Source organism: Microbispora sitophila (assembly GCF_014892245.1).
Classification (GTDB): domain Bacteria; phylum Actinomycetota; class Actinomycetes; order Streptosporangiales; family Streptosporangiaceae; genus Microbispora; species Microbispora siamensis.
Genome location: NZ_JADBGC010000014.1, coordinates 1 through 230,686, shown reverse-complemented (window position 1 = coordinate 230,686; position 230,686 = coordinate 1). Strand labels below are relative to the sequence as shown.

Here is a 230,686-nt window from a genome sequence, read left to right as displayed (position 1 = left end):
CGTGCTGTTCATCTCCGCCGAGCTGGAGGAGGTGCTGCGGCTCAGCCACAAGGTCGGCGTGCTCCGCGACCGCAAGCTGGTCGCCCAGATGGACAACGAGGGGCTGACGACCGACACCCTGACGGAGACGATCGCGAGCGGAGCCCGATCATGAGCCGGATCCTGAAGCACCGCCTGTTCTGGCCCCTGGTCATCCTGGTCGCGTTGCTGGCACTGAACCTCGTCTTCACGGACAACTTCTTCAAGATCCAGATGAAGGAGGGGCACCTCTACGGCAGCCTGATCGACATCGTCCGGTTCGGCGCGCCGCTGATCCTGGTGTCGCTCGGCATGACGCTGGTCATCGCCACCAGCGGCATCGACCTGTCGGTCGGCTCGGTCGTGGCGATCGCCGGCGCGCTGGCCTGCCTGCGCATCAGCGGCCTGTCCGACCAGAACTCGGTGGGTGGCGTGCTCGGGGCCGTGGGCCTCGCGCTGGTGCTGTCGGTGGTCCTCGGCGCGTGGAACGGCTTCCTCGTCGCGGGGATCGGCATCCAGCCCATCATCGCGACGCTGATCCTGATGGTCGCCGGGCGCGGCCTGGCCCAGCTCATCACCGACGGGCAGATCACCACGGTCAACAGCTCGCCGTACAAGCTCATCGGCGGCGGATACTGGCTGACGCTGCCGTTCGGGATCATCGTCGTGGCGGTCGTGCTCGCGCTCACCGCGTTCCTCACCCGGCGCCTGGCGCTCGGCCTGCTCATCGAGTCGGTCGGCGGCAACGCCGAGGCGAGCCGCCTGGCCGGCATCAGCGCCCGCGGCGTGCTCATGATGGTGTACGCGTTCTGCGGGCTGTGCGCCGGCATCGCGGGCCTCATGATCAGTTCGAACGTCTCCAGCGCCGACGGCAACAACGCCGGCCTGTGGATCGAGCTGGACGCGATCCTCGCCGTCGTCATCGGCGGCACTCCGCTGTCCGGCGGCCGGTTCTCGCTGAGCGGCACCGTGCTGGGCGCCCTCATCATCCAGACGCTGACCACCACGATCTACTCGATCGGCGTTCCGCCGGAGACGACGCTGCTGTTCAAGGCGCTCGTGGTGACGATCGTCTGCCTGATCCAGTCCCCGGCCTTCCGCGCGAAGGTGTTCCACCGCCGCAGGCGCCCGATCGCGGCGCGCCCGGCGGCCGAAGAGAAGGTGAGGGTCTCGGCATGACGAGCATCACCGGCCTGCGGGACCTCCGCCGCCGTACGGTCCCGCCGAAGTACATCCCGGTCCTGGTGACCGCGGGCCTGTTCGTGGCCATGTTCGTGGCGGGCGGCATCCGCTACGAGAACTTCGCCACCGGGCAGATCATCCTCAACGTCTTCATCGACAACGCGTTCCTGCTGGTCGTCGCGGTCGGCATGACGTTCGTGATCCTCACCGGCGGCATCGACCTGTCGGTCGGTTCGGTGGTCGCGCTCGCCACGATGCTGAGCGCCAGCCTGCTGAAGGACGGCTGGCCGGCGTACGCGGTCATGGCCCTGGTGCTGGTGATCGGCGCGGTGCTGGGCCTGGCCATGGGCGCCATCATCCACTACTTCGAGATCCAGCCGTTCATCGTCACGCTGGCCGGCATGTTCCTCGCCCGCGGCCTGTGCTACACGATCAGCACCGAGTCGATCCCGATCGAGAACCCGACGTTCACCGATATCGCCCAGACGCGGATCAACCTCGGCGGCGACCTGTCGGTCTCCCCGAGCGCGGTGATCGCGGTGGTGGTCGTGCTGATCGCGGCGTACGTGCTGCACTACACCCGGCTCGGCCGCAACGTCTACGCGACCGGCGGCAGCGAGCAGTCGGCCCTGCTCATGGGTCTGCCGGTGGCCCGAACGAAGATCGCGGTCTACACGATCAGCGGGTTCTGCTCGGCCCTCGGCGGCCTGCTGTTCGCCTTCTACTCGCTGTCGGGCTACGGGCTGAGCGCCGTGGGCATGGAGCTGGACGCGATCGCCGCGGTCGTCATCGGCGGCACGCTGCTGACCGGCGGAAGCGGCTTCCTGCTCGGCACCGTGCTCGGCGTGCTCGTGCTGGGGCTGATCCAGACGATCATCAGCTTCGAGGGCACGCTCAGCTCCTGGTGGACCAAGATCTTCATTGGTCTGCTGCTGTTCGTCTTCATCCTCCTGCAGCGCGTGTTCTCGGGGGGATCGCGCCGCAGAACTCCTTGATGTGCGGAAACGTCCTATCCCTTCTATCGGCCGCATCCAGCTGTGCGGCCACCCCCAACCAAGGAGATGCATATGAGGTTGCTACGAATCGGGGGCGTGGTGTCCGCCATCGCGCTCGCCGCGACCATGACCGCCTGCGGCTCCAGCCAGAAGACGGTGGACGTCGAGGCGTCCGCCTCCTCCGCGGCCGGCAACGCCGGGGCCCTGATCGGCGTCACGATGCCGACGAAGTCGTCGGAGCGCTGGATCCACGACGGCGACAACGTCAAGCAGCAGCTCGAGGCCCTCGGCTACAAGGTGGACCTCCAGTACGCCGAGAACGACATCCCCACCCAGGTCAACCAGATCGAGAACCAGATCACCAAGGGCGCCAAGCTCCTGATCATCGCCTCGATCGACGGCACCGCGCTCACCTCGCAGCTGCAGGAGGCCGCGGACAACAAGATCCCGGTCATCGCCTACGACCGGCTCATCCGCAACAGCCCGAACGTCGACTACTACGCCACCTTCGACAACTTCAAGGTCGGCGTGCAGCAGGCGACCTCGCTGCTGAAGGGCCTCGGCGTCGACAGCGGCAAGAAGGGCCCGTTCAACGTCGAGCTGTTCGGCGGCTCGCCCGACGACAACAACGCCACCTTCTTCTGGAACGGCGCGATGTCGGTGCTCAAGCCGAAGATCGACGACGGCACGCTGAAGGTCAAGAGCGGCCAGACCGACTTCAAGCAGGCCGCCATCCTGCGGTGGGACCCCGCCACGGCGCAAAAGCGCATGGAGGACATCCTCACCAAGACCTACACCGGCGACGCCAAGGTCGACGGCGTGCTCTCGCCGTACGACGGGCTGTCCATCGGCATCCTGTCGGCGCTCAAGAGCTCCGGCTACGGCACCAGCGGCCAGCCGTACCCGGTCGTGACCGGCCAGGACGCCGAGCTGGCGTCGGTCAAGTCGATCATCGCCGATGAGCAGTACTCCACCATCTTCAAGGACACCCGCAAGCTGGCGGAGCAGACCGTGAAGATGGCCGACGCGGTGCTGAAGGGCCAGAAGCCCGAGGTGAACAACACCACGGACTACAACAACGGCAACAAGGTCGTTCCGTCGTACCTGCTGGACCCGGTGATCGTCGACAAGGACAACTACAAGGACGTCCTGATCGGCAGCAACTACTACACCGAGGACCAGCTCAAGTAGGGATCCGGGCCCGGGGAGCAGTCCCCGGGCCCTCCCTGAGCGGGGGGCACATGACCGAGCACATCTTGCGGATGAGCGGGATCACCAAGACATTCCCCGGGGTGAAGGCCCTGCAGGACGTCAACCTCGCGGTCCGGCGGGGTGAGATCCACGCGATCTGCGGCGAGAACGGCGCCGGCAAGTCGACGCTGATGAAGGTGCTGTCCGGGGTCTATCCCCACGGCCAGTACGAAGGCGAGATCACCTTCGAGGGCAGGCGTTGCGAGTTCGGCGGCATCCGCGACAGCGAGCGCGCCGGGATCGTCATCATCCACCAGGAACTGGCGCTGTGCCCGCAGCTGTCGATCGCGGAGAACATCTACCTCGGCAACGAGCGGGCCACGCGCGGCGTCATCGACTGGAACCGCACCAACTACGAGGCCGGCGAGCTGCTGAAGCGGGTCGGCCTGCGCGAGAACCCCACCACGACGGTCTCCGACATCGGCGTGGGCAAGCAGCAGCTCGTGGAGATCGCCAAGGCGCTGTCGAAGGAGGTCAAGCTCCTCATCCTCGACGAGCCGACCGCGGCGCTCAACGACGAGGACTCGGCCCACCTGCTCGACCTGCTGCGCGGGCTCAGGGACGAGGGCATCACCTGTGTGATCATCTCGCACAAGCTCAACGAGGTGACCGCGATCGCCGACTCCGTCACGATCCTCCGTGACGGGCGCACGATCGAGACGCTGGACATGGCCGCCGACCGCGTGACCGAGGACCGCATCATCTCCGGGATGGTCGGCCGCGCCCTCGACAACCGCTTCCCGCCGCGCACGCCGGAGATCGGCGAGGAGGCGTTCCGCATCGAGGACTGGACGGTCTACAGCCCCAGCCAGCCCGGAAGGAAGGTGGTCGACGGGGCCTCGCTCATGCTGCGGCGTGGTGAGATCGTGGGTCTGGCCGGGCTGATGGGCGCCGGCCGCACCGAGCTGGCGATGAGCGTGTTCGGGCGGACGTACGGGGTGCACATCTCCGGCAGGATCTTCAAGGGTGGCCGGCAGATCGAGATCCGCACCGTGCAGGACGCGATCAGGCACGGCGTCGCCTACGCCACCGAGGACCGCAAGAGGTACGGCCTCAACCTCATCGAGGACATCAAGCGCAACATCAGCGCGGCCTGGCTCAAGGGCCTGTCCAGGCGCGGCTGGGTCAACGAGTATGAGGAATACCGGGTCGCCCAGCAGTTCCGCGCGAGCATGAACATCAAGGCGCCCGGCGTCGACAGCGTCGTCGGCAAGCTGAGCGGCGGCAACCAGCAGAAGGTCGTGCTCTCCAAGTGGATCCTGACCGAGCCGGACGTGCTGATTCTCGACGAGCCGACCCGGGGCATCGACGTCGGCGCCAAGTACGAGATATACATGATCATTAACCGTCTGGCGGAGCAGGGCAAGGCCGTGCTGGTGATCTCGTCCGAGCTGCCCGAGCTGCTCGGCCTCTGCGACCGCATCTACACGCTCTCGGAGGGGCGCGTCACCGGCGAGGTGCCGCGCGAGGAGGCCACGCAGGAACGCCTCATGTATCTCATGACCAAGGGACAGGAGTAGCTCGCATGAGCAGCATCACGCCCGCCGACGTGGAGGTCGGCGCCAAGGGCGGCGGGGGAGCGCCGGGGCGGCCGGGCCGGGTGTCGCTCGGCGGGCTGTCGCTCAACCTGCGCTCCAGCGGCATCTACATCGCCTTCGCGCTGATCATCGTGTTGTTCTCGGTGCTGACCGACGGCGCACTGCTGCAGCCGCAGAACATCTCCAACATCATCGTCCAGAACTCCTACATCCTGATCCTCGCGATCGGGATGATCCTGATCATCATCGCGGGGCACATCGACCTGTCGGTCGGCTCGGTGGTCGCGGTCACCGGCGCGCTGGCCGCGGTGCTGATGGTGAACATGGGCGTGCCCTGGCCGGCGGCCCTGCTGATCACGCTCGTGGCAGGCGCGCTGATCGGGGCCTGGCAGGGGTACTGGATCGCGTACTTCGGCATCCCCGCGTTCATCGTCACGCTGGCCGGCATGTTGCTGTTCCGGGCGCTGACCCTCACCGTCCTGGGCAACCAGGGCATCGGCCCGTTCCCCGACCAGGTCCGCACGCTGGCCAACGGCTTCACCGACGGCTGGCTGGGCAACGTCGGCCTCGGCCCGCTCGGGGGCGCCGACCTGTTCAGCCTGCTGGTCGGCATCGTCGCGATCGCCGGCATGGTCCTCGCGCAGTGGCGCACCCGCAGCGCCCGCAAGGGCTACGGCCAGGCGGTCGACTCCCTGGTGCTGTTCGCGCTGAAGATGGCGGCCGGAGCCGCGCTGATCCTCTTCCTCGTCGTGCAGCTCGCCCGCTTCAAGAATCTGCCGTGGGTGCTCGTGCTGCTGGCGGCGCTCGTGCTGGCGTACTCGCTGATGGCGAACCGCACCGTCTTCGGGCGGCAGATCTACGCCATCGGCGGCAACCTGCAGGCGGCCGTGATGTCCGGCGTGAAGGTCAAGTCGGTGGTCTTCTGGATCTTCGTCAACATGGGGGTGCTGTCGGCGATCGCCGGTGTCATCTTCGCCGGCCGGCTCAACCAGGCGGGCCCCACCGCGGGCAACAGCTTCGAGCTGGACGCGATCGCCGCGGCCTTCATCGGCGGCGCGGCCGTGCAGGGCGGCGTGGGCAAGGTGGTCGGCGCGATCACCGGTGGTCTGATCATGGCGGTGATCAACAATGGCATGTCGCTGATCGGCTCGCCCAGCGAGCGGGTCATGCTCGTCAAGGGCGCCGTGCTGCTCGCCGCGGTGGCGTTCGACGTGTGGACCAAGCGCAGGGCCGGCACCGCACGCTGATGGACGGCGACATCGATGGAAACCGGTTTCGGGCCGCCGGCCGCATCGCCGGCGGGCGGCCCCCGCTCCGGGCGTGGCCGGCGCAAGAGCCTCTGGAGGTTGAGTGTGAACGCTAACAATGACCGTTATGTGGTTGGTGTGGATTACGGCACGTTGTCCGGCCGCGCCGTGGTGGTGCGGGTGAGCGATGGCGCGGAGCTGGGCAGCGCCGTGCACGAGTACGCCCACCGGGTGATCGAGGACGCGTTACCGGGTTCCGGCGTCCGCCTCGGACCGGACTGGGCCCTGCAGTCGCCCGCGGACTGGATCGACGTGCTGCGGCACGCGGTGCCCAAGGCGCTGGCCGCCGCGCAGGTCCCGGCCGAGCAGGTGATCGGCATCGGCACGGACTTCACGGCCTGCACGATCCTGCCCGCCACGGCCGACGGCCACCCGCTGTGCGAGGAGTTCCCCGAGCGGCCGCACGCCTGGCCGAAGCTCTGGAAGCACCACGCGGCACAGCCGCACGCCGACCGCATCAACGCGCTGGCCGCCGAGCGCGGCGAGGCGTGGCTGCCGCGGTACGGCGGCAAGATCTCCTCCGAGTGGGCCTTCGCCAAGGGCCTGCAGTTGCTGGAGGAGGACCCGGAGCTGTACGACCGGGCCGACCGCTGGATCGAGGCCGCCGACTGGATCATCTGGCAGCTCACCGGGGTGGAGACCCGCAACGTCTGCACCGCCGGGTACAAGGCCGTCTACCAGGACGGCGCCTACCCGTCCGAGGACTTCCTGGCCGCGCTCAATCCCGCCTTCGCCGGTTTCGCCGGCAAGCTCGGCCAGGATCTCGCTCCGCTCGGCGGACTCGCCGGTCACCTGACCGCGCGGGCCGCCGAGTGGACGGGACTGCCCGAGGGGATCGCGGTGGCGGTCGGCAACGTCGACGCCCACGTCACCGCCGCGGCTGCCGACGCCGTGCGGCCGGGCCAGATGGTCGCCATCATGGGCACCTCCACCTGCCACGTCATGTGCTCCGACCAGCTCGCCGAGGTCCCCGGCATGTGCGGCGTGGTGCGCGACGGCATCGTCCCCGGGCTGTGGGGCTACGAGGCGGGCCAGTCCGCCGTCGGCGACATCTTCGGCTGGTATGTGGACAACTGCGTGCCCGCGTCGTACGCGGAACGGGCCGCCGAGGCGGGCGTCGGCCTGCACGAGTACCTGACCTCGCTCGCGGCCGCGCAGAAGGTCGGTCAGCACGGGCTGGTCGCGCTCGACTGGCACGGCGGCAACCGCTCGGTCCTGGTCGACCACACCCTGTCCGGAGTGATCGTCGGGCAGACGCTCGCCACCCGCCCGGAGGACGTCTACCGCGCGCTCATCGAGGCCACCGCGTTCGGCGCCCGCACGATCGTGGAGACGTTCGAGGCGTCGGGGGTGCCGGTCGAGGAGTTCGTGGTCGCCGGCGGCCTGCTCAAGAACCACTTCCTCATGCAGACGTACGCCGACGTGCTGCGCCGCCCGCTGTCGGTGATCGGCTCGGACCAGGGGCCGGCCCTCGGCTCGGCCATCCACGCCGCCGTCGCCGCGGGCGCCTACCCCGACATCACGGCCGCCGCGGCGGCGATGGGCAAGCGCGAGGCGGCAGCGTACGTGCCCGACACCGAGCGGGCCGACGCCTACGACCGGCTGTACGCCGAGTACCGCAGGTTGCACGACCACTTCGCGGACGGCGAGATGCTCCACCGGCTCCGCGCGATCAGGAACGAGGCCAGCGCATGATCGATGAACTTCGCAGGGAAGTCTGCCGGCTCCACGCCGAACTGGTGCGATACAACCTCGTCGCCTGGACGGCCGGCAACGTGTCGGGCCGGGTGCCGGGCGAGGACCTGTTCGTCATCAAGCCCAGCGGGGTGTCGTACGACGACCTGACCCCCGAGTCCATCGTGGTCTGCGACCTCGACGGCAACCTGGTCGAGGGCGACCTGTCCCCGTCCAGCGACACGGCCGCGCACGCCTACGTGTACCGGCACATGCCGGAGGTCAACGGGGTCGTGCACACCCACTCCACGTACGCCTCGGCGTGGGCGGCCCGCGGAGAGGCGATCCCGTGCGTGCTCACCGCGATGGCCGACGAGTTCGGCGGGGAGATCCCCCTCGGGCCCTTCGCGCTCATCGGCAACGACGACATCGGCAAGGGGATCGTCGCGACCCTGACCGGTCACCGCTCCCGCGCCGTGCTGATGCAGAACCACGGCGTGTTCACCATCGGCGAGTCGCCGAAGGCGGCCGTCAAGGCCGCCGTGATGTGCGAGGACGTCGCCCGCACTGTGCACGTCTCCCGGCAGCTCGGTGAGCCCCTGCCGATCGCGCAGGGCGACATCGACCGCTTGTACGACCGGTATCAGAACGTCTATGGACAGAGGAGTCACCTGTGAAGCTATGGTTCCTGACCGGTAGCCAGGGCCTGTACGGCGAGGACACGCTGCGGCAGGTGGCCGAGCAGTCCCAGCGCATCGCCGAGCAGTTGGGCGAGGCGCTGCCGTTCGAGCTCGAGTGGCGGCCCGTGCTCACCGACGCGGCGGCCATCCGCCGCGTGTGCCTTGAGGCCAACGGTGACGACGACTGCATCGGCCTGATCGCGTGGATGCACACGTTCTCCCCGGCCAAGATGTGGATCGCCGGCCTGGACGCGTTGCGCAAGCCGCTGCTCCACCTGCACACGCAGGCCAACGTGGAGTTGCCGTGGAGCTCCATCGACATGGACTTCATGAACCTCAACCAGGCCGCCCACGGCGACCGCGAGTTCGGCTACATCCAGACGCGCCTCGGCGTGCCGCGCAAGACCGTCGCGGGCCACGTGAGCGACCCGTCGGTGGCGGGGCGCATCGCCACCTGGGCTCGCGCCGCGGCCGGCCGGGCCGAGGTCGGCTCGCTGCGCCTGGCCCGCTTCGGGGACAACATGCGCGACGTCGCCGTGACCGAGGGCGACAAGGTCGAGGCGCAGCTGCGGTTCGGGGTGTCGGTGAACACCTACGGTGTCAACGAGCTGGTCGAGGCCGTGGACGCCGCCGCGGACGCCGACGTGTCCGCCCTCGTCAAGGAGTACGAGGACCTCTACCGGATGGCCCCCGAGCTGCGTGCGGGCGGGGAGCGGCACGAGTCGCTGCGTTACGCGGCCCGCATCGAGCTGGGCCTGCGGCACTTCCTGGAGGGCGGCGGCTTCAAGGCGTTCACCACGAACTTCGAGGACCTGGGCGGGCTGCGCCAGCTTCCCGGCCTGGCCGTGCAGCGCCTCATGGCCGAGGGCTACGGCTTCGGCGGCGAGGGCGACTGGAAGACCTCGGTGCTGCTGCGCACGCTCAAGGTCATGTCGGCGGGCCTGCCCGGCGGCACCTCGTTCATGGAGGACTACACCTACCACCTCACCCCGGGCGAGGAGCTCATCCTCGGCGCGCACATGCTGGAGGTCTGCCCGACGATCGCGGCGGACACCCCGGCGTGCGAGATCCACCCGCTGAGCATCGGCGGCCGGGAGGACCCGGTGCGGCTGGTGTTCGACGCCGCCCCCGGCCCCGCCGTGGTGGTGGGCCTGTCCGACATGGGCGAGCGGTTCCGGCTGGTGGCCAACGAGATCGACGTGGTCGCCCCGCTCGAGCCGCTGCCCGCCCTGCCGGTCGCCCGCGCGGTGTGGCGGCCCCGGCCCGACATGCGCACCTCCGCCGAGTCGTGGATCACGGCGGGCGCCCCGCACCACACGGTGCTCTCCTCGGCCGTCGGGTCCGAGGAGCTGAACGACTTCGCCGACATGCTCGGCGTCGAGTTGCTCGTCATCGACGAGGCGACCACCTCCCGCCAGTTCGTCAAGGAACTGCGGTGGAACCAGGCCTACTACCGGCTCGCGCAAGGATTTTGATGCTCAGTAAGTTCGTGATGGGCGGCCTGGCCGCCCTCACACTCGGAGCCGCGGCACTCGTCCCGTCGGCCGCCTCGGCGGCGGACGAGGGCCTCGCTCTGTGGTACAAGCTCGACGAGACCTCCGGCACGGTGGCGGCCGACTCCTCCGGCAACGGCAGGAACGGCACGCTCAACGGTGACGCGAGCTGGGGCGACGGCCTCCGGCTCGGCGGCACCAACGGGTACGTGAAGGTGCCCGACAACCTCATGCGCGGCATGACCTCGATCACGGTCGCGCTCGACGTCTGGATCGACCCCACGCAGGCCACGCCGTACTTCGTCTACGGCTTCGGCAACTCGAGCGGGTCGAGCGGCAACGGCTATCTGTTCACCACGGGCAACACCTTCCGCACGTCGATCGCCTCGGGCAACTGGTCGACCGAGCAGAACGTCAACGCCGGGGTGAACCTGCCGCGCGGCGGCTGGCAGCACATCGCGTACACGCTCGGCGGCGGCGTCGGGGTGCTGTACCAGAACGGCGACGAGGTGGCCCGCAACACCGCCGTCACGCTCACCCCGGGCTCGATCGGCGGCGGCACGACCACGGCCAACTACATCGGCCGCTCGCTCTACTCGGGGGACAAGTACCTCAAGGGGAGGGTCAAGGACTTCCGCGTCTACGGCCGCGCCCTCGGCGCGTCCGAGATCGCCCAGCTCGCGGGGCCGGTCAACGCCGAGATCGTCAAGCAGGACGCGGCGGCGCTCGACCTCGGCGACACCGGCGCGGTCCGGTCCGACCTGACGCTGCCGGCCAAGGGCGCGTCCGGGTCCACGATCACCTGGGCCTCCAGCGACCCGTCCGTCGTCAGCACGACCGGCGCGGTCACCCGGCCGCCGGCGGGCGCGGCGGACGCCCACGTCACCCTCACCGCCACACTCACCAAGGGCACGGCGACCGAGACGAAGACGTTCGACGTCACCGTCGAGGCGATCTACACCGACAAGCGGGCCGTCGAGACCGACGCCGGCAAGCTCGTCGTGCACAACATCGACGACGTCCGCGGCAACCTGACGCTGCCGACGAAGGGCGAGAACGGCACCACCATCACCTGGCGGTCCAGCAAGCCTGACACGCTCAGCGAGACCGGCGAGGTCAACCGTCCCACGCCGGGTGCCAACGCCGTGAAGGTGAACCTCAAGGCCACGATCTCGCGCGGCAGCCACCAGGCCGTGCGCATCTTCAAGCCCGAGGTGCCGGCGCTGCCCGCCAAGGAGCCGTACAAGGGCTACCTGTTCGCCTACTTCACGGGCGAGGGCTACTCGAACGGCGAGCAGATCTACAACGCGCTGAGCAAGGGCAACGACCCGCTGCACTGGCAGGAGCTCAACGGCGGCCGGCCGGTCGTCACCTCCGATGTCGGCGAGAAGGGCCTGCGCGACCCGTTCGTCATCCGCTCGCCCGAGGGCGACCGGTTCTACATGATCGCCACGGATCTCAAGATCTACGGCAACGGCGACTGGGACCGCGCGCAGCGCAGCGGCAGCCGCTCGATCATGGTGGCCGAGTCGACCGACCTGGTGCACTGGACGAACCAGCGGCTCGTCCAGGTCTCCCCGCCGGAGGCCGGCAACACGTGGGCGCCGGAGGCGTACTACGACAAGACCCTCGGCGCGTACGTGGTCTTCTGGGCGTCCAAGCTGTACAGCAACCCGCAGCACACGGGCGACACGTACAACAAGATGGTGTACGCGACCACCCGCGACTTCTACACCTTCTCCGAGCCGAAGATCTGGAAGGACCCGGGCTACTCGGTCATCGACTCGACGGTGATCGAGCACAACGGGACGTACTACCGCTTCACGAAGGACGAGAGGAACAACAGCTCCTCCAGCCCGTGCAGCAAGTACATCATCGAGGAGAAGTCCACCTCGCTGACCAACACGAACTGGGACTTCCTGAAGGAGTGCATCGGCTCCGGCGCGCTGTCGCGCGGTGAGGGGCCGACGATCTTCAAGTCCAACACCGAGGACAAGTGGTACCTGTTCATCGACGAGTACGGCGGCCGCGGCTACGTGCCGTTCGAGTCGACCGACCTCGAGAAGGGCGACTGGACCGTCCCGGCCGACTACCAGCTTCCGAGCCGTCCGCGTCACGGCACGGTGCTGGGCGTCACGCAGGCCGAGTACGACCGGCTGCTCTCCGCTCTCGGCTGATCCGGGCCCTCGGCTGATCCGGTCTCGCTGACCGCTCGCGGGCCCTTCCCCTCCAGGGGAAGGGCCCGTTTTCCTGTGCGTCAGGCCGCCCGCCGGGACAGCGACCGGGAGGCGAGGGCGGCCCGGGCCGCCGCGAGTGCGCTGTTGATCGACACCTCGGCGAGCAGGCCGGGCGCCGCCACCTGGTCGCCGGCCAGCCAGACGCCGTCGCCGCGCTCGACCGCCGGCCGGTCGCGCCACGACGTGCCGGGCAGGTCGAGCGCTCCGCTGCGCCCGGCGGCCACGGCGTCGCGGCGCCAGGTGACCCGCCCGCGCCAGCCCGGGAGGGCGAGGTCGGCGATCCGCTCCAGCCGCCCGAGCGCAACGGCCTTCGGCTCGCCGGGACGCATCGGCATCTCCATCTGGACGAGGCTTTCCCCGGCAGGGGCCAGGGACGGGTCGGGCAGCGAGTAACGCTCCAGGAAGCCGCCCTCGTCCAGGTCGCTGACGAGGAACAGGTCCCGCGGGTCGGCGCGTACCGCGAGGTCGAGCAGGACCGCGCGGCCGCTCTCCCAGCGCAGCGAGTCGTCGCCCAGCAGGCCGCGGGCGGCGTCGAGGGAGGTGGCGACGATCACCCGTCCCTCCGGCAGCCGGTCCGCCCTCGACCCGGTCTCGATGCGTACGCCGAGGTCGCGCGCCCGCGCGGCCATCCGGTCGATCACCCGTTCCCAGCCGCCGACCACATAGCGAACCGACGGGTAGCGCGGGGCGAACGCCCGCTGGAGCCGCTCCCAGGCGAAGGCCGCCGACAGCCGGCCGGGGTCGGCGTCGTAGGTGACGACTCCCAGCAGCCCGGCGGCGGCCCGTGCGGCCTCGGCGCCGAAACGGCGGGTGGCCCAGGAGCCGAAGTCCTCGTCCACCGGCGCCTTCAGACCACGCCGGAGGATCATCCGCAGCAGCCCGGCCGGGGGCCGCCCGGTCAGCCTTCCGCCCCGGCGGAACCGCGCCCGGGCCAGATGCCCCGGCCGCAGCGGAGCGGACGGCCGGACCAGTCCCCGCTCGTCCAGCCACCGCCAGGGCAGGCCGTCGGAGTAGAAGACGTGGGTGCCGTCGTTGGCGACGTACGGCGTGGCGGTGGAGCGGGCGCGCCCGCCGAGGGTGTGGTGCGCCTCGTGCAGGACGACGGCCGCGCCGCCCTCGGCGCAGGCGATGGCGGCGGTCAGCCCGGCGAGCCCGCCGCCCACGATCGTGATGTTTTCTCTCATGCACTCCCGGACGCATCCCGGGCCTCGATCCGTGACATCTTGTCCGGGTTGGCGATGAGATAGACCGTGTCCACCAGACCATCGGTGATCACCAGTGAGATGACCGTGACGGGACGGCCATCCAGGCGGGCGACGATCGCGGGCCCGCCGTTGACCTCGGTGGTCTCCATGTCCATCTCCATGCCCGGGGGAGCGCCGATGGAGGCCAGGAAGCGCCGGCGGCCCTCCGCGCTCGCGATCGCGACGAGGAAGCGGGCGACCGGCATGGCGCCGGCCAGCTCCCGCAGCGGCGCCCGCGCCTTGCCGCCGCCGTCGCCGACCATGCGGACGTCCGCGGCGAGCAGCGCCGTCAGGCCTTCGATGTCCCCTTCCGCACAGGCCGCGGTGAAGCGCTCGGTGATCCTGCGCCGCTCGCGCCGGTCCACGTCGAAGCGCGGCCTGCGCTCGCGCACGTGGTCGCGGGCGCGTCTGGCGAGTTGCCGTACGGCGGGCTCGCCCCGGCCGAGGATTTCGGCGATCTCGGCATGGGAGAAGCCGAACGCCTCCCGCAGGACGAACACGGCCCGTTCCAGCGGGGACAGCGTCTCCAGCACGACGAGGAGGGCCAGCTCGACGCTGTCGGCGCGTTCCGCGTACTCCCCGGAGTCCGGCGGGGTGACGACCGGCTCGGGCAGCCACGGCCCGACGTACGCCTCCCGCCTGGCCCGCACCCGGCGCAGCCGGTCGATGGCGAGGTTGGTGGTGACGCGCACGAGGTAGGCCTTCGGGTCGGCCACCGACGAGGCGTCCACCTCCGCCCAGCGCAGCCACGCCTCCTGGACCACGTCCTCCGCGTCCGCGGCGCTGCCGAGGATGCGGTAGGCCACACCGACGAGCAGGCTCCGGTGCGCGGTGAAGACTTCGATGGTCATGTCACGCCAGACGTATCATGAGCGCCGTTGTGTGACATCGGCTTGTCCGGTTACCGTCCCCGCGCGGACTCCTATACACTGACTGCGTCGCAAGGGGCTATAGCGCAGCTGGTAGCGCACTTCCATGGCATGGAAGGGGTCTGGGGTTCGAGTCCCCATAGCTCCACCGTCGGCAAGTCCCGTCCGATCATCTGATCGGGCGGGACTTCGTCGTTTCGGCCCGGGTCTTCTCAGGAGAACGGGCGGCTGGTCATGCTGACAGGGTGGCAACCGACGACGATCTGCTCTGGGACGCCGCGGACAAGAGCGCGGGAACGGTTCCGCGATTACGACGCATGGCGGTGGCGGCCGTGTGCCTCGCCCTGCTCCGCCTGGTGCTGGGGCCGGATGCCGACGCCGGGTGGGTGGTACGGGCAGGCGCGGGCTACGCGCTGGCGGAGATGGCGTACTGGTTATGGGACCGGCGACGCCTGGTCGAGGTGCGGATCGTCGGCGGCGAGACCGGGGGACTCACCAGGCTCCGCATGCGACGCGCCGGCGGACGGATCGCCGAGTACGACCCGCGCAGGGTGAGCCGGGTCCTCATCGTCCGCGACAACGTCAACGCGGACTCGGCCGTGCTCCGCCTCACCCTGGGAAGGGGCCGGCTGTCCTTCGGCCGTCCTGGGCGTCCGCCGTCGCCGGCGGCGTGGCGGACGGCGTGCCCGAGGGCAGCGGTCGAAAGCAGGGGCGCGCGGTGGGGGATGCCGGGGATCCCCGACTGAGGTGGCGGCGTGCTTCTCAAGGCACGCCGAGGAGGCGGAGGGCCGCCGTGGTGGCGGCGGCGAGGACGACGATCAGGGGGAACGGCGCTTTCCGCAGCGTGAGGATCCCGGCGACGAGCACCCCGGCGGGCCTGGCCCATCCGGCGAAGCCGTGCCCCTCGGTGAGGGCCGAGGTGGCCACCAAGGCGATGAGCAGCACGGTCGCGGCGACGGACAGCAGGTGGCGAAGGCGGTCGGGCAGCCGGAGCCGGTGGCGCAGCACCGGCCCGGCCAGGCGGAACGCGTAGGTTCCCGCGGCCAGCGCGACGACGGCGAGCAGGGGCATCAGCGGACCTCCGGGTCGGGCAGCGGCGCCGGTGCGCGCGTGGCGAGCACCAGGCCGGTCAGGGCGAGCAGCACCGGCACGCCTGCGGGCAGGAACGGCGTGGCCGCCACCGCGACCACCGCGCCGAGTGAGGCGGCGTTGCGGACGTTCCGTTCGGCGAGCGCGGGCAGCACGAGGGCGAGCAGCACCGCGGGGAAGGCCGCGTCCAGCCCCAGGGCGGCCGTGTCGCCGATGCCGCGCCCGGCCAGCGCGCCGAGCACGACGGCCGCGTTCCAGCTGACGAACAGACCGAGCCCGCAGGCCCAGAACGCGGCGTGACGCCGGCGGGGATCGCCGTCGCGCAGCACGAACGCCACCGCCTCGTCCGTCATGAGGTGCGCGCCGGTGAGCCGTGTCCACCACCGGCCGCCGAGGACGTCGCCGATCGCGAAGCCGAACGGCAGCAGGCGCGCGTTCAGCACCAGGCCGACCGCGACTGCGGCGATCGGGGCGCCGCCGGACAGCACCACGCCGACCGCGGCGAACTGCGCCCCTCCGGCGAACACCAGCAGGGACATGACGACCGGCACCCACGGGGGCAGGCCGCCGGACACGGCGATCGCGCCGAACGCGGCGCCCACCATCGCGTCGGCGAGGCACACCAGGGCGATGTCGCGGAGCGTGCCGCGATCGAGTGTTCGCCAGAGCGAATGCATGTCCAGTAGAGTGAACAACGACAGTGGTGTTCGTCAAGTCGAACAATCGGAAGTGTGGAGCGAACACGTGGCTGAGAGGCCGTCCTTCGACCTGATCACGCTCATCGCGGCGTCGATCCGCAGGGAGCGCGAGCGTGCCGGCCTGTCGCTGACCGAGCTGGCCAAGCGCGCGGGCATCGCGAAGTCCACGCTCTCCCAGCTGGAGTCGGGCGTCGGCAACCCCAGTGTGGAGACGCTGTGGGCGCTCGGGGTCGCGCTCGGCGTGCCGTTCAGCCGCTTGGTGGACCCGCCCCGGCCGGCCGTACGGGTGATCCGGGCGGGGGAGGGGCCCGCGACCTACTCCGAGCAGGCCAGCTACTCGGCCACCCTGCTGGCCTCGTGCCCGCCGCACGCGCGGCGCGACCTGTACCGCATCTCGGCCCAGCCGGGCCGGCCGCGCACCTCCGATCCGCACATGGCCGGCACCGTCGAGCACCTCCTGATCGGCACCGGACGGGCGCTGGCCGGGCCCGCGGAGGAACCGGTCGAGCTCGGGCCTGGCGACTACATCGCCTATCCCGGCGACGCCCCCCACGTCTTCGAGGCCCTCGAGCCCGACACCACCGCGGTCATCGTCATGGAGCACATCTAGCCCTCCTGCGGCTCCCGGCGGCGGGCGAGGGCCGTACGGACGGCGACGCCCGCCACGGTCGCGGTGGCGCAGGCCGCGAGTGCCAGGGGCGGCACCAGCGGAGTGAGGGCCCCGAGGGCGGCGAGGACGAGCACCCCCGCCAGATGCGACCTCGGGACGCGCCCCCAGACGGCCCGCTTGAACAGCGCGTGCCCGGTGAGGAAGAGCGCGGGGCCGCCCAGCACGGCGATCGCCGTCCCGGGCGCGGTGTGCCCGCCCGGGTGGTGGATCACGAGTTCGTCGGCCACGGCCGACACGACGACGCCCGCGACCATCGGCAGGTGGAGAAAGGTGTAGGCCGAGCGGGCGAGCCGCCCCGGGTCGTCCGCCGCGGCGATCACCCGGCTGCCCGCCTCGGCGCTGCTGCCGAAGTAGGTCCACCACAGGCCGACGCTCGCGCCGAACGCGGTGAGGAGGGCCGTGCCCGCGGCGCGCGACGGGTGCGCGGCGAAGGTCGCCCCGGTGACCAGGATCGACTCGCCGAACGCGATGATCAGGAAGAGCTGGCAGCGTTCGGCCAGGTGGGCGCCGTCGATCGACCAGTCCGTCGTCGCCGACCTGCCGAGGCCCGGGGTGACGAACCCGACCCAGGGTGCCAGCAGGTCGGTCCCCACCGCGGCCGCCCACAGCAGTTCCCTGGGCAGACCGTGGGCGAGGCCGCCCGCGATCCAGAACGCCCCCGACAGCACCGCCCAGGCGAGCACGCGCGCCAGGTTGCGCCGCAGCGGTCCCCGCGGCGCGGCTGCCACCGAGGACGCCGTACGGACGACCTGGACGGCCACGTACGCCGCGGCGAACATCAGACCGTGCTCGCCGAAGGCCCGGGGGAGGGCCGCCGACATGACCAGGCTCGCCAGCATGACGGCGACCAGCACGATCCGCACCGAGGGGCGGTCGGGGTCGAACCAGTTGGTGTGCCAGGCGGTGTAGATCCAGGCCCACCAAACGGCGAGCAGCAGCAACAGGGTCTGCGCCGCGCCGTGCCACGACAGGTGCCCGAGCAGCAGGTGGGAGAGCTGAGTGACCGCGAACACGTACACGAGGTCGAAGAACAGCTCGGTGAACGTGACCCGCTGCTCCCCGCCGCGCGGGCGGAGCGTGCCCGTGTGCATCGTCACGGCGGCCCACGCTAGAGATCTTCCGCCCGGAAGGGAAGAAGATATCTTGATATACCACGATCGGCTGACGTACGTTCGAGCGAGTGAGAGCGGAAGAGCTGCGCAGCCATCGCTGGTACGGCACCGACAGCCTCAGGTCGTTCAGTCACCGGGCGCGGACCCGGCAGCTCGGCATCGCGGCGCAGGAGCACCTCGGCAAGCCCGTCGTCGGCATCCTCAACACCTGGAGCGAGCTCAACCCCTGCCACATGCATCTGCGTGAGCGGGCCGAGGACGTGCGGCGCGGCGTCTGGCAGGCCGGGGGCTACCCGGTGGAGCTGCCGGTCATGGCGGTGGGGGAGACGTTCCAGAAGCCGACCGCCATGCTCTACCGGAACCTGCTCGCGATGGAGACCGAGGAGGTGCTCCGCTCCTATCCCGTCGACGCGGCCGTGCTCATGGGCGGGTGCGACAAGACCACCCCGGCGCTCGTGATGGGCGCGATCAGTGCGGACCTGCCGGTCGTCTTCGTGCCGTGCGGGCCGATGCTGCCCGGCGACTGGCGCGGGCAGCGGCTCGGCAGCGGCAGCGACATGTGGAAATACTGGGCCGAACGACGGGCGGGAAAGCTCGGCGACGAGCAGTGGGCGGAGATCGAGGAGGGCATCGCCCGCTCGCCCGGCCACTGCATGACGATGGGCACGGCGTCCACGATGACCTCGGTGGCCGAGGTGCTCGGGCTCACGTTGCCGGGCGCCGCCTCGATCCCGGCCGTGCTGTCGGCGCACACCCGGATGGCGGCCGCGAGCGGCCGTCTCGCGGTGGATCTGGCCTGGCACGGTCCCCGGCCGTCGCAGGTGCTGGACGAGAGGGCCTACCGCGACGCGGTGACCGCCGTGCTGGCCCTGGGCGGTTCGACCAACGCGGTGATCCACCTGATCGCGATGGCCCGCCGCAGCGGGGTGCGCCTCACGCTCGACGACTTCGACGCCGCCTCCCGCCGGGTGCCCGTCCTCGCGGACGTACGGCCCGGCGGAGCGCACCTCATGGAGGACTTCCATCGGGCGGGCGGCGTCCCCGCGCTGCTGCACAGGATCGCGGACCTGCTCCACCTCGACCGGCCCACGGTGTATGGACGCGTCCACGGGCACGGTCTCGCGACGCGGGAGCCGTACGACGACACGGTCATCAGGCGCAGAGACGACCCGGTGTCGCCGGAGGGCGGGCTGGCCGTGCTGCGCGGCAACCTCGCGCCGGGCGGCGCGGTGATCAAGCATGTGGCCGCGGAGCCGCGGCTGCTGCGGCACACCGGGCCTGCCGTGGTCTTCGAGGGGCACCAGGACCTGCTGCGGCGGATCGACGAGGTGGACGTCACGCCCGGCAGCGTGCTGGTGCTGCGCGGCGCCGGGCCGAAGGGCGGCCCCGGCATGCCCGAGCACGGCATGCTGCCGATCCCGGAGCGGCTGCTGAAGCAGGGCGTGCGCGACATGCTGCGGATTTCCGACGCGCGGATGAGCGGCACCAGCTACGGCGCCTGCGTGCTGCACGTCGCCCCGGAGTCGCACGTCGGCGGGCCGCTGGCGCTCGTGCGGGACGGCGACCCGATCACCCTCGACGTCGAGGCGCGGCGGCTCACGCTGGAGGTCACCGGCGACGAGCTCGACCGCAGGCGGCGCTCCTGGACGCCGCCGCCCCCGCGCTACACCCGCGGGTACGGCGCGCTGCACGAGGGGCACATCCTCCAGGCCGACGAGGGATGCGACCTCGACTTCATGCGGGGGTCCGGCGGGGCGCCCGAGCCGGACGTCGACTGATCGGGATTGGTATACCGGTACGCATGACCGCTGAGCACGTGCTGAGTCCGGTGGCCAAGTCGACCACCCGCACCGACCTGGTCGCCGACGCGATCCGCACCGCGATCCTGTCCGGGCGCATCGCGCAGGGGGAGACGCTCGTGGAGCGCCGCCTGGCCGAGCGGCTCGGGGTCTCCAAGACGCCCGTCAGGGAGGCGCTCATCGGACTGGCCGCCACCGGGCTGGTCGTGATCGGCCCGAACCGGGGGGTGTCGGTGCGCGTGGTGGGCCGCGCCGACCTCCGGAAGGCGTACGAGGTGAGGCTGCTGCTCGAACCGTGGGCGATCGGCCGGACGGCTGCCTCCGGACACGCCACGGACGGTGCGCGGGCGGCCCTCGCCGAGGCGCGGGCGCTGCTCGCCGGCACCGACACGGCGGCCCTCAGCCTGGCCAACCGGCGCTTCCATCGTGAGCTGTACGCCCGGTGCGGCAACGAACTGGTGGTCGCCCAGCTCGACACCCTGCAGGACCTCGCCGCGCTCGGCAGCGTCACGGTGCTGTGGCGGGACCGGCCCACGTGGCCGGAGGAGCACGAGGAGCACGAGGCGATCCTCGCCGCCGTCGAGGCGGGCGACGCCGCGCTCGCCGAGCGGCTGACCCGCCGCCACATCGAGCGCTCGGTCACCCGCCTCGTCTAGAAACGGGCCTCAGGCGAGCGTGCGCAGGATGTCCGAAACCCTCTGCCGGTCGGGGCCGGTCAGTTCGGTCATCGGCGGGCGTACGGCCCTGCCGCACACGCCGAGTTGCGCGAGCGCCTCCTTGACCGCCGAGACGTTGTGCTCGCCGCCGTTCCTGGCGCGCAGGTCCTCGATGGGCTTGAGCAGCCGCCACACCTTGGCGGCGCCCGTCCGGTCGCCCGCCCGGAGCAGGGCGTGCAGCTCGAGCGACAGTTCGGGGGCGATGACCGCCAGGCCGGAGGTGAAGCCCTCCGCGCCGCCGGGCCAGAAGAACGGCGCCCAGGTCTCGGCGAGCCCGCACAGCCAGACCGGCCCCTCGACGGCGGCGGCGAGGACGGCCATGGCCACCGGGTCGGGCACCGCGTACTTGACTCCCACGACGTTGGGGCAGTCGCGCAGCAGGTCACGCAGGGCGCGCTCGGTCACGGCGGGGGAGCGCACGTAGCAGACCACTCCGAGGTCGGGCACCGCCTGGGCGATCTCCCTGTGGTAGGCCGTCCAGCCCGCCTCCGACTGGTAGGGGTGCACCGGCTGGTGGACCATGACGGCCTGGCAACCCTGCCGGGCGGCGTCCCTGGCCAGCCGTACGGCCCGGCGCACCTCGTGGCCCACGCCCGCGATCACGACGGCGTCCGGCGCGGCCGTCCGGGTGACGGCGACGGCCCGGGACAACTCGTCGTCGTCCAGTGAGTAGAACTCCCCGGTGTTGCCGTTGGGGGTGAGCGCGCCCACTCCGCCCCTCGTCAGCCGCTCGACGACGGCCGCGAGCGCCGGCTCGTCGATCCGGTCGCCGTCGTCGAACGGCGTGACCGTGACGGCGACCACGCCGCGCAGCGCCTCGCGGACCTCGTCGATCATGTGAACCTCCCGGGCTGGCACCTGGTATATCAGTATGCCAAACGGTGAAGTTGACAACGATCTTTGACACAATTGATGGCCGAAATCCCTATTTAGTCGGGCAATGTCTTGACTTGTTGGGCGTGGTCCCCTATCTAGAAGAAGGCAAAAGACGGCTGATCATTAACGGCGGCGACCATGACAATCGAATCAGGACCGGACAATCCGCGTCAGGAGTACCGCGCCATCCAGGCCGAGGCGTTCAACCGCATCGGTGGCCGGTACGACGAGGCGTTCCCGCACAAGGAAGGCCAGGTGGCCGCCGGAGAGTGGATGATCAAGCAGCTCAAGCCGGGCGCGCGCGTCCTCGACGTCGGCTGCGGTACGGGCTCGCCCACCGCCCAGCAGTTCGCCGAGGCGGGCTGCGAGGTGACCGGCATCGACATCTCCCCGGTCATGCTGGACCTGGCGAGGAAGAACGTGCCGACCGGGACGTTCCTCGAACGCGACGCGCTCGACCTCGACGACTCGCTCGGCGTGTTCGACGCCGTGACGGCCTTCTTCAGCCTGCTCATGCTGCCGCGGGCCGAGATCGAGCAGGCGCTCGGCAAGATCCACGCCGTGCTCGCCCCCGGCGGCCTGTTCTCGCTGAGCATGGTGGAAATCGACCTCGACGACGTGCCTTTCCAGTTTCTCGGCGCTCCGGTGCGGGTGACCGGATATCTGCGCGACGAGTTGCGCGAGGTCATCGAAGCCGCCGGTTTCAGCGTGCTGTCGGAGAATCACCTTTCGTACGCTCCGGCGACCACTCAGGCGCCGCCGGAAATCCAGCTCTTCGTCAACTGCCGGCGTGACCAATTCTGAGCGGCCACACCCGTGTCGGGAGACGGGGAACCGTTCGCCCTGCTGAATCAGGTCAGCCGGGTCGTCCGGGCCATCGGCGAGAGCAGGGGCCCGGAGGAGGCGGCGAGGGTCCTCTGCGAGGCGGTGGTGCCGGGGCTGGCCGACGCCGCCGCGGTCTACGTGGACGGCGCCGTCTGGCACCGGGTCGATCCCGACGGACGGCTGCCGCCGCGCTGGGCCGGCGACGGGACCGGTGAGGCGGCCCTGCTCGACGGGCACCTGCTCGCCGTGCCCCTCCGGGCGTACGGCAAGCCCGTCGGCTGCGCGCTGCTGGCGCGCGACGCCCGGCGGCCGCCCTTCGGGGAGGCCCACGTGCTCGCCGCGGGACAGTTCGCCGTGCCCGCCGCGCTCACGATCCACCACGGGCAGCGGGACCGCCAGCAGGACGAGACCCTGGAGACCCTCCAGCGCGGGATACGGCCGGGCGACCCGCCCGACCTGCCCGGGCTGGAGATCGCCTACCGCTACAAGCCCGCCGCCGAGCGGGTGGGCGGCGACTGGTACGACGTCATCCCGCTGCCGGGCAGCAGGGTGGCCCTGGTCGTCGGCGACGTGATGGGACACGGGCTGGCCGCCGCGGCCGTGATGGGCCAGCTCCGCACGGCCGTGCAGACCCTGGCCTCGCTCGACCTGCCGGCCGAGCAGGTGCTCCACTCGCTCGACGAGATGGCCCAGCGGCTGGCCGCCCAGACGCTCACCACCTGCGTCTACTGCGTGTACGACCCGGTGCTGCGCAGGTGCACGATCGCGAGCGCCGGGCACCTGCCGCCGATCCTGCTGGGACCGGACGGCAAGGCGGAGGTGTTGTCACCGCCCCGGTGCCCGCCGATCGGCCTGGGCCGCACGCCGTTCGAGACGATGGAGATCGCGGCGGAGGACGGCAGCATGCTCGTCCTCTACACCGACGGGCTCGTGGAGGAGCGCGGGCAGGACATCGGGCTGAGCGTGGAGTCGCTGCGCCGAAGGCTCGCGAACGGCACCTCGATCGAGGCGCTGAGCGACGACGTGCTGTCCGCGGCGCGGACCGACGACGTCACCGTGCTGGCCATCCGGTTCCGCGGCATCCCCAGTGAGCACGTCGCGCAGTGGCTGCTGGAACCCCAGCCGACGACGCCGTGGCGCGTACGCGGCCTGGTCCGCCGGACGCTCGGCTCGTGGGGACTCACGTCGATGACCCCGGTGGCCGAGTTGCTCGCCGGCGAGCTCGTCACCAACGCCGTGCAGCACACCCAGCGGCCCATCACCATCAGGCTGCTGCGCACCGATCACCTGCTGTGCGAGGTCAGCGACGACGACCACCGGCTGCCGGTGGTGCGCGAGCCCGGCCCGCTCGACGAGGACGGCAGGGGGCTCTACCTGGTCAGCCAGCTCGCCGAGCACTGGGGGACCAGTCGTGTCGCGGGAGGAAAGACCGTCTGGTTCTCGCTGGCGATCCCCTAACGCCGGAACGCCTTCCGGTACGCCGAGGGCGAGGTACGCATCGAACGGCCGAAATGGTGGCGGAACGTCACCGGGCTTTCGAATCCGACGGCGGCTGCGATCTCCTCAATCGGGGCCGCCGTCGTCTCGAGGAGCGGCAGGCTGGCCGCGATCCGCTGCGCGACCACCCATCGCAGGGGGCTCGTCCCCGTGCGGCGCCCGAAGTGCCGGATGAAGCCGCGCTCCGACATCCCGGCGACCCGGGCCAGGGCGGCCACCGTGACCGGCCGGGTGAGATCGGCGAGCACCCAGTCCATCGCCCTGCCCACCGGGTCGTCTTCGTCCACCGCCGCGACCGGCGCTTCGACGAACTGCGCCTGCCCGCCCTCCCGGTGCGGCGGCACCACCAGCCTGCGGGCCACCGCGTTGGCCACGCTCGGCCCGTGGTCGCGCCGCACCAGGTGGACGAGCAGGTCGAGTCCCGCCGCGCTGCCCGCGCTGGTGAGCACGTCGCCCTCGTCCACGTACAGCACCCCCGGGTCCACCCTGACCTCGGGAAAGCGCCGCTGGAGCAGCGCGGCGTACCTCCAGTGGGTCGTCGCGGCCCGGCCGTCGAGCAGTCCGGCGGCGGCGAGGGCGAAGGCGCCGGAGCAGATCGACACGACCCGGGCCCCGCCGTCGTGCGCCCGGCGCAGCGCGGCCGTGAGCGCGGGGGACACCTCGCCACGCACGTCGGGGACGCCGGGCACGATCACGGTCCGCGCCCCGGTGAAGACGTCCAGCCCGTGCGCCGCCTCGATCGTGAACCCGCCGACCGCCCGCAGCGGGCCGGGCCTTTCCGCGCACACGGCCAGCTCGTACCACGGGACGTCCAACTCCGGCCGGGGCAGGCCGAAGACCTCGACGACGCAGCCCAGTTCGAAGGGGCTCATGCCGTCGAAGGCCAGCACCGACACGGTACGGCTCCGGTCGGGGAGCGGGAGCATGGCGGGATATTAGCGATATCGGGCGTTCATGCCTCTTCTGCGGTGGCAGGGCGGCCGGGCACCCTGGTCGGCATGTCCGCCGTAACGCACACCCCGGCCGCCGAGCCGGCCGCCGCCGTCGCCCACTTCTCCGCCCGCCTGGCCTTCGAGACCGACGTGTCCGACGTACGCGCCGATCTGCTCTCCGGGGAGCCGGGGATCGTGGTGGTGGACTCCCGCAGCGCGGAGAGCTGGCGGCAGGGTCACATCGAGGGCGCCGTCCACCTGCCCACGGCGGAGATCGCCGCCAGGGCGCCCGAGCTGATCCCCCGTGACGTGACGGTGGTCACGTACTGCTGGGGGCCGGGCTGCAACGGCGCGACCCGCGCGGCGCTGGAGTTCGCCCGGCTGGGCTACCGGGTCAAGGAAATGATCGGCGGGTTCGAGTACTGGGTGCGTGAGGGGTTCCCGGTCGTGGAGCCCTCCGGAGTGCGCACCCGTCCGGCCGACCCGCTCACCGCGCCCGCGGGGGCCGCCTGCGCCTGCTGAAACCTTCTCGGTTACACCTATGCCGCGGAAGTCCTATACACTGGCGAGGCGCCGCCGACGCGGCGTGGCAAGGGGCTATAGCGCAGCTGGTAGCGCACTTCCATGGCATGGAAGGGGTCTGGGGTTCGAATCCCCATAGCTCCACCATGACTGAACCATCGCAAGAGCCGTCCTCCGTCCGGAGGGCGGCTCTCGGTGTTCTGATGGACGCCGAAACGGTCTCCGGCGTCTACCGACATCTCGCCGAACGCGGAGTGAAGATCTGGATCGACGGCGGCTGGTGCGTCGACGCCCTTCTGGGAAAGCAGACGAGAGATCACCCGGACCTCGATGTGGCGATCGACCACAAAGACGAAGAGAAATTCATCGAACAGATGAAGGGCCTCGGGTACAGGAAGAGGCACGACGGCGACGACACCGCGTGGAACTACGTCCTGATCGATGGCCGGGGCCACGGCGTCGACGTACACGTATTCGAATACGACGAGTCCGGGAAGAACATCTACGGGATCGAATATCCCCACGGCTCGCTCACCGGACAGGGCGAAATCAAGGGCCATATCGTGGACTGCGTCGCCCCGGAGTGGATGTTCGCGTTCAAAACGGCGTACACGCCCGAGGACAAGGACCGCGAAGACGTTCGTGCGCTGAGCGAAGCGTTCGGATTCGAGATACCGCCCACCCATCGGTGATACTCACGGTGCGGCGAGCCGCAGAACGAGTTCATGGAGATCAGCTCCAGCGAGATCGGTCGCCGGCAATGACCGCGGTGGCGCGCCGTCAGCCGGCACGACCATGCCCGCGTGGAGGCTCGCCAGCAGGAGGGGCGTAGGTCGTCTCCTCCGCGGTGGCCGGGCCGAAGACGGCGTCGATGAGGGTGCGGGGCCCGCAGCACACCGCGACCAGCGGGGCTCGGCGCACGTGTGGCCGCAGCGCCTCATCGACCATCTCGAACGGGACCAGCTGAGTCAGTTCTCCCAGATGGCCGGGAGTGAAGGCGTCAGAGGCCACGACGGCCTCGCGGCGCATGACGGACTGTACGTCCAACGGAGCTCCTGTTGAACTGTGACCGTGGTCGGCACTGTTCTAGCAGGAGCTCCGTTGCTGTGCCCTTGACAATCCTCCGTCGATCATTGACTGAACGGCATTGGTGCGAGCCCGGCCAATGCCCCACCAATGGTCGGCGGATTTGGACTCGTCACCTCTGGCGTCGCGCTCCCGCTGCTCAGGGCCCGCTTCCCGAGGGCTGGCATGCTCTGGCGCCCTGAGGGGTCACCACCACTTCTGGTCGGCGTTTCCGTTGCAGGTCCACAGAACCAGTGGCGCCCGGTAGTCCTTGCTGCCTCCGATGACACCGGCGCATTTGCTCTGAGCGCGGAAATTGACCAACTCCCATGGTCCCGAACTTGAACCTCGGGGCCACCAGAACTGATCTGTTGCTCCGTTGCACTCCCACTGCACCAGTGGCGTTCCGTCGACCGTGTTGCCGTTGTTGCCCGCTGCCAGGCACAGCCCGAGTTCGTTGACGATCTCGTAGTAAAAGTGGCCGTAGTTGTCTTTCATTGTCCGCCCGAGGTGCCAGTGCTGATCCGGCGCGCCGACGTAACGATACTGATTGACCGACTTTCCCCAGGTCTTGCTGCCGTCTACGCTCATGCAGAGTTTCGAGTTGTCGTTTTTCCATGTGCCGCCCGGTCCTGTCGTCGGGCATTGCTCGTCGTCCGCCGAGGCGGGGGGGACGGCCACGACGAACGTGGCGAAGACACCGGCCAAAACAGCAGCGGTGAGCCTTGAATTTCTCACTGATGTCCTCCTTGGACAACGCACGAGATTTCCTTGGGATCGCAGAAAGCGAAGGCGTGTCGTTCCGGAACAACACGCTCAGGATCCCAGGCCTCTGACTCACCCGGCTTGAAACTGTGCGCCTTCGTCTTGAAGATGCGTGTCAGCAGGCCCCTTTCCGGTGCCCCGACGGTGCAAGTGCCGATACTCGCTAGGGGTGAGGCCATATGCCCGGCGAAAAGCCCGGGAAAGGTGCGGATGGTCGGCAAATCCCCAGCGGGCGGCAATTGCACTGAGCGGCTGTTCGGCGGACTGAGGGTCTGTCAGGTCCCGGCGACACCGCTCCAGCCTGCGCTGCCGGATCCAGGCGGCGACGGTAAGGCCGTGCCCCTGAAAGAGCCGGTGCAACGTACGCGGCGCGATGGAATGCGCGGCGGCGACCGCCGCCGGTGACAGGGCCGGGTCGGAGAGGTTCCGTTCGATGAACTGCTGGATCTCTACGAGAAGAGCCTGTCCCCGCACCTGCGGTGACAGATGCTCTTCCTGGTCAAGTAAGCCGGCCAGCAAAACGGCGAACAGATCGCAGGCGACGTTGGCCAGCCGGGCAGCGCTGGATGCGTGATGAGGGCGGGCGGGGTTGGTCAACTCCGTCAGCACCGACTTCAGCAGGCGAGCGATCGAATCGTCGGCGGGCAGCTTGACCCCCACCAGCCGGTCAGCGGTGATCCTCGGTGAGGCCAGCACACTGTGCGGGAAACCGGCCATCAGCAGCCGCGCCGGACCGCCCGTACTGGCCCGCCACCCCTCACTCGGCCGGGAGGTGTGATAGAAGCCCATCTCGCCCGGACCCAGCAGGCATTGTTGGCCGTCCTGGTCGATGCCCGAGTGCCCGTGCATGCTGATCAGTAGCCTGTACTCCTCCGGGTCTGCCTTGCGGATCAGCCGAGGGGAGCGGCGAATGCCGAAATCGGCATCGGCCGTGGTGATGAAGCGGATAAGGCTGAACGTACCGAAATCGCGCAGCGATGCCTCGGCCGAAAAGTCAGAAGTGACCTTGCTACGCAGCTCGACCGGTTCGGGCAGGTCCAATGCCTGGTCCCGAAAATGGCCGAAACGCTCGCCCGGGGGAAGATGATCGGTTCGTATCACCGCGTCGAACACCATAAGCCCTCGCCCACGTCGCATCACCATAAAACGCCTCAAACGAGAGCACGCTCTCCTGGTCACCATTAACTGTCAAGGGCCGGGGCAGCGGCCGACCGCCCGGCAGATCCTCGACCGCCTCGTACGACTGGGCAGGGCTCAAACGTTCTCAGCCAGAGAGGCTTAATGGCTGGGGTTACGGGGTCGGATGTCCAGGCCGGTCTTGGCGATGAAGCCCGGGACGAGGGCGGGGCGGCCGCCACCGGTCAACCGAATCGCGCGCGAGCTTTGGATCGGCGTGTCCACAGTGGGTCAGGGCTGCCTCGAAGGACGCCAGCCGGATCTTCTCCATGCTCTGCCCGTAATGTTCCGTCCTCGTCAAAGGACAGAGCCTGATAGGTCATACTCACCTCAGCCTCCAGCGCACATGTTCACACTCGTGCCGGGTAGAGGCGGGTGTCATGAAGAGGATCCTGCAGCTCGTCGTCACCCGCTGGCTGGCGCGTACGCCGATAGGGATGGTCGTGCTCGGCCTCGCCTGGCTGTTCATGCGCAAGCGGCGGGCCCGCAGGCAGCAGCCCGCGGACAGCCCGGTGCTCCGTGAGCCCGGACGCCGGTCGGGCGACCGGTATGCCTGGCGCGGCCCCGCCGCGGGCGACCGTCGCTGACACTCAGCCGTTGACGCTGATCAGCCGACGACGGCGGGAGTGCGGAACGTCTGCCGGTAGACCAGGGGGGACACCCCGACGGCGGCGTGGAGGTGCTGGCGGAGCGAGACCGCGCTGCCGAACCCGGCCTTCCTGGCGATCGCGTCGACCGGCAGGTCGGTGGTCTCCAGCAGGTGCCGGGCGTGCGCGATCCGCTGCCCGGCGAGCCACCTGGCCGGGCTGAGGCCGGTCTCCTCCCGGAACCTGCGGGTGAACGTCCGCACGCTCATGCGGGCGTGCGCGGCCAGGGCGGCAAGGTTGACCGGCTCCTCCAGGTGTTCGAGCATCCACGCCCGGGTGGGCGCGGTGGTGGTCCCCGCGGGATCGGGCAGCGGCCGCTCGATGTACTGGGCCTGTCCGCCCTCGCGGAACGGTGGGGTGACGCACCGGCGGGCGGTGCGATTGGCCACCTCGCTGCCGTGGTCGCGCCGGATGACGTGCAGGCACAGATCGATGCCCGCCGCCACGCCGGCCGAGGTCAGCACGTCGCCGTCGTCGATGAACAGCACGTCCGGGTCGAGTCGTACGCGAGGGAACAGCGCACGGAAGTCCGCGGCGTTGCGCCAGTGGGTCGTCGCCGGACGCCCGTCCAGCAGGCCCGCGGCGGCCAGCACGAAGGCCCCGGTGCAGATCGAGATGAGCCGGGCGCGCCCCACGACGTCCCACAGCGCCGCGCGCACCTCCTCGTCGAGCGTGCCGTCCTCCAGCGGCGGCCCGCTGTGGATGCCCGGCACCACCACCGTGTCCGCCGTCGCGAGCACGCTCAGGTCGTGGTCGGGGACGATGCTGAAGCCGGCCTGGCCGCGCACCGGGCGGCCTCCCGGGGTGCAGGTGACGACCTCGTACAGCGGGCCGGGGTCGCGGGCGGCCCAGAACACCTGTCCGGGGATGCCCAGATCGAGGGTGGCGAAGTCGTCCAGGGCCAGTACGGCGACGCGGTGCATGGCCCGATTCTTTCACATGTTGACCTCCCGGCCACTGTCCCCAAGGTGGACACAACGGGAGGATGCTCGCCATGAAGTCGCTGCATCGTGCGTGGATCGTCGCCGCCGTCGCCTTCGTCGCGATCATCGGGGCGGCCGGGTTCCGCGCCACGCCGGGCGTGATGATCACGCCGTTGGAGGACGAGTTCGGCTGGACGAGAGGCACGATCTCGCTCGCGGTCTCGGTGAACCTCATGCTCTACGGGCTGTGCGCGCCGTTCGCGGCGGCGCTCATGGACCGCTTCGGCATGCGCCGAGTCGTCGCCTGCGCCCTGCTGCTGGTGGCGACCGGCAGCGGGCTGACCGTGTTCATGACCGCGAGCTGGCAGCTCATCGCGCTGTGGGGCGTCCTGGTCGGGCTCGGTACCGGCTCGATGGCGCTCGTCTTCGCCGCCACGCTGACCGACCGCTGGTTCGTACGGCACCGCGGCCTGGTCACCGGCGTGCTGACGGCCGGAGGCGCGACCGGCCAGCTGATCTTCCTGCCGGTGCTCGCGCACCTGGCCGAGATGCAGGGCTGGCGGTGGGCCTCGGTCACGGTGGCGGGAGCCGCGCTCGCCGTCGTTCCCCTCGTGTGGTTCCTGCTCAGGGACACTCCCGAGGAGATCGGCCTGACCGCGCTCGGCGCGACCGAGCCGGTCGTGCGCACGCCGGCCAAGGGCGCCGCCGCACGGGCCGTACGTGTGCTGCGGGACGCCGCCCGCACCCGGCACTTCTGGTACCTCGCCGTCGGCTTCGCCATCTGCGGTGCGAGCACGAACGGCCTGGTCGGCACCCACTTCATCCCGGCCGCCCACGACCACGGCATGCCGGAGACCACCGCCGCCTCGCTGCTCGCCGTGATCGGGGTCTTCGACATCGCCGGCACCGTCTTCTCCGGCTGGCTGAGCGACCGGGTGGACCCGCGGCTCCTGCTCGCCGTCTACTACGCGCTGCGCGGACTGTCGCTGCTGGTCCTGCCGCAGTTGTTCGCCGCCACGGCCGAGCCGAGCATGCTGGTCTTCATCGTCTTCTACGGCCTCGACTGGGTGGCCACCGTGCCGCCGACCGTCGCGCTGTGCCGCAGGATCTTCGGCGCGGACGGCGCGGTGGTGTTCGGCTGGGTCTTCGCCTCTCACCAGGTCGGCGCGGCCGTCGTCGCCACGGTCGCCGGGGTCACCCGCGACCATCTGGGGAACTACGACCTGGCGTGGTACGGCGCGGGCGTGCTGTGCCTGCTCGCCGCGCTCATGTCGTCCCGTATCGTCACGCGTGTCCGGGATCGCGGCGAAGCTGCGATCCTTGTCGGGTGACCGAACGCGTTCTTCCCCTGGTCGTACGCATCGAGCGGGCCGCGCCGCCGCGACGCACCGACGCGCTGGAGGCGGCGGCGACGGCCGTGGTGCGCCTGCTCGACCGTGCCGAGAACCGTGCCCAGAACCGTGCCGAGGACGGGGGCGAGTGGTCCGACGAGGTCGCCGAGTGGCAGGACGGCCGGATCAGGAAGGTGGTCAGGCGGGCACGCGGCGCCGAGTGGCGGCGGGCGCTCGCCCTGCCCGGCATCACCGTCACCGTGCGCACGGCCGAGGTGCGGGTGCATCCTCCCGTGCCGCTCGACGACTGGCCGCGTGACCTCGCCCGGCTGCAGGTGTCGGGCACGGAGCTCTTCGACGACGCCGCCCCGCCGGAGGCCGGTCCCGGCGACGTGGTGCTGTGGGTCAACCCCCGCCTGGAGATGACGGCCGGCAAGGCGATGGCCCAGGCGGGCCACGGCGCCCAGTTCGCCTGGTGGGGCGCGGGCGAGGCGGACAGGGCGGCCTGGCGCGAGCGCGGCTTCGCCGTACGTGTCAGGACGGCCGGTCCGGCCCGGTGGGACGCGCTGGCCGCGAGCGGGCTGCCGGTGGTCAGGGACGCCGGGTTCACCGAGATCGCACCGGGCTCCACGACGGTCGTGGCCGACGCGCCATGGCTGCGGGTGGGCGTTCCCGAAGTGTGATGGGGAAGGCACCCGAAATACCGGGATTTGCCGTACGCTCCCGATCGTGTCACCTGGGGACTATGGGACGAAGGCCGTCCCCTCTTACATAGCGGCCGAGGCCGAGACCACTCCGCTACCGAAGATCACGGTCCCTGTGGCGGCGCCACCGGCGAGCTCGTCCAAGGGCCTCGGGGACCTGCCGATGCGGGTGGTCTACCGGGCGATCGCGGTCGCCGCGGGAGTCGTCGTCCTGGGGGCGGGCGCGACCGTCGTGCTGCTGAACCGGGACGACCCCGCCGCCACGGCCGCCGCGCCGCCTCACTTCGGGGCCGTCGTCGTCCCCTCGGCCGCGCCGGCCTCGTCCGCGTCCGGCGCCGCCGCACCGGCCGCGGGCGCGGTGGCCACGCCCGGTCTCAGTCCCCTGTCGAGTCCACTGTCCAGCCCGCTTTCCAGCAGCGGGGCGAGCGCGACCCCCGGCACGACCGCGAGCGCCGCCTCGAGTCCGGCGGCCAGTGCGGACGCGGTCGATCCCGCGCTGGCGGCGGCCCTGAAGGACCCCCGTGTGCCCGCGCTGCCGAAGAACAGCCGCAGGCTCCGCAGCCTGCCCGGCCGGGCGGCCGCCACCCACGGCCTGGTCAAGGACCGGCGCTCCGGCGTCGCCCTGCCCCGCTTCACCAAGACATGGACGCTGGCCAAGCCCGCGCCGTTCGCCTCGCGTCAGCTGCTGCCCAAGGTCAAGGGCGCGTCGTACCGCGGGATGCTGGTCTCCTGCCCCGTGCCGATCCCCGAGCAGAAGACGCTGCGCGACACCGCCTTCCTGGCCGCCCGATGGACGCTGAACCACCAGCCCTCGGGCGCGACGATCACCTGGACGGCCTCCCAGCCCATCAAGGCGGGCAAGCGGAAGGGCTGGCTGCTCGGCTACACCGTGCACTACACGCTCAAAGGCAAGAAGCGGGTCTCCGCCGCGGCGCTGGCCCTCCTGGACGTGCCGGAGAAGAAGCCCGCCGTCGTGTTCGTCACGATCCCCGACAGCCAGAAGAAGCGCTGGCACGACATCAACAAGGTGATGTCGTCCGTCAAGGCGCTCTAGCGCTACAGCCAGGTTTTGCGGGCGATAGTTCCGGATCACCCGGACGGGGTGACCGCGGGTGACCTTCAGGCGCGGGCGTATCCGACCTCGGTGAACGTCGCCGGCGGCCCCGAAGGGGTGACGAGCGAGGTTCTGGCGTTCATCGGGGCTCCTTGTGAGGGCTAGCGTTCGTCGGTGGGGTAGTCGGCCGAGCGGCTCACGTCGGCCCATTTCTCGGTTTCCGCGGCTCGGATCTCGGCGGCTTTCTGGGCGGAGGCGACGGCGTCGCTGCCGAGGAGGAGTCGCCGGGGTGGGTCGTCGTCGCGGACGACGTCGATGATGATCTTGGCCGCGCGAGCCGGGTCTCCGGGCTGAGTGCCGTCGGTGTCGCGTCGGTAGCGGTGGATGGCGCCCACGGTCTGCTCGTAGTCGGGCCCGACGGGGTGGATCTCCATGGAGGAGCCTTGCCAGTCGGTGCGGAAGGCGCCCGGCTCGACGATGACGACCTTGATCCCGAAGGGCGCGACTTCGTTGGCGAGGACTTCGGAGAAGCCTTCGACGGCGAACTTCGCGGTCTGATAGGCGCCCATTCCGGGGGTGCCGCCGACGCGTCCTCCGATGGAGGAGAACTGTACGAAGACTCCTGACCGCTGGGTGCGCAGGACGGGCAGGGCGGCCCGCGTTACGTTCACGACGCCGAAGAGGTTGGTCTCGATCTGAGCGCGGAAGTCGTCTTCGGCCATCTCTTCGATCGGCGCGCTGTTGCCATAGCCGGCGTTGTTGACGACCACGTCGAGGCCGCCGAAGGCGTCGGTGGCCGCCTTGACCGCCCGGGACGCCGCGGCGGCGTCGGTGACGTCCAGTGCGACCGCTCGCATCCGGTCGCCGTGGCGGGTCACCAGGTCGTCGAGCTGCTTCGGGCTGCGCGCGGTGGCGATGACCTGGTCGCCTACTTCGAGGACGGCTTCGGTGAGGCGGCGTCCGATGCCGCGTGATGCTCCGGTGATGAGCCATGTCTTGGCCATGGATGGTTCCTATGTGATCGATATTCGGCGAACTGTCTCATAAATGTAGCACTTACAGGGTTAACCTTCGCATCAATGTGACACTAGTCTCTGTGATGTGGCCGGCCCGGGATGCCGTCGGTCAGCGGCCGGGCAGCCGTTCGGTGATCTCCTGCAGGAACCAGCGATTCCCGTCGGGGTCGGCGAACGAGGCGAAGGAGCCGTAGCTGGCACGCTGCGGGTGCAGGCCCATGACGCGGCCGGTCTCGCCGGTCTGGTGGAAGGCGCCGGTCGCGTCGTGGAACGGGCCGGTGACGTCGACGCCGCGGCCGGCCAGTTCCTCGTGGGCCTGCTCGATGTCGGACACGATCAGGTGCAGTCCCTGGATCGTGCCGGGCTGGGCGTCGGTGAGGCCGTCGCCGAAGATGATCGAGCAGGCCGAACCAGGGGGAGTGACCTGAATGATCCGGTAGCCGTCGACGATGGGGAAGTCCGCGTCCAGGCGGAAACCCAGCTGCCGGGTGTAGAAGTCCTTGGCGCGGTCGACGTCGGATACAGGCAGGACGACGACTTCGAGCTTCATGTCCATGGTCGTGATCTTTCTTTCGCGTTGCGGGCTATCGGGTGGCGCGTGCGGCCTTCTCGATGACGCCGGCCACGGTCGTGGGCTGGGAGACGGCGACGGAATGAGAGGCGCGTACTTCGACGGAGTGCGCGTGGGCGCGCTTGGCCATGTAGCGCTGGACTTCGGCGGGGATGTTGAGGTCCTGGGTCGTGATGACGGCCCAGGTGGGCTTGTCCTTCCAGGCGGCGGCCTCGGTCTTCTCCTCCAGGGCGGACTGGGCGATGGGCCGCTGGGTGGCCGCCATGAGGGCCGCGGTGCCGGCCGGTACGTCGGCCGCGAACTGGTGGTGGAACTTGCCGGGCTTGATGTACAGGTCGGTTCCTGTCGTGCCGTCGGGGAGGGTGAAGGCCGTGGGGTCGAGGGCGCCGGGGAGGGTGGAGCCGGGGTACTTGTTCGTCAGCTCCAGGGCGGTCTCGCCGGGGGCGGGCAGGAAGGCGGCAACGTACACGAGGGCCTTGACCTGAGGGTCGTTCGCGCCGGCGACGCTGATGACCGAACCGCCGTACGAATGCCCGACGAGGATCTTGGGTCCGGCGACGTGGTCGAGGACGCTGCGGAGTGCGGCCGCGTCGTTGGCCGGTCCGCGCAGCGGGTTGGCCGCGGCGATGACGGGGTAGCCGTCCGCGCGCAGCTCTTCGATCACCGCGTTCCAGCTGGAGGCGTCGGCGAAGGCGCCGTGCTCCAGCACGATGGTCGGCTTGACGGGCTTTTGCGACGCGAAGCCGGGTGTGGCGGCGGCGGTGGTGAGGAGACCGATCGCGACCGTCGACAAGGTGCCCAACATCAGCCCCCGGCTGCGTACACCCTTGCTGCTGACCACGAGATTCCCCTTTCAGGAAGCTTCAGACGAAGGTGGTGAATCCGGCGTCATCACTGTCGTCCGGGAAGGACCGCGGCCACATCGGTCACTTGACGGTCAGTCACGAGGTGCCGGCCGGACCGTCGTCCGGCAGCACGACGGCGCTGGTCGCGCGCTACCTGGCCGTGCGCGTATGTCCCCGTATGCGGCCCGCGGACCTGCGCCGCGGCGTGTGTTCGAGGCGCGCCCGGAGCGGCTCGCGGCTGCTGACGGTCAACTGACTGATGTGCCGGGTGTCGGCCGCGAACGACAGTGAGACGCATCCCAACAGCTGACGACCCAGCACTTCAGTGAGAGGAACGTCATGAAACGCCTTCTGATCATCTTCGCGACCGGAGTGGCGGTGGCGTGCCTGCCGGCGGCGGCTTCGGCCGGCGCCGCGAGGTCCGCCACCGTCCCGATCACGTGCTCGTCCGTCTCGGTGAACGCCCCGGCAGGCGCCGCGGTGGAGTCCGTGACGACGGTGAGACGGGAGGGAGGCACCGTGACCATCCCTCCGGTGCCGCCGCTGACCGACGTGGTCGAGATCCCGGACGTGCCGGCCTACTGCGATGTCACGGTCATGCTCACCCACCCGGGCGTCGGCGACCACGCCAAGGTGCGGGTCTGGCTGCCTGAGACGGGCTGGACCGGCCGCTTCCAGGCGCTGGGCGGCAGCGCCTTCGCCGCCGGCGACTACGGCGCGGGCCTGGCCGGTGCGATCAAAAGCGGCTACGCGGCCGCGACCACCGACGCCGGCGTCGGCACGTACCTGGACACAGGCTGGGCCCTGAACGGCGACGGCGAGGTCGACACCGAGCTGCTGAACAACTTCGCCGACCGGTCCCAGCACGAGATGGCGGTCGTGGGCAAGCAGGTCGTCGACGAGGTCTACGGCAGGCCCGTCTCCTACTCGTACTGGAACGGCTGCTCGACCGGCGGCCGCCAGGGCTACATGGAGGCCCAGCGCCACCCTGACGACTTCGACGGCATCCTGGCCACCGCTCCGGCGATCAACTGGGACGAATTCGAGGTCGCGACCCTGTGGCCGCAGGTGGTGATGAACGAGGAGAACACCTTCCCCTCTCCTTGTGAGTTCAACGCTTTCAACGAGGCTGCGGTCAAGGCCTGCGACCCGCTCGACGGCGCGCCCGACGGGCTGATCGGCGACCCCGCCACGTGCACCTTCGACCCACGGAAACTCATCGGCAAGAGCGTCGAATGCTACGGCGAGCAGGAGACCATCACCGCGGCCGACGCCGCCGTCGTACGCAAGATCTGGGACGGCCCGCGTACTCCAGCCGGTAAGAAGTTGTGGGCCGGCATCCCGATCGGAGCCGGCTTCGACCTCGCCGGCACCCGCATCGACGCGGACGGCACCCGCGTGGGCGTGCCGTTCCCCGTGCCGGCCACGTGGGTCTCCACGTTCCTGAAACGCCGGCCCTCCTACGACCTCTCGACGATCACGTACGCCGAGTTCGCCGAGCTGTTCGCGCAGTCCCAGGCCGAGTACGACACGATCATCGGCACCGACGCCCCCGACCTGTCCGCGTTCCGCAGGTCCGGCGGCAAGCTGCTCACCTGGCACGGCCAGGCCGACCAGCTGATTCCCGCCCAGGGCACCGTGGACTACCGCAGGCGGGTGGAGCTGGCCATGGGAGGCGCGCGCCGGGTCGACGACTTCTACCGGTTGTTCCTGGCGCCGGGCGTCGCCCACTGCGCCGGCGACACGAGCACCGGTCCGAAGCCCACCGACGCCCTCGGCGCGCTGACGGCCTGGGTCGAACAGGGCAGGGCCCCGCAGACGCTGAGCGCCGCCGTCACGGACTCCTCCGGCGAGACGGTGACGCGTGAGTTGTGCCGGTACCCGTCCGTCTCCCGTTACATCGGCCACGGCGACCCGGCCGACGCCCGCAGCTACTCCTGCGCCCCGGTGCGGCACTGACAACCATCCACTCGTTCGTACGTGGGCCGTGGAGTCCTGGCCGTGGCGTGGGCCGTGGCGTGGGCCGTGGCGTGGGCCGCGGCGTTCGCCTCCGCGCACGACCCATCGACGCGCTCGCGATCACCCCGTCGCCCGCGGAGGCAGACCGTCTGACGGCACTCTGAGGGGCACGAAAGCACCGACAGCCTGCCGGATCGCATCCGGCAGGCTGTCGCTGAATCGCAGGTGGTGGGCCGTCGTCGCGTTCGTCAGAGGTGGTCCACGTCGACGACGGCCTGGGCGAAGGCCGTGGGCGCTTCCTGCGGCAGGTTGTGGCCGGTGCCCTCCAGGGTGCGGTGTTCGTAGGGGCCGGTGAACATGTCGCGGTACGACGAGCCGTCGCCCGGCGACGCCGTGAAGGGGTCGCGCCCGGCGTCCAGGGTGATGGTCGGTACCGCGATGACCGGCCGGTCGGCGAGCCGCTTCTCCAGACCGTCGTAACGGCGCTCCCCGTCGGCCAGGCTCAGCCGCCACCGGTAGTTGTGGATCACGATGGCGGCGTAGTCGGGGTTGTCGAAGGCCGCGGCCGTGCGCTCGAAGGTGGCGTCGTCGAAGTCCCAAGTCGGGGAGACGGTGTCCCAGACGAGCCGGGTCAGGTCGTGGCGCTTGTCCTTGTTCTCCATGGCCTTCCGGCCCCGCTCGGTGGCGAAGTAGTACTGGTACCACCAGGCGTATTCGGCCTTCGGCGGCAGCGGCTCGAGGTTGGCCTCGAGGTTCGTGATGAGGTAGCCGCTCACCGACACCAGCGCCTTGCACCGCTGCGGCCACAGGGCCGCGATGATGTCGGCGGTCCTCGACCCCCAGTCGAAGCCGGCGAGAACGGCCTTGTCGATCTTCAGGGCGTCCATCAGGGCGACGATGTCGAGCGCGATCGCCGACTGCTGGGCGTTGCGGGACGTCTCGGCGGACAGGAACCGCGTCGTGCCGTGACCGCGCAGGTAGGGCACGATCACCCGGTAGCCCTGCGCCGCCAGCAGCGGAGCGACGTCGACGAAGCTGTGGATGTCGTACGGCCAGCCGTGCAGGCAGATGACCACGGGCCCGCGGGCCGGGCCCGCCTCGGCGTAACCGACGTCCAGCAGCCCGGCCTTGACCTGCTTCAGCGAGGCGAACGACGTGTGCGTGCCGGGCGCGATCGTCGGCAACGTCGGGGCCGCCCCGCGCGGGGTGGCGGAGGCGGCCGGGGACGCCTGTAGGCCCGCCAGCGAGGCGACGGTCGCGCCGGTGGCCAAACCGACGACCTTGCCGAAGGTGCGCCTGTCGATCATGTGGAGTCCTCCGTGTCGTGTAACAGGGAATGCGGCATCGCTTACTGTTTCTGGCAGGGGAACCCGGCACATCAGTCAGATGACGGTGAGACTTCGCGAACGGCAGCCGTGCCGGCCGCGCGAGACATTCCCCCCGAGCACGTGGCCGGGCAGACCTCGCCGGACCGGCGACGCAGGGCGGACGGGAATGTTAAGTCATTCGACTGTTCCGCTCCGGGCGCATCCGGACAATCCTTGGTCAGGCCTGGTCCTGAGCCTTTCCGGAGGATCCGTGAACTCCACTCCCGTCGTCTTCATCCATGGCGCGTGGCTCCACGCGTCGTCGTGGGAATCATGGAACGGGCGCTTCTCCAGTTTCGGGTTCGCCGTCTGCGCGCCGGGCTGGCCTGGAGAACCCGCCACGGTGGGCGAGGCCCGCCGGCGTCCCGAGGCGCTCCAGGAGTTGGGGCTCGACGAACTCACGGATCACTACGCGCGCATCGTCCGCTCCTTCGACACCCCGCCCGTGATCGTCGGCCACTCGGTGGGCGGGCTCATCGCGCAGCACCTCCTCGGCACGAACGCCGGCCGCGCCGCGGTCGCCATCGCTCCCGCCCCGGTCGATCACGCGGCCGCCCCTGCGCCCGGGGAGCCGTGGCCGGTGTCGATGGACGCCGGGAGGTTCCGGCGGCTGTTCGCCAACGCGGTCACCGAGCAGGAGTCTGCCGAGTTGTTCGAGCGCCATGTCGTCCCCGGGTCACGCCGGCTGCTGGCCGAGCTGGGACATGGCGGCGCCGTACGGCACCCGCGGGCGGTCGTGGACCACGGCAACACCGGCCGCGGCCCGCTGCTGCTGATCTCGGGGCAGGAGGACCGGCTTGTGCCCGACCACGTCACCCGGGCCGTGTACAAGTTGTACGGCGACTCGACGGCCACCAGCAGCTTCAAGCAGTTCCCGGACCGGGCCCATTCGCTGGTCGTCGACAGCGGCTGGCGGGCGATCGCCGACTACGTACTGGTCTGGCTCGCCGAGCGAGGGGTGCGCGCCGACCCGTCGGAGTGGTGAAGAGGGTTCAGGCATCGCCGGCCTTGCCGAGAGCATCGCGCAGTGCGGCACGCGAGGTGATGCCCAGTTTCGGGAAGACGCGGTAGAGATGAGAGCTGACGGTGCGCGGGGACAGGTGCATGCGTTCGCCGATCTCCTTGTTCGTCAGCCCGCTTGCGGCCAGCTCCGCGATGCGGCGTTCCTGCCAGGTCAGCGTGGTCAGATGCGACAGCGACGCGCGGGCGGGCGCCCCTGAGGCGCGCAGCTCGGCCTGGGCGCGTTCGGCCCAGCCTGTGGCGCCGAGCCGTTCGAAGGACTCGGCGGCGCGGACCAGGACGGGTCGTGCGGCCCTGGGCCCCTGGGTGTGCCTGAGCCGGACGCCGTGGGCCAGGCGGATGCGCGCCAGTTCGAACGGGAAGCCGGCTCCGGCAGGGTGGGCCTCGGCCCGGGCGTACATGTCGTCGGCCTCCTTCTCATCGGTGGCCGTCATCGCCAGGGCGCCGTACGTGATGAGGGCCAGCCGGGGGGAGATGGCGGGCAGGCCGGCGTCGGAGGCGGCCTGGGCGTGCCTGCGGGCCTGCTCCAGGCGCCCGGTGTGCACGGCGGCCTCGACCAGGTCGAGCAGCGTGCGTGCGGCCTGATGGGCGCAGCGCTCGAACGATCCCGGCGGCGTGATGCCGATGGCGTACAGATAGGCGGCTTCGTAGTCACCCTCGCTCAGGGCCGCCGCCGTGCCGATGGCGTCGGCGATCTGGGTCAGGAATCCCACGCCGCGCGGGCGGGCCCAAGCGTCCAGGACGGCCTGCGACTCCCGGGCCCGTTCGACCTGGCCGCGCATGGCGGCCAGGAGCCCTAGATAGGCGCGGGTGTGATGGGTGAACAGCGCGTTTCCGCGGGACGTGGTCAGCTCCAGCGCACGTTGTCCCGTCCGTTCGGCGTCGTCCCACTCGCCGGCGGCCAGCTGGCCGAGCATGATCAGGTGCAGCATGGTCATGCCGTTGGCCACGGCGCCGGTCTCCACCTCACGGTCGACGGCCCGCTGCAGGTAGGGGCGGTACTGGTTCAGCGTGTCCACATGGTAGGCGGCGACGGCCAGGCGCGAGACGTCCCACGGTTCCAGCTCCGAGACGCCGGTGAAGGCCCGCTCGACGCGCTCGTGCACGCCCGCGCCGTGACGGACGACGTCGCTCCACGCGTCGCGGTAGATCGCCGAGCGCGTGTCGACTCGGTTCCCCAGAGCGTCCATGAGCTGGTCGGTGCGGTCCCACAGCACGGCGTCGCCCGCGTACTGGCTGATGGCCAGCAGCACGTTCACCAGCCGGGTGAGTTCTTCGGTGGGCTCGTGCACGCCGTCTTTTCGCAGGCTCTCGATCGCCGCCGCGACGTGGCGATGCGCGGAGCGTACGTCGCCGTCTTCGTACAGGGCCACGTAGGCGGAGGTGACGACCGTGGCGGGGGACTCGATCGCGCCCGGCAGCGAGTCCGAGCGGACGAGTTTCTGCGCCTGGTCCAGGAGCGCGGCATGTCCGGCGATGAAGGCGGCGTCGCCGAGCCGCCTGGAGCGGTCGGCGAGGCTCTCGCTCAGCTCCGCCGCGCGGGTCAGCCAGGCCACGGCCGCGACCGCGCCGCCGCGCCGGGTCGCCGAGTCGGCCGCGGCCTCCAACGCGGCCGCCACCTCCTCGTCGGGATCCACGACCGAGACCGCCAGGTGGCGGGCGCGCCGCTCGACGTCGTCGCGATGCACCCGCGCGAGCTCGGCGTGTGCCGCGCGGCGCTGGTTGGGGGTCGCCAGCTGAACGACGGTGGTGCGGATCAGCGGGTGCCGGAATACGAGGTCGCCGGTGGCGGGGTCGGTGTCCAGGAGGCCCGCCGCGACCGCTTCGTCGGCCCCGCGCATGCGGTAGCGGGCGCCGGGGGCACGGTTGCCGCCCGGTCCCGCCCCGACACCGTCGAGGGCGCCGCGCAGCAGTTCCTCGCGTACGGGACCGGGCAGCCGTTCGATGCGGACGCCGTAGACGTGCTGTAGACGGCGCGACAGTGGGATGTTGCCCAATCCGAGGCGTTCCTCGGCCGCGCGGCCGGTGTGGCCGCCGTTCAGGTAGGCGGGCAGCTCCAAGAGCGCCAAGGGGTTGCCCATGGCGTGCTCCAGGACGATGCGCCGGGTCTGCGTGTCGAGCTGCGGATGGCGCATATCCAGCAGGTGCCCGGCGGCCTCCTCCGACAGTGCCGCCACGGGGAGTTCGGGAAGCGCGGCCGTGTCGAACCGCGAGCCGACGTCGGACCGTACGGCGATGAGCATTTTCACGGATGTGCCGGTGAGCCGGCGCCCCACGAACCCGCACACCTCGGCGCTGGAAGCGTCCATCCATTGACCGTCGTCGAGCAACAGCAGAAGCGGTTTCTCCGATGCCGCCAAAGACAGCAGGTCGAGGACGGCGATGCCGAGGGACATGACCGACGGCGCCGTCCCCTCGCGCAGCCCGAAGGCGACGTCGAAGACGACACGGCGGCCTTCGCCGAGTTCGGCCGAGCGGGGCAGCAGCGAGTACAGAAGCTGGTGCAGGCCGGCGAAGGGCAGCTCCGCCTCCGCCTCGACCCCGGCGGCGCGGATCACCCGGTGGTTCTCCGCGGACGCGAGGCCGGCCACGTGGTCGAGCAGGGCGCTCTTGCCGACCCCGGTCTCGCCCCTCAGGATGAGGGCCTGCCCCCCGGCGGTCGTCATGAACGCGGACAGTTCCCCTTGGACGTCATCCCGGCCCACCATCGTCGAGACGAGCGACTCCACGCTTCCCTCATTTCTACAGGTATGGCCGATCATGAACACGTCATCGGGCCGATGCTGTAACTGCCTCATAGATGGTGCTCTTAATGGCGTAATGTCTCTTGAATTGTGACACTAAGTTCCGTCATGTGCTACGTGACGGGTATCTTGGGCGGGTGAGAGCAGACGCGACGCGCAACCTGGAACGCGTCCTGAGCACGGGCGCCCGCATGCTCGCCGACGACCCCTCGGTGACCGTCGCCGCCATCGCGGCCGCGGCAGGAGTGGACCGCCGCACCGTCTACCGCCGCTTCGCCTCCCGTGAAGACCTCATGGCCGCGGTCTACGCAGCGCGCTACGACGCGGTCGAGGAGGTCATCAAGGCCGCCAGGCTGCACGAGGCCCCGGTCGAGGTCGCACTGCATCTCTACGTCGAGGGCATCATCGCCGTCAACCGCACATGGCCCGTGGAGACGAGCCGTATGCTCCGCGAAGTGACGCTCCGCGAGCGCCGCCGCCTGATCGACGATGTCGACGCCTTCCTGCAGCGCGCGACCGACGAGGGCCTGCTGCGCTCCGACCTGCCGCCCGGCTGGGTGGCCACCGTCCTGCCGCCGCTGATGGAACAGGCCGCCGAGGAGTTGTCCGAGCTGAGCGCCGCGCAGGCCGCCGACGTCGTGGTCGACACGCTGCTGCGAGGCGTCGGCGTCCCACGGGCGCGCTGACCCCCACGGTGGTGGCGTGCGGGTCATCCGGACGTGGGGGAGAGGCTCCCGCTCGGTTGCCCGGGCGCCCACGAGGTGAGGATGCGCAGCGCGTCATCCGACGGCGAACCGGACTCGGCCGTGAGGATCATGAGGCGCTGTCCCGAGCCGTCGGGACTACTCCACGTGTCGCAGTCGAGGGTGAGATCGCCGACCAGCCGATGCCGGTAGCGCTTGGTGCCGTAGGCGGCGTTGTTGACGCGCTGCTCCGCCCACCAGGTACGGAAGTCGGCGTCCCGCACGGACAACTCGCCGACGAGCCGGGCGAGCTCCGGGTCGCAGGGATCGGCCGCGGACTCCATGCGCAGGGCGGCGACGGCGTCGCGGGCGTCGTGCTCCCACTCCAGGTGCATGCTCCGGATGATCGGGTCGGAGAACAGCAGATAGAGGTAGTTGCGCCGGTCCACCGGGAGCTGCGAGAAGTCGGTGTACAAGGCGGCGGCGCAGGCGTTCCACTCGAGGATGTCCAGCCGTTTGCCCAAAACGATGGCGGGGGTCGCGGTGAGCTGGTCGAGCAGGCGCCGCATGGCAGGGCGCACGCGTTGCGAGGGCTGGCGCCTGTGAGGCCGGGCGTCGGTCTTGCCGGCCAGTTGATACAGGTACCGCTGCTGGTCGTCGTCGAGGCGCAGTGCGCGGGCCAGCGTGGCGAGCACCGAAGCGGACGCTCGGACACGGCCCTGCTCCAGCCGTGTGTAGTAGTCGACGCTGATCGCGGCCAGCTGGGCGACCTCCTCACGGCGGAGCCCCGCGACCTTGCGCCGGGAGTCCTGCTCGGGCAGGCCGAGGTCCCGTGGGGCCAGTTGTGCCCGGCGGGCCTTGAGGAAGGCGCCGAGTTCGCCGGGGCCGGATGCGCTGGTCATGTCCTCCATTGTGCGGACCTGCGGTGGCGGGGATGAGGGGCAGGTTTTTTCCCAGGCAGGAACTCGCCGCTTTTGCCTGTCCAGGGTCGCGACGACTGTGGACACGTGCCCGGCATAGTGCCGGGCCGGCTGACCACTCGGAGAGTTCCGTGGCGAAGATCGACATCACCTTCCACAGCGCCGGTATCCCGCTCGCCGGCCATCTCCACCTTCCCGACACCCCGGTCGAGGGGCCGCGTCCGGCGATCGTCGTCGGACACCCCGGCACCGGTGTGAAGGAGCAGGCCGCCGGCCTCTACGCCCGCCACCTGGCCGAAAGGGGGTTCGTCGCGCTCGCCTACGATGCGGCCTTCCAGGGCGAGAGCGGCGGCGAACCGCGCGGCCTGGAGGACCCCGCGCAGCGGGTCGAGGACCTCAAGGCCGCCGTCTCCTTCCTGACCAGCCGCGGCGAGGTCGATCCGGACCGCATCGGCGTGCTCGGCATCTGCGCCTCCGGCGGCTACGCCCTCACGGCCACCGCGGGCGATCGCCGCGTCAAGGCCGTCGCCACCGTCAGCGCCGTCGACGTCGCCCGTCAGTTCCGCCTGGGTGCCGACGGCGCCCAGGACCCGGCCGTGTTCCTCGGCATGCTGGACGCCGCGGCCCACGCACGCACCGTCGAGGCCCGGGGCGAGGAACCGCCCGTCCTGACCCTCTTCCCTGACACCGTCGAGGAGGCCTACGCGCTCGGCGGAGAGCACGGTGCCGAGGGCTTCGAGTACTACCGCACCGAACGTGGCCGGCACCCCCGCTCAGCGGGCTTTCTCACCTGGAACAGCATCGACAGGATGGCGGCCTTCGACGCCTTCGCGCCGATCCCGCTGATCGGGGGCCGGCCGCTGCTCATGATCGTCGGCACCCGTGCCGTCACGTCCTGGATGAGCATCGAAGCCTTCCAGCGTGCCACCGGTCCCAAGGAGATCTACTGGATCGACGGCGCCAGCCACGTCGACCTCTATGACAAGCAGAATTACGTGGATCACGCCGTCGAAAGGATCGCCGGTTTCTTCGGCGAGAACCTGAGCCGGACGGCCTAGCTAGCGGGACGAGCGGGGGCGCCGCCACAGGCGGTTGGTCAGGAGCACGGCCACCGCCAGCCCCGCCGTGGTGAGGGCGCCGCCCTCGCCGACCATCCAGGCCGACCTGTCGTGCGCCGACGTCATCGCCTCGGCCACGAAGTACAGCGACGCGTTCACCGTGGCGTGGAACACCAGAACCGGCCAGATGCTCCGCGTACGCAGGCGCAGCCACACGAGCGGGAAGGCCAGCGTGACCGTCTGGAGCGTGAACATCAGCAGCGCGTACGGCACTGGCACGCCCTCCTCCACCGCCCCCGGCACGAACAGCATCAGGGGGTAGTGGAACGAGGCCCAGGCCAGGCCGAGGATCACCGCCGTCGCGGCGGGGCCCCTGCGCTTGGCGAGCCTCGTGACGAGCAGGGAGCTCCAGCCGAGCTGCTCGCCGAGCGCCAGGACGACGAACGGCACCACGCCGGGAACGAGGCCGAGCACCACGCCGAGCGCCGGGTGCAGCCCGGTGGACGCGGTGAGGTTGCCCGGGTCGAAGCGGGCGGCGCCGGTCAGCCAGGCCGTGCCGTACGCGAGGCCGGTGCCGAGGACGGGCACGGCCCACGCGGCGGCGAGCGTGCGCCAGGGCACCCGGTGGAAACCCCAGTCCAGGGCGCGGACACCGCCACCGGCCAGGCACGCGACGAGCGCGGCGAGCGCGGGCATGAACGCCTGGCTGTAGACGGCGATCTGGGTGCCGATCGGGGCGTCGCCGATCCGGTCGAGGTCGGCGCCCTGCGAGACGGCGAGGGCCACGACGGGCAGCACGAGGGCGGCCAGGGTGACGCCGTACACGGCGAGCCGCGGCTCGCGGGCGGCGGGAGCGGCGGCCTCGCTGGGGATGGCGGTTGACGTGTTCGTTCGCATGGGCCGATTCCAGCGTCCCGGCGGTCCCGTCCGCCTGAGGGCCGGGTCCCGTTCCCGTCCCGGCGTCCGGGCCCAAGGGGGTCCCGGGTGGGACGGGACCCGGGTCCCATTCCCTTCGAGGCGAGGAATGTCCAATGATGTCCTGATGCGAAGCGGTGCGTGGTCCCGATGGCTCTGGGCGATCCCCGTCCTGTGCGGGGCGGCCGTCGTCGCCGGCGTCGCACTCACCACGGCCGTGCCCGCGCCCGACACCACCTATCTGGTGCTGGACGCGGTCGTCGGCCTGACCTGCCCGGCGGTCGGCGCGCTGATCCTGTCGCGGTGGCCCGGGCACCCCATCGGCCGCCTGTTCTGCCTGAGCGGCGCCGGGCTGGCGCTCCAGGCGCTGTCCGGGGGATACGCCGCGTACGCCCAGCCGCACGGGCTGCCCGGAGCCCTGCTCGCCGCGTGGGTGACGAACTGGGTGTTCTTCACCGGTTTCGGGCCGCTCCTGCTGCTGCCGCTGCTGCTGCCCGACGGGCGGCTGCCGTCGCCGCGCTGGCGGCCGGTGCTGGTGGCGGCCATCGCCGCGATGGCGGTGCTCCAGATCATGCTCATGCTCCGCGACCGCGTCTGGGTCTGGGGACACGAGGTGCCCAGCTCCTTCGGGTTCGTCCCCACGGATCCCGTCGCGAAGGTCGCCTTCGGCGTGGTGGTGACCGGGCTGGCCCTGTCGGGGGTCGCGGCGCTGGCCACCCGGGTCACGCGCTCGGACAACAGGCGCCGCCTCCTGCCGGTGTTCGCGGCCGTCGTCGCGGTGGGGCTCTCGGTCGTCGCCGACAATCTGCTGCCGCCCGACCCGCCCGTGGGGGTGTGGCTGCAGGCCGCGGTACTGCCGCTGTTCCCCGCGGCCACGACGGTCTCGATCTTCCGCTACCGGCTGTTCGAGATCGAGGTGCTGATCCGGCGCACCGTCGTGTACGCGCTGGTCACGGTCGTGCTGCTCGGTGCCTACCTGGTCACCGTGGCCACGATCGGCACGCTCCTGCGAACCGGGAGCGGAGTCCTCCAGCCGCTCGCCGCCACCGCCGTCGTCGCGCTGGCGTTCGCACCCGTACGCGACGCCGCGCAGCGGGCCGTCGGCCGTCTGCTGTTCGGCAACCGGGGCGACCCGGCCGCCGCGCTGTCCCTGCTCGGCCAGCGCCTGGAGTCGTCGGCCGACCCGACGCGGCTGCTCGACCGCGCGGCGGAGACCGTGGCGCACACGCTGCGGCTGCCCGCGGTCGCCGTGCTCGCCGCAGACGGCACTCCGGTCTGCGCCGAGGGCGGCGTCCCCGGCGACGGCGTACGGCTGCCGCTCGTGGTGGGCGGACGCGTGGAGGGGGAGCTGCGCGCGGCCCCCCGTTCGCCGGGCGAAGCCCTGTCGGCGGCCGACCTGGCCGTGCTCGACGACCTCGCCCGCCAGCTCGCGGTCGCCCTCGCCGCCGTACGGCTCGCCACAGAGGTGCAGACGTCGCGAGAGCGGCTGGTCATCGCCAGGGAGGAGGAACGGCGCAGGCTCCGCCGTGACCTTCACGACGGTCTCGGGCCCGGCCTGGCCGCCATCGGCGTACGGCTCGACGTGATAGAGGCCACCGCCGCGGGCGTGTCGCCGGCCACGCGGTCGTCGCTGTCGGAGGTCAGGCAGCTCGTCCAGGGCCTCGTCGGCGACGTGCGGAGAATCGTTCACGACCTGCGGCCGCCGGCGCTGGACGAGCTCGGGCTGGCCGGGGCCCTGGAGGACCTGGCCCTGGACACGGAGGAGGCCGCGGAGGGCGGTCCGGCCGTCATGGTCCGGGTGCCGGAGCCGCTGCCCGAGTTGCCCGCCGCCGTCGAGGTGGCGGCCTACCGCATCGCTCAGGAGGCCCTGGCCAACGCCCTGCGCCACGCGCGGGCCCGGACCATCGAGATCGTCGCCCGGATCGAGCGGGACGGACTGGTCCTGCGCGTCAGCGACGACGGCCGGGGGCTGCCCGAGCCGCTCGTCGAGGGCGTGGGATCGGGCAGCATGAGAGAGCGCGCCGCGGAACTCGGCGGCGTGTTGCGCAGGACGTCCGCCTCAGGGGCGGGCACGACGGTGGAGGCGGTGCTGCCGCTGTGATCGATTCCGCGACCGATGCCAGGGCCGATCCCGAGGCCACCGAGCCGGTGCGCGTCCTGCTGGTGGACGACCACCCGCTGCTGCGGCACGGCCTGCGGGCGCTGCTCGAACAGGTCGGCGGCGCCGAGGTGGTGGGCGAGGCGGGAGACGGCGACGAGGCCGTCGCCCTCGCCCTGTCGCTGCGGCCCGACGTGGTCGTGATGGACCTGGTGATGCCGGGCACCTCGGGGATCGAGGCCACCCGCCGGCTGATCGACCGCGATCCCGGCCTCGGTGTGCTCGTGCTGACGATGAGCGAGGACGACGCGTCGGTGTTCGCCGCCCTGCGGGCGGGCGCGCGCGGCTACGTCCTCAAGGGCACGGGCGGGGCGGAGTTCATCGCCGCCGTCCGGGCCGTCGCGCGGGGCGAGGCCGTGTACGGCCCCGCGGTGGCCCGGCGCATCCGCAGGTTCCTGGCGCCGGGTCCGGCCGTCACGCCGTTCCCCGAGCTGACCGCCAGGGAGCGGGAGATCCTCGACCTGCTCGCGTCCGGCAAGTCGAACGCGGAGATCGCCCGCGCCCTGTTCCTCAGCCAGAAGACCGTGAAGAACCACCTGACGTCCGTCTTCGCCAAGCTCCACGTCGCCGACCGGGCGCAGGCCGTGGTCCGCGCCCGCCGCGCCGGCCTCGGCGAGTGAGCGGTGGGGGCCGACCGGGCTCAGCGCTCGGCGAGGACGATCACGGAGTCGCCGGGCGTGAACGTCACCGCGCGGGACCGGTCCGGGTTGAGCACGATGCCGTAGTGGGGCGGCGTCCCGGACCTCGCCGCCACGCGGTAACCGATCGCGGTCTCGCCACGCCGCAGGGCCGACTCCACGATCGTGCGGAAGGCGACGGGCACGCCGGTGGTCACGTAGTCTCCCACGGGCCGGGGATAGACCTCCGAGCCCGCGGAGTCGAAGAGGTAGCCGAAGACCTCGGCGAGGTGCGGGTTCTCGGCGAGCTGCGCGAGCAGCAGGCCGATGACGGTGTCGCTGATCACGATGTCGTCGGCCTCGGTGACCTCGGCGAGCGCCCGGTTGTTCTCGTCGTGCATCTCGCTCACGATCGAGTACTTCTCCCCGAGGGTCGCCTGCATGTCGCGCAGTTGCAGCAGCGTCATCAGCGTCCGGGTGTCGGCGTGGCGGGGATCGTACCGGTCGTCGGAGAGCACGATGACGTGCTGGTAGACGCCGACGCCGAGGGACTCCAGGGCGTACCTGTCGGTGGCGTCGCACTCCTTGACGTTCACCGTCAGGTTGCGCAGGTCCGCCAGGCCGGTGCCGGCGCCGGGGTGGTCGCCGGCGACGTCGAGCACCGATCCGGGGGTCACGTAGCCGTCCAGGTAGCGGATGATCCGCGCGGCCCGGCCGTTCCAGCCGAGCATCAGGGTCCGCTCGGCGGCCGGCTCCGGGGCCGTCGCGGGAACGATGTGCCGTTCGTCCGCGGGAGCCGTGCCGTTCGCCAGGCGGATGAGCGAGTCGTCCTGGGCGAGCACGACGATCTCGTCGGATGCCCCGATCACCGTGTCCGTCGGCGGGTTGAGCACCACACCGCCGGGTGTGCGCACGCCGAGGACGGTCGCGGTCGCGTACGCGTCGAGGGCCTCTCCGTACGACCTGCCCGCCAAAGAGGGATCGCGGCGCAGGTAGATCTCGCCGCCGTCGAAGTTCAGCAGGTCCATGCAGACGACGGACATGCCGGACTGCCGGGACGACTGCACGATCAGCCGGGCGGCGATGTCGTCGCTGTCGACCAGGTGGACGCCGGGCCCTCCGGCCAGCCGGGCGGCGGCCATGTTGCGTGAGGAGGCGATGGCGGCGATGACCGGAGGATGGTCCCCGGCCCGCTTGGCCAGGGCGAGCAGGGTCTTGATGACGTGCGCGTCCGGGTCGTCCTTCTCGGGGGACAGCACCACGACCGTGCGCGCGGTGCTCAGGCTCAGCAGGTCGAGGTCGGTCGGCTCGGTGGGCCGGCCGGTGCGGCACACCAGGCGCGTCTTGCCCGTGTCGCCCACCCGGGCCCGGATGGCGTCCTCCATGGCCGGCTTGTCCCTGTCGGCCAGGATCGCGATGACCGAGCCGTGCTGGCTGGCGTGCGCCTTCGCGAGTTCGGAAACGATCGTGTAGAGCTGCTCGGACCAGCCGAGGATGACGGTGTGGCCGCTCTCGATGACGCGGGAACGGCCCTTGCGCAGCTCCTCGATCTTGCCCCGCAGACCGGCGGAGAGCACGCCCACGAGGATGCTGACGATGAAGATGCCGCCGAGGGACGCCCCCAGCATGATCGCGAGGAAGGGCGCCGTGCCGGCGTCTCCGGCGATCTTGCCCGGGCTGAGGGCGTGCATGAGCGACAGCCACAACACTCCGGGCCAGCCGTCGTGCCGTAACGCCTCGTCGGGGGTGAGCCACATCGTCAGCGCGCTTACGACCACGATGAGCACCAGCGACACCAGGGCCAGCCAGCCGATGAGGGCGCCCGTGCCCTTGGCCATGGTGTTGTCGAACCAGTAGCGCGCACGCTCTTTGACCGTGGCTTTTGACACCCGCATCCCCCGCACGTGATCGGTAAACGTCAGACATAGTAGAAGCGACTAGGCTTCACCGTGTGACGGAACTGGTGCTCGCCTCGGCCTCGCCCGCCCGCCTCGGTGTGCTTCGGGCGGCCGGGCTCGATCCCAAGGTGATCGTCAGCGGCGTCGACGAGGACGCGATCACGGCCGGCACCCCAGGGGAGCTGTGCCTGAAACTGGCCGTGGCCAAGGCGGACGCCGTCTCCCGGACGCTCCCCGACGGCATCGTGATCGGCTGCGACTCGGTGCTCGAACTCGACGGCGTCGCGTACGGCAAGCCGGGGACGCCGGAGAACGCGGTGCGCCGCTGGCACATGATGCGGGGCAGGACCGGCCGGCTGCTGACCGGGCACTGCGTGGTCGACGTGGCCGGCGGCCGCAGGGTGTCCGAGGTGGCGGCGACCGTGGTGCGGTTCGGCACGCCGTCGGACGAGGAGATCGAGGCGTACGTCGCCAGCGGGGAACCGCTGCGCGTGGCGGGGTCGTTCACGCTCGACGGCCTGGGCGGCTGGTTCGTGGAGGGCATCGAAGGCGACCACGGGAACGTGCTCGGCATCTCGCTGCCCCTGCTTCGCCGCCTTTTCGCCGATCTGGGCGTGCCGGTGACGACCTTGTGGCGCTAGCCTGCCCGCCATGAGTGGCATCGGGCGGCCCGCCGGACGGCGCGGCGTCGGCGGTTTCGCCGAGGGAGTCGGTTTCTGCTTCCGGGGTCTCGGTTGGGTCGCCCGGCATCCCCGCTGGTGGTTGTTCGGGCTGATCCCGGCCCTGATCGCCCTGGTGCTCTACGCCCTGGCGCTGGTCTGGCTGGGCACGCACGCGACCGACGTGGCGGCCTGGGCGACGCCGTTCGCCGACGACTGGGGCTGGCGCGACGGGTTCCGCACGCTGGTCGGCGTGATGATCTTCGTGGCGGGTCTCGCGCTCGCCGTGCTGACGTTCACCGCCGTCACGCTCGTGATCGGCGACCCGTTCTACGAGAAGCTGTCGGAGCGGGTCGAGGAGGACCTCGGCGGGCTTCCCGGCGGCGGTGACCTGCCCTTCTGGGCGTCCCTGTTCCGATCGATCCGCGACAGCCTCGTCACGCTCTGGTGGGTCCTGCTGTTCTCCGTGCCGTTGTTCGTGCTCGGCTTCGTGCCGGTCGTCGGGCAGACCGTGGTGCCCGTGGTGGGGGCGTTCGTCTCCGGGTTCTTCCTCACGGTCGAACTGACCGCCCTGGCAATGGAACGCCGGGGCCTGCGGCGCAAGGAGCGCTTCGCCCTGCTCCGGTCGAACATGTCCGTCTCGCTCGGGTTCGGTGTGCCGCTCTTCCTCGCGTTCATGGTGCCGCTCGTCAGCGTCGTCGCGATGCCCGGTGCGGTCGCCGGCGCCGCCATGCTTGTCCGCATACGGCTGGCGCCGGCGACCGCGCCGGGAGATCCGGCACGGGGACATCAGGCACGGGGAGATCAGGCACCGGGGGGTCAGGCCAGGGACACGAGACCGGCGTAACCGGAATTCCACATGTCCTCGACTCCGTCCGGCAGCAGCAGGACGCGGTCGGGGCGCAGGGCCTCCACGGCCTTCTCGTCGTGGGTGACCATCACGACGGCGCCCTGGTAGGAGGCGACCGCCGCCAGCACCTCGTCCCGTGACGCCGGGTCGAGATTGTTGGTGGGCTCGTCGAGCAGCAGCACGTTGGCCTGCGAGCTGACCAGGGTGGCCAGCGCCAGACGGGTCTTCTCGCCGCCGGACAGCACGCCCGCGGGCTTGCCCGCGTCGTCCCCGGCGAACAGGAACGAACCGAGGATCCGGCGCACCTCGCCGTCGCCCAGGTGCGGCGCGGCGGCGGCGAGGTTCTGGGCGACGGTGCGCGCCGGGTCGAGCGTGTCGTGCTCCTGCGCGAAGTAGCCCAGCCGCAGACCGGGCCCGTGCACCACGCGGCCCGCGTCGGGGCGTTCCCGCCCGGCCAGGATCCGCAGCAGCGTGGTCTTGCCCGCTCCGTTGAGACCGAGCACGACGAGCCGGCTGCCCCGGTCCACGGCCAGGTCCACCCCGGCGAGCACCCGCAGGTCGCCGTACGCCTTGGTCAGGCTGATCGCGCCGAGCGGGGTGCGGCCGCAGGGGGCGGGCTCGGGCAGCCGGATGCGGGCGACCTTCTCGGCGCGGCGGACCGGCTCCACCGCGGCCAGCATGCGGTCGGCCCGGCGTGCCATCTCCTTGGCCCGTACGGCCGTCGCCTTGCCGGCGCGCATCCTGTCGGCCTGGGCGTGCAGCGCGGCGGCCTTGCGTTCGGCGACCGCCCGCTGCCGGGCGCGCCCGCGCTCGGCGGCGTCGCGGTCGGCCAGGTAGGTGCGCCAGCCGGTGTTGTGCACCTCCAGCGCGGCCCGGTCGGCGTCGAGGCGCCAGATCCTGTTCACGGTGTCGTCGAGCAGCGCGGTGTCGTGGCTGATCAGGACCAGCCCGCCGGTGCGGCTCGCGAGGAACGACCGGAGCCAGGCCACCGAGTCGGCGTCCAGGTGGTTGGTGGGCTCGTCGAGCAGCAGCGTGCCCTGTCCGGCGAACAGGATGCGGGCGAGTTCGACCCGGCGGCGCTGCCCGCCGGACAGGGTGCCGACCCGCTGGGTCATGACCCGGTCGGGCAGGCCGAGCCCGGCGGCGATGCGGGCGGCCTCGGCCTGCGCGGCGTACCCGCCGCGGGCCTCGAACTCCGCCTCGGCCCGGACGTACCGCCGCATCGCCTGCTCCTGCAGGGCGGGGTCGGCCATGGCCGCCTCGGCGGCGCGCAGCGCGCGCTCGGCCTCGTCGAGGCCGCGGGCCGACAGGATGCGGCCGGCGACGGTGAGGGACGGATCGGCCGCAGCGGGATCCTGCGGGAGATAGCCGACCTGGCCGGTCCGGGTGATGGTGCCCGCGGCCGGCTGCAGTTCGCCGGCCAGGGTCTTCAGCAGGGTGGTCTTGCCCGCGCCGTTGCGGCCGACCAGGCCGACGCGGTCGCCGGGGGCGACGTGGGCGGTGACGTCCGACAGCAGGAGACGGGCGCCGACGCGCACGTCGACACCGCGAAGGGTGATCATTTGATGACGCTCCGGAGAAGCTCAAGGACACACGGGTGGCGTGGAAGCGGGTGTCCGAGCTAAGAGATCCGGGGCGTAGACATGGCGCCGAGTGTAGGCCGCGTGCCCTGCCCGGTGCCAACGGTTTTCCGGCTGCCCGGTTGTCCACAGGAGGACGGCTGTCCCCAGAACGCGCTTCGGTCGTCGTGGGGGCGTGTCCCTCCGGCGAGGCTTGCGGCCATGACGATCCCGAAGCTTGTGCTCTCCTCGCCGGCGGACATCCTCGCCGCCGTGCCCTACCTCGTCGGGTTCCACCCCGCCGACAGCCTCGTCGTCACCGGCGTCGCCGGCCCGGAGGTGCGGCTGACGACGCGCTGGGACCTGCCGGTCGCCTCCGGGGACCTCGACCGGCTGGTCACGCTGCTGCGCCGCGAGTCGGTGACCGCCGCGTTCGTCGTCGGCTACGGTCCCGGCGCACTGGTTACCCCGGCCGTCGACACGGTGACCCGGCTGCTGCACGCCGGAGGCATCCGGGTGGCCGAGAGCCTCCGGGCCGAAGGCGGTCGCTACTGGTCCTACTCCTGCGGCAGCGCGACCTGCTGTCCACCGGAGGGCACGCCGTACGACACCGAGCGCAGCCACGTCGCCGCCGAGGCCGTGATGCACGGGCTGGTCGCCCTGCCCGACCGGGGCAGCCTGCGGCGCTCGGTCCAGCCGTGCGGCGGAGCGGCGATGCGGCAGGTCACCCTCCGCGTCATGGCCGATCTGCGGGCCATGCCCGAGCCCGGGGGCCCGGTCGCGGACGAGATGGCCGCACGGTTCGTGGCCGAGGGGCTGACGCGGGTGCGCAGGGCCATCGGCCTGTACGACTCGGGGGGACGGCTGGACGACGAGGGCGCCGCCCGGCTCGGGCTCGACCTCGCCGTGGTCAGGGTGCGCGACGAGGCGTGGGCGTTGATCGACGACCGGGACGCGCACATCGCGCTGTGGCGCGACCTCACCCGCCGGCTGGCGCCGGGCCACGTCGCGCCCGCGGCCTCACTGCTGGCGGCCGCCGCCTGGCACCGGGGGGAGTGCGCGCTGGCCGGGATGGCGCTGGAGCGGGCGCTCGCCGCCGACCCCGGCTATTCCATGGCGCTCCTTCTCCGGCAGGCCCTGGCGCACATGATGTCCCCTGCCATGCTCCGCGACCGCATGCCGACCCCGGAGGAGCTCGACGACGAGATGGGGCCTCCCCGGGCGATCTGGCTCGCACCGCTGCGCGCCCTGCTGGCCCGGGACCTGCCCGGTCCGGTCTCCGCGGCGGCCCCGGGCGGCCGTCAGACCGGGTCGCCGCCCTGAGCCTGACGACGGCGCTCGTTGTAGGCCCGCATCCGGGCGGGATAACCGGTGAGCTGCACGTCGTACACCGGAAGGGCGAGATCCCTGGCGACCTTGGCGATCACGGCGGGAGCTCCGACGCGGCGACGGGTCCACTCCCCGTCGTGTGCCACGGCCACTGCGGTGGTGTCGGTCGCGAAGGTCTCGGGTTCGACGTAGAACTCGACTCCACGCCGGGTCTTGGCGAACTCGATGAGAGCCTCGATGTCGGCGTCGGTCGCCTCGCGGTCGAACTTGGCCACGCGGGCCCCCCGGCGCCGCCGGAGCCCGTAGCGATCTCGCCATCTCATAGTGCTTGTATACATCGCCGTGGATCACGATGGCGTTAAGTGAACGGTCTCGGGGCGATGTCGGGGATGTCCCTGATGCCGCCGGGTGCGTACGCGGCACATGATGGAGGCAGACTCGAAGAGAGCCGAGCAGTCGATCGACGGAAGGCGATGCTGTGATGCCCGCGGCAGCGACACCACCGTGGCCGGGCCGTGCCCCGATGCCACACCCTCAGTTGCGCGTTACCAACCAGGACCGCGAACAGGTGGTCGAGCACGTCAAAGCGGCCTACGCCGAGGGCAGGCTCGACAAGCACGAGATGGACGAGCGGCTGCACCTGGCGATGACCGCGCGCACGCACGCCGATCTCGTGCCCATCATGAACGACCTGTACGGCACCCGCCCGGCGTACGTCCCCCGGCCGCCTTCGTACCGGGCCGCGGCGGTCCCGGACGGGGGAGACCGGGTCGGGGCGGCGGCCTCGCACCTGTTCGCGCTGCTGGGGCTGTTCATCATCGGCCCGCTGCTGATGATGGTGACCGCGGGGCGGACGTCCCCCTACATCAGGAAGCACGCGGTGGAGTCGCTCAACTTCCACCTCACCGTGCTGGGGGCGACGGTGCTGCTGCCGTTCACCGTCGTCGGCGTCGTCCTGCTGCCGGTCATCTGGGTCGTCGGACTGGTCCTGTGCATCGTCGGCGGGGTGTCGGCGCTCGCCGGCACCGAGTTCCGCTACCCGCTGACCATCCGCCTGATCAAGTAAATCGTGGAGTGACTGCGGGTCAGGGCATGAGCGCGCGGACCGCGGCCACGGTGTCGGCCTCCTCGGGCCGCTTGTCGGGCCGGTAGCGCAGCACGCGGGCGAACCGCAGCGCCATGCCGCCGGGGTAACGGCTCGATCGCTGCACGCCGTCGAAGGCGATCTCCACGACCAGCACGGGCTTGAGCGTGACGACGTAGCCGTCCACCGGCCCCTCCGCCAGCCGCAGGAACTGCTCGGTCTGCCAGGTCAGCAGTTCGTCGGTGAGGCCCTTGAACGTCTTGCCGAGCATCACGAAACCGCCGGTCTCCGGGTCGTAGGCGCCGAGGTGCAGGTTGGACAGCCAGCCCCGGCGCCGGCCGCTGCCCCATTCGGCGGCCAGCACGACCAGGTCGAACGTGTGCCGTGGCTTCACCTTGACCCAGCCCGCCCCCCGCCGGCCCGCGGCGTACGGCGTGCGCAGCGACTTCACCACGACGCCCTCGTGGCCCCGCCGTACGGCGTCGCCGAAGAACGCCTCGGCCTCCTCGGCGTCCGCCGTGACGAGCCGAGGGGTGATCAGCTCGGCCGGGACCGCGGCCTCCAGCGCGGCGTGCCGCTCCTCGTCCGGCAGGTCGAGCAGGTCGGCGCCGCCCACGCGCAGGGCGTCGAAGAAGAAGACGGTCAGCGGCACGGTCGCGCGCAGCGACGCGACGTCGGTCCTGCTGGCCACCCGGCCCGAGGTGACCTGGAACGGCTCGGGGCGGCCGTCCGGGCGCAGCGCGATGACCTCGCCGTCGAGCACGAGATCGGTCCCGGGCAGGCCGAGCACGGCCTCCACCAGCTCGGGGACCTGCGCGGTGATGTCGTCGAGCGTGCGGGTGAAGACGGCGACCCGGTCGCCCGACCGGTGGGCCTGGACCCGCACGCCGTCGAGCTTCCACTCCACGGCGGCAGGGACGCCGGCCTTCTCCAGAGCGGCGGTCACGCTGGGCGCGCTCTGCGCGAGCATCGGCGCCACCGCCCGCCCGACCTCCAGGTGGAACGCCTTCAGCTCCGCGACGCCGCCGCGCAGCGCGGCCGCGCCGACGGCGGGCAGCGAGCCGCGCAGGGTCAGGGCCCGGCGCACCTCGGCCGCGGGCACGTTCGCGGCCATGGCGACCGCCTCGATCATCACCCCGTTGAGCGCCCCTTGGCGCAGCTCGCCCGTCAGCAGCCGGTGCAGGAACGACTGCTCCTGCCGGGTGAGGGCGCCGAACAGCTCGCCGAGCAGCTCCCGGCGCGCGGCCTGGGAACCGGCCCCGGACTGCGACTTGACGCGTTCAAGCAGCGCGTCGACCTGCGTCAGGGTCGCCGTGGCGATCTGACGCGGCTCGGGGAGGTCGGACAGGCTTCGCCAGCCCACCCCGATCTGGCGCTGCGGCAGCTCGCCCGACAGGTAGGCGATGGCGATCTCGGCCTCGTCCGGGCCCACCCTGCCGAGCAGCTCGGCGAGGTGCCTGATCTTGGCGAGCCGCGCCGAGTCCGCGGCGACGGCCGCGGACGTCCTGGCAAGGTCGATCAGCAACACACCGTAATCCTGCCTCACCATAGCGGCAGATGCCCAGGCCGGGGGTCGGACACGGACTAGCTGTAGTGGCGCGTGCGCGGCCACAGCTCCTGCCAGGACCGGACGGGGTCGCGGCAGACCGTGATCGGCACACCCTGTTCCTCGCCCGGCATCCCGCTCAGCCTGCCCGCGAGGGTGCAGCGGGCGAAGACGGTGCCGAGTTCGGCGGGCGGGTAGCCGACGGACACGACCACCCGCGTCCCCTCCGGCGGCGGCCCCCACCACCACAGCTCGTTGTGGCCGCTGTACACCGCGGGCAGCCCGAACTCGCCCGCCCAGCGACGCAGCGCGCCGGCCTCGCCGTAGTTCGCCGCGAGCAGCACCGCACCGGCGCGCTCGCCGGCGGGCAGGCCGTTCACCACCCGGGCGGTCTGCGCCGCCAGGTCGCGCATGCCCACCGACTCACGGGCGACCTCGTTGATGGCGGCGACCGGCGTGCCGGCGAGCGACGCCGCCGGGACGACCGGCAGCGCCACGACCACCGCCACCACGGCGTCGACCGCCAGCGCCGCGACCAGCACTCCCCGCCGCCGCCACCCGGCCGCCGTCACGCAGCCGGCCGCGAACAGGTAGAGCAGGAACGCGCCGGTGTAGTCGGGGCGGCCTCCCGAACAGAGGACCAGCGCGCAGGCCACGGGGTAGGCGATGGCGAGAGAGCGGACCCGCCGGTTCCGCCACAGCCGCAGCCAGCCGGCCACGCAGACCACCGCCTGCGCGGGCCCGAGCAGCACGATCTGAAGGGGGACGAAGGTGGCGCGGTTGTCCGCGCCCTCGTCGATCCTCAGCGCCTCGGCCATCTGGAACTGCGGCCAGTCGTGCGTCGCCTGGTAGAGCAGGTTGGGTGAGGCGATCGCCAGAGCCAGGAGGGCGCCGGCCCACAGTCGTCTGTCCCGCAGCACCTCCCGCGGGCCGGCCACGAGGATGCCCAGGCCGGCACTGCCCAGCAACACCACGATCAGGTCGCGGTTGTACGCGGCGATCCCGGACAGCGCCCCCACCCAGAGCCAGTAGCGCCCGTCCCCTCCGAGCAGCACCCGGAGCAGGCACAGCGTGACCGCGCTCCACAGCACGAGATCGGGGGTGAGGGTCAGCAGGGCGTGACCGGCCACGAGAGGCAGCACGGAGGTGGCCGTACCGGCCGCGGCGAGGATCTGGGCCGCACGGCCGCCACCAAGCTCGCGGGCGGCCAGCGCGACGAGCACGACCAGGGCCCCGGCGCACAGGGCGGGCACGATCCGCAGCGCGACGACCGTGTCCCCGAAGATCGCCGTCGACACCCGGGCGATCATCGGCGTCAGCGGCGGGGTGTCGAAATATCCGAGCCGCGGTCGCTCACCCAGCATGCGGAAGTACAGCTCGTCGCGGTGGTAGCCGTACCAGGGGCTCACCGCGAGCAGCACGGCCACGGTCGCGGCGGCGATCGCGACCACGGCCCGGGGCGGCCCGGTGAGCGGAGCGCCCGCCCGGACGTCACCGCCGGGGGCCGCCCTGCCGGCGTCGTCGCGTGTCGCCGGCGTGCCGCCGGTCACCCGGTCGTCCGCGGTCACGCCGGCCTCCCGGAAGCCGGCGTTCGCAGGGGGCCGTCCTGCGGGCGGCCGCGTTCGGAGGGACCCCGACCGAGGGGGCCCGTGGGGTGGTGGTGCGGGAGGGCATCGTCCACGCGGCCATCATCCTCGAACCGCTCGCGCCCTCCTACCCCCGAATCCGGAACGCCGCCGTCGCCGCACCGGTGTCCCGGTCAGCCGACGCCGAGCAGGTCGACGACGAAGATGAGCGTCTCGCCGGGCTTGATGAGGGCGCCCGCGCCGCGGTTGCCGTACCCGAGGTGCGGGGGGATCGTCAGACGGCGCCGTCCGCCGACCTTCATGCCGGCCACGCCGCGGTCCCAGCCGGCGATGACCCGGCCGCCGCCGAGCGGGAACTGGAACGGCTGGCCGCGGTTCCAGGAGGCATCGAACTCCTCACCCGTGGAGAACGCCACACCGACGTAGTGGACGGTCACGTTCTGCCCGGGCTTGGCCTCCGGCCCGTCCCCCTCGACGAGGTCGACGATCTCCAGGTCCGCGGGCGGCGCGCCCTCGGGAAAGTCGATCTCGGGCTTCTCCAGTGCCACGTGGGCCTCCTGTTCTCTGTGTGCCCCAAGGCGCTTCGCGTGCCGGAAGTTCCGGCCGGCTGACGACTCTACCGGGGACGGCCGACACGACGACGCCTTCCCCACGCGGGGTGGGGAAGGCGTCGTGATTCCAGAGGAAGACGAGGGTTACGGGCGACGGCCCCTCGACAGGCCCGCCCGGTCGTCGTCGCGCGCCTCCTCGGCACGGACCTCCTCGGCACGCACTTCATCCGCACGCGCCTCGGTCGCCGGGTAGCCGCTGGCCTGCGGAGCGGTGTCACCCGCCGCGACCGGTGACGTGACGGGCCCGGCCGACGGCGGACGCTGGACCACGACGGTGTCGGCCGGCTGCACGCCGCCCTGCAGCAGCGCCTGAGCCTGGTCGAGCATGGGAGAGGCCACCAGCACGTCGTAGCGCCCGGCGACGATCGAGCTCCTGGAGGAGAAGTCGCGCGTCCCGCCGGTGAAGGCGTGGCTGGTGAAGCCGAAGGCGGCGCCGGCGATGGCGCCCCAGAGGATCGACCACAGCACCAGCCCGAAGAACGAGGTCGTGGCCGAGGTGAACAGCCCGAGGAACAGGCCGACGATGAGTCCGAACACCGCGCCGGTGATCAGGCCGGACAGCGCGGCCCTGCCGTTGGTGAGCCGCCCGGTGACGGTCTCCTCCAGGCGCAGGTCGCTGCCGACGATCGCGGTGTTCTCCACCGGGAACCCGGCGTCGGACAGGGTGTCGACGGCGCGCTGCGCCGCCGCGTAGTTGTCGTAACTGACCAGCAGCCGTCTGTCGGCCGCCGGACTGACCGGCCCTCCGGCCGGGGAGTACTGCATGATCGCCTCCGCGGGGTAGTGCGGTCGGTACACGAACGCACTACCCCCAGAGAGCTCGATATTCCTCTACGGAATAGGAGAAGTCACCAGCTTTGGTGCAGCGGCATGCCCTCGCTGTAGCCGGAGGCGCTCTGCACGCCGACCACCGCCCGCTCGTGGAACTCCTCCAGGGTGGTGGCGCCCGCGTACGTGCAGGAGGAACGCAGACCGGCCACGATGGCGTCGATTTGGTCCTCCACGCTCGGCCGTGCCGGGTCGAGGTACATCCGCGAGGTCGAGATGCCCTCCTCGAACAGTGCCTTGCGGGCCCGCTCGAACGGCGAGTCCTCGGCGGTGCGCAGCCGTACGGCACGGGCCGAGGCCATGCCGAAGTTCTCTTTGTATTTGCGCCCGTCCGGGGCGGTGCGGGTGTCGCCGGGCGACTCGTACGTGCCGGCGAACCACGAACCGATCATGACGTTGGAGGCTCCCGCGGCGAGCGCCAGCGCGACGTCGCGGGGGTGGCGCACGCCGCCGTCGGCCCACACGTGCCGGCCCAGGCGGCGGGCCTCGGCCGCGCATTCCAGAACGGCCGAGAACTGCGGGCGTCCCACGCCGGTCATCATCCGGGTCGTGCACATGGCGCCCGGGCCCACGCCGACCTTCACGATGTCGGCCCCGGCCTCCACGAGGTCGCGTACGCCCTCCGCGGTGACGACGTTGCCCGCCGCGACCGGCACGGGGGGCTCCAGCGCCCGTACGGCCCGCAGCGCCGAGATCATCTTCTCCTGGTGGCCGTGCGCCGTGTCGACCACGAGCACGTCGACGCCCGCGTCGAGCAGTTCCTTGGACTTGGCGGCCACGTCGCCGTTCACCCCGACCGCAGCCGCGACGCGCAGGCGGCCGCGCGCGTCCACGGCGGGCTGGTAGAGGGTGGAGCGCAGGGCCCCGGTGCGGGTGAGGATGCCGACCAGGCGGCCGTCCTCGTCCACCACGGGCGCCAGCCGGTGGCGGCCCTCGTGCAGCGCCTCGAACGCGGCCTGCGGATCGACGCCGCGCGGCAGCGTCTGCGGTGATTCGGTCATGACCTGGGAGAGCTGGGTGAACATGTCGACGCCGTGGCAGTCGGCCTCGGTCACCACGCCGACCGGGCGGTTCTCCCAGTCGACGACGATGACCGCGCCGTGCGCCCGCTTGGGCAGCAGGGTGAGCGCCTCGCCCACGGTGTCGTGGGGAGTGAGGGTGATGGCCGTGTCGTGGACGAGGTCGCGGCTCTTCACCCATTCGATGACGTCGGCCACCACGTCGATCGGGATGTCCTGGGGGATGACGGCGATGCCGCCGCGCCGGGCGACGGTCTCGGCCATGCGGCGGCCCGCGACGGCCGTCATGTTGGCGACGACGATGGGGATCGTGGTGCCGGTTCCGTCACCGGTGGACAGGTCCACGGCGAGGCGCGACCCGGCCGAGGAACGGGACGGCACCATGAAGACATCGCTGTACGTGAGATCGTAGGGCGGCGTCACATCATTGAGGAATCGCACGTTTGTCCAGCCTACGTTGTGAGCGGGTCATATCCGGCATTCCCGGCCGACGCCGGAGCAGACCCGGACACGGGATACATTGACCTCGCCTGAAAGGAGAGCATGTGATCATCGTTGACCGTCCGGAGACGCTCGTCGTCGGCTATGCCGTACGGACGACCAACGCGGCGGAGGCGGACCAGGCCCGCGCCCAGTTGCCGGGCCTGTGGGCTCGTGCCGGAGCGCCCGGAGCCTTCGCGCACGTGCCCGGCCGGATCGACGAGAACCTGTACGCCGTGCTGACCGACTACGAGAGCGACCACAACGGCGCCTACACCCAGATCGTCGGCGTGGCCGTGCGCACGGCGGCGCGACTGCCCGAGGGCATGGTCGCCGTGCGGGTGCCGGGTGTGCCCGCGCTGCTGTTCGAGGCGCGGGGACCGATGCCGGGGGCGCTCGTCGAGGCCTGGCAGCAGGTGTGGAAGCACACCGAGTCGGGCGGCACCCCGGCCCGCGCCTTCACCACCGACCTGGAGATCCACCACCCCGGGGGCGTCGACCTCTTCGTGGCCACGCTGCCGTCGTTCGGCGAGCCCTCCGGGCCCCCGGCGCAGGTTCAGGCGACGCCGGCCTGATCGGCGCTCTGCTCGTCGTCCCGGTCGTCGTCGGGCGGCGGGTCGGGCAGCCGCCATCCGGCGACCAGCAACGGCAGCAGGAAGTGCGTCCACCACAGGGCGAAGACGCCGAGGAACACGGCCGCGGCGGGGATCTGGGACTTCTCTCCCTCGCTCCAGGTCGCGACCACGACGAACGCCGCCAGGCCGGCCAGGATCAGCCGCATCACCCTGTTCGCGAACGTGTGCGCCCGGAGCCGTTCGGCGACCTGCCGCTCGTCGAGGTGGCTCTCCGGCAGCGAGGCGAGCCCGCGGGTGGCACTGTTCAGCGCGGTCACGACCGGGATGTAGATCGCCAGCATGACCACGAGCAGCACGAGGTTCGCCCGGACGGCGGTGTCGCTCGGGGCCATCGCCCACGACACCGCGGCGTCGGCCCACAGCAGCAGCACGCTGGCCGCGCCCGCCACGACGAGCAGGCGGCGCCGCCGCCGGGTGCGGTGCAGCGCCACGAGGCGGTCCTGCTCCATCGAGCGGGCCACGTGGAGATTCAAGCGCTCGCGCAGGTTCACGACGCGCTCCCCAGCTTGGGAAACGGCTTGAGGGAGAAGACGACCTCCACCGGCACCTCGAAGAACTCGGCGATCCGCAGGGCCAGGTGGAGACTCGGGCTGTACTCGCCCCGCTCCAGGTAGCCCACCGTCTGGTAGTGCACTCCGAGCGCGGCGGCCAGATCGCGGCGCGAGACGCCGCGGTCGGCCCTCAGCACCGCGATGCGGTTGAACACAGGCTCCTCGGCCACGTCTCACCTCCGTCGGGCCCATGAGTCCGCTCATCTTCCGCGGACCCGGCGCAGCAACCAGGGGGCTAGCACCATACCGCCGACCGCCCATGCTCCCAGAACGGCCGCCGCCCGGCCGAGCGGCCGGCTGTGCCCGAGCTCGGCCGCGAGGACGGAGCCGGGCAGGAACACCACGCGCAGCCCGAGGCCCTGCCAGTAGAGCGGGAAGACCCGGGCGATGCCGCGCACCACCCCGGGCAGCGACTCCAGCGGGAACATTACCCCGGAGACGAGCATCAGGAGCATCGACGGCAGGGCGAGCATGGGCCGGCCGCCTTCGGGCCGGACACCCGGCTGCCGATCATCGCGCCGATGGGCATGACGGCCGGCGTGCGCAGCACCAGGACCCACGCCGGGAAACCCGGCGTCATGAACGCCGCCATGGACACAGGTGCGCCGGGCACGTTGTTGTCCCCGATGAACAAGACGATGATCGGCTCAGGGCGTCCAGAGGGGCTCGGGGATCTCGAAGCCGACCGGCTCGCCCCACTGGTTGCGGTAGGCGACCTCGTGGGCGGGGCGGCGCGGGGCCACCCCCCAGCGGCCGGTCGGGTAGCCGAAGGTGACCATGCACGCCACCTGCCAGCCCTTGTCCTCGGGCACACCGAGGATCCGCATCGTCTCCGCCCCGTGGAACAGTCCCAGCACGGACGTCAGCGCGCTGCCCACCCCGAAGGCGCGGGCGGCCAGCTGGGCGCTCCACACCGAGGGGTAGATGGAACCGCCGCTCGGGTCGTTGCGGGTGAAGGCGAACATCAGCAGGGGATAGGACTCGAAGTGGTCGGCCAGGTGCTGCGCCGACCGCAGCACGTTGAGCGTGCGGGTGTCGCCGGTCGCCTCGGCCCGCTCGCGCATCGGCTTGTAGTGCCCCTCGAACAGCCTGCCGAGCGCGTCCCGGTACAGCGGGCCCAGCTGGGACTTCACCTCGGAATCGTCCACCAGCAGGAACCGCCAGCCCTGGGTGTTGCCGGCGCTGGGGGCGCGGACGGCGGCGTCCAGGATGCGTTCCTGGACCTCCGCCGGGATCGGGTCGGGCTTGACCCGCCGCATGGCGCGGGTCGTGTAGAGGGCCTCGAAAAGGTCCATGTCGGGGAACTCCTCGATCGTCGCGGGGGAAATGGGGAGCAGGGGTCAGGGCAGCGCGTTCAGGCCGGCACGGTCGGGGGAGACGGTCAGGCCAGCACGCCGGCGGTGCGCAGGGTCTTCGCCTCGTCGTCGGGCAGGCCCCAGGCGCTCAGATCGTGAAGCCGGGTGGCCGGGGCCAGGTCGCCGCGCGGCACGCCGGCCAGCCGGGGCGCGGGCGCGGCCTGCGGCAGCCCGCCGATCTCCACGAACGTGCCGCGCGCCTGGTTGTGCGGATGCCGGACGGCCTCGCGCGGGTCGAGCACGGGGGACACGCAGGCGTCGGAGCCCTCGAAGACCGCCTCCCACTCGGCCCGGGTGCGCGACCGGAACGCCTCGGTCAGCCGTTCCCTGATGGCCGGCCAGTTCGCCCGGTCGTCGCGGTCGGGCATGTCGTCGATGCCCATCCGGGCGAGCATCTCCGCCCAGAACCGCGGCTCCAGCGCGCCCACGGCGAGATGGCCGCCGTCGGCCGTCTCGTACGTGTCGTACATGGGGGCGCCGGTGTCGAGGAGGTTGGTGCCGCGCGGGCCCCAATGGCCGGAGTGCACCCCGCCGTAGAACATCGAGAACAGCAGCGCGGCGCCGTCCACCATCGCGGCGTCCACCACCCGGCCGCGCCCGGTGCGCTCGCGCTCCAGCAGGGCCAGCAGCACGCCGTACGCCAGCATGAGCCCGCCGCCGGCGAAGTCGCCGAGGATGTTGATCGGCGGGGTGGGCTTGCCGCCCTCGCGGCCCAGCATCGACAGCACCCCGGCGATCGCGATGTAGTCGATGTCGTGCCCGGCCGTGGAGGCGAGCGGGCCGTCCTGTCCCCAGCCGGTCATGCGGCCGTAGACCAGGCGTTCGTTGACCGCGTGGAGGTCGGCGGGCCCGATGCCGAGCCGTTCCGCGACCCCGGGCCGGAACACCTCGATCACCACGTCGGCCCGCTCGGCCAGCCGCTTGAAGGCGGTGACCCCCTCCGGGGACTTGAGGTCGAGGCCGATCGTGCGCTTGCCGCGGTCCATCACGTCGCGGCGCGGGGTGTCGCTCACGGCCTTCACCCGGTCGATCCGCAGCACCTCGGCGCCGTGGTCGGCGAGCATCATCCCGGCGAACGGCCCGGGCGCGAGACCGGCCAGTTCCAGCACCCGGATCCCCGCCAGCGGTCCCCGCGACTCTTCCATCCACGCCCTCCTCGTAGCGGCATCAGTTCACGCGACAAGTAGAACATGTTTCTGTAGGCGTGCGAGACTGCGCCCGTGACGTGGAATGTTCTCGCTCTGCCACCGCTTCCGGAGGCCGCGGTGCGCGGCCTGCTCGCCGAGCTCGACGGTCGCGTCGAGGTGCGGGTCCCCGCCTGCCACGACCGCGCGGCGCTGCTGGACGCGCTGCCCGAGGCCGAGATCGTCGTCGGCGACTGGAGCGGGGCCCTGGCCCTCGACGCCGAGGCCGTACGGCTGGCGCCGCGCCTGGCGTTCGTGCAGCAGCCGTCGGTCGGCGTGGACGGGCACGACCCGGAGGCGCTGGCCCGCGCCGGGGTGCCCCTCGCCAACACCGCGGGGGTGAACGCCGCCGCGGTGGCCGAGTGGTGCCTGGCCGCCGCGCTGGCGCTGCTGCGCCACCTCGCGGACGGTGACAGGGACATGCGGGCGGGGGAGTGGCCGCAGTTCGCCTACCAGCGCCGCGAGCTCGCCGGATGCCGGGTGGGAGTGATCGGCTTCGGACCGATCGGCGCGGCCTGCGCCCGCCTGTTCGGCGCGCTCGGCTGCCGGGTCTCCTACTGGTCGCGCACGCCCAAGCCCGAGTCGTACGGCGCGGTCCATCTCGACCTCGACGCGCTGGTCGCGGGCAGCGACGTGCTCGTCCTGGCCGTGCCGCTCGCTCCGGAGACCCGCGGCCTGATCGACGCCGGCAGAATCGCCCGCATGCCGAAGGGGGCGGTGCTGGTCAACGCGGCCCGGGGCGGGGTGGTCGACCAGGCGGCGCTGCTGGCCGCGCTGGAGTCCGGCCACCTCGCCGGCGCGGCGCTCGACGTGTACGACAGCGAGCCCCCGCCGCCGGACGACCCGCTGCGCTCCTGCCCCAGGGTCCTGCTGTCGCCGCACGCGGCCGGGGTCACGCCCGAGGCGACGACCCGGCTGATCCGGTGCGTGCTGGACAACCTCACCGCGGCGTTGGAGGGCCGTCCCGTCGTCAACGTGGTCAACGGCGCCGACCCGCTCGTCCGCCGGCGTCAACCCAGGTAATGACGGTTTCCACAGTTACGGCAGGGGCGGCGGAGGCGATGAAAAAGGGCAGGATACGATCTACGCCGACGGGGCGTCGCGGGAATTCCAGATAGTTTTCGCGGGCGTAACGTGTCTACTCTGGTCTGCGTTCCCCTCCGGGGATAGCGTGCCAAGAGGCGATCACTACGATCCATGGGGGTGGTGTCATGCCAGAGCGCACGGCCAGTATGACCGCCCATCAGCAGGCCGTCGAGCAGATCAGGGACTCCTACGCGGCCATTCCCGAGGACGCTGCTCCCCGGCTGGCCAAGGCGACGACGAACCTGTTCCGCTTCCGCGCGCCGGCCAAGACGGCCACGCTGTCCGCCCGCGATCTGGACCAGGTCATCCACGTGGACCCGGCGACCATGACGGCCGAGGTCCAGGGCATGACGACGTACGAGAACCTGGTGGACGCCACGTTGCCGTACGGGCTCATGCCGTACGTCGTGCCGCAGCTCAAGACGATCACGCTGGGCGGCGCGGTCACGGGCCTCGGCATCGAGTCGACGAGCTTCAAGGACGGCCTGCCGCACGAGTCGGTCGAGGAACTGGAGATCCTCACCGGCGACGGGCGGATCGTGGTGGCCAGGCCCGACAACGAGTACGCGGACCTGTTCCACGCGTTCCCCAACTCCTACGGCACGCTCGGCTACGCCCTGCGGATCCGGATCAAGCTGGCCCGGGTGAAGCCGTACGTCAAGCTGACGCACATCCGCTTCAACGACGCCGACAAGTGCATGCTCGCCATGCAGGAGATCTGCGAGAGCCGCGAGCACGACGGCGAGCAGGTGGACTTCGTCGACGGCACGTTCTTCGGTCCCGACGAGCTGTACATCACGGTCGGCTCGTTCTCCGACCGGGCGCCCTACACGTCCGACTACACCGGCATGCGGATCTACTACCAGTCGATCCGCAGCCGCGTCCGCGACTGGCTGACCGTGCGCGACTACCTGTGGCGCTGGGACACCGACTGGTTCTGGTGCTCGCGCGCCTTCGGCGTGCAGCAGCCGCTGGTCCGCTCGCTCCTCCCGCGCCGCTACCTGCGGTCGGACGTCTATCGCAAGCTCGTCGGCCTCGACCAGAGGTACGGCGTTACCGCCCGGATCGACCGCTGGCGGAACAACCCGGTGCACGAGTCGGTCATCCAGGACGTCGAGGTGCCGATCGAGCGCGCCGCCGAGTTCCTGGAGGTCTTCCACGACAAGGTCGGCATGACCCCGGTGTGGATGTGCCCCCTCAAGGCGACCGACCGGTGGGCGCTCTATCCCCTGGAGCCCGGCCGCCTGTACGTGAACTTCGGCTTCTGGGGCATGGTTCCGCTGCCGCGCGGCCAATACGACGGGTACTACAACCGGCTGATCGAGCGGGCCGTTCACTCGCTCGACGGCCACAAGTCGCTGTACTCCACCTCTTTCTATGAGCGTGAGGAGTTCTGGCGGCTTTACAACGGAGACGCCTACTGGCCGGTCAAACGCGCTTACGACCCGGGCGGCCGGTTGCTGGACCTCTATGACAAGTGCGTCAGGGGCCGGTAGGCGTCGAGACGTCGGGAGAGATGCAATGACTCTTGCGAAGATCTTCGAGAAGATCGTCGGTCCTGACGCGGGCGTCGAGTTCGTCGCCTACGACGGCAGCAAGGCCGGATCCTCGGGGGCGGACCTCCGCATCGAGGTGAAGTCGCCGGTGGCGGTGGCCTACCTCGCGCAGGCGCCGGGAGAGCTCGGCCTCGCCCGCGCGTACATCTCCGGCCACATCGACGTGCACGGGGACATGTACACCCTGCTCGACCGGATGTGGTCGCTGACCCTGAACGACCTGCCGCTCAGCGAGAAGGTCGCCGCGATCCGCTCGCTCGGGATCAAGCCGCTGCTGATGCGCGTCCAGCCGCCGCCGCAGGAGGCGCGGCAGAGCACGCTGGCGAAGCTGGGCAGCCGGCACGCCAAGCAGCGCGACGCCGAGGTGATCCACCATCACTACGACGTCTCCAACCGCTTCTACGAGTGGGTGCTCGGCCCCTCCATGGCGTACACCTGCGCGGTCTTCCCGCGGCAGGACGCGACGCTGGAGGAGGCGCAGTACACGAAGTTCGATCTGGTGGCCAAGAAGCTCGACCTCAAGCCCGGCATGCGGCTGCTCGACGTCGGCTGCGGCTGGGGCGGCATGGTCATGCACGCGGCCAAGGAGTACGGCGTGAAGGGCCTCGGTGTCACGCTGTCGCGCCAGCAGGCCGAGTGGGCGCAGAAGGCCATCGCGGAGGCCGGGCTGTCGGAGCTCGCCGAGGTCCGCTACATGGACTACCGCGACGTCGCGGAAACCGGTTTCGACCGGGTCAGCTCGATCGGCCTCACCGAGCACATCGGCAAGGACAACCTGCCGTCGTACTTCTCCTTCCTGTACGGCAAGCTCAAGCCGGGCGGGCGCCTGCTCAACCACTGCATCACCCGCCCGACCAGCACCGAGAAGACCCTGAACAAGGGCGGCTTCATCAACCGCTACGTCTTCCCGGACGGCGAGCTGGAGTCGGTGGGCTACCTGATCCGCCAGATGGAGGACACCGGTTTCGAGGTCCGCCACGAGGAGAACCTGCGTGAGCACTACGCGCTGACGCTGCGCGAGTGGTGCAAGAACCTCGACGCCCACTGGGACGAGGCGGTCGAGGAGGTCGGCCAGGGCACCGCCCGGGTCTGGCGGCTCTACATGGCCGGCTGCGTCGTCGGGTTCGAGCGCAACAAGGTGCAGCTGCACCAGGTGCTCGGGGTCCGGCTCGACGAGGGACAGTCGCACGTTCCGCTGCGCCCGTCCCTCGACTGGCCGTAAACGTCTTTACCGCAGCTCGCGTTTGAGGATCTTGCCGGTGGCGGTCATCGGCAGGGACTCGCGGAACTCCACGATCCGCGGGTACTTGTAGGCCGCCATCGTCTCCCGGCACCACGCCACCAGTTCCTCCTCGGTGGTGGTGGCGCCGGGCTTGCGGATGACGTACGCCTTGACCTCCTCGCCGTGGGAGTCGTGGGGCACCCCGACGACCGCGGCGAGCGAGACCGCCGGGTGGGTCATGAGGACCTCCTCGATCTCCCGGGGGTACACGTTGAAGCCGCCCCGGATGATCATGTCCTTGGCCCGGTCGACGATGAAGTAGTAGCCGTCCTCGTCGCGCCGGGCCACGTCGCCGGTGCGGAACCAGCCGTCCTTCATCACCTGTGCCGTCGCCTCGGGCCGGTTGTAGTAGCCCTTCATGATGTTGTGGCCGCGGACGGCGATCTCGCCGATGTCGTCGGCCGTGTTCCAGTCGGCGTCGACCAGCTTCATCTCCACACCCCAGATCGGCGTGCCGATCGAGCCGGCCTTCGCGGGCCTGCCCGGCTGGTTGAACGAGGCCACGGGCGAGGTCTCCGACAGGCCGTAGCCCTCCAGGATGTCCACGCCGAACGTCGCGCTGAAGTCCTTGAGCACCTCGACCGGCAGCGCCGAGCCGCCGGAGACCGCCGTGACCAGCGAGGACGGCACCTCGGCCGCCCCGGCGTGCACGGCGGTGAGCATGGCCCAGTACATGGTCGGCACTCCCGCGAACAGCGTGACCTTCTCGCGCTTCATCAGCGCGAGGGCCTCGGCCGGCTCGAAGCGCGGCAGCAGCACGAGCGCGCCGCTGCGCCGGAATCCGGCGTTCATCAGCACCGTCTGGCCGAAGGAGTGAAACAGCGGCAGCGCGACGAGATAGGTGTTCTCCGCCTGCCGGGGGAACATCTCATCGCTGACGATGGCGTTCATGACCATGTTCTGGTGGGTGAGCTCGGCGCCCTTCGGCTGGCCGGTGGTGCCGCTGGTGTAGAGGATCACCGCGGTGTCGTCGGCGGAGGTCTGCACGGTCTCGAACTCGCCGGACATCCCGTCGAGGGCCGCCCACAGCGTCTCGCCGAGCTCGGACTCGGTGGCGAACGGCGTGGCCGGCAGCACGAAGAAGTGCTCGGCGCGCTCGGCGTCGGCGAAGCCGGTCCGCCCCCGCTCGCCCAGTGGCAGTTCCGGCGAGCCCTCGAAGCAGAAGAAGGCCTTGGCGTCGGAGTCGTCCAGGTGATAGGCGATCTCCCTGGCCTGCAGCAGCACGTTCAGCGGGACGACGGTCGCGCCCGCCTTGAGGATCCCGTAGTAGACGAACGGGAAGTACGGCAGGTTGGGGCAGGCCAGCGCCACCTTGTCGCCCCTGCCGATGCCGCGCGAGACCAGCAGGTTGGCGACCTGGTTGGCGATGGTGTCCACGAGCGAGTACGGCAGTCGCATGTCGCCGAAGACGACCGCGGTGGCGTCGGGCTTCTCCCGTGCGCTGTCTTCCAGCACGACGGCCAGGTTGAGCATCTGCCGCTCCCTCTTCTATCGGACCCTCGGTCCATACCAACCGGTAGGTACCTCAGCGTAACGGCTCGAAGAGTGGATTTTGAGGGTCCGGTTACATCGGTGTTCTCGACCCTTGACGATGCCGTGCCCTCGCACAAGAGTGGTCGGCATGGACACGGCTGTCGACCTGTCCCACATCCCGTTCTGGGGGCTGCCCCAGGCCGAGCGGCACGAGGCGTTCCGCCGCCTGCGCGCGCTCGACCAGCCCGTCTTCTTCCGCGAGAACAAGATCCCCTTCATCGGTCACGGTCTCGGCTACTACGCGCTCGTACGGCACGCCGACGTGACCGAGGCGAGCCGCGACCCCGCCGTCTTCAGCAGCGAGCCGACGGCCAACAGCATCCCCGACATGCCGCGCTGGCTGGCCGTCTACTTCGGATCGATGATCAACATGGACGATCCCCGGCACGCCCGGCTGCGGCGGATCGTCTCGCGGGCGTTCACCCCGCGCATCCTGGCCAAGATGGAGGAGGACCTCGGCCGGGCCGCCCGGGAGATCGTCGGCGGGGCCGTGCGGGAGGGGCCCGGCGATTTCGTCACCCAGATCGCCGCCCGATTACCCGTACGGGTGATCTGCGACATGATGGGCATCCCGGCCGAGCACCACGACCGGGTGCTGCGCCGTACGAACACGATCCTGGCCAACGCCGACTCCGAGTATTCGGGCGTCGCCATCGACCCGTCCCGGCCGGACGGCTCCTTCGGCCGCTGGACCACGGCACGCGGACTGGCCGCGCTGCTGCGGGCCGGCCACGACCTGAACGCGCTGGCGCGGCGCCTTGCCGGGGAGCGCCGCCGCCGGCCGACCGACGACCTGACCAGCACGCTCGTGAACGGCGAGGAACGCCTGACCGCCCAGGAATTCGGCTCGTTCTTCATCCTGCTGGTCGTCGCGGGCAGCGAGACGACCCGCAACGCCATCGCCCACGGGCTCAAACTGCTCACCGACCACCCCGGCCAGCGCGCGCTGCTGCTGGAGGACTTCGACGGGCGCATCGCGGGCGCCGTCGAGGAGATCGTCCGCTACTCCAGCCCCGTCATCCAGTTCCGCCGCACCGTGACACGGGACCACACGATGAACGGCCACGACTACCGCGCGGGCGACAAGGTCCTGCTGTTCTACAACTCGGCGAACCGGGACGAGGCGGTCTTCCGCGATCCCGACGTCTTCGACATCACCCGCAGTCCCAACCCCCACGTCGGCTTCGGCGGCCACGGCCCCCACTACTGCCTGGGCGCCCACCTCGCCCGCCGGGAGATCACCGTGATGTTCCGGGAACTGTTCGACCGCATGCCCGCCATCCGCTCCGCGGGCGAGCCGTCCTACCTGCTGTCCAACTTCATCAACGGCGTCAAGCACATGAGCTACCGCTTCTGAGCTTCAGCGTCAGTGGGCGTACTCGTCGCGGCGCCGCAGCATGGCCGCCAGCATCAGCGGGAACATCGCGACGTGGGCCGCGACCATCAGGGCCATGCCGTCGATCAGGCCCAGCCACAGGAGCGGGAACAACGGCACGACCGGGGCGAACATCGCGCCGCACATCTCCAGGGCCGGAGCCCAGGCGTGGCCGCGCACCCGCATCCAGGCGGCCATGCCGGCCGACATGTCGAACGCCATCAGCAGATAGGCGAGCTCGGGATCGCGGGCGTACGAGGGCTCGATTCCCAGGACGGACCACAGCAGGCCGAGCGCGAACATCCCGGCGAACATCGCGACCACCATCTCGATGTAGTGCAGGGCGAAGCGTCCCCAGCGCCGCGTGGCGGGGCGGTGACCGGTGTGCCTTTCAGGCGTCGTATGAGTCATGGCCCAACTGTCCGGGCGGCCCGGGGACGCGCCAAGGAGGGGAACGGGGACGGGTCCGAAATCTTGGGCTCTCCGTCCGCCCGGCCTACAGTCGTCTCATGACCCAGCGGCGCATGGTCGTGGTCGGATATCACGCGGCGGAGCTCGTGGACATCGCGTGTGTGACGTCGAGCCTGATCATGGCGAACGCTTACGGCGCGTCCCCGTGCTACGACGTGTGCCTGGCCACCCCGTCGGGCCTGCCGGTCACCTGCGGCAGCGGGTTGACGCTACAGGGGCAGCAGGCGCTCGAACGCGTCACCGGGCCGCTGGACACGCTTCTCGTCTCCGGGGGAATCGGGCACGAGGAGGCGGCGGCCAACCGGGTGATCGTCGGCCACGTCCGGCGGCTGGCGCGGGAGAGCCGCCGCGTCGCGTCGGTGTGCACGGGCGCGGCGGTGCTGGCCGCCGCCGGTTTGCTCGACGGGCGGCGCGCCACCACGCACTGGCAGTTCGCGCACACGCTCGCCGCCCGCCACCCGAAGGTCGCCGTCGACGCCCGGCCGATCTTCATCCGCGACGGCAATATCACTACGGCCGCCGGTGTCACCAGCGCGCTGGACGTCACGCTCGCGTTCATCGAGGAGGACCACGGCCCCGCCCTCGCCAGGCAGGTGGCCCGCAACCTGGTGACCTATCTGCAACGACCGGGCAACCAGGCGCAGATGAGCATGTTCACCGAGGGGCCGCCGCCGGGTGACGACCTGGTCAGGCGCGTTGTCGACCACGTCACCGCCCACCCGGGCGCCGACCTGTCCACCGCCGCCCTTGCGGCCGGCGCGGGCGTGAGCGAGCGCCACCTGACCCGGCTGTTCCTCAAGCACACGGGGCAGACACCGGGCCGGTTCGTACGCAGGGCCCGCACCGAGGCCGCCGCCCACCTGCTCGCCTCCACCTCGCTGCCGATGGCCGCCGTCGCGGCCCGGTGCGGCTTCAAGACGGCCGAGACCCTCCGCCAGGCGTTCGCCGACCTGTACGGCATCCCGCCCTCGCGCTACCGTTCGACGCAGGCGACCGCGTTGCCGGCCTCGTTCGGCAACGACAAGTGACGATTCTGTCGGTGCCGCCTGCGATGGTGGCGGTGTGGTCCACTTCGTCTACCGCAGCGTCTACGAGGGGCCCTCCGGCCGTCTCGTCCGGCACTTCCCCGACGCCACCGTGCTCGACTGGTTCCGCAGGGTGTGGGACGACGCCGCGTCGCAGGACGCGTACACGTGGGTGCAGCGCGAATTGGGCACGGACGTCTACGGTCTGCACACCATCTTCGAGACCGGGCTGCCGGCTCCCCGCACCCATATCGAGTTGCGCCGGATGCTCAAGGAACATCTGTACGTCGAGGGGAGGCTGCGGGTGGACCGGCACAGCGTGCGGGTGTTCACCGATGACGACGAGGTCGAGCTGGCGTACTTCTTCGTGGACGACCACGTGGTGGCGGACGAGCCCGACCGCTGGGCCTACCTCGTACACGAGAGCTGGGACCTGCCCGCGGACGCACCACCGTCCGTGCGGGCGTTCACGCCTCCGGTCCCGGTCGACGTCGTCAGCCCCGCGCCGCCCGGCGGGGAGGGTGTGACGTACGTCGTCATACTCACTCACTACGCGACCGTGAACAGCGTCGGAGGCAGATACCCGAAGGCGTTGCCGGGCGTGCGGCTGCCGGGGCTCGCGGCGGCACTGCGCACGGCGGACCCCGATCTCCTTTCCGGCGAGTTGCGTGCCCTGCGCGCCCTGATCGCCCCCGGCGACGAGGACATCGGGCCCGCGCTGGAGCGCTGCAACCGTTGGGCGCGTCTGGAGGACGACGTGCCCGAGATCCTCGCACCGCATCCGGAGGCGTATCACCGGGCGTTACGCCTGCTGGCGGACTTCGACCCGGCCGACGGACGTGACCCCGGTCGCACGCTCGTCCGGTGCGACGACCACCTGGCCCAGATGGCGATCCACCTGGACGGCTGGTTCGGATACCGGCAGTGGTTCCTCTTCGACGACCTCTGGGCCGCCGCACGTCCCGAGACGGCCGCCTCACTGATGCGTTTCGGCGCGCACTGGGATCCGCGCTGCCGGCGCAGGCATGCCCGCCTGACCCACTGTGGCTGAACCAGCGGATGTGGCAGACTGGCAACCGAATGTGGTTCTAGTCACTTCGGAGGGGCCGGCCCATGATCATGGAGCCCGCGGAGCGAACGCCCATCACCGCGGCGGCGGACATCGACCTGAACGACTGGAACTTCTGGGGCCGTCCGGACGAGGAACGGGAGCACGCGTTCCGGCTGCTGCGCGACCTGGACAAGCCGGCCTTCTTCCCGGAACCCGAGTTCAGCCTGGGCGGTGTCACCGGCCCGGGCTACCACGCGCTGGTCCGGCACGCCGACATCCTGGAGGCCAGCCGCAATCCCGAGGTCTTCTGCTCGGGCGACGGCGGGGCCACCAACATCCCGGACCTGCCGGCGGAGTTCGCCGAGTACTTCGGTTCCATGATCAATATGGACGACCCGCGGCACGCACGCCTGCGGCGGATCGTCTCGCGCGCCTTCACACCGAGGATGATCAAGCAGTTCGAGTCCGACGTGGACGCCGCGGCCTCGCGCATCGTGGACGAGCTCCTGGAGACCGGGCCCGGCTGCGACTTCGTCACCGAGGTGGCCGCCAAGCTGCCCTTGAAGATCATCTGCGACATGATGGGCATCTCGGAGAAGGACTACCAGTTCGTCTTCGACCGCTCGAACATCGTCCTCGGCGCCACCGACCCCGAGTACGTGAGCGACCGTGAGGACATCGCCCACGCGCTGCTCACCGCGGGGATGGAGCTGCAGCAGCTCGTCCAGGACCTGGCCGCGCTGCGGATGGAGACGCCCACCGACGACCTCACCTCGTCCCTGGTCAACGCCAACATCGACGGGGAGCGGCTGACCGCACAGGAGCTCGGGTCGTTCTTCATCCTGCTCGTCGTGGCCGGCAACGAGACCACGCGCAACGCCATCTCGCACGGCATGCGCCTGCTCACGCTCAACCCGGAGCAGCGGCGGCTGTGGCTGGAGGACTTCGAGGGCCGGGCGCCGCGCGCGATCGAGGAGATCGTCCGGCTGGCCGCGCCGGTCAACTACATGCGCCGCAAGCTCACCCGCGACCACGAGATGAACGGCAACCTCTACCGTAAGGGCGAGAAGGTCCTCCTGTACTACTGGGCGGCCAACCGCGACGAGCGGGTCTTCGACGACCCGCTGCGCTTCGACATCCTGCGCGACCCCAACCCGCACGTCGGCTTCGGCGGCCCGGGTCCCCACTTCTGCCTCGGCGCCCACCTGGCCCGCCGCGAGATCACCGCGATGTTCCGCGAGCTGCTGCGGCGGGTGCCCCAGATCGAGGCGGGCGAGCCGGAGCGCCTGCTGTCCAGCTTCATCAACGGCATCAAGCACATGACCTGCGAGTTCTGAACGGCCGGACCCGGGTCCGGCCAGTGGTCAGCGGAGCGGCTTGATCGACCGGAAGACCGTGTTGATGTCGGGGAGCAGGTCGTTCTTGAGCTCGGGCACAGCCATGTAGATGACCGTGGGAAGGTCGGCGCCGGTGTTCACGGCCGCGACCACGACCGTGGTGGTCGCGCCGTCGGCGGTCACCTTGTAGACGGCGGCCAGGCCGGTGAGGTTGTTGCGCGCCAGGCGCTGCTGGGCGACCTTGGTGGCCTTGTTGTCCTTGGGGAACTGGGTCTGCCGCGCCCGGAACATCACGGCGCTGACGACCGGGCCCAGGTTGTCGGGCGTGGTGTACCTCGCGGCCAGCGACTGCGCCAGCGGGCCCGACATCACCAGGGCGAACTCCCGCTTGCCCTTGGTGGTCATGCCGGCCGGCACGTACTGCCTGCTGGTGAAGCCGTACGTCGCCTTGATCTGGGCCGGGTCGGCGTCCGCCTGCCAGGGGCCGCCGAGCTTGGGCAGCGTGATCCGGCCCGCGGTGTCGGTGAGCACGCCGTTCACGGGGGAGGCGGTGCCCTTGTAGACGGGCAGCCGTGACGAAGTCTGCGCCTGCGGCTTGGCCGTGGCGCCGGGCTTGACGGGGGAGGGCTTCGCGGACGTCGCCGCCTCGGCGGTGTCGCCGGAGCTGAGCGGCCCGGCGGCGAACGCCCACACGAGCACACCGACGAGCGCGGCGACGACCGAGGCCACGAGCGCGTACAGCCAGACCGGCCGGCCGGACTCGTCCTCCTCGTACTCGTCGATGGCCTGGTAGTTCTCCCCGAACACCGTGTTCCACAGCTCCTGCTGCCGGTGCGCGGGAGGCGTCTTCGGCCCGCTGATCTGTCCCGCCGTCACGAACGGCCGGTACGGGTCCTCCGGCTGGGGAGGGGGTGGGGGCGCGGTGGAGGCGGGCGGGGCGGATTCGGCGTACGAGCGGACCGAAGGGGTGAACGGCGCGGACGGCCGGGGACGGTCCGGCCCGCCCGGGAAGGGGGCCTCGTGCGGACCGGCCAGCCTCTGCCCCTGGCTCTGGCTCTGGTGTTGACTCTGGTCCTGACCGGGGCCCGCGGCGCCCGGCGCGCCGTACACCGGCGCGGGGCCCCCGAAGCCCGCTGCGCCCCCGGAACCCGCTGGGCCTCCGAAGCCCGCTGCGCCCCCGAAACTCTCTGGGCCTCCGAAACTCTCTGGGCCCCTGAAGCCGTCTGGGCTGTTGAAGGCGGGGGTGGGCCGGCTCGGAGCCGTACCGGGAAGCGGGCCCGCCATGGTCGCGGTCGCGTCCGCGGACTGCTGCGGCGCACCCTCGACGAAGGACCGGACGGTCGGGGTGAAGGACGAGGACGGAGGCACCTCGGGCCAGGCCGGCGGGATTTCCGGCCACGCCGGCTCCCGCTGGTGTTCGCTGCGGTCCGTGGGCACGGTACCTCCCGAGATCATGCCCGAATTGGGGGTGCCTGGCATGATCTCATGCGAGCCGGGGGCTGCCGCAGCGAAACCGCGGAATGCCTCGCGGAACTGCTCACCCGTGGGGTCGGTGGGCGGGTCCTGCATCGGCAAATCCGCGGGCGGGAATGAGTTGGCCACGGCAAGCACAGTAGGGGAATGGACATAAGAGCCCACAACGGATCTATCACCATCGTGTATCGCACTTTGACACGCCAGGTCAGCCGACAAGATCGATCCGCGTCCCGGTTGCCGTCTGCGCTACGCTTGACACGCGTGCCGCCACCCTGCTGAGCGGGCAGCCGCCTCGGAGCGTGAGAGCGCGGAGACGGGGCTGCCTCGACTGTGACGCAGGGGCCTGCCCCCGGCGGGCGCCTTCATCTGTGTGATTCCAGCCGCCTGGCGAGGAGTGGAAGTGGACGAGCCGGTGTACGACCCGCAGGCGCTGCAGGCCAAGTGGCTGCCGCGGTGGGAGGAGCTGAACCCCTTCGCGGCGGTCGAGGACCTCGCGGACACCAGGCCGCGCAAGTACATGCTCGACATGTTCCCCTACCCCTCCGGCGACCTCCACATGGGGCACGGCGAGGTCTTCGCGATCGGCGACGTCGTCGCGCGCTACTGGTTCCAGAAGGGCTACAACGTCCTGCACCCGATCGGGTGGGACTCCTTCGGCCTGCCCGCGGAGAACGCGGCCATCAAGCGCAACGCCCACCCCGCCGAGTGGACGTACGCCAACATCGACACCCAGGCGAACTCGTTCAAGCGGTACGCCATCTCCTTCGACTGGTCGCGGCGTCTGCACACCAGCGACGCGGAGTACTTCCGCTGGAACCAGTGGCTGTTCACCCGCTTCTACGAGCGGGGCCTGGCCTACCGCAAGGGCGGCCTGGTCAACTGGTGCCCGCAGGACCAGACCGTGCTCGCCAACGAGCAGGTCGTGGCGGGCAAGTGCGAGCGCTGCGGCGCCGACGTCATCCGCCGCGAGCTGACGCAGTGGTACTTCAAGATCACTGACTACGCCGACCGGCTGCTCGACGACATGACGCAGATCGAGGGCGGCTGGCCCGAGCGCATCCTCACCATGCAGCGCAACTGGATCGGCCGCTCCACCGGAGCCGACGTCCAGTTCCGCATCGAGGGCCGCGACGAGCCGGTCACCGTCTACACCACGCGCCCCGACACCCTGTACGGCGCGACGTTCTTCGTCGTGGCCGCCGACGCCCCGCTGGCGGAGGAGATCGTCGCCCCCGAGCAGGCGGAGGCGCTGGCCGCCTACCGCGCCGAGGTCGCCAAGCTCTCCGACATCGAGCGGCTGTCCACCGAGAAGGAGAAGACCGGCGTCTTCCTGGGCACGTACGCGATCAACCCGGTCAACGGGGAGCGCATCCCGGTCTGGGCGGCCGACTACGTGCTGTCCGACTACGGCCACGGCGCGATCATGGCGGTGCCCGCGCACGACCAGCGCGACCTCGACTTCGCGCGCAAGTTCGGGCTGCCGGTCAAGGTCGTCGTACACACCGGCCTGGCCGACCCGGGCGAGACCGGCGTCGCCACGCCCGGCGAGGGCACGCTGGTCAACTCCGGCCCGCTGGACGGGCTGACGAAGGCCGATGCGATCCAGAAGATCATCGAGGTCCTGGAGGAACGCGGCACCGGCAAGGCCGCGGTGAACTTCCGGCTGCGCGACTGGCTGCTGTCGCGGCAGCGGTTCTGGGGCACCCCGATCCCGATCATCCACTGCGTGGACTGCGGTGAGGTCCCGGTGCCGGACGACCAGCTTCCGGTCACGCTGCCCGACCTGCGCGGCGCGGCTCTGCAGCCGAAGGGCGTCTCGCCGCTGGCCGCGGCCACCGAGTGGGTCAACGTCGAGTGTCCGAAGTGCGGGGGCCCCGCCCAGCGGGACACCGACACGATGGACACCTTCGTCGACTCGTCGTGGTACTTCCTGCGTTACTGCGACCCGCACTACGAAGGCGGGCCGTTCGACGTCGAGAAGGTCCGCGAGTGGGGCCCGATCGACCAGTACGTCGGCGGCGTCGAGCACGCCGTGCTCCACCTGCTGTACTCGCGGTTCTTCACCAAGGTCCTGTACGACATGGGCCTGGTCGGCTTCACCGAGCCGTTCCTGCGCCTGCTCAACCAGGGCCAGGTGATCAACCGCGGCAAGGCGATGTCGAAGTCGCTGGGCAACGGTGTCGACCTGGGCGAGCAGATCGACGCGTACGGCGTGGACGCCGTGCGGCTGACGATGATCTTCGCCGGGCCGCCGGAGGACGACATCGACTGGGCCGACGTCTCGCCGGCCGCGTCGCAGAAGTTCCTGGCCCGGGCGTTCCGCGTGATGGCCGAGGCCGGTGCGGCGTCCGCCCCGGGGATCGACTTCTCCGGCGGCGACGTCGAGCTGCGCAAGGTCGTCCACCGGACCATCGACGAGGTGACCAAGCTCGTCGAGAGCTACCGGTTCAACGTCGCGGTGGCCCGCATGATGGAGCTGACCACGGCCGCCCGCCGGGCGATCGACGCCGGTCCCGGCGCGGCCGACCCGGCCGTCCGCGAGGCGGCCGAGACCCTGGCGATCATGCTGTCGCTGGTCGCGCCGTACGTCGCGGAGGAGGGCTGGGAGCGGCTCGGGCACGCGCCGTCGGTCGCGAAGGCCGGCTGGCCCGAGGCGGACCCGGCGCTGCTGGTCCAGGAGTCGGTCACGGCCGTGGTGCAGGTGGCGGGCAAGGTCCGCGACCGGCTCGAGGTCTCCCCGGACATCTCCGAGGCGGACCTGCAGGCCCTGGCTCTGGCGTCGGACAAGGTCCGGCCCTACCTGGACGGCGAGCCGCGGAAGGTGATCGTACGGGCGCCGAAGCTCGTCAACATCGTGCCGTGACGGGACGTTGACGATCGGCTGGCCTACCGGACAAAATTACGCCCGAGCCACAAACTAGTCATATCGATGTAGGCGTGCGGTCAGGGCATGCCGCGACCACCACCGCTCCGGCGGTGGTCTGGGGTGCGCGCCTGACCGTATGGCTCGCCGTCGGCGTGCGCCCCGCGTGGGAGGCATGTCTTGTACAGACGAATTCTCGGCGGGCTGGCGACCGCCGCCGCGATGGCGGCGACCGTTCTCGTCGTCACCGGTTCGCCGGCGAACGCCGCCGGTACGGGCACCGGCTACCTGCACACCAGCGGGAACAAGATCGTCGACAGCACCGGCGCCACGGTCCGGCTGACCGGCATCAACTGGTTCGGCATGGAGACCGACAACAAGACCTTCCACGGGTTGTGGGCGAACAACCCGTGGAAGAGCCAGCTCGACCTCATGGCGAACCTGGGCTACAACACGATCCGGGTGCCGTTCTCGGACGACGCGCTGAAGCCGGGCGCGCAGGCGACGAGCGTCAACACGTACTCCAACCCCGACCTGATCGGCCTGTCCCCGCTGCAGATCCTCGACAAGGTCGTGGACTACGCGGGCCAGAAGGGCATGCGGATAATCCTCGACCGGCACCGCCCGACCAGCGCGGGCCAGACGGCGTTGTGGTACACCTCGGGCGTCCCCGAGTCCACCTGGATCAGCGACTGGAAGTCGCTGGCCCAGCACTACGCCGGCAACACCACCGTCATCGGGGCCGACCTGCACAACGAGCCGCACGCCGACGGCACCAACCCGAACGCCACCGGCTCCTGCTGGGGCTGTGGCGACGAGTCGCGTGACTGGCGCCTGGCGGCCGAGCGCGCGGGCAACGCCATCCTGTCCGTGCAGCCCAACTGGCTGATCTTCGTGGAGGGCGTGAGCTGCCCGAGCGGCGGCCTGTCCAACGTCTGGGACAACGACACCAGCAACGACGAGGACTGCGGCTGGTGGGGCGGCAACCTCACCAAGGCCGGGCAGTACCCGGTGCGGCTGAACGTGGCCAACCGGCTCGTCTACTCGCCCCACGAGTACGCCACGTCGGTCTACCACCAGGCGTGGTTCGACGACCCGTCGTACCCGGCCAACATGCCGGCCGTCTGGGACAAGTACTGGGGCTACCTGTACAAGCAGAACATCGCGCCGATCATGGTCGGCGAGTTCGGCACCACGCTGGCCAGCAACATCGACAAGATCTGGCTCCAGGAGCTCATGAAGTACATGGGCAGCGGGGTGAACGGCATGTCGTTCACCTACTGGTCGTGGAACCCCAACTCGGGTGACACGGGCGGCATCCTGAAGGACGACTGGGCGACGGTCGACCAGGCCAAGCAGAGCATCATCTCGCCCTACCTGATCCCGCCCACGGGCGGCAACCCGACGCCGCCGGTGTCGCCCTCGGCCTCGCCGAGCGTGTCCCCGTCGGTCTCGCCGTCGGCGTCTCCCTCCGCGTCGCCGTCCGCGTCCCCTTCGTCGCCGGGCGGGAAGACGTGCACCGCCACATACAAGGTCGCCAACCAGTATCCCGGCGGCTTCCAGGGCGAGGTCACGGTCAAGGCGGGGTCGTCCGCCATCTCGGGCTGGACCGTGAAGTGGGCCTTCCCGAACGGCCAGAGCATCAGCCAGCTCTGGAGCGGCACGCTCAGCGCGAGCGGAGCCAACGTCACGGTGACGAACCTGTCCTACAACGGCGCGCTGGGCGCCGGGGCCTCGACCACGTTCGGCTTCAACGGCACCTGGTCGGGCACCAACGGCGTCCCGTCGCCGGTGAGCTGCACCGCCTCCTGACGGCGAACCGAACACGGCACAGCAGCACAAGCCCGGCGCTCACGAGAGCGCCGGGCTTGTCCCCTGTGCGGCGTCCGGAACCGGCGGACGGTTACAGCTTGCGCAGGACGGCCGTGACCTTGCCGAGCACGGTGGCCTCGTCACCGGGGATCGGCTCGTAGTTGGGGTTGTGCGGCACCAGCCACACGTGCCCGTCCTTGCGCTTGAACGTCTTCACGGTGGCCTCGCCGTCGATCATGGCGGCCACGATGTCGCCGTTGTCGGCGACCGGCTGCTGCCGCACCACGACCCAGTCGCCGTCGGCGATGGCGGCCTCGATCATCGAGTCACCGGAGACCTGGAGCAGGAACAGCGTGCCCTCGCCCACGAGCTGCTTGGGCAGCGCGAACACGTCCTCGATGCTCTGCTCGGCGAGGATGGGACCACCGGCCGCGATGCGGCCGACCAGCGGCACGTAGGCCGCGGTGGGCCGGTTGAACCCGGCCTCCTCCTCGGAGGTGGCGTCCGGGTCCACCCACAGCACCGGCTCGCCCGGCAGCCGGACCTCCAGGGCCCGGGGCCGATGCGGGTCACGCCGGAGGTAGCCCTTACGCTGGAGCGCCGTGAGCTGGTGCGACACGCTGGAGGTGCTGGTCAGCTGGACCGCTTCCCCGATCTCCCGCATGGACGGCGGATAGCCGCGCTGCTGGACCGAGTCGCGGATCACCTCGAGGATCTTCCGCTGCCTGGGGGTGAGGCCAAGCGAGTCGCGCCTGCGAACCGCGAGGTCGCTGACGCCATCCGCTTGCTCACTTCGGTCACTCACGATGCCACCTCTCAATCCGTGTTCCTCATGTCGCACAGAGCGACCGTACCGCGATTCAAGATCACCGTCAAACAATTGTTCGATATCCAGCGAAATCGCCGATCTCGCCGTCCATCCACCTCATCGTACGGGAGTTCGATCGATCCCGTGTTCGATTTACCCGATCTTCTCTGGGCGCTGTACGCCCAGGTCAGAAGCCGTACGGAAATGGGCCGGGAAAAGCGCGTAAAGGGCGTATTCCGCGACCCGCGGGGCAGGTGATGCGGCGGTGACTGGAGGTGCGACACGCGCGCCGAACAGGCACTTCCCCTCCCGTGGCCGGTTCGACTTGCGTTCAAGGTCGGGCACTCCTACGGTTGGACCACAACATCTAGTAGTCACAGCGGTGTAAGTTCACCACACCTTGTGTTCGGGATGTGCGTTCAGGGAGGCGATGAAGTGCACTGTCCGTTCTGTCGCCACCCGGACACCCGGGTCGTGGACAGCCGTGCGGCCGAAGACGGGGCGGCGATTCGCCGCCGGCGCACCTGTCCCGAGTGCGGGCGCAGGTTCACCACCCAGGAGACCGTGCTGCTGATGGTGAGCAAGCGCAGCGGAGTCACCGAGCCGTTCTCCCGGGAGAAGGTCATCGCCGGCGTGCGGCGGGCCTGCCAGGGACGCCCGGTCAGCGAGGACTCCCTCGCCCAGCTCGGGCAGCGCGTCGAGGAGAGCATCCGGGGCACCGGCGCGGCCGAGATCGCCTCCCACGAGGTGGGCCTGGCCATCCTGGGTCCGCTCCGCGACCTCGACGAGGTGGCTTACCTGCGCTTCGCGTCGGTCTACCGGGGATTCGAGACGCTGGCCGACTTCGAGGCGGAGATCGAGCGGCTCAGGGCGGCCAGAGGCGACCGGGAGCCGATCGAGGAGTGAGCGCCTCCCGGGAGACCGGGACGGGGCGAAGGCGGCGGCACGGCGCGGGTGCGGTGGCCGCGGCGCGACGATGAGGTTGTAACGAGCGTGGTCCGAAAGAGGGGCTCCACCGGCCCCTGGGAGGGGGAAATCATGACGGAGACCGTGAGCGGAACCGTATCGGGCGCGGGGGGCCGGGCGGGCAAGCGCCCGCGCAAGGGCTTGAAGATGAAGCGCGTCTTCACCACCCCGGGTGTCCACCCGTACGACGAGGTCCGCTGGGAGCGGCGCGACGTCGTGATGACGAACTGGCGGGACGGCTCGGTCAACTTCGAGCAGCACGGCGTGGAGTTCCCGGACTTCTGGTCGGTCAACGCGGCCAACATCGTCACCACCAAGTACTTCCGCGGGGCCGTGGGCACCCCGCAGCGCGAGTCGAGCCTCAAGCAGCTCGTCGACCGGGTCGTGGGCGTCTACACCAGGACCGGCGTCGAGAACGGCTACTTCGCCTCCGAGGAGGACGCGGAGATCTTCGACCACGAGCTCAAGCACGCGCTGATCCACCAGATCTTCAGCTTCAACTCCCCGGTGTGGTTCAACGTCGGCACCCGCTCGCCCCAGCAGGTGAGCGCCTGCTTCATCCTGGCCGTGGACGACACGATGGAGTCGATCCTCGACTGGTACAAGGAAGAGGGCGTGATCTTCAAGGGCGGCTCCGGCTCCGGGGTCAACCTCTCCCGCATCCGCTCCTCCAAGGAGCTCCTGTCCAGCGGCGGCACGGCCAGCGGCCCGGTCTCCTTCATGCGCGGCGCCGACGCCTCCGCCGGCACCATCAAGTCGGGCGGCGCCACCCGCAGGGCGGCCAAGATGGTCGTCCTCGACGTGGACCACCCCGACATCGAGGAGTTCATCGAGACCAAGGCGCGCGAGGAGGACAAGATCCGCGCGCTGCGCGACGCCGGGTTCGACATGGACCTCGGCGGCAAGGACATCGTCTCCGTCCAGTACCAGAACGCCAACAACTCGGTGCGGGTCTCCGACGAGTTCATGCGCGCGGTCGAGGCCGGCGGGAAGTTCGGCCTGCGGGCCCGGCTGACCGGCGAGGTCATCGAGGAGGTCGAGGCCCGGTCGCTGTTCCGCAAGATGGCCCAGGCCGCCTGGGAGTGCGCCGACCCCGGCGTGCAGTACGACGACACGATCAACGACTGGCACACCTGCCCGGAGACCGGGCGTATCACGGCCAGCAACCCCTGCTCGGAGTATGTCCACCTGGACAACTCCTCGTGCAACCTCGCGTCGATCAACCTGCTGAAGTTCCTGCGTGACGACGACAGCTTCGACGTCGCGACCTTCGTGAAGGTCACCGAGCTGATCATCACCGCGATGGACATCTCGATCACCTTCGCCGACTTCCCGACGCAGAAGATCGCCGAAACCACCCGGGCGTACCGCCAGCTCGGCATCGGCTACGCCAACCTGGGCGCGCTGCTGATGGCGACCGGCCACGCGTACGACTCCGACGGCGGCCGGGCCATCGCGGCCGGGATCACCTCGCTGATGACCGCCGTGTCCTACCGCCGCTCGGCCGAGCTCGCCGGGATCGTCGGCCCGTACGACGGCTACCAGCGCAACGCCGAGCCGCACAAGCGGGTCATGCGCAAGCACGCCGCGGCCAACGACGACCTGCGCACGCTCGACGACATGGACAAGGCCCTGCACGCCGAGGCCACCCGGCAGTGGCAGGAGTGCCTCAAACTGGGCGAGAAGAACGGCTACCGCAACGCCCAGGCGTCGCTGCTCGCCCCGACCGGCACCATCGGCCTGATGATGGACTGCGACACCACCGGCATCGAGCCCGACCTGGCGCTGGTGAAGTTCAAGAAGCTCGTCGGCGGCGGGTCGATGCAGATCGTCAACCAGACGATCCCGCGGGCGCTGCGCCGGCTCGGCTACCTGGAGGAGCAGGTCGAGGCCATCGTCGAGTACATCGCCGAGCACGGCCACGTCGTGGACGCCCCGGGCCTGCGGCCGGAGCACTACGAGGTGTTCGACTGCGCGATGGGCGAGCGGGCCATCGCCCCGATGGGCCACGTCCGGATGATGGCGGCCGTCCAGCCGTTCCTGTCCGGCGCGATCTCCAAGACGGTGAACCTGCCCGAGTCGGCCACGGTGGACGACATCGAGCAGGTCTACCTGGAGGGCTGGAAGCTCGGCCTCAAGGCCCTGGCCGTCTACCGCGACAACTGCAAGGTCGGCCAGCCGCTGTCGGTCGCGAAGAAGACCTCCGAGGAGGTCTCCGAGGAGACCGCGGAGAAGGAGCCGATCGTCCAGGTCGTGGAGGTCGCGCGGCCGACCCGGCGGCGGATGCCGAACCAGCGGCCGAGCACCACCACCCGCTTCACGGTGGGCGGCGCCAAGGGCTACATGACCGCCTCGTCCTACCCCGACGACGGCCTGGGCGAGGTCTTCCTCAAGATGTCCAAGCAGGGCAGCACGCTCGCGGGCGTGATGGACGCCTTCTCCGTGGCGATCTCGATCGGCCTCCAGTACGGCGTGCCGCTCGACACGTACGTGCAGAAGTTCGTCAACATGCGGTTCGAGCCGGCGGGCATGACCGACGACCCCGACGTCCGGATGGCGCAGTCCGTGATGGACTACATCTTCCGGCGGCTCGCGCTCGACTACCTGCCGTACGAGGACCGGGCCGCCCTGGGCATCTTCTCCGCCTCCGAGCGGGCCGCGCAGCAGCGCGGTGAGGACCCGGCCGCGCTCCAGGACGTGGACACCGCCGCCCTGGCGCAGTCTGCGCCCATCGAGAGCGGGCAGGCTGCGCCCATCGAGAGCGGGCAGTCCGCGCCCGTCGAGAAGGCGCAGTCCATCGAGACCAAGCCCGCCGAGGGCCTGTCCAACGGGCAGGTCGCGCCGGTGGCGGTGCCGGAGCCGCGCCGGGTCGGCGCCTCGCTGGAGAGCCACCAGGGCCGTACGGCCGACGCGCCGCTGTGCCTGACCTGCGGCACCAAGATGCGCCCGGCCGGCAGCTGCTACGTCTGCGAGGGCTGCGGCAGCACCAGCGGCTGCAGCTGACCAACCACCCCGTGAGCGAAGGGGGCCGGCGAGTGCGCCGGCCCCCTTCGCCTCTCTCAACCGCCGCCGTCACGCGGGTGACCCACCGACGACGAAATGCTCCGTTTTGAGCACATTCAATTCAGCGTAGCGGCTTTAACGGTTGCCCAAAACAACGGACGAATCTTTCCAGTGAGAAAGGAAATTACTTCCCGGGGTCGACCGAAGAAGACCATCGCATGCATATCCGGAGTCTCCACGCTCTGCACAGACTGTGGGGGATGCCTGAGACGGCGCACAGCCGTGAAACGTGCCACCGACCTGCTCCGGAAGGTAGATCATGGACATTCGCGGCAAGACAGTCCTCGTCGCCGGCGGCACCTCCGGGCTCGGTTTGGGAGTCGCACGACATTTCTCCGCTCGGGGCGCGAATGTCGTCATCGTCGGCCGGCGCGGCACGCTCGCCGCCCAGATCGCCGACGATCTCGGCGAGAACGCCCTCGGGATCGGCGCCGACATCGGCGACGCCGAGGCGGTCGCCGCCGTCGTGGCCGCCACCCTGGACAGGTTCGGAACGCTCGACATCAACGTCAACACCGCCGGCATCCTCGCCCCCGTCATCCTCGTCACCGACACCGGACGACCCAGCGATACGACCGTGCTGACCCGGCTCGTGAGCACCAATCTCATCGGCACCTTCAACGTGATGAGCCACGCGGCGGCCGTGATGCTGGGCAACGCCCCCGACGAGGACGGTGAGCGGGGTGTCATCATCAACACCTCCTCCGTCGCCGCCCGCGAGGGAACCACCGGATTGGTCGGATACGCCGCGACGAAGGCCGCCATCGAGGGCATGACTCTGCCGGCCGCCCGCGAGTTCGCCGGGCAGGGAATACGCGTCAACACCATCGTCCCCGGGGGCTTCGACACCCCTATGGTCGACGGCTATGCCGACGAGGACATGAAGGCGGAGGGGATCAAGCAGTTCCTCAATCCTCGGCGGCTCGGGACCCCGGACGAATTCGCGGCGTTCGCCGCCCATATCGTCGAGAACAGATATTTCAACGCCGCCATTTCCAGGCTCGACGCGGGTTATCGCATGCCACTGTGACGACGTCGCACTCTTGACTGCGTCCGCCCGGGTATCTCCGACACCTTGTGCGTTCACGGATAGGGCGCAATTTCCGGTCAGAGGCCGGTGGGCTCCCGGCCGCCTGCCCCTCGGCCGGGCGCGCATGTCCGGCTACCTCAGGTACGCCGGAACAGGGCGCCCCCCTTCGCGGATCTCAGAACGTCGTGGCCATGCGGTCCAGGTGGTCGCTGATGACGGCGGTGAACGCGGCCGGGTCCTCGAACGGCAGGCCGTGGCCGCCGGGGACGGTCACGAGCTCGGCGTGGGGGATGAGCCGGGCGAGCTCGCGCTGGTGGTGCGGCGGCACGATCCGGTCGTCGGCACTGGAGACGATCAGCGTCGGCGCGGTCACGCGTGGCAGCAGCTCCGTGATGTCGACGGCGATGTCGGCCAGCGCCTGTCTGATGAACCCCTCCTCTGTCCCGTCGAGGGAGGCCGTGAACCCGGCGGCGGCCTGCTCGAAGTCCTCCGGCGAGCGGGCGCGCAGCGTGTCGTCGCCCATGGCGGTCACCTGGAGCAGCCGGGCCAGCAGTTCCCTGTCGGTGCGCACCAGGCGGATCCACAGGTCCATCTGGAAGGCCATCCACGGGTCGGTCCTGGCCCATCCGGCGTGCGCGGTCAGCGACAGCACCTTCTCCGGCCGGGTGCCGGCCGCCGCCAGCGCCACGACGGCGCCGAGCGAGTGGCCGACCAGGTGGAACCGTTCCAGACCGGCGTGCCCGGCCGCGCCGAGCACCTGGGCGACCAGATCCTCCACGTGGATCGGGCCGTCTCCGTCGACGGTGTCGCCCGAGCCGGACAGGTCGGGGGCGACCACGGTGAAGCGGCCGGCGACGGTCTCGATGAGCGGGGCCCAGTTGGTCTGGCCGGTCGCGCCGGTGCCGTGGACGAGCACGAGGCCGGGCCCGGTTCCGGTGACGAGGTAGTTGACGGTGGCGGAGGCGACGCTGGCGACAGGCATGATCGTTCCTTTCACGTGGTGATCCGCGCGGGTTCGCGGACGGACATCAGGAGACCGACGGCGAGCGCGCCGGCCAGGGACAGGAGGGTCAGCAGCCACAGGGCGTTGTGCAGGGCGTCCGCGTAGCCGGCGCTCGCCAGGCGGGCGAACTCCAGTCGCCCGGACCCCGCCGGCACGGCGCCCGCGATGTCGCCCTGCAGCAGGCGGGAGGTCGCCCGGGCCGCGCGGGCCTCGCCGTACCGGCCGGTCAGGCTCGCCCGGGTCAGCGCGGACAGCACGGCGCCGAGCACGGCGATGGCGACGACCTCGCCGGTGATGCGGGCCGTGTTGAACAGCCCTGCCGCCATGCCGGCCCGCGCGGGCTCGACAGAGGAGACCGCCGCCCCGTCGACAACGGCCAGCGACACGCCGAAGCCGGTCCCGATCAGCAGCAACGGCACGGCGAGCCGCGCCGGGCCCGAGCCGGCCGGCACCGCCGCCAGCAGCCCGGTCCCGGCCGCGACCAGCAGCAGCGTGGTCACCAGCAGGACGCGCTGCGACAGGCGGCGGGCCAGGGCGCCGGTGACGGGCGGCATCACCAGCGTCGGCCCGGTCAGCAGCATCAACGTCAGACCCGCCTGCCGGGCCGAGTAACCGGAGGTGGCCATGAGGTACGGCGGCAGCACGATCGTCAGCGCGACGAAGCCGAAGGCGAGCAGGAACGGCATGGACGCGATCGCCGCGAACCGGGGCCGGGCCAGCAGCGACAGATCCACCAGCGGCGCGGGATGACGCCGTTCGGCCCTGGCGAAGGCCGCCGACAGGACGGCGCAGGCGGCGAAGGCGGCCGGCACCGCCGGGTGCGTCCACCCGAGAGCCGGCCCCTCGATCACGCCGAAGGTGAAGGCGGTCAGCGCGAGGGTGAAGGCGGCCGCGCCGCCCCAGTCCATGGGACCGTCCAGGGCGGCGCGCGACTCGTTCAGCAGCGCACTCAGTGGCAGCACCGGCAGCAGCGCGATCCCGGCCGCCGCGAACAGGCTGCGCCAGCCGACGGCGCCGACCAGTGTTCCGGCGATCACCGGGCCGAAGGCCAGTCCCAGGCCGAGCGTGGTGCCGAACCAGGCGAACGCCCTGGTCCTGCCGGGGCCCGCGGGGTAGTCGTGCGCGAGCAGCGCGGTGCCGCCGGTGGTGGCCGCGGCGGCGCCGGCGCCCGTGAGCGCCCTGGCCGCGATCAGTACGCCGATGTCCGGCGCGGCGGCGGCCAGGAGCATCGACGCCGTGAGCACGCAGGCGCCGAGGGTGAACATCCTGCGCCGTCCGATCCGGTCGGCCAGCGCCCCGGTGCTCGCCATGAACGCGGCGAAGGTGAGGAAGAAGGCGTTGACCACCCACTGGGTGGCGTCCAGCCCGGCGTGCAGGTCCGCGCCGACGTCGCCGAGCGCCTCGGCGGCGCCCGTGGCGGTCACCGGGACGAGCAGCACCGCGGCGCAGACCACGGCGAGGGACGGCGCCCGCCGTCGTGAGCCGGGAGAATCCGCAGGCATCGATACCATCCAATTCTTATAACCATAAGAACCCTGATGGACATCAGAGGATGGATGAATAACTGAAGGCCTGTCAAACCGGTGGTAGGGTCCGCATGTCAGAGCCCTGACGGCGCGGGGAGCGTGATGATGGGAGCCGAGGAGGCGAGGATCGCCGAGGCGGTGGCGTGGCGGCCCGGTAACGCCATCAAGCGCGCCGAACAGGCCCTGATGGCGGAGAAGAGCCGCGTGCTGCGGCCGTTCGGGCTGACCGTCCCGCAGTACGCGGCGATGTACGCGCTGTCGCTCGCGCCCGGCATCTCGGGGGCGAAGCTGGCGCGGTTCTGCTCGGTCACCCCGCAGAGCATGACGACCGTGCTCAAGACGCTGGAGTCGCGTGGGCTGGTGGAGCGGCGTCCCTCCAGCGATCACGCCCAGGTGCTCGTCACCCGGCTCACCCGGGCCGGGCAGGCGCTGCTGCGCAAGGCCGACGCGGCGGCCGTGGCCGTGGAGCGCAGGCTGGTGGAGGAGTTCACGCCCGACGAGGCCGACCGGCTACGGGACCTCCTCGAACGGGCCGTCGTCGTCCTTCAGGACACGCCGCCGGGGGAATGAGGCACGGGAATGACACCGGCGGCGGCCGTGTTGCCCCAGCCATGGTCATCGGATTCATCGGCAGCGGGAAGATCGGCGGCACCCTCGCGAAGCTGGCGGTCGACGCCGGGCACTCGGTGGTGCTGAGCAACTCCCGCGGGCCGCACACGCTCTCCGAACTCGTGGCCGGGCTGGGCCCGAACGCGCGCGCAGCCACCGCGGCCGAGGCCGCGGCGGCGGGGGACATCGTGGTCGTGACGATTCCGTTCGGCAGATACCGGGAGGTGCCGGTCGAGCCGCTGGACGGCAAGATCGTCATCGACACGAACAACTACTACTTCGAGCGTGACGGTCACTTCCCCGAGCTCGACGCGGGGGAGACCACCGACACCGAGTTGCTCGCCGCGCATCTGCCGGGGTCGCGGGTCGTGAAGGCGTTCAACTCCATCAACTACGTCCATCTCGCCGAGCAGGGTCTGCCCGCCGGCGCGGAGAACCGGCGGGCGCTGCCCATCGCGGGCGACGACGCCGAGGCCAAGAAGGCGGTCGCCGAGCTGACCGACTCGTTCGGCTTCGACGTGGTCGACGCGGGCCCGCTCGCGGAGGGACGGCGGTTCCAGCGGGACAAGCCCGCCTACGGTCCCCGCCTCACCGCCGCAGAACTGCGCGACGCCCTCGCGCGAGGCTGACGGATCAGGCCGGGCGCCGATCAATCGGGGACGACCGTGTGGCGGGTGCCGGTCTCGGCGGAGCGGCGGATCGCGTCGAGCAAGCCGTGCAGGCGCAGGCCGTGGGCGAAGTCCGGCACCTGCCCTCCGCCCGTCCGCAGGTCGGCGGCGAGCGCGGCGTAGAGCTCGGCGACGTTGCGCGCGTCGCCCGCCGCCCCGGGCGCCCGGACGTACTTCTCGGGAATCGGCAGCTCCTTCCACGCGCCGCCCGCCGTCCCGTGCAGGCGCAGCTCGGTGATCTGCACGCCGTACGGGCTGCCCGGGCCGGTGGACACGAGGGAGAGGTCGCCCTCCGTGCCGGAGATCTCGATTCGCGTGCCCGGCTCGGTGACCTTGCCGCTGTGGAGGTGCAGGGAGACCACAGCGCCGCTTGTCATGGTGGCCGAGAGCAGGAGCTGGTCGGGGGTGTCGGCCTCGATCGTCTCGCCGCTCTCCTCGATGACGTACTGCCCGCGCTGCACGGAAAGGGTGGCGGACAGGGAATCGATGTCGCCCAGGAGATGCTCCACGACGTCGAGCGTGTGCCCGCCCACGACCTCGAGCAGCCCGGCCGCGCCGGCGCGGGTGACCGTGTACGCCGACCAGGACGGCAGCCTGCCGCTCGCGCCCTTGCCGACCGCCGAGTGGACGTTCACCGCGGTGACCCGGCCTACCGCGCCGTCCCTGAGCAGGTCGCGGGCGTAGGTCACGGCGGGGGCGAACCGGCCCTGCAGCCCGAGCGCATGCCGCACGCCGGCCGCCCGCGCCTGGTCGAGCAGGTCCCGCGCCTCGGCGGTCGTCCGCGCCAGCGGCCACTCGCACAGCACGTGGGTGCCCGCATCGAGGGCGGCGCCGACGAGCTCGGCATGGTGGGGGACCTTGACCGTGACGGCGACGAGGTCCACCTCGGGGTGCGCGGCAAGGGCCCGGGGATCGGTGAACGCGTGCGGGGCGCCGAACCTGCGCGCGGCCTCGCGGGCGCTGTCCTCCCGGCTGGTCGCCACGGCCGTGATCTCGTAGTCCGGCAGCGCCCGCAGCGCCGGGACGTGCGCGCGCACCGCCCAGCCGCGTTCGGGGTTGGCGCCGACGATGCCCACACGGATTCTGCTCATTTCCCGCCTCCAGGCCATAAGCGGACTCGATGCGTCCGGTTGCGACTCTAGCATAACCGGACGCGCCGAGTCCGGTTGGTAGGCTGCGGCCATGAGCAGTCGGGACGGAGCGGTCGGCGTTCTGCTGGCGGCGGAGCCGGGGCGGACGCCCCGGGCCGACGCGCGGCGCAACATGGAGCGGCTGGTGGAGGCCGCGCGGGCGGCGGTGGCCGAGATCGGAGTCGAGGTCACGGCGCACGAGATCGCCCGCAGGGCCGGCGTGGGCATCGGCACCTTTTACCGGCGCGTGTCCTCCCGCGAGGCGCTGCTGGAGGCTGTCCTCGACGAGGTGCTCGCCGAAATGGCCGACCTGGCCGCGAACGCCGCGGCCGACTCCGACCCCTGGCACGGATTCGAGACCTTCGCCGCCGCGTACGTGCGGCTGCGCGCGGAGAGCTGCGGCATCCGGGAAGCCGTGGGCGGCGCCTGCGGGCCGAACCTCGACCCGGTGCTCGGCCAGATCCAGGAGGGCCTGCGGCACCTGGTGGAGCGCGCGCAGGAGGCCGGGGTGATGCGGACCGACGTGGCCTGGCAGGACGTGCCGTTCCTGCTGGCGGCCGTGGCGACCGGTCCGCGCACGCTCAGACTCCGGGCCGGGGACGAGCAGTGGGGCCGCAACCTGCGGATCGTGCTCGACGGGCTGCGTGCGCCGCGGTCGCAGGCGCTGCCGGGAACGCCGCCGGCCTGATCAATCGGTCTCGAAGGCGATCCGGTCGGTGAGCCAGCGGTAGAACTTGATCGAGAACCTGACCCAGTGGGCCACCATCGTGGTCAGGTGCTCCCTGGTCACGCCGGCCCCGATATAGACCTGGGAGTCGCCGACGACCCGGATCGTGCCGTTGTCCTGCGTGAACGCGTAGACCTTCGGCCACATCGTGTCCGCGTTCCACTCGTTCAGTGCCGTGAGCAACATCGGCTTGTCGTCCACCGAGTACTGCCTGTCGTAGAAGGACCGTACGGTGAACAGGTCTCCTTCCTTGCCGAACAGGAAGTAGATCGTGAGGTGGGCGGTGGAGATCGCCAGGTCGCCCTCTGTGTCAATGGTGTGCTCGATGTCCAGTTCGTCCAGGATCTCCTCGAGGAGGTCCCGGTCCGGCTGGACGACCGCTGGGGAAGGCGTCACCGCTCCATCCTGCCCCATCGGCCCGCCGGTGAAGTGGCAGACGTGACAGACGAGCATGATGAGGAGTTCGGTGCCCGCTTGGCCACGGCTTGTCCGGCTCTGCCGACTGCTCGACGGAGCTCCCTTGCTCAACCGATCCTGTGGACGAGCGCCGTGAGGTCCGCCGCCAAAGCGGCGTCGAGCGGGGCGTGCCGGTTGAGCAGCCGATACCACATGACCCCGAAGATCAGGTCAACCAGCAGGTCCAGGTCGGCGCCCGGCGGCGGCGGCATCCGCTCCAGCACTGCCCGCAGGGTGTCCCGCCGCGGGCCGATCAGCCGCTCCCGCAGTCGCTCGCCCAGGGCGGGGTCGCTCTGGGCCTCCGCCATGAGGCCGGCCACGACCCTGCCGACCACGCCGTCCGCCAGCGCGAACGTCTCGCTCAGGAACGTCTCCAGGTCGGCCTGCGACGGCGCCTGGGTGCTCCCGACGAGGTCGGTCATCGCCTCCAGCAGCAGGTCGGCCTTGGTGTCCCACCAGCGGTAGAGCGTCTGCCTGCCGGTTCCCGCCTCCTCGGCGATGCCCTTCAGCGTCACGTTCGGATATCCGTCGCGCTCGCACAGCCGCAGTGCGGCCTCGAGTATCGCCCGGCGCGCCTGCTCACTGCGTGGCCTGCCAACCATGCCGCCCACTTTACAGGACACTGTGTCTCGGTTTATGCTTTCGAGGCATCATGTCTCGCATTCAGGAGAGTTCCAGTGAGTGAACGAGTGGTGATCGTCGGGGGCGCGAGCGGCATCGGCCTGGCCACCGCCGTACGCCTGGTCGCGTCGGGCCGCGAGGTCGTCGTCACCGGCCGTACGCCGGAACGGCTGGAGCGGGCGGTCAAGGAGATCGGCGAGCGGGGCTCCGGGCTGGTGGCCGACGCCCGCGATCCGGAGGCGATGCGGAACCTGTTCGCCGAGGTGGGCGCGGTGGATCACGTCGTGATCAACGTGTCGGGCCGAGGGCAGGCCGCGGGGCCGTTCCGGTCGCTGACGCCCCAGGCCCTGCGCCAGGCCCTGGAGGACAAGCTGATCGCCCACATCGTCGCCGCGCAGGCCGCGCTGCCGGCGCTGCGGCGGGACGGGTCGCTGACGTTCGTCTCGGCGGCCAGCGCGAACAGCGCGATGGCCGATGTGGCCGGGTTCGCGGCGGTGAACGGCGCCATCGAGTCGATGATCCCGGGGCTCGCGGTGGAGCTCGCCCCGGTCCGGGTCAACGCGGTGTCGCCCGGTGTGGTCGACACCGAGTGGTGGGACTGGCTGGGAGACAGCCGGCAGGGCGCGCTCGACGCGTTCGCCGCCGCCACCACGGTCGGCCGGATCGGCGCACCCGCCGACGTGGCGAACGCCATCACGTACCTCATCGAGACGGGTTACGCGACGGGCACCGTGCTGACCGTGGACGGCGGCGTCCGCCTCAAGCCGAGCGCGGCATGAGGACGATCCTCGTCACGGGGGCGACCGACGGGCTGGGCCGCCACCTTGCGGCCCGGCTCGCCGCGTCGGGCGACCGGGTGATCGTGCACGGGCGCGATCCCGAGCGGGTGCGCCGGGTCCGCGCGGAGATCGGCGGCATCACGGAGGGACTGCTCGCGGACCTCGCCGACCTCCGGCAGGTCGACCGCATGGCGACCGAGGTCGAGGAACGGTTCGACCGCCTGGACGTGCTCGTGAACAACGCGGGAGTCGGCGGAGGAGCCCCGCACTCCGGCAGGCAGGAGAGCGCAGACGGCATCGAGCTGCGCTTCGCGGTCAACTACCTGGCCGGCTACCACCTGACCCGGCGGTTGACGCCCCTGCTGGTCAGGTCGGCGCCGTCGCGGGTGGTCAACGTGGCGTCGGTAGGACAGCAGGCGATCGACTTCGCCGATCCGATGCTCACCCGGGGCTACGGCCGCCAGCGCGCCTACTCCCAGAGCAAGCTCGCGCAGATCATGTTCACGTTCGACCTGGCCGAGGAACTCGCCGGGCAGGGAGTGTCGGTCACCGCGCTGCACCCGGCGACGTACATGGACACCACGATGGTCCGGGAGGCCGGCGCGCCCGTTCTCAGCTCGGTGCGGGAGGGCGGCGACGCCACCCTCCGCCTGATCGACGGGAAGGTCCCCAGTGGCACCTACCACGTCGGGGCGAGCGAGGGCCGGGCCGACCCCCAGGCATACGACCGCGAGGCCCGGGCCCGCCTCCGCGAGCTGAGCGACCGCCTCGTCCGCGAGGCCCTCGCCCGCTGAACGACCGCCCTGAACGACACGGTCGGTACGGCGTGCCGGTCCGGGCGAGGATGCGCGGGGGCCGAGGACGCGCAGAGACAGTTGCGGCAGGTCAGCTCAGCCGCTATCGAATTGATCCAGGTTTTCCAATAGGGTTCGAGCCTGCTGCGTCTCCGGGTCTTCGTGGCCCAGGATCGCGACCATCTCGGGAAGCAGCGCCCGCAGGAGAGTTCGGGCCTGCCGCGGATCTCCCAGCTTGATCAACAGCGCCGAGATCTCTCGGCGGAGCAGCAGTGCGAGGGGATCGGATTCGCCTACAGCGGCCTGCACATCGGTGAGCAGAGCCGTCATCTGGTCCAGCGCGATCTCGTTGCGGCCGAGGGCAGCGGTGCTCAGTGCCTGGTTGTAGCGGCAGTCCAACACCACGGGGTGCCGTGCTCCCAGCGTGTCGGCGAGTGAGGGCAGCACCTCGTCGAAGTCGCTGAGCGCCGCCGCGTAGTCTCGCGCTCCGAATCGTGCGTTCGCCAGGTCCATCTGTAGCGCGATCAGAAGCTCGCGCTCTGCGGGCAGGGCGGCGCAGGCGGACACTGCGCTTTCCAGCACCTCGATGGCTTGGCTGAGCCGCCCGTCGAGCGCGAGGTTCTCCGCCTGTTCCTTAGCCGCGATCAGGTCGCTCCTGGACAGATCCGGTGCAGGCGGGATCGGCGGATTGGGGATGAGGGGGCCGACGAGGGCGGTCTCGGCGATCCGTTCGGCCACAACGGCGTACATTCGCCCGGGATTCGGCGTCGGCGCCGCCGTCGTCGCGCCCGGCAGCGGCGGCAGCGCCACCACGTACGGCAGCAGGCGTTCGTAGACCTCCGCGGCCGAGGCGGGCCGGTCAGAGGGGTTCTTGGCCAGTAATGACAGGACGAGCTCTTCCAGTTCGTCCGGCACGTCCGCACGCAGTGATTTGAGCGACGGGGGCGGCTCGGAGTAGTGCCGCGCCAGTTCGGCCTGGGGGACAGCCGACTGGAAGACTCGCTGGCCGGTCAGCAGTTCGTGCACGACACAGCCCAGTGCGTAGAGATCGCTGCGCGAGTCCGCCTTTCCGGTGATGGCCTGTTCCGGGGCCATGTAGCAGAAGGTGCCCACCCCCTGCCCAAGCCTAGTGATCACTGTCGCGCCCGGATCCAGCACGGCGGCGATGCCGAAGTCGAGCACCTTGACCGTGCCATCCGGGCAGAGGATGAGGTTCACCGGTTTGAGGTCCCGGTGTATGACGTTCTGCTCGTGGGCGACGGTCAGCACCGCGCACACTTGGGCGCCGATCGCCGCCGCCCAGGACACCGGCAACGGGTCGTGCGCGTCGATCAGATGATCGATGCGATAGCCCTCGACCAGCTCCATCACCAGGAACAGCGACGTGTCGTGGGTGCCGACGTCGTAGACGATCGGCACCCCAGGGTGCCGGAGCTTGGCGGTTACCCGGGCCTCCCTGCGAAACCGCTGCTCGGCCTCCTTCAGTTCATCCGCGCCGGGAAACTTCTCCGCGCGGATGAACTTGACCGCCACGTGCCGATCCAGTGACTGGTCGAACCCCCTCCAGACCTCGCCGTAGCCGCCCTCGCCCAGGCGCGAGACCAGCTGGTACCGATTACCGACAATCGTCCCAGCATCCACGCTCACGCTTATATCACTGGCATCTCACTGGATGTCATTGCTTTCGCGGATCATTCGGTACACCTGCTTGCGGCCCAGTTCGGTAATGCGAGACCGGAAGAGCGTGTCGTCGAAAAAGCGCTGCACCAGATTCGTGTTACCGGTGTGCCGGTCCACGACCACCTTCTCCAGATGGTCGGCGAAGACCTCCCCGAAGTTCGCCTCGTCGTTCACCAGTGCGGCGACTTTCAGCGACTCGTCGGCGACGGCCTCCTGGAACTGCTGCTCCACCCAGATCTGATCGGCCTCGGAAAGGCCCAGTCCGTACTTGTCGTTGACGGCGGCGATCAGCGCGTGCAGTGACGTCATCTCCGGTTCGGCGGCGGCCGAGCTTCCCCCCGACGGCCCAGGCAGCGTCACCTCCCCGCCGGGCACGGGCGCCAGGCTGACGTCGTGCTCGCCGGTCTTGCTGATCCTCAGGTGGGTGAGATCGACCTCGCCGATGTCCACTGCAGGGTCCTCCCGGCGCGGCAGTCGGTTCAGCAGGAACCTGCCGAACAGGTACAGCCGTTCCAGATCGTCATCGGTGTACGGCACGACCTGCGACAGAAACCCGTACAGCCGCACGTAGCCCCGCAGGTCGGCACGGAACTGCTCTGCTGAGTCATCGCCAGTCTCCGCGTCCTGCTCCTGCCGCTTCTCGAACCGCCGTACGGCGGGCTCGGTGAAGCGGTAGAGCGCGGCATGCGCCTTCTCCCAGTCCCGCTGGGTCGCCGACACGCGCTCGGCCTGTAGGTAAGCCTCGGCCAGGGCTTGCATCTCCGACACCACCAGCAGTGCGTGTCCCTGAACGGCGGCCGCGCGCTGGTAGAGCAGGTTTGGATCGATCTCCTCAACCGCCATGCCCTCGTAGAACGGTTGGAACTCGGCCTGGATGTCCTCGGCCTTGTTCTCGAAGTCCACCACGAACAGGTCGCCCTGAGACTTCAGGCGATGGGTCCGGTTCAGCCGCGACAGCGTCTGCACCGCCGCCACGCTGCGCAGCTTCTTGGCCACATACATGGTTGTCAGCAGCGGCTGGTCGAAGCCGGTCTGGTACTTGTCCGCGACCACCAGGATCCGGTACTCGGGCTTCTCCGGCGCGGTAGGCGAAGGATCGTCGGCCCGGCAGTACGCGAACCGGTCCGGCAGCTCCTTCTCACCGAAGCCGTTCAGCCCGGCCTCGGTGTACTCGTGCTCGATCCCGTTCTCGTCGGTGACCGTCAGCTTCTGCGAGAACGCGATCAGCGTGCCGCAGTTGGTGTAGCCGTTCACCTCGGCGTAGTCGCGGATCGCCTGCCCGAGCCGCAGGGCGTGCTCCCGGGAGCTGGTGACCACCATCGCCTTGGACCTGCCGCCCATCTGCGGGGCGGTGTGCCGCCGGAAGTGCTCAACGATGATCTGTGCTCGCTGCTGGATGCTGGTCGGGTGCAGCTCGGCGAACCTGGCCAGCAGCGCCTGCCCCTTGCGTCGCTCCACCTGCCGGTCGTCCGGCTCCTGGCTCATCAGCCGCCACAGTGTCTTGTAGGTGACGTAGTTCCTCAGCACGTCGAGGATGAAGCCCTCCTCGATCGCCTGCCGCATGGAGTAGATGTGGAACGGCCGCGGTTTGCCGTCCGGACCCGGGGTGCCGAACAGCGTGAGCGTCTTGGGCTTCGGGGTCGCGGTGAACGCGAAGTAAGACAGCTCGTCGTGCTTGCCCCGGGCCAGCGCGCTCGCGGTCAGCAGGTTTCCGTCCTCGTCGATCTCATCGCTGCCGAGCCGCCGCAGCACTCGCTTGAGCGCCGCGGCCCCCTCGCCGGACTGCGAGGAGTGCGCCTCGTCCACGATCACCGCGAACCGCTTCCCGCGCAGTCCCTCCACCCGCTGCAGGACGTACGGGAACTTCTGCAGCGTCGTGATGATCACCCGTGCGGTCTCGCCCTGTAACGCCTCGGCGAGCTGCGTGGAGTCCTGGTCGATCCGCTGCACCACCCCCGGCGTGTGCTCGAACTGGTAGATCGTCTCCTGCAGCTGCCGGTCGAGCACCACACGATCCGTGATCACGATGACCTTGTCGAACACCGGCTGGTTCGGTTGGTAGCCCTTCTCCAGCGCGTCCGGTGCGAGCTCCATGAGACTGTGAGAGGTGTGCAGGTTCGACAGGGAGTGGGCGAGCCAGGCGATCGTGTTGGACTTGCCCGACCCCGCAGAGTGCTCGATCAGGTAGTTGTGGCCGGAGCCGTGCCGCCTGGCGTGCGTGGTGAGCTCCCGCACCGCGTGCCACTGGTGGTAGCGCGGGAAGATCAGCGGTAGCTTGTGAACCTTCCCCGGCTGCGGCCTGCGCCCCCGGCCCTTCTTCACGTCCTCGTCTTCCACGTGCAGGAAGCGCTTGAGCAGGTCGAGCCACGTGTGCGAGTCCCAGATCTCCTCCCACAGATACCCCGTGCGGTAGCCGCCCGCGCCGGCGGCGTCCGGGTTGCCCGCGCCGCCCTTGTTGCCCGGGCCGCCGGTGCCCTGGTTGAACGGAAGGAACTGGGTCTGTCCCCGGGCCAGTCGCGTGGTGAGGAACACCAGGTTGGGATCCACCGCGAAGTGGACCAGCGCCCTCTTCGCGAACACGAGCTCCTTGGGGTCGCGCGCCTTGTACTGCTCCTTGGCGTCCTCGACCGTCTGCCCGGTGAGTTCGTTCTTCAGCTCGGCGGTCGCGACGGGGACGCCGTTGACGAACAGCGCCAGATCGACTGAGTCGTCGCCCGTGGCCGCGTAGCGGAACTGCCGCACCACGCTCAGGATGTTCTTGCTGTACGGCTCCAGTGCGTCGGCCGCGATCGTGTGGGCGGGCCGGAAGTAGGCGATCCGGAAGGTGATGCCACGGTCCTTCACACCGTGCCGGAGGACCTCCAGCGCCCCGTCGGCGTCGATCGCCTTGGCCACCACCTCCGCCAGGCGCCGTTTCGCTCCCGCCTCGTCGCCCGCCTGCATGGTGACCAGGCGAGACCATTGCTTTGGCTGGGTCGCCTGGACGAAGTGCAGCAGCTCGGTGGGGTTCAGGCCGAGCGCGTGGTCGAACAGGTCATTGGAGCCCTTGACCCACCCCCGCCTGAGGAGAGCGGACTCGATGGCGTCCTCGAAGACCTTCTCATGATGCACGGGGGGCATGCTCATGTCCCTTTCTTCAGATGCTCCGCGCAGCACCGAGCGGCATCCTTACGCATCTGATCGAATGACCGATTACGGCCCGTCGGCGTGGCCAGGAGACCGAGTTTCACCGCCTGATTAAGAACGTCCGGTGCGTCGGACTCGCGGTAACGGCGGCTGCCTCCACTGACCTCGTTCACGAGGATCTTCTTGGGATCCGGCAGCCGCCCGGTGTCCCTGCTGCGGTGCTTGCCCGGGATGGACCAGGACGAGACAAGGGCAGACAGTGCCTCCGGGAACAGCAGCAGCCACGCTTCGATCTCCGAAACAGCGAGCGCGTAGTGGGCCCTGCCGTCCAGGGCGGTCTCCAGCGCCTTCTGCACCCGCTCCCGGATGACGGGATAGTCATCGCTGTCGACCTTGTCGAGATCCTCGTGGACGAAGACACACGCCACCGAGGTCTCGTCTCGTACGGCTCGCGCCCGTACCTTGCCGGCCAGCACCTCGGCCCGTGCCGCGAGCGTTGCCCCGGTCGCCTGATGCAGCCGCACCTTGTCGTTGATTTCCACGATGCGGCCGCGCATCTCCGGGCAGAAATCCTCGAGTAGGACCCGGAGGGAGAGTCGGTCGTTACGGTCTTCACCCGCCACGACCACTACCGGTTTTCTCGTGGGTCGGACGCGCGTGCCTCCATGCCGGCTCACAGATCACCACCCAGGGCGCCAGAAAACCAGAGCTCCCCCAGCGGCATCCCTTCGCTTGCCTCGACGATCTGCTCCACCTTGGCAGTGGAGATGGCAGGGATGAGCGAGGAGCCGTCGTCGGCGCGTTCGCAGACCACGATCTCTTCTGGCTTCAGCCGGTCGGCGAGGCCAGGAGAGTGGGTGGCGATGATGAACTGGGTCTTATCGCTCGCCTCCCGGACTCGCTCCACCAGGAGTTCAAGCGCCTGCGGATGCAGACCGTGGTCGATCTCTTCCACACAGGTCAGCGCGGGCGGGTCCGGGTCGTACAACATGGCGAGTAAACCGAGCAGGCGAATCGTTCCGTACGAGGCGTCCAGCAGCGGCGTCGGCTCACGCAGGCCCCGCTCCCGGAGCACGACGACCACCGTGTGCGCCGCCCCGGACGGGTAGTCGAAATCGAGGGCTTCGAGCTGGGGAAGGACGTCGACAGCGTCCGCCTGGAGGTGGTTCCAGGCGTCCGCGTCGTGTTCGCGCAGCCAGAGGAGGAAACCCGCCAGATTGGCCGCATTATGAGCGATGCTCTCCGCGCCGCTTCTCGGCACTCGCGCCGGCATTATGGCTTGCGCGACGTCCACATCGAAGATCCGGAAAGAGCCGAGCAGCGCAGCCACCTGGACCGGTCCGAGGCTGAATCCCGAGGAGCGCAACCGCGGCAGCGTGGACAATCCACTGCTGAGGGCCTGGATCCCGATCTCCTCTGCGATCTCCCCCGAGTCAGCCACCTGGGCGGTGGCCACTTCGTCCTCGATCGTGATCGTCCTGAGCCGATGCCGTTGATTGGCGAACTGGAAATGCTCGTCTCTGGCCAGCGGCATTCCGTGGATCACCAGACGATATTCGTCGCTGTGTTCCTGGGAGGCGGGCGACCAACTGCCCTTGATGCCGATGACGATCCGGTCGGGATGGGCGTCGCCGCCACGGAACACCAGGCGTTCGAAGCCGCCTCGCTCGTCCAGAGCGGGCCGCAGGTCGCTGTGCACGATATCCGACAGGAATCGGAACACCTCCAGCACGTTCGTCTTTCCCGCGCCGTTCGGCCCGATGAGCACGTTGACCGGCCCCAGCGGCAATGTCACCTGCCTGAGGCTACGGAAGTTCTCCACTCGCAGTTCGGAGATCCGCTGCTCCGCCATCTCTTTCTCACCTCCTCGTCTTACTCGTACGGCGACCCGGCCTGGGCCTGCGGCGAAGACCACTGCGGCAGCGTCATACCCCGACCCCACGAGCGGTCGTCACATCAATCTGCCCCGTCACCGCCGCCGTGATCAGCGCCTCCCGCCGCTCCGCCAGGAGCGCGACCTGCCTGTTGATGGCCGAAGACGTTTGATCGATGACTTCGAGGTTCTGATTGATTTCCTTCACCAGCTCACGCTGCTGTTTCACCGAAGGCAGTGGTATGGGAAATCCCAGGATTTTGCTGCTGTTGGTAGATGCGAGGTTCGTGGTCTTGACCCCGGTGCTTTCGAAGTAGCAGCGGCCGTGCACCGACCTGGTCATCAGCGCCAGATAGTCGGCGTCTAGCTTGTCACGATTAGGCCGCAGTGCGAAGACATGGTTCTGATGGAGACAACCTGGCAGTTCGTCATGCCATACCGTTCCGCGCCCCAACTTGTCCAGGTCGCCACCCTCTGTCATCAGGACATCGCCATGCTTCAAAGTGCTGCGGGCTGCGATGCAGCGAGGAACTGTGATCTCGATGACTGAATTGAGCGCCAAGTGAGTCGCCTGAACATTTGCCACCCGTAAATACGGTCGCGTTACCACGTCGCCGGAAAGCTCGCGCTTTCCGTCAACGGTCAGGCCAGTTTGCAGCTGGCAGATGTAACCCAGGCGCACAAGAGGGCGGTCGGCAGCGAGCGCGGGAAGCCACGGCCAAGGCAATGTCCCCTTAGGTTTCCTGAGTGAGTCAGGAAGAAGTGTTTCGGTGACTATGGCTGCGGTATGCTCTTCCAAACGCTTCTGCTGAACCTCCCGGAGAGACTCCAACTGGCGGATACGGCCGGTCTCCTCGTCGAGGAAATCGGCAATGCGTCGCTGTTCATCCATCGTCGGCAGAAAGATATGCGCTTCGCCCAGTTCTTCTGCGTTCAAATGCGGCTGAGCCGCGCGGCTTCTGGCGATATCGATTTGGTACATCACTGCGGCGCCGAGCAGTGAATACGCTAGAAATCTTGGTTCCACTCGCTCCGGGGTCAGGCGCAGGTCATATCCAGGCGCGGCTCCCTCCCATTCGGCTGTCACCAGGGCGGAGTCACCGGTGTAGGCGCCACTTCTTACAACGAGGATTTCTCCTGATCTCAAGAGTGGCGCGCGGTCAAGAGGGAGCTCCTTGACCTCGGTGTAGATCAGCCCTTCCGGAACGATCTTCCCTCGGTAGATGTTGGTTGCGCGGAGAATCGGAACACCTTCAGAGCTCAATCGCGGCGGCTGTCCAAGCCCATATCTCACTTTGGCAACGCGCTTGATTGCGGTCTGAGTCCAGCTCCTGCCGGCGTTTCGGCTCATCGAGTCACCTTTCCTAGAAGCTGCTGGATCTGGGACTCGAGAGACTTGAGTTCGGCGTCGATTTCTTCGAGGGGGCGTGGGGGCGTGTAGACATAGAAGTGCCGGGTGAAGGGGATCTCGAAGCCGAGCTTGGTTTTGGAGTGGTCGACCCAGGCCTCGGGGACGTGCGGCAGCACCTCAGTCTTCATGTACTCCTCGATCTCGGCCAGACGCTCGGCCGGCGTGGAGTTCATCGAGGTGATCGGCACGTTCTCGTTGTCGCGCAGGTCGGGATCGGGTAGCGGATCGTTCCTGAAGTCGGTCTGCAGCTCGCCCTCGGGGTCGCTGATCGAGACGGCGGCCCAGACGGCCTTCATCACCGGTGCGGCGACCTTTCCGTGCGCGCCGAGCTGGTGCTTGGCGAAGTGCTCGATGAGCGAGGCCTCCATCTCTTTTCGAGTCGCGCGAGCCGTACCGGACAGCGACCGGATCGCGTTGAGTAGCGCGTCCTTGTGCTCATACTTCTGCACGGCCTTGACCTGGGCCAGCTCCTCGGCCGTGTCGTCGGTGACCTCGAAACGTAGGCGGAGCGGGCGCTCGACCGTGATGCGCTGGTAGCCGAAGGCATGCCGGGGGAAGACCTTCACCTTGGGGTCCTCGATCCCGGTGGTGACCACGTCCTTGTAGAGCTTGGTGAGCTCGTCGATCTGCTCGTCGGTGACGAGCTTGCGCTTGTCGCCGAGCGACTTGCGCATCTTTGCCCAGTAGTCGCGGGCGTCCAGCAAGATCACCTTGTCCCGCAGCGCCGGCGCCTTACGGTTGGAAAGGATCCAGAAATAGGTGGAGATGCCGGTGTTGTAGAAGAGTTGGTCGGGCAGGGCCACGATCGCCTCCAGCCAGTCGTTCTCCAGGATCCACCTGCGAATCTCCGACTCGCCCGACCCGGCGGCCCCGGTGAACAGGGGCGAGCCGTTGAAGACGATCGCGATGCGGGAGCCGCCGTCCTCGACCGGCTTCATCTTCGAGATCATGTGCTGGAGGAAGAGGAACGACCCGTCGTTGATCCGGGGTGTGCCGGCGCCGAATCGGCCGGCCCAGCCGAGATTCTCCGCCTCGTCGAGGATCTCGCTCTGGACCTTCTTCCACTCCACGCCGAACGGCGGGTTGGCCAGCAGGTAGTCGAACCGCCCGTTCGGATGCCCGTCCGCCGTGAAGGAGTTGCCGAAAGCGATCTTCGTAGGGTCCTGGCCCTTGAGCATCATGTCCGATCTGCAGATCGCCCACGACTCGGGGTTGAGCTCCTGCCCAAAGACCTTGACCGTCGCCTTGGTGTTGTATCGGGTGATGTGCTCCTCAGCCGCGGTGAGCATGCCGCCGGTTCCGCAGGCCGGGTCGTAGACGGTGCGGACGATGCCCGGCACCATCACGTCCTCGTCGTCGGGGGCCATCAGCAGGTTGACCATGAGCTTGATGACCTCACGAGGAGTGAAGTGCTCACCGGCGGTCTCGTTGGAGATCTCGGAGAACTTCCGGATCAGCTCTTCGAAGATGTAGCCCATCTGGTGGTTGTCGACCTTGTCCGGATGCAGGTCGATCGTCGCGAACTTCGACGTCACCAGATAGAGCAGCTTGGACTCTTCCAGCCGGGTGATCTGTTCGTCGAAGCGGAACTTGTCCAGCACCTCGACCGCGCCAGAGGAGAAACTGCCGATGTAGGCCCGCAGGTTGCTCGCCACGTTGTCCGGCGCGGCGGCGATCTTCTTGAAGTCCAGCTCGCTGGTGTTGTAGAAGGTCTCGCCCGCGGCGTCCCTGAGCTTGCGATCCTTGGCCCCCTGGGGGAGAGGGCTGTCCTTGAGCTGCCTCGCGGCCGACAGGACCGCTTCCTTGGTGGGCTCAAGCACGCAGTCGATCCGGCGTAGCACGGTGAACGGCAGGATGACCTTGCCGTACTCCGACTGGCGGTAGTCACCGCGCAGTAGATCGGCGACGGACCAGATGAAGTCCGCGTATTTCTGGTGGTTGAGGCTCACCTGGCACCCTTCTCGGAGGCGGGCCGGACGCTTCCATGCGTCAGACCAACGGATATCAGCTGAATCAGATCCTCGCCGAGCATGGCGGCCCGGCGCAGGGAAGTCTCGAAGTCGGCCAGCCGCCGGAACGCTCGGCCGTACCGGCGCTGTTCCTCGATCGGCGATCGACAATCACGGCCGACTGGCCGCCGGCGACAGTCTTCATTGGGGTACGACCCACATTTCCCCAGCCGGGAGACCTCCGTCGGCATCACTCAGACGTCCCATTCACGTGAGCGCTCCTCGATTGCTGCGTCAGCCGTGCAGACCGGGACCGTACCTCAGTTATGTGTAATAGACAACATCACGAAGAGCTCTAGTGGATTCAGTTCACACATGATTCAATGGTGGCGTGTCCCGGCATTGAGCATCCGAGCTGGCTCTCGCCTTTGCGGGTGATGCCAGGAGCAGGCGAGGCGAAGAGCGGTGCGATTCGCTTGTCGATTGAACGTGCTTATCAGGGCTATCTCGTGAAGGAGGCACATGGCGGATGACCGTTCGGTGGTGATCGCGGAGGAGCAGCGAGCCGTAGATCACGCCTACGACTGCGTTGAGCAGGAGCGGACGGCAATCGACCGGTTCAAGAACGGTTACCGCACCGACTGCTCCGATGCGAACCTTCTATCCCATCCCGATGCTCCGCCCGAGTACGGCCAGCGTGAGGACATTGGTCACCTCGCCCTCGTCACCATGCGGGTCGACCTCACGAAGGACGAAGACGACAAGCTGACCTGGTATCTCGGCCGTCGCACCGTCCGCGACAGTGCCCGTGACCTCGTCGTCGTGAAGTGGACGTCCAAACAGGCGACCGAGTGGCGGCTCGCCACCTCCGATCACCCTGAAGACGTGCGCCTGCTGCGCAGCCTGCGATGTGACGGACGCAAGGTCCTCGACTACAGCGACAACGAGATCCAGCCGCTTCCGGGCTCACCCGAGTCGCCCTCTGCAGCCGAAGACCGTGTTGATCCGTTCCTGCTCGCGGATCTCGACCTCGCCCGCGACGGGCTGATGCGCGACATCGTCGAGACGATCCAGCGGGACCAGCTCCGTCTCGTCTCCGACGAACGGCGCGGCCTGCTGGTCGTCCAGGGAGGCCCCGGCACCGGCAAAACCGCCGTGGGCTTGCATAGGGTGACCTGGCTGTTGGATAACAAGTACTTCACCGATGACGAAGTCCTCGTCATCGGACCTCACAAGCACTTTCTGCAGTACGTGAGAGACGTCCTGCCGCGTCTGGGCACCGGCGGCGTGAGCACCTTGGACGTCGCCCAAGTGTGGGCCGGTGAAGTCCGCGGGGCGGATTCGCCGTCGGCCCGGCTGGTCAAGTCGGACGAGCGGATGGCCCAGGTCCTCAGCAACGCAGTACGCGGGCTCATTCGCCCCGACCTGCTGCCGCGCGAGGAACTCGCGTTCAGCTTCCGTGGTGCAACACTGTGGCTGGCCCGTACCGAGCTGGCGGAATTCCTGAACGAGGCCGTGGACGCGGGCGGTCCCTACCTGATCCGGCGCCAGCGCTTCATCGACCGAACGCTGGACCTCCTCATGCACCGGTACGAGGAGGCCACCCGCACCACGCTCAACGACGTCAAGTTCCGCGGCCAACTGGAGAAGCAGACCGACCTCGCCGCGATGTTCGCGAAGGTGTGGCCCCGCACCACGGCCGAACAAGTCCTGCGAGGCCTACTGGGAGATGCCGGAGCCGTACAGGGCGCCGCACTGGGAGTCCTCACCTCGGATGAGCAGTCCGAGATCGTCCGGCCGCAGGCCAAGCGCGTCGCCGACGAGCCGTGGACCGCCGAAGACCTCGTATGCCTGGAGGAACTGCGATATCTGCTGTCCGGTGAGGAGCCGCAGCGGTACAAGCACATCGTGGTCGATGAGGCCCAGGACCTTACCCCGATGCAGGCGCGGGCCCTCGCGCGCCGGTGTCCGAGCGGTTCGATGACCATCCTCGGCGACCTCGCCCAGACCACCGGTAGCCGCCAGTACGACGTCTGGGGACGGTTAGCCGGCCTCCTCGCAGGCCCTGACGGCTGGCATATGGCCGAGCTCACCACCGGCTATCGGGTTCCCACCGAGGTCATGGCCTTCGCCGGGCCGCTCGCCACCGCTCTGTCGCCGTCGACGGCCTTCCCCACGCCCATCCGTCCACCTGTCGCGGATGCCCTGACGGTCACCTCGGTCAAGCGCGCCAAGCTGGTGGAGGCGACGGCGTCCGCAGCACTCAAGCTGGCCATGCGTGACAGCGCCAGGTCAGTAGCGGTCGTCGTTCCAGGCGCCGGCGAACTACTCGATGAGATCGGAAGCGCGATCTCGGCAGCCCAGGGATCGACCCTGCCGGGGTTCGGCGGGCAGATCACGGTCTTGCCCGCGCCGCTCGCCAAGGGCCTGGAGTTCGATCACGTCGTTGTGGTGGAGCCACAGTACCTCGCCGAGCAAGGACCCGTGGGCCTACGGCAGCTCTATGTCGCGATCACCCGGTGCACGCAGTCGCTGACCATCCTGCACTCGGCCCCGCTTCCCGTGGAACTCGGCGGCCCGGCGAAGGCCGTTCCGCCGGCGCTTGCGCACGCGGATCCCATGCCGGACGTTGCTGCCGGGATGCCGCAAGCCCAGTACAACAGCCGTGACGAGTTCGTTGCCTCCCTCAAGGACCGGATCTCCGCCGATCGCGAGCGTCCGGGGCACGGATGGCTCCGCCACACTCTCATGGCGGAGTTGCTCCGCAACGAACTCCAGCCGTCCATGGATTCAGAGCTGGCCGACATCACCTGCAAAACCGGGCAAGGGTCGACGATCTACGTGGTGATCGGCAGCAGGGCTGCAAGGTACGAGGAACTCCGCGAGGCGGCCATCCGGGCCCTGGAGACCGAATGGAGCGGCGGTGAACGGGCGGACGAAGTCGTCCTGGTTCTGCCTGAAGCTCCGCAAGATCTGTGGGCCGTTGACCTCCTGTCGGAGGCTCTCAATGTCTCGACCATCTGGAAGACCCCGACGGGCTGGGACGGCCCGGACGTGAACATCGCCTTGGGCGTGCCGCCCGACGCCAACTGAACAAGGGCCGCCAGCGATGTTAGTGCTACCCAGCCCAAGCCTCTGACACTGATCACGTTCTCGTGGCTGGGGCTGACATTAAATCACGGCGCCACTCCGACCGGCTGCCGTGCCTCCGTTGCCCGTCGGCGGGATCGTTACGGGGTCAATCGAGGTCGAAGTCGGCCTACAGTTCGCGGCCTTGCCCAAGGTAGTCCTCGGCGTACTCGGTAACCTCGCCGTGCTGGTCCCAATAGCAGTTCGTCATGGTCAACACCGGTACCCCTGGATCGAGGTTCAGCACGGCGGCAACGTCCTCCAGAACAGGCTTGATCGCGACTATGTCTCGACGCTTAGCCGCTCGGCGTCCGGTTCGCTCCTCGACGAGCCCGAAAGTCATCTTCGGCAACGGCTGATTTACCAGCAGTTCGGGTGCGGCCTCTGCGATTCGGCCGGGGAGCCACGAGGTGGAGAGCGCGACGACGCCCTGACCGTCGTAGTAAGCGCGGCGGCGTCGCTCGACATTGTCCCCCTCGTCAACACCGAGCGCGTCCGCAACGTGGCTCGGAGTTGAGACCAGGTGGGCACCGAGAATCTCGGTACGCTCGCCGGGACGCAGACCATCGCCGGTAGCGCGGAGCATCTGAAGTCGGTCCGGGCCGCTGGTCAGCTTGCTCAAGCCGCCCATACCCGGACCGGTCGTGCCCGCTCTGGTGCATGAACGACCACACCGATGAGCCTCGCTCCGAGCGCATCCATAACGCCTGGATTCAGGCCGTCGACCTGAACGCCATCCCCCTGGCGGGGCTCCCCCAGCGGCTGTGGCTCGACTCCGTCCTTGGTTGCGGCGACTACGAACCCCGCATTCACCTGCAGATCGACGATCACCGCCTTATCGAACTGACGCTTATCGAAGCCCGTAGCGCCGGGATGCACCTCATCGGCCTAGCCGCCCTCGGCGTCATGGAGATCCCGCGAACTTCAGCCGCCTGACGGCCAGCAGGGGGCGGGTACCCGACCGCTCGACAGCGGAACGGCATGGGCCGCACCCGCAACACTCCACTTACGATCAAGCTGAAATCGGCAGAGGCGGTGGCCGCCTCCGCGGGAACCTCCGGGTAGCCGCGGCGGTAGTCAGAGGCATGAGGCACACTGCGGTTGGCTTATGCGGTTTGGTGCTCGTGGCGGGCTGCGCCGGCACCGAAACCCCCGGCACCGGCACCGGCATCGGAACGACGCTCCCGTCCGGGTCGGTCCCTGCGTCGGTCCCTGCGTCGGTCCCTGCGTCGGTCCCTGCGTCGGTCCCTGCGCCGGTCCCCACGTCGGTCCCTGCGTCGGTCCCCGCTCAGGGGTCCTGTGAACGGACGGCCGGCAGCACGGCGAACGCACTGCCCGAGGTGCGGGGCATCGGGCGGGGAGCCGAGGTGTGGGGACTGATGTTCGCGCCGTTGCCGTTCGCCGCCGGGCGGGAGGTCAAGATCGTGTGGCGGATGACGGGTGAGGGGCCGTTGCGCGTGACCGCCGCGCTCCCCGACGGCACCGCCGCCAGGCCGACCTGGGGACCCGAGGCACACGGCGGATCGACCTGGCACCGGCCCGGTCAGGAGTGGGGCACCGGCTTCGTCTTCCCCAAGCCGGGCTGCTGGGAGATCACGCTGACCCGCGACCGGGGCTCGGGCACGGTGTGGCTGCCGGTCCGGTGAGACGAACCCCGGCTCGCCGGATCGTACGGCGCCGCGGTCAGTGGGGCGTGGTGCGGGCGAGGATGTGCGGCGGGACGGGATGGGCGGCTGCCTGCGGGTCGGTCACGGGCGCCTGCCACGACCGGGTGAGCGGCAGGATCCCGGCCCACACGTCGTGCTGGTCGTCGGCGTCGTCCGGGTGGCCCTCGCGCACCTTGACCGACGCCTCGGCGAGCGGGAGGGCGAGGATCGTCGTGGCGGCCAGTTCCTTGCGGTTCGGCTGCCGGGCGTACTCCCACTGGCCGGGGGTGACGTGCTCGGTCAGGCACCGCAGGGCGGGCAGCTTCTCGTCGTCCTCAAGCACGCGCGGCACACCGTAGATCATCGCGCTGCGGTAGTTCACGCCGTGCTCGAAGACCGACCGGGCCAGCACGAGGCCGTCGACGTGGGTGATCGTCACGCAGACCGTCGTGCCCCGGGTGAGGCTGCGGCTGGCCACCGAGCCGTGCACGTACAGTTGGTCGTCGTCGAAGCCGTACACCGTGGGGACCACCATGGGGTCGCCGTCCACGACGACGCCGAGATGGCAGACGAACCCGGCCCGGAGCACCTCGAACAGCGCCTCCCGGTCGGTGCGGCCCTGCTCCCGTAGCCGGCGGTGCCGGGTCCGCTCGGTTGCGGACAGATCACTCATAAGGCGACATTCAACCAGTAAAAGCCGCGGCCCGCCCGGCAGGGATGCCGGACGGGCCGTCTCGTGGATCTCTGCGGAAGAACCGGCTCAGGCGGCGGACGTCGGCCCGGACGTCCTCGGGAACCGGATGACGTTCCCGCCCGTGTAGGCCTTGAGATCGACGATCTTCCGGTCCCTCCTGTCCCGCGCGGGCCTGCGGCGCAGCGCGGTCCTGATGTCCCTGACCTTGGCGAGCGACGGCACCACCGTGACCATGTTCGTTTCCCCCCGACCGTGATGGTTCCGTGACCTTTCCGGTATAGATATCGGAGGCTTGGTAAAAGGGGCGTAAAGACTCGGGTGTCACAGCAGCCTCTGGGAGCACGAGAGCCTCTGCATGAGGGCCTCTGGAAGCGCAGCTCAGTACGGAAGTGGCCGGCCGGAGGGGGTGCGCAGGTCGAGATCGGCGGCGGGACGGCGGACGCGGCGGGGCCTGCGGATCGTGGTGCGTCTCATGGCCCTTCCTCCTTCCATGACGTAGGCAGACTATTCGCCCCGTGTGCCGCCGTCCTCCTGTTTTCGTTCAGAGGGAGCCGGGGACCTTGCGGCTCACGACGCAGATCCGGTTCCACGCGTTGATCTGCGCGATGGCGACGACCAGCGCGGCCAGCTGCTCCTGGGTGTAGTGCTCGGCCGCATCCGCCCAGATCTCGTCCGGCACGGGGTCGGGCCGGTCGGCGAGCCGGGTCGCGGCCTCGCTCAGCGCCAGCGCGGCCCGCTCGGCGTCGGTGTAGTACGGCGCCTCCCGCCAGGCGGCCACCGACCACAGGCGCTCGTCGCTCTCGCCGGCCTTCTTGGCATCCCGGCAGTGCATGTCGAGACAGAAGGCGCAGCCGTTGATCTGGCTGGCCCGGATCTTGACGAGTTCCAGGGTGGCGTGGGGCACGCCGCATTCGTGCAGGAAACGCTCCACCCCGAGCATGGCCTGGTACGCCTCGGGAGCCAGCTCGCGGACGTTGATCCTCTCGATCACCGTGATCTCCTCGTCTCGTCGGCCCGCGTCACGCGGGCGAGTTTCTCCGGGTTCAGGACCATGTCGACGGCGGTGACCCGGCCGTCCGCGACGGTGAGGCCGAGCACGGAGACCAGCCGGTCGCCGTGGTAGCGCAGCAGGCCCGGCCAGCCGTTCACGACAACCGGGACCAGCTCGAACCGGCCGAACCTGCGGATGCCGAACAGCAGCCTGGCCACCTTGGCCGCTCCGAAGACGGGCCGCCTCCCGGCACGCACCCGGCCGCCGCCGTCGCTGCGCAGGACGACGTCCGGGTCGAGCAGCGCGACCAGCGCGTCCATGTCGTCGCCGAGGCAGGCCCGGGCGAAGGCGTGCACCACCCGCCGATGCTCGGAGGGGTCCACGTCGAACCGGGGCGCGCGTGACGCGACGTGCGCCCGCGCCCGGGCGGCGAGCTGCCGGCAGGCCGCCGGACTGCGCCCGACCGCCTCGCCCACCTCGGTGAACGTCAGGCCGAACACGTCGTGCAGCACGAACGCCGTCCGCTCGGCCGGGCTGAGCGATTCCAGCACGACGAGCATCGCCATGCTCAGCGACTCGTCCAGGGTCACCCGCTCGGCGGGGTCGGGCTGAGCGAGAACGGGCCCGGCGAGAATGGGCCCGGTGAGAATAGGCTCGGGCAGCCACGGTCCCACGTACTCCTCCCGGCGGTGCCGCGCCGAGCGCAGCACGTCGAGAGCGAGCCGGGAGACCGTGACGACCAGCCAGCCGGTCACGTCCCTGATCTCGTCGCCGCCGTCGCTCGCCCTGGAAGACCGCAGCCGCAGCCAGGCGTCCTGCACGACGTCCTCGGCCTCGTCGAGGCTGCCGAGCAGGCCGTACGCGACGCCGAGCAGCCTTGGCCGCATCGCCTGGAACTCGGCGTCCAGGCCGGTAACCACCCCGCCGTCATGGTCGTTCACGTACTGAGGACGAGACACCTCCTCAGTGTGTGACATCCCTCTGCAGCGGCTGCGCTCGCGGGGCGTCCTGAGCCGGGGCCGAGGCCCCGCCGGGAGCGCGGAGGCCGAACGCGACGACGACCGCGCCGAGCACCGCCGCCGCCACCGGGACCACCAGCGCGGTCCGCAGCGCGTCCGGCCCCGGCCCGGCCGCGACGCTTACGGCGGTGACGGCCGACAGCCCGAGCGCCGTGCCGAACTGCATCGCCGTGTAGAGCAGGCCGCCCGCCAGGCCGTGCTCGTCCTCGTCGACGCCCTCCGTCGCGGCCATGGTCAGCGGGCCGTACGCCAGCGAGAAGGACAGGCCGAGCAGGAGCAGTGCCGGAAGCATGGCGGCGTAGGTCCAGTCCATCCCCACGGGCAGGAAGAGCGCGTACGCGACCGCCGCGAGGACGATGCCGCAGAACAGCACCCGGGTGTTGCCGAAGCGGTTCACCAGGCGCGGCGTCAGCGTCGGCGCGAGCACCGTGTCGATCCCGATCACCAGCATGGCCAGGCCGGTCTGCATCGTGTTCCAGCCGCGCCACTCCTGCAGATACAGGGTGATCAGGAACTGGAACCCCGCGAACGCGAACAGGAACAGCAGCGCCGCCGCGTTCACCCGCACCAGCGGCGCGGTGCGCAGGATGCCCAGCCGCACCAGGGGTGACGACGACCGCCGCTCGATCGCGACGAACAGCCCCAGCAGCGCCAGCCCCGCCGCGATCGCGCCGGCGGTCAGGCCGGGGCCGTCGCCGGGGTGCTCCAACCGGACCATCCCATACACGAGGAGCAACATGGCCCCCGTGACGGCCAACGCCCCCGCCAGGTCGAAGCCGCCCGAGGGGCGCTCGCCACCCGTGTCGCGGACGAGGGCCAGCGCCGCCCCCAGGATCAGCGCGGACAGGATGACCGGCGCGAAGAACACCCACCGCCAGCCGAACGCGGTGAGCACGCCGCCGGCGACCAGGCCGAGCGAGAACCCGCCCGCCGCCGTGCCCGCGTACACGCCGAGCGCCTTGGTGCGCACCGGTCCCTCCGGGAAGTTGGACGTGACCAGCGCCAACCCGGCGGGTGCCATGAACGCGGCCGCGACCCCCGTGACGAACCGTGCGGCCAGCAGCATCCAGCCCTGAGTGGCGAGCCCGCCGAGCCCGGAGAAGACCAGGAAGACGGCCAGCCACAGCAGGAACATCCGCCGGTGGCCCAGCAGGTCGGCGGCGCGCCCGCCGAGCAGCATGAACCCGCCGTAGCCGAGCACGTAGGCGCTGACCACGCCGCTGAGCGTCCCGGTGGACAGGCCCAGGTCGGCCCGGATCGACGGCAGCGCCACGTTCAGCATCGCGACGTCGATCCCCTCCAGGAAGATCGCGCCGCACAACACCAGCAGCACGCCCCACGCGCGTCCCGTCATGCGGGCGGGGTGGCGGGCGGCGATTCCGCCCATGGAATTGGACATCGGAGTCCGGCTCCATCTCGTCGGGGAACCGGTCCCGGAGCGGTTCCCCGAGTGCCTGCCGGTTCCGTCTTGTAACCGACTGCATCGTCAGGCACTATCGGTGACCATGGAAGACGGCACTTTCGAGTCCCTCGGTAACTGCGCGGATACCGGCGTCGACGACGACGTCCTCCAATGGGACCGGCGCGCGGACTGCGAGGTGCGGCAGATCCTCGACCGTATCGCCGACAAGTGGTCGCTCCTGGTGATCGCGCTGCTCGACAAGCGGAGCCTGCGCTTCACCGAGTTGCGCCGCGCGATCGACGGGGTCAGCCAGCGGATGCTGGCCCGCACGCTGCGGCATCTCGAACGCGACGGGCTGGTGAGCCGGACGGTGCACCCGACCGTCCCGCCGCGCGTGGACTACGCGCTGACGCCGATGGGCGCGACTCTGCACGCCACCATCCGTGCCCTGGTCGTCTGGACCGAGGAGCACCAGAACGCCATCGCCGCGGCCCGCGCCGCGTACGACCGGCGCGTGGCCGCAGAGCAGGAGGCCGCCGAGCGCGCGGAGGCCGAACGCCTGGCCGTCGCCCGCGCGGCCCTGCCCATCAGGGGCTGACCGCCGGCGAAGGCGCCCGAACCAGGGCGAGCACGGGCCGCCCGGGGACGCGGTCTCAGGCCGACTCCCTCACGATGAGGCGGGTGGGCAGGATCACCGGGTCCACCGGGCCGCCTCCGTCGATGAGCGCGAGCAGCAGCCGTACGGTCTCCTCCGCGACGTCGGCGAGCGGCTGGCGGATCGTGGTGAGCGGCGGGTGCGTGGTGGCGGCGACCGACGAGTCGTCGAAGCCGCCCACGGCCACGTCGTCGGGCACCCGCCGTCCGGCCGCGCGCAGCGTGGACAGCGCGCCGGCCGCCATGAGGTCGGAGGCCACGAAGACCGCGTCGAGGGCGGGTGTGCGCTCGAGCAGCCGCGCCATCGCGCTCTCGCCGCTGAGCTGGGTCCAGTCGCCGTGCTCGATGAGCTTCCTGGAGGCCTTCCTGCCGAGCACGTCGGCGAACCCCTCCAGGCGCTGGATGCCGCCCGGGGTGTCCATCGGGCCGGTGATCGTGGCGATCTTCCTGCGGCCCTGCTCGACCAGGTGGCGGGTCATCTGCCGGGCGCCCTCGCGGTCGTCGGCCGCCGCGTAGGGGATCACGTTCTCCTTCCCGACGACGGCCCCGCAGGCGACCGCCGGGATGCGCATCGACTCCAGCTCGTCCACCATCGGGTCGCCCGCGTGTGTGGACATCAGCAGCACGCCGTCGGCGTGGCCGCCGCGCACGTAGCGCACCACGCGCTCGCGGTCGCCGTCGTCCCCGGCCAGCATGATGACCAGGGAGACGTCCCGCTCGCCGAGCCGCCTGATGGCCGTGCGGATGGTGGTGCTGTAGTTCGGGTCCTCGAAGACCTTCTCGTGCGGCTCGGACAGCACCATCACCACCGACCCGGTGCGCTGGGTGACCAGGCTGCGGGCGTTGCGGTTGACGATGTAGCCGGTCTCGGCGATGGCCCGGCGGACGGCGGCGTGGGCGGCCGGGCTCACGTACCGGTCGTCGTTGAGCACCCGGGAGACGGTGCCTCGGGAGACGCCCGCCGCCGCAGCCACGTCGTGAATGGTCGGACGCTTCACCATGGTCGTATTTTCCCCCCGCCGATCGGCGTGTTCCCCCGCGCCCATCAGCTTTTCACGGCCCCGCCGGACAGGTCCGTACGCCAGTAGCGCTGCATGGTGAGGAACAGCGCGATCAGCGGGATGAGCGACAGCATCGTCCCCGTGATGATCAGGTTGTACAGCGACGGCTGGTTGGCGCCCGCGGCGAGCAGCGTGTAGAGGCCGACCGTCAGCGGGAACCTGTGGTCGTCGCCCAGCATGATGAACGGCAGCAGGAAGTTGTTCCAGATCGCGACGAACTGGAACAGGAAGATCGTCACCATGCCCGGCGTCAGCAGCGGCAGCGCCACCTGGCGGAACAGCCGCCACTCGCCGGCCCCGTCCAGCCGGCCCGCCTCCAGCAGCGAGCCGGGTATCGCCGCCTGCGAGTAGATCCTGGCCAGATAGATGCTGTACGGGTGCAGGATCTGGGGCAGCAGCACCGACCAGTACGTGTCGGCCAGGCCGGCCTTGGAGAACAGCAGATACTGCGGGATCGCCAGCACGACCGACGGCACCAGGATGCCGCCGATGAGCAGGTTGAAGATCAGGCCGCGGCCGGGGAAGGAGTACTTCGCCAGCGTGTACCCCGAGATCGTGGACACCGCCGTCGACAGCACGGCGCCGCCCCCGGCGTACAGGACCGTGTTGAGCATCCAGAGCCAGAAGACGCCGTCGCGGTAGGCGAACAGGTCGGCCAGGTTGGACAGCAGGCCGGTGCCGGGCGCGAAGGTCGAGGTGGAGAACAGCTCGGCCTTGGACTTGGTGGCCGCGACCACCACCCAGCTCACCGGAAACAGGGTGTAGATCGCGCCCAGCACGAGCACGCCGGTCGGCACGATCCCCAGCGGTCGGCGCGCCGAAGGGCGGGCGTGCCCGCGGGTTCTCGGCAGTGCGGTGGCGGCCATCAGCTCTCCCCGAACGCGCGGTTCTTCACGACCCGCAGGAAACCGAACGACAGCACGAGGGAGATCCCGGCGATCACCATGGACGTCGCGGCGGCCGAGTACAGGTCGCCGGTGACGAACGCGTCGCGGTACACCTTCATCAAGGGGCTCCAGGTCGAGCTGATCGTGTTCGTCAGCGGCCGCAGGGTGGTCGGTTCCGTGAACACCTGGACGGTCGCGATGACGGAGAACACGGTGGTCAGGATGATCGACGGCACCAGGATCGGAATCTTGATGCGCAGCGCGATGCCCAGCTCGCTCGCGCCGTCGATCCTGGCCGCCTCGTAGTACTCCCGCGGCACGGCCCGCAGGTTCGTGTAGAGCACCAGCATGTTGAAGCCGGTGCCGCCCCAGACCGCCACGTTCGCCATCGAGAACGTCACCAGGTCGGCGCTCAGGAAGGGGTGCTCGCCGAACGGGCTGAGGCTGGGCAGGTAGAGGAAGCCCCACATCAGCGTCGCCGCCACGCCCGGCACGGCGTACGGCAGGAAGATCGAGATCCGGGTCAGGCGGGCGAGCCGCACGTGCGCCGCGTCGAGCATCAGCGCGAACACGAGGGCGAGCCCCAGCATCAGCGCGAGCACGAGGGCTCCGTACGCGATGACCCGCAGCCAACCGGCCCACAGCTCGCCGTCGCCGACGGCGGCGGCGTAGTTGGCCAGCCCGGCGAAGACCTCCGTGCGGGCCCCCTTGCCGAGGCCCAGGCCGGAGACCTTGGTGCGCCGCAGGCTCAGATAGATCGTGTAGCCGATCGGCAGGGCCATGAAGAGCGCGAACAGCGCCATCGCCGGGGCGAGGAACAGGTAGGGCACGGCGCCCGCGCGGCCGGCGCGGGCGCCCTTATTCGGAGATCGCATCGTCACTGGGCGAGGGTGAAGCCGGTCTTCTGCATGTCGGCGACGGTGGCGTCCTGCATGCTCTGGACGGCGGCGGCGAAGTCGGACTTGGCGGCGACGGCCTTGTCGAAGGCGTCCTTGTAGGCGTTGTACGTCACGCCCACATTGGGGCCGAAGGTGAAGCCGCGGGCGGAGGCGCCGATGTCGGCCGCCTGCTTCCAGAAGTCGGGCTGGTTGGAGAAGTAGTCGGGAGCGTCGGTCATCAGCGCGGCGCCCTTGGTGGAGGCCGGGTAGACCGCGCCCTCCTTGATCAGCAGCCCGAGCGCCTGCGCGTCGGTGTTCAGCCAGGTGGCGAACTTCGCGGCGGCCGCCTTGTTGGGCGACTTGGCGGCGACGGCGGTGGAAGAGCCGCCCCAGAAGCCGCTGTAGTTCTCACCCGCGTTCCACTGCGGCAGCGGGGCGATGGCCCACTTGCCCTTGGCCTTCGGCGCGTTGCTGGACAGCACGCCCGGGCCCCACACGGCCGACGGCCAGGTGAGCAGCTTGCCGTCGTTGAGCGCCTTGTTCCACTCGGGGGTGAAGTAGGGCATGCCGTCGATGACGCCCTCCTTCACCAGGCCGCCCCAGTAGGAGGCGACCTTCTTGGTGGCCTCGTCGTTCACCGCGACCTTCCATGCGTCGCCGCTGATCGACCACCACTGCGCGCCCGCCTGCTGGGCGAGCCCGGCGAACCAGCCCGGGTCCTTGCTGGAGAACGTGCCGAGGAAGACCTTGGGGTCCTTCTTGTGCACGGCGCGGGCGGTCTCGGCGTACTCGTCCCAGGTCTTCGGCACCTCGATGCCGTACTTCTCGAACAGGTCCTTCCGGTAGTAGAGCATCATCGGCCCGCTGTCCTGGGGGACCGCGTAGACGGCGTCGGTGCCGAGGGTCACCAGCCCCCAGATGCCCTCGCCGAACTCGGCCTTCGTCTGCGCGGTCTCCGCCTTGAGGTCGGCCACGGCGTCGGCGGCGACGAAGGAGGGCAGCATCTGATACTCGGCCTGGACCAGGTCGGGCGGGTTGCCCGCCTTGGCGGCGGTGAGGAACTTGGCCGCCGCGTCGTCGCCCCCCGCCTGCTTGCTGACCGTGACCTGGATGTCGGGGTGGGCCTGGTTCCACACCGCGACGATCTTGTCCATGTTCGGGACCCAGGTCCAGTAGGTCAGCTTCACCGGGCCGGCCGGCGCCGCGCTCTGGCTCGCGGCCTGGGTGGACGGCTCGTCGGAGCCGCCCGAGCAGGCCGTCGAGAGCGTGGCGGTGAGGATCGCGACCGCCGCCGCTACTAACCGGTTCACGCGCATATGTTCCTCCAGGCGGGGTGGGGAGGGGGATAAGAGGCTGAAGCGTCTGGGAGCGTTCACAGACTGAAAGGTCCCTTCCGTGCTGTCAATGGTCGTTACGCGGTTGTTAACGACCCCGGCTGATCAGCACGGATCACTCGCACCTTCTCGGCGAGACGGTTGTGCGCTACTGTGCACGTTCACAGAAGCAGAGTCGAGGGGGAGACGTGCCCGGATATCCCGTCCTGCCCGAGGGCCTCGCCTACGGCGGGGACTACAACCCCGAGCAGTGGCCGGAGGAGGTGTGGCGTGAGGACGTCCGCCTGATGCGCGAGGCCGGGGTGAACCTGGTCACCGTCGGCGTCTTCAACTGGGGACTGATCGAGCCGCAGGAGGGCGAGTACGACTTCTCCCGGCTCGACCGGATCCTCGACCTGCTGCACTCGGCCGGGGTGTACGCCGACCTCGCCACCCCCACCTCGTCGCCGCCCGCGTGGTTCCGCCGCCGCTACCCCGGCAGCCGCTTGGTGGACCGGGAGGGCCACGTGCTCGGTGGCGGCTCCCGGCACAGCTTCTGCCCCAGCTCACCCGACTACGCCGCGGCGTCCGAGCGGGTGGTCGCCACCCTCGCCGCGCGGTACGCCGGCCACCCCGCCCTGGCCATGTGGCACGTGCACAACGAGTACGGCTGGGCCAACGCCCACTGCTACTGCCCGACCTCGGCCGAGGCGTTCCGCGCCTGGCTGCGGGACAGGTACGGAGACGTGGGCGCGCTCAACGCCGCCTGGGGCACCACCTTCTGGGGCCTGACCTACGGCTCGTTCGAGGAGGTCGAGCCGCCCGTCACCGCGCCGGTCGGCCTGCTCACCGGGCTCCAGCTCGACTTCATGCGGTTCTCGGTCGACGCGCACATCGCCTGCTTCCGCAGGGAGCGTGAGACGATCCGCCGGTTCAGCGACCTGCCCGTCACGACCAACTTCATGATCCCCAACTGCAAGCCCATGGACTACTGGCGCTGGGCGGCGGAGGTCGACGTGGTCGCCAACGACCACTACCTCGACTCGGGCCGGGCCGACCCGCACATCGAGCTCGCCATGGCCGCCGACCTGACCCGATCGGTGGCCGGGGGCCGCCCCTGGATGCTGATGGAGCACTCGACGGGCGCGGTCAACTGGCAGCCGCGCAACCTCGCCAAACGGCCGGGGGAGATGCGCCGCAACACCCTCGCCCACGTGGCGCGCGGCTCGGACTCGGCGATGTTCTTCCAGTGGCGCGCCTCCCGATACGGCGCGGAGAAGTTCCACTCGGCGATGGTGCCGCACGCCGGGACCGACTCCCGGATCTGGCGCGACGTGGTCGCGCTCGGCGCGGACCTGCGCAGGCTCGCCGGGGTCAGGGGTGCGCGGGTGACGGCCGACGTCGCCGTGGTGTGGGACTGGGAGTCCTACTGGGCGCTCGAATTCGAGTGGCGGCCCTCGGCCGACCTGCGCTTCCGGGAACGGATCGAGGCCTACTACGAGGCGCTGTGGCGCGAGCACGTCACCGTCGACTTCGTCCACCCGTCGGCCGACCTGTCGCCGTACCGGCTGGTCGTCGCGCCCAGCTCCTACCTGCTCGGCGAGGCGCCGGCGAAGAACCTGCATCGCTACGTGGAGGCGGGCGGGCACCTGCTCGTGTCGTACTTTTCCGGCATCGTGGACGAGAACGACACCATCCACCCGGGGCCGTACCCCGGGGCGCTGCGCGAGGTGCTCGGCGTGGCCGTCGAGGAGTTCCACCCGCTCCGCGAGCACGAGACGGTCACGCTGTCCTCGTCCAGGACGGGCCCCTCACCCGCGACCGGCCGGATCTGGTCCGAACGCGTACGGCTCACGGGGGCGCTGGCCGTGCACGAGTTCGCCGACGGGCCGGACGCGGGGCACCCCGCCGTCACCCGCCACGACCTGGGCGCGGGCAGCGCATGGTATGTGTCCACCGCCCTGGACGCCGAGTCCGGCCTGCGCGGGCTCGTGGCCCGGGTCCTCGACCACGCGGGCGTGTCCCGGCCGCGCGGCCTGCCCGACACGCTGGAACTCGTACGGAGGGGCGACCACGTGTTCCTCATCAACCATGCCGACGAGCCGGCGACCGTGACCGGGGTGACCGGCACGGGAGTGCTCGACGGCGCGGCCTACGACGGTTCGGCGACGGTGCCCGCCGGAGGCGTCGTGGTGGTCCGCACATAAGCTCCCCCGGCGCCGCGCCGCACCTGACCGACGGCGCGGCGCCGGGGGCCCGGGGGGTTTCCGTTGACGTCCTCTCCTGACCGGAGGATCCGATGGTTCGATTCCTGACGGCCCTGCTGTGCACGGTGGGCGCGCTCCTCGCCACGGTCGTCCCGGCCGAGGCGGCGGCACCCGCGTACGCCGCGGTCCCGGACGCCGGCGGCCGGAGGCCGGGCGGCGGCCCCCCGCTCGCGATCAGGGGCGCCGACGTGTCGAGTCTCGCCAAGTCCGAGGCGCTCGGCGGGGTGTACCGCTACGCGGACGGGCGGCGGGGCGACGCGCTGGCGATCCTGCGGCACGGCGGGCTGAACTACATCCGGCTCAAGGTGTGGGTGAACCCCGCCGACGGCTACAACACCAAGACGCAGGTGCTGGCGGTCGCGAAGCGGGCCAAGGCGCTCGGCATGGGCCTGCTGGTCGACTTCCACTACTCCGACTCCTGGGCCGACCCCGGCAAGCAGAACAAGCCCGCCGCGTGGGAGTCCCTGTCGTTCGACGCGCTGAAGCAGGCGCTCCACGACCACACGTACGACGTGCTGAGCGCGCTGAAGGCGCAGGGGACGACGGCCGACATGGTGCAGGTGGGCAATGAGCTCAACGGCGGCCTGCTGTGGCCCGACGGCCGCTGGGACAACTGGCCGCAGCTCGCCGCCCTGCTCAACGCCGGGTATGACGCGGTCAAGGCGGTCTCCGGCGACACCAAGGTCGTGCTGCACCTGGCCGACGGCGGCGACAACGGCCTCTACCGGTGGTGGTTCGACAACGCCGCCGCGCACGGCGTCCGCTACGACGTCATCGGGCTGTCGTACTACCCGTACTGGCACGGCACGCTCGCCGCGTTCCAGGCGAACCTGAACGACGTCGCCGCCCGGTACGGCAAGCCGGTCGTCGTGGCCGAGACGGCCTACCCGTTCACCACGGGCGACGACGACGGCTGGGAGAACATCGTCACTTCCGCCGAGCCGTACCCCGGATATCCGGCCACCCCCGCGGGCCAGGCGGCGTTCGCCCGCGACCTGATGGACGTCGTCCGGGCGGTGCCCGGCGGGCGCGGACTGGGGGCCTTCTGGTGGGAGGCCACCTGGACCGGGGTGAAGGGCAACGGCTGGGATCCCGCCGACCCCGCGTCCGGCAACGCCTGGGAGAACCAGGCGCTGTTCGGCTTCGGCGACCGGGCGCTGCCCGCCCTGCGGGAGTTCGCCCGCCGCTGAGTAGTGAAGCTCCCTCGCCGTGACGACCTGACCTCGTGACGGCGGGGGTTCGGGGGCGTCCACCCATCCTCTCCTCGACCGGAGGACCCATGAAGAGACTCCTCGCGGCGCTCGTCCTGTGCGCCGCCGCGGTGCTCCCCGCCGCACAACCGGCGCACGCCGCCACCACACTGACCATGCTCGGCGCCGACGTCTCCTCGGTGCAGCGCTCCCTCGACCTGGGCGCGAAGTACTACGACGCGAGCGGCAACCAGAAGGACCCGCTGGACATCCTCAAGGGCATCGGCGTCAACTACGTCCGGCTGCGGATCTGGAACAACCCCGTCAGCGGCTACAACAACAAGGCCAAGGTCCTGCAGTACGCCAAGACGGTGAAGGCCAAGGGGCTGAAGCTGCTGGTCGACTTCCATTACTCGGACACCTGGGCGGATCCCGGCAAGCAGTACAAGCCGGCCGCCTGGGCGAGCCACGGCATCAGCCAGCTCCAGACCGACGTCTACAACTACACGTACGACGTGTGCTCGAGCCTCAAGGCGCAGGGCACCACCCCCGACAGCGTGCAGATCGGCAACGAGATCAACGTCGGCATGCTGTGGAACGACGGCAAGGTCGTCAACAACGACTTCACGAACCTGAGCCTGCTGCTCAAGGCCGGCTACAACGCGACCAAGGCGTGCAACTCCGGCACCCAGGTGATCATCCACACCGCGGACGCGGACAGTGACGCCAACGCCCGCTGGTTCTACGACGGCATCAAGGCCAAGGGCGTGTCCTGGGACATCACCGGCCTGTCGTACTACTGCATGTGGCACGGCACGCTGGCCAACCTGTACAACGTGATCTCGGACGTGCGCTCCCGCTACGGCAAGCCGGTCGTCGTCGCCGAGACGGCCTACCCGTTCACTCCCGACAACGCCGACGGGGAGAGCAACGCGGTCACCTCGGGCTGCTCGGGGTACGGCCTCACCTGGCAGGGACAGGGGGCCGAGTTCACGGCGGTGCAGAACACAGCCCGCAACGCGGGCGCCATCGGCGTCTTCTACTGGGAGCCGACCTGGTACGCGGTGCCCGGCAACGGCTGGGACCCGGCGAACATCAACGGCACCGGCGACCAGTGGGACAACATGGCCGTCTTCAACTGGACCGGCCACCTCAACCCCAACGTCAGGTGGGCCCCGTAACCGACCGAAGTCGAGCGGGCCGTCTCGCGGGTGCAACCCCTCGGGCGGCCCGCTCTGGTGGGTGTTTACGAACCTTGGCCGGGTCGGTCACTGCGCCGGAAGGAACCTCCGGTCCTCGCGAAGCCCGCTCCGCTGGGCCTTCGCTCCGGTCCTCGCTCCCTTCCGCTCCGCTCCCTCGAGTCCGGTGGACCTTGGTGGACAGCGCACTAGACGAACAGTTCGTCGACCGAGGTGATGACGGCGGCCTTGCGAGCCCAAGCATCCAGTTGGTTCGGGTCCTCGCACCGGCGGATCCGCTCGCGCGCATCCTCGGGAATTTCCAGGCCTCGGGCGTCCAACACCGAGAAGATCGACTTAATCTGACCTTCCGCCACCCAGTGGGAGAAGTACTTCTTGCCGAGGTCCTCGAAGTCCTGAATGGTGGTCACCATCTCCTCCAGACGCTTGATCGTCACTTCGGGTAGCGATCTGAACACGAAGTTCAAATATAGAGTCCTGCGCTCCTGATCCAGGGTCTTCAACCCTGCCGGCATCGCCTCCAGTGCAGGGCCGTCCTCGGCCTCGTCGGGGTGTGCCACGGCCGAGAGCACCGCGAGTTCCGGGCAGGCGCGGGCCTGGTCGGGGTCGGTGATCAGGGCATGCGGCTGGGGTCGATCGCCAGCGGCGTGATGGCGCCGTTCGGGCCCAGCCGGATCGTCCTCTCGCACCACCGGGCCATCGACCGGTCCGGGCAGATGACCAGCAATGCGGCGTCGCACTTGTGCTGGGATCGCAAGGTTGTGACGTAGACCGGCCAGTTGAAGCGCTTGCCGGAGTCCCGGCGCAGTTGGACCTCAACGATGACGGCCATCAGCGCTGCTCCAGTCTCGTTTCGCAGCACGACAACCGAATCGGCCCGGAACTCGATCGGCGCCTGGGTGCAGTCGACCGTCTCCACGCGGGCGGCGGCGTGCGGCGGGATGTCGACCCCCGGCATGCGACGCGGCAGTTCCAGTGCGGTCTCCGGCCGGTTGCGGATGAGTTCGAGCGGCATCTCGTGATCAATACCGGGCATGGCCGAGACATTACTGAATGATGTCAGTCAATTACTATGCGTTCGCGAAAGTGACGGTGATTGACGGCCATTAAGGGCACGGGACGGCTCAGTGCTCGGGGATGGCCTCCCATTCGCGGCAGGGGCTGAGCGGGTGGTGCTGATAGATGACGCCCACGGCGGGGCGGGACCAGCCGAGCGCGACGACGTCGCCGTCCGTGCGGGGGGCCGGCTCCCCGAGGTCGGCGGCGGTGACGGGCTGGCCGCCCGGGCCGCAGACACACTCCGGGCTGCCCTCGTGGTCGATCACGTCGTCGAGCGGCATCACGTGCACGAACCTGTCCATGTCACCTACCTTGACGGGGGATTGCGGTCACATTACCCCAAGCAGACACAAACGGGAATAACTTGGACAAATCCGGAGCAGCTCCGACCCATTGACCTTTGTTGGGATGGACGGCAAACTAACTCCACAATCGCTGGATGAGCCGATGGAGTGCCGCAATGCCGTACCGTCCCCCATTGATCGCGCGCGAGTTCTTCGTGGCGGATCCTCCAGAGCTTCCGGTGCGCGAGCCGGGCGAGGAGGGCCTGTCCGCGCTGACCAGCGCGGAGGTGGTGGCCTCCGACGGGCAGGGCGTGACGCTCAAGGGCTCCACCTCGGCGGAGGAGACGCTCGTCGTGCAGATCACGGTCGCGGGTGAGGGGGTGATCCGGGTGCGCCTGTCGGAGGACCCCGACGCGCGCACCCGGTCCTCCCGCGTGATCTCGATGGTCACCCCCGGCGAGTACGGCGAGGCCGTCGTTGAGGCGAGCCACAGCCGGGTGGTGGTCGACGCCGGGTCGCTGCGGGCCGAGGTGCGGCTGAACCCCTGGAACCTGCGCTTCACCGACCGGGCCGGCCGGACGCTGGTGGAGCAGGACCCGGGCCACCCCGACATCAGCGGCCGGCTGCGCACGCTGCCGTTCGGCCGCTCCGCCGTGGACGGCGCCCCCGTCGCCTACCACGACACGTTCGTGGCCCCGGCCGACGAGGCGTTCGGCGGCTTCGGCGAGTCGTTCACGCCGCTCGACAAGCGCGGCCAGCGCCCGCTCATGTGGAACTTCGACGCGTTCGGCGCCGAGTCACAGCGCGCGTACAAGAACGTGCCCTTCTACCTGTCCAGCAGGGGATACGGCATCTGCGTCGACAGCGGCACGCCGGTCGAGTTCGACATGTGCCAGTCCACCCACAGCGCCGTGCAGATCATCGTGCCCGACGACCTCATCGACTACTACGTGATCGCGGGGCCGACCCCCGCCGAGATCCTCGACCGGTTCGACGGGCTGACCTCCCGGCCGGAACTGCCGCCGAAGTGGGCGTTCGGCACCTGGATCTCCTCGGGCTTCTTCCGGGACAGCCAGGAGCGCGTACTCGAGCGCGCCAGGAAGATCAGGGAGCGCGGGATCCCCTGCGACGTGCTCCACCTCGACTGCTACTGGCAGGCGGACGGGCACTGGTCCGACCTCCAGTGGGACCCCGAGACGTTCCCCGACCCGGCGGGCATGCTCGCCACGCTGAAGGAGCAGGGCTTCAAGGTCTGCCTCTGGATGAACTCCTACATCTCGCACCTCAGCCCGGCCTTCGCGGAGGCGGCGGAGAAGGGCTACTTCCTCAAGCGGCCCGACGGCGAGACGTACGTCGCCGACACCTGGCACGGCTCCTACCCGGCCTGCGGCATCGTCGACTTCACCAACCCGGAGGCGGTGGAGTGGTTCAAGGGCCTGCTGCGCGACCGCCTGCGCGAGGGCGTGGCGGCGTTCAAGACCGACTTCGCCGAGGGCGTCCCGGCCGACGCCGTGGCCTTCAACGGCATGACCGGCACCGAGTTGCACAACGTCTACACGCTGCTGTTCAACGACATCGTCGCGGAGGTGACCCGCGAGGCGAACGGGCACGGCCTGGTCTGGGCCCGCTCGTCCTACCTCGGTGGCCAGCGTCACTCGGCCCAGTGGAGCGGCGACGTGGACACCACCTACTCCGCGATGGGCAGCACGATCAGGGGCGGGCTGTCGCACGGCCTGTCCGGCATCCCCTTCTGGAGCCACGACGCGGGCGGCTTCACCGGCACGCCCAGCCCGGACCTCTACATCCGCTGGTCGCAGTTCGCCGCGCTGTCCCCGCTCGTACGGTTCCACGGCACGACCACCCGGGAGCCCTGGGAGTTCCCGCCGCACGCCGAGCAGGCCGCCGTCGAGGCCCTGCGGCTGCGCTACCGGCTCATGCCGTACATCTATTCGGCGGCCGTCACCGCGGCCGAGACGGGCGCGCCGATGCTGCGCGCGCTGTGCGTCGACTACCCGGACGACCCGGTGGCCTGGCAGGCGGACCTGGAGTACCTTCTCGGCACCGACCTGCTCGTGGCCCCGATGACCTCCGCCGACGGCACCCGGAAGGTCTACCTGCCCTCGGGGGTGTGGGTGGACTACTGGACGGGTGAGGCCGTCGACGGCGGGCGTTACGTCACGGTGTCGCCGCCGCTCGACCAGATCCCCCTGTTCGTACGGCACGGCTCGCTGATCCCGGTCACCGAGCCCGGCGACACGGTGGCCGACGACCCCCGGGTCTCGCTGCTCGCCTTCGGCCTGCCGGAGCGCGAGAGCCGTACGACGATCAGGGACCTGGACGGGGACACGAGGGTCACGGCGGTGCGGGACGGCGACAGGCTGGTCGTCACCGCCGAGGGCCCCAAGCAGATCGACGGCGTCGAGTTCGTCGGCCCCGGCGCCGCGGTCGTCATCAACTAGACAAAACCCCCTGGAGAAAGACCATGTTCAGAGTAGGCAGGAGCGCGGCGGTGGCGGCACTGGCTGCGGCCGCGCTGGCGCTCAGCGCGTGCGGTGGATCCTCTGACGATTCCGATAGCGGCAGCGGCGGCTCCGCGGAGGGCAAGACCCTCACCCTCTGGCACTACGAGACCGGCAACAGCGCCATGGGCACCGCCTGGGCCCAGGCGATGAAGGAGTTCGAGGCGAGCCACCCCGGCGTCAAGGTGAAGTTCGAGGAGAAGGGCTTCGAGCAGATCCAGAAGACGGCGTCCATGGTGCTCAACTCCGATGAGGCGCCCGACATCATGGAGTACAACAAGGGCAACGCCACGGCCGGTCAGCTGTCCAAGCAGGGCCTGCTCACCGACCTGACGGAGCAGGCGACCAAGCGCGGCTGGGACAAGCTGCTCAGCCCGTCGCTGCAGACCACCGCGAAGTATGACGAGCGGGGCATCATGGGCTCGGGCAAGTGGTTCGGCGTGCCGAACTACGGCGAGTACGTGATGGTCTACTACAACAAGGACATGTTCGATAAGGCGGGCGTCAAGGTGCCCACCACGTTCGACGAGTTCACCGCCGCGCTCGACGCGTTCGCGAAGAAGGGGACCACCCCGATCGCGATGGCGGGCGCCGAGTACCCCGCCCAGCAGCTGTTCTACCTGCTCGCGCTGAACAAGGCCAACCGCGCCTGGATCGACTCCTTCGAGCTCTACAAGGGCAAGGTGGACTTCCACGGTCCCGAGTTCACCTACGCGGCCCAGACCTTCTCCGACTGGGTGAAGAAGGGCTACATCAGCAAGGACTCGGCCGGTATGAAGGCCGAGGACATGGGCGTGGCCTTCATCGGCGGCAAGTTTCCGATCATGGTGTCGGGCAGCTGGTGGTTCGGCCGCATGGCGGAGGAGATCAAGGACTTCAAGTGGGGCTCGTTCCTGTGGCCCGGCCAGTTCGCCCCAGGCTCCAGCGGCAACCTGTGGGTCGTCCCCGAGAAGTCCAAGAACAAGGACCTCGCCTACGACTTCATCGACATCACGATGAAGAAGGAGATCCAGAACCTGCTCGGCAACTCGGGCGGCGTCCCGGTCGCGGCCGACCCGTCGGCGATCACCGACGCGCAGAACAAGGAGCTGATCGAGAACTTCAACAAGCTCTCGACGCAGGACGGCCTGGCCTTCTACCCTGACTGGCCGGCGCCCGGCTACTACGACGTGCTCGTCGCCGGCATCCAGGAGCTGATCAACGGCAGCAAGAAGCCGGAAGAGGTCCTGGACGAGATCGCCCAGCCGTACAACGACAACCTGGCCGACATCGGCAACTAGTGCGCTGTCCGCAAACGTTCACCGGGATCGAGGGATCGGAGCGGAAGGGAGCGAGGACCGGAGCGAAGGCCCAGACCGGGCCCCGCGGAAATTCCGAGCTTGCGAGGAATTTCCGCGGGTGGAGCGGAGCGGGCTTCGTGAGGACCGCAGGTTCCTTCCGGCGCAGTGACCGACCCGGCCAAGGTTCGTGGACATCCCACCAGGCCGAGGGTGGGTCCCCGGGCATGGGGACCCGCCTTTCCCTCCGACCCCGGCGGCGGGGCTGCCTGACCGGTCCCCGCCGCCGGGCCCCTTCTGGAAAGGTCTGAACATGGCACCACCCGGCGCGGGCGCGGCCCGCCCGCGCGGGAGGGGCGGCTACTGGCTCTACCTGGTTCCGAGCCTGGTGCTGTTCCTTGCGATCATCGTCGTCCCGTTCCTGATGAACGTGGCGACGAGCTTCACCCGCTGGTCCGGCGTCGGCACCCCAACCTGGATCGGGCTCGACAACTACACGAAGCTGTTCAAGGACGAGCGTTTCTGGGCGTCCTTCGAGCACAACGTCGCACTGATCATCGCGATGGCCGTGGTGCCGACGATCATCGGCCTGGTGCTCGCCGCCGCGCTGTTCGACTACATCGCCAAGAGGTTCGGCGGGCGTACGGCCTCGGCCCTCCGTGCGGCGTTCTACCTGCCGCAGGTGCTGCCCGTCGCGGTGGCCGGGGTGGTCTGGGGCTGGATGCTCCACCCGTCGTACGGCGCGGTGAACCAGATCTTCGGGCTCAAGGTCAACTGGCTGGGCGACCCCGACATCGCGCTGGCGACGGTCATGGCGATCATGGTGTGGTTCCAGCTCGGCTACCCGGTCGTCATCTTCATGGCCGGGCTCCAGCGGGTCGATCCCTCGCTGTACGAGGCGGCCGAGATCGACGGCGCCTCGTGGTGGCGCAGGTTCTGGCACATCACGATCCCGCAGATCCGGCCGGAGATCTTCGTGGTGCTGCTGACCTGCACGATCGCGGCGCTCAAGGTGTTCGGGCCGATCTTCGTGCTCACCAGGGGAGGACCCGGCTCCGCGACCATGGTGCCGTCGTATTTCTCCTATCTGAACTTCTTCCAGAAGGTCAACGTCGGGTACGGCTCGGCGATCGCGACCGTGCTCGCCCTGATCATCGTCGTGGTGACCTTCCTCTTCCTGCGGGTGCAGGAGCGGGACCAGGAGAGTGACTCGTGAACGCCGATCGCACCTTCCGCCAGCCGGGACGGTGGGCCGTGCTCGCGGCGCTGGTCGTGCTCGCGGTCGTGATGCTCTTCCCCTTCGTCATCGTCACGCTCAACGCGTTCAAGTCCCCGGCCGAATACTCCTCGGGCGGTCCGCTGAGCCTGCCCCACGGGCTCTACCTCGACGGGATCGTCGCCTTCTGGGACCGCGTCGACTTCGGCCTGAAGCTGTGGAACAGCCTCCTGATCAGCGGCGTCGTCGCGGTCGCCGCGGTGGTGCTGTCGGTGCTCAACGCGTACGCGCTGGGCATCGGCAAGGTCCGCGGCCGGCTGTGGATCCTCGTGCTCTTCCTGGTCGCCAACACGCTGCCGCAGGAGGCGCTGGTCTACCCGCTCTACTACCTGTCGAAGGAGGTGGGGCTGTACGACTCGAAGCTCGCCGTCATCCTGATCTTCACGGTGATCCAGGCGGCCTTCGGGACCTACCTGCTCTCGTCTGTGCTCGGGCAGTTCCCCCGGGGGATCCTGGAGGCGGCCGAGCTCGACGGCGCCAGCAGGTGGCGGATGCTGTGGGGCATCGTCGTGCCCATCAGCCGCCCGACCCTCTCGGTGCTGCTCATCTTCTTCTTCATCTGGACGTGGAACGAGTTCTTCCTGCCGATGGTGTTCCTCATCTCCAACGACAACCAGACCGTGCCGGTCGCCCTGGGCGTCCTGCAGGGCGAGAAGATGATGGACGCCACCATGTCCAGCGCGTCCGCGCTGCTCGGCATCATCCCCGCCGTGGCCTTCTTCCTGATCTTCCAGCGCACGCTGACCCGTGGCATCACGGTCGGCGCGATCAAGTAAAACCCCCAAGTAACGCGTCACTACCTGACCTGGAGGCGCAATGTCCCATCGCCGTTCGGCGATGCTGTCCGCGTCGGCCGCCCTGGCTCTGGCACTGAGCCTGGGCGCCGGCCCCGCGAGGGCGGCCGACGACTATCCGTTCCGGAACCCGTCGCTGCCGCTCGCCCAGCGCATCGACGACCTGCTCGGCCGGCTCACGCTGGACGAGAAGGTGGCGATGCTGCACCAGTACGCCCCCGCGATCGACCGTCTCGGCATCAAGATGTTCAAGACGGGCACCGAGGCGCTGCACGGCGTCGCCTGGTCGACCGACTACACCAACAACGGCGCCGTGGTCACCGCCAAGGGCACCGTGTTCCCCCAGGCGGTCGGCCTGGCCAGCACCTGGGACACGGCCCTGATCAAGCGGGTCGGCTCCGCCGTCGGCGACGAGGCCCGCGGCTACCACGCCGAGAACCCCACCGTGTGGGGGCTCAACCTCTGGGCGCCCGTGGTCAACCTGCTGCGCGACCCCCGCTGGGGACGCAACGAGGAGGGCTACTCGGAGGACCCGACGCTGACCGGCGCCATCTCCACCGCGTACGGCTCGGGCCTGCAGGGCGACGACCCCGACCACCTGAAGACGGCGCCCACGCTGAAGCACTACCTGGCCAACAACAACGAGGTGACCCGCGACACCTCCTCGTCGGAGCTGCCGCCCCGGGTGAAGCACGAGTACGACGAGGCGGCCTTCAAACCGGCCATCGAGGCCGACGCGGCGACCGGCGTGATGGCGTCGTACAACCTCGTCAACGGCCGGCCGAACACGGTCAACCCCGACCTGAACGACGTGGTCCGCTCGTGGACCGGCCGGACGCTGTTCAACGTCACCGACGCCGGCGCGCCGAACAACCTGGTCAACTCCGAGAAGTACTACGCCACCCAGGCCGAGGCCGACGCCGCGCTGATCAAGGCGGGGCTCGACAGCTTCACCGTGGACGACACCAACGGCGCTCCGACGGTCGCGGCCGTCAAGGAGGCGCTGTCGAAGGGGCTGCTCTCGCAGGCGGACGTCGACAACGCGGTCCGGCACCAGCTCAGCATCCGCTTCCGGCTCGGCGAGTTCGACCCCGACGGCGGGCCGTACGCGAAGATCACCAAGGACGTGGTCAACAGCCCGGCGAACCAGAAGCTGGCCCGCGAGACCGCGGCCAAGGCGATGGTGCTGCTGAAGAACTCCGGCGGTGCGCTGCCGCTGAAGCCCGGCAAGAAGGTCGCCGTGGTCGGCCCGCTGGCCAACGTGCTCTACACCGACTGGTATTCGGGCAGCCTGCCGTACAAGGTGACACCGCTCGACGGGATCAAGGAGCGAGCGGGGTCGGTGGCCTCCTCCGAGGGCGTCGACCGCATCGCGCTCAAGGACGTCGCCACCGGCAAGTACATCAGCGCACCCGCCGCCGGCGGCGACCTCAGGGAGAGCGCCACCTCGGCCGGCGCCACCGAGCAGTTCGACGCGTTCGACTGGGGTCAGGGCGTGCTGACGCTGCGCAGCGTGGCCAACGGCAAGTACGTCAGCCGGGCCAACTGGTCCACGCTGGCCAACACCGCCGACCAGCCGTCCGGCTGGTTCGTGCAGGAGCAGTTCACGCTGGAGCCGCAGTCCGACGGCACCTCTCTGCTGCGGTACGCCGGCTACGAGACGGCCTACGACTGGTTCGGGCCGAACAAGTACGTCAAGGCGGCGGCCGACGGCACGCTCAGCCTGACCACGGCCGACCAGGCCACGCACTACGCCAAGGAGGTCGTCTCCAGGGGCGTGGACGACGCCGTCGCCAAGGCCAAGGCCGCCGACGTGGTGGTCGTCGTGGTCGGCAGCATGCCGTTCATCAACGGCCGCGAGGACCACGACCGCACCGACATGAACCTCGCCGAGGGCCAGGAGGCGCTGGTCAAGGCCGTGAAGGCGGCCAATCCGAACACGGTGGTGGTGCTGGAGAACAGCTACCCGACCACGATCAACTGGGAGCAGGACAACGTCCCGGCCATCCTGTGGACCACCCACGCGGGCGCCGAGACCGGGCACGCCCTCGCCGACGTGCTGTACGGCGACGTCAACCCGGCCGGGCGGCTCACGCAGACGTGGTATCGGTCGGCCGACGAGCTGCCGGGCATCCTCGACTACGACATCGTCAAGAAGGACCGGACGTACCTGTACTACCAGGGCAAGCCGCTCTACCCGTTCGGGTACGGCCTGTCGTACACGTCGTTCTCCTACCAGGGCCTGAAGGCGGCGCGGAAGGGCGACGCGTACGAGGTCTCGGTGAAGGTGACCAACACCGGCTCCCGGACCGGCGACGAGGTCGTGCAGCTCTACACCCACCAGCAGCGCTCGCGGGTGAAGCAGCCGGTCAAGCAGCTTCGCGCGTTCCAGCGGGTGACGCTGGCGCCGGGGCAGACCAAGACGGTCGCCTTCGACGTCAAGAAGAGCGACCTCGCGTTCTGGGACGTCACGCGGAACACGTGGACCGTCGAGAACGCGACCCACGACGTGCTCGTGGGCTCGTCCTCGGCGAACATCCGCCAGCGGGCGACGATCAACGTCAAGGGTGAGAACATCCCGCACCGCGACCTGTCGAAGACCACCCGGGCGGTCGACTTCGACGACTACTCGGGCATCCACCTGGTCGACGAGACCAAGGTGCGCGGTGACGCGGTGGCGGGCGCGAACGGCGGCTGGATCGCGTTCAAGGACGTCCAGCTCCGCAAGCCCCGCACGGTGACGGCCGGCGTGGCCTCCGCGGGCGGCGGGACCGTCGAGGTGCGCCTCGGCTCGCCGACCGGCGCGAAGGTGGCCACGATCCCGGTCGCCGCGACCGGCGGGATCTACAACTGGGCCACCGCGTCCGCTCCCGTGTCCGGCGCGAACGGCGTGAAGGACGTCTACCTGGTCTTCACCGGCGACGTCCGGATCAAGGACCTCACGCTGAGCTGAGGCTCCCCCCGGAGGACAACGGACGCCCCGCGCGTGTGCGCGGGGCGTCCGCACGCGCGGGCGGTCAGCCGGGCGCCAGCACGTCCGTCGCCTTGTGGTCCTCGTCCACCCCGCTGATGAGCACGGCGTCACCGGAGGAGTTGCGGGTGCGCAGCGGCAGGATCTCCTGGTAGGCGGGCGACCGGTACCAGGCCCTCGCCCTGTCGAGGTCGGGGAACTCGATGACGATGAGGGTGTGCGTCCAGGCGCCCTCCAGCACCTCGGGCTCGCCCCCGTGGATGATGAAACGGCCGCCGAACGGCTCCAGCGTGGCGTCGATGCGCCGCAGGTACTCCGCGATGTCCGCCCCCAGTCTGACGTCGCGGAGCTGGGCGATGGCGTAGGCGGGCATGGCCTCTCCTGTGTCGAGTGCGGTGCGCCGGTGTGGGCGCGTCCTCCCTATGGCTCGAGCATGCCCCGGACGGGTCACGGAGACGATGACGCGTGAGGTAATCGCCGGACGGCGGCGCGTTCACGGTGAGGCCGGTTCCGCGCGCGGCGGGCGTATCGATCACGCTTTCGCTATTCTCCCCGATATGGCCGAATCGCTGAGGGGGACGCTGGCCTCGCGATACCACCTGCTGCGCCCGCTGGGCTCCGGCGGCATGGGCACGGTGTGGCTGGCCAGGGACTCCGTGCTCGACCGCGAGGTGGCGATCAAGGAACTCCGCCTCCCGGACGGCCTCGGCGAGCGCGAGCGGGCCGAACTGATCGCCAGGGTCATGCGCGAGGCGGAGGTCACCGCGCGCGTCCGGCATCCCGGGATCGTCGCCCTCCACGACGTGCTCCTTCAAGACGGCAGGCCATGGATCGTCATGGAGCTGCTCCACGGCCACGATCTCGCCCGGCAGATCGCCGCGTACGGGCCGCTGCCGTACCGGCAGGTGGCGGACCTCGGCGCCCGCCTGCTCGACGCGCTGTCGGCCACGCACGCCCGGGGCGTGCAGCACCGGGACGTCAAGCCGGGCAACGTCTTCCTCTCCGCCGACGGCCGGGTGCTGCTCACGGACTTCGGCATCGCCCGCCCGGCCGACCAGGCGTCGATCACCGAGGCCGGCCTGCTGGTCGGCTCACCGGGATTCATCGCCCCGGAACGGCTCGCGGGCGAGCCCGGCGGCCCGGCCGCCGACCTGTGGTCGCTCGCCGCCACCCTCTATACGGCCGCCGAGGGAGTCGCCCCTTACCAGGGCACGCATTCCGAGGTGATCCGGGCGACCCTCACCCAGGCTCCCCGTCCGCCGGTGCTCGCGGGACCGCTCGGCCCGGTGCTGACGTGGATGATGGCGCGGGATCCGGCCGCCCGCCCCGTAGCGGCGACCGCGCTCACGCTGCTGCGGCAGGTGGCCGACGGCGGCACTCCGGACCTTGATTCCCGGCACGGGCTGCGGATCGAGTCGCCGAAAGGGCGTCCCCGGTGGTGGTTCGCGGCCGGGGCCGCCGCCGTGGTGGGCGTCGCGGTCGCCGTGGCGGCGGTCGTGTTCTCCGTCAGGGCGGGCGAACCGCCCCACGACCCCGTACGCCGGGTCTCGCCCACCTTCGACAGCGCCGTGGACCTGTGCCGCGCGCTGCCGGCCGAGGAGGTGCGGCGGATCGTGGGCGCTTCCGCGCAGGCCCGGCCGGGGAAGACGAGCTGCCAGTGGACCGTGAAGGGCAGCGGCGTCGAACTGAGCGCCGAGACCGACTCCGACACCCCCGAGCCGTGGGCGCTCGACACGGCCTCGGCGACCACGCTCATGGAAGGGCTGCGCAGGCAGTACGCGTCGGGGCCGCGCGACGTGAGCTGGCTCTGGTACGAGATCGGCCTCGACCAGAGGACCCAGGCCATCCAGACGGCCGGACGGGAGACGCCGGATGTGGCCGACGAGGCGTTCGCCGTCGACCTCACCACACCGGAGGGCAGGGCACAGGCCGCCGACGTGTACTTCAGGCTCGGCGACCTCGTCGTCCGGCTCCGGTACGCCGATCTCGACGTGAGCTCCCCGGCCGTCCTGCGGGACCGGGCGATCGCGTCGGCGGCGTCGGCGGCCGAGGGCCTGAGGGGGCTGGCCTAGCCGTGGACCTGCTCGCCGGGCGGTACCGCCTCGCCGAACCGCTCGGCGAGGGCGGCGGCGGCACGGTCTGGCGCGCCCACGACGAGCTGCTGCGCCGGGAGGTGGCGATCAAGCAGCTGCGCGTCCCGCCGGACCTGGACGACCGGCAGCGCGCCGACTTCCTCGGCAGAGCCGTCGAGGAGGCCCGGGCGGCCGGACGGCTCACCCACCCGTCCATCGTGACGGTCCACGACGTCGTCGGGCACGCCGGGCAGCCGTGGATCGTCATGGACCTGGTGCCGGGCCGCTCCCTCGACAAGATCATCCGGGAGGACGGGCCGCTCGCCTCGGAACGCGTGGCCGAGATCGGGCTGGCCGTGCTCGACGCGCTGGAGGCGGCCCACGCCCGGGGCATCCTGCACCGCGACGTCAAACCGGCCAACGTCCTCATCGGGCCGGACGGCCGCGCCCTGCTCACCGACTTCGGGATCGCCGCGCCGGTCGGCGGCGCAGGGCACTCCTGGCAGAGCTCGGCGGGCTCGCCCAACTACATGGCCCCGGAACGGTTCCGCGACGAGCCGGACGGCCCGCCCTCCGACCTGTGGTCCCTCGGGGCCACGCTCTACACCGCCGTCGAGGGGGAGCCGCCCTTCCACCGGAGCATGGCCGCCGCGCTCGTGGCCGCCGTTCTGCTCCACGAGCCCCGGCCGATGACCCGGGCCTCGCGGGTGCTCGCATGGATCGTGCTCGCGCTGCTCGACAAGGATCCGGCGCGGCGTCCGCCGCCCGACGTCATACGGCAGGCCCTGCGGGCCGCCGCCGCGCCGCCCGCCCCGGCTCCCGCTCCCACCGGCCGGCCCGCCGGAATGTGGCGCTTCGTCGCCGTGGCGGCCCTGGTGGTCGTGGTGGGCCTCGCGGCGGGCCTGGGCGCATGGCTTCTCGTGTCCGGGAAACAGGGCGGCTCGGGGCGGTTCGCCGCCGTCCCCGACGCCTGCCGCAGCCTGACCGGCGCGCAGATCCGCGACCTCCTCGGCGCCACGCCACGTGGGGAACCCGCCACCGAGGGGCGATGTGAGTGGAAGGAGCACACCACCGGCCACGACGGGACGATCACGGTCGGATACCGGTTGCCGGCCGAGGGAGAGGGGGAGGCGGCTGCCTCCCGCGACCTCGCGGCGGAGCGGGCCGCGCGAGGCGCCGCCGCACGCGACCGGCCCGGGATCGCCGACGAGGCCTTCACCTGTGACTCCTCCGACCCCGCCGCCGGGACCACCGGGGCCACGGTCTGGTTCCGCCTCAGCAATCTCATCGTCGAGGTCGCCTACCGCCGCGCCGGTGACCCCTCGGTCACCCCGGCCGACCGGCGCACGGCCGAGCGCGCCGCCGAACTCGTCGGCATCGGGCTCGGGTGACCTCCCGCTCTGCATCTGTAGGAGACCCCCATGACCAGCGGTGACGACGCCCCCGTCGAGCCCGGCGAGACGCCTCCCCGGGAGGACCGCCCCCGGCAGGGCATGCCGCCGTACCCGCCGCAGGGCCACCCCCGCCCGGGGGTTCCGCCCTACCCGCCTCCGTACGGCCCGCCGCCCGGTCCCCAGCCCGGTCCCCAGGCTGGTCCACAACAGGGTGCCCAGCCCGGACCTCCGCCCGGGGTCCCGGCTGGTCAGCCGCCCCAGCCGGGTCCGTATCCCGGTCAGCAGCCTCAGCCGAGTGCGTACCCCGGTCAGCAGCCTCAGCCGAGTGCGTACCCCGGTCAGCAGCCTCAGCCGAGTGCGTACCCCGGTCCCCAGCCGGGCGCGTACCCCGGATCCCCGCCCGGGCCACAGTGGCAGCCTGGCGCGTATCCCGCCGGTCCCCAGCCCGGGCCGCAGGCGCAGCCGCAGCCTGGCGCGTATCCGGGCGCCGTGCCCGGTGGGGTCCCGCAGCCTGCGGGGTATCCCGGGGCGCAGGGAGGGCAGAGCCGGCCGCAGGCGGGACCTTCTGCCGGGTCGTCGCCTCAGCCGCCGCAGTCGAATCCCTATCCCTATCCGTCGCAGGGCGGGCAGGGGGCTCCGCCGTCTTGGCCGCCCGGGCAGGGCTGGCAGGCGGCCACGCCGCCTCCGCCCGAACTGTGGCAGATGCCGACACAGCCTTCCACTCCGGCACGGCGGGGGTGGGTGCTGCCGGTGGTGGCGGTCGTCGCCGTGCTGGTGGTGGCCGGGGGGACGTTCGTGTTCATGACCGTGCGGCAGACGGGGACGCCCGGTAAGGCGGGTCCGACGACGACGGCGGCGACGACGGCCAAGACGTCGGCGTCGGCCGCACCGGTGGCGGCGACCGCCGACGTGTGCTCGATGCTCGACCCGGACGAGGCCGAGCGTCTCGTGCCGCGGGCCGAGATCGACTCCTCGACCAGCGACAACCGCGGCGGCACCCTCGTCAGCTATGTCCGGTGGCAGTGCCGCTGGGTCAACCGGAACATCTCGTACAAGGACGTCACCCGGAGCCGCGAGATCACGGTGAACGTGTCCAAGTACGAGGCGCTCGGGACGACCACGGCTGTGGAGGCGGCGAAGATCCAATACAAGGGTGAGCTCAGCCAGTACAAGTACGGCGCGACCCACTCGGACAAGGAGCACTACTACTCGGCGGCCCAGGAGTACCAGGGCATCGGAGACGCGGCGGCCGCGCAGTACCAATGGACGCGGGAGGGAAAGCAGTACTGGTACTCCTTCGGCCAGGGTGCCGGCCGGGTGGGCGACGTGTTCTTCCAGGTGAAGTTCGAGGCGAGCCAGAAGAAGAAGGAGTCCGATCTCCTGTCGACGGAGAGCACGCAGTCGATCACCGAGGAGAACGCCCTGCGGGAGGTGAAGGGCCTGCTCGGGCAGGTCGCGAAGTCGGTGACGGCCTGGCGTGCCGGGCAGCGGCTGCCGTACCACGCGCGACCCAAGCCGAGCCCGTCGCCGTCGCCCTCACCCACCCGGATTCCCCTGCCCCGGGCCTGCGTGAGCCTCAAAACGCTGGCCGCCACCCTGGTGCCGGACACCGAGGGCGCGGCGGTGCGGAGCAAGGAGGGCAACTCGAACGTCACCCAGTGCCAGTGGTGGAACGACAAGCTGCCGCTCGGCGGAGGCAAGATCCGGTGGCGCAACCTGCGTATCGCCATCCATACGTTCTGGGACGCGGAATCCGCCCGCTACTACCTCATCGACCAGCGCTCGAAGACCAGGTTCACGGCGAGCAGCGAGATCGGCGGCATCCGGTGGAGCAAGGTCGAGAAGCTGCCCGGCTTCGGGCAGGACGCGTTCGGCCAGGCGATCCGGCAGCGCACCGACACGGCCCAGTCCAACCGGTACGAGATCTACGCGCTGGACGGCAAGAACGTCATATGGGTGCTGCTGTCCGGCAGCGACCGTCCGGAGAACACGCCGATCAACGCGCCCGACTCCGTGCTCATGGACCCGAAGGAGGCGGCCACCGGGGCCAAGTCCGCTGCCAAGGCCCTGCTCGGAGCCCTGTGAGCCGGTGTTCGTGCAGGTTTACGCGGGTATTTCCCCCCTCGACCGCGAGTCGACGGGGGGAAACCATGGCTACCTGTGAAGTCTGCGGCAACGATTACGACATGGCCTTCGAGGTGCACACTCAGGGAGTGGTGCACGTCTTCGATAGCTTCGAATGCGCCATCAGCCGGATGGCGCCCGTGTGTGAGCACTGCGGGTGCCGCATCGTGGGCCACGGCTCCGAGTTCGACGGCCGCTGGTTCTGCTGCGCGCACTGCGCCCGGGAAGCCGGTGCGACGAGGATTGTCGACAGGGAGGTCACGGGCGCCGTCGCCCGCTAGAGCGGGCCACCTTGACGGTCGTGAGGGCCTCCGGGCGGGATCCACACCCGCGGGAGGCCCTCACGCCGCACCTCAGGACTCGAACGCGACCAGGCGGATGATGAGGAACCCCTCGCCCTCACGCTTCGGCGGCAGCGTCGTGCCCGGCACCGCCTCGAACACCTCGGGGTGCTCGTCCCTGGTCACCACGCCGAACAGGTCGTCCGGCAGGGTCATGCCCCGCGCGATGGCACGCCTCGCCGCGGCGTAGAAACTGCCGCCCGCCTCCAGGTCGGCGGCGACCGCCTCGGCCGCCGATCGGTCGGGCACCCGGATGCGGGCCACCCGGGCCCGCTCCGGCCGGGCCGAGCGGGCGCGGAGATAATCCTCGATCTCCCATACGAGCAACTCGCCGAGGTAATGCGACATGTCCCTCTTCACGGTGCCCAGACTCGCCTGTGGCGGTTGATTCCCGTTTGCACTCTGTTTGCTCCCGAGCGCTGCTCGGGTGGTTGCTTCCGGAGCCCGCTCATCTCGCCCGGGTGCTTGCCCCTGGATTCACATGTCGCTCCACGGTAGTCTTTAGTTAGTTCTTTAGCCAAACAAATGTCGGAGGAGCGAGTGCCACCAGGTTACCCGGGAGGCGCTGGGACCGGTGGCCGGTGCCAAGCCGGGCGCGGCGCCGCCCGCGCGTCCGTGCGTGCCACGATTCCGGCCGCCGTTGTCGTGTCAAATTGCTCGCAATTGCGGCATGATGAGCCCGAGCGGGAACGGGGCGGACATTGATCACATCGCACAACGGGCCACAGCCGGCCGACTTCACCGACGTACGGGCGACCAATCTCGCCGTCGTGCTGCGGTTCGTCCGGGAGAACGCGCCCTGCTCACGTGCCGACATCGCCGCCTCGACGGGCCTCAACAAGGCCACCGTGTCCAGCCTGGTCGCCGACCTCATCGACCGCCGCCTGCTGCGCGAGACCGGCCTGACCGAGCATCGCGTCGGCCGGCCCGCCACCATGCTCGTCCTGGACGGCTCGCCGTACGCCGCGATCGGCATCGAGGTCAACGTCGACTACATCACGGCGGTCGCCGTGGACCTCAAGGGCGAGGAGCTGCTGAACTGGCGGCGTTCCTTCCCCGGCGGGACCTCGAGCGCGGGCCAGGCGGTCGTCGCCATGGCGGCGCTCGCCCGGCGGGTCGTCAGCCGGATGACCAAGGAGGCCCGCCAGGTGCTCGGCCTGACCGTGGCCGTGCCCGGACTGGTGGACGTCAACGGGATCGTGCGGGTCGCCCCCAACCTGGGCTGGCGCGACGCCGACCTCGCGGGCGACCTCACCAAGGCGCTGCGCGACCCCGGCTTCCCCGTGCTCGTGGACAACGACGCCAACCTCGCCGCCCTGGCGGAGCACCGGTTCGGGCCCCACCGCAACGCCGCCAACCTCGTCTACGTGACCGGCGAGGTCGGCGTGGGCGCGGGCATCGTCATGGACGGCCGGCTCAGGCGGGGCGGGCAGGGCTACAGCGGCGAGATCGGCCACATCGAGCTCGACCCCGCAGGGCCCACCTGCCGGTGCGGCCGGCGCGGCTGCCTGGAGGCCGTCGCGGGGATCGGCGCGATCCTCGCCCACACGGCGCCCGACGCCTCGCCGTCCGAGCTCGAACTCGAGATCGACGAGGTCGTGCGGCGCGCCCGCAACGGCGAGCAGGACATCCTCGCGCTGCTGGAGGACGTGGGACGCCACCTCGGCAGGGGAATGGCCGCCGTGGCCAACATGCTCAACCCGGAGGTCGTGATCCTCGGGGGCTACTACGTGCCGCTGGCGCCCTGGCTCGTCGCCTGCGCGGAGGAGGAGCTGTACGGCAGGGTGCTCGCCCCGGGCGGGGGAGGCTGCCGGCTGGAGGTGTCCACGCTCGGGTACGGCGCCGCCGCGCTCGGGGCCGCCGCGCGGGTGCTCGACTCCGTCGACTCCGGCCGCCTGCCCGCGCAGCGCTGACTGACCGTCTTCCACTGCCGTCTTCCCCATCCGCGGTCAGGAACCGCCGGGCCGACCCATGCGCCCGGCGCACCGCTCGCGGCGGCAGGCGTGCCGATATCGAGTGGCTGCGAACCCGGCCGGGGCGCGAGGCGTCGAACAACGCACTGTCGACGGATTGGAACATGATGAACACTCGCCTGCTGTCCGCCGCCGCGCTGTCCGCCGCGCTGACGGCCGGGCTGGCCGCCCCCGCGGCCGCGGCCGTTCCGGCCGGGGCCTCCGCCGCGCCGAAGCCCCTCACCGGGGTCGCCGTCTACCTGTCGTACGGCAAGGGTTGGCCGGTCAGCCGTTACGAGCCCGGCAAGGGCTTCACGAAGCTGGGCGCCATGCCGATGACTGGCCAGTTCTCCGCGTCCCCGGACGGCAGGAAGCTCGCCTGGATCACCGACGCCGGGTATGTGCAGGTCGGGGACGGCCGCACGGTCACGACCGCGGCCAAGGGCGCCGGGGCCGGAGCGCCGTGCCTGACCCCCGTCTGGTCGCCCGACTCCACCAAGGTCGCGTACGTGGCGAAGGGCAACTCCGACGCCGGGTCGGTCTCGGTCGTCGGCGCGGACGGCAAGGGCCGCGGGAAGGCGGGCGTGACCCTCGGGGTCTGCCACCTGGCGTGGTCGGCCGACGGCCGCTACCTGGCGGGGTACGCCGGGACGACCGAGGGCGTGTACCGCCTCGACGTGAAGACCGGCAAGGCGGTCAAGGTCAAGGGCGTCGGCCTCGCCAACCACGTGCAGAGCCTGTCGCCCGACGGCTCGAAGGTCGTCGTGGCGCCGCTGTCGAGGAACGCGCCGGGGGGTGACGGCTCCTGGCCCGGGGGCTTCCGCCCGGCCGTGGTCGACGTCGCCACCGGCGCGAAGGTCGCCATCCCCGTGAAGGGCTCGCTCATCGGCGCCTTCTATCTGCGGGACGGCCGCCTGGTCGTCCGGGTCGCCGGGCGCACCGCCAACACACTGGTGGTGCTCGACGGGCACGGCCGGCAGGTGCAGCGCCTCACCGAGCCGGCCGCGGCCAGGAAGCAGGCGCTGCTGCAGATCGTCGGCTGACCTGAGCGTTCATCGGCAGGAAGGGCGGGCGCGGACCGGCCGGGACTCCCGGCCCCGCGCCCGCCTTCGCGTACGGCCGATGTGACATCAGGGCGAAACCGGTGCGAGGAAGGGTCTTGACCTGAGCCGAGGATGAGGGCACTCTTCCGGATAAGCCGGATTTACACACCGGAAACTTGCGGTAACCCTTTCGAAGCGCTTCGACAGCGGCGCTTCTCCAACCGAACATGCGGATCCTCGCGACGCCCTTATGGGCGCGTTTTTCGGCAGGTCATCGAAGCGCTTCGACGCGAAGGGTGAGTCTCCAGATGAACGAACCGGCTCAAGGCCCGGTATTCCGGAACCCCGCGCTGTCTCCCGCCGAACGGGTGGACGACCTGCTCGGCAGGCTCACACTCGACGAGAAGATCGGCCTGCTGCACCAATACCAGGCGCCGGTGGAACGGCTCGGCCTGCGGGCCTTCCGCACCGGCACCGAGGCCCTGCACGGCCTGGCCTGGCACGGCCCGGCCACCGTGTTCCCGCAGGCCGTCGGGCTGGCCAGCACCTGGAACCCGGAGCTGGTCCGCCGGGTGGGGGAGGCGACCGGCGACGAGGTCATGGCCTTCCACCACAAGGACCCGCAGAGCGTGGGCCGCAACGTCTGGGCGCCGGTGGTCAACCCGCTGCGCGACCCGCGCTGGGGCCGCAACGAGGAGGGCTACTCCGAGGACCCCTGGCTGACCGGGGTGATGGGCAGGGCCTACGCCCACGGCCTGCGCGGCGGCCACGCCGTGCTGAAGACGGCGCCCACGCTGAAGCACTTCCTCGGCTACAACAACGAGACCGACCGGTGCGTGACCTCCAGCGGCCTGCCGCCGCGGGTGCTGCACGAATACGAGCTCAAGGCGTTCCGCCCGGCCCTCGAGTCGGGGGCCGCGGTGGCCGTGATGCCGTCGTACAACCTCGTCAACGGCCGGCCGGCCCACCTGTCGCCGCTGATCGGCAGCCACCTGCGCACGTGGGCGCCCGACGACATCCTCGTGGTCAGCGACGCGTACGCGCCGGGGAACCTCGCCGGGCTGCAGGGTTACCACAAGGATCTGCCCGAGGCGTACGCGCACGCGATCAAGGCCGGGCTGGACAGCTTCACCCAGGACGACGCCGACAGCGCCACGACGCTGGGCCACGTCAGGACGGCGCTCGACCGCGGCCTGCTGACCGAGGCCGACATCGACGCCGCCGCCCGGCACGCGCTGTCGATCCGGGTGCGGCTCGGCGAGTTCGACCCCGCCACGCCGTATGACGACATCACGCACGACGTCGTCAACAGCCCCGAGCACCAGCGGCTCGCACGGGAGGCGGCCCGCCAGTCGATCACCCTGCTCAAGAACGACGGCCTGCTCCCGCTGGCCGCCCCGCGTACGGTCGCGGTCATCGGCCCGCTGGCCGACGCGTTGTTCGAGGACTGGTACAGCGGCACGCTGCCCTATCAGGTCACGGCCCTGGCCGGGCTCGCCGAGCGGTGCGAGACCGTCTACTGCGAGGGCGTCGACCGGGTGGCGCTGCGCACCGAGGGCGGGTACGTCGGCGCGTCCGCCGACCCCGCCGGCGGGCCGCTGTACGTGGGGAGCGAGCGGTCCTGCTTCGACGTGTTCGACTGGGGCGGCGGCGCGTTCGCCTTCCGGTCCTGCGCCAACGGGCGGCACGTGTCGGCGGGCGAGGACGGCGTGCTGGCCAACGACCAGCCAGGGCCGAACGGCTGGGAGGTGCGCCAGACCTTCCGGATCGAGGAGCGGCCGAGGGGCGTCGTGCTGCGCAACATCTCCTCCGGCCGCTACGTCACCGTGGCCGACGGCGTCGTACGCACGACCGACGACCCCGACGCCGCGTCCGTGCTGTCCGTGGAGCCGGTCGAGAGCGGCGCGGCCCGCGCGGCGGAGGCGGCGGCCCGCGCGGACGTCGCCATCGTCGTGCTCGGCGACCACCCGCTGGTGAACGGCCGCGAGACCGAGGACCGCGCGACGCTGGCGCTGCCCGAGCGGCAGGAGGCCCTGCTGAAGGCCGTCCACGCGGCCAACCCGGCCACCGTGCTGGTGGTCTCCAGCGGCTACCCGTTCGCGGTGACCTGGGCGCAGGAGCACCTGCCCGCGATCGTCTGGTCGGCCCACGGCGGCCAGGAGTACGGCCACGCGCTCGCCGGCGTGCTGCTCGGCGACGACGACCCGGGCGGCCGCCTCACCCAGACGTGGTACCGCTCGGCCGCCGAACTGCCCGACCTGCTCGACTACGACATCATCGCCTCCGACGCCACCTACCTCTACTACCGCGGCCGGCCGCTCTACCCGTTCGGGCACGGCCTGAGCTACACCCGCTTCGCGTACTCCGACCTGGAGCTGTCGTCGGCCGACCTCGGCGAGGGCGACACGCTGACCGTCCGGGTGACCGTGACCAACATGGGCGAGCGCGAGGGGGAGGAGGTCGTGCAGTTCTACACGCACCAGCGGCGCTCACGAGTCAAGCAGCCGCTGCGCCAGCTGCGCGGCTTCGTCAAGGTGCGGCTCGCGCCGGGCGAGAGCCGCACGGTGTCGGTGGACGTGCCGGTCGGCGACCTGGCCTTCTGGGACGTGACGCGCGGCAGGTTCGTGGTCGAGGAGGCCGCGCACAAGGTGCAGGTGGGCGCCTCGTCGGGCGACATCCGCCTGTGCGCGCCGTTCCGGGTGCGGGGCGAGCGCATCCCGCCGCGCGATCTGACCTCGGGGCCACTGGACGCGGCCGATCACGACGAGTACGACGGTGTGGTGCTGTGCGACGCCGCCCTCGACTCCGGCGACGCGGTCCGCTCCACCGGACCGGGGGCGTGGATCGCCTTCCGTGACTGCGATTTCGCCGACGGGGGCCTGTCGGCGTGCGTCCTGGCGGTGTCGAGCGACGAGGGCGGCGTGGTCACGCTGCGGCTCGACGATCCCCTGACCGGCGAGGTCGCCGGCGCGGTCAGCGTCCCGCCCACGGCGACCAGGCATGATTTCGTCGAGGTGAGCACTCCTCTGGCGGGAGCCGCCGGAGTACGCGATCTTTATGTGGTGTACGAGAGCGAGGGGGTCACGGTGAACGCGCTGGGGTTCTGCCCGTGAGGACCGTGACGATCGCCGACGTCGCCAAGCACGCGGGGGTCGCCGTCTCCACGGTCTCGTACGTGCTCAGCGGCAAGCGGGCGATCTCGGCGACCACCCGGCAGCGGGTCCTGGACAGCGTGCGGGTTCTGGGTTACCACCCCAACGCCGGCGCCCGCGCCCTGGCGAGCAAGCGCGCGAAGGTCATCGCGCTGGTGCTGCCGCTGCGGGCCGGTATGAACCTGCCGGTCCTCATGCAGTTCGCGACCTCGGTCGTCACCACGGCCCGCCAGTACGACCACGACGTGCTGCTCATGACGGCCGACGAGGGGGCGGACGGGCTGCACCGGGTGGCGGCCAGCGCGCTGGTCGACGGGCTGCTGCTGATGGACGTGGAGATCCACGACCCCCGCGTGCCGCTGCTGCGCAAACTCTCCGAGCCGAGCGTGCTGATCGGTTTTCCGGCCGACCCGGAAGGGCTGACCTGCGTCGACCTCGACTTCGCCCGCGCCGGGGCGCTGTGCGCCGACCACCTGGCCGATCTCGGGCATCGCGAGATCGCGCTGCTCGGCGCGCCACGCGTGGTCTACGAGCGCGGCACGGGTTTCGCCGAGCGGACGATGGCGGGTTTCGTCGAGGCGGCCCGGCGGCACGGCCTCGAGGCCGACGCGCGGCCCTGCGAGGAGTCGTTCGACGAGGTCCACGCCGCCGTGAAGCTGCTGCTCGACGAGCGCCCGGGGCTGTCCGGGCTCGTCGTGCACAACGAGGCGGCCGCCGGCCATGTGCTGGGGGCGTTGCGGATCCTCGGCAGGCGGGTGCCCGAGGACGTCTCGGTGGTGGCGATCTGCCCGGACGACATCGCCGAGCGGGCCAGCCCCGCGCTGACCTCCGTGCTCATTCCCGCCGAGGACGTCGGCAGGCAGGCGGTCCGGCTGCTCATGGCCAAGCTGGAGGGCCAGGCCGTACCGGAGTCGACGCTCCTCGAACCTCGGCTGACGATCCGCGAAAGTTCACGATGACCTCATTTCCCGACGGCTTCCTGTGGGGCGCCGCGACCGCGTCGTACCAGATCGAGGGAGCGGTCCACGCCGACGGCCGCGTCCCCTCGATCTGGGACACCTTCTCCCACACGCCCGGGATGGTGGCCGACGGCCACACCGGCGACGTGGCCTGCGACCACTACCACCGCTATCTCGAAGACGTCGAGATCATGGCGTGGCTGGGGCTGAAGGCCTACCGGTTCTCGGTCGCCTGGCCGCGCCTGGCCGACCTGGGCTTCTACGACCGCCTCGTCGACGCCCTGCTCGCCAAGGGCATCACGCCCGTCGCGACCCTTTATCACTGGGACCTGCCGCAGACGCTGCAGGACGCGGGCGGCTGGACCAACCGCGAGACGGCCTTCCGGTTCGCCGACTACGCCGCCGCCGTGCACCGGCGCCTCGGCGACCGCGTCGGCGTCTGGACGACGCTCAACGAGCCCTGGGTGTCGGCGTTCGTCGGGTACGGCTCGGGCCGGCACGCGCCCGGGGTCACCGACCCGGCCGCCGCGTTCACGGCCGCCCACCACCTGATGCTCGGGCACGGCCTGGCCGTGCAGGCGCTGCGGGCGGGGGGTGCGGAGTCCGTCTCGCTGACGCTGAACCTGACGCCGATCCTCGGTGATCCCGAGCCGGCCCGCCTGATCGACGGGCTGGCGAACCGGCTCTTCCTCGACCCCGTGCTGCGCGGCGAGTACCCCGCCGACGTCCTCGCCCACCTGGAGCGTTTCACCAAGGTCAACCTGGACGACCTGCCGACGATCGCGCAGCCGGTCGACGTGCTCGGCGTCAACTACTACACGGTCAACCGGGTCGTCGCCGACCCCTCGTCCGAGGGGCATTCGGAGTATCCCGGCAGCGAGGGCATCGCCTGGGAGGACCCGCACGGCGAGGTCACCGAGATGGACTGGGAGATCAACCCGGCCGGTCTCGAGGACCTGCTCGTACGGCTGGCGCGCGACTACCCCGGCACGCCTTTGATGATCACGGAGAACGGGGCGGCCGTTCCCGACGGGGTGTCCGACCCCGGCCGCATCTCCTACCTCGACGCCCATTTCCGCGCCGCCCGGTCGGCCATGGACCGGGGGGCCGACCTGCGCGGCTACTTCGTGTGGTCGCTGATGGACAACTTCGAGTGGGCCCGGGGCTACCACAAGCGGTTCGGGCTCGTCCGCGTCGACTACGACACGCTGGAGCGCACGCCGCGCGACAGCGCCCGCTGGTATCGCGAGGTGATCGCCAGGAACGGCCTGGCGGACTGAGGCGATCGGCCCCTACAGGACGTTCTCCAGGCAGATCATCGCGATCACCAGGACGACCAGCGCGCCGAGTTGGGCGGCCGACGACCACAGGCCGATCGGCACGGTCGCCGCGGCCAGCAGCGCCGCGGCGACCCGCACGGCGGGCCGTCCCAGCCCCAGCACCCGGCGGAACCACAGGTCGCCGAGCAGGAACAGCGCGGTTCCCCCGGCCAGCGCGACGGCGGGGCCGAGGCCGAGGTGGTCGTGGCCGACCGCCTTCTTGATCCCGGCCGCCGTCGCGACGACCCCGAGCAGGATCGGGATGTGGGCGTAGAAGTACGCGCCCAGGATGAGCCGCGTCCGCTGGACGACCTCGGCCCGCATCAGCGCGTGCTCGGGCCCGCTCTCGCCGCGTCCGAAGTACACCCACCACAGCGACGCGGTGAGGGCGAGGCCCAGCAGGGCCGCGACGATCAGCGCCGCCCCCGGGTGGCCGTCGGTCGCCCCGATGCCGATCGCCACGATCGACTCGCCCAGCACGATGATGACCAGCAGGCCGTGCCGCTCGACGATGTGCGCCGGGTGCAGGGGGAAGCCCTTCTGCCCGATGAAGATCGGGCTCATCCAGATCAGCACGAGGGCCGCCGCCCACAGCGCGTAGTTCCACGGCGGGTCGGCGAAGGCGGCGGCGAAGACGAGCGCGGTCGCGGCCAGGTTGAACGGCACGACCCGCGCGATCGCGGCCGTCGCCTGCAGGTAGAGCCCGCCGTGGACGAGCACGATGACGAGGTAGCCGACGGCGAACGCCACGCCGCTGCCCGAGAAGGCGCGCGGGATGGCCAGGGCTATGATCAGGAATCCGGCCATGCCGCACAGGATCAGCACCCGCCGGGCCGCGCGCTCCGGCGGCACGGTGTTGGTGAGCCAGGCGTAGCCGGAGTACATCCACCAGAGCAGACCGAAGATCAGGACCGCCTGCACGGTGCCCTGGCCGGCGAACCCCTCCCCGTCCTGCCGGGTGAAATCGCCCACCAGCAGCGACGTGAGCTGCGTGATCGTGAAGACGAAGACCAGGTCGAAGAAGAGCTCGATCGTGGAGACGCGTAGCTCGGCGTCCGGAGCGGTCGGTTCGACGCGCTCGGCGAACCAGCGGGGGAGAGGCATGGCGAATATTGTGCCGGTTGCGCTGCTTTCTTGATTACACGTTTTCACGTGTGCCGGAGGCCGGCGGCAGCACTCGGTCGCCGAGCAGCGGGAACACCTTGGCGACCTTCGCGGTCAGGTAGTCGCCGTACGTGCCGGTGAAGGCCCGCAGGTCCAGGCCGTCCCACCGGGCGCGGCCCCCCTCGCGGGCGGGCAGGGAGGGCAGCGGCGGCACCTCGCAGTCCCAGCCCGGGTCGAAGAAGAAGGGGAAGGACAGCCTGCCGCGGCCCGTGGCGTTGCGCACGCGGTGCGGGGTCGACCGATACAGGCCGCCGGTCAGCTTGTCGAGCATGTCGCCGATGTTGCAGACCAGCGTGCCCGGGATGGGCGGCGCCTCGATCCAGCCGCGGGCGGTGTGCACCTGGAGGCCGGGATTGTCGTCCTGGAGCAGCAGCGTCAGCAGGCCGTAGTCGGTGTGCTCGCCGACCCCCCACTCGTCCGGATCGGCGTACGGCGGGGGCGGATAGTGGAAGATTCGGAACAGGATCGTGGGTGTGGCCGTGTAACCGGCGGCGAAGTAGTCCTCGTCGAGTCCCAGGCTCAGCGCCACGCCCCGCATGACCGCCTGCCCCACGTGGGTCAGGGCGTCCATGTACGCCAGCACGGCCTCGCGCAGCTCGGGCACCTCCTCCGGGAAGAGGTTGCGCCCGTGCAGCGGCCGGGGATCGTCGTGGCCCAGCTCGGCGCCGAAATAGACGCCCTCTTTGAGGTCGGGCCGGCCAGAGGTGAGCTCGCCGCCCACCGGGAAATACCCGCGCCAGGCCCGCCCGCCCCGGTCCATGGAGATGCGTGACTTGTGCTCCTGTGGCAACCGGAAGAAGCGTGCCGCGGCGTCCCTGAGCTGCGCGATCAGGGCTTCGGGCACCCCGTGACCGCTGATGTAGAAGAAACCGCTGTCCAGGCACGCGGCCTCGATCCGGCGCGCGACCTCGGCGCGCACGTGGCCTGCTCCGGGGCCGGTCCCGGAGCCGGTGAGAGCGGCGACGTCGATTACCGGCAGTGGTCCGGCGGCGTTCATACCCCATATCCCACCATCCGGGAGGGCCGTCCGGAAGGCTCCTTTACCTGCTTGCCGGTCGTGTTGCGCGTGTCGGCATTTCGGCCAGACAGGACAATCTCGTCCAGTTTGTTCCGTTACCACTTAATAACGCCCTGAAGAGTAGATTTCTTACGCACGGTCAGTGGGGCCACGTCGTAAGTGGGCGATCACGTGGGTTTCGGCGATCGTTGGTCGGTCAGGAGTCGCATCGCGCTGTTCACCGGCACGGTGGTCGCCCTGCTGTGCGCCGCGTTCTCGATCGTCCTGGTGTGGTCCCTGCACGTGGCGGCTCGGGAGAACCTCATGTGGGAGGTGACGGCGGCCGGCGGCCGGATCGCCTACCTCGTGGACCACGGGCAGGTGGGGAGCGTGCTGCCCCCCGACGGGCCAGACCGGCCCGTCCAGGTGGTGGACCCGCAGGGCAGGGTGCGCGCGGCGACGCCGGCCATGGCCGGGAAACCGGCCATGGCGACCTTCCGTCCCCGGGCGCCGCTCCGCAAGGCCGCGCGGGAGGTCTGCGGCGGAGTCTTCGGTGCGGACGGGTGTCACCTTGTGGTCGCGCAGCAGGTCTACAACGACGGCGGAGACTGGACCGTCTACAGCGCCGCGCCGGTCCAGACGTTGAACGCGCCGCCGGCCCTGGTGACCGGTCTGACCGTGGGATCGATGCTCGTCACGGCCGCCGTCGCGTACGGCGCCCGGCGCAGCGTGAAGCGGGCGCTCCTGCCGGTGCGGGCCATCCGGGCCGAGCTCGACGAGATCAACGCCTCGGACCTCGGGCGGCGGGTGCCGGTCCCCGAGGCCAAGGGGGAGATCCACGACCTCGCGCAGAGCGTCAACTACACGCTGGACCGGCTGGAGGAGACGCTCGAACAGCAACGGCGCTTCACCTCCGACGCGTCCCACGAGCTGCGCAGCCCGATCACCGCGATCCGCGCGCAGGTGGAGGGCGCGCTGCTCGCGCCGCAGGAGTCCGACCTTCGGGAGATCGGGCCGGCCGTTCTGAAGAGCCTCGAACGGCTCCAGGCGATCGCCTCCGACCTGCTGACGCTCGCCCGTCTCGACGTCGGCGCGCCCTGCGAGCGCGAGCGGCTGGACCTCGGCCGGCTCGTGGCCGCGGAACTGGACGCCCGCCGCCCGATCAGGAGGGTCGTCTCGCACCTGGCCCCCGGCGTGGTCGTCAGGGGCGACCGCATCCGGCTGGGCCGCCTGGTCACCAACCTGCTCGACAACGCCGAGAGGCACGCCGCCACCACCGTACGGCTGGAGGTGCGGCGCGAGGACCCGCCCGACGGCGATCCCCGGTTCCGTTCCGGCCTGGCCGTGCTCGAAGTGCTCGACGACGGCGTGGGGATCGCGCGTGACCAGCGCGAGCTCGTCTTCCAGCGGTTCACCCGGCTCGACACCGCCCGCAGCAGGAACGCCGGGGGCGCGGGCCTGGGCCTGCCCATCGCCCGGCAGATCGCAGAGAGTCACGGCGGCACCCTGACGATCAGCGACAGCCCGCGCGGCGCGCGCTTCCTCCTGCGCCTGCCGCTCTCCCGGGAGCCCTGACCCGGTCCCGGACATCGCTCCCACTCGACTGGGACCACAATGATGATCGCTTCTCCGGTAGTGTCGCCCCCGTCCGGCACGGGAGGGGGACATGGCGGGGTTACGGGCGCTTCGTGCCGACGATCCGCGGCAGGTGGGCGCCTACCGGCTGGTCGGCCTGCTCGGCGAGGGCGGCCAGGGAACCGTGTACCAGGGCCTGGCCCCGGGCGGCGAGCCGGTGGCGGTGAAACTGCTGCACGCGCGGTTCGCCGGGGACGACCGGGCGCGGGCGCGGTTCGCGGCCGAGCTTGACCACGCGCGCAGGGTGGCGGCGTTCTGCACGGCACGGGTGCTGGACGCCGATGTGACGGGGGATCGTCCCCACATCGTCAGCGAGTTCGTGGAGGGTCCCTCGCTCGCTCAGGTGATCGCCTCGCACGGGCCGGTGCGGGGCAGTGGGCTGGAGCGCCTGGCGATCGCGACGGTGACCGCGCTGGCGGCCATTCACGAGGCCGGGGTGGTGCACCGGGATTTCAAGCCGGGCAACGTGATCATGGGCCCCGACGGGCCCCGGGTGATCGACTTCGGGATCGCGCGGGCGCTGGACGCCACCGGCACCATGTCCAGCGCGGTCGTGGGCACCCCCGCCTACATGGCCCCGGAGCAGATCGCCGGGCGGGTGGCCGGACCGGCGGCCGACGTGTTCGCCTGGGCCTGCACGATCGCCTACGCCGCCACCGGGGTCACCCCGTTCGGGCAGGACTCCATCCCCGCGGTCATGAACCGCATCCTGCACGCCGACCCCGACCTCGGGCCCCCGACCGGCGCCCTGACCGGGCCGCTGCGGGAGATCCTCACCGGCTGCCTGGCCAAGGACCCCGTTCGCCGCCCCACCGCCCGGCAGATCCTGCTGCGCCTGCTCGGCGGTGACCATCCCGCCGACACCCTGCTCGTGGAAGGAGCCCGCGCCTCCACCTCCCACCCCGATGCCGCCACCCCGTCTCCCACCGGGCCACCGGCCGTGGCGCGCGCACCGCTTTCTGCCGGTCATCGGGCGGTGGCATGGGCCGGCGCGGCCGGGGCCCTGCTTCTCGGCGCCACGGCGTTCCTCCCTTGGGCGGAGGCCGAGGTCTCGCAGAGAGATCACGCGGTCGCCGTCGTGGACCTGACAGGGCGGACGGGAATCTGGGGAGTTCTCACGATCGTCGCGGCGGCGCTCGCGCTCGCGATCTCGCTCACGAGCGCGTTCACGCGAGCCGTGTCCGCCGGGTGGGCGGCCGTCCCCTGCGGCTTCGTCGTCCTGTCCCTCGCCGGCTCCGCGATGAACCTGCACGACGAGCTCTGGGACATGTCGCTCGACGCGCTGCTGCGGCTCGACGGGCAGGGCAAACTGGCGGCCACCCTGCCCTCCGCCCTCAGGAACACACGGCTCGACGGGCTGCGCGGCACCTTCGGGATGAGTGCCGACGTGTCACTCGCCTACGGGTGGTACCTCGCCGTGATGATCTGCCTCGTCCTCATGGCGCTGGCCGTGGTGTCCATAGTGCTCCGCCGCTCCCGTTGATCCGCATCCCGCACGCCGGGGCCGCGCCCGTGGCCGCCATGCCGGACCCGCGTCAGTGAGCCTCGGCCCGGCTCTCCGTGGTCGTGTCGTCCTCCCGCCTCGCACGCCGCTGCCGGGGCGCGGCCTTGCGTACGGCCGTCGTGGCCGGAGCCTCCTCGCCGGGCCGCTCCGCGGCCGTCGTCCCGGCGGCGGTGGAGCCCGCACTCACGCCGGCCGCCGGAGGCGACGTGGGCGAATCATCAGAGGGGGTGGGCGTGGGCTGTCGCTCCGCGGGAGCGGGTCCGGGCGGGGCGGGCCGGGGCGGGGATTCGCCCGCGCCCGGTTCGCCGGGCCGTGGCGGGCGCAGCGCCGCGATGACCGCGTCGGCCTCCGCGTCGGCGGCGAACTCCCCGGCCGCCTCGGCCTCGCGCCGTTTGATGACCACCATGTGGTCGGCCGAGATCCGGCCCGCGCCGGTGACGGCCAGCAGCACGGAGGCGGCCCCGAGGGCCACGATCAGTTCGATGTCGCCCCCGGTGAGCGGCAGGCCGGTGTCCCCGGCCGTGAGCACGAACACCGCGAGGGCCTCGGCGAACAGCAGCAGCCCGACGACCGGCACGGCGAGGCCCGCGATCAGCAGCGTGCCGCCCACCAGTTCGGTCAGCATGGTCACCGGCGCCCACACGCGGGGCAGCGGGGCCTGGAGCGCGCTGAACTGGTCGGCGGTGGCGTTGAGGCCGGCTTCGAGCTTCTGCCAGCCGTTGGCGAAGAAGATCCCGCCGACGCCCATGCGGGCGGCCAGCGAGGCTAAGTCGTGCAGGGTTCTCTTCACGGCTTCTCATCCTGGGTGGGGGGTGACTTGCCCGGACACTTCCCCGCCTGCGCCCCCGTCATGCGCCCGGCCGGCTCAGGTCCGTACGCCGTCGGACTCCTCGGCGTCGGCGTTCGCGGGGGTGGGAACGTGGCGGGGGAGCAACAGGGCCACGGCCAGCGCGGTGAGCGCGAGCAGCGCCACGCTGACGACGATGGTGGAGTGCAGGGCGGTGACGAAGGCCGAGCGGGCGGCGTCCAGCAGCGCGGCTCCGGTGGCGCCGGTCTCGTCGGCCACGTGCGCGGCCGCGGCCAGCGACTCACGCGCCTGCGCCATGAGCCCGGCCGGGATCCCGGGGACGGTCGTGAGGGAGGGGGCGTACACGATCGTGGTGATCGTCCCGAGGACGGCGATGCCGAGGCCCGCTCCGAGCTCGTAGGCCGTCTCCTCGATCGCGGCGGCGCCGCCGGCCCGCGACTCCGGCACCGTGGCCATGATGGTGTCCGACGCCGCCAGCAGGGCGACCTCGACGCCGAAGCCGATCCCCACGAAGCAGACCGCCAGCATCACCGGATGCTGCTCGGTGCCCCAGGTCAGCACCGGGGTGAGGGACAGCGCGGTCAGGGCGAGGCCGCCGCCGACCGTCGCGCGCAGCCCGGCACGCCCCAGCACGTGCGCGGCGGCCAGGCCGCCCGCGATGGCCGCGACCATGAGCGGCAGCATCCGCACGGCGGCCTCCAGGGGCGACAGCCCCAGCACGAGCTGGAGATACTGCGCCAGCATCAGCTCCAGCCCGACCAGCGCGAAGATGGCCAGCAGCACGCAGCCCACGCCGGTCGCGAAGCCGCGCTGGGCGAACAGCCCGACGTCGAGCAGGGGGAACGGCAGCCGCCGCTGCCGCCGCACGAACCAGACGAGCAGCACGACGCCGGCCAGGAGCACGGCGAGCGAGGGACCGCGCCCCAGGGTGTGCCCCGACCCCGCCTCCTTCAGCCCGAACGCGACGGCCAGGATGCCCAGGGTGGACAGCGCCGCGCTCAGCGCGTCCCACGGGTGGTCGGCCCGGCGCGGCGACGCCGGCAGGATCCGTACGGCGAGCGGCAACGCGACCAGCAGCAGCGGCACGTTGATGAGGAAGACCGCGCCCCACCACAGGTGCTCGACGAGGACCCCGCCGATCAGCGGCCCGACGGCCGCTCCCGCGGCGGCGACGGCGCTCCAGACACCGAGCGCGATCGCCCGCTCGCGCCGGTCGGTGAACACCTGCCGGATGATCGAGAGCGTCGCCGGCATGATCATCGCGCCGCCGACGCCGAGGAAGGCCCGCGAGACGATGAGCGCGAGCGGCGTCGCGGCGAACGCGGCCGACAGCGAGGCCAGGCCGAACACCACGTAGCCGCCGAGCACGAAGGCCCGCCTGCCGTACCTGTCGCCCAGCGTGCCGAACGTCACCAGCAGTGGGGCGACGACCAGCGAGTAGATGTCGATGATCCACAGGAGCTGCACGGACGACGGCTCCAGGGCCGCGGTGAGCGCCGGGACGGCGATGTGCAGCACGGTCGCGTCGACCGCGATCAGGAGCAGGCTGAAACACAGGAGCACGAGCACCGACCACCGGCTCGCCCGGTGCTCACGTAGGGCGCCCGCGGCGCGGACGGTGGCGGACTCGACCGAAACCATGATCATAGTCCGCTCAGTGCTCCTGCCCCAAGATCCCGGCCCGCTGGAACATGCGTGGCAGCTTAGGCCATGGGAAGCGGATCTCTCAGCCCTTCCGGTGATGTCGGGAACATATCGCCGGATCCGTATCACCCCAGGTGATCAAGCGGAGCAATCCGGCTCTCTAGAGAGCTATAGGTATATATCCCGCGTCTAGGCAAGCGGGCGACCGCAACGGATCATGCGGTCGTGGGGAGCGATATCGACGGATGTGATGCGTCCCCGGTGCCGCCCCCGCTCGACCGCGCCGACCCCCGCGCCTGGTGCGCCGTCGCGGTGGCCCGGCTGTCGCACGACCAGCCGGAGGCGGCGCTGGAAGCGGCGCGCCAGGCGATCGGCCGCGATCCGCAGGACGAATGGGGGCATCGCCTGGCCGGCGCGGCCCTGGAGCGTCTCGGCCGCGACACCGAGGCGGTCGCGGCGGCGCGGGAGGCCGTACGGCTCGCGCCCGGCTCCTGGGCGGCGCGGCTGCGGCTCGCGAGCGCGCTGCGGCGGCTCCCCGGACGGTGGCGGGAGGCGTGGGCGGAGGCCCGGCGTGCCGTCCGGTTCGCCCCCGACGAGCCCGACCCGCACGTGCTGTGCGGCGACCTCGCGCTGCTGCGCGGCGACCACGACGGGGCCGTCCGGGCGTACGGCGAGGCGCTGCGCAGGCGCGGGGACCACCCGGCGGCGTGGGTGAACCTCGGCCTCACGCTGCTGCGCTGGCAGCGTCCGCGCGACCACCACGACCCCGCCTGGGAGGCCGATCCCCGCGACACCGGCCGGGCGCGGCGCGCCCTGGAGACCTGGTCGCGGCAGGTGCGCGTGATCCTCACGGTCGCGACGGCCGGGATCTGCGTGGCCGTCGTACTGCCCGGCCTGGGACTTCTCCCCGGCACGCATCGGCTCCCCGGCATGCATGGCGAGGCGCGGATCGGCGGCGCGCTGGCGCTCGCGGCCGTCCTCGCGGTCTGCGTCCGGCAGGCGACGCGTGTGGGCGCCTGGGCGTACGTGCCCGGCATGCTCCGGCGCGACCTTCGGCTCTGCCTGTCGGTCGCGCTCGGGCTGCTCACCCCGGCGGCGTACGTGGCCGGGCTGGCCACGCTGCCGGAGCCGAGGCCGGGTTCGCTGCAGGAGGTGGGCGAGGTCTGGGCGGGGGCGACCGGGCTCGTGCTCCTGAACCCCGCCGCGGCGCTCGCCGTCAGGCTCCTGGCCGAGACGTGGCGGGGCCGCCCGGTCGCCGCGCTGAGGCGTTTCGCCGTCGCGCTGCCCGTGTCGTCCGTGCCGCCCGCGTCACCCGTACCCCCCGGGCCGGGCGCCGCCGATCGGGATCGGATCGCGACGGCCGACCGGGCGGCGTCGCGCGACGTCGCCGTCACGTTCTGGATCGTCGTGGCCCGCTCGTGGCAGGCGACCGCGGCGCTCATGCTGGTCCCCTTCGTGACCGGCGCGCCCCTCGCCGCCGTCGTGTGCCTGGCGGTCCCGGCGGGGCTGCTGCGGGTGCGGACGACGGGCGTGCCCCGGCCGCACGACCGGTGGCTCGCCGTGGCGCTCACCGCCCCGGCCGGCGCCGCCCTCTGCGCGGTCGCCGCGGGTGCGGCGGAGACCCTCGCGGGGCCGGGCCCCGCCGTCGTGGCCCTGTGGCGCTGTGCCTGGGGCGCGCTGGCGCTCGGGGCGGCGGCCTTCGCGGTGCGCGCCGCACGCGCCTGGTGGCGCGGCGGTCCGGGCCCGTGGCGCGCCTCGCTCGTGCCGTCCGAGTCGCGCGGCACCCGGATTCCCGGCGACCTGACCCCCTCGGCCGGTCTCAGCGAGGAGGTGCGGCACGCCGCGGCCTACTCCCGGAACGTGGTCCTCGCCTGCATCGGGGCGGACGGCCCGCGCGCGCTCGCGGTGAGCGCCGTGACCTCGGTGACCCCCGCGGGCGAGTTCCGCCTCATCGCCGGCGACGAGGCGTGGGACGCGGTGCGGCGCGACCCGCGCGTGGTCCTGTTCGTGGGGGACCCGCGGTTCTGGGCAGAGGTACGGGGCGTCGCCGTGCCGGACGACGACGTGCTGCGGGTCACGCCGCGGCAGGTCCTGATGCGCGAGTACCCCGGACGCCACCAGGCCCGCACCACGCGGTAGCCGCGGATCGCGCGACTCGGGCGGGCGGCCCGTTCCGGCGACGTGCGTCGTCCACCGCGCCGCATGGGTCCACCCATTCCGTTCGCACGTGCGGTATAACCGGGGTCGAAGCGGGGAGGCGTCGATGCGGGACTCCGACAGGGCACGGGCGGCGAGCCTCTTAAGCCGGACTGCGGCCCGTGATCTGTTCGAACAGGTGCGTTTCCGTTATTTCCAACTTCCGCCGTTCGCGCGACGCGCGCTGTTCGTGGTGCTGCTCGTCGCCACCATGGGAGTGGCCGCGGCGCTCAACTGGTCGCTGGCGCCCACGTTCATCTACACGTTCCTGGCGCTGTGCTTCCTCGCGCTGGCGCTCAGCTATCCGCGCGCCGCCGCGACCGTGCTCGTGCTCGCCGGGTGGGGCCTGCTGCTGCCGCTGTTCATGGGCGTGTTCGGCGGGCAGTCGATCGTGCCCGGCCTGCTGATGCTGCTGGGCGCGCTGGCCGGCGGCGCGGCCCACCTGATCCGGTGGGTGCCGCCGTGGCTGACGACGCTGGTGTCCCTCGCGCCCGCCGGGGTCGTCGCGCTGTCGCTGTCGCCGCTTTCGCCGTCCGCCGCCCTGTGGGGCGCGTACGGCGTGGCCGCCGCGGTGCTCCTCTACCGCCTGGTGCTGGCCCGCAGGGTGCGCGCGGAGGCGGAGCGGGAGGCGGCGGGCGCGGAGACCCAGGTGCAGGTGCGTGCCAGGGCCGGCGGCCACCAGCCCGCCGCGGCCGAGAGCGGCGCTCCGCCGCCCATCACGGTCGAGCAGGCGCTCACTGAGCTGGAGTCCATGATCGGCCTCGAACCGGTCAAGGAGCAGGTGCGCGCCATCGCCGCGTCGATCGAGGCGGCCCGGCTGCGCAGGGAGGCGGGCTACGCCAACGAGCGGCCGATGCGCCACTTCGTGTTCGTCGGTCCTCCCGGCACCGGCAAGACCAGCGTCGCCAGATCGCTCGCCAAGATCTTCTACGCGTTCGGGCTGCTGGAGACGCCGTTCGTGGTCGAGGCGCAGCGGGCCGACCTCGTGGGGGAGTACCTGGGCGCCACGGCGATCAAGACCAACGAGCTGATCGACCGCGCGCTCGGCGGCGTCCTGTTCGTGGACGAGGCGTACGGCCTCATCAACTCGGGCGACGGCCAGCCCGACCGGTTCGGCGCGGAGGCCGTGCAGACGCTGCTCAAGCGGGCCGAGGACGACCGTGACCGGCTCATCGTCATCCTGGCCGGCTACGAGCGGGAGATGAACGACTTCCTCGCGTCCAACCCGGGGCTGTCGAGCCGCTTCGCCACCCGGGTGCGCTTCCCCAGCTACAGCCCCGCGGAACTGCTGGAGATCACCGAGGCGCTGCAGGAGCGCCGGGGGGACCGGCTCGCCCCCGAGGCCCGTCCCGTGCTGCGCCGGCTGTTCGAGGACGTGGAGCGCCGGGGGCTCGTCGACGACCTCGGCAACGCCCGCTTCGCCCGCAGCCTCGCCGAGGCCGCCGCGCAGGCCCGTGACGTGCGCGTGGTGAGCGCGGGCGGGGCGCCGCGCGGCGAGGACCTGGTCACCACCACCGCGGACGACGTGACCAAGGCGTTCAACGAGATCACCGCGCGATACCGCGGCTACCAGGTCACCCCGACCCTGGACGAGGCGCTCGCGGACCTCGACAGGATGGCCGGTCTCGAACCGGTCAAGCGGCAGGTCCACGCGATCACCGCCCAGCTCAAGGTGGCCAGGATGCGCCAGGAGCAGGGCCTGCCGGTCCAGTCGCAGATGCGGCACTTCGTGTTCGTCGGCCCTCCGGGCACGGGCAAGACGACCGTCGCGCGGATCCTCGGCCGGATCTTCTCCGCGCTGGGCCTGCTGGCCCGGCCCGACGTGGTCGAGGCGTCGCGGGCCGACCTGGTCGGCCAGCACCTCGGCGCCACCGCGATCAAGACCAACGAATTGGTCGACCGGGCGCTCGGCGGCGTGCTGTTCATCGACGAGGCCTACAGCCTGGTCAACACCGGCTACTCCGGGGGCGACGCCTTCGGGGCCGAGGCGGTGCAGACCCTGCTGAAGCGCGCCGAGGACGACCGCGACCGCGTGGTCATCATCCTGGCCGGTTACGAGCGCGAGATGGACGCGTTCCTGGCGACCAACCCCGGCCTGGCCTCCCGGTTCAACCAGCGCGTGTCGTTCCCCTCCTACTCGCCGTCCGAGCTGACCGAGATCGCGGAGCTGCTGGCCGCCGGGAGCGGCGACAGGTTCGACGCCTCGGCCGCGCGCGACCTCGCCGACGTCTTCGACTGGGTCTGCCGGGAGAGGCTCATCGACGGGCTGGGCAACGGCCGCTTCGCGCGCTCCCTGTACGAGCGGGCCGCGCTGCGGCGCGACGTCCGCCTCGCCGAGCAGGGGTCGGCGAACGCCGCCGAGCTGACGACGATAACCAGCGAGGACGTCCGCAGCGCGGTAGACGAGTTGTCCTGATGTCGTAGGGAAACCTCCCGGACGCGTGTCCCGATGGCCGCAGGCCGTCACTTCCTGCTACTAATCGACTGCGCAAGGTAGCTGGAGGATCGGAGAAGCACGTGAGAGCACGATGGCCGGTTGCCCTGGCCGCACTGGCCGCTCTGTGGGCCGCCGGTGCCTGCGGCGTGCAGCGAGGGCCGGGCGAACCGGACAGCGGGCTCGCCCCCTCCCCGGTCAAGGCGTACGACATCAACCCGCTGGCCCGCGACAAGGTCAAGGACGGCGGCACGCTCCGGTGGGGGCTCACCGACTTCCCGGCCCAGTGGAACCGCAACCACGTCGACGGCGACAGCACCGCCGTCAAGGCGGTGACGGACGCGCTGATGCCCCGCACGTTCCGGTCGGACGAGCGGGGGCGGCTGACCCTCGACACCGACTACGTGACCAACGCCAGGATCACCGCCACCTCCCCTCGGCAGGTCATCACCTACTCCATCAACCCCAAGGCGAAGTGGTCGGACGGCAGGCCGATCACCTGGACGGACTTCGCCGCGCAGTGGAAGGCCATGAGCGGCCGGGACCGGGACTACCGGGTCGACTCGACCATCGCGTACGAGAACATCCAGAGCGTGGCCAGGGGGGCGAGCGACCGCGAGGTGGTGGTCACCCTCGCCCAGCCGTTCAACGAGTGGCAGTCCCTGTTCACGCCGCTGTATCCCAGCACCACCAACGCGTCCGCGGCGGCGTTCGACGCCGACTGGATCAACCGCATCCCGGTGACCGCGGGGCCGTTCCGCGTGGAGCGCCTCGACGTCAAGGGCAGGACGGTCACGCTCACCCGCAACCCCGCCTGGTGGGGCAACCGGGCCAAGCTGGACAGCATCGTGTTCCGGGCCGTGCGTCCCGACCAGATGGTCCACGCGTTCACCAAGGGGGACGTGGACGTCTTCGAGGTGGGCCCGTCCTCCGACGACTACGCGCGGGTCAGGGAGGCCTGGGACGCCGTGGTCCGGCAGGCCGCGGGCACGCAGTACCGGCAGCTCACCTTCAACGGCGAGAGCCCGGCCCTGGCCGACGCGCGGGTGCGCGAGGCCGTCGCGGCGGCGCTCGACCGCCGCGGTCTCATGCAGGTGGACCTCAAGGGCCTCGGCTGGCCGACCGTGACGCTGGACAACCACTTCCTCATGAACAGCCAGTACGGCTACCACGCCAACGCCGGGGAGATCGGCGGCTACGACCCGAAGCGGGCCGGGCGGCTGCTCGACCAGGCGGGCTGGAAGCTGTCGGGCAAGACCCGCATGAAGAACGGCAAACCGCTCACGCTGCGCTTCGTCGTCCCCGACGGCATCGTCATGAGCGGCGTCGAGGCCGACGTCGCCCGGCAGATGCTCCTGCGCGTGGGCATCCGGGTCGACGTGCGCAAGGTGCCCTTCGACGACTTCTTCGGCAAGCACCTCATCCCGGGCGACTTCGACATCACCGCCTTCGCCTACCCGAGCACGCCGTTCCCGGTGTCGAGCGCCTTCGACATCTACGCGGACGGCGAGAGCGGCGGCCGGGGCGACGACGTCCAGTGGTACTCCAACCTCGGGCGCAGCGGGAGCAAGCAGATCGACGAGGCCATGTACCGCGCCGGCAGCACGCTCGACTCCGACAAGGTGCCCGGCCTGCTGAACGAGGCCGACCGGCTGGTCTGGAAGAAGGTCAACGTGCTGCCGCTCTACCAGTGCCCGCAGGGCGTGGCCGTGCGGTCCGCGCTGGCCAACATCGGGGCCAACGGGTTCTTCGACCTCAGGTATGAGGACATCGGCTACGCCTCCTGAACGGCCGCAGGCGGGCCGCCTCCGGCGAGCCGATCCGGCCCCCGGCGCCGCGTGCCCGCCCGCGGCCCCGAGGGTCACGTGAACGGCTCCACGGTCACGCCCGCCTCCACGAGCGCCTCGCGCACGGCGGCGGCGATCCGGACGGCGTCGGGCGTGTCCCCGTGCACGCAGACCGACCGGGCGCCGACACGCACCTCGCCGCCCTCGATCGTCGTCACCACGCCCTCCGTGGCCATGCGCACGGCGCGGGCCGCGACCTCGTCCGGGTCGTGCAGCACCGCCCCCGGCCGCCGCCGGGGCACCAGGGTCCCCTCCGGCGTGTACGCGCGGTCGGCGAAGCACTCGGCCACCGTCGGCACGCCGTGCCGGGCGGCCACCCGCGAGAGGGCCGACCCGGGCAGCGTGAGGATCGGCAGCGCGGCGGCGGCGGGCGTGAAGGCCGTGACGGCGGCCACCACGGCCTCCGCCTGCTCCTCGTCACGGCAGGCGCGGTTGTACAGGGCGCCGTGCGGTTTCACGTACGACACCCGCCCGCCCATCGAGCTGGCGATGCCGTCCAGGGCGGCGACCTGGTAGAGGACGTCGGAGCACAGCTCCTCCGGGTCCACCTCCATCTCCCGGCGGCCGAAGCCGGCCAGGTCGCGGTAGGAGACCTGCGCGCCGATCGCCACGCCGCGGTCCACCGCCGCCGCGCAGGTGCGCCGGATGATCAGCGGGTCGCCCGCGTGGAAGCCGCAGGCCACGTTGGCGCTCGTCACCAGGTCGAGCAGGGCCACGTCGTCCCCGAGTCGCCAGATCCCGTAACCCTCTCCGAGATCGGCGTTCAGGTCCATCACTTTCTTCAACCGCTCACCCCCAGGTGCCGTGTCCATCCTGCCGCAGGGGGAGGAGTTCCCGACGTCAGGTTGGAGGTTCGTCCGGGATGTCGGCGATGTCGTCCAGGGCGGCGGCCAGTTCGTCAGGATGGTCGCCGATCCGCTCGGCGATCTCGATGAGGACGTGCAGCACGTCGTGCCGGTCGTGCCCCAGGTCGATCAGGCGCTGGGCGGCCTCCCACAGCTGCGGCGGGTCGCCGACCCACAGCCGGCCCGCGATCTCCTCGTGCCAGGCGAGGTGCTCCTCCAGGTCCGGACGGCCCAGCTCGTCGGCGTGGTCGATCTCCAGCAGGATGCGCCGGTCGGCCTCGTCCGCCGGGTTCAGCAGGTCGAGGTTGGTCGAGCCGCGCATGCCCTGCAGCAGGGGGAACGCGAACGCGCGCCGGGCCAGCGCGGACAGGTCGCCGTCGGGCAGCAGCCGTTCCACGAGAGAGCGGTCGAGCCCGAAGGTGGCCGGGTCCCGGTAGGCCTCGGTGAAGCGGGCCGTCGCCTCCCAGACCGCGTCGAGCGTCGCCCGTACGCCCTCGTCGGGCAGTCCGATCCGGGGGCCGGCGAAACGCACCCACGCCGACAGCACGTGCGGCATGGCGTCCTGCTCCGCCGGGGTGAGCAGGACCTTGCGGGGCAGCCAGTCGAGCAGGAACGTCTCGCACTTGGTCGGGCTCACCCGCATCGGCCGGCCGAAGTCCTGGTCGCAGCCGTAGTCGATGATGTGGTCGGCGCACCGGGAGGCGGCCGAGGGGTCCGACAGGTTCTCCGCCGCGTCCGAGGCGAGGAACTCGGCCGCCAGCATCGCCCGGCGGTCACGGCTGTAGGGGGCCTCGGTGTGCGCGGGGGCGGGCCGCATCCGCCCTGGCGGCAGCGCCTTGACGCGGGCCCGCGCGAACGCGTGGTAGGCGCTGTAGCTGTCGCTCACCAGCTTCGGGCCCGTGCGGCCGTGCGCGGCGGCCCGGGTCGCCTTCATCGCGAACTCCAGCAGCGCCCGCGCCTGCTGCGGCTCCAGCTCCTCGAACCGCAGCAGCGCGTTGCCCGCCGCCTCCAGCCTGGCCTGCTCCAGCAGCTTGTCGACCTGCGACGACACCCAGGCGTCGCGGGCCATGCCGCCCATGTTGTAGTCGACGACCACGACCAGCGCGTGCCTGTCCTCACCGTTGTAGGCGAACGTGCACACCACGGTGTCCTGGTCGCCGTACACGTCCCTGGAGACGTAGCAGCCGGTCGGCTTGACGGCGCCGACGCGGTCCGCCCAGCGGGGCCGGGCGACGTCGGACTCCATCAGCGCGAGCGCCGCGCCCTCCGCCTTGGCCGCCTGGCGGGCGGTGCCGAGGTAGGCGACGGAGATGAGCAGGGTGAGCGCGGCCGGCGTGCCGGCCTTGGCCGCGTAGTCCACCAGGCCCTCGCCGAGGATCTGCTCGACGTCGCCGCCGCGCAGCCGCCTGCCCCACCACGCGCCGAGCATGTCGGAGACCATGAGCTCGGCGTCGAGCGGGCTGCGCACGGCGAGCAGCTCCCTGGCCGCCAGCAGCATCTCCGCGAACACGTCGTCCGGCGGCCGGGTCTCCCGGGGGTCACGTCGGCGCCGGCGACTCACGAGATCTCGCTCCGCTCGCTCACGGTGACCACCTTCTCGCATTCCCGCCGAGAAGGGCATCAGGAACACGGCCCGGTGACTTCCCCGTTATCTGCCGCTCCAGCCTCTCCCGCCGTACGGCGGCGGGCCGGGGCGACGGCCGCGGGAGCGCCGCGGGGTGCCTCACCTCCGGGAAGGCGGCGCCGAGTTCACCATACCCAGGAGGCGTTCCCGGGCGACCCGTTCGACGATCTCCGGAGTGACGTCGAGCCCCAGATGCTCGCCGCAGGCCCAGGCGTCGGCGACGCAGCGGGCGACTGCGGACAGGGGGACGGTCAGGAATTCCGCGGCCAGCCGGTGGGTCACGAGTTCCGCCGGTTCACGAAGACCCGGCTCCGGTGATGGGCCGCCACTGTTCAGTGCTGCGAGTACGGGCATGGACTGCATTCCTCGCTGAATGGGGACCTGCCGCCCCTTATTCCACCTCTTTCCCCGGCGGTGTCAACCCTTCGCGGGCCGCCGCGTGGGAAGCTGAACCCATGCGAATCCGGCTCGCCCAGGATCCCGAGGCCGACGAGCTGCTCGGCCGCAGCCCCCTCGCACTGCTCATCGGCATGCTGCTCGACCAACAGGTGCCGCTCGAGCGGGCCTTCGCGGGCCCCCGCGCGATCGCCGACCGGCTCGGCCGCGACCTGGACGCGCGTGAGATCGCCTCCTATGATCCTGACCAGTTCGCGGCCCTGCTCGCGGCGACGCCCGCCGTCCACCGTTATCCGAAGGCGATGGCGGCCCGCGTCCAGGCGCTCGCGGCCTATCTCGTCGAGCACTACGATGGCTCGGCCGAGAAGGTATGGGAGGATGTCCGCGACGGCGCCGAACTGCTGCGCCGGCTGCTGGCCCTCCCCGGATTCGGCCGGCAGAAGGCCCAGATCTTCCTGGCCCTGCTGGGCAAGCAGTGCGGTGTGCGCCCGGACGGCTGGCGTGAGGCGGCCGGGCCGTACGGCGAGGAGGGGGTGCACCGGTCGGTGGCCGACGTCGTGGACGCCGAGAGCCTGCAGCTGGTCCGCGCGACCAAGCAGGAAGCGAAGCGGGCGGCCAAGAAGTAGGCCGGATCTTCCTGCGCGAGACGCCGGTCTTTTGACAGGATGCGTTGACCGCATGGCGGGCGGGGCTTCCGTCCGCGCATGCCGATCGCCCATGATGTAGGGCAGATCTGCGCTACCAATCACAGTTATGGAGATGTGCCTCGTGGGAGACGCTGGCACGCGACGGAGGTGCCGACCATGAGCGCCGAAACCTCCGTGCCCCGGCCCCGGGAGCCCGGTTTGGACATATCAGACTCCGACCTCTTCAGAGGCCTGATGTCGGAGGCGCCGTTTGCCTTCGCGTTTTTCGACCCGGATGGGCGTTTCGTCCGGGTCAACTCCACCTTTACCGAGCTGACTGGCCATCCTGTCGAGTTGCATCTTGACCGCCAACCGGCCGAGCTGCTGCCGGCCGACCTGACCACCCTGATCGAGGCGGCGCTGCGCCGGATCGCCGACGAGGCGCTGCCGGTCACCGACCAGCGGATCAGGACCCGCGCCGAGAACGGCGACACCCGCCACTGGACGGTGTCGTTCTTCCCGATGCACGGCGACGACGGCGTCGTCGGGACGGCGCTCTTCGGGGTCGACGTGACCGAGCGGCAGCTGAACGAGGAGGTGCTGGAGCGCAGCGAGGAGCGCTACCGCTCGCTCGTGGAGTCGCAGCAGCAGCTCGTGTGGATCACCTCGCCCAGTGGCGCGGTGGCCGAGGACGCGCCCCAGTGGCGAGCCATCACCGGCCAGGGCCTGGAGGAGTACCTCGCGCACGGCTGGCTGGACGCGGTGCACCCCGACGACCGTCCCGGCACCGAGGAGGCGTGGCGCGAGGCGCTGCGCGGCCGGACGATGTTCGAGTGGAGCTACCGGGTGCGCACCCGGGCCAGCGGCTACCGGCACTTCGAGGTCCGGGCCGTGCCGATCATCAGGCACGGCCGCGTGGTGGAGTGGGTCGGGGCGAACACCGACGTCACGCCGCAGCGTGAGGCCGAGGAGATGCGCGGCCGCCTCACCGACCAGCTCGGCGCCGCCGCGCTGCGCACCGCCCGCCTCCAGGGCGCGACCGCCCAGCTCGCCGAGGCGCTCACGGTCGAGCAGGTGGTGCAGGTCATCATCGACGTCGGCCGTACGGCCCTCGCCGCCGACCACTCGTCCGTGGCCCTGCTCGACCTGGACCGGGCCACGCTGAAGCTGATCAGCAGCGGCGGCACCCCGGATACCCGCGGCGAGGAGATCGACCTCGCGAACCCCAACGTGATGACGATGGCGGTCAACAGCCGCCGCCCGGTCTTCGCAGAGTCGCCCGACAGCCTGCGCGCCCAGCTCGTGGACGCCGGCGCCGACGAGGCGCAGATCTCCGGCTTCCTCACGCAGACCGACGAGCGGGCCTGGGTGGGCCTGCCGCTGCTGGCGGCCGGGCGGGCGCTCGGCGCGCTGCGGTTCTCGTTCACGCGGACCCAGAAGATCTCTCAGGAGGACGGCGTCTTCCTGGAGGCCCTCGCCGGGCAGTGCGCCCTCGCGGTCGAGCGGGCCACGCTGTTCGAGCGCGAGCACAAGACGGCCGAGACGCTGCAGCGCAGCCTGCTGCCCGACCGCCTGCCGGTGGTGCGGGGCCTGATGCTGGCCCACCGCTTCCGCTCCGGCTCGCGCCATGTGCAGGTGGGCGGCGACTGGTACGACGCGTTCGTCCTGCAGGACGGCCGGGTGGCGGCCGTGGTGGGCGACGTCATGGGCAAGGGCGTCAAGGCCGCCGCCGGCATGGGCCGGATCCGCAACGCCATGCGGGCGCTCGCGCTGACCAACCCGCCCCCGGCCGCGGTGCTGACGGGGCTCGACCGCGTCTTCGAGGCGACCGAGGAGGAGGAGCAGGTCACCACCCTGGCGTACATGGTCGTCGAGCCCGGGACCGGGGAGGGCACGCTGGCCCTGGCCGGTCACCCGCCGCCGCTGCTGGTCTCGCCGCAGGGCGTCGGGCTGCTGCACGAGACCGAGCCGGGCACCCCGCTCGGCTGGGCCACGAGCCGCAAGCAGTTCCGGTTCTGCGTGCCGCCGGGTCACACCGCCGTTCTGTACTCGGACGGTCTGGTGGAGAACCGCAAGCGCGGGCTGGACGCCGGGCTCAGGGAGCTTTCGTCCGTCGTGGCCGAAGCGCCCCCGGAGGTCCTGAACAGCCCGAATATGCTGCTCGATTTCCTGGTGGACCACATGCTGTCCGGGTATGAACAGGACGATGACGTAACGGTACTCGCGGTCCACGTTCCACCGGCCACGAAGAGTGACTGAATGAAACAGTCATAACGGTTGCTTTCGGGTATCAGTGACCTCCTTCCGTACGCACTAGTGTCTCGGTCGGCCTAGGGTGGAGGAGCAACCGGCGGGACGCGGCCGTATCACGTACCGTGGCGTGCCACAATGGCATGTCGCGGTCTGCGCGACCTCACCACCGGAAAAGAAGAAGCACCTGGGTCCATTCTCGCCATGCGTTCGTTCGAGAGGTGTTCGTGTCGCCTGCAAGTTCGACTCGCTCGAAGCCGTCGGAGCTGAACGAGCCAGTGATTCAGCAGCTCCTCGAGCGTGGGCGCTCGCAGGGTTTCCTCGAGTCCGAGGATGTCCGCAAGGCCTTCGAGGAAGCGGACATCCCGATGTCGCAAGCCGCTGGATTCCTGCGCAGCCTCAGCAAGGAGGGTGTGACCGTCGTGGTGACGGCCGCCGACTCCGCGGCTCCCAAGCGTTCTCGAGGTCAAGCCAAGCGCCGCACCACCGCGCCCGTCAAGAAGACCACCAAATCCGCGGCGGCCAAGGAGTCGCAGCCGGAGACTGTGACCGCCGTGGTGACCGACTCCGCGCCGGCCGCCAAGCCGGCGCCGAAGAAGCCCGCCCCGGCCAAGCCCGCGCCGCCCGCCGCCAAGGCTCCGGCCAAGCCCGCTCCGCCGAAGAAGGCCGCGCCCGCCAAGCCGGAGGCCCCCGCCACGGGTCCCGAGGCCAAGGCGCCCAAGGCCGACACCAAGCCGAAGTCCGCCGACCTCGCCGAGGACGACGAGGACATCGACCTCGAAGGTGACGTCGACATCGAGGACTTCGACCTCGAGGTCGAGGACGTCGAGATCGACGCCGAGGTGGAGACCGAAGACTCCGACACCGACGCCGAGGGTGAGGCCGACGGCGACGAGCCCAAGGCCGAGGCGCTCGTCCAGTCCGAGGACGAGGTGCTGATCCTCACCGACGACGATGACGACGCGCCCGTCGCCCAGGTCGCGGCGGCCGGCGCCACCGCCGACCCGGTGAAGGACTACCTCAAGCAGATCGGCAAGGTGCCGCTGCTCAACGCCGAGCAGGAGGTCGAGCTCGCCAAGCGGATCGAGGCCGGCCTGTTCGCCGAGGAGCAGCTCGCCCAGGAGGCCGACGGCCTGCCCGTCGACGTCCGCGCCGAGCTGGAGTGGATCGCCGAGGACGGCCACCGCGCCAAGAACCACCTGCTGGAGGCCAACCTCCGCCTCGTGGTCTCGCTGGCCAAGCGGTACACCGGCCGCGGCATGCTGTTCCTGGACCTGATCCAGGAGGGCAACCTGGGCCTGATCCGCGCGGTCGAGAAATTCGACTACACCAAGGGCTACAAGTTCTCCACGTACGCCACCTGGTGGATCCGGCAGGCGATCACCCGGGCCATGGCCGACCAGGCGCGGACCATCCGCATCCCGGTCCACATGGTCGAGGTGATCAACAAGCTGGCCCGCGTCCAGCGGCAGATGCTGCAGGACCTCGGCCGCGAGCCCACGCCGGAGGAGCTGGCCCGCGAGCTCGACATGACCCCTGAGAAGGTCATCGAGGTGCAGAAGTACGGCCGCGAGCCGATCTCCCTGCACACTCCGCTGGGCGAGGAGGGCGACAGCGAGTTCGGCGACCTCATCGAGGACTCCGAGGCCATCGTCCCGGCCGACGCCGTCAGCTTCACGCTGCTGCAGGAGCAGCTGCACTCCGTTCTCGACACGCTGTCGGAGCGGGAGGCGGGCGTGGTGTCGATGCGGTTCGGCCTCACCGACGGGCAGCCGAAGACCCTGGACGAGATCGGGAAGGTCTACGGCGTGACCCGCGAGCGGATCCGCCAGATCGAGTCCAAGACCATGTCGAAGCTGCGCCACCCCTCCCGTTCCCAGGTGCTGCGCGACTACCTGGACTGACGCAACGAGTCGATCGTCCCCCCGGCCACGCACCACGGCCGAGGGGACGACGACGTTTACACAGCGGTAACGTCGTGGTAGCGCCACGGGCACGTTGACGCTCCTAGGCTCGCGCCTCATGGGAGTGATCGAAGTGGATCGGGCGCGTGCTCGGGGGCCACGAGTGATCCCGGACCGCCCGTGGGCGGACACCATGCTCGACGAGGCGGTCGAGGCCGCCTCCCGGGGCGACCTCAGACCGGCGGCAGCCGTCCTCGCGGACAGCAGGGGCGACCCGGAGACGCGGTCGCTGCGGGTGGAGGCGCTGTCGCGAGCCGTCATCGGGGCGAGCCGGTCGATCGAGGCGCTGCTCGCCCACGACCAGGGCAACCCCGACCTCTGGCTGTGGCTCGGCCGGGCCCGCCTGGAGGAGGCCTGGGAGCTGCGGCCCGACGTACGGGCCAGGGCGGTGCAGGCGGACCGGCTGCACGCCTACCGGTCGGCGATGGAACGGGCCAGGCAGCCGCTGCTGACGGCGGCCGGGCTCGCGCCGGGCGACCCGGTGCCGTGGGAATGCCTGATGTGGCTGGCCATCGGCCTGGACCGGCCGCGCACCGACAAGGACGCCGTCTGGTACGAATGCTCCCGCCGGTGGCCGACGCTGTATTCGGGGGCGCTGGCCCGCCTGATCACCCTGTCGCCCGGCTGGGGCGGCACCGCTCAGGAGATGCTCGGCTTCGCTCGCTCGGCCGCGGCGCACGCCCCGGAGGGCAGCCCGCTCCCGGCACTCGTGCCGCTGGCCCACTTCGAGATCGTCGCCGCCGGTCGCACCCCCATGTCCCGGGGCGGCTGGTTCTCCTTCGAGGCGCAGCGCGAGATCGTCTCGGCCGCCGGTCACTGGGCGGAGCGGCGCCTCGGCGGGGCGCACCCGCGTTCGGTCGAGGCGCACAACGTCTTCGGCGCCGCCTTCTACCTGTCCGACCTCCGGCGTCCGGCGCGCGGGCACCTCGCCAGGACGGGCGGCCGCTTCAGTCGGCTGCCCTGGTCGCACCTCGGCGATCCGGCGCAGCAGTACCGCAGGGCCTGCGCCCGGCTCAACCTCTGACTCACTCGTCCACGATCACGTCGAGCGTCCGCGGCCTTCCCCGCCCGCCCGGCGCCGCCAGTTCCACCCGATGTCCCAGGCCGGTCAGCAGGTCGGCCAGATCCCCGGCCGTGCGGGGCCGGTCGGGGGTCTCGACGAGTGAGCGGGCCACCACGCCCCGGGTGGCCTTCGCCATGTGGCTGACGACGGTGCGCTTCCCGGCCGCCTCCCTCAGCACCCGTACGGCCACGCCGCGTTCGCCGGGCTGCCAGGCGGCGGCGTACGTCGCGGACCGCATGTCCACCACGAGCCCCTTCGTCGCGTCGAGCACCGCGCTGATCGACGGCCGCCAGAACGCGGCCAGGCCGCCCATCGGCGGCAGCCGTACGCCCATGGACAGCCGGTAGGGCGGCACGCGGTCGGACGGGCGCAGCAGGCCCCACAGCGCCGAGAACACGACGATCCTCCGGTCGGCCCGCCGCCGGGCCTCGGGGGAGAGGGTGGCCAGGCCCAGGTTGTCGTACAGCACGCCCGTGTAGAGGGCGGCGACGGGCAGCGTGCGCGCCGTGGGGAGGGTCAGGTTGCGCTCGATCTCGCCGGCCTGCCCATCCGACAGGCCGAGCACGTCGCGCGCCTCGGGCGTGTGGCAGAGCGAGACGAGGGCGTCGAGGACCTTCTCGCGCGGCGAGGCGAGTTCGGGGAAGCTGAGCCGGCGGACGGTGGAGGTGCCCCGCTCGGCCTTCCCCTCCGACGGCGGAAGCAGGATGAGCACGGTTCCGCAGCCTACTGCGCCCCGACCGGAGAGGCCCCGACCGGAGAGTTTCCCCGATCGGGGCGCCACCCCCGAAGCGACGCGTCGCTCAATCCCGGCCGGTCTCCACGGCCTTGAGCACGGCCTCCGCGATCGAGCGCGGATCCACGCCGAAATGCCTGCGTACCGCCTCGCGGGTGCCCGACAGCCCGAACCCGTCGGTGCCGAGCGAGGTCCACGGCCGGTCGATCCACGGGCTGATCTGGTCCGGCACCGCGCGCATCCAGTCGCTGACCGCGATCACCGGCCCCGAGGTCCCGGCCAGGGCCTGCCGGATGTAGGGCACGCCCGCGGTGGTCATGGCGTCGCGGCGCAGCTCGCTCCAGGAGGTGACCGACCACACGTCCACGCCCAGGCCGTACTCCTCCCGGAGCAGTCGCTGCGCGTCCAGCGCCCAGTGGATCGCGGTGCCGCTGGCCAGCAGGTGAGCCTGACCGCCGCCGGCGGCGTACCGGTAGATCCCCCGGAGGATGCCCTCCTCGACTCCCTCGGGCATCGGGGGCTGGGGCAGCGGCTCGTTGTAGACGGTCAGGTAGTAGAACACGTCCTCGCCGTCGGGGCCGTACATGCGCCGGAGCCCCTCACGCACGATCGCCCCCACCTCGTAGGCGAAGGCGGGATCGTAGGCCAGGCACGCCGGGTTGGCGGAGGCGAGGAGCTGGGAGTGACCGTCCGCGTGCTGCAGGCCCTCTCCGGTCATCGTGGTCCGCCCGGCGGTGGCGCCGACGAGGAACCCGCGGCCGAGCTGGTCGGCCAGCGCCCACATCTGGTCGCCGGTGCGCTGCCAGCCGAACATCGAGTAGAAGATGTAGAAGGGGATCATGGCTTCGCCGTGGGTGGCGTAGCTGGAGGCCGCGGCCGTGAACGACGCCATCGACCCGGCCTCGGTGATGCCTTCCAGCAGGATCTGCCCATCGACCGCCTCCTTGTACGACAGCAGCAGGTCCCGGTCGACGGACTCGTAGCGCTGGCCCAGCGGCGAATAGATCTTGGCGGTGGGAAACAGCGACTCCATGCCGAACGTCCTGGCCTCGTCGGGCACGATCGGCACCCAGCGGCGTCCTGTCTCCGGCTCCCTCATCAGGTCCTTGATCAGGCGGACGAAGGCCATCGTCGTGGCCACCGGCTGCTTCGGGCCCTTCTCCAGGGCCCGGAACGGCGCCTCGCCCGGGGCCGGCAGCGGGCGGTGGGCGACCGTGCGACGGGGGACGGGCCCGCCCAGGTCGCGGCGCCGCTCGGCGGCGTACCGCGCCTCGGGCGAGTCCGGCCCGGGATGCAGGTATGGCGGCAGGTCGCCGTCGAGCGCCTCGTCCGGCACCGGCAGGCCGAGCCGGTCGCGCAGCGCACGGAACTCGTCCTGGGTGAGCTTCTTCATCTGGTGGTTGGCGTTGCGCGCCTCGATCCCCGCGCCGAGGGTCCAGCCCTTCACGGTCTGCACGAGGACCACCGTGGGCGCGCCCCGGTTGTCCAGGGCCCTGCGGTAGGCCGCGTACACCTTCGGCGGCTCGTGGCCCGCCCGCGATCCGCCGACGATCCGCTGCAGGTCCGCGTCCGAGTACGGCACGTCCAGTCCCCGGAACAGCCGCTCCCTGATATAGGCGCCCGTCGAGGCGGCGAACGTCTGGAACTGCCCGTCCGGCACCTCGCCCAGCCGGGCCACCAGCTCGTCCGAGCGGAGCAGTCCGTCCCACTCCCGGCCCCACAGCGCCTTGACGACGTGCCAGCCCGCGCCCCTGAAGACGCCCTCGAGCTCCTGCACGATGCGGGTGTTGCCGCGCACCGGCCCGTCGAGCCGCTGCAGGTTGCAGTTGATCACGAAAGTGAGGTTGTCGAGCCCTTCGCGGGCGGCCAGGGTGAGGGCGGCCGTGGACTCCGGCTCGTCCATCTCACCGTCGCCCAGGAAGGCCCACACGTGGCTGCGCGAGGTGTCCTTGATGCCGCGATTGTGCAGATAGCGGTTGAACCTGGCCTGGTAGATCGCGTTGAGCGGGCCGAGGCCCATGGAGACGGTGGGGAACTGCCAGAAGTCCGGCATGGACCGCGGGTGCGGGTACGACGGCAGCCCGCCCTCGGGCTCACGCCTGAACAGGTCGAGCTGGGCTTCGCTCAGCCTGCCCTCCAGGAAGGCCCGGGCGTAGATGCCGGGGGAGGCGTGGCCCTGGAAGTAGACCTGGTCGCGGCCGGCGTGGAAGAAGTGGTTGAAGCCCACCTCGTACAGCCAGGCGGCCGAGGCGTAGGTCGCCAGGTGGCCGCCGAGCCCCAGCCGGCTCCCTCTGGTGATCATCGCTGCGGCGTTCCACCGGTCGTACGCGGCGATGCGTTCCTCCAGCTCCAGGTCACCCGGGTAGCGGGGCTCCTCGGAGGTCGGGACGGTGTTGATGTAGCGGGTGGTCGTCGCCAGCCGCCTCAGCAGGTAGTCGGCCCGTTCGGGGCCGGCTGCACGGCGGACCGCCTCGAGGGATTCGAGCCATTCGGCGGTCTCCTGCGGATCCAGGTCTTCGTCCATGTATTCATTAAACACCCTATGATCGATCATAGGATGTCTGCGATGCGGCCCTATCATCGGTGTCGTGGAACCCGTCGTACGGTCGCCGCTTCGCGACCAGATCCGGCAAGCCGTGCTCGACGGCCTGATCAACGGGCGATGGAAGCCCGGCGACCGCCTCGTCGAGCGGCACATGGCGGCGGAGCTGAGCGTCAGCCAGGCCCCGGTGCGTGAGGCCCTGCGCGAGCTGGAGGCGCTCAGGCTCATCGAGTCCGCGCCCAACAAGGGCGCGCGGGTCCGCAGGCTCACCCGGGAGGATCTCCGCGAGGTGTACCAGGTGCGGGCGGGCCTGGAGGAGACCGCCGTCCGGCTGGGCAGGCCCCGCGTGGAGGCGCTGCGTACGCACCTCGGCCGCCTGCACGAGGCGGCGGCGGCCGGCTCCCTGCACGATCAGGTGCGGCACGGCGTCGCCTTTCACCGGGAGATCGTGAAGGCCTCGGGCAACGAGGTGCTGCTGTCGGTGTGGGAGTCGCTCGGCATCGAGGTGTGGACCCACCTGTCGATCCGCCTGTTCCGGATGCGCCCGCACGAGAACGCCGCCGACCACGGGCCTCTCGTGGAGGCGTTCGCGCGGAACGACCCCGAGGTGGGCGTCCTGCTCCGCGAGCACGTGCTCGGCTACGCCCCGGTCGCTCCCGGGGGAACGATCTAGCCTTTCTGGCCGGTCGTGGCGATGCCCCGCACGAAGTAGCGCTGGCCGGCGAAGAAGACGACGACCAGCGGCAGCGTGGTGATCACGCTCGCGGCCAGGACGATCTCCCACTTGGGGTCGCCGCCCTGGTAGAACTGGTCGACCACGGCCTTGAGCCCGCGCGGCAGCGTGAACAGCGCGGGATCCTGCAGGTAGATCAGCGGCTTCATCAGGTCGAACCAGCTCGCCTTGAGCTCGAAGATGAACGCGATGATCAGGGCCGGGCGGCCGAGGGGCAACGCGATCCGCCAGAACAGGTCGAGGTAGGACGCGCCGTCCACCCTGGCCGCCTCGAAGACGTAGCGCGGGATGCCGAGGAAGAACTGGCGCAGCAGGAAGATGTAGAACGCCGACCCGAACACGTTGCCCGCCCACAGCGGCACCTGCGTGCCGGTCAGGCCGACCGAGTTCCAGATCAGGTACGTCGGCACGAGCGTGACGGCCGCCGGAAGCATCATCGTGGCGAGCACGCTGCCGAACAGCACGCCGCGCCCAGGGAAACGGAAGTAGGCGAACCCGAAGGCGACGAACGCGCTCGACACGGTCACCGTGAGGGCCGCCATGACCCCCACGACGACCGTGTTGAACAGCCAGGCCAGCATCGGCGCGGCGTCCCACACGTTCGCGTAGTTCTCCGGGGCGAACGGGTGCGGCCAGGGGAGGAACGGGTCGGCGAACGTCCGGTCGCGCGGCTTCAGCGAGGCCACGACCAGCCACACGAACGGGTAGAGGAACACCGCCGCGGCGGCCGAGAGCATGATGAGGAAGAACGCCCTGCGGGTGCCGGCCGTGCCCGGGCGGTCGTCGCGCGCCGCCGCCCGCGCCCGCTCCGCCACGCCGGCGGCCCCCGGCAGCGTACGGCCCGCCGTCGTGGTCATCGCGTCCCTCCCGGAGGCTCGGCCGCGTAGTAGACGAACCGGTTGCCGACCTTGACCTGCACGATCGTGATGACCCCGATGATCGTGAACAGCAGCCAGGCGAGCGCCGACGCGTAGCCCATGTGCAGGAACTGGAAGCCCTGCTGGAACAGATAGACGACGTAGAACAGGGCCGAGTCGCCGTAGGAGTGCTGGGCGGTCTGGTTGCCGAAGAACATCGTGTAGACCTGGTCGAACATCTGCAGCGCCGCGATCGTGTTGATGATCAGCACGAAGAACAGCGCGGAGCTGATCATCGGCAGCGTCACCGAGCGGAACCGCTGCCAGGGGCCCGCGCCGTCGATCATCGCGGCCTCGTACAGGTCGCGCGGCACGTTGCGCAGGGCGGCGAACAGGATGATCGTCGTCGAGCCGAGGTTCCACAGCGACATCAGCACGATGCCGGGCTTGACCCACGCGGGGTCGGTCGTCCACTGCGGCCCGTCCACGCCGAACAGCCCGAGGAACTGGTTGACCAGCCCCGCCTGGCCGTTCAGCAGGAACAGGAACAGCACGCCCACCGCGACGTACGGCGTCATCGACGGCAGGTAGAACACCGTGCGGAAGAACCCGGCGGCCCGGCCGGTGACGCGGTTGAGCATGAGCGCGAGCAGCAGTGAGATCACCAGCGCCAGCGGCACGTGCAGGACCGTGTAGAAGGCCGTGTTGCCGATCGCCCCGGCGACCTTCGGGTCCTCCGTCATCGCGGCGTAGTTGCCGAGGCCGACGAACTTCGGCCTGGAGATCAGGTCGTAGTCGGTCAGCGAGAGCACGAGGCTCGCGACCATGGGCCCGGCCTGGAAGACCACCAGGCCGATCAGCCATGGCAGCAGGAACACGTAGGCCCAGCGGGCCTCGTGGCGGGCCAGTCCGGAAAGCGGGCGAGCCACGTCAGCCCGCCGCGGCCCGGAGGGCCTTGGTGGCCTCCTGATGCGCCTGGGCCAGCGCGGCCTTCGCGTCCTGGCGTCCCTGCATCACCCGGGTCGCCGCGTCGAGCCAGGCGGTGCGGAACTCCGCCGCGGCGGCCGACTGCGGGACGACGAAGCCCTTGTCCTGCACGCCCAGGATCGTCGCGGTCGCGTCGTCGTACGGCTTGTGCCCGCTCGGCTTGACGATCTGGGAGAAGATCGCCTGGTCGGCCTTGGCGTTGGCCGTGAACGTGCCCGGGTAGGGCTTGCCCTCCTGGGCCCGCTTGGCCGCCCGCGCCTTCGCCGCCGCGATCCAGGTGTCGGCCGAGGTCATCGTCTTGATCCACTGGCAGGCGACGTCCGGGTGCTTGGCCCCTTTGGGGATGACCCAGCCGTTGCCGCCGACCATGGTGACCGGATTGCCCTGCCTGTCCTTGAACGGCAGTACGGTGATCTTCGCGTCGGGGGAGGTGCTCGCCATGGAGGTGACCAGGAACTGCTCGGTGAGCATCATCCCGATCTGGTCCTCGGCGATCGGGTTCTTCTCGCCGAAGTAGTCGAAGGTGTCGGTGAACGCCTTGAGCTTGGTCCAGCCGCCCTGGTCGTCGAGCAGCCCGTTGGCGTAGTCGAGCGCCTCCGCGACCTTCGGGTCGTCGAGGCGGGAGGTCTTCCCGTCCGCCGACAGCAGGTCGGCACCGTTGGCCTTGGCCCACAGGGGGAGGAACTCCGGCAGCTTGGGGTAGAAGCCGAAACGCTCGATCCTGCCGCCGGAGACCTTGTTCATCTTCCTGGCCAGGGCGGCCAGGGTGTCCCAGTCGGAGGTGTCGATGCTCGCCGGGTCCACTCCGGCGTCCTTGGCGGCCTTGTCGTTCACCAGCAGGATGATCGAGGTGTAGAACTCCGGCACGCCGTACCACTTGTCGTTCAGCTTCACCTGCTGCTGGGCGGCGGGGTAGAAGTCGGACATCGGGATGCCCTCCTTGGCCACACAGTCGTCCAACGGCTGGATCGCGCCCCCGGCGGCGTACGTGCCGATCAGTTCGCGGCCGAGGTAGACGACGTCGGGCGGGTTGCCGCTCGCCACCGCCGACAGGAAGGCCTGCTCGTCGAACTGGCCCTGGTTGACGGTGAGCTTCACCTCGGGATGCGCCTTCTTGAAGGCGTCCACCCGGGTCGTGGCGATCTCGTCGGGGAAGCCGAAGCCCATGGTGGTCAGGGCGGAACCGCCGCCCGGCGACGCGCCGTCCGCGGCTCCCACGCCGCCGCACGCGGACAGGGCCGATACGCCTGCCAGGGCTGTGGCCAGTACGACGATGCCGGTACGGTTCCTGCGCGATGGGGACACCGCCGCTCCTTCGAGGGGGGTTCGAGGGATCGAAAGCCTCCCACTGCCCAGGAGGCAAGATCTAAACCCGAGTAGTGCAGGTCAGCTAGGCTGCGCCGGGTGGATCGGGATATTTCACAGTTCGACCTGCTGGTCGATGCGGCATGGCCGGCGCCGGGACGGGCCGAGGACGGCGGCTGGGTCTACCGGCATGCGGGCGGTGTGACGAAACGGGCCAACTCGGTGCTGGCGTTGGGAGAGTGCGCGGACCTGCCGGAGGCGGTCGACCGGGCCGAGCGGTTCTACGCGGGCATCGGGCAGCCCTGCGTGTTCTCGGTCGGCATGGGCGCGACTCCCGGGCTCGACGACGAACTCGGCCGCCGGGGCTACCTGCTCGTGGACCCCACCCTGGTGATGACCAGGCCGCTCACCGGCGATGAGCCTGCCGCCGCCGCGGCGGTGGAGGACAGGCCGTCCGAGCGTTGGCTGCGCACCTGGTGGAGCGTGGACGGCGGGCGCCACGGCGACACCGGGGAGATTCCGGCGCGGACATGGGGCGAGCGGATCCTCGGTGGGGTGCCCGCCGGGTACGTCCTCCTCGACGAGGGCGCGGTGGGAAGGGGCGTGCCGCAGGGGCGCTGGCTCGGGGTCTACTGCATGGCGGTCGAGCCGCACGCCAGACGGCGAGGGCTGGGCGCGGCCGTGCTGCGCACCCTGCTCGCCTGGGGGCGGGGACGCGGCGCCGACAGCGCCTATCTGGTGGTGACCGAGGCCAACGCCGGTGCCCGCGCGCTCTACGGGCGCGAGGGCTTCACCGTCGCCGGCCGCTATCACTACCGGGTGCGGGCCTGACCCACCGGCGCCGTCCGCCGCGAACCCCGGGGGAAGCGGGGAACGGCGGTCGCGCCGGTCGGGTCGTCCGGGTTGATGGCTTATATGGCGACGGCGCGCGGAGCCGACATCATCGTCTGACGCTCCGGCACGCCGTCTATAGGGTCAGCGCTCGCCGTCAGGGGCGGTCGCGGGGGATTCACTGAGTCGGGCCGACTCGTCCTGGATCTCAGCACCTTTGTCGCGCAGCACAGTCACGTGCTGACGCCCGTGGTGGGCGCAGAACAGCAACTCCCCACCCACGGGCAGGGTCGCGCGGATGTAGGCCTGAGCACCGCACCGGTCGCACCGGTCCAGGGCCGTCAGCGGCTTGATGGGGGCGAGAGCTCCAGTCACGTATCGCCTTTCGGGTCGCCCCACGCTGTGGGGACGTTGGCGTCAGTCACTTGGGACAACATCTAACCGGATACGGCCCTTCCCAATCATGCTCCGACTACGCCGAGAGCAGAATGATCCGTAAAGTGACGCGGATCACAGCGAAAGTGCCGGTCATTGTGCTGCGCCTGGCAAGCTTGTGCGCGTACAAACATGAGTGGCGTTAAGCTGCGTACGCGTGTTCGATTGATAAGTAGGAGTTGGGTGTGACTGCGGTTCGCGCGGAGACGGGGTACACCGCCCGTCATCTCTCTGTGCTGGAAGGCCTGGAGGCCGTCCGCAAGCGCCCGGGGATGTACATCGGCTCCACGGACACGCGCGGCCTCATGCACTGCCTGTGGGAGATCGTGGACAACGCCGTCGACGAGGCGCTCGGCGGCTACTGCACGCGGATCGAGGTCGAGCTGCACGCGGACGGCTCGATCGAAGTGCGTGACAACGGGCGTGGCATCCCCGTCGACATCGAGCCCAAGAGCGGCCTGGCCGGCGTCGAGCTCGTCTACACGAAGCTCCACGCGGGCGGCAAGTTCGGCGGCGGTTCCTACGGCGCCTCCGGCGGTCTGCACGGCGTCGGCGCCTCGGTGGTCAACGCGCTGTCCTCCCGCGTCGACGTGGAGGTCGACCGCGACGGCAAGGTCCACCAGATCAGCTTCCGCCGGGGCGTGCCCGGCGTTTTCGACGGCGACGGCCCGACCGCCAAGTTCCGCAAGAAGTCCGGCCTGCGCGACGGCGGCCCGGCCCCGCGCAACACCACCGGCACCCGCGTGCGCTTCTGGGCCGACCGGCAGATCTTCCTGCCCGAGGCGGAGGTCTCGCTCGACGAGATCCACGTGCGGCTGCGCCAGACGGCCTTCCTGGTGCCGGGGCTCACGCTCGTGGTGCGCGACGTCCGCGGCGAGGAGCCGGTCGAGGAGACGTTCCGCTTCGACGGCGGCATCAGCGAGTTCACCGAGTTCCTGTCCCGTGACGAGGCCGTGTGCGACGTGCTGCGGCTGCAGGGAGAGGGCCACTTCCACGAGACGGTCCCCGTGCTCGACGAGCAGGGCCACATGACGCCGACGGAGATCGAGCGGGAGCTCACCGTCGACGTCGCGATCCGTTGGGGGAAGGGCTATGAGACGACCGTACGCTCGTTCGTGAACGTGATCGCCACGCCGAAGGGCGGCACCCACGTGGCGGGGTTCGAGCGGGCGCTGGTCCGCACGGTCAACGAGCAGCTCAGGGAGACCCGGCTGCTGAAGAACGGCGACGAGCCGGTGACCAAGGAGGACATCCTCGAAGGGCTGACCGCGGTGGTCACCGTGCGGGTTCCCGAGCCGCAGTTCGAGGGCCAGACCAAGGAGGTGCTCGGCACCTACGCGGCCAGCCGCATCGTCGCCCACGTGGTCGCCCGGGAGCTCAAGGCGCTGTTCGCCAACCCCAAGCGGGGGCAGAAGCAGCAGCTGCGCGCGGTGCTGGAGAAGGTCGTCGCCGCGGCCAAGGCCCGCATCGCCGCCCGCGAGCACCGCGACAACCAGCGGCGCAAGTCCGCCCTGGAGAACTCGGCGCTGCCCGCCAAGCTGGTCGACTGCCGCAGCGACGACGTGGACCGCAGCGAGCTGTTCATCGTCGAGGGTGACTCCGCGCTGGGCACGGCCAAGCTCGCCCGCGACTCGGAGTTCCAGGCGCTGCTGCCCATCCGCGGCAAGATCCTGAACGTGCAGAAGGCGTCGGTCGCCGACATGCTCAAGAACGCCGAGTGCGCCGCCATCATCCAGGTGGTCGGCGCCGGGTCCGGCCGCTCGTTCGACATCGATTCGGCCCGCTACGGCAAGATCATCTTGATGGCCGATGCGGACGTGGACGGCGCGCACATCCGCTGCCTGCTGCTCACGCTCTTCCACCGCTACATGAAGCCGATGGTCGAGGCCGGGCGGGTGTTCGCCGCGGTTCCGCCGCTGCACCGCATCGAGGTCACCAACCCCGGGCGTGGCCAGGACAAGTACATCTACACCTACAGCGACGCCGAGCTGCACAAGGTCCTGCGCGACCTGGAGCGGCGCGGCAAGCGCTGGAAGGACCCCGTGCAGCGTTACAAGGGCCTCGGCGAGATGGACGCCGACCAGCTCGCCGAGACGACCATGGACCCCCGCCACCGCGTCCTGCGCCGCGTGCGGATCGAGGACGTGGAGGACGCCGAGCACATCTTCAACCTCCTCATGGGCAGCGACGTGGGCCCGCGCCGCGAGTTCATCATCGGCAGCGCCGCCGAGGTGGACCGCGACCACATCGACGCCTGACCGGTGCCCGGCGCCACGCCGGGCACCGGCTCACCGTCGTGAGCTCAGCATCGCTGGCCGTTGGCGTAGTCGATTTCCGGGTAGTAGGCCACCCTCTGGCAGAAGTAGCTCCCGGAGGGGATGGTGATCGTTCCCCAGGTGCCGGTGCCCGACCCTGTGCAGCCGCTGGCCGTGATGATGTAGCCCAGCAGGTCGGACAGGAGGAATCGGGTGCCGCTCGCGCAGGTGTAGTTGGCGTCGTCGGCCGTGGCGGGCGCGGCCGTGACGGCGCTCGCCAGGACGACGGCGGCGGAGACCGTGACCACGCGCGTGACCAGAGCGTTCATGGGGGGCGCCCTTCCCGGGGGAGGAGGTGCGGACGCGTGCATCCCTACCCGGGCCGCCCCAGGGTCGATCTGACGGGCGGTGTCCACAATCGGCCACGCGACGGCCGGGGCGGACCTCGTCGGGTTATCTGTGATCATGTGCTCATGACAGCTCTTGAACGCGAGCAGAAGAGCCAGGTGACCGTGCGGCCGCTCACCGCCGAGGACGTCACCTGGGTGCGGGAGTTGTTCACCGAGCGGTGGGGAGGGGTCGTATCGGTCAGCCGAGGCGTCGCCCACGACACGACCGCGCTTCCCGGATTCGTCGCGCTGCTCGACGGGGCACGCGCGGGCGTCGCCACCTACAGAATCGCCGGCCGGGAGTGCGAACTCGTCACACTCGACTCCGTACGCGAAGGGGCCGGAGTGGGCACCGCCCTCATCGACGCCGTGGCCGGAGCGGCGTGCGCCGGAGGCGCCGTCCGACTGTGGCTGGTCACGACGAACGACAACCTGCGCGCGCTGCGCTTCTACCAGCGGTACGGCTTCGACCTCGTCGCCGTGCACCGCGACGCCGTCGCACGGTCGCGTGAGCTCAAGCCGTCGATCCCCGAGATCGGTCTCGACGGCATCCCGATCCGCCACGAGGTCGAACTCGAAATGCCCTCGAGCCTGCTCGGGCTCATCCCGACTCGATCTCCAGGGTGCTGACGCGGTTGCGGGCCTCCAGCATGCCCTCCCGGTAGCGCTCGTCCCAGTCCGGGTCGTCGTCGCGGATGGCTCTGACCGTCTGCCTGGTGAGCTCCACCGGCCCGTTGGGACCGGGAGCGACCTTGCGTACGACGATCAGGGTCCACCCATTCTCCATGACCGTGTCGGTCTCCCAGCGGGGTGAGCCGGCCGCCTCCCGCGGGGACGCCGGCTTCCCGCCGCGTACGAGCGTCACGAGCAGATACACGAGCACGGCGATGACGATGAGCGTCACCGGAAGGGCGAGCAGGCGCATCGGGGTCCCGGCTCCCTACTTGGTGGGCAGAGCGACGCCTCCAGTATTGCCCGGCGCGTACACCGTGATGCCCTGGGGCAGGGCCTTCAGCTTCTCGATCTCCGCGCACGTGGGGCACTTGTTGTAGCCGTCCTGCCGGGCCTTGTTGGCCTCCGCCTCGGCGCGTGCCTGGGCGACCTTCGCCTGTGCCTCGGTGACCTTCGCGAACGCGGCCTGCGCCTGGTTGACCGCCTCCTGGACCTCCGAGGGCAGGGTCACCCGCGAGAGGTTGAAGTGGATGCCGGTGAGGTAGTCGGCGCCGAGGGTCGACTTGAGGTCCTCGGCCAGGCTCGTGTTGACCGCGTTCTGGATCTTGGCGATGTTCGCGTTGTTGCCCTGTTGCGGCGTGCCCCCGCCCTGCTGGCCGGCGCTGTTGTTCTGCACGAGCGCGCAGGAGGAGACCAGTTCCGCGCAGCGGAAGTTGTTGATCTGGGTGCGCAGATCGTTGTCGATCACCGGCCGGATGATCTGGTCGAGGAAGGCCGACCAGCCCTCGTCGCCCTCCCAGGGGTAGTAGGTCCCGCCGTTGGTGCTGCGGAACTTGCGCGTGCCGAACTTGTCGTCGAACGACTTCAGCGTCTGGTGGTCGAGGTTGAGGCCGAAGTAGAGCGTGCCTTCGATGCCCATGTTGACGCCGTCGCCGCTCGGCACGTTGACGACGTCGACACCGGACCTCTCGCCGTGTCCGGCGTCGGAGGTGATCGTGTAGAACCTCTGCTGGGCGGGATAGCGGTGCATCTGGGACCACCAGCCGATCCAGGTCACCCCGGAGCCCGGGTCGATGACCTGACGGACCTTGTTGTCGTCGAGCGGGCCGCCGTCGCGGACGACCGCCACCTCGCCGCCGCTGGTGCGCTCGAACCCGCTGAACGCGCCGATCAGGGTCGGCGCCCCGACGACGATGAGCGCGAGGATCACCAGGATGGCGATGCCACGGTAGGACCTGCGCGACGTGCCGCCGGAGGCGGAGGAAGTGCGGCTGGGCATGCGGGCTCCTTGGGGGGCGCCTCGGGACCGGTTGCGGTACCGGGGAAAAGCTCACGTGTCGTCGGCAGGACAACGTAGCAGCCGGGTGCCCCGGTTCCGGAAGGCCCTCGTCCCGGGGGCCGCCATCGGGTTGCCGCAGTCGATGTCGGAGGCGGCGGTCAGGACGCGTGGGTGGCCACGGCGACGACGCGTCGGTGAGCTTGCCGGCATCTCACCGGCGTGCCCTTCCCCACCACGCCGCTCCCGGCCGCCTGACCCTGTAGACGTCAGTGCGCCAGGCTGGGCGCGAACTCGTCGGCACCGGCCGGGCGACCTTCCGGCCGATCAGCGCCATGAGCTTGCGCGGCCGGCGCGGCATGAGGTGAGCCATCATCAGGGTGACCGGCGTCGAGCGCGTCCCGTATGAGCTATGCGTGCTGGTGGCGCTGCGCAAGGCGATCCCGGCGGCGGGAGATCTGGGTGGAAGGCGGCAAGATCTGGCGCAACCCCGAGGCCGACCTGCCGGCCGACTTCGACGACAACCGCGACGCGCAGCTAGAGCCGGCAGCCCTGGACTGCGGAACATCGTTCCCATGGAAACGTCGGGCTGGTTGCTGAAGTCTGCGGCGATTTCCTCGAGGAGGTCCCGGTTCGGCGTGTCCCGGCCGTCAGGCATCGGCTTGTCCTTTTCCTGGTAGGAGGCGTTCGAGCGCCGCCGTGGAGCCGTCGATGACCAGTCCCGGGGCCGTGGCTGCCTGCAGGGTCATGAGTCCTGTGAAGAGCGCGACGAGCACTTGCGGCGGCGCGGTGATCGTGGCTTCGGGCCGGCGCTCGGTCGAGCAGGGGCGTACGTCGATCCGGCCGTGGTCGGCGGTGATGTCGCAGCCGTCGTACAGATCGCTGAGGCGCACGGTAACGGCCGGCTCGTCAGGGGAGCCGTCCCGGCACAGATGGCGCAGCGGCAGCGAGAACCAGTGCATCCTGAACTCGTCACCGGCCGGCGGGGCGATCATCAGGGGTGCGCCCCAGCGCGACAGTTCGCGTACCACGCCGCTGAGGTCCCGGCCGCGAGCGGGGAGACTGATCAGCGTCGCGGCGATCGGTGGCGGCTCGTCGTGCCGCGTGATCAGGCCGGTCGTCTCCATCTCGCGCAGGCGCTCGGCGAGCAGGTTGCTGGCGATGCCGGGCAACCCGCGGCGCAGATCGGAGAACCGGCAGGGACCTTGAGTGAGCAGTTCGCGGACGATGAGCAGCGTCCAGCGGTCGCCAACCACGCTGGCAGCGGCCCCGGCGAACAGGCGCAGCTCGTACCAGCCGTAGTAGGAGACATACAGTCCGGCGAGGATGAGGAGGACGCCGCTGACCGCGGCACATACGGCAGGACGCGGCGCATCCTGGCCACGACGGCGCCACGCGCCAGCGCGACCGCCAGTGACAGGAGCGTGATCACCAGGCCCATGCCGAGCGCGTAAGCGAGGAAGACCGCCAGGCCGCCGAGGATGCCGCCGCTGGTCAGCGAGGCTGTGATGGCCAGGAACGGGCCGACGGTGCAGGACAGAGAGGCGACGGCGTAGGACAGGCCGTAGCCGTAGTGGGACAGGCTCCTGGTGCGCAGGGCGGGCACGCGCAGCAGCGGCTCGCGGCTGTGGCCTCGGCCGACCCTGCGGCGGCGGTGGACATGCCGCTGGTATCGGCCAGGAGTGCGGTCAGGTAGGCGGGCAGCAGGGCGAAGCCGCACGGGTTGAGGGCGGCCACGGTGCCCGCGGTCACCGCCAGGTCGCTCATCCCGCACGTAGCTTCTCGAGGTGCGCGGCGAGCTCCTCGGCGCCCAGCGGACCGGTGGCCTTGGTGGTGGTTCCGTCGGGCCGCATGAACAGGAAAGTCGACTGGGAGGCGACGCCGAGCTTGGCCCAGACCGCGCCCTTCTCATCCGACAGGTGGGTGAGGCCGCCGGTGCCGGTCTGCTGGACGAACTCCTTCATCGCCGCTTCGCCATCCAGGCTCGCGACGCCGACGAAGGACACGTCCTGGTAGGTGGCGGCGGCTCCCGCTCAGGCTCGGCCATGCCGGCGAAGAACGCAAACAGCGCCGCACCGAATTCGGCGCGCAGCTGCCGGCACCAGCATGAAGCGCAGCGTGTGGTACTTGGGAGCGACCTTGCCGCCCCGGGTTCGACAGACGCTGCCCGCAGGCACCTCGCACATCGGGCAGTCGAACTGTTCGACGGCAGCGGCCGGATCGGCGAGCTCGGTTATGGTGCAAAACCTATCGCCGTACGGCAGGCCGGGGCGGCCTGCCGTACGGGGGCGGGGATTCAGAGCTCGACGGGCTGAAGCCGTCCCGTGTGCACGTCGTACAGCGCGCCGCCCACGACGAGGTCCTTGGGCAGGTAGGGGCTGGACTTGATGCGGGTGATGTCGTGCCGCAGCGTGGCCCGCTGGTCGGGGACGGTCTGGAACTCGAGGCTGCGGGTGTCGACGCCGTACTCGTTGGCGATGAGGTTGTGCACGTCCTCGTCGGTCGACTTGGACATCCGGCAGTCGGTGTGCGGCATCACCAGCACGCGGTCGACTCCGAGCAGGTAGACGGCGAGGACAAGGGTCCGCAGGACGTCGTCGGTCACCCGCGCGCCCGCGTTGCGCAGGATCTTCGCGTCGCCCGCGCTCAGGCCGAGCAGCCCGAGCGGGTCGATACGGGAGTCCATGCACGTCACCACCGCGAGCCCACGCGCCGCGCGGCCGCTGAGGCCGGAGTGGGTGAACGTGCTCGCGTACTTCTCGTTGGCGTCCAGCAGGTCGTCGAAAGCACCGGTCATGTCACAGATGTTGCCTGATGCCCCTCAACCGGTCATCGCGGGGGCGGGCTTTCGCGCGCATCTTGCGGGTGGCCATTCGTAGTGACACCGGTATAAGGTCTTCACTGGTGTTGCCATTCGAGGGAGAGGGGTCACCGTGAGCGGTGTCGCGCGCATGCACTCGGTCGTGCTCGACTGCCCGGAGCCGAAGGCCCTGGCGCACTTCTACGCCGGCCTGCTCGGCTGGAAGGTCGCCTACGAGGAGGAGGACTGGGTCACGCTCGCGGGCGACGACCAGGCCCGCCTCGCCTTCCAGCGGGTCCCCGAGTACGTGCCTCCGGTCTGGCCGTTCGCCGAGCACCCGCAGCAGTTCCATCTCGACCTGACCGTGGACGACATGGCCGAGGCGGAGAAACAGGTGCTCGCCCTGGGGGCGGTCAGGCACGAGCACCAGCCCGGCGAGGGACGCGGCTGGACCGTCTTCCTCGACCCGGCCGGGCACCCGTTCTGCCTGGTCACCGGGTCGGACTGACGCGTCAGCCCAGGGAGCCGGAGGCGGCCTTCTCCCGCCGCGTACGCGCGAGACGCCGCAGGACGAGAAGGCCGCCGATTCCCGGCAGCCAGGCCAGCGCCCTGCCGGTCAGGTCGCATCCTGTGTCGCGGGCGGCGGCCACGACGACGACCAGGTACGCGCAGCCGTGCAGGGGCCCGACGAGCGAGGAGACGGGCGGCAGGTGCACGGTGGCCAGATTGGCCAGCAGGACGGCCAGGGACCCCAGCTCGACGGCGGCGGCGACGCGCAGGACGGAATGAGGGCGCGACATGATCAGACTCCCGTGGTCGAGCCGGGACGGACGATCATCAGCACCGTGACGGCCGCCCACAGCAGGTTGAAGACGCCGGTCAGCATGGCCAGCCGCGCCACCTCGCCGCCGGCGTCGGCGGGGGCGGGATCCGCGGTGGTGAGCCGGGCGAGGACGGCGTCCTGACGCGGCAGGACCGCCAGGGCCAGGATCGCGGCCGCCGCGGCGGTGAGCAGGATGGACGCGATCACCCACGCGTCGCGCAGCACGCCGAGGCTGCTCGCCGTGGCGAACCCGAAAACCGGTACGGCCAGGCCCGCGACGGCGTAGACGCGGCAGATGCGGTGCAGCACGCGGAGCGTGGCCACGCCGCCGGCCTGCGTACCCTGCTCCGCCGCGCCCCGATCCGATGAGCGACGAACGGCAGATGGGAACATGCTCGCCGCCACGGCGACCGGACCGACCGCGAGGATCGCGGCGAGGACGTGAACGGCCAGGAAGAACTTGGTCATCGTGCGCGGCCCCGATCAGCGGGCGGCGGGCGCGGACGGACGGCGCTCGCGCCAGACGACGCCGCGCCGCTCATGGGCGAACAGCCGTTCCACGTCGTGTGCGAGGTGCGGTCCGAACTCGCGTTCCACCAGGTAGAGGCCGAGGTCGAGGCCCGAGGTGACCCCGGCGCCACTCACCAGGTCGCCGTCGTCGACGACCCGCGCGTCCACCGCGACCGCCCCGAAGGCGTTCAGCGCGTCCAGCCCCAAGTGGTGACCGGTCACGTGACGACCGCGGATCAGCCCCGCCATCGCGAGGAGCAGCGAACCTCCGCAGACGGTGGCGACGGTGACGCCCTGCCGGCCGAGCGCCTCGCCCATCAGCCGGGGCAGGCCGGTCGTGAGAGCGTTGCCGAGCCGCGCGGTGACCGTCCCCTGACGCTCCTCCTCGGTGAGGCCCTCCTCCTCGCGCACGTCCCCGGCCGCTCCGGGAAGGACGACCAGGTCCGCGCGGGCCGGGTCCAGCGGCGCCGTGGCCCGCAGCGACACACCCGGGACGCCTCCGGCCACCTCCCGGGGCCCCTCCGCCGTCACGAAGGTCGCTGTGAGCGGGGTCCGCGTGAACATCGCGGCCGCCGTCAGGACCTCGTACGGCGCGAGAACGTCCAGGGGATCGAACCCGTCGAACAGCACGAACTGGGCCAGCATCGGCATGTCTCCTCATCGTCGGCAGTGCGGTCACCAACCGTAGGAGTACGGCCCGGCCCGATCCCAGAGGCGAGAAAGACAAAGACCAACGGATTCTCGCCAGCCATTCTCACCTGGGGATTCGTGAACAAGCACTGGATTCACCGATGGCGGGATTCGGTCTATCGTGGCGATCGTGCACACCGTGGCGATCCTGGCGCTGGACCATGTCGTACCGTTCGACCTGGCGACCCCCATCGAGGTGTTCGGGCGCACCCGCCTGCCGGACGGCCGGCGGCCCTACCGGGTGCGGGTGTGCGGACCCACCCCCGAAGTGGAGACCGAGACGTTCGCCCTGCGCGTGCCGTACGGCGTGGACGCGCTGGCCGAGGCCGACACGGTCATCGTCCCCGGCTGCTCGGAGCGGGCCGGGCCGCCCCCGCCCGCGGCGCTGGAGGCCCTGCGCGACGCGGCCGCGCGAGGCACCCGCCTCGCCTCGATCTGCGTGGGCGCGTTCACGCTCGCGGCGGCCGGGCTGCTGGACGGCCTGCGGGCGACCACGCACTGGGCGGCGGCGCCCGCGCTGGCCCGGCGGTTCCCGCTGGTGGACGTGCGGCCGGACGTGCTGTACGTCGACAACGGGCAGGTGCTCACCTCCGCGGGCGCGGCCGCCGGGCTCGACCTGTGCCTGCACCTGATCCGGCGCGACCACGGCTCGGCCGTCGCGGCCGACGCCGCCCGCCTGTCGGTGATGCCGCTGGAGCGGGAGGGCGGTCAGGCCCAGTTCATCGTCCACGAGCACCCGCCGGTGCCCAGCGGTTCGCTGCTGGAGCCGGTGCTGGCGTGGATCGAGGACAACCTCGGCCGCGACCTCACCCTGCGGGAGATGGCGGCCCGCGGCGGGATGAGCGAGCGGACGTTCAGCAGGCGCTTCCGCCAGCAGACCGGCACCACTCCGCTGCAGTGGCTGCTGCGCGCCCGGGTCAGGCGAGCGCAGTATCTGCTGGAGAACACCGACCACGGCATCGAGCGCATCGCCGCACAGGCCGGTTTCGGGTCGCCGACCGCGTTCAGGGAGCGGTTCAAGCGGGTCGTGGGGACCACGCCGCAGGCGTACCGCTCCTCGTTCCACTCCCCACTCCGCTCCCCACTTCATGGGGGCCCCGCCACCACCTGAACGCCACAGGTATGCGCCGGACGGCGGCGCGGAGCCACGAGACCCGCTCCGCGCCGCCTGAGTCACATCGGCGGCACTTCGCCGCCCGTCACACGGGCTTCGCCCCCTGTCACAGGGGCGGCTCTTCACCGCCGGTGTCGCCCGTGGTGGCCATGCCGCCCTCCGTCGCGGCGGCCTCCTCGCCGCCGTCCGCGCCGAGCGCGCCGCCGATCGCGGCGATGGCGTGCACGAGACGCACACCCGAGCCGTCGCGGCGGCCGAGCTCCTCCGGCAGCGGCACCGGCTTGCCGGTCGAGGAGACCGCCTTGACCGGCGCCGGGCCGGCGTAGGCGAGCAGCAGGACGTCCTCGCCCTTGAGGAAGCGCTGGGCGCGCACGCCGCCGGTCGCCCGTCCCTTCGGCGGGAAGTCGGCGTAGTCGGAGACCTTGCCCGCGCCCATCTGGGTGCCGGGCAGGGCGGTGGAGGAGCCGGCGATCGTCACCACCCGCGCCTCCCGCGTGGGATCGACCACGCCGAAGAAGACCACCTTCGCGTCGCCGTCGAGGCGCACGCCGGCCATGCCGCCCGCCGGGCGTCCCTGGGGCCGTACGACGGAGGCGGGGAAGCGCAGGAGCTGCGCGTCGCTGGTGATGAAGACCAGGTCGTGGTCGGCGGAGGTCAGCTCCACGGCGCCGACCACCACGTCGCCGTCCCGCAGTCCGATCACCTCGAACTCGTCGCGGTTGACCGGGTATTCGGGCACCACCCGCTTGACCACACCCTGGCTGGTGCCGAGCGCGAGCCCCGGCCCGTCCGGGTCGAGCGAGCCCAGCCCGACGACCTTCTCGTCCGGTTCGAGGACGACGTACTCCGACACCGGATGCCCGCCGGCGAGCGAGGGCGGGTTGGCCGAGGGCGGCAGCGCGGGCAGGTCGAGCACCGAGACCCGGATCATCCGGCCCGCGGAGGTCACCACGCCCACCTCGCCGCGCACGGTGGAGCGCACCACCGAGACCAGCACGTCGTGCGCCGTGCGGTCGCCCTCGCCGGAGACCGGCGAGGCGTCGGTCGTACGGGCGAGCAGGCCGGTGGACGACAGCAGCACCAGACAGGGATCGTCGGCCACCTCCAGCGGCACGACGGCGGTCCTGGCGGCCTCCGACGACTCAAGCAGGACCGTGCGGCGCGGCGTGCCGTACGTCTTGGCCACCTCGGCAAGCTCGGACGACACGACCTTGCGCAGCCGCTCCTCAGAGCCGAGGATCTCGTTCAGCTCGGCGATGTCGGCCTGGAGCTGCTCCTTCTCCCGGTCGAGCTCCAGCTTGTCGTAGCGGGTGAGGCGGCGCAGCGGGGTGTCGAGGATGTAGTTCGCCTGGATCTCGCTCAGCTCGAAGGTCTCCATGAGCCGCGCGCGGGCCTGCGCCGAGTCGTCGGAGCCGCGGATCACCTGGATGACCTGGTCGATGTTGAGCAGCGCGATGATGAGGCCGTCGACCAGGTGGAGCCGTTCCTCGCGCTTGCGCAGCCGATATCGCGACCGTCTGCGCACGACGTCGAGCCGGTGGTCCACGTAGACCGACAGCAGCTCCCGCAGGCCGAGCGTGCGCGGCTGGCCGTCGACGAGGGCGACGTTGTTGATGCCGAAGGTCTCCTCCATCGGCGTCAGCCGGTAGAGCTCCTCCAGCACGGCCTCCGGGTTGAAGCCGTTCTTGACCTCGATGACCAGGCGCAGGCCCTTGTGCCGGTCGGTCAGGTCCTTGAGGTCGGCGATGCCGGTGAGCTTCTTCGCGTTCACCAGCTCTTTGATCTTGGTGACCACCCGCTCGGGGCCCACGTTGAACGGCAGCTCGGTGACGACGATGCCCTTGCGGCGCGGCGTGGCCTGCTCGATCGTTGCCTTGGCCCGCATCTTGAAGGTGCCGCGGCCGGTCTCGTACGCGTCCCTGACGCCGTTGAGACCGATGATCATGCCACCGGTCGGCAGGTCGGGGCCGGGGACGAAGCGCATGAGCTCGTCGAGCGTGGCGTTCGGCTTCCTGATCAGGTAGCGGGCCGCCGCGATGACCTCGCCGAGGTTGTGCGGGGCCATGTTGGTGGCCATGCCGACCGCGATGCCGGAGGCGCCGTTGACCAGCAGGTTGGGGAACGCCGACGGCATGACCGACGGCTCGGTCTCCTGGCCGTCGTAGTTGGGCTTGAAGTCGACGGTGTCCTCGTCGATCGACTGCACCATGAGCATGGCGGCCGGGGCGAGGCGGGCCTCGGTGTACCGCATCGCGGCGGGCAGGTCGTCGGGCGAGCCGAAGTTGCCGTGCCCGTCCACCAGCGGCAGGCGCATCGAGAACGGCTGCGCGAGCCGTACGAGCGCGTCGTAGATGGCCGAGTCGCCGTGCGGGTGGAGCTTGCCCATCACCTCGCCGACGACGCGGGAGGACTTGACGTGCCCGCGGTCGGGCCGCAGGCCCATCTCGCTCATCGAGTAGAGGATGCGGCGCTGAACGGGCTTGAGTCCGTCGCGCGCGTCGGGCAGCGCGCGCTGGTAGATCACCGAGTAGGCGTACTCAAGGAAGCTCGTCCGCATCTCCGCGGAGACGTCGATGTCGACGATCCGCTCCTCGAAGTCCTCGTCCGGCGGGGGTGTCGTCGTGCGTCGGGCCATGTCGTGGTTTCCTGCGTGTCGAGGAGCCGGACCCCGGCCGTCGGGACCGGGGAGGGCGAACGTGGGTGATGAACATCAGTGGTGGTCATCGAACATTCTGCCGAGAGTTCACCCTGTTCGCGACTCACCACCCTACTGCCGGGCTCGTGCCCGCCGTCCCGGCTTCCCCGACGGGACAGCCCTTCCGGCTTCGGAATGGTCAGTCGCGGGGGCCGGCGCCGGGCCAGGGGCCGGGCGTCTCGCCCTCGTCATCGTCGCCCGGCACGTTCAGCTTCTCGTCGTAGATCCGGAAGCCCCGGGCCTTGTAGTTCGCCAGCGCGGCGGGCCCGTCGAGGGAGCAGGTGTGCACCCAGACCCGCCGGGTGGGCTCCCGCCCCGGCCAGCGCTCGGCGAGGTCCCAGGCGCGGGCCACGGCCTCGCCCAGCAGCCACCCGCCGAGGCCCTGCCCGATCGCGTACGGCAGCAGCCCGAAGTTGACGATCTCCACCGTGCCGCTGTCCTGGGCCACCAGCTCGGCGTACCCCGCGGGAGTGCCGCGCACCCAGGCCACCCAGGTCTCGACGCCCGGCCGGTCGAGCCAGTCCTTCCACTGCTTCCAGGTCCACGGCAGCCGGTTGGTCCACTGCCAGTCGCCGCCCACGGCCGTGTAGAGGAAGCGGCCGAACTCCGGGCTGGGGACCTCGGCGCGGACGACCTGCGCGGGGACCGCGGGCGGCCGTCCCGGCCGAAGGTCGGCGGGGCTGGTCTGTTCGAGATACCAGGTGGTCACGTCCATAACGGGACACATCAAACCACGACACCCGCCCGGGTTCGTCCGGCCACGGCCGCCGGCCCCGTCACGCGGGCGCCTCCATCGGCACCGCAGGCGAGGCGAACCTGCATGTATGTGCCGTTTGTCCGGATATGGCCGCTCCTTCGGTACCCTCCCCCCAGAAGAGGGAGGTGCTTCCGCGGTGTACGACGTCGTGGACCGGATGCTCGACGCGATGAACGCGCACGACCTGCACGCGGTGTTGCGGTGCTACGCGCCGGGCGCGGTGGTGGTCGGACCGGAGATGGAGGCGGGGGAGCCCGGAGAGATCGGCTCCTACATGCTGCAGATGTGGGAGGGCTTTCCCGATCTGCACTTCACGATCTGGGAGACGATCACCTTCGCGGACGTGGTCGCGACAGAGATGACGGCGGTGGGCACGCACACGGGGCCCTATCTGGTCGCCGGGGGTGACCTCCTCGCCCCGACCGGCCGTGGCATCAATGTGCGTGTCTCCTGGTTCTGGCACCTGAAGGACGACCTCATCCTGAGCCAGCGCTTCTACTACGACCAGCTCCAGATCTACTCGCAGCTCGGCCTGCGGTTGCCCCTGTCCTTCGGAGACGACTCGGGAAACGGCGCGTCCGGAGACCGCGGCCGGGGACACGACCTCTAGTTCCCCGCCCCGCCTCCCGCCGTCCCGGCGGAAACGGTCGGCCGGACCTGGTACCAATGGGCGGGTGAGCGAAGAAGAGGTGATGCTGCGGGAAGAGGCCGAGGCCCGGCTGCGGGCGCTCGCCGGTGATCACGCGCGGCTGCGCGACGACCAGTGGGCCGCCATCAAGGCCCTGGTCATGGACCGCAGGCGTGCGCTGGTCGTGCAGCGCACCGGCTGGGGAAAGTCGGCCGTCTACTTCATCGCGACCGCGCTGCTGCGCGAGCTCGGCGAGGGGCCCACGGTCATCGTCTCCCCGCTCCTGGCGCTGATGCGCAACCAGATCGCCGCGGCCGAGCGGGCCGGCATCCACGCCGAGACGATCAACTCGGCCAACCCCGAGGAGTGGGAGAAGGTCTACGGCCAGGTCGCCGAGGGCGTGGTCGACGTGCTGCTGGTCAGTCCCGAGCGGCTGAACAACCCCGACTTCCGCGACAACGTGCTGCCCGAGCTGGCCGGCAGCGCGGGACTCCTGGTGATCGACGAGGCCCACTGCATCTCCGACTGGGGCCACGACTTCCGGCCCGACTACCGCAGGCTCCGCACCCTGCTGGCCGAGCTGCCGCCGGGCATCCCCGTGCTGGCCACGACGGCCACGGCGAACGCCCGGGTCACCCGTGACGTCGCCGAGCAGCTCGCCGTCACCCAGGAGTGGGACGAACTGCCCGGCGGCGAGGTGTTCGTCCTGCGCGGCCCGCTGGAGCGCGAGAGCCTCCACCTGAGTGTGGTACGGCTGGGCGGCGCGGACCAGCGGCTCGCCTGGCTGGCCAGGACCCTGCACGAGCTGCCGGGCTCCGGCATCGTCTACACGCTGACCGTCGCCGCCGCCCAGGAGATCGCCGCGTACCTGCGGGAGCAGGGCCACAGCGTCGCCGCGTACACCGGGCAGACCGAGCCGGCCGACCGGCTGGCGGCCGAGGAGGACCTGCTCGCCAACCGGGTCAAGGCGCTGGTGGCGACCTCGGCACTGGGGATGGGCTTCGACAAGCCCGACCTCGGCTTCGTCGTCCACGTGGGCGCGCCCGCCTCGCCCGTGGCGTACTACCAGCAGGTGGGCCGGGCCGGGCGCGGCGTCGAGCGGGCCGAGGTCATCCTGCTGCCCGGTCCCGAGGACCGGGAGATCTGGGCCTACTTCGCCTCCCTCGCCTTCCCGCCGGAGGGCGTGGTCAGGGCGACGCTGGAGGCGCTGTCCGAGGGGGGAGTGCTGTCCACCGCCGCCCTGGAGACGAGGGTCGACCTCAGCCGGAGCCGGCTGGAGATGATGCTCAAGGTGCTCGACGTGGACGGCGCCGTACGCCGGGTCAAGGGCGGCTGGGAGGCCACCGGCGAGCCGTGGAGCTACGACGCCGAGCGCTACGCCCGGGTGGCCGCCGAGCGCCGGGCGGAGCAGGAGGCCATGCTCGGATACATCGCGACCACCGAGTGCCGGGAGCAGTACCTGCGCCGCCACCTCGACGACGAGTCGGCGACGCCGTGCGGCAGGTGTGACAACTGCACCGGCGCCCACCGTTCCGCCGAGGTGCCGGACGAGGCCGTCCGGGCCGCCCAGCAGCGGCTCGCGCGTCCCGGCGTCGAGATCGAGCCGCGCCGCCAGTGGCCCACCGGCCTGCCGGACCTGAAGGGGCGGATCAAGCCGGAGCTGTGCGCCGAGCCGGGCCGCGCGCTCGGCCGCCTGACCGACATCGGCTGGGGCACCCGGCTGCGCGAACTGTTCGCGGCGGGGGACGGGCCGGTCCCCGACGACGTGTTCGCGGCCGTGATCGAGGTGCTGAAGACGTGGGAGTGGGAGCGGCGCCCGATCGCGGTGGTCGCGGTGCCGTCGGGCACGCGGCCGGCGCTGGTCGGGTCGCTCGCCGAGCGGCTCGCCCGGGTCGGCCGGCTGGAGTATCTCGGCACGCTCGGCTATCGCGACGGGTCGCCCGCCGCCAGGCACAACAGCGCACAGCGGGTGACGGCCATCCGGGGGACGCTCGCGATGCCGCGTGACGTGGCCGCGAGGATCGCGGCGGCGGGCGGGCCGGTGCTGCTGGTGGACGACCGCGTGGACAGCGGATGGACGATGGCGCTGGCCGCCGCCCAGGTCCGTCACGCCGGGGCGCCCGCGGTGCTGCCTTTGGCCCTGGCCGTCACCAGCTGACCACCTCCCGCGTCCCTGGGTGGGCCCGGCGATGACCGGGGGGCCCCTGACACGCGGGGGCGATGAGCCGAGGCCGGGCTCGGGGACGGGTCAGGGGTGAATCAGGGGCGTCACCCCATCCCCGCGGCGCGCCGCGGCCTGCACACTCGTCGCCATGAGATCACTTGTCGCGGCTCCGCTCCTGGTCGGCGCGTACGGCGTCGCCCGCATGCTCGACGGTCTGGACGGCAGCCGGGGACCCGGCCTGGCCTGGACCGTGGGGCACCTGTTCTTCCTGGCCGCGTTGGTCCTCTTCGTGCAGATCTTCGGGCGGCTCCGCACGATGGCCGGTGGCGGCGTGACGGCCACGGCGGGGTACGCCGCCGGCCTCGCCGGTGCGCTGGCGCTGGCCGCGCAGTTCGTGATCGACATCGTGGTCGGTTTCCTGTCCGCCGATCACGACGCGATGGCGCCGCGCTTCGACGCCGTCAAGGCGATCCCGGGCGTCGAGCCGGTCGTCTACACCGTCGTGCCGTTGCTGTTCTACGTCGGCATGGTCGCGCTGGTGGCCCGGCTCGCCGCAGGGCGCCGGGTGCCGTGGTGGAGCCCGGCGCTGGTGCTCGTGCAGGCCGTGCTCCCGCTGGCGACCAAGGACCTGATCCCACTGGGAGCGGCGCTGCTCCTGCTGGCCTTCGTGCCGCTGCTGCGCCTGCGGCCCGCGCAGCCGGTCGTGCTCGCGCGAAGCCCGTTCTGAACCGCGCCCCCTCTGAACCGCGCCCCCTCTTAGCCGGGCCGTTCCGAACCGGGCCGCTCTGAATCCGGGGGTCAGAGACGGGGGCGGGCGCCGAGGTTGGAGATGCACTTGGCGGCGAGGGCGTTGCCCGCCGCCAGCGCCTCGGCGGCCGGCTTGCCGTCCAGCCAGACGGGCAGGAAACCGGCGGCGAAGGCGTCACCGGCGCCGGTGCCGTCCACCACCCGGTCGACGACCTCGGCGGGCGCCCGGACCGGTTCGGGACGGGTGTTGGAGTACCAGAGCGAGCCCTCGGCGTTGAGCTTGATCACGACCTGCGGGAACCAGGCGGTCAGCACCTTGGCCGCCGCGGCGGCGTCGTCCCTGCCGGTGAGCACCTTGGCCTGGTCGGCGTTGGCGAACAGCAGCTTCGCGCCGTCGGTCCACTCGAGGAACGGCTCGGCGCCGGTCCGCTCCAGCGGGGCGGCGGAGGCGCAGTCCACGGAGATCGACATGCCGGCGCGCCTGGCCATGTCGAGCGCGGCGAGGCCGGCGTCGCGCGACCCTTCGTTGATCAGCGTGTAGCCCGACATGTGGAGGTGGCCACCGGCGCTGAACAGGTCGCGCGGCAGGTCCTCGGGGGACAGTGCGGCGTTGGCACCGGGGTCGGACAGCATGGTCCGCTCGCCCTTGTGGGTGACGAGCACGACGCAGGTGCCGGTCGGCCGCTCGGGGTCCATGACGAGCCGGGCGTCCACGCCGTAACCCATGAGTTCCATGTCGCGGTTGCGGCCGGTGATGTCGGCGCCGCGGCGGCCGATGAAGGCGACCTCGGAGCCCTCCACGGCGAGCCAGGAGGCGATGTTGGCGCCGGAACCGCCACCGTGCATGGTCACGACGGCCGGGGTGTCGCTCGCCCTAGCAAGAGGGAACTTCGCGCGGGCGACCGCGTCCGTCATGAGATCGCCCACCACGACGACCCGCGTCATGATGTCACCACCTTGCCAACTGCTTGTGGAGGTGAGCCATGCCCTAGGAGGGGCGGCGTCCTCTCCGTGCTGTGAGGCTGACGTCCAGAAACCTAACAGCTTCCAGGGGCGTCGTGGGGTGGAGAGCGGACAGACGGGCACAGTCGATGCACAAGCGTTGCCCAACTTGCCGCGTCAGGGCTGGTAGATCCCCTATAGGCGGATCCAGAACGCGAGTCCTCCAGTCGTAAGGAATCTCTCAATACGGGCCAAGCCGGACACCGCTAGCCTCGATTGTGTGCACCCTCAGTACCCCGCCCACTGGGAGGCGGACGTCGTGCTGTCGGACGGCGGCACCGCCCACGTCCGCCCGATCAGGCCGGACGACGCCGACATGCTGCGCTCGTTCTACTCGCGCCTGTCCGCGGAGTCCATCTACTTCCGGTACTTCGGGCCACGGCCGCGCCTGACCGACAAGGACGTGGTCTGGTTCACCAACGTCGACTACGACAATCGGGTCGCCCTCATCGCCACGATCGGCACCGAGATGGTCGCGGTCGTTCGATACGACCGGGTGCAGCCGCGCGACCATGCCGAGGTGGCCTTCCTGGTCGAGGACGCCCACCAGGGCAGGGGCGTGGCCGGGGTGCTGATGGAGCACCTGCGGGCCGCCGCTCGCGAACGCGGGATCAAGACCTTCATCGCGGACGTGCTGCCGGGTAACCACCGGATGATGGGCCTGTTCCGCCAGGCCGGCTACACGGCGCAGAGCCAGTTCGAGGACGGCGTCGTGCGCATGACGCTCGACCTGTCCAGCACCGAGACCGCGCTGGAGGTCCGGCTCGCCCGCGAGCACCGCGCCGAGGCGCGCTCGATCGCCCGCCTGCTGACGCCGGAGTCGGTCGCGGTCATCGGCGCGAGCCGCGAACCGGGTGGAATCGGTCAGACGGTCCTGCGCAACCTGCTCGCCGCCGACTTCACCGGCCCCGTCTACCCCGTCCACCGGCACGTACGGGCCGTGGCCGGCGTGCGGGCCTACCGCAGCGTGTCCGCCATCGACGGCGAGGTGGACCTCGCCGTGCTGGCGGTCCCCGCCGAGGGCGTGCTCGAACTGGTCGGAGAGTGCGCGGAGAAGGGCGTGAAAGGCCTGGTCGTGGTCTCCTCCGGGTTCGGCGAGACCGGGCCGGAGGGCCGGGCCCGCCAGGAGGAACTGGTCCGCATCGCCCGGGCGTACGGCATACGGGTGGTGGGGCCCAACTGCCTCGGCATCGCCAACACCGACCCCGCGGTACGGCTCAACGCGACGCTCGCCGCGACCCTGCCGGGGCGGGGGAGGGTCGGCTTCTTCAGCCAGTCGGGCGCGCTCGGCACCGCCCTGCTGCAGCGGGTGGCGCAGCGCGGCATGGGCATCTCGACGTTCGTCTCGGCCGGCAACCGGGCGGACGTGTCCGGCAACGACCTTCTCCAATATTGGGAGGAGGACCCGGCGACCGACGTGATCCTGCTCTACCTGGAGTCCATCGGGAACCCGCGCAAGTTCACCCGGCTGGCCCGGCGGATCTCCCGGTCCAAGCCGATCGTGGTGGTCAAGTCGCGCGGCGTCCCCGGCGGCCACCGCGCGCCCGTGCTCGCGCTGCCCGACACCGCGCTGAGCTCGTTGTTCGCGCAGGCCGGGGTCATCCGCGTGGACGACCTGGTCCAGCTGTTCGACGTCGCCCAGCTCCTGGCGCACCAGCCGCTGCCCGCCGGGCCGCGGGTGGGCGTGGTCGGCAACTCCGACGCGCTCACGCTGCTCGCGGAGGAGGCGTGCGCCGGCGCCGGCCTGCAGCCGAGCCCGCCGGTGAACCTCGGCGCCCGCGCCGGCGCGGCCGAGTTCGCGGCGGCCCTGCGGAGCGTCCTGCCCGAGGTGGACGCCGCCGTCGCGATCTACATGCCGCCGATCCCCGGCGACTGCCGCGAGGTGGCCGGGGCGCTGCTGGAGGCCGCGCGGGAGTCGGGCAAGCCGGTGCTGGCCACCTTCCAGGGCGAGCTGGGCATGCCGACCGAGCTGCGCGTGGCGGGCGGCCCCGGCGACGACTCGCCCCAGCGCGGGTCGATCCCGTCGTACCCCGCCCCCGAGGAGGCGGTCCGCGCGCTGGCGCATGTGGTGCGGTACGCCCAGTGGCGCAGGCAGCCGCCGGGCACGGTCCCGTCCGTCGAGGGGATCGACACCGCCGCGGCGCGGGAGATCGTCGCCGCGGCACTGCGTGGTGAAGGGGCGGACGGCGAGGAGCGGGAGATCGACGCGACCGCGCTGCTGGCCTGCTACGGCATCGAGGTGTGGCCTGCGCACGTCGCCGCCGACGCCGAGGAGGCCGTCGCCGCCGCCGAGCGGATCGGCTGGCCCGTGGTGGTCAAGTCGGCCGACCCGGAGGACGCCCGCCGCGCCGGCACCGTGCGCATCGGCCTCACCGAGCCCGCCGGGGTCCGGCAGGCGTACGCCGACCTCGCCGCGCTCCTCGGGCCCGGCGCTCCGCTCGCGGTGCAGCGCATGGCGCCGCAGCCCTCGGTGCCCACCGTCGTCGGCGTGACCCAGGACCGCTACTTCGGCGGGGTCGTCACGTTCGGCCTCGGCGAGGTCACCGCCCGGCTGCTCGGCGACCAGGCCTACCGCCTCGCGCCGCTCACGGCGGAGGACGCGGCGGGGCTGGTGCGGTCGGTCCGCGCCGCGCCGCTGCTGTTCGGCGAGTACGGCTACCAGGCGGTGGCCGTGGAGGCGCTGGAGGAACTGCTGGTGCGGGTGGGGCTGTTGGCCGACGCCCTGCCCGAGGTGGCCAGGATGGACCTCGACCAGGTCCTGGTGGGCGCTTCGGGAGTGGCCGTGCTGGGCGCGCGGGCCGTCCTGCGGCCCGTCACCGCGCTGCGTCCCGACGTCGGGCCGCGCCGTCTGAGCTGATCGGTGCCGTCCGAGCTGATCGGGCCGCGTCACGCCGTGGGCGGAAAACCCGTCCCGTCGGGGTGTGAAACAGGTGTCCCTTACAGGGCAGGATGGACCCATGAGGGAAACCCGAGTCTCCGCCGCGGGCTTGCGCGAGGCCATAGATCGCAGCGGCTACTACCCGGATCTGGTGGCCGACGCCGTCGACTCCGCGCTCGGCAACGAGCCGGTCACGGCGTACGTCGTGCATCACGAGGCCACGTTCGACCCGGCGATGGAGGTGCGCAGGCACGTCACGGTCCTGGTCCTTTCGCCCACCCGGCTGCTGGTCTGCCACACCGACGAGCACCCGCCCGCCGAGGGCATGCCCGCCTCGCACGCCTCCACCACCACCGAGGCGGTGCGGCTCAGCCGCATCCAGTCGGTCGCCGTGACCAGGGTCGTGCCCGACCCCGCGTCCTACGTGCCGGGCGTCCCCCCGACGGAGGTCACGCTGACGATCGGGTGGGGCGCGATCTCCCACGTCGATCTCGAACCGGCGACCTGCGGCGACGAGAACTGCGAGGCCGACCACGGCTACACCGGCGCGATCACGGCCGACGACCTGTCCCTGCGGGTCAGCGAGGCGGCCGACGGTCCCGAGGCCGTCACCCACGTGCTGGCGTTCGCGAAGGCGCTGTCGGAGGCCACCGCCAAGGCCGCGACGACCTGACCGTCCCGTCCCCCTCCAGCCGCCGGGAGGTGACGTGATCGACCCCCAGCCCTCGGGGGCTCTGCCCGGGGAGCCGTCCGTGGCGTCGCCGGCCGTGCCCGTGCCGTACGTGCCCGCGTACGGCACGGCCTCGCTGGCCGATCTGCCGGGCTCGCTGCTCGCCTCCCTCGGGCTGCCGGTCGGCAACACGCTGGCGCTTGAGCCGGCCCCGCGGGTGTGCCTGTTCCTCGTGGACGGCCTCGGGGCCGAGCTCCTGGCCGCGCACTCCGACGCCGCGCCGTTCCTGTCGGCCCATCTGCGGGGGACGCTCACGGCCGGCTTCCCCTCCTCGACCCCGACCAGCCTGGCCACCCTGGGCACCGGCGCCCCTCCCGGGGAGCACGGCATGGTCGGAATCCAGATGGCAGTCCCGGGGGAGGGGCGGCTGTTCAACTGCCTGCGCTGGACCGCCCCCGGCCTGTCGATCGACCCGGACGTGTGGCAGCCGGCGCCGACCGTCTACGAACGCATGGCGGCTGAGGGGGTCGAGCCCGTCTACGTGGCGCCCGCCTCGTTCGACGGCACAGGACTGACCCGCGCCGTCTACCGGGGCATGCGCTACCGGGCGGCCGAGAGCCCCGGCGAGCGCGTCGAGGCCGTACGGCAGGCGCTGCGCGAGACCACCTTCGTCACCGTCTACTACGGCGAGGTCGACCGCGTGGGGCACTTCAGCGGGTGGGGCGGCGGTGAGTGGCTCGAACAGCTCGCGGTCGCGGACCGCATGGCCGAGCGCATCGCCGAGGCGCTGCCGCCGGGTGCGGTCCTGTACGTCACGGCCGACCACGGGATGATCAACGCCGCCGACAAGGTGGACGTGGACCGCCGCCCCGACCTGCGGGAGGGCGTGCTCATGCTGGGCGGTGAGGCCCGCGCCCGACACGTCTACACGGTCCCCGGCGCTGCCGCCGCCGTGCTGGAGACCTGGCGGGAGACTCTGCGCGGGCGAGCCTGGGTGGTCACCCGCGAGGAGGCCGTCTCGGCGGGCTGGTTCGGCCGCCGTGTCCGCCGCGAGTGGCTCGGCCGCGTCGGCGACGTGGTGGCCGTGCCGTACGGCGAGTGCGTGATCGTGGCCTCGGCCGGGGAGCCGGTGGAGTCGTCCATGATCGGCTACCACGGCTCGCTGACCCCCGCCGAGCAGAACGTCCCGCTCGCGGAGATCCGCGGCTGACGATCTCCGAACTCGTCCCCGCTGCGGGTGACTTCGAGGGTCATGCCGTCGTCGAGAACGTGGGACATCGGGCGACCGACGATCACGACGCCGCGCAGCACACCGAGGTCGTCGGCGACGCCGAAGCACCACTTATGGCCGCGGGGAAGCTCCAGGTAGCGGTGCCACATCGCGACGAACCCGCACACGCCGCGCCCGGCCGCGCGACGAGGCGGCCGAGCGCCGAAACCCGCGTGAAAGCGGGTTGACAGTTGCTCGGCCGCTGATCATTTTAGGGGAGGGGTGTCCTCCCGCATCGGCCCGCCGGTAATGAAGCGATGCTCCTGCACACCATCGGTCCACTGCGCGCGGGTCCTGACGTTCGTCATGTCGCCGACGCGATACGTGGACTCCATGTTCGATCCGCAAGGAGGACGCCATGTCGCGACGAAGCACCCTGCTCCTCGGCCCGTTATCCACCATCCTCGCGCTGCTGCTGATGACCGCGCTGCCGCAACCCGCCCAGGCGTACACGCAAAGGGTTCGGGTCACGGTGGCGCAGTCCACCCTTGCCGTCGCCGGATCCTACTGCGTCCAGGCCACGGCAGGCATCGACCACCTCACGCCGGGCGTCTGGTCCGCGAACCAGGCGTGGGGGACGGCCTACGCACTCGAGGCGGACTGCGTCACCCCGAAGGTCATGAAGGCCAGGATGAACCTGCAGGTCCAGAGGTGGACTGGAAGCGTGTGGCGGTGGTGTGTAGGGGGGGAGGCCTGGGTGTATGGAACGACGGGCTCGGACGCCTTTGGCCCCACCGGGCCCAGCGTGAACTACAGCTACCATATCGGCGCGACGACGGAACTTGGGAGCACATTCTGTGGTGGGCCTGGCTGGTACCGGGCACAGGTGCGAGCACAGGTCTCCGTCTGGGACCCCTTCGCCGCCAGCTGGATCTGGAAGGGCGGCACCCTCTATTCGGGCAACGAGTGGGTGGAGTGAGCCCCCCGTCCGGGCGTGTGCGGCCTCGCGGATCACGAGATTGATCGTCCTCTCACCCACAGCTCGCGGGCGGGGCCAGGCCGGTGGGAGGAGGGCCGACAGGCGCGGCCCGGGCCGCCTTGACGGCGGCGCGCCCTCTACTTCTCACGGCCGGACCTCACCCTTCGCCGTTCACGGCGGGACATGGCGAGCTGGATGCCGTACGCGCCGTCGCGGCGGTGCGGGATCCACGCCCGCTCCCGAAGGGGCGGCCGTGCTGAGCCCACAGCGGCTGGAGGCGTTGTACCGGCAGTTGCGCACCGCGTTCGAGAACTCCAAGAACGAGCCAGGGGCGGCGGACTTCCACTACGGAGAGAGGAGATGCGCCGCCTCGGCCACAGGGACCCCACCTACCGCGCGCCTCGCTTGAGCGCTTCATCGTGACCGCCTACTGGCTGCTATCAGGCTACGGACTGCGGGCCTGCCGTGCGGTGACAGCCCTGCTGGTCGTGATCGGCCTGGCCACCCTCGGATTCGTCACCATCGGATTCGACCGCTCATCCATCACCGCCTACCGGGTGCTCCTCGCCGTCGGAGGCGGCGTCAACCGCTGACCCCGGCGTGGCACGGGACATGCGACCGGAGCTCGCCGGCGGCGATGCGAGGAGGCCGGGCAGAAGCGGGGGACAATGGCAACGGCACCGTTTCGACCAGGAGGCGTCACATGGGTGGGCGGATCAGGGAACACAGCGTGTGGCGAATGCCGCTCAGAATCGAAAGCGAGGAGATGGCATGAGCCCGCTGATCACTCCTGAGGAGCTCGCCGCGATCGGCGACGCCGCGATCCTCGACGTCCGCTGGCGGCTGGGCGGACCGCCCGGCGTCGAGGCGTACCGCGAGGGTCACGTCCCGGGCGCGGTCTTCTGCGACCTCAACGCCGACCTCGCCGCCCCGGCCGGGCCCGCCGGACGGCATCCGTTGCCCGCGCCGGAGGCGTTCCAGGAGGCGATGCGCCGCCTCGGGGTGTCCGAGGGCCGGCCGGTCGTCGTCTACGACGAGGCCGACTCGACGGCGGCGGCCAGGGCCTGGTGGACGCTGCGCTACTTCGGCCACGGCGACGTGCGCGTGCTCGACGGCGGACTGCGGGCCTGGACCCGGGCCGGGCTCCCGGTGACCAAGGAGGAGGGACCCGTCGCTCCGGGCGACTTCACGGCGCGGCCGGGCGGGATGCCCGTGCTCGACGCCGATCAGGCCGCCGCGCTGGCGGCCGACGGCGTGCTGCTCGACGCCAGGGCGGCCGAGCGTTACCGCGGTGAGGTGGAGCCGATCGACCCGGTCGCCGGGCACATCCCGGGGGCGGTCAGCGCTCCGACCACCGGGAACGTCGAGCCCGGCGGGCGGTTCCACAACAGGGAGTTCCTCCGCGAGCGCTTCAACAGCCTCGGGGCGGTCGAGGGCATGCCCGTCGGCGCGTACTGCGGGTCGGGGGTCACGGCCGCCCACGAGGTGCTCGCACTGGAGATCGCCGGGCTGCCGGCCGCCCTGTACGTCGGCTCCTGGTCCAACTGGGTCGCCGACCCCGCCAGGCCGGTCGCGACCGGCTGACGGGCTACCCGCGCCGCAGGTGCATCACCTGGTCCAATCGCCCGAAAAAGCTTGGCGCAACCGGCTCCCAACGACCGGTCGCGTCAGCCCGTGGCGAAGGGCGTGTCGCCGGCGCCGAAGCACACGAATCCCGGCACTGCCGACTTCTCGGACGCCTGGGCCAGCGCCTCGGCGGGGGAGCGGCCCTCGGCCAGCAGCGTATGGAAGAGCGTCATGAGCGCCGGCGCCTCGTCGTCGCGCACCGGCATCACACCCGCCACCACGCACGCGGCGTCCCCGTTGCGCGTGGCGCTGTCGAGGAAGGCCCCGGCGAGGCCCAGCGCCGCGCCGTCCACCGGGGCGTGGGCCATCCCGGCGTCGCAGGCCGAGAGCACGACGAGGCGGGGGATCCGCCGCGCGGTCAGCAGGTCGTAGGCCATGAGCGGCCCGTCGTCGAGTGTGATCTGCGACAGCATGGGCCCGCGCGGGCTGAACATCCCGTGGGCGGCGACGTGGAGCACGTCGGCCCGCTCCAGCGCGCGGAGCACCTCCGCCCTGGTGGCGCCGATGCGCCGCGCCCGCCCGTGCGCGGCGGCGACCATGTCGGCCTCGGCCGCGGCGTGGTCGAGCCCCGGTCCCGCGAGCGACAGCACCAGAGGGGTGTCGGCCGGGCCCGGGCGCGGGGCGAGCCACGCGGCGGCGTCGGCCGCCACCGACACCGGCCGGCCGCGCAGCGAGGGAAGCAGCGGCCAGGGCAGCGTGCACAACGCTCCGGTGGGCACGACCGTCACCGGCCCGCCGGCCGGGCTCCCCACTGACGTGAGCGTCCCGGGACCGGACAGGAGGACGCGGTCGAGCGCGGACAGCTCCCGGGCGACCGCCTCGTCCGCAGCGCCGGGGAGGGCGTCCGTGTCGCGCGGGGTGTCGAGCAGGGCGCGGCGGCGCAGGCCGTACCGGATCCGCACGGTCGCCTCCACCGCCGCCTGGTAGGAGCCGAGCACCCGCAGCGCGCAGCCCCCGGGGCCGGCCGTGACGGCGAACAGGTCGTCGCCGCGCCGCACCAGCTCCACGAGGAGCCCGGATCCGGCGGGCGGGACATCGTGCAGCACCGACGTGGGAGCCGGGGCGCCGCGCACGACCGCCCGCCATCGCTCGGCCCATTCGAGCACCGTCCGGGCGTCGCCCGTCCGCCGGGCCCGGTCGATGGAGATCTCCAGGCCGAGCGCGGCGAGATCCTCGGCAGGCCGCGCCGCGTGCACCCGCAGTTCCGCGTCACTTGCCATGTCGCGGGGACCGGCGTCACCGCCCGGGGCCCGTACGGCCTCGATGCCCCGAGCCGTGGCCGCCAGGGCCTGGTCGAGGTCCCCGTCCAGGCGGTGCCGCATCGCCAGCGCGTGCCAGCGTACGAGCGGGCGGACGGCGGTGGCGGCGACGCGGTCGAGCTGCGGACGGGCGTGCGCGATCGCGCCCAGCCGTACGGCCGCCGCCGCGGCGGTGAGCCGCAGCGCCGCCGAAGCCCCGGACCAGCCGCACGCCGCCAGGTCGTCGGCACAAGCGATCAGATCGGCCACCAGGCCATCGGCCCCGGCCGCGTCCTGCGCGCCGCCGACCGCCGTGTCGTGCGCGTGCGCGGGCAGGGGTGCGGTGCGTGCGGCCTGCGGGCCGGAGGTCTCCGCGAGGCGGGCTCGCAGGGCGACCTCCCTGGCCAGCGGCAGCCAGGCCGTCCTGCCCTGCGCGTCCAGCTCCGCGAGCGCGGTGCGCGCCGTCGTCTCGGCCAGCGGGGCGTCCCCGGCGAGGAGCGCGGCCTGGGCGAGCAGCAGCCGCGCGCCGGGAAGCGCCGCCTGCGCCCCGGCCGCCACCAGTTCGGGCACGGCCTGTTCGAGCAGCGTGCGCGCCTCGCCGGGCAGCCGCGCGGCCACCAGCGCCTCGGCGAAGTCGGTGCGCATCGCGGCGAGTCGTTCGGGGAAGCCGAACAGCGTGGTCTCGGCCGCCCGGTATCGCGCGAAGGCGGCGGCGATGTCGCCGCGCCGGGCGGCCACGAACGGCAGATTGCCCTCAGCCAGCATCGCGACGTGGTCGTGGCCGGCCGACCTCGCCACCCGGGCGCATTCGGCCAGGTCGGCCTCGGCTTCGCCGTACTGCTCAAGATAGGTGCGGGCGAGCCCGCGGTTCAGCAGCCCGCCCGCCCGGAAGCGAGGATCGTCGTCCAGCAGGCCGATCGCCCGGTCGCAGTGCCGTACGGCCTCCTCGTGCCGTCCCAGCAGGATCAGGGCGACCGACCGCTGCACGCCGAGCCTCGCCAGGTCCGCTCCCACGAGATCCCGCTCGGCGAGATCGGCGAGGCGCAGCCCGCCCTCCGGGTCGCCGAGCTGGGCCCGGACCGTGACGAGTGACATCCGGGCCTGTGCCACCCGGCGCGGGAACCCCCGCCCCGCCGCGATCGCCAGCTCCAGCCGCTCTCCGGCGAGTTCGAGGTCGCCCAGCTCGCGGGCCGCCAGCGCCGCCGCGCGCAGCGCCACCGAGGCCGCCTCGCCGCACGCGCCGGCGGTCAGATCCAGTACGGCTCTCGCCTCCGCGAGGGCCAGCCGAGGGTCGGTCGCGGAGAGCCGTACGGCGGCCTGGGCCCTGTCCAAGAGGTCCATGCGAGAAGTCACGGGCGGATGTGGATCCAGCGGGTGAAGACGGGCGGGTGACCGGGCCGGTGGCAGACGACGCTGACCCACCCGGGAGGCAGGCCGGCCACCGCGAAGTGGCCGCTGCCGGAGGGCACGCGGACCTTGGCGATGTGCGGGGTCCGCACCTCGATCCTGGCGTCCGGCCCGGGGAGGGGGGACACCTGACCGGCCACTTCCATCCGCCCGCCGGTGACGGTTGTTTCGATGTCGATGACCAGGCCGTCCGCGCGGAAGCGGCGGACGCCCGCCTGCGCCGTCCCGGCCTCGGGGGAGGAGCGGGTTCCCGGCGGCACGGGGAGGTCGACCGGCCCTGCGGGCACGCCTCCGGGCACCCGCAGGCCGAAGACCGCCCGGGCGGCGGCCGACACGCCCTCCGGCACGGGATCGGCGCCCGCTCCCATGCGCAGGGCCGCCAGCAGGTATTCCTCCCTCATCCGGTCTCCTCCTCCACGAGTGCGCGCAGACGGGCCATGCAGCGGGCCCGGGTGGGGCCGATGCTGCCGACCGGCAGGTCGAGGCGGACCGCTATCTGGGCGTACCGCGCCTCGGGATGGAGCACGTAGAGGCGGATGAGCGACCGGCACGGCTCGCCGAGCAGGTCGAGCCTGCGCCACACCTGCCTGCCGAAGTCGGCGTCCACCACCGCGGCCGTCGGGTCGGGCAACGTCGTGTCCGGCACGTCCAGGTCGGAGACCACCTCTCCGCGCGCCTTGCGGCTGAGCCGGGCCGCCTCGTGCCGGGTCGTGGTGACGAGCCACGCGCCGATCCGTTCGGGGTCGCGGATGGCGCCCGCGTTCTCCACGAGGCGGAGCCAGGCGCCCTGCACGGCGTCGGCCGCGTCGGCGGCGCTCAGCCCGAACGCCCGGGCGACCGCCCACATCCTGCCGTCGAATCGGGCGACCAGGTCCTCCCAGGCGGCCTGGTCGATGGTGGCGAAGGAGTTGTCTGTCGGCATCTGTCACTCTGCGCGCTCGGGGAGAAGCGTATGGTGACAGAGACCTTACCTATCTCCGCTCGTCACGACCACCCCGAGATCCACGACCCGCCGGCCGCCGTTGAGCAGGCGCCGTACGGCCCGGCCCGGTGGAACCTCCCGGCACAGGCGGGCGAGTGCCCCGGCGACGACCGCGGCGGCGAACGACGTGCCGCTCCAGACGGCGTAGCCGCGGAAGTCGCCGTAATCGAGGAAGCTGCTGGTCAGGCCGACGCCCGGGGCCCAGACGTCCACCCAGGGCCCGTACGCGGAGAAATCGGCCCTGGCCTCGCCGTCGAGCGCGCCGACCGCGACGACGCCGGGCAGGGCCGCGGGCCAGAACGGACGCGACGACGCGGTGTTGCCCGCGCACGCGACGACGGCGGGGAAGCCCGCGAGCGCCTCGGCCAGCCCGAGGGGCGGCGCGTCGTCGAAGGTGTGCCCGCCGAAGGAGAGGTTCACCACGTCGGCCCGGCCGCCGCGCAGCACGGCGAGCGCGCGCAGCAGCGCCGCCTCGTCGCTCACGCCGTCGCTGTCGAGGAAGCGGAGGACGCGCAGCCGGACGCCGGGCGCGTGCCGCAGGATCAGCCCGGCCACGAACGTGCCGTGTCCCGCCTGCCGGTCGCGCACGCCGTCGCCGTCCGCGTCGGGTGTCTCGGCGATGTCGTCGCTGTACCACCGTGCCAGCCACGGGTGCGGCGCCAGCCCGGTGTCGAGGACCGCCACGATGACCTCGCCCGGCTCGCCCGGCTCGTACGGCGGCGCCGCCGCGGGCACGGGCGGTCCGCCGGGCCCGCCGAAGAACAGCGGCTGGCCCGACAGGATGTGGTTGGGGGAGGCCGGGTGCCCGCGATCGCGGAGCGTGGCCGTGAGGTCGATCACGTCGGTGCCCGGCGGCAGCCGTACGCGGTGGAGACGACCGGTGCCGGGAAGGGGCTCGGCGGCCAGGGCCCACCGGGCGACGGCGGCGGGGGAGGAGGTCAGGAGTTCGTCCGGCCGGATGAGAACGGGCCGTCCTGGGAGGGGTTCGACAAGCCGGCTGCGCATCGGGGGGCCTTTCCGTGATGGTTACGGAACGCGTCCTTCCCGATTCAGTTGGTCGCCAAGCACCAATCGGTATGACCCCCCTCTGGTGCCGAGCTGCGACGGACGGTAGTCTCTCCTACAGTCATCCAACCGTGATCATTCCAAGTATGAGGCCGTTGGGGAAGGCGCACCTCATGCGAATTGGGAGGTCCGGTGGCTGCTGCTCGTGGCGTCCTGTACGTCCACTCGGCTCAGCCTGCGCTGTGCCCGCACATCGAGTGGGCCGTCGCAGGCGTTCTTGGCGTACCCGTCGACCTGACGTGGACCGCCCAGCCCGCCGCGCCCGGGACCCTGCGGGCCCAGGCCGAGTGGGAGGGGCGTCCCGGCACGGCGGCGGCGATCACGTCCTCACTCATGGGCTGGCAGCGCATCCGCTTCGAGATAACCGAGGACGCCTCGCCGGGCGTCGACGGCTCCCGGCACGCCTACACGCCGACGCTGGGCGCCTTCACGGCGGTCGTCGGCGCGAACGGGGACATCCTGATCCCCGAGGACCGGCTACGCAACGTGATGCTGATGGCGGCCCAGGGCCGAGTCGTCCTGGAGGAGGAGCTCGACCGCCTGCTCGGCAAGCAGTGGGACGAGGAGCTGGAGTCGTTCAGGTACGCGGGCGAGGGCGCGCCCGTGCGCTGGCTGCACGCGGCCGTCTGACGCCTTTTATGCGGATGGTGATAACAATCCGCCCTTGCGCCTTGTGAAAGCGACATAGAAAGTCGTCTTTTTCGCAGATATACCGGGACTCATTCACGTCCGCACCCCCCAACGCGGACCCGAGGAGGAGTCCATGAGCGTTCTTGCCCGGCGCCAAGTGATCGGCGTGGCGGCGGCGGCGCTGCTGGCCGGCTCGGCGGCGCCCGCCCAGGCGGCCGCCGCCTACGACTACCATCCGAGCGACGCCGACTGGGCCGACTGCCCACGGCTTCCCGCCGGCGCCACGCCCGACACCTGGAGCTGCATCTTCATCGTCACCGTGGGCGGCTCGATCAAGCTCGGCTCGATCACCCAGGACATCAGCGAGCCGCTGCGGATCACCGTGGCACAGGGCAAGCTCGCCGACGGCAGCACGGCCGCGGCGTTCGGCAGCGTCGTCGGCGGCCGGATGAAGGTGCCCGGCGGCCTCATCGGCAAGCCGTTCGAGGTGCCCAAGCTCACCGACGTGTACGTGGAAACCCAGGGCACCGGCAAGGTCGAGGCCGGCCCGATCTTCCCGACCAATGTCGGCGTCAAGATCCGGATGATCCACTCGCTGCTCGGCACGAAGTGCTACATCGGGAGCGACGCGGCTCCGATCGTGCTGAACCCCGAGGTCACCTCGCTGGACCTGACGTCGATCGACGGGACGCCGGTCTTCAAGGTCGCGGCCAAGGACACGACGTTCGCGGTGCCGAAGGCGTCGGGCTGCGGCCTCAACTGGGGCCTGGTCAACACCGCCGTGAACCTGCGGGCCGGTCTGCCCTCGCCGAGCGGCAAGAACGCGGCCGACTTCCAGTGGTTCGTCCGCGGCAAGTCCTACCTGGAGCTTCCCCAGCTCACGTCCTGACCTCGCCCGCACCCGCCCGGCCCGTGGCGTACGGGCCGGGCGGACCGGATCAGGCGAGGCCGTCCAGAGTGGCGAGGTCCTCGGGGGACAGGCGCAGCCGGGCCGCGGCCATGTTCTCCTCCAGATGGGCGAGCGAGGAGGTGCCGGGAATGGCCAGGGTGACCGGGGAACGACCGAGCAGCCAGGCGAGCGCCACCTGGGCGCGGGTCGCGCCGTATCGGCCGGCGACCTCGTCGAGCACGGCGAACTGCTCGGCCGAGGGTGCCATGCCGGGCGGGGCCTGCGACAGGTCCAGCCCGGGCCGGAGCATGCCGGCGGCGAGCGGGAAGTAGGCGGTGAAGCCGATGCCGGCGACCTCGCACGCGGCCAGGACGTCCGCGCCCGACCGGTCGAACAGGTGGAGCCGGTTCTGCACCGCCGCCACGGGCGCGATCGCGCGCGCCTCGGCCAGTTGCTCCCTCGTCACGCCGCTGAGTCCGAGCGCCCGGATCAGCCCGCGTCGGCGCAGCTCGGCCAGCGCCCCGAAGGACTCGGCGAAGGGCACCTCGCCGGGAAACAGCAGTCCGTCGCCGCCCACGCGCAGGTAGACGAGGTCGAGCCGGGCCCGGCCGAGCCGGACCAGGTTCTCCTCGACCTGCTCGCGCAGTTGCTCGGGCTTCGCGGCGGCCTCGAACCCGCGCCACTCGTCGCGGACCACGCCGACCTTGGTGGCGATGAGCAGGTCGTCCGGATAGGGGCGCAGGGCCTGCCTGATCAGGTCGTTGGCGACGTGCGGGCCGTAGAAGTCGCTGGTGTCGATGTGGGTGACGCCCAGTTCCACGGCCCGGCGCAGCACGGCGAGTGCGGCGGCGTGGTCTCGCGGCGGGCCCCACACGCCCGGACCCGGCAGTTGCATCGCGCCGTACCCCAGTCGCCGTACGGCCAGGCCGTCCGCGAGCCGTAGTACCTCGCCGGTGGGACCGGTGAAAACAGTCACTCAAGCCTCCTCATGCCGGCCGCGGCCTGGTCGCCGCGGCCACGGGAGAGGCGGACCTGGATCGACGCCGTGGTGATCGCGCCCTCGGGATCGCGGTCGAGCTTGTGCCGGCGCACCAGGTCGTGCACGCCCTGACGGGTGATGCCGAGCATCGCCGCGGCGACCGAGACCGGCACCGCGGTCGCGGCCGGGTGACCCGCGCGCCGGGCGACCGCCCGGCCCAGGGGCGTGCCCCACCACGCGGCAGGCGGGTCGAACGGCGCGTCGCCCGGATACAGCGCGCTCACCAGCCGGATCGCGAGGAAGGCGGCCGCTCGGTCGTCCTCGCCGCACAGCACGTCGGCCCAGGCCCGGCTCTTGACCGCGAGGAGCTCGCGCAGTCGCCTGTCCTCGCCGGACAGCTCGTCCGGCTCGAAGAGGATCTCCAGCGCGCCGAGCACCCTGCCGCCGACGACCCGGCACAGGTCCTCGGCCAGTTCACGGCGCTCGTCCATGCCCGCCTCCCTTCTACTTGACGACAAGCATCAAGTACTTGTCGTCGAGCGTCAAGTAGTCGATATCCGCTCTCCGAGAACGCGAAAGCGCCGGTCCCCGGATTCGGGGACCGGCGCTTCCGGTACGTCGTCAGAGCGGGATGTTGCCGTGGGCGCCGCGGGCCGGGGTGGCCTGGGCGAGCACCCGGGCGATCATGCCGCGCGTCTTGGCCGGCTCGATCACCTCGTCGATCACGCCGAGGTCGAGGGCGCGCTGGAGGCCGCCCGCCGTCTTCTCGTGCTCCTCGGCCAGCCGGGCCTCGAGCGCGGAGCGCTCCTCCTCGGGAGCGGCGGCGAGCTCGCGCCGCTTGAGGACGCGGACGGCCGCGACCGCACCCATGACGGCCACCTCGGCGGTCGGCCAGGCGAACACGCGGGTCGCGCCCAGTGCGCGGGAGTTCATCGCGATGTAGGCGCCGCCGAACGCCTTACGGGTGATCAGCGTCACCCTCGGCACCGAGGCCTCGGCGAACGCGTGCAGCAGCTTCGCGCCGCGCCGGACGATGCCGTCGTGTTCCTGGCCGACGCCGGGCAGGTAACCGGGCACGTCCACGAGCACCACCAGCGGCACCCCGAAGGCATCGCACATCCGAACGAACCGGGCGGCCTTCTCCGCGGAGGTGGAGTCGAGGCAGCCGCCGAGCCGCATGGGGTTGTTGGCGATGACGCCGACCGTGCGGCCACCGAGCCGGCCCAGGGTGGTGACGATGTTCGGCGCCCACTTGGGGTGCAACTCCACGCCGGGCTCGTCGAGCAGCCCGTTCACCAGCGGGTGCACGTCGTACGCGCGGCGCGGGTTCTCGGGGAGCAGGCTGCTGAAGTCGACCTCGTCCACCTCGCGCATCCGGCCCTGGTGGCCGAGCAGGCAAGCGAGCTGGCGGGCCCTGAGCAGGGCCTCACCTTCGCTCTTGGCGACGACGTGGACGACGCCGCTGCGCTTGCTGTGCGGCTCCGGCCCGCCGAGCGAGGCCATGTCGGTCTGCTCGCCGGTCACGCTGCGCACGACGTCCGGCCCGGTGACGAAGATGCGGCCGTTGTCGGCAAGGATCACGATGTCGGTCAGGGCCGGGCCGTAGGCACCGCCGCCGGCCACCGGGCCGACCACGACGGAGATCTGGGGAACGACGCCGGAGGCCTTGGTCATGGCGGCGAACACCCGGCCGACCGCGTGCAGCGACTCCGCGCCCTCGGCGAGCCGAGCGCCGCCGGAGTGCCACACGCCGATGATCGGCACCCGCTCGCGCACGGCCACGTCGTAGGCGTGGACGATGTGCTCGCAGCCCTCCGAGCCCATCGCGCCGCCCTGGACCCGGGCGTCGCTGCAGAACGCCACGACCGGCACGCCCTCGATGCGCCCGGTCACCGCCCGCACGCCGCTCTTGTCCTCGGGGGTGATCGGCCGGATCGAGCCCTCGTCCAGCAGGTGGCCGAGGCGCACCAGGGGGTCACGGGCGTCGACGGCGGCCGCTTCGGCGGCGTCGGCCACCGTTCTGCTGTCCAGCACTGTCATTCGAGACTCCCTTGTCAAAACGTCGTGAAGGCCACGGCGACGTTGTGTCCGCCGAACCCGAAGGAGTTGTTGATCGCGGCGAGCTGATCGCCCTCGAGCTTGCGGGGTTCGCCGCGTACGAGGTCGACCTCGATGCCGTCGGCCGGGTCGTCCAGGTTCGCGATGGCCGGCACGAGCCGCTCGTGCAGGGCGAGAATGGTGAAGATCGACTCGATGCCCCCGGCGCCGCCGAGGAGGTGGCCGGTCATCGACTTGGTGGCGGTGACGATCGCGTGGCCGCCGATGGCCTCCTTGATCGCACGGGCCTCGATCTCGTCGCCGAGCGGGGTCGACGTGGCGTGGGCGTTGACGTGGACGACGTCCGACGGGGCGAGGTCCGCATTCCTGAGGGCCCGGAGCATGGCCTCCCTGCCGCCCTTGCCGTCCGGGTCCAGCCCGGTGATGTGGTAGGCGTCGCTGGTGTAACCGGCTCCGGCCGCCACGGCGTAGATGCGGGCGCCGCGAGCCAGGGCGTGCTCCTCCGACTCCAGCACCACGATGCCCGCGCCCTCGCCGAGCACGAAGCCGTCGCGGCCCTTGTCGAACGGGCGGGAGGCGCGCTCGGGCTCGTCGTTGCGGGTCGACATGGCCCGCGCCGCGGCGAACGACGCGACGTTCAGACCGTGGATCGCCGCCTCGGTGCCGCCGGCGACCACGATGTCGGCCCGGCCGGAGCGGATCATGTCGATGCCGTAGCCGATGGACTCGGCGCCGGTGGCGCAGGCGCTGACCGTGGCGTGCGCGCCGGCCTTGGCGCCCAGTTCGATGCTGATCCAACCGGCCGAGCCGTTGGGCATGAGCATGGGCACGGTGAACGGCGACAGCCGGTTCCAGCCCTTCTCCCGGTAGAGGTCGTAGGCGGACAGGATCGTTCCGATGCCGCCGATGCCGCTGCCGACCACCACGCCCAGCCGCTCCCCGTCCACCTCGGGGGCGCCCGCGTCCTGCCAGGCCTGCCTGGCGGCGATCAGGGCGAACTGCTCGGCCCGGTCGAGCCTCCTGGCCTCGGGCCGGGGAAGCACCTCGCCGGGATCGACGGCCGCCACACCGGCGAACTTCACCGGCACGGTGTCGACCCAGTCCTCGGTGAGCGTGCGGATGCCCGACCGCCCCTCGAGGAGCGCCGACCAGGTCGATGCGACGTCTCCACCGAGGGGCGTCGTCGCGCCGAGCCCGGTGACTACGACACGTACCCGGTCCTTACTCACTTGTCTGCACTCCTCTTGGTATCGGGGCGTGAAAGGGGGCCGGACGCGCCCTGTCGCCTCGCCGGAGGCGGGGCGGGCACGTCCGCGCGGCCGTCGTGTGACCTAAGGTCCTAGGCCTGGATGAAGTTGATGACGTCCTTGACGGTCTTCAGGTGCTTGAGCTGGTCGTCGGGGATCTCGACGCCGAACTCGTCCTGGGCCGCGACGGCGATCTCGACCATGGAGAGCGAGTCGATGTCCAGGTCGTCCACGAAGCTCTTCTCCGGCGTGACCTCGTCGGCCGAAATGCCGGTGATCTCGTTGATGATCTTGCCGAGGCCCGCGAGGATCTCCTGCTCGGTCAGTGCCATGTCGCGACTACTCCTTGGATTTGCTGTCTTCCGGGTTTCCTGGGTTGCCCCAGCTGTGTACGGCAGGCCGTACACGTTCCTCAGGGGATCTCGATCACCTGGGAGGCGTAAGTGAGGCCGGCGCCGAAGCCCAGCAGCAGGGCCAGGCCCCCCGACTGGACCTCGCCGCGCTCGATCATGCGCGAGAGCGCGAGCGGGATCGACGCGGCGGAGGTGTTGCCGGCGAGCACGATGTCCCTGGCGACGACGGCGTTGTCGGCGCCCAGCTTGCGCGCGATGGCCTCGACGATCCGCAGGTTCGCCTGGTGCGGGACGAAGGCGGCCAGGTCGGCGGGGTCCACGCCCGCACGTTCGCAGGCGAGCTTGGCCACCGGGTGAAGCGCGGTGGTGGCCCAGCGGAACACCGTCTGGCCTTCCTGATGGAGGAAGGACCGGCGGTCCTTGATCATGATCGCCTCAGCCTTGTCGCCGGCGCTGCCCCAGGCGACCGGGCCGATGCCCGGCCGGTCGGAGGGGCCCACGACCGCGGCGCCCGCGCCGTCGGCGAAGATCACGACGGTCGACCGGTCTTCGCCGTCGACCCACTGGGTGAGCTTCTCGCTGCCGACGACCAGCACGTTGGTCGCCGAGCCCGACCGCACCGCGTCGGAGGCGGCGGCCAGCGCGTAGCAGAACCCGGCGCAGGCGGCGTTGAGGTCGTAGGCGCCGGGGGCGGTGATGCCGAGCCGGTGGGCGACGCGGCCGGCGGCGTTGGGAATCGGGGCCTCGATCGTGCAGGTCGCCACGATCACCAGGTCGATGTCGTCGCTGGACAGGCCGCTGGCCGCCAGGGCCTTGCCGCCCGCCTGCACCGCGAGGTCGATCTCCGACTCCTGCGGGCCCGCCACGCGGCGTTCCTTGATGCCGACGCGACTCTGGATCCACTCGTCGTTGGTGTCGAGCCGGGCGGCGAGGTCGTCGTTGGTCACGACCTGGGCGGGCTGGTAGCCGCCGAAGGCGAGGATCCTCGCCGCGGGGGCGCCTTGACCGAGCCTCACTTCAGCACCTCCCGGGCGGTGTCCAGGTCGTCAGGGGTCTTGAGCGCCACGGTCTTCACACCGGGCAGGGCCCGCCGGGCCAGGCCCGTCAGCGTGCCGCCGGGCAGCAGCTCGATCACGGCGGTGACGCCGCGCTCGGCCATCGTCGCCATGCAGGCGTCCCACCGGACCGGGTTGGCCACCTGGTTCACCAGCCGGTCCAGGAACTCGCCTCCTCCGGCGACGGCCGCGCCGTCGGAGTTGGACAGCAGCGTGACCGACGGGTCCGCGGGGGTGAGGGCCGCGGCCTCGGCGCGCAGGTGGTCGACGGCGGGCGCCATGTGGACGGTGTGGAAGGCTCCGGCGACCGCCAGGGGGCGCACCCGCGCCTTCTCCGGCGGCTCGGCCGCGAAGGCCTCCAACTGCGCCCGGGTGCCGCCCGCGACGATCTGGCCCGCGCCGTTCCTGTTGGCGGGGGTCAGCCCGTGCTTGGAGATCGCGGCGAGCACGTCCTCCTCCGAGCCGCCGAGCACCGCGCTCATGCCGGTCTCGGTGACGGCGGCGGCCTTGGCCATGGCCCGGCCGCGCTCGCGCACCAGGGCGAGGGACTGCTCGGGGGTCAGCACCCCGGCGATCGCCGCGGCGGCGAGCTCGCCCACACTGTGCCCCGCGACCATGTCCGGCCGGACCCCGAGCGTCTCGAACGACGCCAGAGCGGCCGCCACGAGCAGGGGCTGGGCCACGGCGGTGTCGCGGATCTCGTCGGCGCCGGCGGTCGTCCCGTACGTCACGAGATCGAGCTCCACGATCTCCGACCACGCGGAGATACGGTCGCGGAACTCGGGGATCTCGAGCCACGGACTGAGGAATCCTGGGGTTTGGGCGCCTTGGCCCGGAGCGACGATGACGAGCACGTACTCAACCCTGCCCTGTAGAGGTTCACCACACTGATGGAGATCCGAACGAACTTTGTGGCCGCCGCGTTGTGGGGTCCCTACAGTTTCGGTGTCGAGGAGATTAAGGCACCCGGCTCAGGTTACGGACAGGCGCCCGAGTATGAGACCCACTTGGAGGGTGAATGCGGACCGCCCCTCCGTGGGCTGGTACCCGGTCAGTTCCGTGATCTTACGTAGACGGTACCGCACGGTGTTGGGATGGACGAACAGCAGCCGGGCCGTCGCCTCGAGAGAGGTCCCCTGCTCCAGGTACGTCGCGAGCGTGTCGAGCAGCGGGGTCCCGGCGAGCGGCTTGTAGACGTTCTCCACCAGCTGGGCCCGGGCGTCCTCGTCGCCGTCCAGCGCGCGCTCGGCCAGCAGATCCTCGGCGAGCACCGGGCGCGGGGCGTCGGGCCAGCCGGCGGCGGCACGCAGGCCCGCGATGGCGGCGCGGGCCGACCTGGCCGCCGCGTGCAGGTCGGGCACCTCCGGCCCGATCACGACGGGCCCGGGGCCGAAGCGCGCCACCACGCCGCGCGCCGCGTCCTTGACGCCGTCCGCGCCGCCCACGATGACGATGAGCCGGTCGCCCTGCACTCCGGCGAGCAGCTCGTGGCCGAGGCGCCGCCCCTTGTCGCGCAGCCCGTCGATGACGCTCTGCGGGTCCTCGTCGGGGGCGTACCCGGCGAAGACGACGACCGGCGCGGAGGTCCAGCCGAGCGCGGCGGCCCATGAGTGGAGCCCGTCGTCGACCTGGCCGCGCACGAGCGCGTCCACGATCAGCGCCTCCAGCCGGGCGTCCCAGGAGCCGCGCGCCTCGGCCTCCCTGGCGTACACCTGGGCGGCGGCGAAGGCGACGTCGCGCGTGTAGCGCAGCATCGCGTGCCGCAGCAGCTCCGCGCCGCCGGGCGCGGCCAGCTCCTCGACCTGGGCCTCGACGACCTCGACGACGATGCGGACGAGGTCGACCGTCTGCTGGAGCGACACGCTGCGCTTGAGCTCGCGCGGCGCGGTGCCGAAGAACTCGATGCTCGGCGTGGGCCGCCCCTCGCCCGCGTGGCCGAACCACTCCACGAACGCCGCGATGCCGGCCTGCGCCACCAGGCCGACCCACGACCTGTCCTCCGCCGACAGCGCGCGATACCAGGCCAGCCGCTCTTCCATCCTGGCCATCGCGGCCGTCCCGAGGCTGCCCATGGCCCGGTCGAGCCGCCGCGCCGTGTCCTCCCGGATCTTGTCGCTCATCGGCACACCGTCTCCGGTCATCCGGACGACGTCGTCGCCCTGCCCGTCCGCACGCACCTGTCCGCCGTTCCACGCGCCCCGCTCGCTCACGCCCTCTAGCGTGCCAGGTCATCACGGTGATCGTGCCGTACGGGGGTGTGGACGATGTCGCCGCAGGTCGGAACGGCGGCCCGCGGCCTCAGGAGCCGATGCGGTGCAGGACGACGATGTCGTCCCGGTCGAGTCGCAGCTCGTAGCCCTCGTTCAGGTAGCTGTCCACCACGCCGCGCAGGTCGTTGTTGACCGAGGCCACGATCCAGGGCGTGCCCCGCTTCTGGTAGTCCCACCACAGCACGGTCGTCCGGCCGGACAGCCGCGCGCCGAAGTCGTCGGTCGCCTCCACCACCACGCCGTCGGGGACCATGCTCATGGCCTGCTCCCGGGCCTCCGTACGCGGGTCGGGATGGTAGAAGTCCGGGCTCATCAGGTTGTCGAACGGCCGGTAGGGGACCGTGGTGACCGCGACCGCGAAGACCGCGGCGGCGTAGGCGAGCCGCAGGCCGTGCCCGGGGCGCGGCACCCCGCGCCGCTCCAGCCACCGGATGAGCCGTGCCGCGCCGTCCACCCCGGCCATCAGCAGGATCACCACCACGAACGCGTCGTAGTGCCAGCCGGTCGACCACCAGTTGTCCGAGTCGGCCAGCAGCCGCTCCAGGATCAGCGGCAGCGCCGCCAGGACCAGCGGGGACAGCAGGCACAGGAACAGCGCCGGCCACAGCAGCAGGCCCCAGGTGTCCCACTTCGAGTGGTCGTCGAAGAGCATGGCCACGAACTGGTGCGGCCGCGTGACGGCGCTCCACAGCATCTGCGGCAGGTCCTCGCCGAGCTTGGAGTAGCGCGTGTAGTACGCCGGGTTGCCGCCCGCCAGGGGGATCACGAACTTGCGCACCACCTCGAACGCGGCCACCCCGGTGAAGACCAGCCCGGCGCCGAGCCTGCGCTGCCCGGTGAGGAACAGCCAGACGCCGAGGCCCGCCACCATGAGGCCCAGGTCCTCCTTGGTGAGCAGCAGGCCGAGCACCGCGAGCAGGCCGGGCAGCCGCCGCCCGGCGTGCAGCCGTTCGACGGCGATCGCGCTCAGCAGCGGCACGAAGGCCACCTCGTGGAACTCCACCGCCGTCGCCTGCGCGATCGGCCAGGAGATGGCGTACGCCACGGAGACGAGGTAGGCGTGCGGCGTGCCCAGCACGCGGCGGGTGAACATCCACACGAACGGGATGGCCAGGGCGAACAGCACGGCCTGCGTCACGAGCAGCGTCTCGGGCCCGTCGTGCAGCCAGTAGAGGGGCGCCAGCACGGCCAGGATCGGCGAGAAGTGGTCGGCGAGCTGGATGTAGTCCATGCCGAGGCCGCCGGTGACCCCGCGCAGCGGCACCGTGGGCGCCGAGAAGTGCGAGTATCCGCGCACCGCCTGGTCGAAGATGACCAGGTCGTAGGTGCTCACCTGGAAATGGGCGAACCTGAGCAGGGAGAGGGTCCAGTTCAGGGCCGCCGACAGCGCGCAGAGCACGGACAGCGCGATCAAGTGGCGGTGCGACCTCCAGAACCTCCGCGCGACGGGGCCCGGGGCCGCCTCGCCGTCCGGCCGTTCCTCCGGTGCGACGGCGGCCGTGGCGCCGACTGTGTCTCCGGGCTCCGCCTCGCCGGCTGCCCGGGTGCCTGCGGTGTCTCCGGGCTCCGCGACGGCCGTTCCGTCCACGGCGGCTGCCTCCAGTGTGTCGTCGGGGTCGCTGCCTTTCCGGGGTGGCTCCTCCGCCGGTTGCCCGGACGTCGCGGTCCCCGTGATCACGAGGAGGAGAGTAGGCCCTTCGGGCGGGAACGGTCTATATGCGCGTATCCCCGGAAAATCCTCGCCGGGACGCCCGATGCTCCCACCTGGGCCTCCTCCCGTGTGCCGATGAATCTTTCACCGGCACGGGACGACGTCCGTGCGCGTCGGATGACCCGCGGCGAAGCGAGGATCGTCCGACCGGCCCTTGCGGGGGTCCGGGGTCGTCCCCTGGTGTCGGCGGGTCAGATGACGGCGACGGCCGTGATGAGGCCGATGAAGAAGTGCGTCACGCCGAGGAGGACGGCGGCGGGCTGCAGCGTGGTCTCGCGGACGAGCTCACGCACCGAGATGCCGGCGACCTTGTCGAAGGCCACCATGCCGAGCGTCTGCACGGCGATGCCCACCAGGCCGAACACGAGCGTCGCGAGCAGCCCCTCGCGCAGCGCGCCGCCCGACGACCAGATGGAGGCCGCCACGACGAGTCCGACGCCGGCGACGCTGGAGGCGGCCAGCACCGTGGCGTTGGGATTGCGGTCGGTACGGATGATCTTGCTGAGGCGCCCGGGCGTCGCCAGGTCCACGACGTAGAACCCGGCGACGAGCAGCAGCACGCCCAGGATGGCGTACGCGAGGATCGCCAGGGCGCCGTGCGTGAGCACGTCGGCGATGGAGGTGGCCCCCGCGTCGGGCGGCAGGAGAGGCTCTGGAGTGGGCATGAGGTTCGCTTTCAGCCGTGGATGCGATGGGGGACGAAAGAGGACGTGTCGTCGGTGACGAGGCCGGAGGTCTCCCGGATGCCGAGCCCGGCCGACTCGTCGTCGACCATCCACGCCCCGAGCACCGGACGCCAGCCGTCGAAGTCCGGCAACGGCAGGAACTCCTGGTAGACGAATCCCTCCCTGCCGTAGTCGCCCTCGGTCTCCACCTCGACGCCCGGTGCGGCGATCCGCATCGAGGCGCCCTCGCGGCCGAGCAGCGGCTTGCGCACGTAGCCGGGTCCGCCGGCCAGCTCGCGGGGACCGTCGAGGTAGGCGGGCAGCAGGTTCGGGTGGCCCGGGTACAGCTCCCAGAGGATCGCCAGCAGGGCCTTGTTGGACAGCAGCATCTTCCACAGCGGCTCGATCCACGTCATCGAGATCTGCTGCGCGAGCGCGTGCGGCGCGAACGGCTCGGCGACGATCCACTCCCAGGGGTACAGCTTGCACAGCGTGCGGACGACCCGGTGCTCCATGTCGACGAAGCGGCGGTTGAGCGCGTCCCAGCCGATGTCCTCCATGGCGATCGCCGCCGTGACGAGCCCGGCCTGCTCCGCGGTCTCCTGGAGGTAGCCGATGGTCATCGCCTCCTCGCCCGTCTCGTCGGCGCTGGTCCACGCGAAGTGGGCCGGGCCCGTCTGGAGCGTCAGGGACTTCCAGCGGTCGATGAGGCGCTCGTGGATCGAGTTCCACTGGTCGTCTTCGGGATACACGTCCTTCAGCCAGAACCACTGCACGACGGAGCTCTCGACCAGGCTGGTCGGGGTGTCGGCGTTGTACTCCAGCAGCTTGGCCGGTCCCGTGCCGTCGTAGCGCAGGTCGAACCGGCCGAAGACGTGCGGGTCGCGTCGCCGCCACGACTCCGCGACGGCCGCGCGGCAGTGGGGCGGGATGCCGAGGTCGGCGAACCGGTCGGAGGCCACGATGTGGTCGGCCGCGGCCAGGCACATCCGGTGCAGTTCCTCGACCTGCTCCTCCAAGGCGAGGACCTCGTCCATCGTGAAGACGTAGTGGACGCTCTCGTCCCAGTAGGGCCGGGTGAGGCCCTCGGGGTGGGCGGAGCGGTGGAACGCGAGCCCCTGTGACTCGATGAGGGCGGCCCAGTTCTCCCTGGGCGCCGAGGTCAGCCTGCGCACGTTCCGGCCCCGCTCAGCCGCCGCCGCCGGAGTGGAAGCCGAAGCCGCCCCGCTGCACGACCCGCCCCGACCGGGTCGTGATCTGGGCGTCGGCCGGCCGGACCGTCGTGCCGCGGTAGACCCTCCCGCCGCTGTGGGTGCCGCCGTAATACCAGCGGTACGCGCCGTGCGAGCCGGAGTAGTGGCTGTGGCCGTCGTCGTCGTCGCAGTAGTCGTCGTCGACGACCAGGTACGACCCGTCCGGGTTGAGCGTCGAGGTGTCCACGCAGTCCGCGCCGACCTCCTCGTAGTCGTCCTGCGCCGCGCAGAAGCCGACGACGAGCACGGACAGCACGCCCAGGGTGCCGAGCTTGATCGCCGTGGAGGACTTGATGCCGCTCGAGGGCGGCGGCGTCTCCGGCCGCGGCGTGCCCATGGCCATGGGATGGGTGGGCAAGGAGGAGCCGTCGGGTGGCGTCGTCTTCGGTGGGGGGCTCTCCCCGGGTTCTGCCAATCGGGCTCCTGCTGTCGAGATCGGCACACATTATCGTCTCGCTGGACGAACGGGACAGGCCGCCGCGGGGTTCCTGATCGGTCTGTTATGTCCGCCCGGCTGAGATGCCGTACGCCGGGTAGCGTCCCGGATGTGGATCCCGTCGAGGCACTGAAGCGCATCGCCTTCCTGCTGGAACGGGCCGGCGAGCCGACCTACCGCGTGCGCGCCTTCCGGGGCGCCGCCGCCGCGATCGAGTACCTGCCCCGGGAGGAGCTGGTACGGCTCGCGCGCACCGGCGGCCTGACCGACATGCGGGGCATCGGCAAGGTCACGGCCCTGGCCATCACCGAGGCGCTGGACGGCGCCGTGCCGACCTACCTGCGGCGGCTCGAGGACACCAAGGACGTCGACCTCGACGAGGCCGCGCAGGCGCTGCGGTCGGCGCTGCGCGGCGACTTCCACAGCCACTCCGACTGGTCGGACGGCGGATCGCCCATCGAGGAGATGGCCGACGCCGCCCGCGCGCTCGGTCACGAGTACCTGGCGCTGACCGACCACTCGCCCCGGCTGACCGTCGCGCACGGCCTGTCCGCCGACCGGCTGCGGCGGCAACTCGACGTGGTCGCCGAACTCAACGAGCGGTACGCGGGGGACGGCGGCCCGCCGTTCCGCATCCTGACCGGCATCGAGGTGGACATCGACACCGACGGCTCGCTCGACCAGGAGCCGGAGCTGCTCGAACGGCTCGACGTCGTGGTGGCGAGCGTCCACTCGCTGCTGCGGATGGACGCCGCGGACATGACCCGGCGGATGGTCACGGCGGTGGCCGACCCCCACGTGGACGTCCTCGGGCACTGCACCGGCCGGGTCGTACGCGGACGGGGGCGGCCGGAGTCGCGGTTCGACGCCGAGATCGTCTTCGAGGCGTGCCGGAGTTTCGGGGTCGCGGTGGAGATCAACTCCCGGCCCGACCGGCTCGACCCGCCCAAGCGCCTGATGCGGCTGGCGTACGAGATGGGCTGCGAGTTCGCGATCGACTCCGACGCGCACGCGCCAGGCCAGCTCGACTGGCAGCGGTTCGGCTGCGAGCGCGCGGCCCTGTGCGGGATACCGGCGGAGCGCGTCCGCAACACCCGTCCCTGGGGGACTGCTGCGGACTTGGGGTGATAGTCCTGTGGCGTCCGAGTGAGGTGTGTTGGGCGGGTTTCGTCGGACTGATCGACGTAGCGTCGAATCATGAAACGCCGCGACGCGCTGGTGAAGGAGCTGGAATCCGCCGGATGCCTGTCGGCCCGCGAGCTCGCCTCGCGCCTCGGGGTCAGCAAGAGCACCGTCGTGCGCGACGTCGCGAAGCTCCGGGAGGCCGGTGTCCCGATCCGGCTCGACCAGGGCGGGTACGCGCTCGCGGGCCCCGACGCCGTGAAGCGCGCCATCGACAGGGCGCTGCGCTGGCGGCACGTGCTGCGCCTGGAGTACGTCAACAGCAAGGGCGTGCCCACCGTCAGGGACGTCGAGCCCAGCATCTGCCTCGGTGGCCGGGGCGGGCACTGGTATCTGGTGGCCTGGTGCCGGCTGCGTGACGACGTGCGCGTCTTCCGGCTCGACCGGATCTCCTGGGCCGAGGTCATGGACGAGCGCTTCCCCGAGCCGGGCCGCGACCGCCTGGCCGAGCTCGCCGAGGCCGTCGGCGGCTGAGCCGGCCGTCCGTTGACTGCTCGCGGCGCTGGGACGCGGCGTGCGTACGGCTGGAGACGCGGGCGGCATGGCCGGGACCGGGCGCGGCCGGCGGGAGTCGTCAGGGCGTGCGGGTCCGCGACCCGGGTGGACGGGCGCCGGTCGGATGTCCGTGCCGACGTGCGTCGATGCGAGGTAGTCGAACGCGTCAGCGAGAAATGTCGGTGGGGTGGCCTACCCTCTGCGGCGTGAACCGTACCGACCGGCTCTATGCGATCGTCGAGGACCTGCGGGCGATCTCCCCGCGCTGCCGGTCCGCGCGTGAGCTCGCCCTGCGCTTCGAGGTGAGCTCGCGGACCATCGAGCGGGACATCTCCGCGCTGCAGCAGGCCGGCGTGCCCATCTACGCGGAGGTCGGGCGCAGGGGAGGGTACGCGCTGGACAAGAGCATGTCCCTGCCCCCGCTCAACTTCACCCCCGCCGAGGCCGTGGCGGTGGCGATCGCTCTCAGCCGCACAGAACAGCAGCCCTTCGCCGACGAGGCGCGCAGTGCGCTGCGCAAACTCGTCGCCGCCATGCCCGGCCCGGAAGGGGAGCGGGCCCGGCAACTGGCCGCCCGGGTGCAGATCCTCACCGAGGACAAGCCGGAGTCCCGATACACCGGGTCGATCGGGCGGGTCATCGAGGAGGCCCTGCTCAAGGGCGTCGTCTTACGCATCCACTACGGCGACGCGCAGGGTGTGCTGACCACCAGGAATGTGGAGCCCGGGGCGTTCGTCGGCGGGCGGAGCGGGTGGTGGTACCTGGTGGCCTGGTGCCGGCTGCGCGACGCCGTCCGCGTCTTCCGGCTCGACCGGATCGCCGAGGCCGTCCTCACCGAAGATCCGGTGCCCGGCCGGCCCCTGGAGGCGTTCGACGCCGGCGTGCCCGACATGATCGCGCGGACGCCGGTGCTGGACTGACCACTGATTCGAAAATATGTTCGTGGATTTCTGGAAACACCGACAGGGGGGTGTCGCCGAAGGGCGGGAGGCTCTACTCACGCGACGACGGACCCCGCCACGGTCGATCGAGCGCCTTCCCCGCTCGTCACGCCGCCCGCCATCCGCAGATGGAGCACGAGCGCCGTCGCGCGGGAAACGAGCGTCCACAGAAGGCAACAGAGAAAGAGACCGACGATGACCACTCCCGCCGCCCCCGCCGTCAACACGGTCGCCTGGTTCGAGATCGCGAGCGACGACCCCGAGGGCGTCCAGCGGTTCTACGGCGACCTGTTCGGCTGGCGGTTCCGGACCGACGAGGACTCGGCCGCCGTGGGCATGGACTACCGGCTCATCAGCTACGACCGTGACGGCGAGGTATGTGGCGGCGTGTTCGGCACCCGTGGCGACATGCCGGGCCATGCCGTCTTCTCCGTGCTCGTGCGGGACGTGGCCGAGACCTGCCGGAAGGTGGAGGCCCTGGGCGGGAAGGTGCTCAGCCAGGTCGTGGGCATCGAGGGCGCCCCCGACTTCGCCTACCTCCACGACACGTCCGGCAACCTCTTCGGCGTCTTCACCCCGGCAGGTTCCTGAGGCCCGCGTCCCGTGGTCGCCGATCTTCATGCCGGCGGTTCCCGCTCCTGGGCGGTGCCGGCAGCCGAGGCCGCTGACAGGTGAGCGACGCTCGGCGGAGTCAACTTCTGATCTTCACGCCGGCCGGTCTCCGATCCGATGGGTGGCGCGGTGACCGAGGCCGGTGACGCAGAGCCGAGTGATGACGCTGGAGCGAGCAAATTTCTGATCTTCGCGACGGCCGGTGCCTGACCGGCCGGAGCGTACCCAGGCCGTCCGAGCGCCCGCCGGGATCCCCCCTCCCGTGCTTCCCCTGCGGCGCCTTCCCCCGGGCCCTTCCCCTCCGGGCCGTCAGGGCGCTCGGACGGCCATCCCCCGCCTCCGCCGGCCGGGTGGGGTCCGCCGGCCGCCCGTTCGAGGTGCCGATACGGGCGGCCGGCGGCGGTGCATCGCCACGTGCGCGATGGCGGTGCCAGGCAGCCGGCGGTCGTGGCCGGGTCGTGGATCGCGCCGCATTCAGTGCCGGCTGTACAGGTTCTTGCGACGGGCGAGGACGATCCAGGCCGCGACGGCGACGGCCGCCGCGAAAGCGATGAGGCCGATCTTGAGCGGCGTCGAATCGTCCGCCTCTTGTGCGGACGCGGCCGCCGCCCTGTCCACCGTCTTACCCGTCGCGGATTCGCCGGCCGCAGCCTGGTCGGGCGCGGGGCCGGTCGCCGCCGCCTTGTCCGGCGCGAGCGTGGTCGTCGCCGCCTGGGGCACGGCTGCGACCACTCCTGCCTTCACCTTCACCGTCTTGCTCGCCTTGGAGGGCTCGGTCGCCTTCACGGTGACCTTCCATTCGCCGGCCGGCAGCGGCTCGGCGGCGTGGTAGAGGTTCTGGCCCTCGGGCGCCGACCTGAGCGGCACCGGTCCGAAGGTGCGGCCGTCGGTGGATTTGGCGGCCAGCGTCGCCACGACGATCGCCGTGACGGGGTGGTCGTCCTCCTTATAGGTGACCAGGACGTTGACGTTGTCCGCGCCGTCCCCGGTCACCTCCAGTTTGATCGGTCCGCCGTGGGCGGAGGCCGCCGGCGCGCCGAGCATCAGGGCGAGCCCTGCCAGCAGGAGGGCCATGGTGTAGCGCAATGCCTTGTTCACGAGTCGTGGTGCCCTTCGTGTTCGTCGTGGTTTCCCTCGGGTTCGGAGTCCGGGGTGAGCACTCCGTCGCCGGGCGCGGCCGGCAGGTACACGTGCTGATGTCCGTAGCCCGCGTCGATGTTCACGGCGTCGAGTGCGGTGGCCCCGACCGACCAGGTGAACAGGGCGCCGGTGCGTTGCCGTGCGGCGAGGTCCAGCACGGCCGAATGGCTCGGCCCGGTGAGCTCCCGCGCGGTCGCGTAGGTGTCGACGGCGGTGGCGAGCTGGCGCACGGCGGAGGCGAGAGTGGACCGCGCTATGTTGGTGGCGGTCTCGCCCGAGGGCGGGTCGGCGAAGCTTTCGACGGCGGCGTCCGCCGTCTGCCGCCAGCTCGCGACGTCGCCGGAGGTCACCACGGCCGGGCCGGCCGTGCCGTCTGCGGGCATGACCCGGTTCAGGCCCTCGAGCACGGGACGGAGCCGGTCGCCGGTGGAGCGGGCCAGCTGGGTGAGTTCCTTGATCTGTGCCTTGTCCCGGAGGGCGGCCTCGACCCGGAGCCGGTCGGCGATCTGCTCGACGGACGTCGGCCGGGTCAGCGCGAAGACCAGACCGCCGGCGGTGAGCGCGCCGATCATGAACGCGGCCGCGAAGCCGAGTGCCCGGTTGCGGGCCGGACGCCGGTCCGGCGTCGGTCGTCTGGGTGGTCGGTTGATGGTCGCCACCTCCTGAGGGGCGGATAACGCTGATCGGGTGGAATGGGGGGCCCATGACACGTGTCGCGGGGAGCGTCGATCCGTCCGCGCGTTCAGGTGTTCACGCCCCGAGTGGTGTGCCGCGGCCGCTGAGGATGATCAGCTTCTCGATGCGTCTGCGGCGCCGGCGGCTGGTTACGCGGATGGTGAGGAAGGCCAGGATGAGGAGGGCGAGGAGGGCCAGTTGTGGCCATGG

Annotated in this window: 208 protein-coding genes and 2 tRNA genes (1 of these 210 cut by a window edge); 104 read left to right on the top strand and 106 right to left on the bottom strand. The window is 70.9% G+C overall.

All coding sequences use genetic code 11. The features are described 5' to 3' along the window. The 10 genes from IL992_RS26025 to IL992_RS25980 all read left to right on the top strand — a co-directional run. On the top strand, positions 1-154 hold the end of the coding sequence (locus IL992_RS26025; protein WP_193205987.1) for a sugar ABC transporter ATP-binding protein. It extends 1,355 nt beyond the left edge of the window; only the last 154 of its 1,509 coding nucleotides appear in the window; its start codon lies beyond the left edge, outside the window; it ends in the stop codon at positions 152-154. Then, entirely contained in the window at positions 151-1,197 is a 1,047-nt protein-coding gene (locus tag IL992_RS26020) for an ABC transporter permease (protein ID WP_193205986.1), read from the top strand. The genes IL992_RS26025 and IL992_RS26020 overlap by 4 nt, the downstream gene beginning before the upstream one ends. Beyond that, a complete protein-coding gene (gene yjfF, locus IL992_RS26015) occupies positions 1,194-2,195 on the top strand; it encodes a galactofuranose ABC transporter, permease protein YjfF (protein ID WP_193205985.1) in 1,002 nt (333 codons plus the stop codon). The genes IL992_RS26020 and yjfF overlap by 4 nt, the downstream gene beginning before the upstream one ends. A 72-nt stretch (positions 2,196-2,267) precedes the next feature. Continuing rightward, positions 2,268-3,386, top strand: coding sequence for a multiple monosaccharide ABC transporter substrate-binding protein (chvE, locus tag IL992_RS26010; protein ID WP_193205984.1), 1,119 nt, complete (start codon positions 2,268-2,270; stop codon positions 3,384-3,386). Between the two features lie 50 nt (positions 3,387-3,436). Further along, positions 3,437-4,966: a multiple monosaccharide ABC transporter ATP-binding protein gene (mmsA, locus tag IL992_RS26005; RefSeq protein ID WP_193205983.1), complete on the top strand. Its 1,530-nt coding sequence runs from the start codon at positions 3,437-3,439 to the stop codon at positions 4,964-4,966. A gap of 5 nt (positions 4,967-4,971) precedes the next feature. Next, positions 4,972-6,231 carry a multiple monosaccharide ABC transporter permease gene (gene mmsB / locus IL992_RS26000; protein WP_193205982.1) on the top strand — a complete coding sequence of 420 codons (1,260 nt, stop codon included), beginning with the start codon at positions 4,972-4,974 and terminating at the stop codon, positions 6,229-6,231. A gap of 129 nt (positions 6,232-6,360) precedes the next feature. Then, positions 6,361-7,986, top strand: coding sequence for a ribulokinase (araB, locus tag IL992_RS25995; protein ID WP_319018824.1), 1,626 nt, complete (start codon positions 6,361-6,363; stop codon positions 7,984-7,986). Next, positions 7,983-8,642: an L-ribulose-5-phosphate 4-epimerase gene (locus IL992_RS25990; RefSeq protein ID WP_079316089.1), complete on the top strand. Its 660-nt coding sequence runs from the start codon at positions 7,983-7,985 to the stop codon at positions 8,640-8,642. Before araB ends, IL992_RS25990 begins: the two co-directional genes overlap by 4 nt. Next, positions 8,639-10,120, top strand: coding sequence for an L-arabinose isomerase (gene araA, locus IL992_RS25985; RefSeq protein WP_193205980.1), 1,482 nt, complete (start codon positions 8,639-8,641; stop codon positions 10,118-10,120). The genes IL992_RS25990 and araA overlap by 4 nt, the downstream gene beginning before the upstream one ends. Then, positions 10,120-12,315, top strand: a complete 2,196-nt coding sequence (locus IL992_RS25980) for an immunoglobulin-like domain-containing protein (protein WP_226873772.1) — start codon at positions 10,120-10,122, stop codon at positions 12,313-12,315. Before araA ends, IL992_RS25980 begins: the two co-directional genes overlap by 1 nt. Positions 12,316-12,395: 80 nt before the next feature. Here IL992_RS25980 and IL992_RS25975 read toward each other — a convergent pair whose 3' ends face one another. Then, positions 12,396-13,559, bottom strand: a complete 1,164-nt coding sequence (locus IL992_RS25975; RefSeq protein WP_193205979.1) for an NAD(P)-binding protein — start codon at positions 13,557-13,559, stop codon at positions 12,396-12,398. Continuing rightward, on the bottom strand, positions 13,556-14,470 hold the full coding sequence (locus IL992_RS25970; RefSeq protein WP_193205978.1) for an RNA polymerase sigma-70 factor: 915 nt from the start codon (positions 14,468-14,470) through the stop codon (positions 13,556-13,558). Before IL992_RS25970 ends, IL992_RS25975 begins: the two co-directional genes overlap by 4 nt. A 93-nt stretch (positions 14,471-14,563) precedes the next feature. Between IL992_RS25970 and IL992_RS25965 the strand changes: the two genes are divergently transcribed. Both IL992_RS25965 and IL992_RS25960 read left to right on the top strand, forming a co-directional pair. Further along, a tRNA-Ala gene (locus tag IL992_RS25965) sits at positions 14,564-14,636 on the top strand. Between the two features lie 97 nt (positions 14,637-14,733). Further along, on the top strand, positions 14,734-15,234 hold the full coding sequence (locus IL992_RS25960; RefSeq protein WP_193205977.1) for a hypothetical protein: 501 nt from the start codon (positions 14,734-14,736) through the stop codon (positions 15,232-15,234). Positions 15,235-15,250: 16 nt separating this feature from the next. Here IL992_RS25960 and IL992_RS25955 read toward each other — a convergent pair whose 3' ends face one another. After that, the gene (locus IL992_RS25955) at positions 15,251-15,559 is read right to left on the bottom strand and encodes an AzlD domain-containing protein (protein ID WP_193205976.1); all 309 of its coding nucleotides are present in this window, start codon (positions 15,557-15,559) and stop codon (positions 15,251-15,253) included. Continuing rightward, the gene (locus IL992_RS25950) at positions 15,559-16,254 is read right to left on the bottom strand and encodes an AzlC family ABC transporter permease (protein WP_193205975.1); all 696 of its coding nucleotides are present in this window, start codon (positions 16,252-16,254) and stop codon (positions 15,559-15,561) included. The genes IL992_RS25955 and IL992_RS25950 overlap by 1 nt, the downstream gene beginning before the upstream one ends. Positions 16,255-16,321: 67 nt before the next feature. On the opposite strand from IL992_RS25950, the gene IL992_RS25945 reads away from it, so the two are divergent. After that, the gene (locus IL992_RS25945; protein ID WP_204048849.1) at positions 16,322-16,885 is read left to right on the top strand and encodes a helix-turn-helix domain-containing protein; all 564 of its coding nucleotides are present in this window, start codon (positions 16,322-16,324) and stop codon (positions 16,883-16,885) included. Here IL992_RS25945 and IL992_RS25940 read toward each other — a convergent pair. Further along, complete coding sequence (locus IL992_RS25940; protein ID WP_193206042.1) at positions 16,882-18,036, bottom strand: low temperature requirement protein A; 1,155 nt, start codon at positions 18,034-18,036, stop codon at positions 16,882-16,884. The genes IL992_RS25945 and IL992_RS25940 overlap by 4 nt on opposite strands. Positions 18,037-18,125: 89 nt before the next feature. On the opposite strand from IL992_RS25940, the gene IL992_RS25935 reads away from it, so the two are divergent. Then, positions 18,126-19,835: an IlvD/Edd family dehydratase gene (locus IL992_RS25935; protein ID WP_193205973.1), complete on the top strand. Its 1,710-nt coding sequence runs from the start codon at positions 18,126-18,128 to the stop codon at positions 19,833-19,835. A gap of 23 nt (positions 19,836-19,858) precedes the next feature. Further along, positions 19,859-20,512: a GntR family transcriptional regulator gene (locus IL992_RS25930; RefSeq protein ID WP_193205972.1), complete on the top strand. Its 654-nt coding sequence runs from the start codon at positions 19,859-19,861 to the stop codon at positions 20,510-20,512. Between the two features lie 9 nt (positions 20,513-20,521). On the opposite strand, the gene IL992_RS25925 is transcribed toward IL992_RS25930, so the two are convergent. Continuing rightward, the gene (locus IL992_RS25925) at positions 20,522-21,409 is read right to left on the bottom strand and encodes a dihydrodipicolinate synthase family protein (RefSeq protein ID WP_193205971.1); all 888 of its coding nucleotides are present in this window, start codon (positions 21,407-21,409) and stop codon (positions 20,522-20,524) included. Positions 21,410-21,586: 177 nt separating this feature from the next. Between IL992_RS25925 and IL992_RS25920 the strand changes: the two genes are divergently transcribed. Beyond that, positions 21,587-22,252 carry a class I SAM-dependent DNA methyltransferase gene (locus IL992_RS25920; protein WP_193205970.1) on the top strand — a complete coding sequence of 222 codons (666 nt, stop codon included), beginning with the start codon at positions 21,587-21,589 and terminating at the stop codon, positions 22,250-22,252. Positions 22,253-22,264: 12 nt separating this feature from the next. Next, a complete protein-coding gene (locus IL992_RS48525; protein WP_193205969.1) occupies positions 22,265-23,731 on the top strand; it encodes a SpoIIE family protein phosphatase in 1,467 nt (488 codons plus the stop codon). Here IL992_RS48525 and ftrA read toward each other — a convergent pair. Then, a complete protein-coding gene (gene ftrA, locus IL992_RS25910; protein WP_193205968.1) occupies positions 23,728-24,696 on the bottom strand; it encodes a transcriptional regulator FtrA in 969 nt (322 codons plus the stop codon). The two genes, IL992_RS48525 and ftrA, sit on opposite strands and share 4 nt — an antisense overlap. Positions 24,697-24,768: 72 nt before the next feature. Here ftrA and IL992_RS25905 point away from each other — a divergent pair, with 72 nt between their 5' ends. From IL992_RS25905 to IL992_RS25895, 3 genes are all read left to right on the top strand, one after another. After that, positions 24,769-25,224, top strand: coding sequence for a rhodanese-like domain-containing protein (locus IL992_RS25905; protein WP_193205967.1), 456 nt, complete (start codon positions 24,769-24,771; stop codon positions 25,222-25,224). A gap of 71 nt (positions 25,225-25,295) precedes the next feature. Next, a tRNA-Ala gene (locus tag IL992_RS25900) sits at positions 25,296-25,371 on the top strand. A 56-nt stretch (positions 25,372-25,427) separates the two neighbouring features. Beyond that, positions 25,428-25,916 carry a nucleotidyltransferase domain-containing protein gene (locus tag IL992_RS25895; RefSeq protein WP_193205966.1) on the top strand — a complete coding sequence of 163 codons (489 nt, stop codon included), beginning with the start codon at positions 25,428-25,430 and terminating at the stop codon, positions 25,914-25,916. Positions 25,917-26,004: 88 nt separating this feature from the next. Here the strand turns inward: IL992_RS25895 and IL992_RS25890 are convergent, their stop codons facing one another. From IL992_RS25890 to IL992_RS25880, 3 genes are all read right to left on the bottom strand, one after another. Beyond that, a complete protein-coding gene (locus tag IL992_RS25890) occupies positions 26,005-26,271 on the bottom strand; it encodes a hypothetical protein (protein WP_193205965.1) in 267 nt (88 codons plus the stop codon). Between the two features lie 225 nt (positions 26,272-26,496). Continuing rightward, the gene (locus tag IL992_RS25885; protein WP_193205964.1) at positions 26,497-27,027 is read right to left on the bottom strand and encodes an RICIN domain-containing protein; all 531 of its coding nucleotides are present in this window, start codon (positions 27,025-27,027) and stop codon (positions 26,497-26,499) included. Between the two features lie 99 nt (positions 27,028-27,126). Next, positions 27,127-28,170, bottom strand: a complete 1,044-nt coding sequence (locus tag IL992_RS25880) for a helix-turn-helix domain-containing protein (RefSeq protein ID WP_193205963.1) — start codon at positions 28,168-28,170, stop codon at positions 27,127-27,129. A gap of 440 nt (positions 28,171-28,610) precedes the next feature. Between IL992_RS25880 and IL992_RS25875 the strand changes: the two genes are divergently transcribed. Next, a complete protein-coding gene (locus IL992_RS25875; protein ID WP_193205962.1) occupies positions 28,611-28,817 on the top strand; it encodes a DUF6203 family protein in 207 nt (68 codons plus the stop codon). A gap of 20 nt (positions 28,818-28,837) precedes the next feature. Here IL992_RS25875 and IL992_RS25870 read toward each other — a convergent pair whose 3' ends face one another. Then, entirely contained in the window at positions 28,838-29,800 is a 963-nt protein-coding gene (locus IL992_RS25870) for a GlxA family transcriptional regulator (protein ID WP_193205961.1), read from the bottom strand. A gap of 71 nt (positions 29,801-29,871) precedes the next feature. On the opposite strand from IL992_RS25870, the gene IL992_RS25865 reads away from it, so the two are divergent. Genes IL992_RS25865 through IL992_RS25855 form a run of 3 tightly spaced genes read left to right on the top strand, consistent with a single transcriptional unit; the run spans position 29,872 to position 32,889 of the window. Next, on the top strand, positions 29,872-31,131 hold the full coding sequence (locus IL992_RS25865) for an MFS transporter (protein WP_226873771.1): 1,260 nt from the start codon (positions 29,872-29,874) through the stop codon (positions 31,129-31,131). Further along, on the top strand, positions 31,128-31,814 hold the full coding sequence (locus IL992_RS25860; protein ID WP_319018822.1) for a peptidyl-tRNA hydrolase: 687 nt from the start codon (positions 31,128-31,130) through the stop codon (positions 31,812-31,814). The genes IL992_RS25865 and IL992_RS25860 overlap by 4 nt, the downstream gene beginning before the upstream one ends. A gap of 46 nt (positions 31,815-31,860) precedes the next feature. Next, the gene (locus IL992_RS25855; RefSeq protein ID WP_193205958.1) at positions 31,861-32,889 is read left to right on the top strand and encodes a hypothetical protein; all 1,029 of its coding nucleotides are present in this window, start codon (positions 31,861-31,863) and stop codon (positions 32,887-32,889) included. 161 nt (positions 32,890-33,050) lie between these two features. Here IL992_RS25855 and IL992_RS25850 read toward each other — a convergent pair whose 3' ends face one another. The 3 genes from IL992_RS25850 to IL992_RS25840 all read right to left on the bottom strand — a co-directional run bounded on the left by IL992_RS25850 (position 33,051) and on the right by IL992_RS25840 (position 35,317). Beyond that, positions 33,051-33,893 (bottom strand): oxidoreductase, encoded by an 843-nt coding sequence (locus tag IL992_RS25850; protein ID WP_193205957.1) that lies wholly within the window; start codon positions 33,891-33,893, stop codon positions 33,051-33,053. Between the two features lie 121 nt (positions 33,894-34,014). Continuing rightward, positions 34,015-34,461: a VOC family protein gene (locus IL992_RS25845; protein ID WP_193205956.1), complete on the bottom strand. Its 447-nt coding sequence runs from the start codon at positions 34,459-34,461 to the stop codon at positions 34,015-34,017. 28 nt (positions 34,462-34,489) lie between these two features. Then, positions 34,490-35,317 carry an alpha/beta fold hydrolase gene (locus IL992_RS25840; RefSeq protein ID WP_319018821.1) on the bottom strand — a complete coding sequence of 276 codons (828 nt, stop codon included), beginning with the start codon at positions 35,315-35,317 and terminating at the stop codon, positions 34,490-34,492. Between the two features lie 89 nt (positions 35,318-35,406). Between IL992_RS25840 and IL992_RS25835 the strand changes: the two genes are divergently transcribed. Next, complete coding sequence (locus tag IL992_RS25835) at positions 35,407-35,577, top strand: hypothetical protein (RefSeq protein WP_193205955.1); 171 nt, start codon at positions 35,407-35,409, stop codon at positions 35,575-35,577. An 83-nt stretch (positions 35,578-35,660) separates the two neighbouring features. After that, on the top strand, positions 35,661-37,280 hold the full coding sequence (locus IL992_RS25830; RefSeq protein ID WP_193205954.1) for a tannase/feruloyl esterase family alpha/beta hydrolase: 1,620 nt from the start codon (positions 35,661-35,663) through the stop codon (positions 37,278-37,280). A 248-nt stretch (positions 37,281-37,528) separates the two neighbouring features. Here IL992_RS25830 and IL992_RS25825 read toward each other — a convergent pair whose 3' ends face one another. Then, positions 37,529-38,587, bottom strand: a complete 1,059-nt coding sequence (locus IL992_RS25825) for an alpha/beta fold hydrolase (protein WP_193205953.1) — start codon at positions 38,585-38,587, stop codon at positions 37,529-37,531. A 271-nt stretch (positions 38,588-38,858) separates the two neighbouring features. On the opposite strand from IL992_RS25825, the gene IL992_RS25820 reads away from it, so the two are divergent. Continuing rightward, positions 38,859-39,632, top strand: coding sequence for an alpha/beta hydrolase (locus IL992_RS25820; RefSeq protein WP_193205952.1), 774 nt, complete (start codon positions 38,859-38,861; stop codon positions 39,630-39,632). Between the two features lie 7 nt (positions 39,633-39,639). Here the strand turns inward: IL992_RS25820 and IL992_RS25815 are convergent, their stop codons facing one another. Then, a complete protein-coding gene (locus tag IL992_RS25815; RefSeq protein WP_319018820.1) occupies positions 39,640-42,396 on the bottom strand; it encodes a helix-turn-helix transcriptional regulator in 2,757 nt (918 codons plus the stop codon). A 152-nt stretch (positions 42,397-42,548) separates the two neighbouring features. On the opposite strand from IL992_RS25815, the gene IL992_RS25810 reads away from it, so the two are divergent. Further along, entirely contained in the window at positions 42,549-43,097 is a 549-nt protein-coding gene (locus IL992_RS25810; protein ID WP_193205951.1) for a TetR/AcrR family transcriptional regulator, read from the top strand. A gap of 23 nt (positions 43,098-43,120) precedes the next feature. Here the strand turns inward: IL992_RS25810 and IL992_RS25805 are convergent, their stop codons facing one another. After that, positions 43,121-43,996, bottom strand: coding sequence for a helix-turn-helix domain-containing protein (locus IL992_RS25805; protein WP_193205950.1), 876 nt, complete (start codon positions 43,994-43,996; stop codon positions 43,121-43,123). Positions 43,997-44,145: 149 nt separating this feature from the next. Between IL992_RS25805 and IL992_RS25800 the strand changes: the two genes are divergently transcribed. Beyond that, entirely contained in the window at positions 44,146-45,072 is a 927-nt protein-coding gene (locus IL992_RS25800; protein ID WP_193205949.1) for an alpha/beta hydrolase, read from the top strand. Here the strand turns inward: IL992_RS25800 and IL992_RS25795 are convergent, their stop codons facing one another. Then, complete coding sequence (locus tag IL992_RS25795) at positions 45,073-45,969, bottom strand: CPBP family intramembrane glutamic endopeptidase (RefSeq protein WP_193205948.1); 897 nt, start codon at positions 45,967-45,969, stop codon at positions 45,073-45,075. 145 nt (positions 45,970-46,114) lie between these two features. Between IL992_RS25795 and IL992_RS25790 the strand changes: the two genes are divergently transcribed. Continuing rightward, a complete protein-coding gene (locus IL992_RS25790; protein WP_193205947.1) occupies positions 46,115-48,088 on the top strand; it encodes a sensor histidine kinase in 1,974 nt (657 codons plus the stop codon). Beyond that, the gene (locus IL992_RS25785; protein WP_319018819.1) at positions 48,085-48,765 is read left to right on the top strand and encodes a response regulator transcription factor; all 681 of its coding nucleotides are present in this window, start codon (positions 48,085-48,087) and stop codon (positions 48,763-48,765) included. The genes IL992_RS25790 and IL992_RS25785 overlap by 4 nt, the downstream gene beginning before the upstream one ends. A gap of 20 nt (positions 48,766-48,785) precedes the next feature. Here the strand turns inward: IL992_RS25785 and IL992_RS25780 are convergent, their stop codons facing one another. Then, on the bottom strand, positions 48,786-50,651 hold the full coding sequence (locus tag IL992_RS25780) for a CASTOR/POLLUX-related putative ion channel (protein ID WP_193205946.1): 1,866 nt from the start codon (positions 50,649-50,651) through the stop codon (positions 48,786-48,788). A gap of 62 nt (positions 50,652-50,713) precedes the next feature. Between IL992_RS25780 and IL992_RS25775 the strand changes: the two genes are divergently transcribed. After that, positions 50,714-51,301: a Maf family protein gene (locus tag IL992_RS25775; protein WP_193205945.1), complete on the top strand. Its 588-nt coding sequence runs from the start codon at positions 50,714-50,716 to the stop codon at positions 51,299-51,301. A gap of 10 nt (positions 51,302-51,311) precedes the next feature. Beyond that, positions 51,312-52,166, top strand: a complete 855-nt coding sequence (locus IL992_RS25770; RefSeq protein ID WP_193205944.1) for an EI24 domain-containing protein — start codon at positions 51,312-51,314, stop codon at positions 52,164-52,166. On the opposite strand, the gene IL992_RS25765 is transcribed toward IL992_RS25770, so the two are convergent. Beyond that, positions 52,139-53,731, bottom strand: coding sequence for an ABC-F family ATP-binding cassette domain-containing protein (locus tag IL992_RS25765; protein WP_193205943.1), 1,593 nt, complete (start codon positions 53,729-53,731; stop codon positions 52,139-52,141). The two genes, IL992_RS25770 and IL992_RS25765, sit on opposite strands and share 28 nt — an antisense overlap. 219 nt (positions 53,732-53,950) lie before the next feature. On the opposite strand from IL992_RS25765, the gene IL992_RS25760 reads away from it, so the two are divergent. Then, the gene (locus IL992_RS25760; protein ID WP_193205942.1) at positions 53,951-55,051 is read left to right on the top strand and encodes a DUF4192 domain-containing protein; all 1,101 of its coding nucleotides are present in this window, start codon (positions 53,951-53,953) and stop codon (positions 55,049-55,051) included. Here IL992_RS25760 and IL992_RS25755 read toward each other — a convergent pair. Further along, on the bottom strand, positions 55,030-55,380 hold the full coding sequence (locus IL992_RS25755; RefSeq protein WP_193205941.1) for a hypothetical protein: 351 nt from the start codon (positions 55,378-55,380) through the stop codon (positions 55,030-55,032). The genes IL992_RS25760 and IL992_RS25755 overlap by 22 nt on opposite strands. A gap of 200 nt (positions 55,381-55,580) precedes the next feature. Here IL992_RS25755 and IL992_RS25750 point away from each other — a divergent pair, with 200 nt between their 5' ends. Next, the gene (locus IL992_RS25750) at positions 55,581-56,123 is read left to right on the top strand and encodes a DUF1707 and DUF4870 domain-containing protein (protein WP_193205940.1); all 543 of its coding nucleotides are present in this window, start codon (positions 55,581-55,583) and stop codon (positions 56,121-56,123) included. 19 nt (positions 56,124-56,142) lie between these two features. Here IL992_RS25750 and IL992_RS25745 read toward each other — a convergent pair whose 3' ends face one another. The 5 genes from IL992_RS25745 to IL992_RS25725 all read right to left on the bottom strand — a co-directional run bounded on the left by IL992_RS25745 (position 56,143) and on the right by IL992_RS25725 (position 62,172). Continuing rightward, positions 56,143-57,669: an ATP-dependent DNA ligase gene (locus tag IL992_RS25745; RefSeq protein ID WP_193205939.1), complete on the bottom strand. Its 1,527-nt coding sequence runs from the start codon at positions 57,667-57,669 to the stop codon at positions 56,143-56,145. Between the two features lie 56 nt (positions 57,670-57,725). Continuing rightward, positions 57,726-59,255: a glycosyltransferase family 39 protein gene (locus tag IL992_RS25740; protein ID WP_193205938.1), complete on the bottom strand. Its 1,530-nt coding sequence runs from the start codon at positions 59,253-59,255 to the stop codon at positions 57,726-57,728. A gap of 191 nt (positions 59,256-59,446) precedes the next feature. Next, entirely contained in the window at positions 59,447-59,821 is a 375-nt protein-coding gene (locus IL992_RS25735; RefSeq protein ID WP_079316111.1) for an FKBP-type peptidyl-prolyl cis-trans isomerase, read from the bottom strand. Between the two features lie 147 nt (positions 59,822-59,968). Next, on the bottom strand, positions 59,969-60,682 hold the full coding sequence (locus IL992_RS25730) for a YrzE family protein (RefSeq protein ID WP_226873768.1): 714 nt from the start codon (positions 60,680-60,682) through the stop codon (positions 59,969-59,971). Between the two features lie 50 nt (positions 60,683-60,732). Further along, positions 60,733-62,172 carry a GuaB1 family IMP dehydrogenase-related protein gene (locus IL992_RS25725; RefSeq protein ID WP_193205937.1) on the bottom strand — a complete coding sequence of 480 codons (1,440 nt, stop codon included), beginning with the start codon at positions 62,170-62,172 and terminating at the stop codon, positions 60,733-60,735. Between the two features lie 104 nt (positions 62,173-62,276). Between IL992_RS25725 and IL992_RS25720 the strand changes: the two genes are divergently transcribed. Then, positions 62,277-62,786 (top strand): GyrI-like domain-containing protein, encoded by a 510-nt coding sequence (locus IL992_RS25720; RefSeq protein ID WP_193205936.1) that lies wholly within the window; start codon positions 62,277-62,279, stop codon positions 62,784-62,786. Here IL992_RS25720 and IL992_RS25715 read toward each other — a convergent pair. The 6 genes from IL992_RS25715 to IL992_RS25690 all read right to left on the bottom strand — a co-directional run bounded on the left by IL992_RS25715 (position 62,768) and on the right by IL992_RS25690 (position 65,897). After that, a complete protein-coding gene (locus IL992_RS25715) occupies positions 62,768-63,337 on the bottom strand; it encodes a hypothetical protein (RefSeq protein WP_193205935.1) in 570 nt (189 codons plus the stop codon). The genes IL992_RS25720 and IL992_RS25715 overlap by 19 nt on opposite strands. After that, entirely contained in the window at positions 63,334-63,567 is a 234-nt protein-coding gene (locus IL992_RS25710; protein WP_079316115.1) for a helix-turn-helix transcriptional regulator, read from the bottom strand. The genes IL992_RS25715 and IL992_RS25710 overlap by 4 nt, the downstream gene beginning before the upstream one ends. 30 nt (positions 63,568-63,597) lie before the next feature. Next, entirely contained in the window at positions 63,598-63,870 is a 273-nt protein-coding gene (locus IL992_RS25705; protein ID WP_193205934.1) for an ABC transporter permease, read from the bottom strand. Beyond that, a complete protein-coding gene (locus IL992_RS25700; RefSeq protein WP_193205933.1) occupies positions 63,843-64,031 on the bottom strand; it encodes a hypothetical protein in 189 nt (62 codons plus the stop codon). Before IL992_RS25700 ends, IL992_RS25705 begins: the two co-directional genes overlap by 28 nt. A gap of 13 nt (positions 64,032-64,044) precedes the next feature. After that, positions 64,045-64,692 carry a nitroreductase family protein gene (locus IL992_RS25695; protein ID WP_193205932.1) on the bottom strand — a complete coding sequence of 216 codons (648 nt, stop codon included), beginning with the start codon at positions 64,690-64,692 and terminating at the stop codon, positions 64,045-64,047. A gap of 86 nt (positions 64,693-64,778) precedes the next feature. Next, positions 64,779-65,897 (bottom strand): CaiB/BaiF CoA transferase family protein, encoded by a 1,119-nt coding sequence (locus IL992_RS25690; RefSeq protein WP_193205931.1) that lies wholly within the window; start codon positions 65,895-65,897, stop codon positions 64,779-64,781. A 75-nt stretch (positions 65,898-65,972) separates the two neighbouring features. Here IL992_RS25690 and IL992_RS25685 point away from each other — a divergent pair, with 75 nt between their 5' ends. The 3 genes from IL992_RS25685 to IL992_RS25675 all read left to right on the top strand — a co-directional run bounded on the left by IL992_RS25685 (position 65,973) and on the right by IL992_RS25675 (position 69,800). Next, positions 65,973-66,959, top strand: coding sequence for an NAD(P)-dependent oxidoreductase (locus IL992_RS25685; RefSeq protein WP_193205930.1), 987 nt, complete (start codon positions 65,973-65,975; stop codon positions 66,957-66,959). A gap of 188 nt (positions 66,960-67,147) precedes the next feature. Further along, positions 67,148-68,518 (top strand): FAD-binding oxidoreductase, encoded by a 1,371-nt coding sequence (locus tag IL992_RS25680; protein ID WP_193205929.1) that lies wholly within the window; start codon positions 67,148-67,150, stop codon positions 68,516-68,518. A gap of 25 nt (positions 68,519-68,543) precedes the next feature. After that, positions 68,544-69,800, top strand: a complete 1,257-nt coding sequence (locus IL992_RS25675) for a class I SAM-dependent methyltransferase (RefSeq protein ID WP_193205928.1) — start codon at positions 68,544-68,546, stop codon at positions 69,798-69,800. A gap of 6 nt (positions 69,801-69,806) precedes the next feature. On the opposite strand, the gene IL992_RS25670 is transcribed toward IL992_RS25675, so the two are convergent. Then, positions 69,807-71,333 (bottom strand): long-chain-fatty-acid--CoA ligase, encoded by a 1,527-nt coding sequence (locus tag IL992_RS25670; RefSeq protein ID WP_193205927.1) that lies wholly within the window; start codon positions 71,331-71,333, stop codon positions 69,807-69,809. 148 nt (positions 71,334-71,481) lie between these two features. Here IL992_RS25670 and IL992_RS25665 point away from each other — a divergent pair, with 148 nt between their 5' ends. Beyond that, a complete protein-coding gene (locus IL992_RS25665) occupies positions 71,482-72,750 on the top strand; it encodes a cytochrome P450 (protein WP_193205926.1) in 1,269 nt (422 codons plus the stop codon). 9 nt (positions 72,751-72,759) lie between these two features. Here IL992_RS25665 and IL992_RS25660 read toward each other — a convergent pair whose 3' ends face one another. After that, positions 72,760-73,179 carry a hypothetical protein gene (locus IL992_RS25660; RefSeq protein WP_226873767.1) on the bottom strand — a complete coding sequence of 140 codons (420 nt, stop codon included), beginning with the start codon at positions 73,177-73,179 and terminating at the stop codon, positions 72,760-72,762. A 98-nt stretch (positions 73,180-73,277) separates the two neighbouring features. Here IL992_RS25660 and IL992_RS25655 point away from each other — a divergent pair, with 98 nt between their 5' ends. The 3 genes from IL992_RS25655 (at position 73,278) to IL992_RS25645 (ending at position 76,652) form a co-directional block, all read left to right on the top strand. After that, positions 73,278-74,267, top strand: a complete 990-nt coding sequence (locus IL992_RS25655; protein WP_193205925.1) for a GlxA family transcriptional regulator — start codon at positions 73,278-73,280, stop codon at positions 74,265-74,267. A gap of 34 nt (positions 74,268-74,301) precedes the next feature. Further along, a complete protein-coding gene (locus IL992_RS25650) occupies positions 74,302-75,315 on the top strand; it encodes a hypothetical protein (protein ID WP_193205924.1) in 1,014 nt (337 codons plus the stop codon). Positions 75,316-75,377: 62 nt separating this feature from the next. Then, positions 75,378-76,652 (top strand): cytochrome P450, encoded by a 1,275-nt coding sequence (locus IL992_RS25645; RefSeq protein WP_193205923.1) that lies wholly within the window; start codon positions 75,378-75,380, stop codon positions 76,650-76,652. A 27-nt stretch (positions 76,653-76,679) separates the two neighbouring features. Here IL992_RS25645 and IL992_RS25640 read toward each other — a convergent pair whose 3' ends face one another. Then, entirely contained in the window at positions 76,680-77,528 is an 849-nt protein-coding gene (locus tag IL992_RS25640; RefSeq protein ID WP_193205922.1) for a hypothetical protein, read from the bottom strand. A 1,000-nt stretch (positions 77,529-78,528) separates the two neighbouring features. Between IL992_RS25640 and leuS the strand changes: the two genes are divergently transcribed. Together leuS and IL992_RS25630 are read left to right on the top strand one after the other, a co-directional pair. After that, positions 78,529-80,991 (top strand): leucine--tRNA ligase, encoded by a 2,463-nt coding sequence (leuS, locus tag IL992_RS25635; RefSeq protein ID WP_193205921.1) that lies wholly within the window; start codon positions 78,529-78,531, stop codon positions 80,989-80,991. Between the two features lie 180 nt (positions 80,992-81,171). After that, complete coding sequence (locus IL992_RS25630; RefSeq protein WP_226873766.1) at positions 81,172-82,803, top strand: cellulase family glycosylhydrolase; 1,632 nt, start codon at positions 81,172-81,174, stop codon at positions 82,801-82,803. A 91-nt stretch (positions 82,804-82,894) separates the two neighbouring features. Here the strand turns inward: IL992_RS25630 and lexA are convergent, their stop codons facing one another. Further along, on the bottom strand, positions 82,895-83,611 hold the full coding sequence (gene lexA, locus IL992_RS25625; RefSeq protein ID WP_167538760.1) for a transcriptional repressor LexA: 717 nt from the start codon (positions 83,609-83,611) through the stop codon (positions 82,895-82,897). A gap of 435 nt (positions 83,612-84,046) precedes the next feature. Here lexA and nrdR point away from each other — a divergent pair, with 435 nt between their 5' ends. The 3 genes from nrdR (at position 84,047) to IL992_RS25610 (ending at position 88,670) form a co-directional block, all read left to right on the top strand. Further along, on the top strand, positions 84,047-84,517 hold the full coding sequence (gene nrdR / locus IL992_RS25620) for a transcriptional regulator NrdR (protein WP_193205920.1): 471 nt from the start codon (positions 84,047-84,049) through the stop codon (positions 84,515-84,517). Positions 84,518-84,649: 132 nt separating this feature from the next. Then, the gene (locus IL992_RS25615; protein WP_193205919.1) at positions 84,650-87,580 is read left to right on the top strand and encodes a vitamin B12-dependent ribonucleotide reductase; all 2,931 of its coding nucleotides are present in this window, start codon (positions 84,650-84,652) and stop codon (positions 87,578-87,580) included. Between the two features lie 319 nt (positions 87,581-87,899). Continuing rightward, the gene (locus tag IL992_RS25610; protein WP_193205918.1) at positions 87,900-88,670 is read left to right on the top strand and encodes an SDR family NAD(P)-dependent oxidoreductase; all 771 of its coding nucleotides are present in this window, start codon (positions 87,900-87,902) and stop codon (positions 88,668-88,670) included. Positions 88,671-88,845: 175 nt separating this feature from the next. On the opposite strand, the gene IL992_RS25605 is transcribed toward IL992_RS25610, so the two are convergent. Next, a complete protein-coding gene (locus tag IL992_RS25605; RefSeq protein WP_193205917.1) occupies positions 88,846-89,652 on the bottom strand; it encodes an alpha/beta fold hydrolase in 807 nt (268 codons plus the stop codon). 11 nt (positions 89,653-89,663) lie between these two features. Beyond that, positions 89,664-91,175 (bottom strand): MFS transporter, encoded by a 1,512-nt coding sequence (locus tag IL992_RS25600; RefSeq protein WP_193205916.1) that lies wholly within the window; start codon positions 91,173-91,175, stop codon positions 89,664-89,666. A gap of 126 nt (positions 91,176-91,301) precedes the next feature. On the opposite strand from IL992_RS25600, the gene IL992_RS25595 reads away from it, so the two are divergent. After that, a complete protein-coding gene (locus IL992_RS25595) occupies positions 91,302-91,769 on the top strand; it encodes a MarR family winged helix-turn-helix transcriptional regulator (RefSeq protein WP_226873764.1) in 468 nt (155 codons plus the stop codon). A 41-nt stretch (positions 91,770-91,810) separates the two neighbouring features. After that, complete coding sequence (locus IL992_RS25590) at positions 91,811-92,437, top strand: NADPH-dependent F420 reductase (RefSeq protein WP_193205915.1); 627 nt, start codon at positions 91,811-91,813, stop codon at positions 92,435-92,437. A 20-nt stretch (positions 92,438-92,457) separates the two neighbouring features. Here IL992_RS25590 and IL992_RS25585 read toward each other — a convergent pair whose 3' ends face one another. After that, a complete protein-coding gene (locus tag IL992_RS25585) occupies positions 92,458-93,567 on the bottom strand; it encodes a Gfo/Idh/MocA family protein (RefSeq protein ID WP_193205914.1) in 1,110 nt (369 codons plus the stop codon). A gap of 91 nt (positions 93,568-93,658) precedes the next feature. On the opposite strand from IL992_RS25585, the gene IL992_RS25580 reads away from it, so the two are divergent. Continuing rightward, on the top strand, positions 93,659-94,294 hold the full coding sequence (locus IL992_RS25580; protein ID WP_193205913.1) for a TetR/AcrR family transcriptional regulator: 636 nt from the start codon (positions 93,659-93,661) through the stop codon (positions 94,292-94,294). Here IL992_RS25580 and IL992_RS25575 read toward each other — a convergent pair whose 3' ends face one another. Together IL992_RS25575 and IL992_RS25570 are read right to left on the bottom strand one after the other, a co-directional pair. After that, the gene (locus IL992_RS25575) at positions 94,295-94,729 is read right to left on the bottom strand and encodes a type III secretion system chaperone family protein (protein ID WP_185949492.1); all 435 of its coding nucleotides are present in this window, start codon (positions 94,727-94,729) and stop codon (positions 94,295-94,297) included. A gap of 128 nt (positions 94,730-94,857) precedes the next feature. Next, positions 94,858-95,391: a TetR/AcrR family transcriptional regulator gene (locus tag IL992_RS25570; RefSeq protein WP_193205912.1), complete on the bottom strand. Its 534-nt coding sequence runs from the start codon at positions 95,389-95,391 to the stop codon at positions 94,858-94,860. Positions 95,392-95,466: 75 nt separating this feature from the next. Between IL992_RS25570 and IL992_RS25565 the strand changes: the two genes are divergently transcribed. Beyond that, complete coding sequence (locus tag IL992_RS25565; protein ID WP_193205911.1) at positions 95,467-96,189, top strand: SDR family oxidoreductase; 723 nt, start codon at positions 95,467-95,469, stop codon at positions 96,187-96,189. Continuing rightward, complete coding sequence (locus IL992_RS25560) at positions 96,186-96,983, top strand: SDR family NAD(P)-dependent oxidoreductase (RefSeq protein WP_193205910.1); 798 nt, start codon at positions 96,186-96,188, stop codon at positions 96,981-96,983. Before IL992_RS25565 ends, IL992_RS25560 begins: the two co-directional genes overlap by 4 nt. Positions 96,984-97,079: 96 nt before the next feature. On the opposite strand, the gene IL992_RS25555 is transcribed toward IL992_RS25560, so the two are convergent. From IL992_RS25555 to IL992_RS25530, 6 genes are all read right to left on the bottom strand, one after another. After that, positions 97,080-98,630, bottom strand: a complete 1,551-nt coding sequence (locus IL992_RS25555) for a serine/threonine-protein kinase (protein WP_193205909.1) — start codon at positions 98,628-98,630, stop codon at positions 97,080-97,082. Positions 98,631-98,648: 18 nt separating this feature from the next. Beyond that, positions 98,649-101,789 (bottom strand): type I restriction endonuclease subunit R, encoded by a 3,141-nt coding sequence (locus IL992_RS25550; RefSeq protein ID WP_226873763.1) that lies wholly within the window; start codon positions 101,787-101,789, stop codon positions 98,649-98,651. Beyond that, positions 101,786-102,346, bottom strand: a complete 561-nt coding sequence (locus IL992_RS25545; protein ID WP_226873762.1) for a hypothetical protein — start codon at positions 102,344-102,346, stop codon at positions 101,786-101,788. Before IL992_RS25545 ends, IL992_RS25550 begins: the two co-directional genes overlap by 4 nt. 116 nt (positions 102,347-102,462) lie before the next feature. Further along, entirely contained in the window at positions 102,463-103,641 is a 1,179-nt protein-coding gene (locus IL992_RS25540) for an AAA family ATPase (RefSeq protein WP_193205907.1), read from the bottom strand. 73 nt (positions 103,642-103,714) lie between these two features. Next, a complete protein-coding gene (locus IL992_RS25535) occupies positions 103,715-105,013 on the bottom strand; it encodes a restriction endonuclease subunit S (RefSeq protein ID WP_193205906.1) in 1,299 nt (432 codons plus the stop codon). Next, on the bottom strand, positions 105,010-107,022 hold the full coding sequence (locus IL992_RS25530) for a type I restriction-modification system subunit M (protein ID WP_193205905.1): 2,013 nt from the start codon (positions 107,020-107,022) through the stop codon (positions 105,010-105,012). The genes IL992_RS25535 and IL992_RS25530 overlap by 4 nt, the downstream gene beginning before the upstream one ends. A 522-nt stretch (positions 107,023-107,544) precedes the next feature. On the opposite strand from IL992_RS25530, the gene IL992_RS25525 reads away from it, so the two are divergent. Beyond that, positions 107,545-110,115, top strand: coding sequence for a HelD family protein (locus IL992_RS25525; protein ID WP_193205904.1), 2,571 nt, complete (start codon positions 107,545-107,547; stop codon positions 110,113-110,115). 166 nt (positions 110,116-110,281) lie between these two features. Here IL992_RS25525 and IL992_RS25520 read toward each other — a convergent pair whose 3' ends face one another. Next, positions 110,282-110,773 carry a UTRA domain-containing protein gene (locus tag IL992_RS25520; protein WP_226873761.1) on the bottom strand — a complete coding sequence of 164 codons (492 nt, stop codon included), beginning with the start codon at positions 110,771-110,773 and terminating at the stop codon, positions 110,282-110,284. Positions 110,774-110,811: 38 nt separating this feature from the next. On the opposite strand from IL992_RS25520, the gene IL992_RS25515 reads away from it, so the two are divergent. Together IL992_RS25515 and IL992_RS25510 are read left to right on the top strand one after the other, a co-directional pair. After that, on the top strand, positions 110,812-111,087 hold the full coding sequence (locus tag IL992_RS25515; RefSeq protein ID WP_193205902.1) for a hypothetical protein: 276 nt from the start codon (positions 110,812-110,814) through the stop codon (positions 111,085-111,087). A 404-nt stretch (positions 111,088-111,491) separates the two neighbouring features. Next, positions 111,492-111,797: a hypothetical protein gene (locus IL992_RS25510; RefSeq protein ID WP_193205901.1), complete on the top strand. Its 306-nt coding sequence runs from the start codon at positions 111,492-111,494 to the stop codon at positions 111,795-111,797. Between the two features lie 37 nt (positions 111,798-111,834). Here IL992_RS25510 and IL992_RS25505 read toward each other — a convergent pair whose 3' ends face one another. From IL992_RS25505 to IL992_RS25485, 5 genes are all read right to left on the bottom strand, one after another. Then, entirely contained in the window at positions 111,835-112,470 is a 636-nt protein-coding gene (locus IL992_RS25505) for a pyridoxamine 5'-phosphate oxidase family protein (protein ID WP_193205900.1), read from the bottom strand. A gap of 87 nt (positions 112,471-112,557) precedes the next feature. After that, positions 112,558-112,725, bottom strand: a complete 168-nt coding sequence (locus IL992_RS25500; RefSeq protein WP_167538755.1) for a hypothetical protein — start codon at positions 112,723-112,725, stop codon at positions 112,558-112,560. Between the two features lie 307 nt (positions 112,726-113,032). Beyond that, complete coding sequence (locus IL992_RS25495) at positions 113,033-113,482, bottom strand: carboxymuconolactone decarboxylase family protein (RefSeq protein WP_193205899.1); 450 nt, start codon at positions 113,480-113,482, stop codon at positions 113,033-113,035. After that, the gene (gene sigJ, locus IL992_RS25490; RefSeq protein ID WP_319018818.1) at positions 113,479-114,441 is read right to left on the bottom strand and encodes an RNA polymerase sigma factor SigJ; all 963 of its coding nucleotides are present in this window, start codon (positions 114,439-114,441) and stop codon (positions 113,479-113,481) included. Before sigJ ends, IL992_RS25495 begins: the two co-directional genes overlap by 4 nt. 4 nt (positions 114,442-114,445) lie before the next feature. Beyond that, positions 114,446-115,900 (bottom strand): MFS transporter, encoded by a 1,455-nt coding sequence (locus IL992_RS25485; RefSeq protein WP_226873760.1) that lies wholly within the window; start codon positions 115,898-115,900, stop codon positions 114,446-114,448. Positions 115,901-116,006: 106 nt separating this feature from the next. Here IL992_RS25485 and IL992_RS25480 point away from each other — a divergent pair, with 106 nt between their 5' ends. Next, the gene (locus tag IL992_RS25480) at positions 116,007-116,501 is read left to right on the top strand and encodes a winged helix-turn-helix transcriptional regulator (protein ID WP_193205897.1); all 495 of its coding nucleotides are present in this window, start codon (positions 116,007-116,009) and stop codon (positions 116,499-116,501) included. A 55-nt stretch (positions 116,502-116,556) separates the two neighbouring features. On the opposite strand, the gene IL992_RS25475 is transcribed toward IL992_RS25480, so the two are convergent. Genes IL992_RS25475 through IL992_RS25460 form a run of 4 tightly spaced genes read right to left on the bottom strand, consistent with a single transcriptional unit; the run spans position 116,557 to position 120,699 of the window. Beyond that, a complete protein-coding gene (locus IL992_RS25475; RefSeq protein ID WP_193205896.1) occupies positions 116,557-117,558 on the bottom strand; it encodes a LacI family DNA-binding transcriptional regulator in 1,002 nt (333 codons plus the stop codon). A 44-nt stretch (positions 117,559-117,602) separates the two neighbouring features. After that, complete coding sequence (locus tag IL992_RS25470; protein WP_193205895.1) at positions 117,603-118,484, bottom strand: carbohydrate ABC transporter permease; 882 nt, start codon at positions 118,482-118,484, stop codon at positions 117,603-117,605. Next, the gene (locus IL992_RS25465) at positions 118,484-119,380 is read right to left on the bottom strand and encodes a carbohydrate ABC transporter permease (RefSeq protein WP_193205894.1); all 897 of its coding nucleotides are present in this window, start codon (positions 119,378-119,380) and stop codon (positions 118,484-118,486) included. Before IL992_RS25465 ends, IL992_RS25470 begins: the two co-directional genes overlap by 1 nt. A gap of 2 nt (positions 119,381-119,382) precedes the next feature. Next, a complete protein-coding gene (locus IL992_RS25460; RefSeq protein ID WP_193205893.1) occupies positions 119,383-120,699 on the bottom strand; it encodes an ABC transporter substrate-binding protein in 1,317 nt (438 codons plus the stop codon). A gap of 206 nt (positions 120,700-120,905) precedes the next feature. On the opposite strand from IL992_RS25460, the gene IL992_RS25455 reads away from it, so the two are divergent. From IL992_RS25455 to IL992_RS25445, 3 genes are all read left to right on the top strand, one after another. After that, complete coding sequence (locus IL992_RS25455) at positions 120,906-122,903, top strand: beta-galactosidase (protein WP_319018817.1); 1,998 nt, start codon at positions 120,906-120,908, stop codon at positions 122,901-122,903. Positions 122,904-122,995: 92 nt separating this feature from the next. Further along, a complete protein-coding gene (locus tag IL992_RS25450; RefSeq protein ID WP_193205892.1) occupies positions 122,996-124,153 on the top strand; it encodes a glycoside hydrolase family 53 protein in 1,158 nt (385 codons plus the stop codon). Positions 124,154-124,242: 89 nt separating this feature from the next. Beyond that, the gene (locus tag IL992_RS25445) at positions 124,243-125,334 is read left to right on the top strand and encodes a glycoside hydrolase family 53 protein (protein ID WP_193205891.1); all 1,092 of its coding nucleotides are present in this window, start codon (positions 124,243-124,245) and stop codon (positions 125,332-125,334) included. Positions 125,335-125,540: 206 nt separating this feature from the next. Here the strand turns inward: IL992_RS25445 and IL992_RS25440 are convergent, their stop codons facing one another. The 3 genes from IL992_RS25440 to IL992_RS25430 all read right to left on the bottom strand — a co-directional run bounded on the left by IL992_RS25440 (position 125,541) and on the right by IL992_RS25430 (position 126,713). Then, positions 125,541-126,044 (bottom strand): hypothetical protein, encoded by a 504-nt coding sequence (locus tag IL992_RS25440; protein ID WP_193205890.1) that lies wholly within the window; start codon positions 126,042-126,044, stop codon positions 125,541-125,543. After that, positions 125,966-126,388 (bottom strand): hypothetical protein, encoded by a 423-nt coding sequence (locus IL992_RS25435; RefSeq protein ID WP_193205889.1) that lies wholly within the window; start codon positions 126,386-126,388, stop codon positions 125,966-125,968. Before IL992_RS25435 ends, IL992_RS25440 begins: the two co-directional genes overlap by 79 nt. Positions 126,389-126,476: 88 nt before the next feature. Next, positions 126,477-126,713 carry a hypothetical protein gene (locus IL992_RS25430; protein ID WP_193205888.1) on the bottom strand — a complete coding sequence of 79 codons (237 nt, stop codon included), beginning with the start codon at positions 126,711-126,713 and terminating at the stop codon, positions 126,477-126,479. Between the two features lie 158 nt (positions 126,714-126,871). On the opposite strand from IL992_RS25430, the gene IL992_RS25425 reads away from it, so the two are divergent. The 5 genes from IL992_RS25425 to IL992_RS25405 all read left to right on the top strand — a co-directional run bounded on the left by IL992_RS25425 (position 126,872) and on the right by IL992_RS25405 (position 135,514). After that, positions 126,872-129,154, top strand: a complete 2,283-nt coding sequence (locus IL992_RS25425) for a TIM-barrel domain-containing protein (RefSeq protein ID WP_193205887.1) — start codon at positions 126,872-126,874, stop codon at positions 129,152-129,154. A gap of 50 nt (positions 129,155-129,204) precedes the next feature. After that, a complete protein-coding gene (locus tag IL992_RS25420) occupies positions 129,205-130,494 on the top strand; it encodes an ABC transporter substrate-binding protein (protein ID WP_319018816.1) in 1,290 nt (429 codons plus the stop codon). Positions 130,495-130,804: 310 nt separating this feature from the next. Further along, positions 130,805-131,707: a carbohydrate ABC transporter permease gene (locus IL992_RS25415; protein ID WP_193205885.1), complete on the top strand. Its 903-nt coding sequence runs from the start codon at positions 130,805-130,807 to the stop codon at positions 131,705-131,707. Continuing rightward, entirely contained in the window at positions 131,704-132,543 is an 840-nt protein-coding gene (locus IL992_RS25410; RefSeq protein ID WP_319018815.1) for a carbohydrate ABC transporter permease, read from the top strand. The genes IL992_RS25415 and IL992_RS25410 overlap by 4 nt, the downstream gene beginning before the upstream one ends. Positions 132,544-132,583: 40 nt before the next feature. Continuing rightward, positions 132,584-135,514: a glycoside hydrolase family 3 protein gene (locus tag IL992_RS25405; RefSeq protein ID WP_193205884.1), complete on the top strand. Its 2,931-nt coding sequence runs from the start codon at positions 132,584-132,586 to the stop codon at positions 135,512-135,514. A gap of 64 nt (positions 135,515-135,578) precedes the next feature. Here the strand turns inward: IL992_RS25405 and IL992_RS25400 are convergent, their stop codons facing one another. After that, the gene (locus tag IL992_RS25400) at positions 135,579-135,905 is read right to left on the bottom strand and encodes a DUF1330 domain-containing protein (protein ID WP_193205883.1); all 327 of its coding nucleotides are present in this window, start codon (positions 135,903-135,905) and stop codon (positions 135,579-135,581) included. 184 nt (positions 135,906-136,089) lie between these two features. Between IL992_RS25400 and IL992_RS25395 the strand changes: the two genes are divergently transcribed. The 4 genes from IL992_RS25395 (at position 136,090) to IL992_RS25380 (ending at position 141,403) form a co-directional block, all read left to right on the top strand. Further along, the gene (locus tag IL992_RS25395) at positions 136,090-137,604 is read left to right on the top strand and encodes a serine/threonine-protein kinase (RefSeq protein WP_193205882.1); all 1,515 of its coding nucleotides are present in this window, start codon (positions 136,090-136,092) and stop codon (positions 137,602-137,604) included. A 2-nt stretch (positions 137,605-137,606) separates the two neighbouring features. Beyond that, a complete protein-coding gene (locus IL992_RS25390; RefSeq protein WP_193205881.1) occupies positions 137,607-138,995 on the top strand; it encodes a serine/threonine-protein kinase in 1,389 nt (462 codons plus the stop codon). Between the two features lie 705 nt (positions 138,996-139,700). Further along, a complete protein-coding gene (locus tag IL992_RS25385; protein ID WP_193205880.1) occupies positions 139,701-141,083 on the top strand; it encodes a hypothetical protein in 1,383 nt (460 codons plus the stop codon). Between the two features lie 65 nt (positions 141,084-141,148). Beyond that, positions 141,149-141,403, top strand: coding sequence for a hypothetical protein (locus tag IL992_RS25380; RefSeq protein WP_079320597.1), 255 nt, complete (start codon positions 141,149-141,151; stop codon positions 141,401-141,403). Between the two features lie 72 nt (positions 141,404-141,475). On the opposite strand, the gene IL992_RS25375 is transcribed toward IL992_RS25380, so the two are convergent. Further along, on the bottom strand, positions 141,476-141,811 hold the full coding sequence (locus IL992_RS25375; protein ID WP_193205879.1) for a hypothetical protein: 336 nt from the start codon (positions 141,809-141,811) through the stop codon (positions 141,476-141,478). Between the two features lie 353 nt (positions 141,812-142,164). Between IL992_RS25375 and IL992_RS25370 the strand changes: the two genes are divergently transcribed. From IL992_RS25370 to IL992_RS25350, 5 genes are all read left to right on the top strand, one after another. Continuing rightward, entirely contained in the window at positions 142,165-143,376 is a 1,212-nt protein-coding gene (locus IL992_RS25370) for an ROK family transcriptional regulator (RefSeq protein WP_193205878.1), read from the top strand. 164 nt (positions 143,377-143,540) lie between these two features. Next, entirely contained in the window at positions 143,541-144,458 is a 918-nt protein-coding gene (locus IL992_RS25365; protein WP_193205877.1) for a TolB family protein, read from the top strand. A gap of 308 nt (positions 144,459-144,766) precedes the next feature. Next, positions 144,767-147,571: a glycoside hydrolase family 3 protein gene (locus IL992_RS25360; RefSeq protein WP_193205876.1), complete on the top strand. Its 2,805-nt coding sequence runs from the start codon at positions 144,767-144,769 to the stop codon at positions 147,569-147,571. Then, the gene (locus tag IL992_RS25355) at positions 147,562-148,569 is read left to right on the top strand and encodes a LacI family DNA-binding transcriptional regulator (RefSeq protein ID WP_193206032.1); all 1,008 of its coding nucleotides are present in this window, start codon (positions 147,562-147,564) and stop codon (positions 148,567-148,569) included. Before IL992_RS25360 ends, IL992_RS25355 begins: the two co-directional genes overlap by 10 nt. Beyond that, positions 148,566-149,849 (top strand): GH1 family beta-glucosidase, encoded by a 1,284-nt coding sequence (locus tag IL992_RS25350; RefSeq protein WP_193205875.1) that lies wholly within the window; start codon positions 148,566-148,568, stop codon positions 149,847-149,849. The genes IL992_RS25355 and IL992_RS25350 overlap by 4 nt, the downstream gene beginning before the upstream one ends. A 12-nt stretch (positions 149,850-149,861) precedes the next feature. Here IL992_RS25350 and IL992_RS25345 read toward each other — a convergent pair whose 3' ends face one another. Then, the gene (locus tag IL992_RS25345) at positions 149,862-150,992 is read right to left on the bottom strand and encodes a low temperature requirement protein A (RefSeq protein WP_193205874.1); all 1,131 of its coding nucleotides are present in this window, start codon (positions 150,990-150,992) and stop codon (positions 149,862-149,864) included. A 34-nt stretch (positions 150,993-151,026) separates the two neighbouring features. Continuing rightward, positions 151,027-152,049 (bottom strand): isopenicillin N synthase family dioxygenase, encoded by a 1,023-nt coding sequence (locus IL992_RS25340; RefSeq protein ID WP_193205873.1) that lies wholly within the window; start codon positions 152,047-152,049, stop codon positions 151,027-151,029. A gap of 180 nt (positions 152,050-152,229) precedes the next feature. On the opposite strand from IL992_RS25340, the gene IL992_RS48520 reads away from it, so the two are divergent. Both IL992_RS48520 and IL992_RS46500 read left to right on the top strand, forming a co-directional pair. Further along, on the top strand, positions 152,230-153,624 hold the full coding sequence (locus IL992_RS48520) for a sensor histidine kinase (protein WP_319018814.1): 1,395 nt from the start codon (positions 152,230-152,232) through the stop codon (positions 153,622-153,624). A gap of 91 nt (positions 153,625-153,715) precedes the next feature. Further along, positions 153,716-155,167, top strand: a complete 1,452-nt coding sequence (locus tag IL992_RS46500) for a serine/threonine-protein kinase (protein ID WP_226873759.1) — start codon at positions 153,716-153,718, stop codon at positions 155,165-155,167. Between the two features lie 52 nt (positions 155,168-155,219). Here IL992_RS46500 and IL992_RS25325 read toward each other — a convergent pair whose 3' ends face one another. Then, a complete protein-coding gene (locus tag IL992_RS25325) occupies positions 155,220-155,978 on the bottom strand; it encodes a DoxX family protein (RefSeq protein ID WP_193205871.1) in 759 nt (252 codons plus the stop codon). A 75-nt stretch (positions 155,979-156,053) separates the two neighbouring features. Then, on the bottom strand, positions 156,054-157,643 hold the full coding sequence (locus IL992_RS25320) for an MFS transporter (RefSeq protein WP_193205870.1): 1,590 nt from the start codon (positions 157,641-157,643) through the stop codon (positions 156,054-156,056). Positions 157,644-157,865: 222 nt separating this feature from the next. Between IL992_RS25320 and IL992_RS25315 the strand changes: the two genes are divergently transcribed. The 3 genes from IL992_RS25315 to IL992_RS25305 all read left to right on the top strand — a co-directional run bounded on the left by IL992_RS25315 (position 157,866) and on the right by IL992_RS25305 (position 164,057). Continuing rightward, positions 157,866-159,779: a CHAT domain-containing protein gene (locus IL992_RS25315; protein ID WP_226873758.1), complete on the top strand. Its 1,914-nt coding sequence runs from the start codon at positions 157,866-157,868 to the stop codon at positions 159,777-159,779. A 124-nt stretch (positions 159,780-159,903) separates the two neighbouring features. Further along, entirely contained in the window at positions 159,904-162,252 is a 2,349-nt protein-coding gene (locus IL992_RS25310; protein ID WP_193205869.1) for an AAA family ATPase, read from the top strand. A gap of 101 nt (positions 162,253-162,353) precedes the next feature. Beyond that, entirely contained in the window at positions 162,354-164,057 is a 1,704-nt protein-coding gene (locus IL992_RS25305) for an ABC transporter family substrate-binding protein (protein WP_193205868.1), read from the top strand. 74 nt (positions 164,058-164,131) lie between these two features. Here IL992_RS25305 and IL992_RS25300 read toward each other — a convergent pair whose 3' ends face one another. From IL992_RS25300 to IL992_RS25290, 3 genes are all read right to left on the bottom strand, one after another. Next, positions 164,132-164,890, bottom strand: coding sequence for a LamB/YcsF family protein (locus IL992_RS25300; RefSeq protein WP_193206030.1), 759 nt, complete (start codon positions 164,888-164,890; stop codon positions 164,132-164,134). A gap of 67 nt (positions 164,891-164,957) precedes the next feature. After that, positions 164,958-166,460: a hypothetical protein gene (locus tag IL992_RS25295; protein WP_193206029.1), complete on the bottom strand. Its 1,503-nt coding sequence runs from the start codon at positions 166,458-166,460 to the stop codon at positions 164,958-164,960. 225 nt (positions 166,461-166,685) lie between these two features. Beyond that, entirely contained in the window at positions 166,686-166,940 is a 255-nt protein-coding gene (locus tag IL992_RS25290) for a hypothetical protein (RefSeq protein ID WP_193205867.1), read from the bottom strand. A gap of 101 nt (positions 166,941-167,041) precedes the next feature. On the opposite strand from IL992_RS25290, the gene IL992_RS25285 reads away from it, so the two are divergent. From IL992_RS25285 to IL992_RS25270, 4 genes are all read left to right on the top strand, one after another. After that, the gene (locus IL992_RS25285) at positions 167,042-167,608 is read left to right on the top strand and encodes an HhH-GPD-type base excision DNA repair protein (protein WP_193205866.1); all 567 of its coding nucleotides are present in this window, start codon (positions 167,042-167,044) and stop codon (positions 167,606-167,608) included. 177 nt (positions 167,609-167,785) lie between these two features. Then, a complete protein-coding gene (locus IL992_RS25280; protein WP_193205865.1) occupies positions 167,786-169,867 on the top strand; it encodes a SpoIIE family protein phosphatase in 2,082 nt (693 codons plus the stop codon). 218 nt (positions 169,868-170,085) lie between these two features. After that, the gene (locus IL992_RS25275; protein ID WP_319018813.1) at positions 170,086-171,762 is read left to right on the top strand and encodes an RNA polymerase sigma factor; all 1,677 of its coding nucleotides are present in this window, start codon (positions 170,086-170,088) and stop codon (positions 171,760-171,762) included. A 118-nt stretch (positions 171,763-171,880) separates the two neighbouring features. Continuing rightward, positions 171,881-172,846, top strand: coding sequence for a hypothetical protein (locus tag IL992_RS25270; protein ID WP_193205863.1), 966 nt, complete (start codon positions 171,881-171,883; stop codon positions 172,844-172,846). A 1-nt stretch (position 172,847) separates the two neighbouring features. Here IL992_RS25270 and IL992_RS25265 read toward each other — a convergent pair whose 3' ends face one another. Then, positions 172,848-173,597, bottom strand: a complete 750-nt coding sequence (locus IL992_RS25265; RefSeq protein ID WP_193205862.1) for a YaaA family protein — start codon at positions 173,595-173,597, stop codon at positions 172,848-172,850. Between the two features lie 88 nt (positions 173,598-173,685). Then, positions 173,686-176,142 (bottom strand): pyruvate dehydrogenase (acetyl-transferring), homodimeric type, encoded by a 2,457-nt coding sequence (gene aceE / locus IL992_RS25260; RefSeq protein ID WP_193205861.1) that lies wholly within the window; start codon positions 176,140-176,142, stop codon positions 173,686-173,688. A 64-nt stretch (positions 176,143-176,206) separates the two neighbouring features. On the opposite strand from aceE, the gene IL992_RS25255 reads away from it, so the two are divergent. Then, the gene (locus IL992_RS25255) at positions 176,207-176,833 is read left to right on the top strand and encodes a GntR family transcriptional regulator (RefSeq protein WP_319018812.1); all 627 of its coding nucleotides are present in this window, start codon (positions 176,207-176,209) and stop codon (positions 176,831-176,833) included. On the opposite strand, the gene IL992_RS25250 is transcribed toward IL992_RS25255, so the two are convergent. Genes IL992_RS25250 through IL992_RS25240 form a run of 3 tightly spaced genes read right to left on the bottom strand, consistent with a single transcriptional unit; the run spans position 176,830 to position 180,042 of the window. Then, complete coding sequence (locus IL992_RS25250) at positions 176,830-177,750, bottom strand: carbohydrate ABC transporter permease (RefSeq protein WP_193205860.1); 921 nt, start codon at positions 177,748-177,750, stop codon at positions 176,830-176,832. The genes IL992_RS25255 and IL992_RS25250 overlap by 4 nt on opposite strands. After that, positions 177,747-178,679: a carbohydrate ABC transporter permease gene (locus IL992_RS25245; RefSeq protein WP_319018811.1), complete on the bottom strand. Its 933-nt coding sequence runs from the start codon at positions 178,677-178,679 to the stop codon at positions 177,747-177,749. Before IL992_RS25245 ends, IL992_RS25250 begins: the two co-directional genes overlap by 4 nt. 1 nt (position 178,680) lies before the next feature. Then, on the bottom strand, positions 178,681-180,042 hold the full coding sequence (locus IL992_RS25240) for an ABC transporter substrate-binding protein (RefSeq protein ID WP_319018810.1): 1,362 nt from the start codon (positions 180,040-180,042) through the stop codon (positions 178,681-178,683). A 99-nt stretch (positions 180,043-180,141) separates the two neighbouring features. Here IL992_RS25240 and IL992_RS25235 point away from each other — a divergent pair, with 99 nt between their 5' ends. Further along, positions 180,142-180,873, top strand: coding sequence for a GNAT family N-acetyltransferase (locus tag IL992_RS25235; protein ID WP_193205859.1), 732 nt, complete (start codon positions 180,142-180,144; stop codon positions 180,871-180,873). Between the two features lie 144 nt (positions 180,874-181,017). On the opposite strand, the gene IL992_RS25230 is transcribed toward IL992_RS25235, so the two are convergent. Continuing rightward, positions 181,018-181,248, bottom strand: coding sequence for a DUF7455 domain-containing protein (locus IL992_RS25230; protein WP_142561501.1), 231 nt, complete (start codon positions 181,246-181,248; stop codon positions 181,018-181,020). Positions 181,249-181,493: 245 nt separating this feature from the next. Here IL992_RS25230 and IL992_RS25225 point away from each other — a divergent pair, with 245 nt between their 5' ends. After that, positions 181,494-183,566, top strand: coding sequence for a DNA gyrase/topoisomerase IV subunit B (locus IL992_RS25225; protein WP_193205858.1), 2,073 nt, complete (start codon positions 181,494-181,496; stop codon positions 183,564-183,566). Positions 183,567-183,610: 44 nt separating this feature from the next. Here the strand turns inward: IL992_RS25225 and IL992_RS25220 are convergent, their stop codons facing one another. Next, positions 183,611-183,892 (bottom strand): hypothetical protein, encoded by a 282-nt coding sequence (locus IL992_RS25220; RefSeq protein WP_193205857.1) that lies wholly within the window; start codon positions 183,890-183,892, stop codon positions 183,611-183,613. 144 nt (positions 183,893-184,036) lie between these two features. Here IL992_RS25220 and IL992_RS25215 point away from each other — a divergent pair, with 144 nt between their 5' ends. Further along, positions 184,037-184,582: a GNAT family N-acetyltransferase gene (locus IL992_RS25215; RefSeq protein WP_193205856.1), complete on the top strand. Its 546-nt coding sequence runs from the start codon at positions 184,037-184,039 to the stop codon at positions 184,580-184,582. Here the strand turns inward: IL992_RS25215 and IL992_RS25210 are convergent. The 5 genes from IL992_RS25210 to IL992_RS25190 all read right to left on the bottom strand — a co-directional run bounded on the left by IL992_RS25210 (position 184,554) and on the right by IL992_RS25190 (position 188,697). Continuing rightward, entirely contained in the window at positions 184,554-184,877 is a 324-nt protein-coding gene (locus tag IL992_RS25210; protein ID WP_193205855.1) for a hypothetical protein, read from the bottom strand. The two genes, IL992_RS25215 and IL992_RS25210, sit on opposite strands and share 29 nt — an antisense overlap. 15 nt (positions 184,878-184,892) lie before the next feature. Further along, entirely contained in the window at positions 184,893-185,903 is a 1,011-nt protein-coding gene (locus IL992_RS25205) for an SPFH domain-containing protein (RefSeq protein ID WP_193205854.1), read from the bottom strand. A 647-nt stretch (positions 185,904-186,550) separates the two neighbouring features. Continuing rightward, positions 186,551-187,156 carry a winged helix-turn-helix transcriptional regulator gene (locus IL992_RS25200; protein WP_319018809.1) on the bottom strand — a complete coding sequence of 202 codons (606 nt, stop codon included), beginning with the start codon at positions 187,154-187,156 and terminating at the stop codon, positions 186,551-186,553. A 507-nt stretch (positions 187,157-187,663) separates the two neighbouring features. Beyond that, positions 187,664-187,906 (bottom strand): TlpA family protein disulfide reductase, encoded by a 243-nt coding sequence (locus IL992_RS25195; RefSeq protein WP_193205853.1) that lies wholly within the window; start codon positions 187,904-187,906, stop codon positions 187,664-187,666. A gap of 290 nt (positions 187,907-188,196) precedes the next feature. Continuing rightward, positions 188,197-188,697 carry a beta-class carbonic anhydrase gene (locus IL992_RS25190; protein ID WP_193205852.1) on the bottom strand — a complete coding sequence of 167 codons (501 nt, stop codon included), beginning with the start codon at positions 188,695-188,697 and terminating at the stop codon, positions 188,197-188,199. Between the two features lie 136 nt (positions 188,698-188,833). Here IL992_RS25190 and IL992_RS25185 point away from each other — a divergent pair, with 136 nt between their 5' ends. Next, positions 188,834-189,208 carry a VOC family protein gene (locus IL992_RS25185; RefSeq protein WP_319018808.1) on the top strand — a complete coding sequence of 125 codons (375 nt, stop codon included), beginning with the start codon at positions 188,834-188,836 and terminating at the stop codon, positions 189,206-189,208. A gap of 4 nt (positions 189,209-189,212) precedes the next feature. Here the strand turns inward: IL992_RS25185 and IL992_RS25180 are convergent, their stop codons facing one another. Genes IL992_RS25180 through IL992_RS25170 form a run of 3 tightly spaced genes read right to left on the bottom strand, consistent with a single transcriptional unit; the run spans position 189,213 to position 190,684 of the window. Then, the gene (locus IL992_RS25180) at positions 189,213-189,500 is read right to left on the bottom strand and encodes a DUF3817 domain-containing protein (protein WP_193205851.1); all 288 of its coding nucleotides are present in this window, start codon (positions 189,498-189,500) and stop codon (positions 189,213-189,215) included. 2 nt (positions 189,501-189,502) lie between these two features. Further along, positions 189,503-189,991 (bottom strand): DUF2269 family protein, encoded by a 489-nt coding sequence (locus IL992_RS25175; protein WP_193205850.1) that lies wholly within the window; start codon positions 189,989-189,991, stop codon positions 189,503-189,505. Positions 189,992-190,006: 15 nt separating this feature from the next. Beyond that, on the bottom strand, positions 190,007-190,684 hold the full coding sequence (locus tag IL992_RS25170; protein ID WP_226873757.1) for a DJ-1/PfpI family protein: 678 nt from the start codon (positions 190,682-190,684) through the stop codon (positions 190,007-190,009). Between the two features lie 169 nt (positions 190,685-190,853). Here IL992_RS25170 and IL992_RS25165 point away from each other — a divergent pair, with 169 nt between their 5' ends. Beyond that, positions 190,854-191,834 (top strand): GlxA family transcriptional regulator, encoded by a 981-nt coding sequence (locus tag IL992_RS25165; RefSeq protein ID WP_319018807.1) that lies wholly within the window; start codon positions 190,854-190,856, stop codon positions 191,832-191,834. 109 nt (positions 191,835-191,943) lie between these two features. On the opposite strand, the gene IL992_RS25160 is transcribed toward IL992_RS25165, so the two are convergent. Both IL992_RS25160 and IL992_RS25155 read right to left on the bottom strand, forming a co-directional pair. Then, positions 191,944-194,472, bottom strand: a complete 2,529-nt coding sequence (locus IL992_RS25160) for a DNA gyrase/topoisomerase IV subunit A (RefSeq protein ID WP_193205848.1) — start codon at positions 194,470-194,472, stop codon at positions 191,944-191,946. Positions 194,473-194,671: 199 nt separating this feature from the next. Continuing rightward, positions 194,672-195,247 carry a GNAT family N-acetyltransferase gene (locus IL992_RS25155; RefSeq protein WP_193205847.1) on the bottom strand — a complete coding sequence of 192 codons (576 nt, stop codon included), beginning with the start codon at positions 195,245-195,247 and terminating at the stop codon, positions 194,672-194,674. Positions 195,248-195,425: 178 nt separating this feature from the next. Between IL992_RS25155 and IL992_RS25150 the strand changes: the two genes are divergently transcribed. The 3 genes from IL992_RS25150 (at position 195,426) to IL992_RS25140 (ending at position 198,808) form a co-directional block, all read left to right on the top strand. Beyond that, positions 195,426-195,899, top strand: a complete 474-nt coding sequence (locus IL992_RS25150) for an ester cyclase (RefSeq protein WP_193205846.1) — start codon at positions 195,426-195,428, stop codon at positions 195,897-195,899. An 82-nt stretch (positions 195,900-195,981) separates the two neighbouring features. Then, the gene (locus IL992_RS25145; protein ID WP_193206022.1) at positions 195,982-198,075 is read left to right on the top strand and encodes a RecQ family ATP-dependent DNA helicase; all 2,094 of its coding nucleotides are present in this window, start codon (positions 195,982-195,984) and stop codon (positions 198,073-198,075) included. Positions 198,076-198,229: 154 nt separating this feature from the next. After that, on the top strand, positions 198,230-198,808 hold the full coding sequence (locus tag IL992_RS25140; RefSeq protein WP_193205845.1) for a hypothetical protein: 579 nt from the start codon (positions 198,230-198,232) through the stop codon (positions 198,806-198,808). Positions 198,809-198,879: 71 nt separating this feature from the next. Here the strand turns inward: IL992_RS25140 and IL992_RS25135 are convergent, their stop codons facing one another. Then, entirely contained in the window at positions 198,880-199,773 is an 894-nt protein-coding gene (locus IL992_RS25135) for a carbohydrate kinase family protein (RefSeq protein ID WP_193205844.1), read from the bottom strand. Between the two features lie 277 nt (positions 199,774-200,050). On the opposite strand from IL992_RS25135, the gene IL992_RS25130 reads away from it, so the two are divergent. The 3 genes from IL992_RS25130 to IL992_RS25120 all read left to right on the top strand — a co-directional run bounded on the left by IL992_RS25130 (position 200,051) and on the right by IL992_RS25120 (position 204,588). Continuing rightward, a complete protein-coding gene (locus tag IL992_RS25130) occupies positions 200,051-202,687 on the top strand; it encodes a bifunctional acetate--CoA ligase family protein/GNAT family N-acetyltransferase (RefSeq protein ID WP_193205843.1) in 2,637 nt (878 codons plus the stop codon). A gap of 100 nt (positions 202,688-202,787) precedes the next feature. Continuing rightward, complete coding sequence (locus tag IL992_RS25125) at positions 202,788-203,381, top strand: DUF5998 family protein (RefSeq protein ID WP_079312347.1); 594 nt, start codon at positions 202,788-202,790, stop codon at positions 203,379-203,381. Between the two features lie 34 nt (positions 203,382-203,415). Then, on the top strand, positions 203,416-204,588 hold the full coding sequence (locus tag IL992_RS25120; RefSeq protein ID WP_319018806.1) for an alkaline phosphatase family protein: 1,173 nt from the start codon (positions 203,416-203,418) through the stop codon (positions 204,586-204,588). Here IL992_RS25120 and IL992_RS25115 read toward each other — a convergent pair. Continuing rightward, a complete protein-coding gene (locus tag IL992_RS25115; RefSeq protein WP_193205842.1) occupies positions 204,528-204,776 on the bottom strand; it encodes an XF1762 family protein in 249 nt (82 codons plus the stop codon). The two genes, IL992_RS25120 and IL992_RS25115, sit on opposite strands and share 61 nt — an antisense overlap. Before the next feature lie 230 nt (positions 204,777-205,006). Here IL992_RS25115 and IL992_RS25110 point away from each other — a divergent pair, with 230 nt between their 5' ends. The 3 genes from IL992_RS25110 to IL992_RS25100 all read left to right on the top strand — a co-directional run bounded on the left by IL992_RS25110 (position 205,007) and on the right by IL992_RS25100 (position 207,151). Then, positions 205,007-205,567, top strand: coding sequence for a hypothetical protein (locus IL992_RS25110; RefSeq protein ID WP_193205841.1), 561 nt, complete (start codon positions 205,007-205,009; stop codon positions 205,565-205,567). Positions 205,568-205,986: 419 nt separating this feature from the next. Next, positions 205,987-206,160, top strand: coding sequence for a hypothetical protein (locus tag IL992_RS25105; protein WP_193205840.1), 174 nt, complete (start codon positions 205,987-205,989; stop codon positions 206,158-206,160). Between the two features lie 178 nt (positions 206,161-206,338). Continuing rightward, positions 206,339-207,151, top strand: coding sequence for a sulfurtransferase (locus IL992_RS25100; RefSeq protein ID WP_193205839.1), 813 nt, complete (start codon positions 206,339-206,341; stop codon positions 207,149-207,151). An 83-nt stretch (positions 207,152-207,234) separates the two neighbouring features. Here the strand turns inward: IL992_RS25100 and IL992_RS25095 are convergent, their stop codons facing one another. The 4 genes from IL992_RS25095 to IL992_RS25080 are packed head-to-tail and all read right to left on the bottom strand — an operon-like array spanning position 207,235 to position 211,825. Then, positions 207,235-209,772, bottom strand: a complete 2,538-nt coding sequence (locus tag IL992_RS25095) for a CHAT domain-containing protein (RefSeq protein ID WP_193205838.1) — start codon at positions 209,770-209,772, stop codon at positions 207,235-207,237. Positions 209,773-209,780: 8 nt separating this feature from the next. After that, complete coding sequence (locus IL992_RS25090; RefSeq protein WP_193205837.1) at positions 209,781-210,239, bottom strand: hypothetical protein; 459 nt, start codon at positions 210,237-210,239, stop codon at positions 209,781-209,783. Continuing rightward, positions 210,236-210,760: an RNA polymerase sigma factor gene (locus IL992_RS25085; RefSeq protein WP_193205836.1), complete on the bottom strand. Its 525-nt coding sequence runs from the start codon at positions 210,758-210,760 to the stop codon at positions 210,236-210,238. Before IL992_RS25085 ends, IL992_RS25090 begins: the two co-directional genes overlap by 4 nt. A gap of 45 nt (positions 210,761-210,805) precedes the next feature. Continuing rightward, a complete protein-coding gene (locus tag IL992_RS25080) occupies positions 210,806-211,825 on the bottom strand; it encodes a S8 family peptidase (protein ID WP_193205835.1) in 1,020 nt (339 codons plus the stop codon). Positions 211,826-212,017: 192 nt separating this feature from the next. On the opposite strand from IL992_RS25080, the gene IL992_RS25075 reads away from it, so the two are divergent. Continuing rightward, entirely contained in the window at positions 212,018-212,515 is a 498-nt protein-coding gene (locus tag IL992_RS25075) for a DUF3145 domain-containing protein (protein WP_179155579.1), read from the top strand. Positions 212,516-212,648: 133 nt separating this feature from the next. Continuing rightward, positions 212,649-213,404 (top strand): hypothetical protein, encoded by a 756-nt coding sequence (locus IL992_RS25070; RefSeq protein ID WP_193205834.1) that lies wholly within the window; start codon positions 212,649-212,651, stop codon positions 213,402-213,404. Between the two features lie 49 nt (positions 213,405-213,453). Here IL992_RS25070 and IL992_RS25065 read toward each other — a convergent pair whose 3' ends face one another. The 12 genes from IL992_RS25065 to IL992_RS25010 all read right to left on the bottom strand — a co-directional run bounded on the left by IL992_RS25065 (position 213,454) and on the right by IL992_RS25010 (position 225,410). Beyond that, positions 213,454-214,380: an aldo/keto reductase gene (locus IL992_RS25065; RefSeq protein WP_319018805.1), complete on the bottom strand. Its 927-nt coding sequence runs from the start codon at positions 214,378-214,380 to the stop codon at positions 213,454-213,456. Beyond that, a complete protein-coding gene (locus IL992_RS25060) occupies positions 214,377-214,874 on the bottom strand; it encodes a hypothetical protein (RefSeq protein ID WP_193205833.1) in 498 nt (165 codons plus the stop codon). Before IL992_RS25060 ends, IL992_RS25065 begins: the two co-directional genes overlap by 4 nt. A 130-nt stretch (positions 214,875-215,004) precedes the next feature. Beyond that, positions 215,005-216,423, bottom strand: a complete 1,419-nt coding sequence (locus IL992_RS25055) for an acyl-CoA carboxylase subunit beta (protein ID WP_193205832.1) — start codon at positions 216,421-216,423, stop codon at positions 215,005-215,007. Between the two features lie 14 nt (positions 216,424-216,437). After that, entirely contained in the window at positions 216,438-217,670 is a 1,233-nt protein-coding gene (gene fabF, locus IL992_RS25050) for a beta-ketoacyl-ACP synthase II (protein WP_193205831.1), read from the bottom strand. 110 nt (positions 217,671-217,780) lie between these two features. Next, a complete protein-coding gene (locus IL992_RS25045) occupies positions 217,781-218,020 on the bottom strand; it encodes an acyl carrier protein (RefSeq protein ID WP_079320816.1) in 240 nt (79 codons plus the stop codon). Between the two features lie 80 nt (positions 218,021-218,100). Next, positions 218,101-219,057 (bottom strand): beta-ketoacyl-ACP synthase III, encoded by a 957-nt coding sequence (locus IL992_RS25040; RefSeq protein WP_193205830.1) that lies wholly within the window; start codon positions 219,055-219,057, stop codon positions 218,101-218,103. Next, positions 219,054-219,950 (bottom strand): ACP S-malonyltransferase, encoded by an 897-nt coding sequence (locus IL992_RS25035; protein ID WP_193205829.1) that lies wholly within the window; start codon positions 219,948-219,950, stop codon positions 219,054-219,056. The genes IL992_RS25040 and IL992_RS25035 overlap by 4 nt, the downstream gene beginning before the upstream one ends. Before the next feature lie 117 nt (positions 219,951-220,067). Then, complete coding sequence (locus IL992_RS25030; RefSeq protein WP_226873781.1) at positions 220,068-221,237, bottom strand: PucR family transcriptional regulator; 1,170 nt, start codon at positions 221,235-221,237, stop codon at positions 220,068-220,070. Between the two features lie 157 nt (positions 221,238-221,394). Continuing rightward, the gene (locus IL992_RS25025; RefSeq protein ID WP_193205828.1) at positions 221,395-223,044 is read right to left on the bottom strand and encodes a DUF2079 domain-containing protein; all 1,650 of its coding nucleotides are present in this window, start codon (positions 223,042-223,044) and stop codon (positions 221,395-221,397) included. 224 nt (positions 223,045-223,268) lie between these two features. Continuing rightward, positions 223,269-223,742, bottom strand: a complete 474-nt coding sequence (locus IL992_RS25020; RefSeq protein ID WP_193205827.1) for a DUF350 domain-containing protein — start codon at positions 223,740-223,742, stop codon at positions 223,269-223,271. A gap of 11 nt (positions 223,743-223,753) precedes the next feature. After that, positions 223,754-224,917 (bottom strand): glutathionylspermidine synthase family protein, encoded by a 1,164-nt coding sequence (locus IL992_RS25015; RefSeq protein ID WP_193205826.1) that lies wholly within the window; start codon positions 224,915-224,917, stop codon positions 223,754-223,756. Between the two features lie 13 nt (positions 224,918-224,930). Then, positions 224,931-225,410, bottom strand: coding sequence for a hypothetical protein (locus tag IL992_RS25010; protein ID WP_226873755.1), 480 nt, complete (start codon positions 225,408-225,410; stop codon positions 224,931-224,933). A 132-nt stretch (positions 225,411-225,542) separates the two neighbouring features. Between IL992_RS25010 and IL992_RS25005 the strand changes: the two genes are divergently transcribed. The 4 genes from IL992_RS25005 (at position 225,543) to IL992_RS24990 (ending at position 228,640) form a co-directional block, all read left to right on the top strand. After that, positions 225,543-226,559: a PHP domain-containing protein gene (locus IL992_RS25005; protein WP_319018804.1), complete on the top strand. Its 1,017-nt coding sequence runs from the start codon at positions 225,543-225,545 to the stop codon at positions 226,557-226,559. Between the two features lie 69 nt (positions 226,560-226,628). Next, complete coding sequence (locus IL992_RS25000) at positions 226,629-227,087, top strand: helix-turn-helix transcriptional regulator (RefSeq protein ID WP_193205824.1); 459 nt, start codon at positions 226,629-226,631, stop codon at positions 227,085-227,087. 227 nt (positions 227,088-227,314) lie between these two features. Further along, a complete protein-coding gene (locus tag IL992_RS24995; RefSeq protein ID WP_193205823.1) occupies positions 227,315-228,028 on the top strand; it encodes a helix-turn-helix transcriptional regulator in 714 nt (237 codons plus the stop codon). 216 nt (positions 228,029-228,244) lie between these two features. Beyond that, entirely contained in the window at positions 228,245-228,640 is a 396-nt protein-coding gene (locus tag IL992_RS24990; RefSeq protein WP_193205822.1) for a VOC family protein, read from the top strand. A 495-nt stretch (positions 228,641-229,135) separates the two neighbouring features. Here the strand turns inward: IL992_RS24990 and IL992_RS24985 are convergent, their stop codons facing one another. Both IL992_RS24985 and IL992_RS24980 read right to left on the bottom strand, forming a co-directional pair. Further along, on the bottom strand, positions 229,136-229,759 hold the full coding sequence (locus IL992_RS24985; RefSeq protein ID WP_193205821.1) for a hypothetical protein: 624 nt from the start codon (positions 229,757-229,759) through the stop codon (positions 229,136-229,138). Then, positions 229,756-230,460, bottom strand: a complete 705-nt coding sequence (locus IL992_RS24980; protein ID WP_193205820.1) for a hypothetical protein — start codon at positions 230,458-230,460, stop codon at positions 229,756-229,758. The genes IL992_RS24985 and IL992_RS24980 overlap by 4 nt, the downstream gene beginning before the upstream one ends. Positions 230,461-230,686 lie beyond the last annotated feature (226 nt).

Bases quoted from the DNA above. Each gene is read 5' to 3' on its own strand.
- IL992_RS26020 (WP_193205986.1), top strand. From the start codon at position 151: ATGAGCCGGATCCTGAAGCACCGCCTGTTCTGGCCCCTGGTCATCCTG.
- yjfF (WP_193205985.1), top strand. From the start codon at position 1,194: ATGACGAGCATCACCGGCCTGCGGGACCTCCGCCGCCGTACGGTCCCG.
- chvE (WP_193205984.1), top strand. From the start codon at position 2,268: ATGAGGTTGCTACGAATCGGGGGCGTGGTGTCCGCCATCGCGCTCGCC.
- mmsA (WP_193205983.1), top strand. From the start codon at position 3,437: ATGACCGAGCACATCTTGCGGATGAGCGGGATCACCAAGACATTCCCC.
- mmsB (WP_193205982.1), top strand. From the start codon at position 4,972: ATGAGCAGCATCACGCCCGCCGACGTGGAGGTCGGCGCCAAGGGCGGC.
- IL992_RS25990 (WP_079316089.1), top strand. From the start codon at position 7,983: ATGATCGATGAACTTCGCAGGGAAGTCTGCCGGCTCCACGCCGAACTG.
- IL992_RS25980 (WP_226873772.1), top strand. From the start codon at position 10,120: ATGCTCAGTAAGTTCGTGATGGGCGGCCTGGCCGCCCTCACACTCGGA.
- IL992_RS25975 (WP_193205979.1), bottom strand. From the start codon at position 13,559: ATGAGAGAAAACATCACGATCGTGGGCGGCGGGCTCGCCGGGCTGACC.
- IL992_RS25970 (WP_193205978.1), bottom strand. From the start codon at position 14,470: ATGACCATCGAAGTCTTCACCGCGCACCGGAGCCTGCTCGTCGGTGTG.
- IL992_RS25955 (WP_193205976.1), bottom strand. From the start codon at position 15,559: ATGCCCCTGCTCGCCGTCGTCGCGCTGGCCGCGGGAACCTACGCGTTC.
- IL992_RS25950 (WP_193205975.1), bottom strand. From the start codon at position 16,254: ATGCATTCGCTCTGGCGAACACTCGATCGCGGCACGCTCCGCGACATC.
- IL992_RS25940 (WP_193206042.1), bottom strand. From the start codon at position 18,036: ATGCACACGGGCACGCTCCGCCCGCGCGGCGGGGAGCAGCGGGTCACG.
- IL992_RS25930 (WP_193205972.1), top strand. From the start codon at position 19,859: ATGACCGCTGAGCACGTGCTGAGTCCGGTGGCCAAGTCGACCACCCGC.
- IL992_RS25925 (WP_193205971.1), bottom strand. From the start codon at position 21,409: ATGATCGACGAGGTCCGCGAGGCGCTGCGCGGCGTGGTCGCCGTCACG.
- IL992_RS25920 (WP_193205970.1), top strand. From the start codon at position 21,587: ATGACAATCGAATCAGGACCGGACAATCCGCGTCAGGAGTACCGCGCC.
- ftrA (WP_193205968.1), bottom strand. From the start codon at position 24,696: ATGCTCCCGCTCCCCGACCGGAGCCGTACCGTGTCGGTGCTGGCCTTC.
- IL992_RS25905 (WP_193205967.1), top strand. From the start codon at position 24,769: ATGTCCGCCGTAACGCACACCCCGGCCGCCGAGCCGGCCGCCGCCGTC.
- IL992_RS25895 (WP_193205966.1), top strand. From the start codon at position 25,428: ATGGACGCCGAAACGGTCTCCGGCGTCTACCGACATCTCGCCGAACGC.
- IL992_RS25880 (WP_193205963.1), bottom strand. From the start codon at position 28,170: ATGGTGTTCGACGCGGTGATACGAACCGATCATCTTCCCCCGGGCGAG.
- IL992_RS25875 (WP_193205962.1), top strand. From the start codon at position 28,611: ATGAAGAGGATCCTGCAGCTCGTCGTCACCCGCTGGCTGGCGCGTACG.
- IL992_RS25870 (WP_193205961.1), bottom strand. From the start codon at position 29,800: ATGCACCGCGTCGCCGTACTGGCCCTGGACGACTTCGCCACCCTCGAT.
- IL992_RS25865 (WP_226873771.1), top strand. From the start codon at position 29,872: ATGAAGTCGCTGCATCGTGCGTGGATCGTCGCCGCCGTCGCCTTCGTC.
- IL992_RS25850 (WP_193205957.1), bottom strand. From the start codon at position 33,893: ATGGCCAAGACATGGCTCATCACCGGAGCATCACGCGGCATCGGACGC.
- IL992_RS25845 (WP_193205956.1), bottom strand. From the start codon at position 34,461: ATGGACATGAAGCTCGAAGTCGTCGTCCTGCCTGTATCCGACGTCGAC.
- IL992_RS25830 (WP_193205954.1), top strand. From the start codon at position 35,661: ATGAAACGCCTTCTGATCATCTTCGCGACCGGAGTGGCGGTGGCGTGC.
- IL992_RS25825 (WP_193205953.1), bottom strand. From the start codon at position 38,587: ATGATCGACAGGCGCACCTTCGGCAAGGTCGTCGGTTTGGCCACCGGC.
- IL992_RS25805 (WP_193205950.1), bottom strand. From the start codon at position 43,996: ATGACCAGCGCATCCGGCCCCGGCGAACTCGGCGCCTTCCTCAAGGCC.
- IL992_RS25795 (WP_193205948.1), bottom strand. From the start codon at position 45,969: ATGCGAACGAACACGTCAACCGCCATCCCCAGCGAGGCCGCCGCTCCC.
- IL992_RS25790 (WP_193205947.1), top strand. From the start codon at position 46,115: ATGCGAAGCGGTGCGTGGTCCCGATGGCTCTGGGCGATCCCCGTCCTG.
- IL992_RS25770 (WP_193205944.1), top strand. From the start codon at position 51,312: ATGAGTGGCATCGGGCGGCCCGCCGGACGGCGCGGCGTCGGCGGTTTC.
- IL992_RS25765 (WP_193205943.1), bottom strand. From the start codon at position 53,731: ATGATCACCCTTCGCGGTGTCGACGTGCGCGTCGGCGCCCGTCTCCTG.
- IL992_RS25760 (WP_193205942.1), top strand. From the start codon at position 53,951: ATGACGATCCCGAAGCTTGTGCTCTCCTCGCCGGCGGACATCCTCGCC.
- IL992_RS25755 (WP_193205941.1), bottom strand. From the start codon at position 55,380: ATGAGATGGCGAGATCGCTACGGGCTCCGGCGGCGCCGGGGGGCCCGC.
- IL992_RS25750 (WP_193205940.1), top strand. From the start codon at position 55,581: ATGCCACACCCTCAGTTGCGCGTTACCAACCAGGACCGCGAACAGGTG.
- IL992_RS25705 (WP_193205934.1), bottom strand. From the start codon at position 63,870: ATGCTCGCCCTGCCGTCGATGCTCCTGATGCTCGTCTCCGGGGTAATG.
- IL992_RS25695 (WP_193205932.1), bottom strand. From the start codon at position 64,692: ATGGACCTTTTCGAGGCCCTCTACACGACCCGCGCCATGCGGCGGGTC.
- IL992_RS25690 (WP_193205931.1), bottom strand. From the start codon at position 65,897: ATGGAAGAGTCGCGGGGACCGCTGGCGGGGATCCGGGTGCTGGAACTG.
- IL992_RS25680 (WP_193205929.1), top strand. From the start codon at position 67,148: ATGCCAGAGCGCACGGCCAGTATGACCGCCCATCAGCAGGCCGTCGAG.
- IL992_RS25675 (WP_193205928.1), top strand. From the start codon at position 68,544: ATGACTCTTGCGAAGATCTTCGAGAAGATCGTCGGTCCTGACGCGGGC.
- IL992_RS25670 (WP_193205927.1), bottom strand. From the start codon at position 71,333: ATGCTCAACCTGGCCGTCGTGCTGGAAGACAGCGCACGGGAGAAGCCC.
- IL992_RS25665 (WP_193205926.1), top strand. From the start codon at position 71,482: ATGGACACGGCTGTCGACCTGTCCCACATCCCGTTCTGGGGGCTGCCC.
- IL992_RS25660 (WP_226873767.1), bottom strand. From the start codon at position 73,179: ATGACTCATACGACGCCTGAAAGGCACACCGGTCACCGCCCCGCCACG.
- IL992_RS25655 (WP_193205925.1), top strand. From the start codon at position 73,278: ATGACCCAGCGGCGCATGGTCGTGGTCGGATATCACGCGGCGGAGCTC.
- IL992_RS25645 (WP_193205923.1), top strand. From the start codon at position 75,378: ATGATCATGGAGCCCGCGGAGCGAACGCCCATCACCGCGGCGGCGGAC.
- IL992_RS25615 (WP_193205919.1), top strand. From the start codon at position 84,650: ATGACGGAGACCGTGAGCGGAACCGTATCGGGCGCGGGGGGCCGGGCG.
- IL992_RS25610 (WP_193205918.1), top strand. From the start codon at position 87,900: ATGGACATTCGCGGCAAGACAGTCCTCGTCGCCGGCGGCACCTCCGGG.
- IL992_RS25605 (WP_193205917.1), bottom strand. From the start codon at position 89,652: ATGCCTGTCGCCAGCGTCGCCTCCGCCACCGTCAACTACCTCGTCACC.
- IL992_RS25600 (WP_193205916.1), bottom strand. From the start codon at position 91,175: ATGCCTGCGGATTCTCCCGGCTCACGACGGCGGGCGCCGTCCCTCGCC.
- IL992_RS25595 (WP_226873764.1), top strand. From the start codon at position 91,302: ATGATGGGAGCCGAGGAGGCGAGGATCGCCGAGGCGGTGGCGTGGCGG.
- IL992_RS25590 (WP_193205915.1), top strand. From the start codon at position 91,811: ATGGTCATCGGATTCATCGGCAGCGGGAAGATCGGCGGCACCCTCGCG.
- IL992_RS25585 (WP_193205914.1), bottom strand. From the start codon at position 93,567: ATGAGCAGAATCCGTGTGGGCATCGTCGGCGCCAACCCCGAACGCGGC.
- IL992_RS25580 (WP_193205913.1), top strand. From the start codon at position 93,659: ATGAGCAGTCGGGACGGAGCGGTCGGCGTTCTGCTGGCGGCGGAGCCG.
- IL992_RS25570 (WP_193205912.1), bottom strand. From the start codon at position 95,391: ATGGTTGGCAGGCCACGCAGTGAGCAGGCGCGCCGGGCGATACTCGAG.
- IL992_RS25560 (WP_193205910.1), top strand. From the start codon at position 96,186: ATGAGGACGATCCTCGTCACGGGGGCGACCGACGGGCTGGGCCGCCAC.
- IL992_RS25550 (WP_226873763.1), bottom strand. From the start codon at position 101,789: ATGAGCATGCCCCCCGTGCATCATGAGAAGGTCTTCGAGGACGCCATC.
- IL992_RS25545 (WP_226873762.1), bottom strand. From the start codon at position 102,346: ATGCGCGGCCGCATCGTGGAAATCAACGACAAGGTGCGGCTGCATCAG.
- IL992_RS25540 (WP_193205907.1), bottom strand. From the start codon at position 103,641: ATGGCGGAGCAGCGGATCTCCGAACTGCGAGTGGAGAACTTCCGTAGC.
- IL992_RS25535 (WP_193205906.1), bottom strand. From the start codon at position 105,013: ATGAGCCGAAACGCCGGCAGGAGCTGGACTCAGACCGCAATCAAGCGC.
- IL992_RS25525 (WP_193205904.1), top strand. From the start codon at position 107,545: ATGGCGGATGACCGTTCGGTGGTGATCGCGGAGGAGCAGCGAGCCGTA.
- IL992_RS25515 (WP_193205902.1), top strand. From the start codon at position 110,812: ATGAACGACCACACCGATGAGCCTCGCTCCGAGCGCATCCATAACGCC.
- IL992_RS25505 (WP_193205900.1), bottom strand. From the start codon at position 112,470: ATGAGTGATCTGTCCGCAACCGAGCGGACCCGGCACCGCCGGCTACGG.
- IL992_RS25500 (WP_167538755.1), bottom strand. From the start codon at position 112,725: ATGGTCACGGTGGTGCCGTCGCTCGCCAAGGTCAGGGACATCAGGACC.
- IL992_RS25485 (WP_226873760.1), bottom strand. From the start codon at position 115,900: ATGTCCAATTCCATGGGCGGAATCGCCGCCCGCCACCCCGCCCGCATG.
- IL992_RS25480 (WP_193205897.1), top strand. From the start codon at position 116,007: ATGGAAGACGGCACTTTCGAGTCCCTCGGTAACTGCGCGGATACCGGC.
- IL992_RS25475 (WP_193205896.1), bottom strand. From the start codon at position 117,558: ATGGTGAAGCGTCCGACCATTCACGACGTGGCTGCGGCGGCGGGCGTC.
- IL992_RS25470 (WP_193205895.1), bottom strand. From the start codon at position 118,484: ATGGCCGCCACCGCACTGCCGAGAACCCGCGGGCACGCCCGCCCTTCG.
- IL992_RS25465 (WP_193205894.1), bottom strand. From the start codon at position 119,380: ATGCGATCTCCGAATAAGGGCGCCCGCGCCGGCCGCGCGGGCGCCGTG.
- IL992_RS25460 (WP_193205893.1), bottom strand. From the start codon at position 120,699: ATGCGCGTGAACCGGTTAGTAGCGGCGGCGGTCGCGATCCTCACCGCC.
- IL992_RS25450 (WP_193205892.1), top strand. From the start codon at position 122,996: ATGGTTCGATTCCTGACGGCCCTGCTGTGCACGGTGGGCGCGCTCCTC.
- IL992_RS25445 (WP_193205891.1), top strand. From the start codon at position 124,243: ATGAAGAGACTCCTCGCGGCGCTCGTCCTGTGCGCCGCCGCGGTGCTC.
- IL992_RS25435 (WP_193205889.1), bottom strand. From the start codon at position 126,388: ATGCCCGGTATTGATCACGAGATGCCGCTCGAACTCATCCGCAACCGG.
- IL992_RS25430 (WP_193205888.1), bottom strand. From the start codon at position 126,713: ATGGACAGGTTCGTGCACGTGATGCCGCTCGACGACGTGATCGACCAC.
- IL992_RS25425 (WP_193205887.1), top strand. From the start codon at position 126,872: ATGCCGTACCGTCCCCCATTGATCGCGCGCGAGTTCTTCGTGGCGGAT.
- IL992_RS25415 (WP_193205885.1), top strand. From the start codon at position 130,805: ATGGCACCACCCGGCGCGGGCGCGGCCCGCCCGCGCGGGAGGGGCGGC.
- IL992_RS25405 (WP_193205884.1), top strand. From the start codon at position 132,584: ATGTCCCATCGCCGTTCGGCGATGCTGTCCGCGTCGGCCGCCCTGGCT.
- IL992_RS25400 (WP_193205883.1), bottom strand. From the start codon at position 135,905: ATGCCCGCCTACGCCATCGCCCAGCTCCGCGACGTCAGACTGGGGGCG.
- IL992_RS25395 (WP_193205882.1), top strand. From the start codon at position 136,090: ATGGCCGAATCGCTGAGGGGGACGCTGGCCTCGCGATACCACCTGCTG.
- IL992_RS25385 (WP_193205880.1), top strand. From the start codon at position 139,701: ATGCCGACACAGCCTTCCACTCCGGCACGGCGGGGGTGGGTGCTGCCG.
- IL992_RS25380 (WP_079320597.1), top strand. From the start codon at position 141,149: ATGGCTACCTGTGAAGTCTGCGGCAACGATTACGACATGGCCTTCGAG.
- IL992_RS25375 (WP_193205879.1), bottom strand. From the start codon at position 141,811: ATGTCGCATTACCTCGGCGAGTTGCTCGTATGGGAGATCGAGGATTAT.
- IL992_RS25365 (WP_193205877.1), top strand. From the start codon at position 143,541: ATGATGAACACTCGCCTGCTGTCCGCCGCCGCGCTGTCCGCCGCGCTG.
- IL992_RS25360 (WP_193205876.1), top strand. From the start codon at position 144,767: ATGAACGAACCGGCTCAAGGCCCGGTATTCCGGAACCCCGCGCTGTCT.
- IL992_RS25350 (WP_193205875.1), top strand. From the start codon at position 148,566: ATGACCTCATTTCCCGACGGCTTCCTGTGGGGCGCCGCGACCGCGTCG.
- IL992_RS25345 (WP_193205874.1), bottom strand. From the start codon at position 150,992: ATGCCTCTCCCCCGCTGGTTCGCCGAGCGCGTCGAACCGACCGCTCCG.
- IL992_RS25340 (WP_193205873.1), bottom strand. From the start codon at position 152,049: ATGAACGCCGCCGGACCACTGCCGGTAATCGACGTCGCCGCTCTCACC.
- IL992_RS46500 (WP_226873759.1), top strand. From the start codon at position 153,716: ATGGCGGGGTTACGGGCGCTTCGTGCCGACGATCCGCGGCAGGTGGGC.
- IL992_RS25320 (WP_193205870.1), bottom strand. From the start codon at position 157,643: ATGATCATGGTTTCGGTCGAGTCCGCCACCGTCCGCGCCGCGGGCGCC.
- IL992_RS25310 (WP_193205869.1), top strand. From the start codon at position 159,904: ATGCGGGACTCCGACAGGGCACGGGCGGCGAGCCTCTTAAGCCGGACT.
- IL992_RS25300 (WP_193206030.1), bottom strand. From the start codon at position 164,890: ATGGACCTGAACGCCGATCTCGGAGAGGGTTACGGGATCTGGCGACTC.
- IL992_RS25295 (WP_193206029.1), bottom strand. From the start codon at position 166,460: ATGCTGCTGGCGGCCAGGGAGCTGCTCGCCGTGCGCAGCCCGCTCGAC.
- IL992_RS25290 (WP_193205867.1), bottom strand. From the start codon at position 166,940: ATGCCCGTACTCGCAGCACTGAACAGTGGCGGCCCATCACCGGAGCCG.
- IL992_RS25285 (WP_193205866.1), top strand. From the start codon at position 167,042: ATGCGAATCCGGCTCGCCCAGGATCCCGAGGCCGACGAGCTGCTCGGC.
- IL992_RS25280 (WP_193205865.1), top strand. From the start codon at position 167,786: ATGAGCGCCGAAACCTCCGTGCCCCGGCCCCGGGAGCCCGGTTTGGAC.
- IL992_RS25270 (WP_193205863.1), top strand. From the start codon at position 171,881: ATGGGAGTGATCGAAGTGGATCGGGCGCGTGCTCGGGGGCCACGAGTG.
- aceE (WP_193205861.1), bottom strand. From the start codon at position 176,142: ATGGACGAAGACCTGGATCCGCAGGAGACCGCCGAATGGCTCGAATCC.
- IL992_RS25250 (WP_193205860.1), bottom strand. From the start codon at position 177,750: ATGACCACGACGGCGGGCCGTACGCTGCCGGGGGCCGCCGGCGTGGCG.
- IL992_RS25220 (WP_193205857.1), bottom strand. From the start codon at position 183,892: ATGAACGCTCTGGTCACGCGCGTGGTCACGGTCTCCGCCGCCGTCGTC.
- IL992_RS25215 (WP_193205856.1), top strand. From the start codon at position 184,037: ATGACAGCTCTTGAACGCGAGCAGAAGAGCCAGGTGACCGTGCGGCCG.
- IL992_RS25210 (WP_193205855.1), bottom strand. From the start codon at position 184,877: ATGCGCCTGCTCGCCCTTCCGGTGACGCTCATCGTCATCGCCGTGCTC.
- IL992_RS25205 (WP_193205854.1), bottom strand. From the start codon at position 185,903: ATGCCCAGCCGCACTTCCTCCGCCTCCGGCGGCACGTCGCGCAGGTCC.
- IL992_RS25190 (WP_193205852.1), bottom strand. From the start codon at position 188,697: ATGACCGGTGCTTTCGACGACCTGCTGGACGCCAACGAGAAGTACGCG.
- IL992_RS25180 (WP_193205851.1), bottom strand. From the start codon at position 189,500: ATGTCGCGCCCTCATTCCGTCCTGCGCGTCGCCGCCGCCGTCGAGCTG.
- IL992_RS25175 (WP_193205850.1), bottom strand. From the start codon at position 189,991: ATGACCAAGTTCTTCCTGGCCGTTCACGTCCTCGCCGCGATCCTCGCG.
- IL992_RS25170 (WP_226873757.1), bottom strand. From the start codon at position 190,684: ATGCCGATGCTGGCCCAGTTCGTGCTGTTCGACGGGTTCGATCCCCTG.
- IL992_RS25160 (WP_193205848.1), bottom strand. From the start codon at position 194,472: ATGGCCCGACGCACGACGACACCCCCGCCGGACGAGGACTTCGAGGAG.
- IL992_RS25155 (WP_193205847.1), bottom strand. From the start codon at position 195,247: ATGGACGTGACCACCTGGTATCTCGAACAGACCAGCCCCGCCGACCTT.
- IL992_RS25145 (WP_193206022.1), top strand. From the start codon at position 195,982: ATGCTGCGGGAAGAGGCCGAGGCCCGGCTGCGGGCGCTCGCCGGTGAT.
- IL992_RS25140 (WP_193205845.1), top strand. From the start codon at position 198,230: ATGAGATCACTTGTCGCGGCTCCGCTCCTGGTCGGCGCGTACGGCGTC.
- IL992_RS25135 (WP_193205844.1), bottom strand. From the start codon at position 199,773: ATGACGCGGGTCGTCGTGGTGGGCGATCTCATGACGGACGCGGTCGCC.
- IL992_RS25125 (WP_079312347.1), top strand. From the start codon at position 202,788: ATGAGGGAAACCCGAGTCTCCGCCGCGGGCTTGCGCGAGGCCATAGAT.
- IL992_RS25110 (WP_193205841.1), top strand. From the start codon at position 205,007: ATGTCGCGACGAAGCACCCTGCTCCTCGGCCCGTTATCCACCATCCTC.
- IL992_RS25100 (WP_193205839.1), top strand. From the start codon at position 206,339: ATGAGCCCGCTGATCACTCCTGAGGAGCTCGCCGCGATCGGCGACGCC.
- IL992_RS25095 (WP_193205838.1), bottom strand. From the start codon at position 209,772: ATGGACCTCTTGGACAGGGCCCAGGCCGCCGTACGGCTCTCCGCGACC.
- IL992_RS25090 (WP_193205837.1), bottom strand. From the start codon at position 210,239: ATGAGGGAGGAATACCTGCTGGCGGCCCTGCGCATGGGAGCGGGCGCC.
- IL992_RS25085 (WP_193205836.1), bottom strand. From the start codon at position 210,760: ATGCCGACAGACAACTCCTTCGCCACCATCGACCAGGCCGCCTGGGAG.
- IL992_RS25080 (WP_193205835.1), bottom strand. From the start codon at position 211,825: ATGCGCAGCCGGCTTGTCGAACCCCTCCCAGGACGGCCCGTTCTCATC.
- IL992_RS25070 (WP_193205834.1), top strand. From the start codon at position 212,649: ATGAGCGTTCTTGCCCGGCGCCAAGTGATCGGCGTGGCGGCGGCGGCG.
- IL992_RS25060 (WP_193205833.1), bottom strand. From the start codon at position 214,874: ATGGACGAGCGCCGTGAACTGGCCGAGGACCTGTGCCGGGTCGTCGGC.
- IL992_RS25055 (WP_193205832.1), bottom strand. From the start codon at position 216,423: ATGACAGTGCTGGACAGCAGAACGGTGGCCGACGCCGCCGAAGCGGCC.
- IL992_RS25045 (WP_079320816.1), bottom strand. From the start codon at position 218,020: ATGGCACTGACCGAGCAGGAGATCCTCGCGGGCCTCGGCAAGATCATC.
- IL992_RS25030 (WP_226873781.1), bottom strand. From the start codon at position 221,237: ATGACCGGAGACGGTGTGCCGATGAGCGACAAGATCCGGGAGGACACG.
- IL992_RS25020 (WP_193205827.1), bottom strand. From the start codon at position 223,742: ATGCCCACTCCAGAGCCTCTCCTGCCGCCCGACGCGGGGGCCACCTCC.
- IL992_RS25000 (WP_193205824.1), top strand. From the start codon at position 226,629: ATGAAACGCCGCGACGCGCTGGTGAAGGAGCTGGAATCCGCCGGATGC.
- IL992_RS24990 (WP_193205822.1), top strand. From the start codon at position 228,245: ATGACCACTCCCGCCGCCCCCGCCGTCAACACGGTCGCCTGGTTCGAG.